Origin of the sequence: Calothrix sp. PCC 6303, assembly GCF_000317435.1 — a bacterium.
Lineage (GTDB): Bacteria > Cyanobacteriota > Cyanobacteriia > Cyanobacteriales > Nostocaceae > PCC-6303.
This window is the reverse complement of sequence record NC_019751.1, coordinates 5882490-6113175: the sequence shown is the minus strand read 5'-3', so window position 1 is coordinate 6113175 and position 230686 is coordinate 5882490. Positions and strand designations below refer to the sequence as shown.

189 protein-coding genes, 1 tRNA gene and 3 pseudogenes (1 of these 193 running past the window's edge) are annotated in these 230686 nt (G+C 39.5%); 80 read left to right on the top strand and 113 right to left on the bottom strand.

Annotated elements, in window-relative coordinates:
* Window positions 1-47, top strand: the end of a protein-coding gene (locus CAL6303_RS24770) for a metallophosphoesterase family protein (RefSeq protein ID WP_015200582.1). The gene continues 958 nt to the left of window position 1, outside the view; 47 of the gene's 1005 nt are visible here — the last part of the coding sequence; the start codon falls outside the window, past its left edge; its stop codon occupies window positions 45-47.
* A 30-nt stretch (window positions 48-77) separates the two neighbouring features.
* Here the strand turns inward: CAL6303_RS24770 and CAL6303_RS24765 are convergent, their stop codons facing one another.
* The 14 genes from CAL6303_RS24765 to CAL6303_RS24710 all read right to left on the bottom strand — a co-directional run bounded on the left by CAL6303_RS24765 (window position 78) and on the right by CAL6303_RS24710 (window position 15812).
* Window positions 78-581 carry a hypothetical protein gene (locus CAL6303_RS24765; protein ID WP_238993739.1) on the bottom strand — a complete coding sequence of 168 codons (504 nt, stop codon included), beginning with the start codon at window positions 579-581 and terminating at the stop codon, window positions 78-80.
* 55 nt (window positions 582-636) lie between these two features.
* The gene (locus tag CAL6303_RS24760) at window positions 637-1017 is read right to left on the bottom strand and encodes a hypothetical protein (protein WP_015200580.1); all 381 of its coding nucleotides are present in this window, start codon (window positions 1015-1017) and stop codon (window positions 637-639) included.
* Between the two features lie 32 nt (window positions 1018-1049).
* Complete coding sequence (locus tag CAL6303_RS24755; RefSeq protein ID WP_015200579.1) at window positions 1050-1784, bottom strand: amino acid ABC transporter ATP-binding protein; 735 nt, start codon at window positions 1782-1784, stop codon at window positions 1050-1052.
* The gene (locus CAL6303_RS24750; RefSeq protein WP_015200578.1) at window positions 1777-3270 is read right to left on the bottom strand and encodes an ABC transporter substrate-binding protein/permease; all 1494 of its coding nucleotides are present in this window, start codon (window positions 3268-3270) and stop codon (window positions 1777-1779) included. The genes CAL6303_RS24755 and CAL6303_RS24750 overlap by 8 nt, the downstream gene beginning before the upstream one ends.
* A 111-nt stretch (window positions 3271-3381) precedes the next feature.
* Window positions 3382-4428 carry a cyanophycinase gene (locus CAL6303_RS24745; protein WP_015200577.1) on the bottom strand — a complete coding sequence of 349 codons (1047 nt, stop codon included), beginning with the start codon at window positions 4426-4428 and terminating at the stop codon, window positions 3382-3384.
* A 216-nt stretch (window positions 4429-4644) separates the two neighbouring features.
* Window positions 4645-5439 (bottom strand): hypothetical protein, encoded by a 795-nt coding sequence (locus CAL6303_RS24740; RefSeq protein ID WP_015200576.1) that lies wholly within the window; start codon window positions 5437-5439, stop codon window positions 4645-4647.
* Window positions 5432-7852, bottom strand: coding sequence for a CHASE2 domain-containing protein (locus CAL6303_RS24735; protein ID WP_015200575.1), 2421 nt, complete (start codon window positions 7850-7852; stop codon window positions 5432-5434). Before CAL6303_RS24735 ends, CAL6303_RS24740 begins: the two co-directional genes overlap by 8 nt.
* A gap of 25 nt (window positions 7853-7877) precedes the next feature.
* A complete protein-coding gene (locus tag CAL6303_RS30510; protein ID WP_015200574.1) occupies window positions 7878-8033 on the bottom strand; it encodes a hypothetical protein in 156 nt (51 codons plus the stop codon).
* Window positions 8030-9325, bottom strand: coding sequence for a DUF1822 family protein (locus tag CAL6303_RS24730; RefSeq protein WP_015200573.1), 1296 nt, complete (start codon window positions 9323-9325; stop codon window positions 8030-8032). Before CAL6303_RS24730 ends, CAL6303_RS30510 begins: the two co-directional genes overlap by 4 nt.
* Before the next feature lie 115 nt (window positions 9326-9440).
* Window positions 9441-10874 (bottom strand): hypothetical protein, encoded by a 1434-nt coding sequence (locus tag CAL6303_RS24725; RefSeq protein ID WP_015200572.1) that lies wholly within the window; start codon window positions 10872-10874, stop codon window positions 9441-9443.
* Between the two features lie 611 nt (window positions 10875-11485).
* The gene (locus CAL6303_RS30915) at window positions 11486-12442 is read right to left on the bottom strand and encodes an IS110 family transposase (protein ID WP_015200032.1); all 957 of its coding nucleotides are present in this window, start codon (window positions 12440-12442) and stop codon (window positions 11486-11488) included.
* 36 nt (window positions 12443-12478) lie between these two features.
* Window positions 12479-12721, bottom strand: coding sequence for a hypothetical protein (locus tag CAL6303_RS30910; protein WP_015200571.1), 243 nt, complete (start codon window positions 12719-12721; stop codon window positions 12479-12481).
* A gap of 154 nt (window positions 12722-12875) precedes the next feature.
* The gene (locus CAL6303_RS24715) at window positions 12876-14189 is read right to left on the bottom strand and encodes a S8 family peptidase (protein WP_015200570.1); all 1314 of its coding nucleotides are present in this window, start codon (window positions 14187-14189) and stop codon (window positions 12876-12878) included.
* 552 nt (window positions 14190-14741) lie between these two features.
* Window positions 14742-15812 carry a DUF3365 domain-containing protein gene (locus CAL6303_RS24710; RefSeq protein WP_015200569.1) on the bottom strand — a complete coding sequence of 357 codons (1071 nt, stop codon included), beginning with the start codon at window positions 15810-15812 and terminating at the stop codon, window positions 14742-14744.
* 323 nt (window positions 15813-16135) lie between these two features.
* Here CAL6303_RS24710 and CAL6303_RS24705 point away from each other — a divergent pair, with 323 nt between their 5' ends.
* Window positions 16136-18742 carry a U32 family peptidase gene (locus CAL6303_RS24705; RefSeq protein ID WP_015200568.1) on the top strand — a complete coding sequence of 869 codons (2607 nt, stop codon included), beginning with the start codon at window positions 16136-16138 and terminating at the stop codon, window positions 18740-18742.
* A gap of 86 nt (window positions 18743-18828) precedes the next feature.
* On the opposite strand, the gene CAL6303_RS24700 is transcribed toward CAL6303_RS24705, so the two are convergent.
* Window positions 18829-20109 (bottom strand): FG-GAP repeat domain-containing protein, encoded by a 1281-nt coding sequence (locus tag CAL6303_RS24700; RefSeq protein ID WP_015200567.1) that lies wholly within the window; start codon window positions 20107-20109, stop codon window positions 18829-18831.
* 223 nt (window positions 20110-20332) lie between these two features.
* Here CAL6303_RS24700 and CAL6303_RS24695 point away from each other — a divergent pair, with 223 nt between their 5' ends.
* The 5 genes from CAL6303_RS24695 (at window position 20333) to CAL6303_RS24680 (ending at window position 28302) form a co-directional block, all read left to right on the top strand.
* Complete coding sequence (locus tag CAL6303_RS24695; RefSeq protein ID WP_015200566.1) at window positions 20333-21643, top strand: aminopeptidase P N-terminal domain-containing protein; 1311 nt, start codon at window positions 20333-20335, stop codon at window positions 21641-21643.
* Between the two features lie 447 nt (window positions 21644-22090).
* Window positions 22091-22291 (top strand): hypothetical protein, encoded by a 201-nt coding sequence (locus CAL6303_RS29525; protein ID WP_015200565.1) that lies wholly within the window; start codon window positions 22091-22093, stop codon window positions 22289-22291.
* A gap of 295 nt (window positions 22292-22586) precedes the next feature.
* The gene (locus CAL6303_RS24690; protein WP_015200564.1) at window positions 22587-26420 is read left to right on the top strand and encodes a response regulator; all 3834 of its coding nucleotides are present in this window, start codon (window positions 22587-22589) and stop codon (window positions 26418-26420) included.
* Window positions 26392-26772: a response regulator gene (locus CAL6303_RS24685; RefSeq protein WP_015200563.1), complete on the top strand. Its 381-nt coding sequence runs from the start codon at window positions 26392-26394 to the stop codon at window positions 26770-26772. Before CAL6303_RS24690 ends, CAL6303_RS24685 begins: the two co-directional genes overlap by 29 nt.
* Window positions 26773-26874: 102 nt before the next feature.
* The gene (locus CAL6303_RS24680; protein ID WP_015200562.1) at window positions 26875-28302 is read left to right on the top strand and encodes a WGR domain-containing protein; all 1428 of its coding nucleotides are present in this window, start codon (window positions 26875-26877) and stop codon (window positions 28300-28302) included.
* A 347-nt stretch (window positions 28303-28649) separates the two neighbouring features.
* Here CAL6303_RS24680 and CAL6303_RS24675 read toward each other — a convergent pair whose 3' ends face one another.
* The 6 genes from CAL6303_RS24675 to CAL6303_RS24650 all read right to left on the bottom strand — a co-directional run bounded on the left by CAL6303_RS24675 (window position 28650) and on the right by CAL6303_RS24650 (window position 34902).
* A complete protein-coding gene (locus tag CAL6303_RS24675; protein ID WP_015200561.1) occupies window positions 28650-29231 on the bottom strand; it encodes an Npun_F5749 family FMN-dependent PPOX-type flavoprotein in 582 nt (193 codons plus the stop codon).
* A gap of 214 nt (window positions 29232-29445) precedes the next feature.
* Entirely contained in the window at window positions 29446-29895 is a 450-nt protein-coding gene (locus CAL6303_RS24670) for an SRPBCC family protein (protein WP_015200560.1), read from the bottom strand.
* A gap of 245 nt (window positions 29896-30140) precedes the next feature.
* Window positions 30141-31580, bottom strand: coding sequence for a 9,9'-di-cis-zeta-carotene desaturase (gene zds, locus CAL6303_RS24665; protein WP_015200559.1), 1440 nt, complete (start codon window positions 31578-31580; stop codon window positions 30141-30143).
* 145 nt (window positions 31581-31725) lie between these two features.
* Window positions 31726-31893, bottom strand: a complete 168-nt coding sequence (locus CAL6303_RS24660) for a hypothetical protein (protein WP_015200558.1) — start codon at window positions 31891-31893, stop codon at window positions 31726-31728.
* Window positions 31894-32198: 305 nt separating this feature from the next.
* The gene (locus tag CAL6303_RS24655) at window positions 32199-33359 is read right to left on the bottom strand and encodes a hypothetical protein (RefSeq protein WP_015200557.1); all 1161 of its coding nucleotides are present in this window, start codon (window positions 33357-33359) and stop codon (window positions 32199-32201) included.
* 1192 nt (window positions 33360-34551) lie between these two features.
* Window positions 34552-34902, bottom strand: a complete 351-nt coding sequence (locus CAL6303_RS24650) for a YkgJ family cysteine cluster protein (protein ID WP_015200556.1) — start codon at window positions 34900-34902, stop codon at window positions 34552-34554.
* A gap of 145 nt (window positions 34903-35047) precedes the next feature.
* Between CAL6303_RS24650 and psb30 the strand changes: the two genes are divergently transcribed.
* Window positions 35048-35170, top strand: coding sequence for a photosystem II reaction center protein Ycf12/Psb30 (gene psb30 / locus CAL6303_RS24645; RefSeq protein ID WP_015200555.1), 123 nt, complete (start codon window positions 35048-35050; stop codon window positions 35168-35170).
* Window positions 35171-35215: 45 nt separating this feature from the next.
* On the opposite strand, the gene recJ is transcribed toward psb30, so the two are convergent.
* From recJ to CAL6303_RS24625, 4 genes are all read right to left on the bottom strand, one after another.
* A complete protein-coding gene (recJ, locus tag CAL6303_RS24640; protein ID WP_144051079.1) occupies window positions 35216-37279 on the bottom strand; it encodes a single-stranded-DNA-specific exonuclease RecJ in 2064 nt (687 codons plus the stop codon).
* Between the two features lie 289 nt (window positions 37280-37568).
* Entirely contained in the window at window positions 37569-37994 is a 426-nt protein-coding gene (locus CAL6303_RS24635; protein WP_015200553.1) for a hypothetical protein, read from the bottom strand.
* A gap of 159 nt (window positions 37995-38153) precedes the next feature.
* Window positions 38154-39320: an aldo/keto reductase gene (locus CAL6303_RS24630; protein ID WP_015200552.1), complete on the bottom strand. Its 1167-nt coding sequence runs from the start codon at window positions 39318-39320 to the stop codon at window positions 38154-38156.
* A 463-nt stretch (window positions 39321-39783) separates the two neighbouring features.
* Window positions 39784-40278: a bifunctional nuclease family protein gene (locus CAL6303_RS24625; RefSeq protein ID WP_015200551.1), complete on the bottom strand. Its 495-nt coding sequence runs from the start codon at window positions 40276-40278 to the stop codon at window positions 39784-39786.
* 342 nt (window positions 40279-40620) lie between these two features.
* Here CAL6303_RS24625 and CAL6303_RS24620 point away from each other — a divergent pair, with 342 nt between their 5' ends.
* Window positions 40621-41298, top strand: coding sequence for a riboflavin synthase (locus CAL6303_RS24620; protein WP_015200550.1), 678 nt, complete (start codon window positions 40621-40623; stop codon window positions 41296-41298).
* 2 nt (window positions 41299-41300) lie between these two features.
* Entirely contained in the window at window positions 41301-41723 is a 423-nt protein-coding gene (locus tag CAL6303_RS24615; protein WP_015200549.1) for a Crp/Fnr family transcriptional regulator, read from the top strand.
* Between the two features lie 198 nt (window positions 41724-41921).
* Here the strand turns inward: CAL6303_RS24615 and CAL6303_RS24610 are convergent, their stop codons facing one another.
* Window positions 41922-42833: an AAA family ATPase gene (locus tag CAL6303_RS24610; protein ID WP_015200548.1), complete on the bottom strand. Its 912-nt coding sequence runs from the start codon at window positions 42831-42833 to the stop codon at window positions 41922-41924.
* Between the two features lie 131 nt (window positions 42834-42964).
* The gene (gene murG / locus CAL6303_RS24605; protein WP_015200547.1) at window positions 42965-44038 is read right to left on the bottom strand and encodes an undecaprenyldiphospho-muramoylpentapeptide beta-N-acetylglucosaminyltransferase; all 1074 of its coding nucleotides are present in this window, start codon (window positions 44036-44038) and stop codon (window positions 42965-42967) included.
* A gap of 125 nt (window positions 44039-44163) precedes the next feature.
* On the opposite strand from murG, the gene CAL6303_RS24600 reads away from it, so the two are divergent.
* Both CAL6303_RS24600 and moeB read left to right on the top strand, forming a co-directional pair.
* Window positions 44164-44931: a hypothetical protein gene (locus CAL6303_RS24600; protein ID WP_015200546.1), complete on the top strand. Its 768-nt coding sequence runs from the start codon at window positions 44164-44166 to the stop codon at window positions 44929-44931.
* Between the two features lie 263 nt (window positions 44932-45194).
* Complete coding sequence (moeB, locus tag CAL6303_RS24595; RefSeq protein ID WP_015200545.1) at window positions 45195-46367, top strand: molybdopterin-synthase adenylyltransferase MoeB; 1173 nt, start codon at window positions 45195-45197, stop codon at window positions 46365-46367.
* A gap of 214 nt (window positions 46368-46581) precedes the next feature.
* Here moeB and clpS read toward each other — a convergent pair whose 3' ends face one another.
* Window positions 46582-46863 (bottom strand): ATP-dependent Clp protease adapter ClpS, encoded by a 282-nt coding sequence (clpS, locus tag CAL6303_RS24590; protein WP_041740900.1) that lies wholly within the window; start codon window positions 46861-46863, stop codon window positions 46582-46584.
* A 38-nt stretch (window positions 46864-46901) separates the two neighbouring features.
* On the opposite strand from clpS, the gene CAL6303_RS24585 reads away from it, so the two are divergent.
* On the top strand, window positions 46902-47354 hold the full coding sequence (locus CAL6303_RS24585) for a hypothetical protein (RefSeq protein WP_015200543.1): 453 nt from the start codon (window positions 46902-46904) through the stop codon (window positions 47352-47354).
* A gap of 286 nt (window positions 47355-47640) precedes the next feature.
* Here CAL6303_RS24585 and mtnB read toward each other — a convergent pair whose 3' ends face one another.
* The 4 genes from mtnB to CAL6303_RS30505 form a co-directional block, all read right to left on the bottom strand.
* Window positions 47641-48279: a methylthioribulose 1-phosphate dehydratase gene (gene mtnB, locus CAL6303_RS24580; protein ID WP_015200542.1), complete on the bottom strand. Its 639-nt coding sequence runs from the start codon at window positions 48277-48279 to the stop codon at window positions 47641-47643.
* A complete protein-coding gene (locus CAL6303_RS24575; protein WP_015200541.1) occupies window positions 48272-48916 on the bottom strand; it encodes an HAD-IB family phosphatase in 645 nt (214 codons plus the stop codon). The genes mtnB and CAL6303_RS24575 overlap by 8 nt, the downstream gene beginning before the upstream one ends.
* Window positions 48917-49186: 270 nt before the next feature.
* The gene (locus CAL6303_RS24570; RefSeq protein WP_015200540.1) at window positions 49187-49741 is read right to left on the bottom strand and encodes a 1,2-dihydroxy-3-keto-5-methylthiopentene dioxygenase; all 555 of its coding nucleotides are present in this window, start codon (window positions 49739-49741) and stop codon (window positions 49187-49189) included.
* A gap of 68 nt (window positions 49742-49809) precedes the next feature.
* A complete protein-coding gene (locus tag CAL6303_RS30505) occupies window positions 49810-49977 on the bottom strand; it encodes a hypothetical protein (protein ID WP_158333182.1) in 168 nt (55 codons plus the stop codon).
* A 26-nt stretch (window positions 49978-50003) separates the two neighbouring features.
* Between CAL6303_RS30505 and CAL6303_RS30500 the strand changes: the two genes are divergently transcribed.
* Window positions 50004-50177 (top strand): hypothetical protein, encoded by a 174-nt coding sequence (locus CAL6303_RS30500; RefSeq protein WP_158333180.1) that lies wholly within the window; start codon window positions 50004-50006, stop codon window positions 50175-50177.
* A gap of 29 nt (window positions 50178-50206) precedes the next feature.
* Here CAL6303_RS30500 and CAL6303_RS24565 read toward each other — a convergent pair whose 3' ends face one another.
* Window positions 50207-50386: a hypothetical protein gene (locus CAL6303_RS24565; RefSeq protein ID WP_015200539.1), complete on the bottom strand. Its 180-nt coding sequence runs from the start codon at window positions 50384-50386 to the stop codon at window positions 50207-50209.
* Window positions 50387-50440: 54 nt separating this feature from the next.
* Here CAL6303_RS24565 and CAL6303_RS24560 point away from each other — a divergent pair, with 54 nt between their 5' ends.
* The gene (locus tag CAL6303_RS24560; protein WP_015200538.1) at window positions 50441-51733 is read left to right on the top strand and encodes an RNA-guided endonuclease InsQ/TnpB family protein; all 1293 of its coding nucleotides are present in this window, start codon (window positions 50441-50443) and stop codon (window positions 51731-51733) included.
* Between the two features lie 112 nt (window positions 51734-51845).
* Window positions 51846-53282, top strand: a complete 1437-nt coding sequence (locus CAL6303_RS24555) for a serine/threonine protein kinase (RefSeq protein ID WP_015200537.1) — start codon at window positions 51846-51848, stop codon at window positions 53280-53282.
* A gap of 207 nt (window positions 53283-53489) precedes the next feature.
* On the opposite strand, the gene CAL6303_RS24550 is transcribed toward CAL6303_RS24555, so the two are convergent.
* The 9 genes from CAL6303_RS24550 to acnB form a co-directional block, all read right to left on the bottom strand.
* Window positions 53490-54902 (bottom strand): cytochrome P450, encoded by a 1413-nt coding sequence (locus tag CAL6303_RS24550; protein WP_015200536.1) that lies wholly within the window; start codon window positions 54900-54902, stop codon window positions 53490-53492.
* A gap of 433 nt (window positions 54903-55335) precedes the next feature.
* On the bottom strand, window positions 55336-57873 hold the full coding sequence (gene ptsP, locus CAL6303_RS24545) for a phosphoenolpyruvate--protein phosphotransferase (RefSeq protein WP_015200535.1): 2538 nt from the start codon (window positions 57871-57873) through the stop codon (window positions 55336-55338).
* Window positions 57874-58268: 395 nt separating this feature from the next.
* Entirely contained in the window at window positions 58269-58526 is a 258-nt protein-coding gene (locus tag CAL6303_RS24540) for a hypothetical protein (protein ID WP_015200534.1), read from the bottom strand.
* Entirely contained in the window at window positions 58504-58725 is a 222-nt protein-coding gene (locus CAL6303_RS24535; RefSeq protein WP_015200533.1) for a hypothetical protein, read from the bottom strand. The genes CAL6303_RS24540 and CAL6303_RS24535 overlap by 23 nt, the downstream gene beginning before the upstream one ends.
* Before the next feature lie 116 nt (window positions 58726-58841).
* Window positions 58842-59594 (bottom strand): YebC/PmpR family DNA-binding transcriptional regulator, encoded by a 753-nt coding sequence (locus CAL6303_RS24530; protein WP_015200532.1) that lies wholly within the window; start codon window positions 59592-59594, stop codon window positions 58842-58844.
* Window positions 59595-59658: 64 nt separating this feature from the next.
* Window positions 59659-59814, bottom strand: a complete 156-nt coding sequence (locus CAL6303_RS30495; protein ID WP_015200531.1) for a hypothetical protein — start codon at window positions 59812-59814, stop codon at window positions 59659-59661.
* A gap of 106 nt (window positions 59815-59920) precedes the next feature.
* Entirely contained in the window at window positions 59921-60262 is a 342-nt protein-coding gene (locus CAL6303_RS24525; protein WP_015200530.1) for a XisI protein, read from the bottom strand.
* The gene (locus CAL6303_RS24520) at window positions 60250-60666 is read right to left on the bottom strand and encodes a XisH family protein (RefSeq protein WP_015200529.1); all 417 of its coding nucleotides are present in this window, start codon (window positions 60664-60666) and stop codon (window positions 60250-60252) included. The genes CAL6303_RS24525 and CAL6303_RS24520 overlap by 13 nt, the downstream gene beginning before the upstream one ends.
* Window positions 60667-60720: 54 nt before the next feature.
* Window positions 60721-63366, bottom strand: a complete 2646-nt coding sequence (gene acnB / locus CAL6303_RS24515; protein WP_015200528.1) for a bifunctional aconitate hydratase 2/2-methylisocitrate dehydratase — start codon at window positions 63364-63366, stop codon at window positions 60721-60723.
* Between the two features lie 305 nt (window positions 63367-63671).
* Here acnB and CAL6303_RS24510 point away from each other — a divergent pair, with 305 nt between their 5' ends.
* Together CAL6303_RS24510 and CAL6303_RS24505 are read left to right on the top strand one after the other, a co-directional pair.
* Entirely contained in the window at window positions 63672-63989 is a 318-nt protein-coding gene (locus CAL6303_RS24510) for a 2Fe-2S iron-sulfur cluster-binding protein (RefSeq protein WP_015200527.1), read from the top strand.
* An 85-nt stretch (window positions 63990-64074) separates the two neighbouring features.
* Entirely contained in the window at window positions 64075-64257 is a 183-nt protein-coding gene (locus tag CAL6303_RS24505; RefSeq protein ID WP_015200526.1) for a hypothetical protein, read from the top strand.
* Between the two features lie 551 nt (window positions 64258-64808).
* On the opposite strand, the pseudogene CAL6303_RS24495 reads toward CAL6303_RS24505, so the two are convergent.
* Window positions 64809-65132: pseudogene (locus CAL6303_RS24495) on the bottom strand (hypothetical protein); the annotation flags it as partial.
* Window positions 65133-65219: 87 nt separating this feature from the next.
* On the opposite strand from CAL6303_RS24495, the gene CAL6303_RS24490 reads away from it, so the two are divergent.
* Both CAL6303_RS24490 and CAL6303_RS24485 read left to right on the top strand, forming a co-directional pair.
* A complete protein-coding gene (locus tag CAL6303_RS24490) occupies window positions 65220-66287 on the top strand; it encodes a DUF3326 domain-containing protein (RefSeq protein WP_015200523.1) in 1068 nt (355 codons plus the stop codon).
* Between the two features lie 6 nt (window positions 66288-66293).
* The gene (locus tag CAL6303_RS24485; protein WP_015200522.1) at window positions 66294-66872 is read left to right on the top strand and encodes a CPBP family intramembrane glutamic endopeptidase; all 579 of its coding nucleotides are present in this window, start codon (window positions 66294-66296) and stop codon (window positions 66870-66872) included.
* Window positions 66873-67053: 181 nt separating this feature from the next.
* On the opposite strand, the gene CAL6303_RS24480 is transcribed toward CAL6303_RS24485, so the two are convergent.
* From CAL6303_RS24480 to CAL6303_RS24470, 3 genes are all read right to left on the bottom strand, one after another.
* Window positions 67054-67767 carry an NUDIX hydrolase gene (locus tag CAL6303_RS24480; RefSeq protein WP_041739947.1) on the bottom strand — a complete coding sequence of 238 codons (714 nt, stop codon included), beginning with the start codon at window positions 67765-67767 and terminating at the stop codon, window positions 67054-67056.
* A 145-nt stretch (window positions 67768-67912) separates the two neighbouring features.
* Entirely contained in the window at window positions 67913-68515 is a 603-nt protein-coding gene (locus tag CAL6303_RS24475; protein WP_015200520.1) for a nicotinate-nucleotide adenylyltransferase, read from the bottom strand.
* 50 nt (window positions 68516-68565) lie between these two features.
* Entirely contained in the window at window positions 68566-69978 is a 1413-nt protein-coding gene (locus tag CAL6303_RS24470; RefSeq protein WP_015200519.1) for a nicotinate phosphoribosyltransferase, read from the bottom strand.
* Between the two features lie 577 nt (window positions 69979-70555).
* On the opposite strand from CAL6303_RS24470, the gene CAL6303_RS24460 reads away from it, so the two are divergent.
* The 4 genes and pseudogenes from CAL6303_RS24460 to CAL6303_RS24450 all read left to right on the top strand — a co-directional run bounded on the left by CAL6303_RS24460 (window position 70556) and on the right by CAL6303_RS24450 (window position 73804).
* Complete coding sequence (locus CAL6303_RS24460; protein WP_015200518.1) at window positions 70556-72052, top strand: GAF domain-containing protein; 1497 nt, start codon at window positions 70556-70558, stop codon at window positions 72050-72052.
* A 64-nt stretch (window positions 72053-72116) separates the two neighbouring features.
* A complete protein-coding gene (locus CAL6303_RS24455) occupies window positions 72117-72689 on the top strand; it encodes a hypothetical protein (protein ID WP_015200517.1) in 573 nt (190 codons plus the stop codon).
* 652 nt (window positions 72690-73341) lie between these two features.
* Window positions 73342-73521 (top strand): annotated as a pseudogene (locus CAL6303_RS31295) (BrnT family toxin); the annotation flags it as partial.
* The gene (locus CAL6303_RS24450) at window positions 73511-73804 is read left to right on the top strand and encodes a hypothetical protein (protein ID WP_015200516.1); all 294 of its coding nucleotides are present in this window, start codon (window positions 73511-73513) and stop codon (window positions 73802-73804) included. The pseudogene CAL6303_RS31295 and the gene CAL6303_RS24450, both read left to right, overlap by 11 nt.
* Window positions 73805-74075: 271 nt before the next feature.
* On the opposite strand, the gene CAL6303_RS24445 is transcribed toward CAL6303_RS24450, so the two are convergent.
* The 4 genes from CAL6303_RS24445 to CAL6303_RS24430 form a co-directional block, all read right to left on the bottom strand.
* A complete protein-coding gene (locus CAL6303_RS24445; RefSeq protein ID WP_015200515.1) occupies window positions 74076-74339 on the bottom strand; it encodes a YggT family protein in 264 nt (87 codons plus the stop codon).
* A 157-nt stretch (window positions 74340-74496) separates the two neighbouring features.
* The gene (locus CAL6303_RS24440; protein WP_015200514.1) at window positions 74497-74829 is read right to left on the bottom strand and encodes a hypothetical protein; all 333 of its coding nucleotides are present in this window, start codon (window positions 74827-74829) and stop codon (window positions 74497-74499) included.
* Between the two features lie 76 nt (window positions 74830-74905).
* Window positions 74906-75556: a uracil phosphoribosyltransferase gene (upp, locus tag CAL6303_RS24435; RefSeq protein ID WP_015200513.1), complete on the bottom strand. Its 651-nt coding sequence runs from the start codon at window positions 75554-75556 to the stop codon at window positions 74906-74908.
* A gap of 432 nt (window positions 75557-75988) precedes the next feature.
* A complete protein-coding gene (locus CAL6303_RS24430) occupies window positions 75989-77815 on the bottom strand; it encodes an ATP-dependent nuclease (RefSeq protein WP_015200512.1) in 1827 nt (608 codons plus the stop codon).
* Between the two features lie 228 nt (window positions 77816-78043).
* On the opposite strand from CAL6303_RS24430, the gene CAL6303_RS24425 reads away from it, so the two are divergent.
* From CAL6303_RS24425 to crtH, 4 genes are all read left to right on the top strand, one after another.
* A complete protein-coding gene (locus tag CAL6303_RS24425; RefSeq protein ID WP_015200511.1) occupies window positions 78044-78241 on the top strand; it encodes a hypothetical protein in 198 nt (65 codons plus the stop codon).
* A 135-nt stretch (window positions 78242-78376) separates the two neighbouring features.
* On the top strand, window positions 78377-78583 hold the full coding sequence (locus CAL6303_RS24420) for a hypothetical protein (RefSeq protein WP_015200510.1): 207 nt from the start codon (window positions 78377-78379) through the stop codon (window positions 78581-78583).
* 1 nt (window position 78584) lies between these two features.
* Entirely contained in the window at window positions 78585-78770 is a 186-nt protein-coding gene (locus CAL6303_RS24415; protein ID WP_015200509.1) for a hypothetical protein, read from the top strand.
* 174 nt (window positions 78771-78944) lie between these two features.
* Window positions 78945-80438, top strand: a complete 1494-nt coding sequence (crtH, locus tag CAL6303_RS24410) for a carotenoid isomerase (protein ID WP_015200508.1) — start codon at window positions 78945-78947, stop codon at window positions 80436-80438.
* Window positions 80439-80604: 166 nt separating this feature from the next.
* Here crtH and arsJ read toward each other — a convergent pair whose 3' ends face one another.
* From arsJ to CAL6303_RS30490, 7 genes are all read right to left on the bottom strand, one after another.
* Complete coding sequence (gene arsJ / locus CAL6303_RS24405; protein WP_015200507.1) at window positions 80605-81867, bottom strand: organoarsenical effux MFS transporter ArsJ; 1263 nt, start codon at window positions 81865-81867, stop codon at window positions 80605-80607.
* Between the two features lie 69 nt (window positions 81868-81936).
* The gene (locus CAL6303_RS24400; protein ID WP_015200506.1) at window positions 81937-82956 is read right to left on the bottom strand and encodes an ArsJ-associated glyceraldehyde-3-phosphate dehydrogenase; all 1020 of its coding nucleotides are present in this window, start codon (window positions 82954-82956) and stop codon (window positions 81937-81939) included.
* Between the two features lie 399 nt (window positions 82957-83355).
* A complete protein-coding gene (locus CAL6303_RS24395; protein ID WP_015200505.1) occupies window positions 83356-84426 on the bottom strand; it encodes a PstS family phosphate ABC transporter substrate-binding protein in 1071 nt (356 codons plus the stop codon).
* 256 nt (window positions 84427-84682) lie between these two features.
* Window positions 84683-86695 carry a transketolase gene (gene tkt / locus CAL6303_RS24390; RefSeq protein WP_015200504.1) on the bottom strand — a complete coding sequence of 671 codons (2013 nt, stop codon included), beginning with the start codon at window positions 86693-86695 and terminating at the stop codon, window positions 84683-84685.
* Window positions 86696-87059: 364 nt separating this feature from the next.
* Complete coding sequence (fabF, locus tag CAL6303_RS24385; RefSeq protein ID WP_015200503.1) at window positions 87060-88310, bottom strand: beta-ketoacyl-ACP synthase II; 1251 nt, start codon at window positions 88308-88310, stop codon at window positions 87060-87062.
* A gap of 260 nt (window positions 88311-88570) precedes the next feature.
* Window positions 88571-88822 carry an acyl carrier protein gene (gene acpP, locus CAL6303_RS24380; RefSeq protein ID WP_015200502.1) on the bottom strand — a complete coding sequence of 84 codons (252 nt, stop codon included), beginning with the start codon at window positions 88820-88822 and terminating at the stop codon, window positions 88571-88573.
* A gap of 118 nt (window positions 88823-88940) precedes the next feature.
* Window positions 88941-89078, bottom strand: a complete 138-nt coding sequence (locus CAL6303_RS30490) for a hypothetical protein (RefSeq protein WP_158333179.1) — start codon at window positions 89076-89078, stop codon at window positions 88941-88943.
* A 158-nt stretch (window positions 89079-89236) separates the two neighbouring features.
* Between CAL6303_RS30490 and CAL6303_RS24375 the strand changes: the two genes are divergently transcribed.
* Window positions 89237-90151, top strand: a complete 915-nt coding sequence (locus CAL6303_RS24375) for a CoB--CoM heterodisulfide reductase iron-sulfur subunit B family protein (RefSeq protein WP_015200501.1) — start codon at window positions 89237-89239, stop codon at window positions 90149-90151.
* A 343-nt stretch (window positions 90152-90494) separates the two neighbouring features.
* On the opposite strand, the gene CAL6303_RS24370 is transcribed toward CAL6303_RS24375, so the two are convergent.
* Window positions 90495-91115, bottom strand: a complete 621-nt coding sequence (locus CAL6303_RS24370; protein WP_015200499.1) for a TenA family protein — start codon at window positions 91113-91115, stop codon at window positions 90495-90497.
* 312 nt (window positions 91116-91427) lie between these two features.
* On the opposite strand from CAL6303_RS24370, the gene CAL6303_RS24365 reads away from it, so the two are divergent.
* Window positions 91428-92471 carry a YcjF family protein gene (locus CAL6303_RS24365; RefSeq protein ID WP_015200498.1) on the top strand — a complete coding sequence of 348 codons (1044 nt, stop codon included), beginning with the start codon at window positions 91428-91430 and terminating at the stop codon, window positions 92469-92471.
* A 10-nt stretch (window positions 92472-92481) separates the two neighbouring features.
* On the opposite strand, the gene CAL6303_RS24360 is transcribed toward CAL6303_RS24365, so the two are convergent.
* Window positions 92482-93813, bottom strand: a complete 1332-nt coding sequence (locus tag CAL6303_RS24360; RefSeq protein WP_015200497.1) for a D-alanyl-D-alanine carboxypeptidase — start codon at window positions 93811-93813, stop codon at window positions 92482-92484.
* 545 nt (window positions 93814-94358) lie between these two features.
* Between CAL6303_RS24360 and dmeF the strand changes: the two genes are divergently transcribed.
* On the top strand, window positions 94359-95309 hold the full coding sequence (dmeF, locus tag CAL6303_RS24355) for a CDF family Co(II)/Ni(II) efflux transporter DmeF (RefSeq protein WP_015200496.1): 951 nt from the start codon (window positions 94359-94361) through the stop codon (window positions 95307-95309).
* A gap of 150 nt (window positions 95310-95459) precedes the next feature.
* Here the strand turns inward: dmeF and hetR are convergent, their stop codons facing one another.
* Both hetR and CAL6303_RS24345 read right to left on the bottom strand, forming a co-directional pair.
* Window positions 95460-96359 carry a heterocyst differentiation master regulator HetR gene (gene hetR, locus CAL6303_RS24350; protein WP_015200495.1) on the bottom strand — a complete coding sequence of 300 codons (900 nt, stop codon included), beginning with the start codon at window positions 96357-96359 and terminating at the stop codon, window positions 95460-95462.
* A gap of 239 nt (window positions 96360-96598) precedes the next feature.
* Window positions 96599-98485 (bottom strand): EamA family transporter, encoded by a 1887-nt coding sequence (locus CAL6303_RS24345; RefSeq protein ID WP_015200494.1) that lies wholly within the window; start codon window positions 98483-98485, stop codon window positions 96599-96601.
* A 177-nt stretch (window positions 98486-98662) separates the two neighbouring features.
* On the opposite strand from CAL6303_RS24345, the gene CAL6303_RS31290 reads away from it, so the two are divergent.
* A complete protein-coding gene (locus CAL6303_RS31290; RefSeq protein WP_238993738.1) occupies window positions 98663-98896 on the top strand; it encodes a hypothetical protein in 234 nt (77 codons plus the stop codon).
* A 138-nt stretch (window positions 98897-99034) separates the two neighbouring features.
* Here CAL6303_RS31290 and CAL6303_RS24340 read toward each other — a convergent pair whose 3' ends face one another.
* The 3 genes from CAL6303_RS24340 to CAL6303_RS24330 form a co-directional block, all read right to left on the bottom strand.
* Complete coding sequence (locus CAL6303_RS24340) at window positions 99035-99736, bottom strand: hypothetical protein (RefSeq protein WP_015200493.1); 702 nt, start codon at window positions 99734-99736, stop codon at window positions 99035-99037.
* Window positions 99736-102924, bottom strand: coding sequence for a class I SAM-dependent DNA methyltransferase (locus CAL6303_RS24335; protein ID WP_015200492.1), 3189 nt, complete (start codon window positions 102922-102924; stop codon window positions 99736-99738). Before CAL6303_RS24335 ends, CAL6303_RS24340 begins: the two co-directional genes overlap by 1 nt.
* A gap of 538 nt (window positions 102925-103462) precedes the next feature.
* A tRNA-Thr gene (locus CAL6303_RS24330) sits at window positions 103463-103534 on the bottom strand.
* A gap of 190 nt (window positions 103535-103724) precedes the next feature.
* Between CAL6303_RS24330 and argF the strand changes: the two genes are divergently transcribed.
* The 6 genes from argF to CAL6303_RS24305 all read left to right on the top strand — a co-directional run bounded on the left by argF (window position 103725) and on the right by CAL6303_RS24305 (window position 111036).
* Window positions 103725-104645, top strand: coding sequence for an ornithine carbamoyltransferase (argF, locus tag CAL6303_RS24325; RefSeq protein ID WP_015200491.1), 921 nt, complete (start codon window positions 103725-103727; stop codon window positions 104643-104645).
* Window positions 104646-104806: 161 nt separating this feature from the next.
* The gene (gene lexA, locus CAL6303_RS24320) at window positions 104807-105412 is read left to right on the top strand and encodes a transcriptional repressor LexA (protein WP_015200490.1); all 606 of its coding nucleotides are present in this window, start codon (window positions 104807-104809) and stop codon (window positions 105410-105412) included.
* Between the two features lie 532 nt (window positions 105413-105944).
* Window positions 105945-107438, top strand: coding sequence for a DNA phosphorothioation system restriction enzyme (locus tag CAL6303_RS24315; protein WP_015200489.1), 1494 nt, complete (start codon window positions 105945-105947; stop codon window positions 107436-107438).
* Window positions 107439-108157: 719 nt separating this feature from the next.
* Window positions 108158-108331, top strand: a complete 174-nt coding sequence (locus CAL6303_RS30905; RefSeq protein ID WP_015200488.1) for a hypothetical protein — start codon at window positions 108158-108160, stop codon at window positions 108329-108331.
* Window positions 108328-110403: an AAA family ATPase gene (locus CAL6303_RS24310; RefSeq protein ID WP_015200487.1), complete on the top strand. Its 2076-nt coding sequence runs from the start codon at window positions 108328-108330 to the stop codon at window positions 110401-110403. Before CAL6303_RS30905 ends, CAL6303_RS24310 begins: the two co-directional genes overlap by 4 nt.
* Window positions 110404-110556: 153 nt before the next feature.
* A complete protein-coding gene (locus CAL6303_RS24305; RefSeq protein WP_015200486.1) occupies window positions 110557-111036 on the top strand; it encodes a DNA phosphorothioation-associated protein 4 in 480 nt (159 codons plus the stop codon).
* A gap of 354 nt (window positions 111037-111390) precedes the next feature.
* Here the strand turns inward: CAL6303_RS24305 and CAL6303_RS24300 are convergent, their stop codons facing one another.
* Complete coding sequence (locus CAL6303_RS24300) at window positions 111391-113001, bottom strand: DGQHR domain-containing protein (protein ID WP_015200485.1); 1611 nt, start codon at window positions 112999-113001, stop codon at window positions 111391-111393.
* 227 nt (window positions 113002-113228) lie between these two features.
* Here CAL6303_RS24300 and dndC point away from each other — a divergent pair, with 227 nt between their 5' ends.
* Window positions 113229-114857: a DNA phosphorothioation system sulfurtransferase DndC gene (gene dndC / locus CAL6303_RS24295; protein WP_015200484.1), complete on the top strand. Its 1629-nt coding sequence runs from the start codon at window positions 113229-113231 to the stop codon at window positions 114855-114857.
* 54 nt (window positions 114858-114911) lie between these two features.
* Window positions 114912-116903, top strand: coding sequence for a DNA sulfur modification protein DndD (gene dndD, locus CAL6303_RS24290; protein WP_015200483.1), 1992 nt, complete (start codon window positions 114912-114914; stop codon window positions 116901-116903).
* Between the two features lie 174 nt (window positions 116904-117077).
* Here the strand turns inward: dndD and CAL6303_RS24285 are convergent, their stop codons facing one another.
* The 6 genes from CAL6303_RS24285 to CAL6303_RS24260 all read right to left on the bottom strand — a co-directional run bounded on the left by CAL6303_RS24285 (window position 117078) and on the right by CAL6303_RS24260 (window position 122020).
* Window positions 117078-117308, bottom strand: coding sequence for a DUF2949 domain-containing protein (locus tag CAL6303_RS24285; RefSeq protein WP_041739937.1), 231 nt, complete (start codon window positions 117306-117308; stop codon window positions 117078-117080).
* Between the two features lie 775 nt (window positions 117309-118083).
* Window positions 118084-118602 (bottom strand): DUF192 domain-containing protein, encoded by a 519-nt coding sequence (locus CAL6303_RS24280; protein ID WP_015200481.1) that lies wholly within the window; start codon window positions 118600-118602, stop codon window positions 118084-118086.
* Window positions 118603-118685: 83 nt separating this feature from the next.
* Window positions 118686-119372, bottom strand: coding sequence for a response regulator transcription factor NblR (nblR, locus tag CAL6303_RS24275; RefSeq protein ID WP_015200480.1), 687 nt, complete (start codon window positions 119370-119372; stop codon window positions 118686-118688).
* Between the two features lie 143 nt (window positions 119373-119515).
* Entirely contained in the window at window positions 119516-120433 is a 918-nt protein-coding gene (locus tag CAL6303_RS24270) for an NAD(+) kinase (RefSeq protein WP_015200479.1), read from the bottom strand.
* 325 nt (window positions 120434-120758) lie between these two features.
* The gene (locus CAL6303_RS24265; protein ID WP_015200478.1) at window positions 120759-121748 is read right to left on the bottom strand and encodes an SDR family oxidoreductase; all 990 of its coding nucleotides are present in this window, start codon (window positions 121746-121748) and stop codon (window positions 120759-120761) included.
* Between the two features lie 164 nt (window positions 121749-121912).
* Window positions 121913-122020, bottom strand: a complete 108-nt coding sequence (locus CAL6303_RS24260; RefSeq protein WP_015200477.1) for a PetM family cytochrome b6-f complex subunit 7 — start codon at window positions 122018-122020, stop codon at window positions 121913-121915.
* Window positions 122021-122164: 144 nt separating this feature from the next.
* Here CAL6303_RS24260 and pdxA point away from each other — a divergent pair, with 144 nt between their 5' ends.
* Together pdxA and CAL6303_RS24250 are read left to right on the top strand one after the other, a co-directional pair.
* Window positions 122165-123223 carry a 4-hydroxythreonine-4-phosphate dehydrogenase PdxA gene (pdxA, locus tag CAL6303_RS24255; RefSeq protein WP_015200476.1) on the top strand — a complete coding sequence of 353 codons (1059 nt, stop codon included), beginning with the start codon at window positions 122165-122167 and terminating at the stop codon, window positions 123221-123223.
* 312 nt (window positions 123224-123535) lie between these two features.
* Window positions 123536-124045 (top strand): hypothetical protein, encoded by a 510-nt coding sequence (locus CAL6303_RS24250; RefSeq protein ID WP_015200475.1) that lies wholly within the window; start codon window positions 123536-123538, stop codon window positions 124043-124045.
* A gap of 302 nt (window positions 124046-124347) precedes the next feature.
* Here the strand turns inward: CAL6303_RS24250 and kdpC are convergent, their stop codons facing one another.
* The 4 genes from kdpC to priA form a co-directional block, all read right to left on the bottom strand.
* Entirely contained in the window at window positions 124348-124947 is a 600-nt protein-coding gene (gene kdpC / locus CAL6303_RS24245) for a K(+)-transporting ATPase subunit C (RefSeq protein ID WP_015200474.1), read from the bottom strand.
* Window positions 124948-125222: 275 nt separating this feature from the next.
* Window positions 125223-127325, bottom strand: a complete 2103-nt coding sequence (gene kdpB / locus CAL6303_RS24240) for a potassium-transporting ATPase subunit KdpB (protein ID WP_015200473.1) — start codon at window positions 127323-127325, stop codon at window positions 125223-125225.
* 330 nt (window positions 127326-127655) lie between these two features.
* Window positions 127656-129344: a potassium-transporting ATPase subunit KdpA gene (kdpA, locus tag CAL6303_RS24235; RefSeq protein ID WP_015200472.1), complete on the bottom strand. Its 1689-nt coding sequence runs from the start codon at window positions 129342-129344 to the stop codon at window positions 127656-127658.
* Window positions 129345-129762: 418 nt separating this feature from the next.
* Window positions 129763-132303, bottom strand: a complete 2541-nt coding sequence (priA, locus tag CAL6303_RS24230) for a primosomal protein N' (protein ID WP_041740895.1) — start codon at window positions 132301-132303, stop codon at window positions 129763-129765.
* Window positions 132304-133675: 1372 nt separating this feature from the next.
* Here priA and CAL6303_RS24225 point away from each other — a divergent pair.
* On the top strand, window positions 133676-134839 hold the full coding sequence (locus CAL6303_RS24225) for an RpoD/SigA family RNA polymerase sigma factor (RefSeq protein WP_015200470.1): 1164 nt from the start codon (window positions 133676-133678) through the stop codon (window positions 134837-134839).
* Window positions 134827-135276 (top strand): NUDIX hydrolase, encoded by a 450-nt coding sequence (locus tag CAL6303_RS24220; RefSeq protein ID WP_015200469.1) that lies wholly within the window; start codon window positions 134827-134829, stop codon window positions 135274-135276. Before CAL6303_RS24225 ends, CAL6303_RS24220 begins: the two co-directional genes overlap by 13 nt.
* Before the next feature lie 127 nt (window positions 135277-135403).
* Here CAL6303_RS24220 and CAL6303_RS24215 read toward each other — a convergent pair whose 3' ends face one another.
* Window positions 135404-137140, bottom strand: coding sequence for an alpha/beta hydrolase (locus CAL6303_RS24215; protein ID WP_015200468.1), 1737 nt, complete (start codon window positions 137138-137140; stop codon window positions 135404-135406).
* A 314-nt stretch (window positions 137141-137454) separates the two neighbouring features.
* Window positions 137455-138375: a DMT family transporter gene (locus CAL6303_RS24210; RefSeq protein WP_015200467.1), complete on the bottom strand. Its 921-nt coding sequence runs from the start codon at window positions 138373-138375 to the stop codon at window positions 137455-137457.
* 418 nt (window positions 138376-138793) lie between these two features.
* Between CAL6303_RS24210 and CAL6303_RS24205 the strand changes: the two genes are divergently transcribed.
* Window positions 138794-139570 carry an SDR family oxidoreductase gene (locus CAL6303_RS24205; RefSeq protein WP_015200466.1) on the top strand — a complete coding sequence of 259 codons (777 nt, stop codon included), beginning with the start codon at window positions 138794-138796 and terminating at the stop codon, window positions 139568-139570.
* 347 nt (window positions 139571-139917) lie between these two features.
* On the opposite strand, the gene CAL6303_RS24200 is transcribed toward CAL6303_RS24205, so the two are convergent.
* The 13 genes and pseudogenes from CAL6303_RS24200 to CAL6303_RS24140 form a co-directional block, all read right to left on the bottom strand.
* Complete coding sequence (locus tag CAL6303_RS24200) at window positions 139918-140181, bottom strand: type II toxin-antitoxin system RelE family toxin (protein ID WP_015200465.1); 264 nt, start codon at window positions 140179-140181, stop codon at window positions 139918-139920.
* Entirely contained in the window at window positions 140174-140449 is a 276-nt protein-coding gene (locus CAL6303_RS24195; RefSeq protein WP_015200464.1) for a hypothetical protein, read from the bottom strand. The genes CAL6303_RS24200 and CAL6303_RS24195 overlap by 8 nt, the downstream gene beginning before the upstream one ends.
* A 118-nt stretch (window positions 140450-140567) precedes the next feature.
* The gene (locus CAL6303_RS24190; protein WP_255348437.1) at window positions 140568-140876 is read right to left on the bottom strand and encodes a type II toxin-antitoxin system VapC family toxin; all 309 of its coding nucleotides are present in this window, start codon (window positions 140874-140876) and stop codon (window positions 140568-140570) included.
* A 101-nt stretch (window positions 140877-140977) separates the two neighbouring features.
* Complete coding sequence (locus CAL6303_RS24185; protein ID WP_015200463.1) at window positions 140978-141253, bottom strand: hypothetical protein; 276 nt, start codon at window positions 141251-141253, stop codon at window positions 140978-140980.
* A gap of 236 nt (window positions 141254-141489) precedes the next feature.
* Window positions 141490-141705, bottom strand: a complete 216-nt coding sequence (locus CAL6303_RS24180; RefSeq protein ID WP_203225939.1) for a hypothetical protein — start codon at window positions 141703-141705, stop codon at window positions 141490-141492.
* Window positions 141706-141760: 55 nt separating this feature from the next.
* Complete coding sequence (locus CAL6303_RS24175) at window positions 141761-142978, bottom strand: ISL3 family transposase (protein ID WP_015196011.1); 1218 nt, start codon at window positions 142976-142978, stop codon at window positions 141761-141763.
* 343 nt (window positions 142979-143321) lie between these two features.
* Window positions 143322-144491: pseudogene (locus CAL6303_RS30900) on the bottom strand (ISAzo13 family transposase).
* A gap of 96 nt (window positions 144492-144587) precedes the next feature.
* Window positions 144588-144944, bottom strand: coding sequence for a hypothetical protein (locus CAL6303_RS24165; RefSeq protein ID WP_203225937.1), 357 nt, complete (start codon window positions 144942-144944; stop codon window positions 144588-144590).
* Window positions 144945-145042: 98 nt separating this feature from the next.
* Window positions 145043-146572: a YifB family Mg chelatase-like AAA ATPase gene (locus tag CAL6303_RS24160; protein ID WP_015200462.1), complete on the bottom strand. Its 1530-nt coding sequence runs from the start codon at window positions 146570-146572 to the stop codon at window positions 145043-145045.
* A 79-nt stretch (window positions 146573-146651) separates the two neighbouring features.
* On the bottom strand, window positions 146652-147551 hold the full coding sequence (locus CAL6303_RS24155; protein ID WP_015200461.1) for a HEAT repeat domain-containing protein: 900 nt from the start codon (window positions 147549-147551) through the stop codon (window positions 146652-146654).
* A gap of 99 nt (window positions 147552-147650) precedes the next feature.
* Window positions 147651-147878: a hypothetical protein gene (locus CAL6303_RS24150; protein ID WP_015200460.1), complete on the bottom strand. Its 228-nt coding sequence runs from the start codon at window positions 147876-147878 to the stop codon at window positions 147651-147653.
* A 389-nt stretch (window positions 147879-148267) separates the two neighbouring features.
* Window positions 148268-148828 (bottom strand): hypothetical protein, encoded by a 561-nt coding sequence (locus CAL6303_RS24145; RefSeq protein WP_015200459.1) that lies wholly within the window; start codon window positions 148826-148828, stop codon window positions 148268-148270.
* Window positions 148829-149397: 569 nt separating this feature from the next.
* Window positions 149398-150726 carry a dihydroorotase gene (locus CAL6303_RS24140; protein ID WP_015200457.1) on the bottom strand — a complete coding sequence of 443 codons (1329 nt, stop codon included), beginning with the start codon at window positions 150724-150726 and terminating at the stop codon, window positions 149398-149400.
* 252 nt (window positions 150727-150978) lie between these two features.
* On the opposite strand from CAL6303_RS24140, the gene lepB (CAL6303_RS24135) reads away from it, so the two are divergent.
* From lepB (CAL6303_RS24135) to CAL6303_RS24125, 3 genes are all read left to right on the top strand, one after another.
* A complete protein-coding gene (gene lepB / locus CAL6303_RS24135) occupies window positions 150979-151617 on the top strand; it encodes a signal peptidase I (RefSeq protein WP_015200456.1) in 639 nt (212 codons plus the stop codon).
* 126 nt (window positions 151618-151743) lie between these two features.
* Window positions 151744-152382: a signal peptidase I gene (gene lepB, locus CAL6303_RS24130; protein WP_015200455.1), complete on the top strand. Its 639-nt coding sequence runs from the start codon at window positions 151744-151746 to the stop codon at window positions 152380-152382.
* Window positions 152383-152459: 77 nt separating this feature from the next.
* On the top strand, window positions 152460-153245 hold the full coding sequence (locus CAL6303_RS24125) for an MOSC domain-containing protein (protein ID WP_015200454.1): 786 nt from the start codon (window positions 152460-152462) through the stop codon (window positions 153243-153245).
* 24 nt (window positions 153246-153269) lie between these two features.
* Here CAL6303_RS24125 and CAL6303_RS24120 read toward each other — a convergent pair whose 3' ends face one another.
* The 5 genes from CAL6303_RS24120 to sufR all read right to left on the bottom strand — a co-directional run bounded on the left by CAL6303_RS24120 (window position 153270) and on the right by sufR (window position 161782).
* Window positions 153270-155996 carry a CHAT domain-containing protein gene (locus tag CAL6303_RS24120; protein ID WP_015200453.1) on the bottom strand — a complete coding sequence of 909 codons (2727 nt, stop codon included), beginning with the start codon at window positions 155994-155996 and terminating at the stop codon, window positions 153270-153272.
* Between the two features lie 503 nt (window positions 155997-156499).
* A complete protein-coding gene (locus tag CAL6303_RS24115; protein ID WP_015200452.1) occupies window positions 156500-158884 on the bottom strand; it encodes a filamentous hemagglutinin N-terminal domain-containing protein in 2385 nt (794 codons plus the stop codon).
* A gap of 131 nt (window positions 158885-159015) precedes the next feature.
* A complete protein-coding gene (locus CAL6303_RS24110; protein WP_015200451.1) occupies window positions 159016-159402 on the bottom strand; it encodes a hypothetical protein in 387 nt (128 codons plus the stop codon).
* A 477-nt stretch (window positions 159403-159879) separates the two neighbouring features.
* The gene (locus CAL6303_RS24105; protein WP_158333177.1) at window positions 159880-160551 is read right to left on the bottom strand and encodes a hypothetical protein; all 672 of its coding nucleotides are present in this window, start codon (window positions 160549-160551) and stop codon (window positions 159880-159882) included.
* A 514-nt stretch (window positions 160552-161065) separates the two neighbouring features.
* Window positions 161066-161782, bottom strand: a complete 717-nt coding sequence (gene sufR / locus CAL6303_RS24100) for an iron-sulfur cluster biosynthesis transcriptional regulator SufR (protein WP_015200449.1) — start codon at window positions 161780-161782, stop codon at window positions 161066-161068.
* 244 nt (window positions 161783-162026) lie between these two features.
* Here sufR and sufB point away from each other — a divergent pair, with 244 nt between their 5' ends.
* Window positions 162027-163466 carry a Fe-S cluster assembly protein SufB gene (sufB, locus tag CAL6303_RS24095; protein WP_015200448.1) on the top strand — a complete coding sequence of 480 codons (1440 nt, stop codon included), beginning with the start codon at window positions 162027-162029 and terminating at the stop codon, window positions 163464-163466.
* Here sufB and CAL6303_RS24090 read toward each other — a convergent pair whose 3' ends face one another.
* Window positions 163467-163673, bottom strand: a complete 207-nt coding sequence (locus CAL6303_RS24090) for a hypothetical protein (protein ID WP_041739933.1) — start codon at window positions 163671-163673, stop codon at window positions 163467-163469.
* A gap of 212 nt (window positions 163674-163885) precedes the next feature.
* Here CAL6303_RS24090 and sufC point away from each other — a divergent pair, with 212 nt between their 5' ends.
* The 3 genes from sufC (at window position 163886) to CAL6303_RS24075 (ending at window position 167509) form a co-directional block, all read left to right on the top strand.
* Complete coding sequence (gene sufC, locus CAL6303_RS24085) at window positions 163886-164674, top strand: Fe-S cluster assembly ATPase SufC (RefSeq protein WP_015200447.1); 789 nt, start codon at window positions 163886-163888, stop codon at window positions 164672-164674.
* A gap of 2 nt (window positions 164675-164676) precedes the next feature.
* Entirely contained in the window at window positions 164677-166032 is a 1356-nt protein-coding gene (gene sufD, locus CAL6303_RS24080) for a Fe-S cluster assembly protein SufD (RefSeq protein ID WP_015200446.1), read from the top strand.
* Window positions 166033-166246: 214 nt separating this feature from the next.
* The gene (locus CAL6303_RS24075) at window positions 166247-167509 is read left to right on the top strand and encodes a cysteine desulfurase (RefSeq protein WP_015200445.1); all 1263 of its coding nucleotides are present in this window, start codon (window positions 166247-166249) and stop codon (window positions 167507-167509) included.
* A 112-nt stretch (window positions 167510-167621) separates the two neighbouring features.
* Here CAL6303_RS24075 and CAL6303_RS24070 read toward each other — a convergent pair whose 3' ends face one another.
* Window positions 167622-168575 carry a hypothetical protein gene (locus CAL6303_RS24070; protein WP_015200444.1) on the bottom strand — a complete coding sequence of 318 codons (954 nt, stop codon included), beginning with the start codon at window positions 168573-168575 and terminating at the stop codon, window positions 167622-167624.
* A 473-nt stretch (window positions 168576-169048) separates the two neighbouring features.
* Between CAL6303_RS24070 and CAL6303_RS24065 the strand changes: the two genes are divergently transcribed.
* The 5 genes from CAL6303_RS24065 to CAL6303_RS24040 all read left to right on the top strand — a co-directional run bounded on the left by CAL6303_RS24065 (window position 169049) and on the right by CAL6303_RS24040 (window position 175843).
* Window positions 169049-170704 carry an ISKra4-like element ISCasp2 family transposase gene (locus tag CAL6303_RS24065; RefSeq protein WP_015196346.1) on the top strand — a complete coding sequence of 552 codons (1656 nt, stop codon included), beginning with the start codon at window positions 169049-169051 and terminating at the stop codon, window positions 170702-170704.
* Window positions 170705-171486: 782 nt separating this feature from the next.
* Window positions 171487-171783, top strand: a complete 297-nt coding sequence (locus CAL6303_RS24060) for a hypothetical protein (RefSeq protein WP_015200443.1) — start codon at window positions 171487-171489, stop codon at window positions 171781-171783.
* A gap of 129 nt (window positions 171784-171912) precedes the next feature.
* Window positions 171913-173343: an FAD-binding domain-containing protein gene (locus CAL6303_RS24055; RefSeq protein WP_015200442.1), complete on the top strand. Its 1431-nt coding sequence runs from the start codon at window positions 171913-171915 to the stop codon at window positions 173341-173343.
* Between the two features lie 551 nt (window positions 173344-173894).
* Window positions 173895-175103 (top strand): glycosyltransferase family 2 protein, encoded by a 1209-nt coding sequence (locus CAL6303_RS24045; protein ID WP_015200441.1) that lies wholly within the window; start codon window positions 173895-173897, stop codon window positions 175101-175103.
* Between the two features lie 2 nt (window positions 175104-175105).
* Window positions 175106-175843, top strand: a complete 738-nt coding sequence (locus CAL6303_RS24040; RefSeq protein ID WP_015200440.1) for a polysaccharide deacetylase family protein — start codon at window positions 175106-175108, stop codon at window positions 175841-175843.
* Window positions 175844-175854: 11 nt separating this feature from the next.
* Here the strand turns inward: CAL6303_RS24040 and CAL6303_RS24035 are convergent, their stop codons facing one another.
* The 3 genes from CAL6303_RS24035 to CAL6303_RS24025 are packed head-to-tail and all read right to left on the bottom strand — an operon-like array spanning window position 175855 to window position 182269.
* Complete coding sequence (locus CAL6303_RS24035; protein ID WP_015200439.1) at window positions 175855-179529, bottom strand: response regulator; 3675 nt, start codon at window positions 179527-179529, stop codon at window positions 175855-175857.
* Window positions 179529-180011, bottom strand: a complete 483-nt coding sequence (locus CAL6303_RS24030) for a response regulator (RefSeq protein ID WP_015200438.1) — start codon at window positions 180009-180011, stop codon at window positions 179529-179531. The genes CAL6303_RS24035 and CAL6303_RS24030 overlap by 1 nt, the downstream gene beginning before the upstream one ends.
* Window positions 180008-182269 (bottom strand): ATP-binding protein, encoded by a 2262-nt coding sequence (locus CAL6303_RS24025; RefSeq protein WP_015200437.1) that lies wholly within the window; start codon window positions 182267-182269, stop codon window positions 180008-180010. Before CAL6303_RS24025 ends, CAL6303_RS24030 begins: the two co-directional genes overlap by 4 nt.
* Before the next feature lie 388 nt (window positions 182270-182657).
* On the opposite strand from CAL6303_RS24025, the gene CAL6303_RS24020 reads away from it, so the two are divergent.
* From CAL6303_RS24020 to CAL6303_RS24005, 4 genes are all read left to right on the top strand, one after another.
* On the top strand, window positions 182658-182888 hold the full coding sequence (locus CAL6303_RS24020) for a NifU family protein (protein WP_041739928.1): 231 nt from the start codon (window positions 182658-182660) through the stop codon (window positions 182886-182888).
* Between the two features lie 118 nt (window positions 182889-183006).
* Window positions 183007-185229, top strand: a complete 2223-nt coding sequence (locus tag CAL6303_RS24015; protein WP_015200435.1) for a glycoside hydrolase — start codon at window positions 183007-183009, stop codon at window positions 185227-185229.
* A 245-nt stretch (window positions 185230-185474) separates the two neighbouring features.
* Window positions 185475-186563: a serine/threonine-protein kinase gene (locus CAL6303_RS24010; RefSeq protein ID WP_015200434.1), complete on the top strand. Its 1089-nt coding sequence runs from the start codon at window positions 185475-185477 to the stop codon at window positions 186561-186563.
* A 626-nt stretch (window positions 186564-187189) separates the two neighbouring features.
* A complete protein-coding gene (locus tag CAL6303_RS24005) occupies window positions 187190-189208 on the top strand; it encodes a serine/threonine-protein kinase (protein ID WP_083866339.1) in 2019 nt (672 codons plus the stop codon).
* 72 nt (window positions 189209-189280) lie between these two features.
* Here the strand turns inward: CAL6303_RS24005 and CAL6303_RS24000 are convergent, their stop codons facing one another.
* A complete protein-coding gene (locus CAL6303_RS24000; RefSeq protein ID WP_015200432.1) occupies window positions 189281-189970 on the bottom strand; it encodes a tetratricopeptide repeat protein in 690 nt (229 codons plus the stop codon).
* 496 nt (window positions 189971-190466) lie between these two features.
* On the opposite strand from CAL6303_RS24000, the gene CAL6303_RS23995 reads away from it, so the two are divergent.
* From CAL6303_RS23995 to CAL6303_RS23970, 6 genes are all read left to right on the top strand, one after another.
* Entirely contained in the window at window positions 190467-190931 is a 465-nt protein-coding gene (locus CAL6303_RS23995; RefSeq protein ID WP_015200431.1) for a hypothetical protein, read from the top strand.
* Window positions 190932-191044: 113 nt separating this feature from the next.
* Window positions 191045-191602, top strand: a complete 558-nt coding sequence (locus tag CAL6303_RS23990; protein WP_015200430.1) for a glutathione S-transferase family protein — start codon at window positions 191045-191047, stop codon at window positions 191600-191602.
* Window positions 191603-191811: 209 nt separating this feature from the next.
* Complete coding sequence (locus CAL6303_RS23985) at window positions 191812-192378, top strand: hypothetical protein (RefSeq protein WP_015200429.1); 567 nt, start codon at window positions 191812-191814, stop codon at window positions 192376-192378.
* Between the two features lie 250 nt (window positions 192379-192628).
* On the top strand, window positions 192629-192811 hold the full coding sequence (locus CAL6303_RS23980; RefSeq protein ID WP_015200428.1) for a CsbD family protein: 183 nt from the start codon (window positions 192629-192631) through the stop codon (window positions 192809-192811).
* 86 nt (window positions 192812-192897) lie between these two features.
* Complete coding sequence (locus CAL6303_RS23975; RefSeq protein WP_015200427.1) at window positions 192898-193080, top strand: CsbD family protein; 183 nt, start codon at window positions 192898-192900, stop codon at window positions 193078-193080.
* 84 nt (window positions 193081-193164) lie between these two features.
* The gene (locus CAL6303_RS23970; protein ID WP_015200426.1) at window positions 193165-193347 is read left to right on the top strand and encodes a CsbD family protein; all 183 of its coding nucleotides are present in this window, start codon (window positions 193165-193167) and stop codon (window positions 193345-193347) included.
* Between the two features lie 215 nt (window positions 193348-193562).
* On the opposite strand, the gene argJ is transcribed toward CAL6303_RS23970, so the two are convergent.
* The 4 genes from argJ to ruvC form a co-directional block, all read right to left on the bottom strand.
* Window positions 193563-194834 carry a bifunctional ornithine acetyltransferase/N-acetylglutamate synthase gene (gene argJ, locus CAL6303_RS23965; RefSeq protein WP_015200425.1) on the bottom strand — a complete coding sequence of 424 codons (1272 nt, stop codon included), beginning with the start codon at window positions 194832-194834 and terminating at the stop codon, window positions 193563-193565.
* 374 nt (window positions 194835-195208) lie between these two features.
* Window positions 195209-196585 (bottom strand): aldehyde dehydrogenase, encoded by a 1377-nt coding sequence (locus CAL6303_RS23960; protein WP_015200424.1) that lies wholly within the window; start codon window positions 196583-196585, stop codon window positions 195209-195211.
* A 67-nt stretch (window positions 196586-196652) separates the two neighbouring features.
* Window positions 196653-197768: a hybrid sensor histidine kinase/response regulator gene (locus CAL6303_RS23955; protein ID WP_015200423.1), complete on the bottom strand. Its 1116-nt coding sequence runs from the start codon at window positions 197766-197768 to the stop codon at window positions 196653-196655.
* Window positions 197769-198180: 412 nt separating this feature from the next.
* The gene (ruvC, locus tag CAL6303_RS23950) at window positions 198181-198702 is read right to left on the bottom strand and encodes a crossover junction endodeoxyribonuclease RuvC (RefSeq protein WP_015200422.1); all 522 of its coding nucleotides are present in this window, start codon (window positions 198700-198702) and stop codon (window positions 198181-198183) included.
* A 180-nt stretch (window positions 198703-198882) separates the two neighbouring features.
* Between ruvC and CAL6303_RS23945 the strand changes: the two genes are divergently transcribed.
* From CAL6303_RS23945 to murA, 3 genes are all read left to right on the top strand, one after another.
* On the top strand, window positions 198883-200244 hold the full coding sequence (locus CAL6303_RS23945) for a gluconeogenesis factor YvcK family protein (protein WP_015200421.1): 1362 nt from the start codon (window positions 198883-198885) through the stop codon (window positions 200242-200244).
* A gap of 380 nt (window positions 200245-200624) precedes the next feature.
* On the top strand, window positions 200625-203210 hold the full coding sequence (gene leuS, locus CAL6303_RS23940) for a leucine--tRNA ligase (RefSeq protein ID WP_015200420.1): 2586 nt from the start codon (window positions 200625-200627) through the stop codon (window positions 203208-203210).
* A 330-nt stretch (window positions 203211-203540) separates the two neighbouring features.
* Window positions 203541-204914, top strand: coding sequence for a UDP-N-acetylglucosamine 1-carboxyvinyltransferase (gene murA, locus CAL6303_RS23935; RefSeq protein ID WP_015200419.1), 1374 nt, complete (start codon window positions 203541-203543; stop codon window positions 204912-204914).
* A 160-nt stretch (window positions 204915-205074) separates the two neighbouring features.
* Here murA and CAL6303_RS23930 read toward each other — a convergent pair whose 3' ends face one another.
* Window positions 205075-206526 (bottom strand): hypothetical protein, encoded by a 1452-nt coding sequence (locus tag CAL6303_RS23930; RefSeq protein WP_015200418.1) that lies wholly within the window; start codon window positions 206524-206526, stop codon window positions 205075-205077.
* Window positions 206527-206682: 156 nt separating this feature from the next.
* On the opposite strand from CAL6303_RS23930, the gene CAL6303_RS23925 reads away from it, so the two are divergent.
* Window positions 206683-207885, top strand: a complete 1203-nt coding sequence (locus CAL6303_RS23925; protein ID WP_015200417.1) for a histidine kinase — start codon at window positions 206683-206685, stop codon at window positions 207883-207885.
* Between the two features lie 187 nt (window positions 207886-208072).
* On the top strand, window positions 208073-208942 hold the full coding sequence (gene lgt, locus CAL6303_RS23920; protein ID WP_015200416.1) for a prolipoprotein diacylglyceryl transferase: 870 nt from the start codon (window positions 208073-208075) through the stop codon (window positions 208940-208942).
* Window positions 208943-209028: 86 nt separating this feature from the next.
* Here lgt and CAL6303_RS23915 read toward each other — a convergent pair whose 3' ends face one another.
* Window positions 209029-209658 carry a Uma2 family endonuclease gene (locus CAL6303_RS23915; protein WP_015200415.1) on the bottom strand — a complete coding sequence of 210 codons (630 nt, stop codon included), beginning with the start codon at window positions 209656-209658 and terminating at the stop codon, window positions 209029-209031.
* Between the two features lie 224 nt (window positions 209659-209882).
* Here CAL6303_RS23915 and CAL6303_RS23910 point away from each other — a divergent pair, with 224 nt between their 5' ends.
* From CAL6303_RS23910 to CAL6303_RS23900, 4 genes are all read left to right on the top strand, one after another.
* The gene (locus tag CAL6303_RS23910; RefSeq protein WP_051036726.1) at window positions 209883-210551 is read left to right on the top strand and encodes a GTPase family protein; all 669 of its coding nucleotides are present in this window, start codon (window positions 209883-209885) and stop codon (window positions 210549-210551) included.
* Entirely contained in the window at window positions 210551-210685 is a 135-nt protein-coding gene (locus CAL6303_RS31570) for a hypothetical protein (protein WP_015200414.1), read from the top strand. The genes CAL6303_RS23910 and CAL6303_RS31570 overlap by 1 nt, the downstream gene beginning before the upstream one ends.
* A 447-nt stretch (window positions 210686-211132) precedes the next feature.
* A complete protein-coding gene (gene cobM, locus CAL6303_RS23905; protein ID WP_015200413.1) occupies window positions 211133-211921 on the top strand; it encodes a precorrin-4 C(11)-methyltransferase in 789 nt (262 codons plus the stop codon).
* A 956-nt stretch (window positions 211922-212877) separates the two neighbouring features.
* Window positions 212878-213750: an NAD(P)-dependent oxidoreductase gene (locus CAL6303_RS23900; protein WP_015200411.1), complete on the top strand. Its 873-nt coding sequence runs from the start codon at window positions 212878-212880 to the stop codon at window positions 213748-213750.
* Window positions 213751-213929: 179 nt separating this feature from the next.
* On the opposite strand, the gene CAL6303_RS23895 is transcribed toward CAL6303_RS23900, so the two are convergent.
* On the bottom strand, window positions 213930-214853 hold the full coding sequence (locus CAL6303_RS23895; protein WP_015200410.1) for an RluA family pseudouridine synthase: 924 nt from the start codon (window positions 214851-214853) through the stop codon (window positions 213930-213932).
* A gap of 1040 nt (window positions 214854-215893) precedes the next feature.
* Between CAL6303_RS23895 and CAL6303_RS23890 the strand changes: the two genes are divergently transcribed.
* From CAL6303_RS23890 to CAL6303_RS23880, 3 genes are all read left to right on the top strand, one after another.
* Complete coding sequence (locus CAL6303_RS23890; protein WP_015200409.1) at window positions 215894-216931, top strand: response regulator; 1038 nt, start codon at window positions 215894-215896, stop codon at window positions 216929-216931.
* 873 nt (window positions 216932-217804) lie between these two features.
* Complete coding sequence (locus CAL6303_RS23885) at window positions 217805-221092, top strand: methyl-accepting chemotaxis protein (RefSeq protein WP_015200408.1); 3288 nt, start codon at window positions 217805-217807, stop codon at window positions 221090-221092.
* Window positions 221082-221936: a class I SAM-dependent methyltransferase gene (locus CAL6303_RS23880; protein ID WP_015200407.1), complete on the top strand. Its 855-nt coding sequence runs from the start codon at window positions 221082-221084 to the stop codon at window positions 221934-221936. Before CAL6303_RS23885 ends, CAL6303_RS23880 begins: the two co-directional genes overlap by 11 nt.
* A gap of 1276 nt (window positions 221937-223212) precedes the next feature.
* Here CAL6303_RS23880 and CAL6303_RS23875 read toward each other — a convergent pair.
* Window positions 223213-225339 carry a serine/threonine-protein kinase gene (locus tag CAL6303_RS23875; RefSeq protein ID WP_015200405.1) on the bottom strand — a complete coding sequence of 709 codons (2127 nt, stop codon included), beginning with the start codon at window positions 225337-225339 and terminating at the stop codon, window positions 223213-223215.
* A 116-nt stretch (window positions 225340-225455) separates the two neighbouring features.
* Between CAL6303_RS23875 and CAL6303_RS23870 the strand changes: the two genes are divergently transcribed.
* A complete protein-coding gene (locus CAL6303_RS23870; protein WP_015200404.1) occupies window positions 225456-226169 on the top strand; it encodes a rhomboid family intramembrane serine protease in 714 nt (237 codons plus the stop codon).
* On the opposite strand, the gene CAL6303_RS23865 is transcribed toward CAL6303_RS23870, so the two are convergent.
* The 4 genes from CAL6303_RS23865 to CAL6303_RS30485 form a co-directional block, all read right to left on the bottom strand.
* Window positions 226166-227431 carry a HEAT repeat domain-containing protein gene (locus CAL6303_RS23865; RefSeq protein WP_015200403.1) on the bottom strand — a complete coding sequence of 422 codons (1266 nt, stop codon included), beginning with the start codon at window positions 227429-227431 and terminating at the stop codon, window positions 226166-226168. The two genes, CAL6303_RS23870 and CAL6303_RS23865, sit on opposite strands and share 4 nt — an antisense overlap.
* Window positions 227432-227581: 150 nt before the next feature.
* The gene (locus CAL6303_RS23860; protein WP_015200402.1) at window positions 227582-229513 is read right to left on the bottom strand and encodes an ABC-F family ATP-binding cassette domain-containing protein; all 1932 of its coding nucleotides are present in this window, start codon (window positions 229511-229513) and stop codon (window positions 227582-227584) included.
* A 395-nt stretch (window positions 229514-229908) separates the two neighbouring features.
* Window positions 229909-230325: a DUF1824 family protein gene (locus tag CAL6303_RS23855; RefSeq protein ID WP_015200401.1), complete on the bottom strand. Its 417-nt coding sequence runs from the start codon at window positions 230323-230325 to the stop codon at window positions 229909-229911.
* A gap of 92 nt (window positions 230326-230417) precedes the next feature.
* Window positions 230418-230591 carry a hypothetical protein gene (locus tag CAL6303_RS30485; protein WP_015200400.1) on the bottom strand — a complete coding sequence of 58 codons (174 nt, stop codon included), beginning with the start codon at window positions 230589-230591 and terminating at the stop codon, window positions 230418-230420.
* Window positions 230592-230686 lie beyond the last annotated feature (95 nt).

Genomic DNA, 230686 nt, shown 5'->3' with positions numbered 1-230686 from the left:
CAACACCAGAGAAATGGTTGCAGGTAATGAATGAATTGGTAATTTAAATAAAACAGCGAAATTTTGATGATAAGTAGTTAAGATTCTTGAGTAATTTCGCCAGTTTTTAAGTTAATTTTAATCGCAGATACTGTTTCTTCTCGGTGTTCTTCCAAAGGAATAGTTACCCACTCACCAACACGATCAGGTGTACCAAATAGACAGGGACAATGAAATTTTGTCATTGCAAAAGGAGTAAAAGCAATTCTAAATTTTAATTCTCCGTGGTAAGTGCCACATCCTGTAGAGGTATCTGGTGGAGAACAGGTGTAATTATATAAATATGCCGTTGTGGAATAGTCTGTGGATTTTATGGTTTGTATACTTGGAGCATCAAATCCAGACGAAATCAAAATAATAAACAAGGCAAATAAAAATACTACACTCGATAACAATAAGTTTAGAAGAATTAAAATACGCGCTTTTTTAATTTGTATTTTTTTTGGTTTTATAAATAATAAAAACCCAATCACAAAATTGAGTAGGAATACAATAAGAGAAAATATAAACTTTGTATCCTCCCAATTTGGAATGATTGGCAAAAAGAGAATTAAGATAGCAATAAAGGGAAATATGAAAAATATCATAAATTTGAAATTACAAGATTCCTGTAACCTCCCGTTCATTTCCTGTCACCATATTTTCTACAATGACTAAATTTTCATTACCCTGCCAAGTATGAGGAATTTCCATCACACAGGCTCTAGGAAAATGTAATATATCTCCATTTTGAACATCTCTTTTTTCTATGATTGTGCGGTATGTATCTAATACTGTTGCTGTAAAAATATCATTTTCATCAATTGCAGTAACTTCGACATAAAGGGCTTCACAATAGTATGGATTTTCCTCCTTCACTTGAATTCTGACGATATTATTTACAGTGATATAACTTCGTGCTTCTGGAAGTAGCTGATTGCCAGACCAATCATAAATATCTTTTTCCTCAGGTTGATATACAAAAATTCCATCGGACATTAAAAATACCTCCAAAACTATAGGAGCAGATATTACAGCATTTTCTCCAAGAATTGTTTAGCGCGATCGCACTTTGGATTCTGAAAGAATTCTCGTGGTGTGGTGTCTTCTGCTAAACTGCCTTGGTCAAGGAACATAATCCGACTGGCTACTTCCCTAGCAAATCCCATTTCATGGGTAACGATTGCCATTGTCATCCCAGTTTTCGCTAAAAGTTTCATCACTTCCAGCACATCTTTAACCATTTCTGGATCTAAAGCGGAAGTTGGTTCATCAAATAATATCATCTCTGGCTCCATTGCCAGAGCGCGTGCGATCGCAACTCGCTGTTTTTGCCCTCCTGATAACCTTGCTGGGTAAACATCGGCTTTTTCGGCTAAACCAACTTTGTCTAATAATTCCAATCCTTTGTTAATTGCACTTTCTTTATTCAACCCCTTGACTTTCATCGGTGCATAGGTGACATTTTCCAACACTGTCATGTGGGGAAATAAGTTGAAATGCTGAAATACCATCACCAATTCTTGGCGAATTTTGCTGATATTGGTTTTGGGAGCGGTAATTTCGGCTTCTCGAAAGTAAACTTTGCCCTTGGTGGGATGTTCTAGGAGGTTCATACAGCGAAGAAATGTTGATTTTCCCGAACCACTGGGACCAAGTATCCCAACTACTTCCCCCGGATAGATTTCTGTGGAAATATCTTTGAGGACATTCAACTTGCCGAAGGATTTACAAAGATTTTCTGTACGAATTACTGTTCTACTCACTTAACCGCAATCTCCTTTCTAAAGCTGATGCACTAAAGGTTAAACTCATAACCAAGACGTAGTAAATTAATCCCGCAAATAATAGAGGTTCAAAGTAAATATATTTATTTGCTCCGACAATTTGGGCACTACGTAATATTTCCACCATTCCCAAAGTCGATACTAGTGCAGAATCTTTCAACAGTCCAATAGTCTCATTTACCAAAGCTGGGAGAATATTCTTCAAAGCTTGGGGAATAATGATATCCCACATCATCAAATGGTAAGGAACACCCATCGACAAAGCTGCTTCGGTTTGTCCTTTATCCACCGATTGAATGCCTCCTCGAATGGTTTCTGACATGTATGCACCGGAATTCAGGGTAAATGTTAATACACCAGCTTGTAACGCGGGTATATTATAACCTGTCAGTTGGGGTGTTGCATAATAAACTAATGCCAACTGTAAAAGCATCGGTGTACCGCGAAACACCGAGGTATAGGCATTAGCAAACCAAGTTAAGGCTTTAATTCCGGTAATTTTGAAAAGGGAAAGTAATGTACCCCAAATTAAGCCGAAAAATAATGATAATAAAGTAAACATTAAGCTTACGGGTATTCCCTGAAGAATAAAGGGGATATCGGGAATAATACGCCCTAAGTCAAAATTGAATCCTTTATTTGCTACTACTGGAGTGGGAATTAACGTATCTTTAATAGCGGCAATTCGCTGAGTTTTCAGCTTATTTAAATCGCCACTATCAATCATTTTCTGCAAAACTTTGTTAAATGGTGCAACCAAAGGGGAATTTTTGGGGAATGCTACAGCGCTTCCTCCTGCTTCTTTACCCTCTGGTGGTAACGGATAAAATCCTAATTCTGGGTTCGATTGGGTAAATCCTTGGGCGACAATTTCACCCAAAATCACCGCATCAATCCGTCCCGATTTGATTTCTTGAATCATTTCTGGGGCTTTACTTAACAGCTTAATTTCCATTCCTGGTAACTTTGCTGCCATTTTTTTGGCACTTTGTTCTTGAGTTGTACCTAATTGCACACCCAAGCGTTTGCCTGCTAAATCTTCTAATTTAGTAATTTTACTGTCTTTATCGGCAACAATTGTGTCTTTGCCTTGGTAGTAAATTAGGGAAAAATCAACATTTTGCTTTCTTTCGGGTGTCGGATTCATACTTGCCATTGCAAAGTCAGCGCGATTTGCTTGCAATGCAGGAATCAAACCACCGAAATCTGTTTCCATGATTTCCAGTTTGAATCCTAATTCTTTAGCGATGTAGTTAGCAATATCGATGTCAAAACCAACTATTTTGCGGCTACTTCCCTGATTTTCATAATACTCAAAAGGGGGATAATCGGGGGAAGTAATCATTGTTAATGTGTCTTTCCCAACCGATGATGCAAGTAGCGGATGATTTTGACTAGTAATGATGCTGATTGCGAAAACTGCCGCAAATAGCAGGGTAAAAAGTGATTTTCTCCGCTTTTTCATAAATTAATGGGTAAGTAGATGCAGGGTATGGATTTTTGATGAAACTGTATTGATATTGAATAGAAAGAGAGACGCGACATGTCTCGTCTCTACATTGTTACCAGCTACGTTTTATATTGATTGCCGTTGAAAGCCTGATTCACCACCAGTTGTAAACCAATATTCCCAGGTTCCACCGTCAACGTTTTTCCAATTATTTAAGTCAAAATGTCCACTACCTTCGGGTGTGCCAGAAATTTTATAGACTTTTGTGGCTTTTCCTTGGTGATTCCAAATTAGCGGTAAATTGGGTTTTATTTGTTCGGGTGCTGCACCATTAGTTTGTAAAAAGTAAGCATCTTGCCCTTGGCTTTCGCTATTGCCAAATATTTGGGCAATTCCCTTTTGATCAATTGCGACAAATGCACCTTCTTCTAAACCGATTCCGTATACGGGAAGGCAATTGCAATCATGTACAACCCTTGCAACTAATCCGAAAAATCTCCCATATCTGGTTTCGGGATTATTGCTATTAATTCTATCTAAGTGTGTGTCGGTAATTGTATTTTTTAGAAAAGGAACGCGAATAAAATCACTACGATAGATATTTTTTGTGTTGGGATGAAATGGATTGTCTAAAATTTCCGAACTGACCAAACCTTGATCTTTTGGTGCATAGTAACAATCACCTAAAATTGCCATTCCTGCACTAGTTCCGGCTACAGGAACTTGTTTTTTATTAATTAGGTAATTAATCGCATTTTCTACACCTGTTCCTTCCCAATAATCTTGATAATCGCTTTGGTTTCCACCTGCTAAAAATAGAGCATCGGCATCGCGGATATATTGAATTACTTCAGGATTGTTGGCAGCGTCTCGGCTATTGATTGAGAGTTCAGCGGCTGAACTGACAAAATCTCGGTAATTATCGTAAATCCAACTAGCTTGTTTTCCAATTTTACCGGAACGAAGGACTAGAAAATTCCCTCCATCTGCCAGGTTTAAAAACCAGCGGGTTGCTGCGTCTTCTCCTAATTTGTCTCCTGCTGCACCACCAATTAATAAAATGCCGGGGGTGGGTTTTGCGGAATTCCGGCTAACTTTTCCGCCTTCGAGATAATATTCAAAGTTGTTACTAGTACCACTTGTCTCGATGAGATTTTCAGATGTCCTGACCACAAAGATAACTCTTGCGCTAATTTCGTATCTAAGATAACCTCATTGCTTGATAAACACCAGCGATAACTCTGAGGGAGTATCCTATTTTTTTAATTTTTTTTAAATTTCTGAAAGAGAAAAATAGTGAATGAATAAATAGGGGCAAACAAGCGTTTGCCCCTACGGTATGCTCAATTGTCAATGCACAATATGGTAATTTTGTCTAGCAAATAATATCTAATTCGAGACACTGGCGCTTGGTGTTTCTGAATTACAAAAATTCACCAAATATTTGCTACGTTGCTCTACAAATTGTGCGGATGGCTGCTCAATTTCGTAAAGGGTTTGCAAAACGTCAGACCAAGGATGTAAAATTCCGGTTTCGGTTTTGTGTTTAACTTGGTAGTTGCTGAAATATTCGGCTTTTTGCTGGGTGATTTCCTCTGGTGAGGCTTTACTGGCTTGAAGTTTTTGCTCTAGTTGTTGGAGTTCTGTGGAAATTTTATTTTGTTCTTCGGTGGACATAATTTGGAATATTTTCCAATCATCATCAGTCCCGGATAGCTTCCACTCATAGGTTTTACTCGGTGTAAGGGCTGTTGTCCCACTGTATGCGGCTTTTCCGTCTGCGGTTTTGACGGATTGTTTCCAGACTATTTCTTTGGTAGCGCGATCGCGTATTAACAATTCAGCCTCTTTATTTTCTGAGCGGTTCTGCCACAAAAATAATGGTCGGCTGTTCCAAATCATGTATGTGTCTGCTAAACCTGGGGAAATAGGACAAATATCACCACCTCGGACAACTTTAGGTTGTTTGGGTTTGCGTTGCCAAAATGAGGCTAATCTGAAGGCAGTTATATTTTGAGCAAGAGTTGAATAGGAAGTTTTCGCTTGGGTATTGCTTAATTTAGCAGAGTATGCATAGGTTCCTATTTCACTAGAAGCAATGACGGTGGGAATTAACACCAAGCTGAATATAACGTTTTTAGCTAAAGATGATTGTTGGTGGCGAGATTTTATATGACTAAACATGATTTCTTCTCCTTGTAATCGGTAGAACGTAGGTGAGGAATACTGATGATGGTAAAAACCAAGGCAGTAAAACCGCAGCAGAGATATAAAGTTGAAGTCCGAGTAAACCGTAGAAAACCACTACACCTGTTGAGATGGCGATAATCTTGGTTCTGTAGGTTGGATCTATAGAGGATTTCTTTTTTAAAAGAAATACCGTAATTCTACCAAGAATGGCAGCTAATCCAATTAACCACAGATCGGGGATGGGGATAACAAGATGCCGTGTAAGGAAATGTTGAGTCATGTAAGCGAGGGATTCACCACCTGTTAGCCACTCTTGCTTTGTCCAAAAGACTGTGGCTGAGGGTGCAGAGGTGCGGTCTGCTTGACCAGGTGCAATTACTAGACGCTCATCATTCCCTGCGGCAACTAAGACAACTTGCTTGGAAATTAAGGGGAATTTGTTGATGTCTGGGTTTTCCATCAACTGCCAAGCAGGTATTTTGGTATAAACATTTTGGGGTGGTAGAGAAAAGTCTACCAAGGGTTCCAGTCCCAAAGGTCGTTTGAGGTTTAAAAGATTTGCTAGGTCTCCTTTTTGTGATTTTTTCTGTTGAATAGTGTCTAAAAGTTGAGTACGTAAATTAGTGGTTCGGTTGGTTTGAGGTTGTGGTAAATCTGTGATTTCCTGTCTGGCTGTTTGAGTAAGTGCCATCAGGTAGGAAATTGGGCAAACTTGACGACAGTCGCGTTTGGGGTCTGGAAGTTCTAGGAAGTAGTTGTATGAATCGACATAACCCTGAAGTGTCCAATTCCATTTATTGATTCCGAGAGCTTCATTTGTTCCTACTTCCCGATCGGGTTCTAAGAGAGCCGCAAAAATTAACCAGGTATTTTTGTCTACAAGCCTTCTGACGGATTTTCCTAAATCTGCATCTCCGGAAGCTGGGTTTGTTTGGGGTGTATCAAAGAGAAAATCTAACCCCACAACCCCGGCATTTAGGGTGTTTAAGCGATCAAGTAACTTGGAGATATAAGTGCGACTGAAGGGGTGAATTTGGGAATTGGGAAGTTGGGAGCGGTAGATAGAGGCTGTATCAATTTCTATTAAGGCAACTGGGGGAGCTTTATCATTGGGAATTTGGGTGGTGACGCTACGATAAGCTGCCTGGACGTACATTCTGCTATCAAGGAGAAATTCTTGGAACGGGGGAAGTACACCCAGAGCAACGCTGACGGTGAGTGCGATCGCTTCTATGAAGTTTGGTGCGCTGCGCCGGATTCTTTGCCTTAAACCAAAGGGGAGGATGCGAAATAATTTTGCATCTGGATGACAAAATAAGGAAGGGACAAGGTAGGAAGAAGGATAAGTGTGGCTTTTTTCCATTCGCAGAAATTGCCTTGCTCCCATCACTGCTTCATAGATACCTTGATACTTCGCTAATCCTTGTAAAAATCGGACTAAAAATTCTTGGGCTACACGGTTGTGGATTGGCTCCCGCATCACTACAACTTGACTAAAACCCAAATCAATCAGGGAATTAGCGATATTCAAACCACTACAGGAATTAAAAATCGCCACTTGCAACCCGCGTTTCCTGGCTGCGCTGAGTTGAGAAGCAATTTCTTTGATGGAAATCGATACACCTGGTGCTATACCCAATTCACCTCCTGTCATTTCCGTTTCATTACTGTGTCCAGCAAAAAACAAAACATCCCATCCGCGTTCATCTGCGATCGCATCTGTGATTTGTTGAATTACTTGGGTAGGTGTTTGTTCCGGTTGCCACCCCACAAACTGGACTTCCGCAATCTTTATTAATGATTGCACTGCTTCTTTATCTGCTTGGAAGTTTAAACCAGTATCATCACCCAAAATTGCTAAAATCCGAGCGCGTCCTTGACGTGGTTTCCCTGGGGAGACTCCTGTTTCGGCTTTAATATTCAAGGGTGCGCGAATAATTTGAATTGCCCCAGTAGTGGCAAATTCTGTTCCCAATTCCCAAGCTTCCCAGGGGAAACGATCCATTTCAATTGGCGCACAAGTTAGAAATAATTGTACTGCCTCGGTGGTATCAGGATTTACCTTCACTAATTCCTGACTAGCTTGAGCGATATGGGAACGAATTTCAAATAATTCAGCACTCCTTAACCAGCGGTGAAACTCATACATCAACTTAGTTTCAGCCTTTACCAGTTCTGCGTGCCAATCGGTGACAGTTAATTTAGCAACTCCACCACCAATGGCTTTGCCCCGCATCTGATCTGACTGGTAAAAGTAAAAATAAGCACGCTGCCATTCTTGATATAGCGAAGTTAAATCATCTGGAAAATCAACCTGTGCAGTTAGTCTTTGTCCTTTCCCCCAAGACAACTCAAATAAGCAGATTTGTTCAACTTTTTGAACTTTAAGGTTAAAAATATGTTTCATAAACACGTTTCATAATAATTAGAAATCACAAAATACAAACTGCCTCCCCTGCTTCCCCTGCCTCCCCTGCCTCCCCTGCCTCCCCTGCTTCCCTGCCCCCTGCTTCCCCTGCCCCCTGCCGCTTCCCCTGCTTCCCCTGCTTCCCCTGCTCCCCTGCTTCCCCTGCCCCCTGCCTCTTCACCCTTCCATTCCCAAAGCTGGCATTTCAAACACCACTTCATCAGCGGTAACTGTCACCCAAAATTGTTCATGCATCTCACCCATCACTTGGGCATAAAGCATTCCTAGACTGGTATCATCTAAAGTTTCATCAAATAGTATTTGCATTTCGTCGCATACTTCCAGGGTTAATTTTTGCGGCATTGGGGAACCTGGTTGAGGAGCTAAAATAGTTAACAAAATCCAGCCGGGGCTTTCTGCGGTATCTGGAAGTACCCATGCAATCGCATACAGTCGCAAACTACCATGTTCAGCATCAATGCCAATATAAGCACCTTTGGCAGTGGGGGGTAGATTGATTCCCTGTCTCTGTAAACTGGTTTGAACCATTTCAAAATTGTCTTCAGCATCCCGCAACCGCAGTTGTGATGGGGATAATGAAGGCATTAGCATCCAACCTAATTCCTGTGCAACTCTATCGACTTGATTCTGTAACCAGTTGTTGATGTTGATTAATGAGCGTGCGGATGATTTAGCCATGATTTTGCTTTGTCCCTGTTCAATCCACTTGATTAAGTCTTGATGACTCAGTAATATTACTCCCTCTGCTGGCGTTAGTAAATTCCATATTGGCTGAGTTTTGAGTTGGGGTTTTAGTGTCTTCAACTTCTTTTTCAATGCTGTCAATACATCAGCATTTACAACTGTTGTAGTTGCAGGTAACTGCACCGCACTAGCATCTAAACAGCGCAAGTTCAACAACAAATTCTCTGTATCCAGATTAAACAAGGAAATAGGCAAACTATATGTCCAATCTTTTGCTGGTTCTGGATGTGTATTTTGTTGGTACCGCTGATATTCCTGATAACTGAGAAACCCAAATATTGCCACTTGCTGTTCTTCTTCTATTACTTGCATTAATACATAGAATTGAGCAGCTAAACTAGGAACATCAAAAACTCCAAAGGGAACATTAGGATGTCGAGAAATATTATTAGCGGTGAGCAAACATATTTTAAAATCTCCCACTTGAATATTGCAAGCAGATGACACAAAATTTCCTAATTCAGGTTGCCAAATTGAGGCAGCATCACTTGTAACCTCTAAATCGGGAGCGCGTTCCTTCAGCCATCTTTCAAATCCAAAAACTGCTAATCCAGAAATATAAACTTGCCAGCGTTGCTCAGGCAAACGAATCGATTGGCTTAATTTTGCCGCTTTCTGAACATCTTCCAATGACAGTCCAGTTCGCGTTTCATTCAGCAAGTTCCAATCGAGATAGGTTTCTAAATTAGTTGTAAATAAAGAGTTCATAATAAATCATTAAAAATCATGAGGGAACACAACGCAAATATATTTCACCCGTTATTCCTGTCAAGAGGTTACGGTGGAAGTATTTCCAGATTTCATTAATCTAAATAAAAGCACATTAGCTAGTCCTCCGTTTCAAATAGCGACAAATATTTACAGATAATAAACTTGATAAAGGTTGATTCCGAATTGGCTTTTTAACTTCCGATTCTAATTCTTGAATAATTTCCGAAATTTGCTCATTTAAAATTGTTTCTATTTCTCCATCCAAAGATGCTAAATCATCAGCATCCACGAATTTAGTAGCTAAATCACTCACACGCGATCGCATGATCAATAATAATCTTTGGCGAATATCATTATGTAACTGATTCAGATTCAAAAATCTACTAACTTCATATTGTTTTGTAAGTCCAATTTGCGGAGCAATTTGAGTCATCGATTGTCCTTGACAATGAAACAAACGCAACCCTGTAATAAACAATTGTGCTTTTGAAACTTGCTTGCGAAGTAATCTCCGTATCCAATCTTCTATTACCTGAGAAATCGCTTCTTTCAAAGATGCTGAAAATTCAGCTTGGTATAACTGCATAAATTCCAACTGTTCCGCATCTAATCGTGAATTATTTTCTCTATTTTCAAACTGTTCCACAACCTGTTGAATTTGCACTTCTTCCCAAGAAACAGTCATTACAGAACCATTTTGTGCGGTAATTCGGTACTGTCGCAGGTGAGATGCAATTTGTTGCAAATTTCTTAACACCACATCTGGACTCAACATACTCCCAGTTAGACTTCCTACTTCCTCCGCAATCTGTTCCAACTGTTTGTTTGTTGGTACTTGACAAGGTAAAGTTACACCTGCAACTCTTTGTTTAATCCGCTCTTCTCGATAAACTTGGTGGTAAGCACTCAAAAGTTCGCAAGCTAGGGCAATTTCTCCAGTTGTAAGAGAATACATTTCACTCAGAATTCGTTGCAATTCTTGAGGATTTGTATCATTCAAAAGTGCCCAATCACTCACCAAAAAGACACCGTGTTGAAGCAAAAACCGCTTCAATTCTGGCTGTTGCTTCACATATCGCTTCACCCAAGCACCTAGAGAACCTTTAGTCGGATCAAATGTCTTTAAAATTGTAATTGCTAAAGATTCATAAACACTGCTTTGAATCACCCAAGATTGATTTGGTGTTTCCAGCAGTAAATCATCATCCAACACAAAGGATAATAAATCTGGGCAGCTAAACCCATGATTGACACCGAATTTTACCGTCAAATCCCAGCAAACTTGATAAATTTGTTGAGAAATATAGCATCGTAAACAAACTTCAGCTAAATAAGCATCCTCTGTTTCTTGACTCTGATGCATTTGCAGCCAAAGTTGACGTTGAATCAGGTTATCAGAAACACCAGTCAAACCAGGAAATTGATTTTGTAAATAGTTTTGAGCAACAATAACCATCTTTACCTGGTGCTTACTACTAGAATCTAACTTGACGAATTCCCAATATTTAGATATCTGAACCACAGTTTTGTACTCAACGCCAAACATGATTAATTTTTTCACCCCCTCATAGTAAAAGCAATTTGGCGGTTATACAGAAGAAATGATGGTAACTATTATTCCCATATTTCTGGGAGAAGCGACTCATGCAAAATTTAGATGTTCAGAACCCGAACTTTTTTAAAAAATCCTATTCTGCAAGGGTTTTGAGTAGTTTATATTTCGTTACATAGCTAGGGGAACGAAATCCGAATCAGCATTGATATCGTTAATATTTCAGGTGCTTGAATCATTTCTAGCCGCTACCGAGGCTAAGTCAAAAACTTTAAACTGCGTAGCGACTGTCTTAGTTGTCAAGTGCGATCGCAAAAAAAAGTTGACGCAACTGGAGAACGCTTCGCTAGATTCGGTGGTGTCAGGTAGGGGCAGCAAGACCTTGAGTTGGTGGTATAAATAGTCTTACCCCCACCTGACACTCCGCTGTGCCACCGAATCTTCTCCAGTTGCTGAACCACTCGTAGGGCAATAAATGAAATGAGCATAAACATGAATGATTTGGCAAAAATAATCATGGTCAAATAAGGGCATGAAAAATGAATGATCAAGCCAGAAAAAAACTAGGATTAATTAGCTATTACAATTAGTTGGGAAAAGAGCTTTTAAGTTGTTTGTAAATTATCTTGTGCAGCAGACCAAGGTTTACTTTCCCGAACCATAGCATTCAAAATAACTAACATTTTATGAACACAGGCTGTAATCGCTAATTTCTTTGGCTTACCACGTTCAACAAGACGGTCATAAAAAGCCTTGATAATTGGGTTATGACGTATTGCAACCAAAGCACCCATATAAAGAGTTGCACGAACATGAGCACGACCACCATTAATCATACGTTTACCTTTATGTTGTCCACTATCATGATTAATTGGAGCAACACCTACTAAACGCGATATTTGTTTGGAAGTTAATTGACCAAGTTCTGGTAAATCAGAAACTAGAGTTGTAGAAATAACTTTACCAATGCCAGGAGTAGTTTTGAGCAAATTAGCTTTATCAATCCATTGTTGGTTGTTTTGGGTTAGTTGCTCAATTTCTTGATTTAGTTTCTCCAGACGTTCATCAAGGTGTTTTATATGCTCCTCCACATCGAGCAATGCTTTACCACGAGCGCGAGCACTTCGGTTTTTTTCAGCAGTTTGCATCTCGACTAATTGTCTTCTTCGACTAATTAATTCTGAGAGTTGACGTGCAGATTCAGATTCAATTGCCAATATTTGGGGCTTCATTGCTTCCCCAAAGTGCGCTAATATTTGTGCATCAATAGCGTCAGTTTTGGCTAATTTTCCTGTGGCTTTGGCAAAATCTCGTCCTTGGCGTGGATTAATTAATGCAACTGGTAAAAGTGCTGCTTGTAGTTGAATTATAAGTTCAGTTTCTAACCCACCTGTGGCTTCAATTACGATTATATTTAAATCGTATGATAATAGTTGTTCAACTAAATCTACTATTCCTGACTCAGTATTTGCGACCTTTAATGCTTTCCCAATTGGACGGATGTAAACATCAAGTGTCGCTTTACTTACGTCGATGCCTATCCACTGAGAGGTATTTTCCATTTTTGTTGCTCTCAAAAATTATAATCTACCCTGCTTTTAATTCATCCCCTTGATTTCACTCATCCTTGCCCGATGCGGACTGTATACTTTAAAATCAGTGTTTAAAGCTTTGACCCTGGCGACTGTTCGAGTTCTGTCATGGAGATTATTGTAGTGACCCATGCTACAAAGCGGTCTATTATGACCTAGGTTGGGACGGTCTACTACTATTTCTAAGATACAAGGTTGGGCTTCGACTTCGCTCAAGCCAACATTTTCGGGGAGTTTGTTGTGTTTCACTTCGTATCCTACGGGAAGCAAGCTACAACTCAACCTACAATTATCCTTAACTGAACCCTATTGGTTTATAGTCGGTGCGTGACGCTACGAAAAATCCTCAGATATCAAGATTAATCTGGCATTGCGTCACACACCCTACTTTCTGGTTATCCCCTTAAGCAATTGCGGTTTCTATGATTATTTGTCGTAACTGTTGCGGAGTCAAATAAGGATTCGCACTCAACATCAATGCGGCAACACCAGAAACATATGGTGCAGCCATAGAGGTACCATTCATAAAGTCATAGTCATCACCGGAAATTGTGGAATAGATATCCACACCAGGGGCAACTACATAATTGATTCTGCTATCAGAACCTGCCTGGTTAGAGAAATCTGCTACATTCCAGTTATAGTCAATAGCCCCAACAGCAATTCCCCAATTTGTGGCTAAAGCTGCCGGATAACCAGGTTCACTTTTGCCGTCATTGCCGGATGACATGATCACAATAGCACCTCGCTCGGTTGCATATTTCACTGCTGCCTCAATATTGCTAGAATATTCACCACCAAGACTAAGGTTAATTACATTTGCACCATTGTTGGCTGCATAGTAAATACCATTGGCAATATTGATATCATTACCATGTCCACCTTCATCCAGCACTCGCACAGGCATAATTTTAGCGTTGTAGGCAACACCATTAATTCCATATCCATCTGCTTCAGCAGCAATGATTCCAGCTACATGGGTTCCATGATCATTTGATTCCCCAATTGGATTATAGTCATTACTGACAAAATCCCAGCCAATGATGTCATCAATGTATCCGTTGCCATCATTATCAATCCCATCATCAAAGATTTCGCCAGAATTAAACCAAATATTGTCATTTAAATCTGCGTGTCTGAAATCTACTCCACTATCAACTACTGCGACAACAATATTTTCACCGCTGTATCCTTGATTCCAAACTTCTGGGACGCTAATTGCATCTAGTCCCCAATCATATTCATCGCTTTGATTAGGAACATCCGCAAAACGGCTGTATCCTATGGCTTTAGCAACTGCGGCTGCTGCATCTATCAATCCATAGCCATAGTTGTTATTAAAGTTACGCGATTGGGCTGTGGAAATATTTTCTGGTGTAGAACTGGATGGAGATGATTCTGTTGCGATATAACCATCTGAAGTTTGAGGGTTAAAGTTAAAATAATTACCTTGGTTATAATCTACGGAAATCCAATCACCAATTTCTATTGGGATTGAGTCGATAGAAATATCATCAGGAATCCAGGTGAATTTAGTTGCAAAATTGGTTATTTCATCCAGTTGAAGTTCATCTACAAATTCACTCAGAAAGCTGGAGGTATGACTAAAATTACTGGAAACTGAATCTGTATTGAGAGGGTTTAGTTGGATATATTTTGACACTTCGGTCAGATGTTCCGATAGTGTATTTGAGCTATCGACTTGGGTATTAAACATAAATTTCTCGGTAAATCACCTGGATAATTTGCTTGTTTAGAGCCAAGTATTTCTTAGGAGAGTAATTTATTGAATATGCACTCGTTTATTACATAATTTCAATGGAAAAATACGCATAAACCTCATCCATCATGAAAAGTGGAGTTTTGTCATTGCGACGCAAGGTAGACGCGTAGCATAGCGGCTTGTCGCAGACTAGTATAAGCCCGTAGGGCTGGCTACGCCTACTCACAATCTTGAGTTACTAACTACGGTTCTCAAAATAGATAAGGTTTATAATAATCTTACAGCTATTTTGAGCTAAGGAACTTGCTTTTTAATAACGTACCAATCTAACCGTAGTTATCATCGGTGCGTGACCCTACAAATATCAATCATTCCGCGATTATATTGTCGTAGCGTCACACACCCTACAAATTGGGATTTTACTCTTCACGTTGGCTTATCATCCAAGACTGCCATAGCGCACAAACACAGAATATTTATACAAAGAGAGACGCGATATATCTCGTCTCTATAATATTTCAGTTTAATATTTCAGTTTAATTAGATTTATTCTTCCCATTGTTTTCGCATATCTTGTGCCGTATTTTTTAAATTCTGAAAATAATCACTTTCGGCTATTTCTGCGACTTCATCTGTAACTTTTCTTGTATCAATTTCAACCTTCAGCTTTTTAATTTGTTCTGATAACTTTTGTTCTCGAATATAGATATCAGATATCATGCTTTGAAATACTCTACCTAGTTGCCCTAGTTCGTCTTTGCGTTGAGAAACTTTGCTTAAACCCTGATTTTCAATCGCTCGCACTTCATTAGATGTAGCTGTATCTTGACTAATGAATTCGGCTAATTGAGCCATGGGTTTGAGGGGTTGAATAACTCTCCATCTGAGCAAATAGTTAATTGCAAAAATGACTAGTGCAAAAATTATAATGAATATACTGATAAATAGAAATAACGTTTCACGGGAATCCTTAAAAACTTCACTGGCAGGAATATAAATAATTTGGGCACCAATAACTTGATTTAGTTTCCAACCATAGCCATGTTGTGTGCCATATTTTTCAACATGGCTTTTTGGGGCGATACTGGGGGAACTGTGACACTTGAGACAACTAGAGTCTGTGACAACTAAAGGTTGAGCGCTGTAGAATAACTTATTACCAGATTGCAAACGAAAATCCGACAATGTTTTGAGAGTGCGATCGCGTTCAAACTCCTGGATTAATTTTGCCTCAAATAGGTCGGCTTTGTCATCTAGGTTGGTGGGGTTGAGAGTTGCATCTTTATAAATCAAGTCCTTGTACTTCCAATCCTCCTTCAACCGATTCAACACCCGCTTTGCCCCCAAATTAGGTATGGTTTCGGGTATAAATTGAGTCTCTGAATTCCCAATCTTAGCTAGTAAAGGCGAAATATCCTTACTTGTATAACTTTGTACTGCATTGATCATTTGCATCGCCATCTGACCCCGATAACTCATCTCCGCTATAGCCCTCTGTTCCAAGGCTTTTGACACAGCCAAGCTACCAATTAAAATTCCAGCAATGAAAATTAGTGACAAGAAGAGTGTAAATTGAGACGCAAGATTTAGGCGACTAAGGTGAAAACTACGTAGCATTTCTCAATTTCCATTGATACTGATCTTAATTTATATCAGGACTCGTAGAGAAGGTACAGATCCCCGACTCAGGACACTACCCCTAAATATTGATGAGTTGTGTGGCATACCCGACATAACGCCCGCAAAAACCGTAAGGCTGGGGCTATCGATACGAAGTCTACGGAGGTGGGCTTTGTTCCATTAGCCGCACCTTTCTGGGGTGACGGTGAATTTCGACATACTGAGAATGGCATCTTTTAACAAAGTCTGGGATCTGAAGATAACTGCTAACGGAATTAAACGATATTATTACTATTGTGTAACTTCTCTCCCCCATACCAATGCAAGCTGAACTTCTCCCATCCACCCAACCCCAAACCCTGACTCTGCCGGAACTTCTCGCACCTGCTGGCAATTGGGAATGTGCGAAAGCTGCTGTGGAAAATGGCGCTGATGCTATTTACTTTGGTTTAGATAGATTCAATGCGAGGATGCGGGCAGAAAATTTCACTGAGGCTGATTTACCAGAATTAATGGAGTTTCTCCACCAGCGTGGTGTTAAGGGATATGTCACCTTGAATACTTTGGTTTTCCCCCAAGAATTACGGGAAGCAGAAAGATATCTGCGGACGATTATTGCTGCTGGAGTGGATGCGGTAATTGTTCAGGATGTGGGTATTTGTCGTCTCATTCGTCACCTTTCTCCAGATTTCCCTATTCATGCTTCCACTCAGATGACGATTAGCAGTGATGCGGGTGTGGAATTTGCGGAGGAATTGGGGTGTAATTTGGTGGTGTTGGCACGGGAATGTTCGCTGAAAGAAATTAACAAAATTCAGAATCGGATGCAGTATCGCGGTGCTTCGTTGCCTTTGGAGGTATTTGTGCATGGGGCGCTGTGTGTGGCATATTCGGGACAATGTTTAACTAGTGAGGCTTTGGGTGGACGTTCGGCAAATCGAGGGGAATGTGCTCAAGCTTGTCGAATGCCTTATGAATTAATTGTGGATGGGGATGTAGTGGATTTGGGAGATAAGAAGTATCTTTTGAGTCCCCAGGATTTAGCGGGTTTAAGTGTTTTACATGAGTTGGTACAGGCTGGAGTAAGTTGTTTGAAGATTGAGGGACGTTTGAAGACTCCGGAATATGTAGCGAATGTGACGCGGGTATATCGAGAAGCTTTGAATCGGTTGGTGGAAGTCAAGGAAGAAGAGAAAGACGAGGTATCCACCCTGTTAGAGGATACAGAAGATTTGAGCGAAAATGAAGAAACTCAATCGGAAGTTAGCAATCAAGAAAAATACAACTTAGAAATGGCTTTTTCACGGGGAATTTATACAGGGTGGTTCCGAGGAATCAACAACCAAGAATTAGTTCACGCTCGATTTGGGAAGAAGCGAGGTGTATACCTGGGAAGGGTCAAGCGGATTCGAAATGAAGAAGTCACCATCAGGTTGGAAGCACCTTTAAAAGCTGGGGATGGTGTCGTTTTTGACTGGGGACATCCGGAGAGGAAGGAGGAAGGGGGAAGAATTTATGGGGTGAAAATCCAAGGTGAAGATGCCATTTTAAGCTTTGGCAGGGGAAATTTAGATTGGCAACAGATCCATGTGGGTGATAGATTATGGAAAACCAGTGATCCGGAATTAGATAAGCAGATTCGCCAAACCTATGAAGGTGATGTTCCCAAATTCCAACGTCCTATTGAGATGGAAGTGTATGGAGAATTAGGGAAAAATTTAGTTGTGTTGGCAAGGGATACTAATGGTAATCTAGCTCAAATAGAATCAGCGATCGCATTAGTGGCAGCACACACCAAACCCCTAACAACTGAAAAGCTACAGGAACAGTTGGGAAGGTTGGGTAATACTCCTTTTTGCTTGGGTGAGTTGAAAAATCACCTAGAAGGGGAATTTATGCTACCTGTGAGTGAGTTGAACAGGATGCGACGAGATATTGTGACTCGCTTAGAAGAATTACGCAGTCAACCCAAACGCTGGCAAGTTGATGATGCGGCAACACTGGAAGATTTACTCACTCAGGTGAAAACGTCAGGGTATGATGATATTGATAATTCATCGCCATTCCCCCATTTAATTGTTTTGGTGCGAAATTTAAAGCAACTTCAAGTTGTTTTACATACAGATATAAAAACCATCTACTGTGAATTTGAAGACCCCAGAAAGTACCACAAAGCTGTGGAAATGGTACGGCAAATGCGGGAGAAAGGAGAAGGGAAAAAACAAATTTTTGTTGCCCCACCTCGAATTACGAAACCTGGGGAAAATTGGATTTTACAACAGGTACGTGCTTCGGAAGCTGACGGATATTTAATTCGGAATTATGATCAACTAAAATACTTTGAAAATGATCGCTGTATCGGAGATTTCTCCCTGAATGTTGCCAACCCCTTAACAGCCGATTACTTCCAAAATGAGTTTGGTTTAGAACGCTTAACAGCTTCCTACGATTTAAATGTCAATCAACTCCAAGACTTATTAAAAACTTCTCCACCCGAATGGTATGAGGTGACAATCCATCAACATATGCCAATGTTTCACATGGAACACTGTGTATTTTGTGCCTTCCTTTCTGATGGTAAAGATTTTCGAGATTGTGGTAGACCCTGTGAAGAACACGAAGTAAAATTACGGGATAGAGTGGGAACAGAACATATTCTACAGGCAGATGTAGGTTGCCGAAATACTTTATTTAATGGTACAGCCCAAACAGGAGCCGAATATGTCCACCAACTGATTAATTTAGGACTCAAAAATTTGCGAATTGAGTTTGTTAATGAAACACCAGCAGAAGTAACTCAAACCATCCAACTTTATCAGGAACTATTAAGGGGAGACATCACAGGATTTCAACTGTGGCGAGAATTAAAAGTACAGAATCAACTGGGTGTCACCCGTGGTGCTATTGCCTTGCCAACAAAATATTAGTAGTTGGTAAATCAATAATTTAGATATTCAAAGATATCCGACTTATTCGATCAGCCGGATATCTGGAACTACAATAAATTTTCAATCTAATTAAAAATCCAACCTTTATCTAAGTTCTGCAAAGTAAATTTTTGTGCTTCTTCACCATTCATCAACCAAAGTTGGTTTTCACCAGTTTCGTAATTTCGCCAAATCAAATCAGTTTTTCCATCCCCATTAGCATCAGTAATGCTAAAATCCCAATTTTCTGCCGAAATTGGACTAAGAAGTTTGCCGTCACTTTCAGCAAAGACTGTACCATTTACAAACCAAACAGCATTTCTCCCATCTTTGTAATTTCGCCAAATTAAATCAGTTTTTCCATCTCCATTCGTATCAGCTAAATCATAATCCCAAATTAAATCTGAATCTTTCAATTGATAAATAAAATCTGATTGAGTAATTTGAAGTCCATCTATTAACCAAACAGCATTTCTCCCATCTTTGTAATCTCGCCAAATTAAGTCATTTTTTCCATCTCCATTTGTATCACCTAATTCAAATCTCCAATTCAAATCAGGTAAGTCATAAATAACTTTAGTATCTCCAAAATTAAAACCGTCTCCAGTATTACTTCCGTTCATCAACCAGATAGCAACTTCAGCCGTATCGCGTTTGTACCAATATAAATCAGTTATTTTATCATCATTTGCATAGCCTACTTTCAAATCCCAATTGAGATCTTTAACTCGATGAATAAAACCAGCATTGTAGACACTTCCATTCATCAGCCAAATAGCATTTAATCCAGCATTTACTTCAGGATTTTTAAGATTATCATAATTACGCCAAATTAAATCATTCTTTCCATCACCATTAAAATCACCGATATCAACATACCAGCTTGCTTCGGTTGGGATTAATTCTGTCTCTGTAAAAGTATTTCCATTAGCATTGGCAATCCAAACTAGATTTTCTCCAGTAGTTGAATTTCGCCAAAAAAAATCACTTTTACCGTTACCATCAAAATCAGCAATCTTAAAATCCCATTCTTTACTCAGACTAGACAAAGAAATTTCTGTAAAATTTCCATCGACACCGCTAAATAACCAAGCTTTATTTTCACCAGTTTCCTTATTGCGCCAAAAAATATCACGATTTTTATCTCCGTTAAAGTCTGGTACTACCCACCAACCTTTATTAGTTTCTAAAATCGATTGACTATTTACAGCATTTGATTGTGCTGGTAATGTTATTAAAGATGAGTGAGAAGATGCGCCCAACTGTAAGTTACTATCTACGTCTAACTTATTAAGCAAACTATTATTTGAAATTAAGCTGGGGTTTGTAGGAGCATCAAGGGTAAGGGCACTATCTGAATTAGGCATATTTTTGTATAGATAATGACCTTCAATCTTCTAGCTATTTTTTAAGTCAATGTCAATAGTTTTACAGTGTTCTAAGTTATGAATCGGTATGTCAACTGTATATTTATGGATATTTAATAACAATATCCCAGATTAAAGAAGGAAATTGGATCACAGATTTCTAGCGGAAAAAGCTAAAATACTGATACTTGAATATGATAAGTAATTAGAATCCTAAAGGGCTATGCATACAGAACATCAGCAAAGACGCGATCGCTTAATGGCTAAAATAGGCAATGGGACTGCGATTTTCCGTAGTGCGCCGATGGCAGTAATGCATAATGATGTTGAATATGCTTATCGTCAGGATAGTAATTTTTATTATTTAACTGGGTTTAACGAGGCGCAAGCAGTAGCAGTGTTGGCACCACACCACCCTGAGCATAAATTTATCCTGTTTGTGCAGCCCAAGGATCGGGAAAAAGAAGTTTGGAGTGGATACCGCTGTGGAGTGGAAGCAGCGAAGGAAATGTATGGTGCTGACGAAGCTTACCCCATCCATGAATTAGATGAAAAATTGCCCCAATATTTAGAAAAAGCCGACAAAATATATTATCACCTGGGACGCGATCGCGCTTTTAATGAAACCGTATTAAATCATTGGCAAAAGATGATGCGGACTTATCCTCGACGGGGAACCGGACCCACTGCAATTGAAGACACAGCAACGGTTCTCCACGCTTTGCGACTTACCAAAAGCGAAGCTGAGTTAAAATTGATGCGAAAAGCCGCAAACATCGCTGTAGAAGCACATAACCACGCGATGAAATTCGCTACACCTGGATGCTACGAATATGAAGTACAAGCGGAAATTGAACATATTTTCCGCTTACGGGGTGCCATGGGACCTGCATATCCTTCCATTGTCGCTGCTGGAAAAAATGCCTGTGTCCTCCACTACATCGAAAATGACAGTCAAATTCAAAATGACGACTTACTGCTAATTGATGCCGGATGTTCCTATGGTTACTACAACTCTGACATTACCCGCACATTCCCGGTGAATGGGAAGTTTACACCCGAACAAAAAATTCTCTACGAAATTGTTCTAGAAGCTCAAAAGCAAGCCATCTCCCAAGTTAAACCAGGTAATCCCTATAACTTAGCTCACGATGTTGCTGTCCGTATTATTACAGAAGGATTAGTGGAAATCGGTATCCTCAAAGGTGAAATCGATAAGCTCATTGAAGAAGAAAAATACAAACCCTTCTACATGCATAAAACCGGGCATTGGCTAGGATTAGATGTCCATGATGTGGGAGTATATCAACACGGTGAAGACAAACCGCAAATTCTCCAACCAGGGCAAATCACAACCGTAGAACCAGGAATTTACATTGTACCCGACACCAAACCAGCCGAAGATCAACCAGAAATCGATTCTCGCTGGGTGGGAATTGGCATCAGGATCGAAGATGATGTTTTAATTACAGATACAGGCAACGAAGTTTTAACAGCCGGGGTTCCGAAAGAAGTTAGCGATTTGGAAAGATAGAAACCAAAAATATTCAGTCATCTTGCAGATGAATTTAGGTATTAAACGGCGAGCAGCGCGTTGCGGGGGTTCCCCCCGTTGTAGCGACTGCGGTGGGTTTCAACCGTTGGCGGGCGTGGAATTATAGAAAATCTAGGGATTTCAAGACTTGTGTGTACACCGTAGTCTTAATCCCTACTGTCATGCTTCTTTTGAGAAAACAGACACATTATACCAATTTGAAAAAACAATGCGACAGATAGATATTTGTAGAGACGTAGCAGTGCTACGTCTCTACCGTTGGATGTGTTGCAATCATTATTTGAATTGGTATTACTTGTTTTTTAATATGTAGAAATATTGAGCAATATTACAAACACTATGTTTTATGAATATTCCTCACAAGTTCCTCACATTTATAAAATACCTTTGAAATTATGTATAACTTGAAAAATAATAAGCAAATTTATGAATACTTGTCCTTGCTGTTCTCATGTCTTACTGCGACATGTCCGTGGTAACGAAACTTACTGGTTTTGTCGTAATTGTTGGCAAGAAATGCCAGAAATGAATGTTACTAGAATCAATTTAGAAGCGATGACGCAGCATAAAAATATCGCTAGAAACAATAGAAAACGACCACCATCAAAAGTTTTGTCGCCTATTTAGGATTTAGGAACATCATCTAGATTTTAATCAATGCAAACTATAAATAACCAAATAACAAATGAGACAGAATTTGTTATTAAACCCTCACACTAGTTTGAGGGTTTTGTTTTAAGTAGTTATAATTGCCATTCAAGACAGCTTAATCTTCGTAATAATACTAATATGTTATTATAAATTAATTGAAAATTAATTTAATAACTTGGTAACTTAGGTGTAATTAATAGGATACTATTTATTAGAGACATCACTTAAATTTTTGTTAAGATTAACGATAATCTGAGAATAGGATTTTTGAATGAAAATTTTAATTGTCGAGGATGAAGAATTAATGGCGGAAGCACTCACCGCTGTCCTCACAAATCAAAATTACGTTGTCGAAATCGCTAGTGATGGTGAAGCAGGATGGGAATTAATTAAGGATTTTGACTACGATTTATTGCTTCTTGATGTGATGTTGCCGAAGTTAGATGGTATTAGTTTATGTCGGCAAATACGTAATCAGGGTTTGCAGTTACCAATTCTTTTACTAACAGGTCGAGATAATAGTCATGATAAAGCTATTGGACTGGATGCTGGTGCGGATGATTATTTAGTGAAACCCTTTGATGAGGAGGAATTATTAGCTCGTGTTCGAGCTTTATTACGTCGGGGTTCTGTAACTTCACAACCAGTTTTGGAGTGGGGAAAGTTAAGGCTAGATCCCATAAGTTGTGAAGTCAGTTATGATCATCACTTGCTACCACTAACTCCTAAAGAATATGCATTGTTGGAGTTGTTTTTGCGAAATAGCCGACGCGTGTTTAGCTGTGGGATGATTTTAGAACATCTGTGGTCTTATGAAGATACTCCTGGAGAGGAAGCTGTTCGCACTCATATTAAATGTTTACGGCAAAAGTTAAAGGCTGGGGGAGTTTCTAGTAGTATCATTGAAACTGTATATGGTATTGGTTATCGTCTCAAATCTGGAGAGGAAACTATTACTAAAAAACAAAAGGATACTGAAGAATTTAAAGAAAATTTAACAGATGTAAAATCTCAAAAAATTCTTTCATCTGTAAATCAAATTTGGCACAAGTTTAAATATAGAGTAATTGAACAAATTAATGTTTTAGAACAGCTATCTCAAGCATTAATCGAAAATTCCTTAAATCAAGAATTGTATTCTCAATCTCAACGAAATGCACATACGTTAGCAGGTTCACTTGGGACTTTTGGGTTTCCTGAAGGTTCTAAAATTGCCCGCAAAATTGAAAATTTGTTGAAATTAGACCAAAATAATGGTGAAATTGATGGGTCAAAATTAAGTATATTAGTGCAAGCTTTGCAGCGAGAAATTAATGTAGATTGCCAAGTAAATCAAGTTGATGATACTAGCTATGAAGAATATTCATTGTTGTTAGTCATTCATAATGATGCCAAATTTACCAAGCAACTAACTCAAGAATCAGTCAATTGGAACTTAAAAATAACGGTTGCCAGAAGTACGAGTGCAGCAAGAAATAAGTTATATCAAGAGCATCCCAGTGTTGTCCTGTTTGATCCTAGTATTTGTTCTGACACAGAAGAGAGTTTACAACTGTTGAGGGAATTTAGCGATCGCAAACCACCTGTACCAGTACTTATATTATCAGAGCAAACCAACTTAAGCGAAGCTTACGCGATGACAGTCGTTCGCGCTGGATTTACTCCCTTTGCAGGGACTACCTTAATCCCAAAAACCATATCTGCAACACAAATACTATCAAATGTCAAGAATATATTGCAGCAATCTCATCGTGGAGAAACTAAAGTATTAGCTGTAGATGACGACCCCAACATATTAGCATTACTGCACAATTTACTTACACCTTGGGGACTAACAGTAAAAACCCTTGCTGATCCTCAACAATTTTGGCAAACACTGGAATCTGTTCAGCCAGATTTGTTAATTTTAGACGTGGAAATGCCTGAAGTTAGTGGAATTGAAATTTGCCAAATAGTACGCAATAATTCCCATTGGAGCGAATTACCCGTCTTATTTTTAACAGTTCATAATAGTCCCGATATTATAAATCAAGTATTCAGTGTTGGTGCTGATGATTTTGTCACTAAACCCTTTGTTGGTCCCGAACTGGTGACTCGAATTATCAATCGTTTAGAACGAATGAAATTAGTCCGACGGATGGCAAAAACAGATGAAAAAAATCAAAATAACGAACATCAACGCACACAGGAAGCACTGAAAAACTCCCAAGCACGTTTAGCTGGAGTTGTGGAAATTGCTGATGATGCAATTATTTCCATTGATGATAACCAACGTATTACTTTATTTAATCAAGGTGCAGAGAAAATATTTGGTTTTACAGCATCAGAAGTTTTAGGAAGACCATTAAACATATTATTACCTTCGTGTTTTGCCCAAACCCATCGACAATACGTAACTGACTTTGGTAAATCCCAAGTACAAGCAAGAAAAATGGGTGAACGTCGTGAAATTTCCGGTAAGCGGAAGGATGGGAGCGAATTTCCCGCAGAAGCTTCTATTTCTCAATTAAAACTGGGAGATGACACGATTTACACCGTTTATTTACAAGATATCAGCGAGAGAAAAGAAATTGAACGGATGAAAGATGAGTTTGTTTCGGTTGTGAGTCACGAACTCCGCACACCGCTAACTTCAATCCACGGTTCCTTGGGAATGCTTTCTAGCGGGTTAATCAAAGCCGAATCGGAACAGGGTAAACGTTTGCTACAAATTGCTGCTGATAGCACAGAACGTTTAGTCAGGTTAATTAACGACATCCTGGATATTGAGCGCATCGAATCGGGTAAAGTGGAAATGGAAAAGCAAACTTGCGATGTTAGCGATGCTATCCACCAAGCAGTTAATATTATGCAGCCACTAGCAGACAAAGCTGGAGTTGTGATATCTGTGACAGCTGCCTCTAATTATAGTATCTGGGCTGACTGCGATCGCATTATCCAAACTTTAACCAATTTACTTAATAACGCCATTAAATTCTCCAAAGCTGGTGATATAGTTTCCTTAGCAGTACAACAGCAAGACAAAGAAGTTCTATTTTCCATTACAGATACTGGACGCGGCATTCAACAAGATAAACTTGAAACCATCTTTGAACGCTTTCAACAAGTTGATGCTTCAGATTCTCGCAAACAGGATGGAACAGGGTTAGGTTTAGCAATTTGCAAAAGTATTGTTCAGCATCATCAAGGACAGATTTGGGTAGAAAGTGTACTTAATCAAGGCAGTACATTCTACTTTACAATTCCCCTGTGTAAATCCGTAGTAGTTCCCCACTTAGAAAATCCTCAACTGGAAACTACCGCAATCGGTAAAGCATTTAGCGTTTTAGTTTGCGATGATGATCCCAATATTCGGACTCAGTTAAAAACATTACTTGAGCAAAAAGGTTATCGCGTCATTACCGTTGCCAAAGGAGAAGATGCAATCACAGCAGCCACAAACCAGCATCCAGAAGTAATTTTACTAGATTTAGTCATGCCAGGAATGAATGGTTGGGAAGTCATGGCAATTTTGAAAGAACGTCCCGACACCTGTAATATTCCCATTATTATCTGTAGCATTTGTACCCCAGACAATATTAATCAATCTTCTAACGAATTTGTGAATTGGGTATGTAAACCAGTAGAAGAACATTCCCTATTTCCCATATTGCGACAAGTTCTAAATCAATCCTCCAAACCATCACGAGTTTTAGTTGTTGAAGACGATGATGAACTTGCCGAATTACTAACTACATTACTAAAAACCAACGAAATTGAGACATTTTTAGCCAAAACAGGACGGGAAGCAATTCAACTTAGTCAACAAGTTAATCCCGATCTACTAATTCTGGACATAATCTTACCTGAAGGTGATGGTTTTGGGGTAGTTGAGTGGTTGCAACAACATAATCAGCTTTCCAAAATTCCCTTACTAGTTTATTCTGCAAGGGATTTAGATCAATTGGAACGAACTCGATTAAAACTAGGACATACCGAATTTCTCACAAAAGGACGAGTCACAACCCAAGAATTTGAACAAAAAGTTATGGGTTTACTCCAACGCATCAAACAGAGTAGTAAATCAGGAGAAGATAGTGACAATCAAACGAGTATTAGTAGTTGATAACGAAGAGTATATCCAGGAAATTGCCAAAATCTGCTTAGAAACCGTAGCTGCTTGGGAAGTAATTACCGCAGGTTCCGGTAGCGAAGGGATTATCAAAGCCGAAACCCAACAACCTGATGCCATATTACTAGATGTAATGATGCCAGATATGGATGGTGTCGCCACCTTTGAGAAACTTCAGGCAAATCCAATTACCCAAAGCATACCAGTAATTTTCTTAACAGCAAAGATACAAGCAAACGACCGTCGTCGTTATATTAGCTTAGGGATCAAAACTGCGATCGCTAAACCATTTGATCCCTTGAATTTAGCCCATCAAGTAGCTGAAGCCTTAGATTGGACTCTGTGAAGAAATGAAATATACTTGATTATCACCCATATTTTAGGCTTGTTGTCAATCCCTAAATTATAGATTTATAAATGATTTGATATATCTCAAGTTGAGGTTGTGATGTCTGAAGAAAAGACCTATTTGGAGCTTTCTGAGGCTGATGGTGGCTCCCATAAATTTTATGAAGTTATAGTTAAAGATACTGAATTAATTATCCGTTATGGTCGCATTGGCGACTCAGGACGAATTCAAAGCAAAATTTATCCTAGCATTGAAAAAGCACAGGCAGAAGCAAAAAAGAAAATCAATGAGAAGCTCAAAAGTGGTTATGAAGTAGCTACCATGGGAGTACGGCAAAAACGTCAGATAACCAGACGTGACGTTAGTAGCAGCGTTTCCTCGGCGAAGCAATCACCAATTTTGTGGAAATTCAACTCCAAATCAGCAGCTTTTGGAATATTTATCGATGCCCACCGTTGCTGGGTGGGAAACCAATCTGGGGAGGTTTTTGCCCTCAATCACCAAGGTAAGGTAATTAATCAGTTTCAGCTACCTGATGGTGTGAAATGTTTAGTTGCTGATGACGCTTGGATTTATGCGGGTTGTGATGATGGGAATGTCTACGACTTGACAGGGAAATTACCCCGTTTAGCCTACAAAGTTGATGAAAATGTCGATATTTTCTGGTTAGATATCAAAGATGGGTTGCTAGCAGTTTCCGATGCAAACGGAGGATTAACCACAATCGATCATGATGATGAATTTCAATGGACTAGGTTGAGTCAGGGAAATTCTGGTTGGATGGTGCGCTGCGACTCAGATGGAGTTTACCACGGGCATAGTGGTGGTGTGACGATGTATGATTACCAAGAAGGTCGCGTGCAGTGGCATCAAAAAACCAAAGGTGCAGTATTATTTGGTTGGCAAGAAGCTTTGACTGTGTATGCTGGTGCAAGCGATCGCAATGTCTATAGTTTTACCAAAAAGGGTGAAGTGGGTGCAGTTTATAAATGTAATGGTGCTGTATATTCTTGTGCTGCTACAGTAGATGGGAAATACCTATTTGCAGGTGATAACAGTTCCTCCCTTTACTGCTTCCAGGATACAGGAAAACTCATCTGGAAGTTAGGCACAGGTTGCGGTTCTGCACTTTCGATGCAATTTTTAGACAACCGCATCTATATAGTTACTACCGATGGAACCTTAGCCTGTATTGATGCTAGCCCAAACGCGATCGCATCTGCTCAAGAAGGCAATATTCCCCAAGCGACTGTAATTAAAGCACCAAGTAAAAAAGGCATAACCCCCTCAGCAGAACTACAAGATGCTGCACCTGCTGAAATTACCCAAGGGGTGGTAGTTGAATGCTACCGGGAAGGTAGTAAATTGAGAATCAGAGCCATTTCTCCAGGATATAACCCCAACTGGAAAGTTCAGTTTCCAAAGGACATCCGCACCGAAGGCGATCGCTATTTGGTAGCAGAACTGCGAGAATCAGCTAATGGAGGTTTTTATCGAGCTTTTGGTGACATTAAAAAAATCAGTTAGGAACGTGGATTAAATAAAGTACAAAAGTAGGGTGTGTAAGCGGAGCGTAACGCACCATTTCATTGTCGAGCAAAATTGCATGTTATTAAATTTCCGTTCCTTAACAGTGAACAGTTATCAGTTATCAAGAGTAGGGGGTTTAATACCCCGATGCCTATGCCTCGCCAGTTTTGACTTGGGGTGCCACGTTTTGGGAGTCGGATGACCCCCAAAAGCTACCTTTTCTAGTAGCTTGCTACCCGCAGGGTATTCCCATCTCAAAACACCCCTACTGCCTTCTTCAACAGTTATCACAGTATTGATTTTGGCAATTTTAGCTTGAGGAAAGTTGAAAATTCAAGGATTTATCAAGGATTTATCTCGAAATCAGACCAATTTCCAGATTCATCCTGGATGTACAACCGACGGTTTTGAGGTTCTCCCCGCAACTGTAAATAATCCACTTTTACAGGATCAAGTAACAACAAGCAAAAATTGACTCCAGGGTTAATTTCATCTGTCGGAGGAGGAGAAAAAGCTGCCGCATCGGCTCGTTTTTCTCCAGGATTTGCCCAAAAAAACTGAATTCGAGCAGCATCTGATAAATTTTGCCAAGTTTGTTGACGGACGTGCTGTAATTTCAAATCAGGGTAATTAACATCAACCATTAATAACTCTCCCCGAATCCGGAACTGTTCCCTAGTCCCAGTAAAATACCAACAGGCTTCTGCCGCTGCTTGTTGGCGAATTTCCTCACATTTTTGACTACGAATATCAGTAATAATTTTTAATTGGTTGGTATCGTCTAAAAAACCGCGAAAAACAACAGTTCGGTTAGCGGGAAGTCCATCTGTTGTAATGGTAGCTAACTGGAAATAGCGGGATTCAGGCTTAGTGCGACTGTATTGTAAAGCGCGGGCAAGACGGGAACGCCAAGGAGCAAGTGACACTAGAATTTAATTATTCTCTAAACAACTATCGATTGAAAATCTGGCAAGTAGAGGACTGCAAATAAATTTACCGCAGCCTCGCTATGCCATATTACAGATTGGGCACGCTATCTATCCCCAGACTATAAAGCCGTGGGGAATTATGCGAATTAGTTTAAATACAACCTCAAAACCAAGTAGAGATATTGCATCTAAACATCAACTTATTTTATACTCAGCTATCAGCTTCTACCCTTGCCTCTGCATAAGTGCGAAAGCGATTCAAACTATTGGTAAGAGATGTTTCTACGGCTTTACCAATAAACAAACCATCCATGATTTTACCTATAATTCCAGGTATTGAATAAGCTACAGTTAGCTTAACAATACTGCTAGTCTTACGGTCATAAAAACGAATTGCCCCGCGATTGGGTAAACCATCTACAGATTCCCACTCAATAATTTGATTTGGTATCTGTTTGAGAATACGCGATCGCCAATTGAATTCCCAGCCACCAGTTCGTAAACTCCAAATAGATATCTCAGGATTATCTGGAGGAATTTTCACCGAATCAATCCAATTCATCCATTGTGGCATCTGTTCTAAATCCGACCACAGACTCCAAACTAAATCCATTGGAGCCTCTACTTCTACCTGTACACTATGTTCTAGCCAATCAGCCATGTGATTTTAAATTTGGGGTTTGAGGTTGTAAATTTTGAGAAATACTTACTTAGAGGCTGTTTATAAAATAATTATTAAAGCGTAGGGTGCGTAGGGTTCCTTGCGGCATCCAAGAAAAGCTTCAAGCGTAACGCACCAAATAATCGGTGCGTTACGGCTCAAAAAATCCGATGGACAACCCGAAGTATTTATTAAGCCGTAACACACCCTACTTAATATTTTATTAATAAACACCTTCCAGTTTTCTATTGTTTGACAGTCTCCAAAATCGCTTTCGCTGCTTGCCTTCCAGAAAGGGTAGCTCCCTCCATACTGTCGATATAATCTTGTTGGGTATAGCTTCCAGCCAAGAAAAAGTTGGCAATTGGTGTTTTTTGATTGGGACGATAAACATCCATTCCCGGTGCTTCACGATACAAAGATTGTGCTAATTTCACCACACTTGACCAAGTAACATTTAACTCTCGTGAGGAAGGAAACAACTCGTGTACTTGTTTGAGTGTATGCTGCACGATTTCTTCGTTGCTCTTTTTAATAAATGGATCACCTGGTGTGAGAACCATCTGCATCAGTGAACCCTCCCCTTCTCGATAATAATCTGCGGGGCTGGTTAATGCCATGTCAGCAAAGCAGGAAAAATCCGCATCTGCCGAATATAGCAAATTATCAATTCCGGCTGCATGTTCTAGCTGTTTGCGTTTTTCCCCATCTTGTAGTTCTGTCACCCAACCATCAAAGCGTAGCTGTACGGTTGCAACAGGGACTGCATCTAGCTTATAGATGTTGTCAAATTCTGACCACTTACGCCATTCTTGTGGAATTAAACGCTGAATTCCTGGTACATCGCAAGCAGCTACGTAAGCATCAGCAATAATATTTTCTTCGCTTTCACCATTGGCAACAACTATACCTGTGATGTTGGTGTTGCCGTCAGTTTCAGTATATTGAATCTGTCTGACTTGTCGGCGAGTGTAGATTTTAGTACCTCTATCTTCCAAGTACTTAATCAGGGGTTTATGTAAATATTCATCTGGTGAACCCTTCAACATCCGCAACTTTGAAGCTTCAGTCCTGACTGCGAATAGCTGAAAAATTGTCAGCATACAGCGGGCAGAAATATTTTCAGTATCAATAAAGCCCAGTGCTAAAGCAATGGGATCCCACATCCGGCGCAAGCTGCTATTATTACCACCGTGACTACGAAACCAATCTGCAAAGCTAATTTTATCTAGTTTACGGATGGTTTTCATTGCCCCTTCAAAGTCTACCAACCCTTGAACAACTGGGCTAGTACCTAGCGCTAGGGCATTTTGTAATTTATCTCTTGGGGAGAGTTGAGAAGTAGTAAAGAATGCCTTTAAACCATTAAAAGGTGCCCCTGTAATGAAACGGAAATCTAAAGCACCGGTTTTTCCACCCTTGTTGATAAAAGTGTGGGTATGTTGTTTTTCCAAGAGGTTGTCAAATGCCCCAACCTTCTTAAATAAATCAAACAGTTGGTAGTAGCAACCAAAAAAGACATGTAGTCCCATCTCCAGATGATTGCCATCTCCATCTACCCAGCTACCGACTTTTCCCCCAACAAATGGACGAGATTCAAAAATCTGGACTTCACAACCAGCATCTACCAAATCGACAGCGGTTGCTAGTCCAGCAAGTCCCGCTCCTACGATCGCAACACGCATTTTGTCTTCCTTGATCAGTTTTCCAATTTCTTTACAAATTGTAACTGGGTTAGTGCCGTAATTTGCGATGCTTTCATGAGAATCTGGGTTTGAATTTCAGGCAGGGGTTGTACCCCGGAGGTTTAGATGGCAGACTTGGTAACTTTTAACTGATTTTAGCTACTTCTCCTGATATGGGTAAACCTCGAATTAGTTCTCGAATCACGTCAGTAGCTGGTCTACCAGTTTCTTGACAATATTGTTCGAGTTTCTCAGCCTCCTGCACTGCTAAATTGACGGTAATACGTTTGACAGCCCACTTCTTATTGGTCATTTTGCTTTTAACTAACGATGATGTTTGAATTTAATTTGCGTAAATTTACTTAAAGTGACAGTATTAACAGTTTAATTCACTGCCGACTGTTAATCCTAACTTTTGCCTGTATGAAAAGTCTCGGTCTTGTCAAAGTATTTTTCATCTTTCAATAAAATATAAAATCCAATGCTTATTTGTTTTGGTTGTGACAGGAAAAATAGCGCACACTCTCAATCAGGGAAAACTCTATATTAGAAGGCTAATTAAATTTGATGTTGCTGGGATTTGGAAAATTAGTTGTCAATGTTACTGTAAAAAAATAACTATTTCATAAAATGACTATCTGTTGAGGTTTTTAAAGATTTTTCGATACCAAGTTCGCCAAATAGATGAGGTGAGAACATGTGCCATAAAACTTGGTAGTAAGGCATTACTATTTCAAGGTGTTTATGGGTTAGGCGATCGCATATTTCCTGTCCCAGTAGATATAGCATTTGACGAATCAATTCCCACTCTATCTTCAGGGTGGGATAAATCATCAGACATAGGGGGAATAGTTCTTGCTGAATAGCACTAACATCCCCTTCTAAAACTGCCAACCAGAGATAAATTTGAAACATCTCCACATCACGAATACTTGAAGCTTGGATTGCTGTTTCACTCAAAATACCGCTCTTGGAACGGTAATTAGGATAGAGTTCGGTGATTCTTTGAGTAATTGTTTTGGCAATTTCCGTACTAGCTGGTAATAGCTGTTGGACTGCTCCCAAAGCTTGAGAATTATAATCATGCTGTGCTGCTGCTTCGTAAGCTCGTTCCAGTGGCATATACAAATGGTCGTCAATTACCCTAAAATATGATTCCACTATTGGACGTTCTAAAGGAGAAAGCATTTGTAGTAATATTTTGCTTGTGTAGTGAAACTGCATACTTACAAAAGCAATGATTCTAGAATCTACTTTGGTATATTTTTTTCGCAGTGTCCCCACTTGAGAGCGAATAGCGGCAGTTAATTGAGTAGGTATAACTTGTTCGGTGTAGATGCCTAAAGCTTTTTGATACAGTGGTTCTCCTTCTCTGGCTAACCGCATAATCATTGACAATTGCCGTAGGGGTGCTTGTTGGTAGTAGATTTCTAAGGTTTTTTCATAAATTTTATAGCAATCAGATATTATTTCCCATGGCTCGATGAGTTGGGGATTAATATGATATCTCTCTACCTCTTTAATTAGCAAGATCTCGACTTGATTCCAAGCTTGAATACTAACTAACCGCAATGATGCCATTAGTTTTTCTTTTGTCTTTTCACGCCCTGTCGATGATATTAGTTCTTTGATATTATTCCCATCAGTTGTATCATCCCTGGATAAGGTTGGATCAATGTTGTGTAAGTATTTTTTACCCCATTCTAAAGCTAGTGGTTGACTTGCACTCTTACGTTGTATTCCAAGTTGTTTAAAGTTTCTCTTAACTAGTTCTTCCATAAATATTCATCATATTTGATTGAGATTATTGTGGATGTTTTCATAATCAGTTCGAGTGCTTTCTTATTCTATAGGATTTTTTTTCTGCTTAAAGGTATTTGCGGAATCTTTACTAAAACTATAAGTATTTAACTAAGTCTCTAGCTATTTCCCCTATCTTAAAATAAACTTCGATAATAAATATAAATTTCCTATATGTATTGCTAAGAAAATTATTTAGTATCTGATAAATTATCTGTTAAAACTAGATGAAGCAAAATTAAAAGTTTCATAATTAGTAAATATCATTATTTTTTTATTGATAAATGTCTTTACGAGTTATTTTGAATGTTATAAGCGACTTTTGCTGGTAGTGCTATGCTCTGTAACTGCGCTATTTGATTTCATGGTCAAAATTACTCATGCTGATTAGATAAATTAGTATAAATAATTTGACTAGTGATTTATTTTACGTATATATACTACTAGGAGACTATGGGCGAATTTTTCTTTACTCAAAACTAACTGGACTTGATATTATACACCTCGAATTCTAGTTCGTAATATTGCTTAATATTTATTTTCGCAAATCACCGAAGAGATAGAGGGGAAAGGAGCAGGATTTTAGATCCCAACTTGTTAAAGGTATTGGGGATCTAGAAGGTGCAAAGATGCTAGATTTGGAATTGAAGATTTGTATTCGAGAAGTCCCGCCAGTTTAAATCTATTTTTCCTGGTCATGGACTAGCAAATAGTAAAGACATTACGGCTGTTGCGATCGCATCGCATACTGTGCGATACAGGTGGTTGAGGAGAAAATGTGCTAATTGTTTTCCACAAAGCCACCATCTCTATATTGCGTGGAGGTTTTACCTAACCCAATGGTTCAAGCCATTTATGAAGAGGAGTTGAATCATGATTGCAACAAAAGCAAATCTCCCCCAGCTTACCCCCTACGGTGTACACACAAGTCTAAAAATCCTTATTCACATTGATTTTAAAAGCCCCTGCGCCAAGCGCACGCTACGCTACAGGCTGTAGCCCTACCCTTATAGGGTAAGGGCTAGTAGGACTTGTGTGTACACGGTAGCAGCTTACCACTGAGGAATATTTCACTTGGGAAGAAAAACAGCTAAACAAGCACATGGTTATCCCTCTGAGTGATGGAAAAACAGGGTTTCTGAAACCGAAGAGGTTCGATACCTAAAAAATATTAACTGTTTACTGCTCTCTCAAAACGCAAAATTTCTAAACTCAATTCCCCGTATACCCCTTCAATTTGCTGACGACAGCAATCTATGGCAAAGTCATTAAGTTCTTCCGCTTCAATATCGTACATATCTTGGAATATATCGGCTTGAACCCGACAAAATCGAGGACGCTGGTTATAGATTTTGCATTCACGGCTTTCGTGGTCAAAATTAATACACCATCCACCTTCCCCCACCATACTGAGATATTGCTGAAGTTCAGTTGGGGTAAGATATTCTTCTAAGTCAGGACGCTCTGCCGGATCGAGATTACAGCAGGCACCACATTGTTTTATACATTGCCAAGTAGCCATTTTTTACCTTTTGTGTATTTTTTCTTATAATTTTGTTAAGTAAATTAAAAATCACTGGCTGTTCCCAGATATCATTAAACTCTAGATTAGCGATCGCGTTATTTAATTTCTCTTAATTTCTTTAAGATTCAGTCGGAGGACATAAATGTTTGATGCCATAGCAAACATCAATTGGATTGTGGTTTTGCAGTTGACTTCTGTTGCTTTAATTGTGGTGGCTGGTCCAGCTGTGATTTTCTTGTTAGCTTTCCGGAATGGTGATTTGTAATTGATTCCTAAATTTAGTGTTTCAATTCCTTAAGTTGTTTCTGGGCTAAAAACTGAGAGCAGATAATGCTGTTTGAATAATTCCGTCATAGGGAGGTTGAGATATGTCAACCTCTTTGGCATTTTGGCGGTCTTTTCCTAGCAATCCGATTTTACTACCTAGGTGTACAGCTAAAACTACGGCTTGGGAGTTTCTGATTCTCAGTTCTTTAGTTGTATCACTTTGATAAATTTTACAGGTGTAATCGCGGTTTTGATATTGGAAGGGGATGGTTGAAAGCTTGGTTTCCCTGGTTAGGGATACATTTACCTGAGATGACAGCGGTAGTTTGACTCCCACAACTTCTAATTCGATGGTGGTGTTGCCATTAAATTCGTTTTCCCGCAGTTTGTAGGCAATATCTACGAGGGTAGGTAGGGGAAAGTAGTCGCGCCATCTCCAGGCGATCGCTTTAATGGTGTAACGCTGATTGTTTATAATCTGACTTAGGGTCATTTTGATGTGACCTTTGCCTACGGATGTTTGTTCGCTAACTCGTACATCCGCTGAGTAAAAGATTGGTGTGGAGTTTTCAATCCCACATGGTTCCAAGGTGCGAAGTTGTTGATAGAATTCTTGGTTAATTTGATCAAAGGTGGTTAAAGCATCGATTTTGAGGAGTGGCTTGAGGTGATGTAATTCCAGGTATTTATTAGCATACTCACTCAAACGCGATCGCATTTCTTCTAGGTTGTCGGCTGGGAAAGAAAAACCACCTGCTGCTCTATGTCCTCCGTATTTACCGAGGAGGTCATCACAGTATTCCAAAGCTTCAAATACATTAAATTCAGGGATTCCCCGCGCTGACCCGCGAATTTTTCCATCTCCTTCATCAGTCCCAATAAACACAGGAACCCCGTACCGTTCAACTAAGCGGGATGCCACAATGCCAATGACACCATGATGCCAATTTGGTTGTACCACCACCAACACTCGATGACGTTGTAGAGATGTAATATAGTAATTTTCCACGAATGCGATCGCATCTTTCTCAATCTGCTCACACATTTCCTGACGTTGACGGTTAATATCCTCGCATTGCATCGCCCTTTCTAAGGCAATCCCCATGTCATCGGTTGTTAATAATTCAATCACAACTTGAGGATCAGCGATTCTTCCCACCGCATTGATGCGGGGACCCAGGCGAAAACCGATATCATCAGGCTGGAGAGTTTTTTGATTAGATGAACTCCCCTTGCTCCCTGCTTCCCTTCCCTTGACTCCCGACATTTGAATCAAAGCTTGAATTCCCGCTAACTGAGATTTGGGTAACTGCTGCAATCCCCGTTTTACCCAGCGACGATTCACCCCAGTTAAAGGTGCTAAATCGGCAATTGTTCCCAAAGTAAAAAGCTCTAACAAAGGTTTCAAGATGCCAGAATTAGCTTGTCCCAACTGCTGCGCCAAGGAAACCGCTAAAATATAGGCAACCCCCACCCCCGCAACACCTCGATATGGGGAAGCTTCATCAATTAATTTGGGGTTAAGAATTGCATTTGCTGGCGGCAATCTTTGGGGAATATCATGGTGATCGGTAATAATTACCTTTAAATCTAATTCTCTGGCTCTGGCAACAGGTTCAAAAGCCGAAATTCCATTATCAACCGTCAGAACTAACCCGACACCTTCAGAGTGAAACTCTTCAATAATCCGACAATTGATACCATAACCTTCATGCATCCGACTGGGAATAGCATAATCAACCTTAGCACCCAACCACCGCAAAGCACGCAACAACAGAGCGGTACTTGTCATCCCATCAGCATCATAATCACCACAGATAGCGATTTTCTCACCAGATGCGATCGCATTCTCCAACAACTCCACACTCAGAGCCAAATCGGGAAAATCAACCATTGGTGAAGGTAACACCAAAGACTCAGGTTCAATAAATATTTTCGCAGTTTCCAAAGATTCCAAACCACGATTCACCAACAACTGAGCAATCGTTGGTGATAAACCATAAATCTCACTTAACAATTCAGTTAAATCTGGCTTTTGCGGGTAAATATACCAACGTTGATTTGGTAACTTCCGATTGTGTGTAACTGTAGAAAATTGACTCACCAGTAAAAACTCTAAATTTCCGACTTACTTAGACTTCTATTCCTCCCAACATTATGATGGGTGTGTAGCCGGAATTAAACATTCTCACCACGCACCCGTAACAAAGATTAATCTAAAACTACAAACTAAACCTCATCCACCAAGAAAAGTGGAGTTTTTTCATTGCGTAGCTTGCATCTTTTTAAGGTAGACACGAAGTGGCTCCACTCCTGCGGAGAAGCAAGCTACGAAGAATAGCAATCTCATAATTTTGATTTAAAACTACACCTATCAAAATAGACAAGGTTGAAAATCACAAAATACTTACCAAACCATCATCTCGCAAATACACCGAGCGATCGCCTGGTGGATACCAATTTGGACGCAACTCCACCCGTAATGTAGCTAAATTCGGTTTAGATACCGTTGCCTTTAAAGCCAAACCTGTCTCATCCCAAAATAGTAAAGACATATTTGGTTCCGTTGCCTGAGTTTGCTGAAATTTGACAACTTTTCCAGGTTGAATTGTGATGGATTCGGTGCTTTGAGGCTTCTGTATTGTCAACACCCTTGGTGTTCTATTCACTACTTCAACTTTTACCAATTGTCCTGGTTTAAATTGCAATGGAGGAGTCCCACATTTAGACGCGCAAGTTTTCGCTAACGTCATGTTTGGGTTATCTATGACAGCAAATAAGGAGGCTGTGGCGATTAAAGTGGCAGATACTAACTTCAACATTATTTCGGCTGGGGTATTTGTTCAAAAATATGTAAGTTTTAATACCTCAGCTTAACATCGACTTCAGGAGATGTAACCGTATATTCTACCCCTTGCGAAGTGGGTATTGACTCACCGCTATTCCCGGTACCTATGATGCTACTTAATAGGAATATAAAATCAATCCCACAATCTTCTCCCCTCTTTAACCTTCAATCTTTGATGAGTATCTGCTAATAAAGCGGGAATGCCCAAGTTTTCCGGACATCTAGGTAAACATTCACCACATTCTGTACATTTGTTTGCCTTCATTCCAGGAAACCAATGTCCAGCATTTTCAAACATGGCATAACGATACTTTCCATAATCGTTCATATTGTAAGCAATACTGAGATTTCTTAAGCGTAAAACTTCGGGGATATTGATGTTTTCGGGACAGGGTAAGCAAGCATAACATTGACTACATTGTTCAGTATTTAAAGCTTCCTTAGATGTATTTTCTAGGTTTTTAAAAACTATTTTTTCTAATTCTGATAGTTGAGTAATATTATCTGCTACTTGCAAAGGTAATTCTAATTCTTCAGGATTCGCAGCACCCAAACTAAGAGTTGTAATTCTAGAATCACTGAGTAAAAAACGATAATTTAATTCCAAGGGTGTGAAAGGTTCGCATAGTTTTTCCAGCTTTTCTGGTGGTGTATATAGCTTGCCTCCTTTATCTGCGGGAGAAATAATGAATATACCCATGTCTTTTTCAAAAGCAAGCTGAATTGCTGTTGCATGACGTTGGAAGAAGTAATAGTAATGAAGATTAATAAATTCAAAAAAATCTGTATTGATGGCAGCTAAAATTAATTCTAGAGAACCATGGGTAGAAAAACCTACATGTTTAATCCTGCCATCTGCAACGGCTTCCCACACAGCTTGCATACAGCCGTTTTTTGCTTTTACCCACTCTAGATGTTCCCAAGTATTTAAGCCGTGAATTCCTAAACAATCTAGATAATTTAGGTTGAGTTTTAGCAGAGACTCGTCAATGTAGCGACGCATCGTATCTGCATCTGGTGTTGGTGGTATTTTGGTTGTGATGTGGATGCTGCTTCGGGTAGTGGCTTTTGATAAACTAGACATTACTTGGTTAGGCTTATCAAGGATAGTAACTAATGCCTTTCCCAAATACTCTTCACTTTCACCATAACCTCTAGCTGTTTCCAGATGGTTTATACCTGATGCTAAAGCCGCTGTGACAGTTTGTAGAGCATTTTCTGGTGAACTTAAGTAGCGCATGGTTCCCAAGGAAAACACAGAGAGATTTAGATTTGTTTTGCCGAAGCGTCGGTATTCCATCAACAGTTATCAGTTATCAGATTGAATTTAGGGTAGCCGAAATTTTATTGGTTATCAGTTCCAAAAGCTTACTATGTTGCTGATTAATTTGAGCAGTTATCTATTAGCTGAATACTAATAAAATAGGAGCTAATAACCACTGATAAGCTCAACATTTTGATCATTTTTAGTATATACCTTGCTGTTGCACTTTATTTTAATCCATATTCGTCAAATTATAGCTGGAGCCATTTTTGTTAGGACATTTACCTGTTCCCTGTTCTCTTTTAGACAAATCAAATATTTATGTCCTAACCGAGATGTCCGCTACTATATCAGAACAGAGTTTTGGCAGGTTTAAAATCTTCCGGAGGCAGTTGCCGCTGGAGAGATTTCCGGGAAAGCTGCCACCGAGGCTAAGGTATCGAAAACAAGGGCAGCGGTAGATTTATCAAATAAATAAGTAGAGTTAAGCTATGATTTACTAACTATCACTGCTGAAACGCTTAATCAAATCTTCTGGTCTGAGGTCGGAAAGGAATTCACGGAAGGCTTCTTGTTCAGCTTCATCAGCATCTCTATCTACAGGGATTGATGCATCAGCGACTACCTCTTCCATGACCCAAATAGGTGTATTTGTACGGAGAGCAATAGCGATCGCATCACTGGGACGAGCATCTATTTCCTGTTTTACTTCGCCTTGCTGTACAATTAGGACGGCATAAAATGTATCCTTTTGAAGGGAATGAATGATCACCTTTTCTAAGGTCATGTTCCAAGCTGTAAACATATTCACAATTAGATCGTGAGTTAGAGGTCTTGGGGGTTTTTGATTTTCTAATGCCCCCATAATTGCCCTTGCTTGTTCTTGACCAATGTAAATAGGCAACGCACGGCGGTCGGTACTATCCTTTAAGAGTACAATGGGACTACGAGTCATAGCATCTAAGGCAATGCCCGCTACTTTCATTTCAATCATTGGCGAAGCCTCTACATCCTTTGAGAGTTATGGAGAACATGTAGCAAATCAGACTATTCTGGGGTTTGTTATGGGACTAAGGAAAACATAGATTTTTGTTTTTGATAATTGTCTCTATTAAACTCCTTATTGATGAGGTACACCAGAGTAGTTCAAATCGATTAGTTTTGACAATAATCTACTAAATCAAGTATGACTCGGATTGGTGATTTGTGTGGTGTTCTTTGGATGAGTACATCAAGTTAGAAGTAATACACAGATTCGTTTGTGGAGAATACGACAATTAGCAGTTGATTAATGACGATATTCAGCGATAAATCAAGTTAAATTTACTAAATAGCCGTGTTTACAGGATTAATTCAAGCATTAGGAAATATCAAACCTTTGGATGGTGATTCTTGGGAGATTACATGCATCAATAAATCGGCAGATGTAATTCTACAAGATATAGCCTATGGAGACAGCATAGCAGTTGATGGCATTTGCCTGACGGTAGATCGGATTTTGGATGACGGATTTATCGCCACGGCTTCGCCAGAAACGGTACGTCGGACGATTCTGGGTCGGGAATCAAGTCACCAGCGAATTGTGAATTTAGAAGCGTCACTGCGGGTGGGAAGCAAAATTGGTGGTCATTTTGTCATGGGACATGTGGATGGAATTGGACAATTACTAACATCGACAAAAACAGCCACGTCATGGGAAATGACCTTCACAGCACCAGATGCGATCGCACGTTACATTGTCCCCAAGGGTAGCATTGCCATCAACGGCGTTAGTCTGACTGTAGCCGAATATTACCCAGAAACCAGGCAGTTTAAAACGGCAGTTATCCCCATCACCTATACTGATACCAACCTCCAGTATCTCAGTTCCGGCAGTTGGGTTAACCTCGAAGGTGATATTTTAGGTAAGTATGTGGAAAAGTTCGTGACTGGCAATAGCCCTCATCAGATAGCGGAAAATGGCGATACTATGGGGATTAATCCCGCGTTTTTAGCAGAAAATGGGTATTTGTAGGAATGGTAAAAATAGTTGATCGCCTTTTATTTGTACGTAGAGTACCAATTTTTCAAGAACTACGAGATGATTTCATTGTCAGATTAGCATCTGTGATGGATGAAGTCATGGTTCCGGCAAATCACCTGATATTCCGTCACGGTGAAGAAGGGCGATCACTTTTTATTGTAGTTACTGGTCAGATTCAAATTCATTTGGGAAATAAAGAATTGGCTATAGTTTCCCAAGGAGAATATTTTGGAGAAATGTCTGTATTCGATGCTCAACCCCGTTCTGCTAGTGCTACATCCTTGGAACCTTCTCAGTGCTTAGAGTTGACACAGGAACAACTTTATGAAGCAATTGAAGAAACCCCAGAAATTGCTGTGAATATTATTCGAGTTTTGTCACGCCGAATTCGTGAGCAAAACGAGCAGAATTCTTAGAGATTGTTTATAAAGTAAATCCTAGAGCAATTTTCAGGTAGATAGACCACACGTAGAGACCTAGACAAGGTTTTGGTATTTATGTGTGGTTCAAATAGATTAAAATTGCTGTAACCTGCTATTTATCACAAGTTTTGGTACGGGTTTGGCAAGACTTTATTTTGGAGGTTTTGACTTCTAGTTAGAATTCTCTAATAACTAATCAGGTATATCTTCAGCTAAAATCACCATCATCTTATCTCTATCAACTCTGGGAAGTTTGACAAGACGATTGGCTTGTTTCTCAATCACCTGATCAAAAATATTTCTCACTAATCGTCCATTTCCAAATTTATCATCTCGGTGAATGTACAATTCAGAGAATTTGGCTAACAAGTGCTTCCGAGATTCTTTTAATAACTTAAAATCATTTTGTTGGCAAATACCTTCAAATATACTGACTAGTTCTTCTGGTTGATAATCTTCAAAATAGAAATATTTGTTGAACCTTGACTGTAAACCAGGGTTAGTATTTATAAATCTTGACATTTCATTTGAATAACCAGCAACAATAACAACTAATCTATCTCTGTAATCCTCCATTCTTTTTAATAAAGTATCGATGGCTTCTTGTCCAAAATCATTACCAGAACCTTCTGGTGCTAATGCATAAGCTTCATCAATAAATAAAACCCCATCCAGTGCAGATTCCACCAGACGATCAACTTTGATTGCAGTTTGCCCCAAATATCCAGCAACTAATCCAGATCTGTCAGTCTCAACTAAATGACCTTTCGATAATATCCCCAATTCTCGATAAATTTCTCCCATCATCCGAGCAACAGTTGTTTTACCTGTACCAGGAGAACCACAAAATACAGAATGTAATGTCAGTGACATCACATTAAGACCTTTTTTCTGGCGGAGTTGTTGTATTTTTAAAAAGTTAATCAGAGTGTTTACTTCATTTTTTACACCTTGCAAACCAGTCAGATGATTTAATTTTTTTAAAACATTTTCTAATCCTTCTATATTAGGATCGGAACTGTGATCTAAATTCCAATTTGTAGAGCGTTTAAGCTCCCGTTTCATTTGTTGTAATTCTGTTTCAATTTCATCATGCCAATGCATAATACTTGGTATTCCAAATCACATGTTTTCCATAATAACAATATATATATAGTTTGGTGATTGTAAATTTTAATACCAATTTTGTGCGTTAGCGAAGCTTGCCAGAATGGCTAGTTGAACAAACCCGGTTTCTAATGTTCAACTGCCTCACGAACCAATTGAGCTAGTTTTTCAGCACTATCATTCAACACCACAGTTTGAGCATTTTCACCCATTTGTTTTAATAATTCTGGAAATTGTAATAGCTTCAGGACTTCGCTGTTTAATTTCTCCGGTGTTAACTCTGATTGCTGAAACATTAAAGCTGCATCTACAGTTGTAAACACTTTAGCATTGTAGGTTTGGTGGTCTTCAGCGGCGAAGGGATAGGGTATCAAAATTGACGGTACTCCACAGATAGCCAATTCTGTTAAACTACCAGCACCAGAGCGACTAATGGCTAAATTAGCTCTACGTAATAATGCTGCCATGTTATCATAGAATGGCAAACATATATACTGTGGATGTTGGAGAGTATTGGCTTCGGGATCACTTTCACCAGTTAGATGAACAACATAAACCCCGGCATCAAACCAAGTTTTGGCACATTGACGCACTAACTTATTTACAGCAACTGCACCTTGACTACCACCAAATGCGAGAATTAGGGGAACATTAGGAGGTATGGGAAGATCAAGGGTTGATATGACTGAGGGTTCGAGAAACTGCGATCGCACTGGCGTACTAGTGTAGATTGTTTTGGCATTGGGTAAATATTCACAAGCCACATCAAATCCCACAGCAACAGCATCACACCAAGGACCAAAAAACCTGGTTACTTTCCCTGGTAAAGCGTTTGCTTCGTGGAGAATTACTGGCAAACCCAAGGATCTAGCAGCAATGACACTAGGTCCAGCTATATAGCCTCCGGTGGTGAAAACACCGTTAAATTTGCCGTTTTTGAGGATTTTTCTAACTTCCAAAATGGAACCAGCCAATTTTGTCAAAGTCTTAAGCGCCGAAATCCCTAAACCTTTCTGAAATCCTTCCACAGCAATGCTATTCAGCTTATACTGTTTGGGAACTAATTGTGTCTCCAAGCGATTGGGTACACCCAACCATTCGATATCATAATCTGGTAGTTTCTGCGCCAATGCGATCGCAGGAAACAAATGCCCACCAGTTCCACTTGCAGCTATTAATAATTTTGTCGGTGCGTTTGCCATCAACTTCTACCGTATCAGCCCTAGCTTAATTAAGATAAAACAAATTCACTGTTTTCTGTAATTCAATATTCAACGTACCATTAACGTTTAACTTTGTGATATTACTACCTAACCAGCAAAAATCTATGAGAACCAGCCGTAATCTGTTTTTAATCATATCCACTGTTTGTTTAGTATCAACCACAAACAGCGCCCAAGCAATTCCACCACAACAAGCACCCGCAGAACTTAAAAACCTTTTGATTCAAATGGATGCAGCCGCAAGCAAAGGTGATGTGAAAACAGTAATGGGGTTTTATAGTCCTAATTTTACTCACGGGGATGGATTGACTCGCCCAATTATGGAAAAAGCTTTAACATCTTTGTGGAAACGCTACCCAACATTACGCTACACCACACAGTTAGAGTCGTGGCAAAAGCAAGGTAATACAATTATTGCAAATACAGTCACCCAAATTTCTGGTTTACCCTCGGCAAATAACAATAATTTGTCACTTAACGCCACAATTAAGTCACGTCAACAAATTTCTGGAACTAAAATCCTCCGTCAGGATATTTTATCTGAGCGGACACAATTAACTTCAGGGGCGAAACCCCCCAAGCTGGATATTAAATTACCTCAGCAGGTGAAAGCTGGTCAGCAGTATACTTTTGATGCTATCGTCCAAGAGCCTTTAGGTGACGATTATCTTCTTGGTGCTGCATTAGATGAACCCGTTAAACCAGAAAAGTATCTTAGCCCCACTTCCCTTAACCTAGAACTACTTTCGGCTGGTGGATTATTTAAAACTGGACGCGCACCTGCTAAACCCGGTAGTCAGTGGATTTCGGCTGTGATTATGCGTGGAGACGGGATCACAATGGTGACGCAACGGATGGAAATTAAAAAATAAGTAATGAGTAATAAGAGGCTTCCAAATAAAAAATATCCCAAAATTTCTTGTAGGTATCTTGCCCGTTAATCTAATTATGCAGGCAGGATGCCTGCTCCACAAAATTAAAACTTGCATTTTATTTAATATGTATTCCTCAGTATATTTTATAGCAGGGATTTAACAAGACAGGTTTGCGGAGTTATCCCACTTTCTCACTAGCCTTCCCTCAGTGACACAATTTCCGGTAGTATATATAGTCCGCTCTTCCTCATCAGATTGATATGCTTAACCCAAATCTCGATGAAGTTCAATTAACCAAAGACGATTACGAACGTTATTCTCGCCATTTAATATTGCCAGAAGTTGGCTTAGAAGGGCAAAAACGCCTCAAATCTGCCAGCATTCTCTGTATCGGTACAGGTGGACTTGGTTCACCATTGTTACTGTATCTTGCCGCAGCAGGGATTGGACGTATCGGAATTGTTGACTTTGATGTGGTTGATACTTCTAATCTCCAACGTCAGGTGATTCACGGAACTTCCTGGGTTGGTAAACCCAAAATTGAATCTGCAAAAAATCGGATTTTGGAAATTAACCCTTACTGTCAGGTTGATTTGTACGAAACTCGGATTTCATCGGAAAACGCTTTGGATATTATTCGTCCCTATGATGTTGTCATCGATGGTACAGATAACTTCCCCACCAGATATTTAACTAATGATGCCTGTGTATTGTTAAATAAGCCTAATGTCTACGGTTCAATTTTCCGTTTTGAAGGACAGGCTACGGTATTTAACTACGAAGGTGGTCCCAACTATCGTGATTTATACCCAGAACCACCACCACCAGGAATGGTTCCTTCCTGTGCTGAAGGTGGAGTTTTAGGAATTTTGCCGGGAATTATTGGTGTCATTCAAGCCACAGAAGCCGTTAAAATTGTTCTGGGTAGGGGCGAAACCCTCAGCGGACGCTTGTTACTGTATGATGCCCTAAACATGAAATTTAGGGAATTAAAACTGCGTCCAAATCCCATACGTCCAGTAATTGAAAAACTAATTGACTACGAACAATTCTGTGGTATTCCCCAAGCACAAGCCGAGGAGGCAAAACAGCAAATGTCTATCTCTGAAATTACAGTTCAAGAACTGAAACAATTAATGGATAGTGGTGCCAAAGATTTTGTTTTAGTGGATGTTCGCAATCCTCATGAGTATGAAATTGCCAAAATTCAAGGCAGTGTTTTAGTGCCATTACCTGATATTGAAAATGGTAATGGTGTTAGTCGGGTAAAAGAACTCACTAATGGACATCGTTTGGTGGTTCATTGTAAGTCAGGAATGCGTTCAGCCAAAGCTTTAGGTATTCTCAAGGATGCTGGTGTGGAAGGTACCAATGTCAAAGGTGGTATCTTAGCTTGGAGTCAGGAAATAGATTCTTCTGTACCAAGTTATTAGTTTGAATTCTGGGCTATTAGCTAATAGTTAATAGCCCCAATTTTGGATGTCGCTTCCTTCTGAGGTCTAAAGATACCCTCATTTCCCGCATCCCGCGAGGTTTTCCGAAAAATTCTGCTATCTTTTCTATAGTTGAAAACATCCCGCTAAAAACCAATAGGTTTAGCTGCGGGATGTCTTGAACTACATACATCTGGGCAAAGTTTTGGTAAATTTATTCGTCAGGTTCAATCGTGCTGGTTAAACCATGACCTTTTAAGGTTTCACAGTAAAATTCAGCGTGTTCCAAAGCACAGGTGATAACAAGGGCTATCCCGTTGGTGTGTGCTTCCATCATGATGCTAACAGCCTGCGGTTCAGTAAGTTGGGGGATTGTGGTGATCAGAACATGGACTACATGTTCCATCGCGTTAAAACTGTCGTTATGCAACAAAACGCGATACCGAGGTGCAAGCTTTCGGGTTGTTGAAGGCTTTTGAATAGTTTCGACTGACACTTTTTTGCTCTCTTCGCCTGAAATCACTACAACAGAGTATGTTAAACGTTTCTGAGAAATATCGCTTAACGGTTTTGAGCTTATTCTATAACAGGTTCGCTAAAATCGGGAAGTCAAAGCTAAAGGTGAATTCTCAATTCCAAAGTGTGGGTATGTATAAAAGTCGAAATTTTCAACCTGGACAGATTTTATTCTTGGAAAATGGCGACACTCGTTTATATGGAGAATTGATTCAAATTATTCCAGATCGTGGACTTTTTTGGGTGCGTCCGCTGTTTTTAGTAGACTCACAAGCAGAGATTGTGAGTAATTTATGCAATGTATCAGATTTATTATGGTGCGGTGACTTGTTTGAAGCTGCTTTAGATACTGAAGTTATCAACTTTTTTACTCAAGCATCAACAAGTGAGGACAAATTGGAATCGGAACTGATTAATAAAAAAAGTTTTCAAGATTTTGTTCAAAGTTTTTGGCAATCTTCCCAAGCATAGCCTTTCCTAGTTGAGTGAAGTACAACCCTACCCGAAGCGCTTAGGGTGTACACACAAGTGTTGAATTCTCTAGATTTTCTATAATCCCACGAGCGCCAACGGTTGAAACCCACCGCAGTCGCTACAACGGGGGAAACCCCCGCAACGCGCGGCTCGCCGTCTAATAGCTGAAATCATCTACAAGATGACTGAATATTTTTGGTTTTTAGTCCATTGAAATAGACTTGTGCTGTGAGACTGGGATTTTCAACAAGAGACGGAGTGAGGGATTTACAGCAGATCCTAATTAATTTTGTCCTAATTTTCTGGCTTCTAGCAAATAACGAAAAATGTATTCAGCAACTTCGATATAGTTTCGGGTAGCTTCAATTGATTTCCCCCAAACTGTGACACCATGATCACGAATTAGCAAAGCTGGGATTTGGGTTGGTTTATAATGAAAACGCGATCGCATATCCTCAGCAATCTGCGGTACTTGGTGATGATTGCTAAAAATCGGCATCACACACTCAGGATTTTCATCCCACATTCCTAAACCTTTTAGCATTTCAATCGCTGGTAAGGGTAATTCATCCCCTGTGACGAAGCGAGAAACTAAGTTTGCTTCTACAGAATGAACATGAAAGCAAGCTTGAGCATCCGGAAAACAACTGTATACCGCTTGGTGAATCGATGTTTCGGCAGATGGTTTAGCGCTGGGTGTTGGTTGATACACATCTGCGTTCGGGAAGATTCTGACAAAACCATCTGGAGTTAGCTTACCTTTAGATTGTCCGCTAGCTGTAATCCAGAAGCTGCCATCAGCAACTTTAGCGGATAAATTTCCCCCGGTTCCCCACATCCAACCTTGACTATGGAAGTAAGCAGCAGCGTCAATTAATTCTTGACGCGGGTCAGATTTTGTGATTTTTTGTAAGTCAGTCATGGAACTCAAGAAATTTTGAACTTAATAGATTGCGTATTTCCCAAAAGTCCTGCCAATCAATATATGGCTTTTGCCGTTGGTGGAGATATACTTTTAAGCGATCGCGTGCGAACACCAAAGGGACATTTAGTGCCATATTCAAATCTGTAACTGAATCCCCGATGGCAATTGCCTGCTGTGTCTGATACAAAGACATCACTTTGACTTTATCAACTAACTCCGTCTCCCCTTCATAGTTAGATATCACTCGCAGGTGGGAACCAGTTGTATCAACATCAATAGCATGGATAGCTGTAACTTTTTTAATTAGTTCTTTTCCCAATACCGTCTCCACCATCACCCTTAAACCACCGGAAATAACCACAAATTGGATATTTTGAGACTCCAGAAAATCTAAAAACTCTGAAAATCCTCCCCTCATTGCTTGCGACTGGGCAAATTCAAGAATTTCTGGTAATTTGGATGAAGGGATGGATTCTAAAATTCGCCGCACACCCTCACGCAAAGTAATTTTAAGTTCGTACATTTGGGGAATTAACTCAGCAGCTAATTCCGGGGAAAACTGCCTCAGAACAGCAACAAAGGTTTCTTGAGCGGTTATTGTCCCGTCAAAATCGCAGAAAACAATGGGTTTCACAGTTAAATATTCATATCAAATTTGAAATGCGGAGACCTGATACATCACGCCTCACTATAACTCTGTTGACAATGTAGTAACATTATGCAATTGGCTATTTGAAGAAGGCAGTGGGTAGTAGTAGTCTGTCAATTTTATTTTGACGGTTACGTACACATCCACAATCCGGTAGAGACGTAACACTGCTAGGTTTCTACAACCTTCATTTTTATCTTGACAGACTAGTACGGATATTAAACTCCCTACTATTGATCAAAAGACAGGAGTTTTCTACACCCCTACTTCTTGACGAGTCCGAATCTGAGTTTCGGTATATTCTGGAACCCAACCGCTAGTTCCACAGAAATACCTTACAGCTTTCACACAACGCGCAGGTGTGAGATAAAACCAATGTTCAGTCCCCGCCGGGACATTAATATACTCTTGGGGTTGTACCGTCAACTCAACTTGACTACCATCAGGACGAACAAAACCGAAAATTCCCTCACCAGCGACAATGTAGCGCACCTCATCATCTGCGTGGGTATGAACCTTGTCAAATTTTTGCAGCATTGTGTCGAGATTAGGAACTTCGGGATATAGAACAATTAAATCCCGCGAAGTATAGCCACCACTTTCTTGGAGTTGTGCGAAATAGTGATCCAATCCTTGAAGAACAGTTTCCTTCTCTGAATCAGTTAAGCGATCGCGCTTTAGTAATTCTTGCAGATTTTCGTCCTCTCCCACCGACCAGTAATTAAGTTGAATTCCCAGCGGTGCCAATTCTTCAACAATTTCTGCTATTTCTGTAGAAACACTACCATCTTCCCGTTTTAAAATAGCCATGGTTGCCTCCTGTGATATCAGCCACCTTAATAATTTAGCAAATTTTTTCACGCAAAATAACTGGAGAACTAATTTTGCGATCCAGATCTCACTAATAAATCGTCACACGGTAAATTTGGTAATTCTAACAATAAAGTTGCATACTCCTGACTCGATAAACGGGTAATCCATGGAATGATTGCTACTAATTGAGAATCAACCTCACCAAAACGAACCAAGAATAAGTTTTGTGACATGCTCCACACACTCACCTGACTCGTGAGTGTGGGCTTTTCAGCGACTCTTCTATGATTTTCCAAGGCGATCGCTAGTTCTAAATGGAGCGGAGGAAATAGCGCGATCGCGTAATGACTGGGAACGAGTATGGCGTTATTTCTTTAGAACCGAAGCAAAATCACGTAGAATAACCGGGAGTTTGGAAGACCTGTGGCTTTAGCCCAGGGAGGAAAAACGACACGGGCAGTTTTAACTGCCGTCAATATTTTCTTCTATTATCTTATCAACAAACTCCCTTAGCCGTTCTTGCCAGTCAGGAACGGTTTTTAATTTGTCCTTTATACCGGGTAACACCTTGAAACAAACAGGGTCTTTATCAAAAGGTTGTGTACTAGTAAATCCTAATTTATTTTTTTTCTGGAATGGCATTCTTATTTACTGTAAATGTTGATATACTAACTATAGTACTAAAATAAATTAGCAATGAACTACGGATGCCAACAAATTTTAATTAGTCCTGACAAGAATACAAAAGCTTTGTTGGAATATGTTTGTACCGAAGCGAATAACTTGATTAACTGCGGAGTTTACTACAGTCGTCAATATTATTTCAAAACAGGTAAATTTCCTAGTAAAGTCGATTTACATAAACAGATAGGGACTATTCAAAAGAATAAGCACTATCAAGCTTTGTATTCAGATACGGCACAACAAATATTGACTGGCGTGGCGGAATCTTTTAAGTCTTATGTCGGATTGGTTAAAGGTATTAAAAAGGGTACTGTTACCCAAAAACCGAGACTACCAAATTACAGAACATCTGGAGGTTTAGTCTTAGCTACATTTACCGGACGTTCCCTTAAGTTGAAAGATGGATTGATTAGATTCCCATTGGGTAGTCTGGTAAAAACTTGGTTTGGGGTTGATGGTTTTTATCTTCCAATACCTACCAATCTAGATTTTAAATCCATCCGAGAGGTTAGGATTTTACCAAGAAACAGATGTTTTTATGCGGAATTTGTTTATCAATCTCCCAATGTTGTTGTCAATCTTGATAAAACAAAAGTGTTAGGCATCGACCACGGGTTAAATAATTGGTTAACTTGTGTCTCTAACGTTGGTACAAGTTTTATTGTTGATGGTTTGCATCTTAAAAGCTTAAACCAGTGGTATAACAAATCTGTAGCCAAAATCAAAGAGAACAAACCTCAAGGTTTTTGGTCTAACAAGCTTGCAGCATTGACAGAGAAGCGTAATAGACAAATGCGTGATGCTGTTAACAAAGCAGCAAGAATCGTAATCAACCACTGCCTTGACAACAAAATCGGCTCGATAGTCTTTGGATGGAACCAAGGGCAAAAAGATGGTGCAAATATGGGAAAAAAGAACAATCAAAAATTTGTTCAAATCCCTACCGCAAAACTAAAAAACCGCATTGAACAGTTGTGTGAACAATACGGAATAGAATTCATTGAAACCGAAGAAAGTTATACCTCCAAGACATCATTTTTAGATAATGATGTTCTACCTAAGTTCGGTGCAAAACCCGAAGGGTGGAAAAGTAGCGGAGTTAGAACCAATCGTGGTCTATTCAAGACAGGAACCGGAATCAAGATAAATGCCGATTGTAACGGCGCTGCAAACATTATTCGCAAAGTAGCCACAATGACTAAGTTTGACTTAGTTGGAGTGTGTAGAGGTTGTTTAAGTCAGCCTAAGAAAGTTCGTTTATGGACTCTTCAGAAATCCCCGCGTCTTCAGACCGGGGAAGCTTAATTACTGAATTGCATGTATACTAATCATAGTTTTATTTACCTAATCCTGAAAAAACCTGTTGTGTGAGAAAAAGTAAAGAGTGTAAATAATTAATTTTATAGAAACACAAATTATGATTGGTAGATTATTAGACCAGCGCTATCAGGTTGTAGAAGTATTAGGTAGAGGCGGATTTGGGCATACTTATATAGGTCAAGATACACGTCGTCCTGGTAATCCTACTTGTGTGGTGAAACAACTAAAACCCGCAACCGACGATCCAGAATTTTTACATACAGCCAGACGCTTGTTTAATAGCGAAGCAGAAACTCTGGAAAAACTAGGCAAACATGACCAAATACCCCAATTGCTAGCATACTTTGAGCAAGAAGGAGAATTTTTTCTAGTACAGGAATTTATTCCCGGACATCCACTTTCAGAAGAACTGATACCAGGAATGCAGTGGAGTGCTGAACAAGTAACACACATGCTTTGGGAAGTCTTATCTATCCTAGAATTTATCCACAATAACGGAGTTATCCATCGTGATATCAAACCAGATAATATCATCCGTCGTAAGTCTGACAATAAGTTAGTTTTGGTGGACTTTGGTGCTGTCAAACAAGTGAAGATGCATTCACTGATGACTCAAGAATTACAGCAAAATCCTACAGTAGCTATTGGTACTCCAGGATACATGCCAAGCGAACAAGGACAAGGTAGACCCAGACCCAGCAGCGATATTTACGCCCTGGGTATAATTGGAGTCCAAGCTTTAACAGGTTTACATCCCACCCAGTTACCAGAAGATCCAGAAACCGGGGAGCTAATTTGGCAGAATTATGCCCAAAGTAACAAACAACTGATCGCTAATATTACGAAAATGGTACGTCACTATTTTAAATATCGTTATCAGTCAGCAACCGAAGCACTACAAGCATTGGCTTCCTCAAGTTCCTATACATCCCAACCCTTAGTTGCTATTTTCCAGCAAAAGGGCAACCAATGTATCCAAAAAGTTTATCAAAATACCCTCCTGGCACTGCGATCGCTACAAAAACTCGCAAAGCCAGCCTACATTCCCCCAACTAATCCCAATACACTAGAATCTAGACCTACAGCCACCTTAGCAAGAAATGTAGCATCTCCTCCAACCCATCAGCAACAATCAACTCACAACCTGCAATTGTACTCAAATTCCCTGAGCAAATTTCCCTACAAATTACCATTATTAATTGGATCAGGATTGATATTACTGTTAATTGTAGGCAATTCAATTTCCGGAAATAACAAATCACAACAAACCCCGATTTCTAACGCTCAAAATCAAACTCAAACAGTTCCTACTAATAAACCCGAACAAGCAAAAACCGAAGAAAAAAATAATTGTTTTGTTGTCACCAGTTCATCCAATTTACGCTCTACATCTGGACGCAGAAGAACTGGAGAAGTGATAAAAGCCGGAACTAAAGTGACAATTACTGGTAAAGAAGAAGGTGGTTGGTTGGAAATTAGCGCTCCCCAAGAGGGTTGGATTTGGAAAAGTCGGACTAAAAAGACTTGTAATTAGGTCTTGCTGTTGATTGTAGTTAAGCTGGGATAAACTAGGGATTGGCAGCAGTACCGAATATTAATCCAACCATGCGATCGCTTGCCGACTAGAACGCTAAATCAACCCTTTCATCTAGAATGCGATCGCCGAAGGATTCAGCTTCGCTCATCCCCACATTAACGTTATTGCCAAAAGTGCGTAGGCGTAGCCCGTCGTAGACATCGCCTAGCTTCTTGCACTTAAGGAGTCTTGGGAAAGAGAATTTATATTCGAGCTATTTCTTCTACCAGTAATCACCATATTTATCGGAGATGCTGGTGCAGTAACTAAACCACGTCTCTTTGGTTGAACTTCAATATTATCTACTAAGTTTAGTGAATATGTGGACAGTATTTTCACAAGTACAACCTTCATTTCAAATAAAGCAAAAGCTGCACCAATACAGCGTCTCACACCACCACCAAATGGGAGGAATTCATAGGGAGAGAATTGCTTTTCTAAAAAACGTTCGGGGCGAAATTGTTTAGGTTCTGGATATAAATCTTGACGTTGATGGGTTAAATAAACACTCCCATATAATAAAGTACCTGGTTGCAAATCATATCCAGAAATTTGTAATGGCTTTTCAACTCTGCGGATAAAAGTTTGCATTGCCACTGGGTAAATTCGTAGAGTTTCACAGCAAACCGCATTGAGATAGGGTAATTTATTTATGGCATTAATATCAGAATTATCCGATGAATTCTCATATAAACTATCAATTTCTGCTAGCAATTTTTCTCGAACTGCTGGTAATTTATGAATCCAGTATAAAGCCCAAGCTAAAGCAGTAGCAGTGGTTTCCTGACCTGCAATCAATAAAGTTAATAATTCATCCCGCAATTCTTGATCGCTCATCGATTCACCAGCTTCATCTCTAGCAGACATCATCAAACTCAAAATATCGCTTTTCGATGTATCTGCTTGTTTCCTCCGCTGTTTAATTTCTGAATAAAGTAAATTATCTATCTCTTGTTGTAATTTTATATGCTTATTCCAAGGACTCCAGCTTCCCCAATCTCTTTGTAAAAACCTCAAATAAAGCATAGCTGCACCACCAGGAGAACTGATGTTATTTAGCATCTCATTCAGCAGATTTTCCATCTGCTTTGCACTTTCACCTTCATAAAATCCAAATACTAGCTTGACGATTGTCCGCAAACTAATGGCTTGAGTAATATCTCGTGTAGAAAAGGATTTATCTGTTTCCAAAGTGCCCATTACTCCTTCAGTAATATCACGTATAGTTCCAGCATAGCTACGCATCCTGTCACCATGAAACGCAGGTGTCAGTAGTTGACGTTGACGCTGATGTTCTGTAGAGCTTATGGAAATCAGAGAAGATGGTCCAAATATTGAACCAAATGTAGAGTTTTTATAACCAGGTGCGCTAAAATTTCCGGAGGAATCACCTGTTAATATCTGCTGTAGGGCGACAGGATTGCTAACAATTACTACTGGAGTTAATTGGGGACTAACAGACAGCGTAAAAATATCTCCGTAGTTTTTAGTACATTCTTCTAGTAGGGATAAAGGGGATACAAACCAACGTAATATCTGAACAAAAGTAGGGATTTTTACAGGATTTGGTAGTGCCATTTTTTTAATTTGTAATAAACTGTTGCAATTATTTCTTGATCAAATTATTAACTTTGTAAGTTAAATAAGTACCTCACCCACCCTATCATGTATCCTACCCTTACCGAACTACGGTGTACACACAAGTATCGAATTCCCTAGATTTTCTATAATTCCACGCCTGCTTCAGTCTGCGTACTATTTCTTGGTTGCACAAGGCAAGTTTGACAAGTTAATTTCAACTTAAAACTTATGATGCTGAAGTTGGAAATCTAGGTTGATGAAAATTATTATCTGGCGTTAAAGCTATGGGAATAAGTAGGTGAGTGGGAAAATTATCGTTGTGATCAGGGAGTAGTGAATAGTGAGTAGTGAGTAGCGGTAAGACTTTGAGGTAAATTTACATTTTGTTATATAGTTCTGTTTATTTCTACCCACCTACTTACCAAAATCTCTAAAGATAACTAAAAGTGGAAATAAGCGATCGCACTTTAGCCGCAGAGTCCAAATTTAGGGCTTCAAAGGCAATAGCTTCGGCTTCGGGGACTGTAAGATGGGAAATTGCGGATTTGAAGTTGGGGATTGCTTGGGGGTTGAGGCTAACATCATCTAAGCCTAATCCCAGGAGAATGGGTGCTGCGAAAGGATCAGAAGCGAGTTCCCCACACATGCCAATTTTGATTCCCGCTGCATGTCCAGCTTTGATGGTTTGTTGCACCATGCGTAAAACTGCGGGGTGGAAAGCGTCGGCTAAATCTGCCACTTGGGGATTTGTGCGATCGCACGCCATGACATACTGGCTTAAGTCGTTGGTACCAATACTAAAGAAGTCTACTTTGGGAGCTAATTGATCGGCAATTACCACAGCCGAAGGGACTTCAATCATAATCCCAATATCGATTTTTTCATCAAAGGGTATTTTTGCCTGTCGCAGTTCGGTTTGAACTTCTCTAAAAATCAACTTTGCCGCTTGTAATTCTGTGACAGTGGAAATCATCGGGAACATGATTTTGAATTTGCCGCTGGTACTTGCCCGCAAAATTGCCCGTAATTGGATTTTAAATAGTTCGTCACGAGATAAACAAAAACGAATTCCTCGCCAACCTAAAAATGGGTTATTTTCTTGGGGTAAATTTAAATATGGTAGGGGTTTATCGCCACCAATATCGAGGGTGCGGATGATGACTGGTTGGTTCGGAAAAATTTGTGCGATCGCATGATACACCTCATACTGTTCTGATTCGCTGGGGGGTGCCATCCGATCCAAAAACAGGAATTCTGTTCTGAGTAAACCCACTCCCTCAGCCCCTAATCCTAAAGCTATTTGGGCATCCGCAACACCACCGATATTTGCTAATACTTCAATTTGCCGCCCATCTAAGCTAATTGCCAATTGGTGGACATTGATAGTAGCTTGATGCTGGGACGATTGCCAAGCCTCCCTTTTTGTGGTAAGGGAAGCAATAATTTCGGCATCTGGTTCAATCCACACATTCCCTGTTTCCCCATCCAATGCCACCATGGTTCCATCTGCCACTTGCAGCAAACTTTCGGGAACTCCCACGACAGCCGGAATACCCAACGAGCGGGCGATAATTGCGGTGTGGGATGTGGGGCTACCACTGGTGGTACAAATTCCTAAAACGTTTGCAGGGTCGAGTTTCGCGGTATCTGACGGGGTTAAATCGGTTGCAATTAAAATTACAGGTTCTGTAAAGCTCAAACTTGTGGCGGCAATTCCCGCCAATAATCGGAGTACCCGCTGACCAACATCCATCACATCGGCTGCACGCGCCCTCAGATACATATCTTCCTGGGTACGATACTGATTTGCTAATTCATCAACAACAGCTTGCCAAGCGGCTACGGCGTTGAGATGTTCAACAAATATATGTTGCTGAAGGGCTTCTAATACTAAAGGATCTTCTAAAAATAACAGGTGAGCATCGAAAATTGCCGCCTCATTATCACCAATTTGGGTGGATGTTTCCGACAATAAAATTTCAATTTCTTGATGTGCTGCTTGAATTGTATTTTGTAGTCTTTGCCACTCATTTTCTGAATTCTCTACATGATATTGCTGAAGAGGAGCCGTTGGTAATTGGTAACGAGGTAAAGGAGTATTAATGTAGAGAACGCTAGGCGCGATCGCAACTCCTGGTGAAGCCGATATTCCTCGTAAATCTGAAGTTACCGAGGAGCGATAGGGGCGTGTATCTCCATCTCCTGGCTGCCAAATTGCGGTTTCATCCTCACCAAAGTGACTTTCTACTAGTTCCTTCATTGCTGCTAAAGCAGCTTCGGCATCTGTACCACTGGCTGTAATTGCCAATTCGTGACCATGGCGAACCCCCAACATCGTCACTTGGTTGATGCTGTTTGCCCGGACAAATACAGTGGAGCGGGTAATATTTTTTACTTTAACTTGCGATTCAAATTTAGCCGCAGTTGCCACAAATTTAGCTGCGGGACGGGCATGTAGACCCAGTTTATTACTGACTCGCAAGCGTATTTCTAGAACTGGAGCATCGTCAACTGGAGGAAGTTGATTTTTGTCAGCAATTAATAAAGAACTGCTGACAACTCCTAATTGGGAACCCTTAGCCGCCAAAGCAGCACGCGCTTCGGCGATAACTTGGGAAAGATCGTTACCAGCAGCCGCTGAAATTGTGGCAGCGATCGCGCCTTCCACCAAAGGGGCTTCACATAAATAAACATTGTGGCGTTTTTCTTCGGGTAATAATTCCAGTGCCATTTCCGCACTCATCAAAGCACTACCCAAATCCATCAACACCAAAACTCCCCCATCGCCATATACTGACTCAATGGCAGCTTGAACCTGGAGCACATCAGTTCCAAGTTGATGATCATCAACATCATCAATTCCAGCCGCAATTGCCAAGGAAATATAATCGGGAACCATTTGCAGTGCCAGTTCCCGCACACCTTCTGCCAGTAGACGACTGTGAGAAACGATCACAATTCCAACCACAGGAACACCATCAACTTGATTGCCAGTTTTCGCCTATGCAGTTACTCTAACTCAATCTTGGGCATCTCAGATCGTTAACGCAATCAAACAGAACAGAGGTTTAGGTAACATAATTTTTGCCTAGGTAATAACTATACCCGTACCCAAACAGTCAAAAGTCTCAGATTTGCGGTGATTTTTAATTAAACGTTAGTTTAGATGAACCTCCCTCCATAGCTTGCTACTTTAAGAGGATATTTGAAAAGTATTTTTAGTAACATCAAAGCCTCATAAACCTAACCCCCAACCCCTTCCTACAAGGGAAGGGGAGTAAGAATCAAAGCCCCTCTCCCTGTGGGGGAGAGAAATGGAAGTGGGGTTTTTTAAATACATCGAACTTATGTTAATTCAGATTCCTAATTTAAAAAACTCTCATATTCATCGTGATTACCAATCCAAATCCAATAATAATCATCACCACTTTTTAAGGCTAATGCTCGATACCCACCACTAATACGAGCAGACCAAAGATTTTTACCAACCTTTTTGAAATGTAGAGACGGGTGAAGTGAGTTTTCCTGCCAAAGTTGATAAGCTTTCTGCGCTTGCTCTTTAATTTCAGGTGATAATTCAGCATACGCTTTCCAAAAATCAGCCGTCGCAAAGGACTTCATTCAAATCCCTCACATTGTGTACAGCAATATCCGCTTCTGCTTGAGCAATTAGACGATCTAACTTTCCTGATGCTAAGTCAGTTTCGATTTGTTGATCCCACATTTCATCCAGATATTCTTGCAGCCACTTTGCCAGATTGCGAACTTCACTCTCTGGTAATTGCTTGATAGCCGATTCAACTTCTAGCCTAGTGTTCATAAGATATTTCACATCTCAAGGGCATTTTTATATTATCGCTAATTTGATATATGGCTTTATTTATTTGAGTGTTTTGGGAATTTAAAAGTAGGGTGCCAAGGAAAAGCTTTGAGGTTTTAAACACCTAAATCCATTAACTGTTCTGACATTTCAAAATTAGCGGTGACATTTTGCACATCATCCAAAGTTTCCAAAGTGTCGATTAGCTTAAAAAGCGATCGCGCTTGCTCTGAATCGACTATTTCGACATAATTACTAGGTAGCCATCTCCATTCGGCATCGCTGACGGTAAAGCCTGCTGTTTTCAATGTTTGGCTCAAATTTTCCAAATTGCTAATATCTGTAAAAACCTCAGAAACACCAGCATCCACCATTTCATAAGTTTCCGCACCACCCTCTAAGGATGCTTCTAGCAGCTTGTCTTCGTCTTTAACACCCGTAACTACACACACGGCTTTTTGTTCAAACATCCAACTGACACAGCCAGTTTCCCCCAAGTTTCCACCATTCTTACTAAAAGCTACCCGTAAATCTGCCGCTGTACGGTTGCGGTTGTCGGTAAAAGCCTCAACGATAATCGCCACACCACCACAACCATAACCTTCATAACGGATCGACTCAAAAATGCTACCGTCATTAAAGGTTCCTGCTCCTTTAGCGATCGCGCGTTCGATATTATCATTGGGAATACCCGCTGCTTTGGCTTTTTCGATTGCTGTTCGCAATTGAAAGTTACCACTCGGATCAGGAATCCCATTACGTACTGCTACAATTATCGCCCGTGAAAGCTGCGTGAAAGTTTTACCCTTTTTGGCATCAACCACTGCCTTCTGACGTTTAATAGTTGCCCATTTACTATGTCCTGACATAACTTAAACTATTGATGAGACTGCTAATTATAGGGGTTCTTAGCTGAGTTAAATACAGTTTAGTCTAATTTAAGTAAATCGAAAACTTAAAATCAATCACCATTTTCCGAATATTACCTTCGGTATCGGTGATGAGTTCTTGTGCAAACAGGTATTTATCAGTTTGCATTGAGATTTTAGCTATTGCGCTGCCCTTGGCAACCACTTTGTGGTATCGCATTCTCAATTTAGCCTAAATTCCGAGAGAGAGTGCGTAGATGCAAAGCAGCTTGTCTTTGACATCGCAAAGACAAAGCATATCGTGTCTACATATTCTCTAATACTAATTATGCTGTTGCAAACTCAGTATATTTTCTCACTTCTGGAGGCTGAAAAGCCAGCACAATATCACTAGTGGGAACACCTAACTGCATTAACTCGGTTGCCATTCCCTCCTCTGTCCAATCTTCCTCAATATAAACTTTCTCATTTTTTATACGAACATATACAGAAATACCTTTAACTCTTTTTCCTTGTTTCCAACCAATATTAAACCAAAGGTAGTGACTTCTTTCATCATCAAACATTAATACTTCATCAACATCAAGCACAGGAACTTGTGCTGATATCCTTTGATATTCAGTTAAAACTTGCTTTATTATATTTTGATAATTAGTTAACTTGTCCATTGTATAATCTCCTCTTTATCCAAATCAACTATTATTAGTGAGACTTGATATTTTACTAAAATGAATTGAATGGCAACTTTTTGGAAAAAATCATCATAAATTTTTTGAATTATCGCCAAATATAATTCCTGTTCGGGATGTTCAACAGAGAGAAAAGCTTTATAAATTAGATACTGACCTAATGCAGTTTCAAAATCACGCATTGGTGAACGACTTAGAAAACTTTTCACTTCAACAACAATTTGTTTTTCTTGTTTATTGGCAGCGATGGTTTTCTCTCCAGCCATATCAGCAAACAATTTGATTTCTTCATATTTAATTGGATAAGGATCGGCTGTAATTATCCATCCATCTTTAATTAAAGCATTTTTAACTGCGTCATGGTAGATATCTTTTGCTGGCATTATTCTATTTGTAATCACAGTAAGGTGGATGGTATCCACCTTCTGCAAATTATACTACTTTAAGCTGACTTCCAAAATCTTTGCTTCTTCTTCCTTACTAATCACCCTACCTTCATCCTCAAATCCTGATATTTGATTAAAGTTCAAATACCGATATAAATCATCAGCAAAAGGCTGAATTTTCTCCCCAACAATATCAAGATATTCCTGCACGGTGGGAATTCTACCTAACAGCGCACATACTGCTGCTAACTCTGCCGAACCAAGGTAAACTTGGGCATCTTTACCCATGCGATTATTGAAGTTTCTTGTAGAGGTTGAAAACACCGTTGTTCCATCTTCAACACGCGCTTGATTCCCCATACATAAACTACATCCTGGCATTTCTGTGCGAGCATTTGCAGCGACAAAAATGTCGTAAATTCCTTCTTTCTTCAACTGGGTTTCATCCATCCGAGTTGGGGGTGCTATCCACAATCTGGCGTTTACTTTTCCTGCACCTTCTAATACCTTCGCTGTTGCGCGATAATGTCCAATATTCGTCATGCAGGAACCAACAAATACTTCCTGTACGGGGTCATTGGCAACTTCTGATAGTAACTTGATATTATCAGGGTCGTTGGGTGCAGCAACAATGGGTTCTTTGATTTCGTTCAAATCAATTTCGATTATTTCCGCATATTCCGCATCTGCATCTGCCTCCATTAATACTGGATTTGCTAACCATTCCTCCATCTTATTTACACGACGCATAATGGTTCTAGCATCTCCATAACCCCTTGCAACCATATTTTTCAACAGTGCAACGTTGGAACGGATGTATTCAGAAACAGTTTCGCTACTGAGTTTAATTGTACAGCCAGCACAGGAACGCTCGGCGGAAGCATCGGTAAGTTCAAATGCTTGTTCGACTTTCAAATCTGGTAAACCTTCAATTTCCAAGATTTTGCCAGCGAAGATATTTTTCTTGTTCTGTTTCTCGACTGTTAGTAAACCTTTTTGAATTGCTACGTAAGGGATAGCATTAACGACATCTCGCAGGGTGACACCGGGTTGCAATTCCCCTTTAAAGCGTACTAATACAGATTCTGGCATATCTAACGGCATTACCCCCAAAGCTGCGGCAAATGCCACTAAACCGGAACCTGCGGGAAAGGAAATACCCAAGGGAAACCGGGTATGGGAGTCTCCACCAGTACCTACGGTGTCCGGTAGTAGCATCCTATTTAACCATGAGTGGATGATACCATCACCAGGACGCAGCGCCACACCACCCCGTTGAGCAATAAAATCGGGAAGTTCAGCATGGGTTTTGATGTCCACTGGTTTGGGGTATGCTGCGGTATGACAGAAGCTTTGCATCACCAAGTCTGCGGAGAAACCCAAACATGCGAGTTCTTTGAGTTCATCGCGGGTCATTGGTCCTGTGGTATCTTGGGAACCAACGGTAGTCATAATGGGTTCGCAGGATGTACCGGGACGAACACCAGGTAAACCGGAGGCTTTACCAACCATTTTTTGAGCTAGGGTGTAGCCTTTTCCGGTATCTTCAGGAGATTGGGGACGAGTAAATAATGTACTTGGTTCTAACCCTAATGCTGCACGGGTTTTATCGGTGAGGGTACGTCCAATTAATAAAGGGATGCGTCCCCCAGCGCGAACTTCATCTAAAATGGTGTCGGGTTTGAGTTGAAATGTAGAAATAATTTCGCCGTTTTCGTTGGTAATTTGACCTTTGTAGGGATAAATCGTAATTACCATCCCCGTTTCCAACTTGCTGATATCACACTCAATCGGTAAAGCACCAGAGTCTTCAGCAGTGTTGAAAAAGATGGGCGCGATCGCACTCCCAATTATATACCCGCCACCTCGTTTATTTGGCACAAATGGAATATCATTTCCCGTATGCCACAACACAGAATTTATGGCAGATTTTCTTGAGGAACCCGTACCCACCACATCTCCTACATAGGCAACGGGAAAGCCTTTTTTCTTCAATTCTTTAATTGTTTCTAAACTTCCTGGTTGCCGACTTTCCAGCATTGCCAAAGCGTGCATCGGAATATCGGGACGTGTGGTAGCATGTTGTGCGGGAGACAAGTCGTCGGTGTTGGTTTCCCCAGGGACTTTAAAAACGGTGACATTGACAAATTCTGGCAGCTGGGGACGAGAGGTAAACCATTCTGCCTCTGCCCAAGAATCTATCACACGCTTGGCAAACGGGTTAGTTTGAGATAACTCCAAAACATCGTGATAAGCATCATACACCAACAAAATTTTGCTCAGTGCTGCCGCTGCATAAGCTGCGATAGGTTCTTTTCCCTGTCCCCCCATCACCAAAGGTGTTTCTGAGGAATCAGAAACCGATACAGTGGGAACTTGCAGCAAATCAATTAAAGATTGCACATTGTAACCCCCCAGCATTGTCCCCAGCAATTCCACAGCTTCAATGGGGGAAACCAAAGGACTAGTAATTTCTTCTTTGGCAATCCCAGTTAGGAAACCAGCTTTAACGTATGCCGCCGGATCAACACCAGGTGGTACTCTATCTTTTAATAAATGTAACAGCGTCTCTTCTTCACCCACTGGCGGACTTTTCAGTAATTCACACAAATCAGATGTTTGTTTTGCATCCAAAGGTAGCGGGGGAATTCCCAAAGCTCCACGCTCATCAACGTTTTTGCGGTATGATTCCAACATTTTATTCTCCAAATATCAATCCAAAAATACCTGTGTTGATAGTTACCCAAAGCCGCAAAGTATAAGCCTTGATTTGCTAGCAGTTTCCTAGTTAAAAAGGAATAAGGGATTTTCTTCAACACAGTGCCTACCTAAAATTCATTTTTTTGTCTAGCAAGGGCTTATAATTACCACTGTATAGCCACTTTCTCTAACATTGAAGCCGCTTTCATCCAAATTCTTCATCGGCTTCAAAAATACAGTTAAAAGCTGGCTTGTCAGTTGAAATCACTCGATTTGTTCGTCGCATCAGCATAATTTTTAATATGACTCAAACTTATACCATTGAACTTACTCATCAAGGTCAAAATTTAACAATTCAAGTTCCTGAGACTGAGACTATTTTATCAGTTGCAGAACAAGCAGGTTTGGAGTTACCCGCATCCTGTCATGCTGGTGTTTGTACAACTTGTGCAGCAAAAATTACTAATGGCGGTACAGTAGATCAAAGTGAAGGTATGGGTGTGAGTCCAGATTTACAAAAGGATGGTTATGTACTGCTTTGTATTGCCTATCCCCGTTCGGATTTAAAGATCATAACTGATCAGGAAGAAGTAGTTTATCAAAAGCAATTTGGTAAATAGTTTTGAAGATGTAAGAATATAGCATTTCAGATGATAAATCTGGTGTTTTCAAGCTCAATAAATCAAATCAACTAGGACAAAAACCATGACGACACATTTTATTTCCGCAGAAATTGAGTTACAATCAACTCCCACAGAATTACAACAAGCAATTGAAACTGAATTGAAAAAACAGGGGGAACCTTTACGTTGGGCTGTAACTGAGGTGGATGTAGAAAAGCAAAAAGCTAAAGTTGAAGCAGTTATTACAAAAGTTGAAGCTGTGTAATCTTTTTTAATTAATTTTTTTAATCGTAGGGTGTGTTATGTCGAAGGCTAACGCACCAAATCACAGGCAATAGTGCGTTACGGATTTTATCCTAACGCACCCTACGGTACTCATTATTCTGAGTAAGTCACAATTACCTCTACATCAAAGCAAAAGATCTTATTCGTTAGTGATTTGCAGAGTTGAATTCTGTTGTCATCAATTCCGTCACCTCCAAAAAGATAGATTCTAGGAGATAGTTCGTCACGATTATCTAAATAGTACCAGTAGGCGAATATTTGTCCAACAGCGTGTTTCCAATTTTTAATATCTTTGACTTCAATTACTTCTGTATCAGTTATTAAGTCTATAGGAATTCGGTTTGAATTTTGTTGGCGTAGCCTGTGCTTTGCACTTACAAAATTAGGTATTGTAGGGTTTGTTAGAACGGAGTTCGTAACGCACCAAATCCTTATAAATGTTGCGCTGTCGCTTTTCTTGGATGCCGCAAGGCTATACACACCCTACGTATCTTTTCAAAAATCAAATAGTAATCCTATATTAATTGTTCATTGTTCCTTGGAATGGCTAATAATAAAATCGCAATAACCATTCAAGCCTCGATTTAGATCGACAGTGAAATCACTTCCTGAAAACAAGCTGATTTGATAATTGGCTTTGCGCCTCAATTCTAGTAATATTGGCACAATAATCATCTCTGAACGCGCTTTTTCTGTATTGATAGCTAATGCTAGTTCGGTGGTTTCTTCTAAGGTATTGATAAATTCTTCGCTTGTCTCCAAAGACTGGATACTAGTAAACAAATTAGCTATTTCATCGACTTGAATATTGAAACTTTTCTTAAATTTAGTTAACGTAAATTCACTGTATGCCATATTTTTACTCGTTTCTACTGTGGCAAAGTCACACATTAATGTTAATCTGACTTAATTGTTCGCAAAATTAGATTATTGAAAAGTCCTGTGCGTCCATATACCGCTATTCTAATCATCCCTACAGGCATTGGTGCATCGATTGGTGGTTATGCAGGGGATGCGTTGCCTGTTGCTAAAACTATTGCCCAAGTGGTGGATAGACTTATTACCCACCCCAATGTGATGAATGGGGCTATACTGTATTGGAATATACCAAATAGCTTTTATGTGGAAGGGTATGGACTGGATAAATTTGCGGCTGGAGAATGGGGTTTGCGTCCGGTTTATCAAAATAGAGTAGGTTTGATTTTAGACCAGGGAATTGAACCTGATTTAAGGTTACGAAATATCCAAGCGGCTGATGCTGCTAGGGCAACTCTGGGGCTATCATTAACAGATTATGTAATTACAGATGCTCCTTTGAATGTAGAAATACGTACTGCTGATTCTGGTGCGAGTTGGGGAACTATTGGCAATCCTGATAGTTTGTTGAGGGCAGCAGATGTATTAATTAATGAAGTTGGTGCAAATGCTGTAGCAGTTGTTGCTCGGTTCCCGGATGAAGTGGATGGAGAAGCTGATTATAATTACCGTTTAGGAAAGGGTGTAGATCCCATTGCTGGGGCAGAAGCGGTAATTAGTCATCTAATTGTACGTAAATTTCAAGTTCCTTGTGCCCATGCACCAGCGTTTTTACCACCAGATTTAGAGCCAAATCTCTCTCCACGTTCGGCAGCGGAAGAATTGGGTTATACTTTTTTACCAAGTGTACTTGTTGGTTTAAGTCGCGCTCCTCAATTTATAGTAAAAAGAGAAATTGCTGGGGCTTTAGCAGGTGATATTTGGGTGAATCAAGTTGATGCAGTCATAGTTCCGGCAAATGCTTGTGGAGGAAGTGCGTTAATGAGTTTAAGTCAACAGCAATGCTTAGTTGTGTCGGTGGCGGAAAATCAGACTCAGATGAGAGTCATATCTGAGACTATAGGTATAAAATCAATACAGGTAAATTCTTACCTTGAAGCTGTAGGTGTATTGGCAGCACATCAGGCAGGTGTTGATCCGTTTAGTCTTTGTTCTCAACTTATAAATTCAAAATCACTTCACCATTACCCCTAAATCGTCGTGACACAACAGCAAAATGATTCAGAAATGCCATACATGACGCGTACTCAGGTACTGATAGCAATGGGAGTAACCGCAATTGTGTTGTGGATTGCTGCTAAAGCTTGCCTGGGTTTTGCGAATGTATCATTAATGGCATGGCAATGGCAGGAAGAGCAATTTTTGTTAGGAATTGCCTTAGGTTTAGCAATTACAATTGTGAGTGGGTTGGTATATAGATTTTATCCCCCTTACCGTCGCAGTGCAGATTATTATTTAGAGATTGTGATTAAACCTTTGGCAATTCCAGATTTAATTTGGTTGGGTTTGCTGCCTGGTTTAAGTGAAGAGTTATTATTTAGAGGTGTTTTGATTCCAGCTTTGGGTTTAAACCATGTTGCTGTGTTGATCTCAAGCTTGTGTTTTGGTATTTTGCACTTGAGTAGTCCTCAGCAGTGGACTTATGTTATTTGGGCTACGATTGTGGGGTTAATTTTTGGATACAGTGCTTTATTGAGCGGGAACTTGCTAGTACCAATCGTAGCCCATATTGTGACGAATTTAGTTTCTAGTTATTTGTGGAAAATTAAACATTTGTAAGGTGTAATTTGTTGTATGGGGAAGCCAGTTCTAGAAGGTGAATACCTTCGTCAAAATTCACTACCATAAAAACTGTCAAAAATCATCTAATTCCTCAAAAATAAGGCTTTTCAGCCGATGGCAGAACTTGCAAACTACAACTTCTGCTGTCTGAATTAAAATAGACAAAGTTTAGTTTCAGCTAAATAAACACCAAGGGTTTATCTTTAAAAGGAGCGAATGCTTCAGGGTCAAATTGGTATAAACTAGCTGGACGACCTGCACCACGAGAAACTTTGATTCCGGTATCAGATAAAAATCCTAATTTGAGTAAGCGTGCACGAAAGTTGGAGTAGTCGGAGAAGTGTTCACCTAAAATGGTGGTGTAAAGTTGATATAAATCATTTAAAGTAAACATATCTGGCAGTACATCAAAAGCCACTGGACTGTACTCTAGTTTATTTTTTAACCGACAATTCCCGTATGCCATAATTTCGTTGTGATCAAATGCTAATTGTGGAACTTCTTTTACAGGATACCAAGCCACTGTTGTGACTCCATCGGTAATTAACTTGGCATCTTCAAACCTCACCAAAGCAAAGTAACTTACTGATAAATATCTGACTCCGTAACTATCAGTTGCTTCCCTGGGGTCACGATTGGGTCCTCCGAAGGTGTAGAGCTGTTCTAGGTAGAGATTTTTGACCTTAATTTTTTCCGCCATAATTCTATATGCAGCATCTTCCAAAGATTCACCTTGACGAACCAAAGTGCCTGGTAAACTCCAGAAATTTAAAAAGGGTTCTTGCTGCCGCATAATTAAAAGTACCATTAAGCGGTTTTGGGCTGTGTCAACCGAGAAAATGACATTATCAACGCCAACTTTGAAATCTGCTAATGTTTGTTGATTTGACATCTCGGATTCGCGTGATATTAACAAAGTTTGGGAGTTTAATTTCCCAGCAATTAACGACGGTAGCGCGTTTTGTGTCAGTGTGTGGTAGTTCACAGCTGTGTCTCGGTTCAGCAGTGAGGATAAGTCAGAAAAATTAGAAAAATTTTTAACAAGTGTGAATTCTTTCTTTGCTGCTTTCGTCTTGGCATTTGTATAAATGCTGTTGTTGAATATAATTAGCTACGGAAGGAATTAGAGCTTGGAGATCACCATGTTCGCGGTAAGCTGTAGATGAAACATCTAAACCGATCAAACTAGCGATCGCTATTTTAGCTCCCAGGTGTTTTACTCCTGATAAACTAGCCTCATCAATAATATATCCAGGACGCGGTACCACCAAAAGTTCTACTTGTTGTAATAAGTCTTGACTACGATACCACCTTGGCAACTGCTGCAACAAGTCAGAACCGACTACCAAGGTGTAACTAACCTGGTTTCCCCAGCGTTGTTTTGCCCTATCCAGGGTTTCTAAGCTTCGTAGACTACTTAAATCCTGTTCCAGGTAAATATTATGACGCGGAAAGCTAATATCTTCAATCACCAATTCCAGCATTGCGACTCGATGTGACAAAGCTGCTTGATGGGATTTGAAAGGGTTTTCAGCAGCCCAGGCTGCCACCAAATCAAAATGGCATGACAACCATTCTAATATGATTTGATGTCCTGCTGTTGGTGGATCGGCACTGGTTCCAAATAAAGCAATTCGCATAAATTCAGGTATCAGGGAACAGTTAGCAGTAAATAGTTATCAGTAAACAGTTAGCATTGAGAAACGCTATGATTGGTAACAGCTAATCTCTTGCTTTGGGTAGACTTTGTTAATTTATCTAGTTGTTGGGAAATTTCAACTGTTAAAGCTTCAGGATTATTAATTCTCCTTACTTTCTCCGGTAAACTAGCCACAGATGCAGCGGTACGTTGACGGATTTCACTCAATTGTTCGGGAACTTGTAAAAATTCACCCTCCTTAACCATCAACTGCAATAAACCTGATTGATTTTCACAGCTTTCACTCACCAATCCCAACCTGTCACTTACAACTTTACCGTTATTGAACCTCCGAAAAACCTGTTTCTGTCCTGGATAAGTCAGTTTTTCAGGAGATTCCTTCATCACCGGGATGCCGTCAATCTCTACTAACTTGTAAACTCCATTCACCGGAGAACCCGTCACCAGCTTTGTTCCCAACCCAAAACCATCTATCTTTGCCCCCCCAGCTTGGAGACGTTGAATTTCCCACTCATCCAAATCACCACTAGCAAATATAGGAACAGTTGGCAGATGCGATCGCACTTGCTGGGAAACTGAGATTAAATCACCAGAATCTAAGCGGACACCTGCTAATTCCATCTCTCCATTTCTGACTTTTTTCCCTAATCTCTCCGCAGCCCCCACAGAGTTATATGTATCAATTAATAAAGGTGCGCCAGGAAAATATTTATGGAAAGCTGCAAAAGCTTCATCCTCACTCCCCGACATCGCCGACAACGCCATCACCAAAGCATGAGCCATCGTACCACTGGGCTGAGTCCCCAACTGTAGCGCCGCTAACACATTCGATGTCGCATCCATCCCCGCCGCCAAAGCTGCCCTTGCCGCCCACAAAGCACCCTGGGGACTAAAAGCCCTCCGCGTCCCAAATTCCAAAAGTGTCGCTTTTTCTCCTGCCACATCCCGGATTCTCGCTGCCTTGGTAGCAATCAAAGTCTGGTAATTGATGACATTTAGCAAATATGTCTCCAAAAGTTGCCCTTGCCACAACGGGGCCTCAATTCGCAACAAAGGTTCATTGCCAAATACCACCGTCCCCTCCGGTACAGCCCACACATCCCCCGTAAACTTAGCATCAGCTAACAAATCCCAAAAACTCTGCGGTGCATGGGCAAAAATCCCCGTTTCCTGCAAAGCAGCCAACTGTGCCGACGAAAAACACCAACTTTGCAAATATTCCAACGCTTGCGCCAACCCCATCGCTACCAAATAGCCAAAACCAGTTGGTAAACGCCGCACAAACAACTCAAAACTCGCCCGTTTCGTCGCCACCCCCTCACCTGCATAACATGCTGTCATTGTCAACTGATAGAGGTCTGTAAGTAAACTCAAATCTTCAACAGATACCTGATTACCCAAAAATGTTGAATGTTGATAGCCCACACTAGGAGATGCGATCATTTGGAAAATTGCCCTTTGAGCGGATGTCTATATATTTATGGTAGTTTTCACCATAAATATCGTCAAGGTGCAAATGGAAGATTTTTAGTCTTTGCATAATACCGGTATGAATTGTTCAGATGCTGGAACATCCCAAAATTTTTAATCGAATTGAGTATTTCAACATCTTTAATGATTTGGAATAACATGAGCATTTTGCAATACAGTCGAGCGAGATAGTTTTGCAACCGGATGTTTCCTCCCTCAAGCCTCATAATTCATATTTTGCTGACATTTTAGTCTCCCTATGAAATAAAATATTGCTTCTGGTAGATATGATTGGCAAGTTATCAGTAAAAACTTCCAATTTTATTGGTTTGAGTTATGGAATTTACTCAAAGTAAAATTTATGCTTTAATAACGACAGAAACTAATATGTACTATAATCCTTAAGATAATTTGCATCTGTACTGGCAGAGGGCTAAGATCGTGAGAAGAATCTATAACGATGAATCTTGTAGATTCGTAACAAGCATATAAGGCTTTTCATATTTGTATCTGGTTCTGAGAGAAAAATTGTTAATTCAAATACATGCTTATGGAAGTCGGAATAAGTCTTCAAGAAATTACTGAATTGCGGAAATTTGGGAATACCATACTTACATTTTCGAGTGTAAACATTATTGTCGAGGAAACTTTTCTAGAGATTAAAAGAAAGCTTTCTCCTCAAGTGATTTCTATTTTTCTGTTCTCTAAAGATGGATTTCTAGAAAGATATGAAATAAGTGGCAGGGATAGAGGAGATGTCGTTATAGAAGCTTCGTGGTTGCATGATGAGAGATACAAGCCAGGAGAAAGCTTTTCGGGTAAAGCTGCATTTGGAAAACCCTATGGCGAACCTTATTGGTCAAATCAACTTGATAAGGAAGTTGATAATTTCACTTATGGAAAAGAGTATTCTGAAAAATTAGGTTTTTTAAGATGTGGAATTTCTGTACCTCTAAACGGAACACATAGGACTTTTGGAACTATTGAGGTTGTCAATAAAGTCAATCCAGAAACTGGCAGGGCTCATCCTAGTTTGGTTTATTCTGATTCAGATGTTTGTTGGTTAGCATTAGTTGGGGCGCATGTTGCAGCAGCAATTTCCAGGTTGCGTAAGAAAGATGAAGATAAAATATTTGCAACCATAATTAGAGTATTAGCAGATCCTACATTAGAGCATGTCCCAGTTCATACAACAGAGGAATCTGCTTATAAAACAATAGCCAATAAATTAGTAGATTACCTGATGCCTTACAAGGTTTGCATTGTAAGGCTTACATTTGATGGTCAAAGTTTATTTGTGACAAATAAGGCACATTCTGATGGTGATGAAAAGGGCTGGCTATACAGGGTTGATGAGCCTAGAGTAATAGGGCAAAAAATTGTAGGAAGAGTCTTCCAATCCGGGAAGTATGAAATAATTGAGGATATAGAGATAAAAGAAAGAGAGGATGAGTTTACTAATCTTGAATGGATTAAATCTCAAAATCTCAAGTCCTTTATCTGTTTTCCTTTGTTAATACTTGGAAAAGTTATTGGAACTCTTTCATTATTCACGGGTTATATTCATGAATTTACTGAAAGTGATATTGATTTTTTAGAAAATGTCTCTTTTTTGCTTGCTGCCTTTAGAGTACGCTCTAGAAGAATTAAAGAAGTTGAAATTCCTAGAGATACGGCAACGACAGATGAAATCGAATCTCTGTACTACGAAAAGTTGCCAAGAGTTGATACTGGCTTAAAGAGTAGTAATCTTATTAGTCCTGAAGAAATCGAATTTTTGATTAAAGAGGCTGTTGATGCTGGTATATCAGATGATGATCTAGAAGAACTCCGTGAACATCTTGCGGATGTTAGAAATGGACGATTGACTGAGGAAGCTCCACCAACAGTCGTTTATCAGGAAGTAGAGGATAAGTATAAAATTAGAAAGGATTGTGGTAAAGAGATTATAATATCGACCGCTCCAGGTCTTGATGATGATTTTGATGGGGCAATTTTGAAAGAAATTAAGAGACCGCCGTCTAGTTCTTCTGATACTGGTATCTGATACTGGTAGTTGATTCTACTGTAATTAACATATTATTATCAGGAGAGTTTGAATTTACTGAAATATGCGCATAGATGACAGAACCGGAAAACTTAATAAAGAACATCATGATGAACTCATTGCTTTTATTGCTGATGAATTGCTCTCTAATGAACTAGACCTGTATTTACTCGACGTTATTAGGATTCGTAATGATGGAGGAACAAATTATTTTGGATATTGGACAGCAAGATTTCATTATGATCCGGATGATCCAACCAAAATTGTAGCTGTGACTGCTGTGATTGTGTTAAATTACTTTTATCTCAAAAGTATCAACTCCCTCAAGAGGACTCTAGCCCATGAATATGGTCATCATTGGACTTTATCTTACTTGGCTATAAACCAGGGCATTGATATGAGTAAACAATTGCCCCATGAATATTATCAAATGAGACCATTAGAACTGGAAGAATATTCTCACGACTACTCTATGGGCTGGAATAGATGCGACAGGGAGATTATAGCTGAGGATTATCGAGTATTATTTGCGCCATCACCGCATAATCAAGACCATAGGATGGTTGATAATCCTAATGACAATTTATCATTCCCTGATCTATCAATAGAAAACTACATAAAGAGTTTAGCAGCTTGATGGAGTGCGATCGCATTTTGGGTTGAGGTTTTGGTGTGGAATGCGATCACTTGTTGGATAGAGGCTTTGTAGTTGAGTGCGATCGAATATAAGTTAGGGCTTTGTGGTGGAGTGCGATCGCTTATAAGTTAGAGCCTTGTGGTAGAGTGCGATCGCTTGTTAGGTGAAGGCTTTGTGGTGGAGTGCGAAGCTTGCGCGACGTAATTAGAGCCTTGTGGTAGAGTGCGATCGCGTTTTAAATGAAGGCTTTGCGGTTGAATGCGATCACATGTAAGTTAGAGGCTTTGTGTGGATGTGCGATCGCGTTTTGGGTTAGGGCTTTGTAGTTGAGTGCGATCACATGTAAGTTAGAGGCTTTGTGGTAAAGTGCGATCGCATGTTGGGTTAAGGCTTTGTAGTTGAGTGCGAAGCTTGTGCGACGTAAGTGTGATCGCAGAGTAACACAACAAAACTACCTAAGAAAACTAACAAATTTTCAACTACTTTCAATAATATGTATTGACATTGTACATACGCTTCATCTAAGATTAGAGATATGAATGTTTATTTTGTGCTTAATGGCATCACCTTTTCTTGGGATGAAGAAAAAGCAAGGATAAATCCTCTAAATCATGGTGGGATTACCTTTCAGTAAGGATCTGAGGCTTTTTTCGATCCTTTCCTGATTCTCGTTGATGCTAGCCGTAACGACGAAACGCGGGATGCTGTGATTGGGCTAGATGCTCGGTGGAACCTGCTTTATGTCGTTCATATTGAGCAGGATGAGGAGAGTATTCGGATTATTTCAGCACGTAAAGCAACACGACAGGAGAGAGCAGAATATGAAAGTTGAAGCACTGAAGCAACGACTCAATCGTAACCGTCCAATGACGAGTGTAACGATTCGTATACCAGAAGATGTGGTTGAAGATTTGAAAAAAGTTGCACCACTATTAGGTTTTTCTGGTTATCAGCCATTAATTCGTACCTACATTGGACAAGGTTTGCGCGTTGATTTAGAACGGTTTGAGAACGAGACAATAATTGCATTAGTGGAGAGTTTAAAGCGTCGGGGTGTTAGTGATGCAGTTATTGAAGAAGCACTAAATGAAGTCGCTCATCCTGCATCCAATTGATCCTCTCTTGAAATTTTAATATGATTTTAGCGCGAAGCTTGCGTGACGTAAGTCGTTCGCGTTTAAGGTTAGGGCTTTGCGGTAAAGTGCGATCGCATAATGGCATAAAGTGCTTGCATCTACTGCTTGGCAGTAAGTGTAGGCTTATGAAGCAACCACAAGGTATTGGGGTTGCTTCGCTTCGTAAGCGCTACACGCACGCTGCACCTTTTACGATTAGAAAAGGCTTTACGCAATGACAGACAAAAAAGTAGGATGCCGCTAGGGAATATTACAGCAAACCACCCACAACCTGTAGCAAAATAATCGCTAACATTGCGGAAAAATCAATACCTCCCAAGGGAGGAATAATTGAGCGAAACAAATTCAGATAAGGATCAGTAATTTGGCTCAAACCAGCAAAAGGCTGATTGTACCAGTTAATAGTTGGGAACCAAGTCAAAATAACTCGGATAATTAGGATGGTTGTATACAGAGATACAAATGTTCCCAAAGTACTACTGATGAATGTTAGTGAACTTTCTGTTGTACCCATAGATAATTAGTTTCCTTTGAAGTTAATACAGATATCCTCTAACCAATTTTAAACGACCCAATATGTTACTGAGTGGTGAATCGGGTTGATAATTACACATTCTTCATTCTCTATCACCCTGCACCCTGATTTAGAGAATTTATCAATCAAGCAGAAATTAATCACCTGATTTTACCGATGAACCACTGTTAACACTACCGAGTTGTTGACGCACTTCATCAATTGTGGCATTAAGATGGGCGATCTTGTCTTCAAGCGATCGCCTGGCAGTTTCCATCTCTGTATTATCGTTGTCTCCACCTCGCACCGAACGACGTTTGGGTGAATTTCTCTTTCCTTCTAGAGAACTGCCATCTAGTTGTACATCTCCAACCTCTCCTAATTCTCCATTCCGCTGCGAACCAATCAGCGCACCAATTACACCACCAACGACACCACCAAGAATCGCTCCAGCTAAAAAGCCACTACCAAATCCATCACGTTGACTCATAAGTTTACCGCCTTGAAAAAAACGCTGCGATTTTCAAAGATGTTGAAGTTGCTTTTTACCCTAGCTGCATAGTAGCTCATGTTCCAAAGATGCGATCGCCTGCATCTCCCAACCCCGGTACAATAAACCCATGCTCATTTAGACCTTCATCGATACAAGCACTGTAAATAATCAAACCAGGATAAGCTGCACTCAACTTTTGTAATGCTGCTGGAGCCGCCACCACACACACAATCCGTGTCAAACTAGGATCAACTCCCCGATGTACTAATTCTGCCATCGTCGCCATAATCGATCCACCTGTCGCCAGCATTGGATCAGTTATCAAAACCCTAGTTTCGGGATTAAACTTTTCCGGTAGTTTATTTAGATAACACATAGGTTCTAAAGTCGCTTCATCGCGCATCAAACCCAAGTGATAAATAGAAGCTAACGGCAGCAAAGTTTGCGCCCCTTCCAATAAACCTAAACCAGCCCTGAGAATTGGCACCACCGCCACAGGTATCTGGGGATTAATTAAAGTCGCCGCACAGGTAGCCAAAGGTGTTTGCACCGTCGTCTCTTCGGTTGGCAACCATTCACGAGCAGCTTCATAGGTTAACCACCGCCCTAACTCAGTCATCGCACTACGGAACAGCACCGAAGGAGTAGCTGCATCACGAGCAACCGCTAGCCAGTGCTTAATTAATGGATGAGGAGGAACATAAACGCGCAACTGTAACGTCATAGCTAAAAATTCGCCAATTTCCTATTATACAACAACTGATACAACATCATACTCTTTCCCGCGTGCAGCTAACAGTTACAAACTATCTCTTCTAGAGTTATTGAAAATAAATTCTATTAGTAGTTGACATAGATTCTTAATTAGTTCTATTATCTATATCAGTGTTCTCCTCTCTTTAAGGATCGGCAGACGGGATTAGCCAGCTTCAGCAGGCAGTCCCTCTTTTTTTGCTGATTGTTGAGTTTGATTTTAAGTGCTTACGCAAAATTAAATATATATTGTCATTGCGACGGGGGTAGACAACGGAGTGGCTTGTCGCAGACTAACAATCCCAATGACTTCAAATTTCCGGATATGTACAAGACTGTATAGAAAGCATATCCGGATTCTGTTAGCCTTTGGCATTTCTGAATTTTGGTTTACTCAGATTTTTTATTCTAAAGATTTACAGAGAAAACTCAGGAGCTTATTGAAGCGATCCACTGTAGTTTTAGACACAGTAACAACACTAGCTCTTGCAAGGTTCTCTTGAATTGCTAAATTAAAAAGCTTCTTATTAAACTTTTGCTTGTCTGGAAAAACTGACTTCTGAATGGTGAGAGCATCATCATTAGTAAATATTTTTTCAGTCGCATAGCCTGCCCAGTCAGGATCAGCATCTTCAAGGACAAATACTCGATTCATGACGATATTTCCAAAAAGATCCTGGTAACGTTTTTTCTGCTTCTTACCTTCTTCATCACTATCTAGTAAAATGCAAAATTGTCTACCCCACGCATAATATAGTCGAATAGCTGTGTCAAGACTTCCCGATCCTGTACCTGGAAGAAGTGAAATTTTTTTCTTTGATTTTATGATTATGTCCTGAAAATAACTTAAGACATAAAAATCATTTTTTCCCTCGACCATGAGGACATCTTCTATTGCCTCAAGGTTACTGGGACGATATTCCAATACATCCAGGATCGGTTGATAGTAGGTGTGTTGATTAGGATGATGGCTTACAAAAGTTCTATACTTTTCTACTTCGATATTGGTTGGCTGAAAGTTGTCAATATCATCCTTTTCATATTCAAGGGCTGTATTCCTTACAATAAAAGTACTTTCGAGCCACTTTGGATTTATGAGATGATGACTATGAGTTGAATATATTACCGAGACTTCTGATTTTGTTAATTCTTCAAGAGCACCTGCAAGCCTTTGTTGAGCTGCCTGATGAAGATTAGACGCTGGTTCGTCAAATAGGAAAATCAAGCTCTTGCTTCCTTGATATCTCTGAACTCTAAATTGTGTGAAAAGCAAAAAAGTAAAAAACCATCTGAAGCCTAAACTTCTTTCACGTATGTAGTAGCTATCTTCACCATCCTTTAGCTGTAGCTCTACATATAAAATATTATTTTTTTCATCAACTTCTGGATAACTTACTGTAATAGACTTATTACTGGTGTCTGCTCTAAAAACACTGAGATTTTCAGAGAAAACGAGCTTTGTTATTTGTGCCCCCATTTTATTGAGCACGCTATTAAGATTTTCTCTATTTGGACGTGTTGCATTGTTTACTCTGTCTATTATGTGTATTTTTAAGTTAAGCTTATTATTTAAAGAGTCTAGGATATCTTGAAGAAGAAGTCTGTAAAAAGCCTGTTCTCGTCCTTCTTCTGGAAATTCTTCTAAATAAATAGAATCTGGAAACTCGAAAAGAAAATTAGGATAATAAATGATAGGAGGAATTTGTTTTTTGATAAATGCATAAGCAGGAGACCATGCTTTATGATCTGGAGATAGTTCTTGCTGCGTTCTTTTTTTCCCTTCCTTTCCTTTAATCTGAGAATTCCAATAATTTCTTCTCTCTTTAAACGAAGAGTCTTCAAAACCGAATTCAAATTCTATCATCATTTGAGGAGAAATCTCGCTACACTGAAATCCATTTTCCTTAAGAACTTTTTGTAGTGATTTAATTTCTTGTTCATCTAGTTCAATAAATGCTGATATTTCTGTTTTGTCTGAAAAATTATCTTTTCGATTCTTAGGAATTAAAGAGTGCTTATCAACTATTCCGCTAGGATGAAGGGTTAAATGCTTTTCATTTGTATCTCTTATATTTTCATAGAAGAATGAGAGAGCTTCCATAATTGTAGTTTTACCACTCTCATTCAGACCAACTAAGATAGACACCTTTGAAGCTGGATTCCCATCTATATCTAACTTGAGGTGTTGAATTCCTTTGAAGTTAGTAATGACAAATGATGTATATCTCATTAAATAAACCCTAGTTAACACACATAACAGTAAAATTCACAATGCTGCAAATAAATGATGTCATATTATAGCTTAACTGAGTGTTTTTGCTACTGGGTAATGCCTGCGTGGAAAGGCACTTTGAAAGACAAACGCCCATAACCCAGGGATGGAACCGATGGCTGTCACATAATCGTTTTAGCACTGGATGCTAAACTCTATTTAATAGATCACTAAACAGTAGCAGATATGACTTCTATCACTATTGATATTCCTGACAACCAACTACAAAAGCTGCAAGACTTAGCCAAAGTGCATGGTGTGTCTCCACAAGAACTGATTCGTAACAGCTTGGAAGATTGGCTCAGTTCGCCAAAGCCTGAATTTAGCAATACAGTCAACTATGTACTCAAAAAAAATGCTGAACTTTATCAACGTCTGGCATGATGCGTTATCTTAGACTGCTTGAGGTGCTAGAACTGCACCTTCAAATCATTGAGTAGTCAGGTGGCACATTAGGAATTCGAGATTTAGGTTTGTGACTATGAGAAAATAGAAAAGTCGCACATTTTTCTCAGTCCTATGTCTACAGTAGATCTATTTCCAGCTCTAAGAAGTTTACCTCGTGCCGATAAATTGAAAGTAATGCAATTCTTAATTGCAGAGTTAGCGAAGGAAGAAGAACCAACCTTACAGGCTGGGGCAACCTACTCACTTTGGTCTCCTCTCAATTCACACGAAGCGGCTCACAAACTCAGTCAACTCTTGGAATCATATCAAACGGCGTAAAATGCGTAACGCTCAGAAATTTAACTTTACTGAAGGATTTGATACCTTTGGTGTTCCTGACGCATTGCCTCAATTGCCGTTATCTCTAACATATCGAGGGTCATCGGTGGAGGTTTTAGCACTGCTAGATACAGGTGCGAGTGTTAATGTCCTGCCGTATGAAAAATGGTTGGAGTTGACTGCTTAGAGAGCTTGGTGTTGCAGCCGCTAACCAGAAACGTTACCAATTTAAAACCATACGCGATTATCTCTCAGAGAGGCTACGCGAACGACTCACGTCGCGCAAGCTTCATATATAATTATCCCACAAGCTTCAATATCTTAATCAAACCACCAATTTATTCTCCCAACATCTCGGTTCATGTACGATGCAATCATTATTGGTTCTGGCATTGGTGGCTTAGTTACAGCCACACAACTTGCTGCTAAAGGTGCAAAAGTTTTAGTATTAGAAAGTTATTTAATCCCTGGTGGTAGTGCTGGATATTTTCAACGCCAAGAATATCGCTTTGATGTTGGTGCATCGATGATTTTTGGTTTTGGGGAAAAAGGTACTACAAATTTACTTACTCGTGCCTTGAATGCAGTTGGTGTCAGTTTAGAAACAATTCCCGACTCGGTACAAGTTCACTATCATCTCCCCAACAACCTAGATATTAAGGTAGAGCGAGATTACCAACAATTTTTAGATAATCTTATCGCCTACTTTCCCCACGAAGCAGAGGGAATTCGCCGTTTTTATGATGAGTGTTGGCGAGTTTTTGACTGTTTAAACCAGATGGATTTGCTTTCTTTGGAAGAACCTCGCTACTTACTGCGGGTATTTCTCCAACATCCCCTCGCTTGCTTGCGTTTAGCTAAATATTTACCTTTGAATGCCGGAGATATTGCCAAACGCTACATCAAAGATCCAGAATTACTCAGATTCATAGATATGGAATGTTATTGCTGGTCGGTAGTTCCAGGGGCAATGACACCTATGATTAATGCTGGCATGGTATTTTCTGATAGACATTATGGTGGAGTGAATTATCCCAAAGGTGGTGTTGGGAAAATAGCCGAAAAACTTGTGGAAGGTTTGGAAATGGCTGGGGGAAAAATTGAATATCAAGCTAGAGTTACAGAAATTATCCTGGAAAAAGGTCAAGCAGTGGGAATAAAACTAGCTAATGGTGAAGTCTACCACGCCCACAGAATCGTTTCTAATGCCACTCGTTGGGACACCTTTGGGAAGCTTTTACCTTCCGAGAAATTACCAAATAATGAGAAAATATGGCAACAAAAATATCACAAATCACCGAGCTTTTTAAGTTTGCACATGGGAGTCAAAGCTGAGGTATTTCCTGTTGGGACAGAATGTCATCACATCTTGTTAGAAAAGTGGGAAAAAATGGCAGATTCAGAAGGGACGATTTTTGTCTCTATTCCCACCCTATTGGATTCACAATTAGCACCCCCAGGTTATCACGTCATCCATGCTTTCACGCCTCATTGGTTAACTGATTGGGAAAATTTATCTCCCAGTGATTATGAAGCAAAGAAAGAAGCTGCCGCAGGGCGAATTATTCAAAGATTAGAACAGATATTTCCCGGTTTGGACGCTGGGTTAGATTATTTGGAAGTGGGAACACCCCGCACCCATAGACGTTATTTAGGGAGGGAAGATGGAACTTACGGACCAATTCCTCGGCGGAAATTACTGGGATTACTAAATATGCCCTTTAATCGCACGGTAATTCCTGGACTTTACTGTGTAGGGGATAGCACATTTCCTGGACAAGGTTTGAATGCGGTGGCGTTTTCTGGGTTCGCTTGCGCTCACCGTATTGCCGTAGATTTACGGATATCTAGATGATGTGATTGATTTTAACAAAGTTTGGGTGTTTAATTCCAGCCCTTTCAACGACGGCAGCGCGTTTTGTGTCGGGGTCTGTCTTACAAACTTTAACGGAGGGACAGCCCCCGTTAAGTTTGCGCTAAATCCCCGTTACAAAACTTATTCATTACTCATTACTTATTTTTTAATCACCATCTCCAGCTTTCCAGGCAATATTCTTACTTGGTTTGGGATTTGGTAGTTTCAAAGTGACTAATGCTGCTGCCAGGACAAAAAACATTGATGTCCACAGACAGCCAACCAAACCGAAAAATTGATACACCAACCCAGATAAGACAGTACCAGCTAAACGACCGCCAGAGTTAGCCATGTAGTAAAATCCGACGTTTAGCGCCACCTTGTCATCATCGGTAAAAGCCAACACCAAGTAGGAATGAACTGCTGAGTTGAAAGCAAACACCACACCAAAAACCATTAATCCACCAACGATCGCAATATTAGCAGGTATACCCGTTTGCAGAGCGAGTGCGATCGCAGCTGGGACTGCGGTAAGGGTAAACGTCCAAAACTGGACGGTGTTTGCTTGGGGAGGTTGACCAGAACCAAATCGCTTAATTAACGTTGGCGCTAAGGATTGAATAATGCCATAGCCAATTACCCAAAACGCCAAAAATCCACCCACTTGAGAAAATGACCAGCCTAATGTACTACGTAAAAATACTGGTAGAGCAACTACAAACCACACATCTCTGGAACCAAATAAGAAGAATCGAGCAGCCGAAAGAATATTAATTTCTTCGCTCTTAGAAAATAATTGGCTAAATTTGACCTTTTTCTTGATTTTGCCCATTCCCTTGGGCAATAGCATCCCCGTGAACATAATCAAGAATAGTCCAGCAGCCATAATCCACAGGGAATTAATAAAGCCAAATCCACCTAGTAATGCACTACCAACAAAAAAGCCAACCCCTTTGAGGGCATTTTTGGAACCTGTGAGAATTGCCACCCATTTAAATAGTGAAGATTGGGCATCTTGGGGTACAACTAAGCGAATGGCACTTTTGGTACTCATCTTAGTTAAATCTTTAGCAATTCCAGAAAATGCCTGTGCCACCATTACATAGGTTACAGCAATCCATTGTGCCCAACTAGGGTTAAGCATAGAAAGCATTACCAAAGAAAAAATCTGTAGTCCAATGCCAGTATAAAGAGTTATTTTTAGTCCAAATTGAGAACCAATCCAACCACCAAGAAAGTTGGTGACAATGCCGAAAACCTCGTAAAACAGGAATAAGGAAGCAATTTGGATGGGAGTATAACCAATTTTGTTGAAATATAGCAGCACCAACATTCGTAGCGCACCATCGGTAATGGTGAACCCCCAGTAGGCAAGTGTTACTAAGCTATAGTTTTTGAAATTGGCTCTGGAAGCTGTACTAAGTGCCATAAGGAAATGATGTTAATGAAGGATCAGCAAGAAAATTGGGAAAACTTCGAGCTTGAGAATATTTTCAACTCAAACCGACTTCAGGCTTAAAGCAACCTTACGAGCAAGTTCTACCATCCGATTGGCATAACCCCACTCGTTGTCGTACCAAGCAAGAATTTTGACTTGCGTCTCATCTACCACCATTGTGGATAGAGCATCAATAATGGAAGAGCGAGGATCATCTTTGTAATCTATGGAAACTAAAGGACGTTCTTCATAACCCAAAATCCCTTGCAGCGGTTCCTGCTGTGAAGCTGCTTTGAGCAAACCGTTCACTTCTTCGATAGTAGTTGGTCTAGCTACTTCAAAAACGCAATCTGTGAGGGAAGCATTTAGTAAAGGTACTCGTACTGCTAAACCATTCAACTTGCCATTCAATTCCGGATAAATTAACCCGATTGCAGTTGCTGAACCTGTACTAGTGGGAATCAAAGACAAACTAGTTGCTCTAGCTCGTCGTAAATCTTTGTGGGGAGCATCAACGATGGTTTGAGTATTGGTATTGTCATGGATTGTGGTGATTACTCCATGCTTGATTCCCAACCCTTCGTGAATTACCTTGACTACTGGAGCTAAACAGTTAGTTGTACAGGAAGCAGCAGTGAGAAGATGGTGTTCTTCAGATTGATAGAGGTTGTCATTGACTCCCATAACAATATTTAGCGCTCCTTTCTTTACTGGAGCAGCTACAATTACTTTTCTGATTCCCCGTTTGAAATAAGGATCAAGGGTTTCGGTGGTTCTAAATTTTCCTGAGCATTCCAGCACCACATCCACACCAAAATCTTCCCAAGGAACTTCCCCAGGTTGGGAATATTCGCTAAAACTCAGAGGTTTCCCGTCTATAAAAACGCGGTTTTCCCCAGCTTCGACTTCCTGTGTCCAACGTCCATGAACCGAGTCAAACTTGAGTAGATGAGCTGCTGTAACTGCTCCACCTTTGACTTCATTGATATGGACAAATTCAATTTCTGAGTAATTCCATGCTGCTCGCAAAGCTAGTCTACCAATTCTGCCAAATCCATTGATTCCAATCCGAACTGTCATCTGTTTTTCTACTTGTTTATGTTGGGTAAAATTGTTCTTGTTTTCTTAAGGGACTTCCAGAAAATAAAATATCCTGTGGTTTGGGCATCTTGCCCGAAAAACATCCACAATAGAAAACTCGATAATTATTTAATTGGAAGTGCCTAAATAGGACTTACGCAATCGCAATGAGAAGACATGGTGTAAATGCCTCATTTCGGCGTAAATCCTCTAAATTTGCTGCTAAACGCCAAAAATTAGACTTTCATCTAACTATTAGGACAGAAAGCAACTTGGTATAAATAATTGATGTGTTTGAACGTGCCAAACTAATCATACATGAAATGAATCAATTTTTCTTGATTCATTTTTTTACCTAATTAACCCAGCAGAATTAATGACACAACAGATGGAATCTGCTTAGAATTTTGCTTCTTGACGTAGCAACTCATCAAGCGTCAGATTAAATTTTGCTTCTCCACCAAAAACTGTACCGAATTTACCTTGATAAAAATGAGTAGAGTTGATGTTGTAAGCTTCTTTTGGTAGGGGGATATAGCCGACAGTTCCTGATTTTTTCGCTGCTTGTTGGAGATAATATTCCACAAACTGCTTCACTGCTGGTTTAGATTGTGATGCTTGAGCATTGACATAAATAAATAATGGTCGTGAAAGTGGTTGATATTGGGATTTTTCTACTGTTTCCAGGGAAGGTAAAACAGCACCTTTGCCGCTGTCAATAGCTAATGCTTTTAATTTCGCTTGGTTGTCTTCGTAATAAGCAAATCCAAAGTATCCTAAAGCACCTTCATTTTCAATTACACCCTTAACCAGGGCTATATCATCTTCACTAGCTATGTAGTCTTTACGGGTAGCTTTGGCTTCACCGACAATTGCTTCATTAAAGTAATCAAATGTACCTGATTTATCACCAGCACCGTATAATTTCAGGGGTTTATCTGGATAAGATGGGCGAACTTGTTTCCAATTGGTAATTTTTCCTTCAGCGGATGGTTCCCAAATCTTTTTCAATTCAGCAACGGTTATATCCTTTGCCCAAGTATTTTTGGGGTTAACTGCAACTGTTAAAGCGTCGAAGGCAACTGGTATTTCGATGAAACGGACATTGTTTTGGTTACAGGCGGCGATTTCTGCTTTTAAAATTGGTCTAGATGCGTTGTTGATGTCGGTTTCACCTGCACAGAATTTCTGAAACCCTCCAGATGTTCCTGAAAACTTAACTTTTACGGGTGCAGCACTCTTTGACTGGCTCGCAAAATCTTTAGCGATCGCGTTTGTGATCGGATAGACTGTACTGGAACCATCTATGCTTATTTCCGCAATAGTTTGGGTTTGACTAACCTCGGTTGCACCAGGTGTTTCCTGAATCCCTGTTGATGATGTCTTCGATTCATTACTACAACTAACTGCCGAAATAGACAACCCAACCACAAGAGTAATTTTCGTGACTTCCACGCTTAGAGACTTCATCGTTTTTACCTATTGAATGAGCACATTTACATCATTTCAAAAAAAGTTGATTAGTCAATGTCAGCTAGAACACTTTTACAAAAATTCATTGAAAGTTGTCTATCGGGTGGGGTTCTTGATTCTAATGCGGGTTAGGTAATTTGTCGCCAACATTTTTCAAATTGCTATCAGTAGGGTTAGGAAGGATTTAAAAAAACAAAAAAAGGGTAGGCAAGATGCCCACCCCGTTAAAGTATCAAATCAAAACTATTAGGGACTAACCTAATAGTGTCTTAGCAGTTGCAAATACGTTTTCAACACTGAAACCGAACTTCTCTAAGCAAATATTACCAGGAGCAGAAGCACCAAATCTGTCGATGCTAACTGCTACACCTTCAGTGCCAATATACTTGTGCCAACCGAAGCTGCAAGCCGCTTCCACTGATACGCGCTTGGTGACAGCTTTTGGTAATACTGATTCTCTGTAAGCTGCATCTTGGGCATCGAATAAATCGGTGGATGGCATAGAAACTACGCGTACTTTCTTACCTTCGGCGGTAAGTTTTTCGGCAGCAGTTACACAAAGGCTAACTTCGGAACCTGTACCAATTAAGATAATGTCGGGTGTACCTTGGCTATCAACTAAGATATATCCACCTTTTGTAACACCTTCAATTGATGAACCTGCTAAGTTAGGTAGGTTTTGGCGGGAGAATGCTAACAGGGTGGGGTTGCCTGCTTTGGAGCTTTCAATGGCAACTTTGTAAGCACCAGAGGTTTCGGTTCCATCAGCAGGACGAATCACTGTGAGGTTAGGAATTGCCCGCAAAGAAGCGAGGGTTTCGATTGGTTGGTGGGTGGGACCGTCTTCACCTTGTCCGATGGAGTCGTGAGTCATCACCCAAATTGAACCAGCGAGGGACAAAGCTGAGAGGCGAATTGCTGCCCGCATGTAGTCGGTGAAAATTAGGAAGGTTGCACCGTAGGGAATTAATCCGGAACCATGCAGCGCCATCCCGTTGCAAATTGCACCCATACCATGTTCCCGAACACCGAAGTGAACGTTACGGTTTGCGTACTGTCCCTTTTGGAAATCACCAAAGCCTTTGATTTCGGTGAGGTTGGAGTGGGTTAAGTCGGCTGAACCACCAATTAATTCGGGGAGAACTTGCGCCAATTTGTTGAGGCATGTTTCCGAATGTTTACGGGTGGGTAGTGCTTTGTCTGCGGGGGTGTAGGTGGGGAGGACTTTATCCCAACCATCGGGGAGTTTACCACTGACGAAGCGGGCAAATTCTGCTGCTTCTTGGGGATATTTTGCTGTGTATTCAGCGAGGGCTTGATTCCATTCAGCTTCTGCTGTTGCACCACGTTCCACTGCCTTCCGCATGTGGTTGACGGCATCTGGTGGTAGTTCAAAAGGAGGGTATTGCCAATTTAAGTTGTTGCGGGTGAGTTCAATTTCATCGCCACCCAATGCTGCACCGTGAACTCCTGCGGTGTTAGCTTTGTTGGGAGAACCATAACCGATGGTGGTTGTCACCTTGATCATGCTGGGTTTGTCGGTGACTTTTTTAGCTTCTGCGATCGCGCTTTCAATTGCAGCCAAGTCATTGTTACCATCTTCGACATGAAGAACGTGCCAACCGTAGGCTTCAAACCGCTTGGAAACGTCTTCGGTAAAGGCTACATCGGTAGAACCATCGATGGAGATGTGGTTATCGTCATAGAGGGCGATGAGTTTTCCTAATCCCAGGTGTCCAGCGAAAGAACAGGCTTCACCCGAAATACCTTCCATGTTACAACCGTCACCTAAAATTACGTAGGTGTAGTGGTCAACAATTGTGGCATCAGGCTTATTGAATTTTGCGGCAAGATGTGCTTCAGCCATTGCTAAACCAACAGCGTTGGCAATACCTTGTCCCAAAGGTCCTGTGGTGACTTCCACACCAGCGGTTTCAAAGTTTTCTGGGTGTCCGGGGGTTTCAGATCCCCACTGCCGGAATTGTTTAATGCCTTCAATTGTCACACTGTCATAGCCTGCTAAATGCAGTAGGGCATACTGTAACATTGAGCCGTGACCAGCGGAAAGCACAAAGCGATCGCGGTTGAACCATTTTGGGTTTTTGGGGTTCATTCGCATGAATTTGTCCCAAAGTACAAACGCCATTGGCGCGGCACCCATTGGCAAACCTGGGTGTCCAGATTTTGCTTTTTCCACAGCATCGATTGCTAAGAAGCGGATCGAGTTAATACAAAGTTCTTCAAGGGTTTGGGTCGCAACAGCCATAATTTCTTGTTCTTAACGACGGGTGAACACTGTTTTTCGCTATGCTGCTGTTGGCTTTTTTTGCTGTCAGCAGTCATATCTATCATCCCATTGGTGTTTGTAGACCGACAAGGATAATACCTGGGATTTTAAACCGAGGATGTGAATTTATTTTATTGAGGTTTGGGTTAAATATCCGTTGCTAAATCGACTAAACCACTTGGCAACAGGTTTTGAAATTTGAACCCAGGATTTGTACGAGTATTTAGGGAAACTCCCAATTTTTAGCAGTTATCAAATTGGATCTAAGTCCTACATCAATTATCAGAAGGTGTCAGTTGTAACCACACACCTGATAACTGATAACTGATAACTGTTCACTGATTTAAGCGTACTTCTTAAAGGCTAACGTGACATTATGCCCACCGAATCCAAAAGAGTTGGAAAGTGCCACATTGATTTTTTGAGGACGGCTAGTGTTGGCAATATAATCCAAGTCGCAATTAGGATCGGGGTTCACAAGGTTGATTGTTGGGGGTAGAATGTCATGTGCGATCGCTAAAGCTGTCGCCACCCCTTCAATACCTCCGGAACCACCAAGGAGGTGCCCAGTCATGGATTTGGTGGAACTGACGGCGATTTTTTGGGCATGTTCGCCCAAAGCGCGTTTAATCGCCGAGGTTTCGTTCGGATCATTAACGGGGGTACTGGTACCATGGGCGTTGATATATGTCACCATCTCTGGAGTAATACCGCCATCTTTCAACGCCATTTGAATAGCTCTAGATGCTCCTTCTCCTCCTGGTACAATTGCTGTCATGTGGTAGGCATCACAGGTCATCCCATAGCCCACAACTTCAGCGTAAATTCTTGCACCCCGGCTGAGGGCATGTTGAAGTTCTTCCAAAATCAAAATCCCCGAACCTTCACCCATCACAAACCCATCACGATCTTTGTCAAAGGGACGACAGGCATGGGTAGGGTCATCGTTACGGGTAGACATTGCCCTGGCTGAAGAAAATCCAGCTATGGACAAAGGGGTAATTGCAGCTTCACAACCGCCACAAATCATTACTTGTGCATAACCATTTTGGACGATGCGAAAAGCATCCCCAATGGCGTTGGAACCAGCTGCACAAGCCGTCACCGGACAAGAATTGGGTCCTTTAGCACCAGTATGAATTGCTGTTAGCCCCGCTGCCATATTCGCAATCATCATCGGTATCATGAAGGGGCTACAGCGATCGGGACCACGATTTAAATAAATCGTTTGTTGTTCCTCCAACACCTTAATGCCACCAATGCCTGAACCAATCATGACACCGATTTGTTCAGCGTTTAGGTCATTGATGACCAATCCTGCGTCTGCTAAAGCTTGTTTTGCAGCCGCCACCCCAAATTGGGAAAAGCGATCCATCCGTTTGGCATCTTTTCGATCCAAGTATTCAAGAGGATCGAAGTTTTTCACCTCCCCAGCAATGCGGCAGTCGTGACGCGATGCGTCAAATAAGGTGATTTCACCAATTCCGTTACGACCGCTTACCAATCCTTCCCAATACTCAGATCCAGTGTTACCAATCGGTGTAATCGCGCCAACACCAGTTACAACAACGCGTTTACGGATAAAGTCTGTCATGATTCAGTTCAATGGTGGCTCTTCTTACAGGCAAAAAAAATAGTCCTGAGTTTTTAAGTTCTGAGTTCTGAGTCCAATTTTGATATAGAAGTAAATCGGGTAAGAATTTTTACCTAGTTCACCAAGGCAATTTTAGTAGTTAGACAAATTTACCGCGTCTTTGGGTCTTTATGTCTGTTTATATTTGGTGGGGTAAAGTTTCTCACTCTGGAATTTGTACTTATATACTTTAAAACTCAGTTCTCAGTCCTTAGCACTCGTTACGCAGATGCAGCAACTTTGTTGTTGATAAAATCCACTGCTTCTTGAACAGTGGTAATTTTTTCAGCGGCTTCGTCAGGGATTTCGATATCGAATTCTTCTTCCAAAGCCATTACCAATTCAACTGTATCTAGGGAATCTGCCCCTAAATCATTAGAAAAATTGGATGCGGGTGTAATTGTCTTAGACTCAACGCTAAGTTGCTCTGCAACAATTTCCTTGACTTTTTCAAAAATTTCTGTTTGGCTCATAGATAAATTTCCTCAACCAGTTACTATTATCCGCTCTATGTGGACTATAGGTTTTAAGCATATACATCTTATCGTCAAGGGCGATCGCCCGTATATGTTATTGCCCAATCTTTAGTTATTACACACCACCACTTAGTAATGCCTCGTGGAAGTCTAAAAGTCCACTGTCAAAAGTCAAAAAGTCGATAATTTTCAGCTTTTGAGCATTTTTAACTGGATTTCTATTTCCGCCACTAAGCACCAGTTTTAGGTACAAAAGTAATCCTTAAGAGCTTATTGTCTCAGTTTTTGTGAAGTTTATTTGGGATTTGTTAATTAATTGAGACACTTAGTTCGTCAACCCTCTGTTTGCAATGATAAAACAGTTATTGTTACAGGCAAAAGCCGATCCTTAAGTGCCTTGGTTGATTTTATATGCAATCTCAGACTTTACAGTATGCTTATTTCCCCGGTTGTGTTGCTCAGGGTGCCTGTGGAGAACTTCATTTATCCACTGTTGCTGTTGCCCAGGAACTAGGAATTAAATTAATTGAACTCAAAAAAGCTTCTTGTTGTGGTTCGGGTACCTTCAAAGAAGATTCTCAACTTCTGGAAGATACGGTAAATGCTCGCAATATTGCTTTAGCGGAGGAATTAAATTTACCTTTGTTAACCCATTGCAGCACTTGCCAGGGTGTTATTGGTCATGTTGATGAACGCTTAAAAGCTAGCATCGACAGCGACCCAGCTTATTTTAGCAAGGTTAATGGTTTACTCAAGCAAGAAGGTTGTCTGCCATATCGTGGCAGCACCGAAGTTAAACATCTTTTGTATGCTTTGGTGGCAGATTATGGTATAGAAGAAATTCAAAAACGTGTAACTCATAAGTTATCCCAAATTAACTGCGCGGCTTTTTATGGCTGTTACTTGCTGCGTGCCCAAAAAAATACCCCCTACGACAACCCTTTTAAACCCGAAGCAATGGAAAATATTTTCCGGGCTGTCGGGGCAAATCCGATTTATTACCAAGGACGTACACAATGTTGCGGATGGCCCCTTTCTAGTTATGCCACTACTGAATCATTTAAAATGGCAGGAAAACATCTCCAAGATGCTATCGATAATGGTGCTGATTGTATTGTGACACCTTGCCCATTATGTCATTTGAATTTAGATTCGCGTCAGCCAGAAGTTGAGCAAGTAATTGGTAAGAAACTAGGCTTACCTGTGCTGCATTTACCCCAATTAGTAGCTTTGGCTTTAGGGGTGAGTCCTAAAGCATTAGGCTTAGATAGACATGTTGTTTCTACCAAACCAGTGTTGGAAAAGTTGGGTTTATTGGTTGCTTAGAGACTGTCTCTGAACGAAAAATAAAATTATCATAGGGGAGATAAAAAGCGGTGTGGATGTTCCCCCCCGCTTTATTCCCGTTTGTAAAAATATTTTTCACTCGACGAGAAGCCTTGCGGCTACCAGACAGTAGTGCAAGAGAAAATACGTCCGTTTCAAATCCCCTTATTTTAATCATGGGAATTTCCCTGCTAAGAGTTCCCCGTTTCCTGTTACCTAAACATCTTTTTCGGAGATACTTCCTTTGAATCAAACTCTCAAATCCTTGCGTAGTCCTAACACAATGTTGCGACAATGCGGCAAACCCGCGCAATGCAGTGACTTCATACGCAAGATTTCAAAATCACTCTATCCATGCGGCTTGGAAAAATTCTCGCTCACATAGCATGGCATAACGATAGGTTGAGTGTAGCAAGGCTCCATCACTACCGTAACATTCAACCAAACCTTCTAATTTTTGCACCAATTTAGCGAATTCTGCGCTACTGTAGGTCTCAATCCAATCTGCATACTGGTGATTAGGAATACCATTATAAGCCAACTTATGTCCCAAAAAAGCATACAGACGTAGACAGGGAGACATGGCAGCGGCAGTCAAACCCACATCCCCACTCCAAGCAGTTGCTAGTAAAAAATCAGTATAACGGCGGGTAGAAATTCCTGGTTCAACGGATCGCAAATTAACTCCCCATTTAGCAGCATAGCCTTGATGTAAACGCAGTTCTGTTAACACCCCACCAGCTAAGTCGTGAAAAGTGGTAAATCCTGAGAAATCTGGCGCTTTAGCGGCAGCGATACTGTAAGCACGGGCAAAGGCTTCCAAGAAAAAAGCATCTTGCCCTAGATAATAAGCAAATTTCTGCTGTTCCAAAGTCCCATTAGCGATACCTTGGACAAACGGATGCTCTAAACAAGCTTGTGCGAGATCTTGATTTGCTAACCACAATTGGCTGGAGATAGTCATATCTATATTTTGGAATATTTAAGGTAAAGCGACGAGATTTATAAACATTGCTCACCACTTTTTTATATCTAGAGAAAGATACTATTTGAGCGTAGATTTTGTAACATCTTTTATTATAAAGGGAAGCAAGACTTTTAAAGCAAAAATTTTGATATAATCAACCTTTAAATCAGAAAAAATAAGTTTATTGGTCTATATACCTTGGACAAAAATATCTAAATTAGGCATACAAGTTGGGACAAACTTAAACCAATTTATAATCTAAAAACAAGTTAAGTAGTTAATAATTACAAACACGACTTCATTTCAATCATGGACAATAAATTATTATCTCCCCACATCAATATTAAATCAGTCAAAAGTACCAAAAATATGGAAAATAACTCAGTAATTGGAAAGGCTCAAAGCGTTATTGAGGAAGCGACTCATACCATAGGTAGGTTTGTTGGATACTTTGGAAATAATTGGTTAGTTCGCAAACTTGCTGGAGTTTTAAATCTAAATTGGTTGGTGGGAGCAGCAAGTGCTGTTGATTTGTTAAATGCAGCTAAAGAAGTGGAAAAGTTGCAAAGTAATTATCCAGGAGAAAATCCCCGTCAACTTGCTCATCGAATCATGCTCAATAAAGCCAAAAAAGCAGGTGGCATAGGTTTAGCAACAAGCTTTTTACCTGGTGTAGCGGTTGCATTATTAGCAATTGATTTAGCGGCAACAACTCGATTACAATCGGAAATGGTTTACCAAATTGCCCATCTCTACGGCTTAGATTTACAAAATCCAGCCCGTAAAGGTGAGGTGTTAGCAATATTTGGTTTAGCTTTGGGTGGTGAACGTTTGCTCAAAGCTGCGGGTTTAGGTTTGTTACGCAATGTCCCGTTTGCAGGTGCTGTGATTGGTGCGGGTGCAAATGCGACAATGATTTATTCTTTGGGTTATGCAGCTTGTAGATTTTACGAAACTAAGTTAGATCAAAGTAAATCCGTAGCTTCAGAGGAGACTTTAGCAGAACTGAAACAGGAAAGTCAGAGCTATTTGGAAAAAGCGATCGCACAACAGAATATCATGGATAAAATTCTGGTGCATATTGTCTTAGCAAGTCACCCTGAAAAGACTTGGGAGGAAATTGTACTATCACTGCAAGCATTGAATTTTAGCCAAAGTTCACTGGATGCAATTCCGCTGGAGATGAAATCGCCACAGTCGTTAGAATTACTGCTAGATCAACTAAATCCTGACTTTGCAGTTCCCCTACTAGCACAATGCCAAAAAATTGCCCAAATCAACGGGGAAATTACACCAACTGAGCAACAAGTTATCGACACAATTACTCAGCGATTTCCCCAGAGTCGAGGGTAATTCAGAAACTTTAGCTACCTAACTTCAACATAATTTCATTACGTGCGATCGCACCCAAGGATGGAATAACCTTAGTATTACCTGTGTGGGGAGCAATGCTAGTGGGGACTTCCTCCGGAACTTCCAACTGTTTAGCGAGATTTTGCAAGAGTTTATCTTGTTCTGCGCGGAAAGCGGAAACCGAAGCACCGCGATTAATTACAGCAAACCAAACCAAACCGCGATCGCGTGTTGGTAAAACCCCAGCTAAAGCACTCACATCTCTGAGGGTTCCTGTTTTCATCACAGTAGCATTTGGCATATGTCGAGAATGCATTGTCCCCCGATGATCGACTCCAGAAGTGGGGAATAAATCTGCCAATGTCAATCCGTAACCTACAGCTTCTCGTTGTAGCGCCATTAACATTGAACATACTGCTCGTGGGGAAATCCGATTTTCCACACCCAATCCAGAACCATTAATTAACTGAATTTCTGATTCGGGAACCTGCGCCAATTTAGCTGACATCGATTGTACAACCGTATGACCCCCTACAGCTTCTGCTAACATTTCCGCCATATCATTATTACTAAAAACATTCATCTCGTTAATTAGCTCTTTGAGGGGTAACGAGTGATGCTTAATCAAGATAGTTTGTTCGGCAATTTCCTGTTCAGATAATTGTACTTTCCCAGAAATCACAACTTTGGGTTTTGGTGTCCCCTTAGGCATAATAGAATATTGCAAAGTTGCCGCACGCGACCAAGTTGCAGAATTCAAAGTTTGTTTGAGTGCTTCCCCAGCTAGTAAAGGATGACGCTGGAAACTCATGGCAAACCTACCAACAATAATTAGATTCCCCTTAACCTGCTTAATACCAATTTTATTGAGACTGTTGCCGAGTGCGATCGCTTCTTCCCACACAAACAGAGGATCACCACTAGCTGTCACCACCAAATCCCCTTCCACAACTCCGTTCTCAATCTTTCCTGTGGCACCAATCACAGTGGGAAACTCATAATCTGCCCCCAACTGGTTTAAAGCTGCTAAAGAAGTGGCAATCTTGGTTAAAGAAGCCGCAGGCACTGGGGTTGTGCCTTGATGATTTGCCATTAACATCGGACCAGACTGCATCCAAATACCCTGGTTTACAGTTTGCTCTACAGGAACCAATTTGGTAGATATTAACTCCTTTAGATACTGCTCAACAGTCTTAGCACCAGTGGGGTTTGGATCCGCAGCAATTACCAAACCGGGGGTGCTTTGCCAAGCCAATGCTCCTAAAGCATTTAGAGGCTTGATTTTTGCTCCAGCCAATTCTAGCCAAAGTGTAAACAAACCCGATCCAAATAATTCCAGCATTCTTGAATTCCTCGATTTATACTTTAATCTGCGACTAAGTAGGTGGGAGTTGAAAATTGTCGTTATGACAAGGCAGTAGGGGTAAGCGCAAACATTTGGGGTGGCTGTGCCTTCTGTTAGGGTTTGTAAGAAGACTTTGAAGCTAATTTACATTACCTTACATAGCGGAAACTTTTTCGAGGGTTTCCGCCTCCAAAAATAGTTTCCAAGAAGTTGTGTTTATTCCCACCTACCTACTTAGTAAACGGTAATTTTACTTTTCCTCAAGTAAGTTTGAATAATAACTGGTGTTGGCAACTTGGGGAAGTGGGTAAAGACACAAATTAGGTGACTTATGATTCAGAATGTTTCCTGAATTTTCATTTCTTCTGTGATGTCTCAAGATTATCTGGAAAGTTCATCTTAATTTTCTTCACTTTTTTCTCATTTTCTTTAGGAAATAGGCAACAAAAAATTGTTACAAATCACACAAATGGATTTTTTCAGCAAGCCCTAAGTACAGAAAATTGATAAGCTTGACTCATCACGAATAACTGAACAGTTCTATGCATAATGACACCCTTGAACAATGGGAACACTCCCACAACTTTTCAACAAGCCAAGATGATGCGGAGAAAAATACCAAAATTGTGATGCTACTCACAGCCATTACCATGGTTGTTGAAATTATTGCCGGAACTATTTATGGTTCTATGGCTTTACTGGCAGATGGTTGGCATATGGCAACCCATGTCGCAGCATTTGGGATTGTCGTTTTTGCTTATCAGTATGCGAGAAACCATGCCAATAATCCTAAATATACATTTGGCACTGGTAAAGTAAGTGTATTGGGGGGGTTTGCTAGTGCTATTGTTCTTGCAGTAATTGCTTTGATCATGGTGCTGGAGTCAGTAACTCGTTTTTTCCAACCCCAAACAATTCAGTTTAATGAAGCTATTGGTGTAGCTGTAATTGGTTTATCAGTTAATTTAATCAGTGCTTTACTGTTGCAGGATCATCATGAACATCATGAACATCACCATGATGAGCATGAACATCATCACGATCATAACCTTCGCGCTGCCTATCTCCACGTTGTAGCAGATGCCCTGACTTCAATTTTGGCGATAATTGCCCTATTTGCCGGAAAGTTTTTAGGTTGGGTTTGGATGGATGCAGTAATGGGTTTAGTTGGTGCAGTGGTAATTGGAAAATGGTCTTATGGTTTAATTGCGGATACTGGTTTAATCTTGCTTGATGGGGCAATTGATAAGGGGGTAAAACTGGATATTGTGGCGGCTATTGAGGAAAATGCTGATAATCGCATCAATGATTTACATGTTTGGTATGTGGCTCAGAATCATGTGGCAGCAACAATTTCGCTAGTTACCCATTATCCTCAATCACCAGAATATTACAAAAATCTCCTCAAGCATATTCCATCACTGTCCCATGTGATTGTGGAAGTTAACCGTTGTGAAAATGAACCTTGTATAAAATTACAACATAGTAATTGACAACAAACAGTACGGTGTAGTTTTCATTGCCTGAAATGTTATTGATTGCAAATAGTGAAAAACTCTGAATCATAGCTGAATCCACCTGAAGGTGGATTCAGTTTAGATAATGATCATAAATATTCAGTTGGTTTTTGTTTAAGAAATATATTAGTCGTCTTTTTTACCAAAAACCATCTGTAAAACCACTGTCATACCACCTTCTTGGTGATACCTATCAGCCCAAGCACGGATGATCTCGTCTAGTTCTTCCTGCGCTTGTTCAAGGCGCTCTGGAGGTATATCCAGTTCTTCTAAAATCCGCATTGCTTTGGGTTTTCGTTCTGCCCAATCCCGCATCATTCGGAAATACCGGGCGGTATCTTCCACCATGATGTAGGTACGTTCTTGCTCGTCGGCTGGAGCATAAAACGGACGAGTTAGGGCATAAAATGGCATTCCCCAGGGAGAATCAACGCGTGTAACCGTTCCCGCATACAAAAGACGGCGTTTGATATGCTCTGCTAAGGCTTCGCTCAATCCCATCCGATGTTCGGGTGGCAAATCTTCTTGCGATCGCTTATGGAGGAATTCGATTAATTCCAGGAATTCAAAAGAGCTAACAAGGTGAGCATCAGGCAGGTTATCCGGCAATTTTTGCTCAATTTGTCGTTTTTCTTCGCTGGTGAGGCTAGTTCCGGGAATTCGAGAACGTCCTGGTTGCCAAGGATATTTCTCCATCCACACATAGGGTAGTTGTATCAAATAACGAGGTTCTTGAGAACCTAGCATTTTTAACAATTTCCCTTCGGTTAGCGCTTGTCGGACTTCTTCAACGATTGCCTTGACTCGTTTTGGTTCTAGGTGATGCAAATGTCCTGTCATTCGCAGGTTTTGCCCTTGTTCCAAATAAGTCATGTAGATTGCACATTTGGCTGCTGTTGCGGCTGCATCTAGAAATGCCCCATGTCTGTGCCCACTCGTCCGCATGGCACTAAAAGCCAGATAAAGCATGATCTGATCCATCGCGCTGGGCCCAAGACGTTTGATCAGATCGATGTCGTTACTCATATTTACAGACAGTTTTTTAGCACGTTTACAAAATTTTCAGTCTTAGGAAAGTAGTAGTATACACCCGACTGATGGTTATATGTTTACTTTTGATTTCCTATTATGCGTCAGGTAGGGGTGTCATTGGTAGTCTTAGTCAGTAACTACTCCGTATTTTTACAAGATAAACATGATGGCTACATTGGTAGCATAAATTTCATCTGTCCTAAGGGTATTTTTTTGGGCGGAGCTTAACTGAATTATTCAGGGCGAACCGCTGATGATGCTTTGAAACGATTACGAATTTGCTCCAAGCTTAAAGCTGCTGCACCAAATGTGACAATTAAAATACCGGCAATTTGATTTATTTTTAAAGTTTCTTGAATGATGATACCAGCTAAAATAGCTGTGATTACAGGTACGCTGGCTCCGATAATTGCGGAACGGGTAGCGCCAAATTTACGTACACCTATGTTGTTAAATACAGATACAAATAGGGTAAAAACACCTAAGATAAAGCCGCTGAGAATAATTTCCAACCATCTAACCGCGCTCAAATTTTGTAACCAATTGGCTGGGGAAAGTATAACTAGGCTGATCCCCGACAGTAATAGCATAGTTGTGGAGTGAATTAGCGTTGCTGAAACTGGATGTAATCTAGCTGCACAGATGCGGCTGAGGATTAGATAAACGGCAAAGCTCGAACCTGCCCAAATAGCGCTATTTGTTCCGAGGGAAAAATTTCCGGTTGCCGAAGCTATGGGAAAACTAATAATTAGTAATTCCCCAAAACCAATCATTGCGATCGCACTCAGACGAAAACGACTAAAACGGTCGCTCCTCGATTGCCTACGAAACAGTAACCAAGAGAGGATTACGGTAATAACTGGGTAGATGAAGAAAAGCGCGATCGCTATCCCAGTCGGAACCTGTCCAATGGCAAAGTAAACTAAAACTTGGGAGAAAAATAAAAATAATCCGCTAAATACCGATAGGAATAATACTCGTTTACCTAATGGCTTTTCTGTTGTTGGGTTTCGATGGTTGGGAATCTGTTTTGAACCAACAAATAATTTTTGGATATCTTGCCATACCTGTGGATGCATAATTGGTGCTAGCAGCATCATCATGGGTACAACTACTAGCATTCGTAGCATCAAAATTAACAAACAATTTTCTAATGTGGGTGGAAGTAATTGTTCCACAGCAAAAGTCCCCAAAATCTGCGAATTCGGCTGGAAAATTGTCTTAATTGCCACGTTAGATAGGGCTGATACAATTGTCACTAAAATTAACAATAAGCTGGCAATGGGTTGTACTGAAGATGCAGGTTGTTGAGTTGGTTCTGGTGTGGGCGCTTGTTGGGGAATTGGTTCAGGAATCACAGAACCAGGAGTTATAGAAGACGCAAAGCGGTTTCCGTAGATATCTCCATGTGATTCCTCGGTACTATCCCCCTTGTTCCCTGCTTTCTGCTCCTTTTCTTGTTGCTCAAACCATTTTTCTGCTGGTCTTACAGTCTCTATATCATCTTCGCTGATGATTCTCGCTGATTGGGATGTTGCTTCCTCAAATTCAATTTGGGTAGCTTCTTCTAAATTTAGGTTGGCAGTACTACTGTTATTTGCTTCTTGACGCAAGCGATTTACTAACCCGGCAATAATTGCTTCCCCTTGTTCCTGCTGGGTATACATGCGTGATAGCTGTTGAGCAAAATTGCTTTGAAATTGGTCGATTTCTGTTTGTAGCTGCTGTAAAGTTGCAGCTAGTAGTTGATTGGTGTGGGAATTTGTCTCTGTGGTTTTGGCTTCACCATGTTGTGAAGCGGCTAAGGCATCTGGGATAATTTTTTCTAGGGAAGATTCAACTTGTGAAGAAACATGGTTTGCTAAAACGCTGACTAACTGCCGCATGAGAACTTGTTGTTCTTGTAGTAGTCCTTCTTGCAGCACCTTTTCTTTTTGTAGTTGCAGTTTTTGAATTTCTCCAGTCAAACGGATTTTTTCTTCCCGCAACCCTTCTACATCTTTTTGTAAAGACTTCAGCAAACCTTGGTGAATCGATTGTAAGTCTTCAGTCATTCTGCGTAGAGAATTTTCTGGATCACCGTTAGTTTGCGGATCTGATTGGTTATGCGATCGCTCCATTCATTTGACCCTCTGTTCTTGAATGACTCAGCAACTTTACCAGTAGCAGAATCAGCGGTTGTAATGCTAACACTCTCTGTATTTTGTCAGATAAATCCGCAACAATAAATTACTTCTGGCAAATTTATTTTATTTTTTTGATGAAAAATCTCTGGAGTCTGGAAAGCTTGCAGCATCTTGTGGAGTTTTAGAGCGATCGCACGATGGGAAAAGTTTCGATTTAATCCTCCTCCTTCTCGTCAGCAGTTGGAAAATTTGGCTGTAGTGGTGGGAGTTGAGGTAGATCGATTGTTCGAGATGTTGCCACCTGGTGGGGTAGGGATGAAACTGGGGCTTGTTATGCGGAATCGCCTTGTCGCAAAATTGAATGACAGTTTAAGGAGACGCAGGGGTGTAAGCGTCATCAGTTAAGGTTATTGTCGGAATGTCTTAATTGTGGAGCGAGGTTTAAAATTCCGGCTTTGTGGGTTGATGGGTGGTGTCACAGGTGTTTTCTGGAATTTGCGGAGATGGTGAAGTATCAGAAGAGTGTTTGAGTCGGTTTTAAATTTATTCAACCGAAGACATATTATCAGTAGCTGTAGCAATTATTTTTAATAGTAAATGGTGACAGCGAAATTCAGGAGGATATGATTTTCCCGGAGGAACTACTCGCTGGTGATCCGAGGTTTTGTGATCACGAGTTGGAAAATCTGGATGATCATTTAATGTGCATGGTACTTTAGTTGCAATATTGGTAAAAGCTTTGTTTGAATCACCAGAAAAAAGATAACCTAGCATTCCTCCTTGGCTAGAAAAGGGTGCATATCGGCAAGTTATAAAGTTGTCTTTTATCTCTTTTATATATTCACCTACTGCCCCATCTGATTTCAAAACCTTAGCTTCTAAAGGCCAGATAATCCTCTCATTAGAGATGAGATAAAATGCAATATCATATTGTGGTGGTTGTGCTTGTGCTGATTGACTACTTTCTATTTCGTAAACTTCATGTTGAACATCAAATGGCTCATCTCCCGTCATATTTCTGCGGATTCTGCGCTCAAGAGATTGAGTGATGCTCCTTTCTATTTGCTCGTCTGCTTCATCACAATTAATTTGTGATAGAATCTCGGCAACCAGCAAATCATATCCTTCCCAGACAAGTTTGACGAGAATTGTTATTGCATCATTGTTCCAACCTTTTGCTACTTCAACAAAGTCCGGTGTGTCTTTCCAACGTAATTCTGGAATTGTTTTACCTCTTCTAACCATTAGCATGACTCCTCTATAAGCTGCGATTTTTCATCAAATTTTGTTAGCCATGTCATAATATCTGCGGCTACTTCGTCAGCATCTCTTAAAGCCATAGAACGAGTCCAATAACGAATTTTGTCAGGTTTGATTAAATAAATAGTAGGGATTTTTATCCCATTCATTTGCACAGAATCATAAATCGTGGCAACACGTTGATAAAAGATGCTACCATCTCCTATACTTCCTCTTTCCAGATACAACTTATTTAAGTTTTCCAAGCGTTTCATTAAACTAGGGGAGTCAAGAGGTTTAATATGAACACCTTCAGAATCAGGCTTATTAAGATGAATAGCTACTAAGCGAATAGGAAGAAGAGTGTTAGTTTGTTCTTGAAATATGGTGGCGCAAACTTGTTTATCTTGTCCAAATCCTGCTTTAAGAACTCGCAAGAAATACTCACAATATGCCGTAAGTTCAGGTTCAGTATCATTCTGAGATTGATTATTATCTATACGGTGAGTTCTTTTGCGTCCTGGAGAAGCAGCATTTCCTTTAAAGTCTGGGAGAGTGTAATTAAATAGATCATTAATTAGTACCCATTCACTATCTTTAAATTCAAAAGCTTGTCGTATCCGCTCATCTATATCATTAATTGTTTTTATATTCTGCAATTCTCCTACCGATAATTCAGGTATTGGCACACGCAGTAAATCACTTACATTAACTTCTGGGATATAAGAGGCAAAACGACCACTAGAAAGCAGTAGATAGTAGACAGCTAACTTACTATTGTATGATAGACACGCAGCATTCAATTGTGAAATATGACTTTCAGGAATATGTATGCTCACATAACTTTCAGAGCAAATAATTCCTTGGTTTTTATTATCAGGATTAATTATTACTGAACGGAATCTGCCACTCTTTTTTTGCCAACTTAACTTTAAAATAATTTGTGGCAATTGAAATGCAGATAGGCTACTTAAACCTGTACCAGAGTCAATATATGGATCATCATTGATAGGAAGTTGTTCAGCGTTTAGGTAGAGAAAACTGGTATTAAGTGATTCATCTGATTTCAGTATTCGTTTATTCAGTAGACTATTTTCTACTTTTTTTCTATTACCTCTTGGTACTCCTGGGCGTGTTTTAGCAATGCCACGTGTTTTAAGTTTTTCAATACTCGATTCCTGATTCAATCTTCTTAACAAGGATAGATCACGTCTTCCTCCCCACATTAAAGCCATCCAAATTAATGGGTTTGAGATCGCCTCTTGTGGGTAAATTGTATTAATATCATTTGGCTCAATTACTATATGATAGTCATCCTCATTAGTCATTACTTGCTTAGGACAAATGTATGTCAAAGGTTCATCGTCAGGAGGTGTGACTGACATTGTGATAATACAAGGTGGAGAACTAGCATCTTTGAAAAGTCTAAAACGTAATGCAGACAAATTAACTATTTCTTCTATTTTGAAATCTGAAAAGAGAGTGTTACGGAATCTCCTAGCAGGTTTATTTGGATTTAAAAGCAGTGGCATAACAGGCTGTATCATTGATATTTGTCCACTTTCCTTTGTCAAAGCAGCAGCTTTTGGTAAAAAGAAAAGAGCAATATTACCATAAGAGGTATTCCATTTATTCTGATTTTCAGGTCTATTCTTCCAAGAATCTATGTATGAAGAGTTACTTACGGAATTTTTACCCCAGGGTGCATTACCTACGACTAAATCATATTTACCAGCATCTTGAACAGTACGAAAACCTTCTTTATTTTCTTGAAAAAAATCAGCAGCGATTAATTGACGTTCACGTAATCTAGGAAAGCGAAACTCATTCTCCCAATAATATTGAGGTTCAACTTTATCAAGCATGGTCAAATATAGACTAAAAGATGCTACTCTTACCGCTTGTGCATCTACGTCAACACCAAATAAATTATTTTCTAGTAAATCTTTTAAATCACTTGGCTGAATTGTTTTTGGATGAGCTTGTTCCCATCTATGAATTAAACGCTGAAATGCTTTAACAAGAAAAATTCCTGAACCACAAGCAGGATCAAGAATCTTGATATCCCATTCTTGACTATCCCAAGGTAAAACACCATCTAGTACAAAGTCAACTATATGTTCTGGTGTGTAATGAACTCCTGTGCCAGATTCTTTACTAACAAACTCCTCATATATACTGCTAATAAACTCTAAAGGTATAACGTCAAAATGGTAGTATGGCCATAGACTTAATTGTCCAGTTTCAATATCTACATCACCACTAACAAAATAAGCAAGTATATTTAAGTGAGTTTCTTTAACTTTTTGTTCTTCTGTTTGCCATTCTGCTTCACGTTCTTCTTCTTTAGCACTCTTACCTGGGAATAAATCACCATTGAACTTGCTATTAAGCCAACGAAAAAATTTATAACTATCTCTATGATTTCTTAATATGTCAGCTAAATGAGAGTATTTAGCAGATAATTCCCCAATCCGATATAAATAATCTAGTAAATTTGTATTTAAAGCAGGATTACCTTCAGATTCTTGACGATCAAAAAGGAATTGAATGAAAATAATTCTTGCTAATAAATCATGAATAGTGTCATCATCAAGTTCATTTTGTTGAAGTATTTTCCTAACACTTTTCAGATTTTTCAATAGCATCTGGTCAGCAGCTTTTTTTCGTTGGAATCGCTGACTATGTTCTTGAAAAAATTGACCGGATACTAAATCAGCCCAGTGTAACCGCAAAGTTTCAGCAGCTTGACCTGAAAGAGATAACTGATTAAATGACTCAATTTCCTGTTTAGAAACATTAACTACAGGCTTTATAATATCATCTTCTTTTGGAGGTTCTTCGTAGCACGTCCAAATTCTTAATCGCTGAGGTTCTGTTGTAATGAGTGATGGTGTACGAGAAAAACTCCAAGCCAGTCTATAAGTTTTCTTTAATGTTTCCTCTGATACTTCTCCTGGAAAATCACACACTAAAGCAATGGGTGTTTCTGTTGAATCCCCTTGAGGATTTGCCGCCAGCACTCCTATTTGCACACCTTGACCATCTGGAAGTTTGCTGATAGTTCTACCTAATTTTTCTTTAGCAATTTGTGCATAAACACTTGGACCAGCACCAGATGGCTCCAAAATTTCTTGTGGAGTCGGCCAGTGAAGCTTTTCGTGTGCTAGTTTAAGTAGTCCAGACTGTGACATTCGGTTTTTTAAGGTGCATTAAGGGATGATTACACATTTCACCAATCACGTTGTTAGGAGCCGCGTCAAAATAACTGGATAAAGTGTGTTGCTAAACTATGGGTAATTTAAAGACTCCAATCAAAGAGTTACGCAACTTATTTTTACATGATTTCTTATGAATTGATTGACATTATTTAATAGTACTTTAGTATTATTAAATTGCACAACAATACTTAACTCGAGTTCACAAAATCAAAATCTTTTGGAATGCGAACACAGTTTTATTCAACACAAGCGATGCCTACAACATACAACATAATATCGTGCAACTTCAGTTTTAATCAGTCAATCTAATGGTTAACCGCTGCTTAATCGCATCTAACCACACCGGAACTACAGCTTTACCTTGTTCCAAAAGCACGATCGCATTCTTCAAATCAAGCTCCAGTTTTCCCTTTAATTTGTTAACAGTGACACTAATTAGTGAAAAATGACATTAATCTGTTAACAGTGACAAATAATTAGTCAATGTGCACTAGGCTTGAATAATAGCTAAAGCCGGCAGTAGGATTTGAACCAACGACCTTCCGATTACAAGTCGGATGCACTACCACTGTGCTATGCCGGCAATTTACGTGTTACGCACACGATTTCTAATCATACCATAGATACTTTATTTGTCAAACTATTAAAATTAAGACATTGAAGAATTTAAGCTCTACCAAGGTGGGACAATATTTGTTGATGTCTGGGTGCAGCTTCTGCCATAAGTGGTAAAGCTACAGACAACAGCACAACAACTAATATCTGTAGACAGCATGACAGGATTGATTGGTAGAGATTTATTGGGTTTGGCAGATTTGAGTCGTCAAGAAGTTAAGGATTTGCTGCAAATGGCGACTCAATTGAAGTCGCAACAGCTAAAGTTAAGATGTGAGAAAGTGTTGGGATTGTTGTTTTCCAAAGCTTCCACCAGAACTAGGGTGAGTTTTACCGTGGCAATGTATCAGTTAGGAGGACAGGTAATCGATCTTAATCCTAATGTTACTCAAGTAAGTCGCGGTGAACCAATTCAAGATACTGCTAGGGTGTTGGATAGATATTTGGATGTTTTAGCGATTCGGACTTTTGCCCAACAAGATTTGGTGACTTTCGCTAGTTATGCCAAAATCCCGGTGATTAATGCCTTAACTGATTTGGAACACCCTTGTCAAATTTTGGCTGATTTGATGACGATTCAAGAATGTTTTGGTGATTTGGATGGATTGACTTTGACTTATGTGGGTGATGGAAATAATGTTGCTAATTCTTTGATGTTGGGTTGTGCTTTGGTGGGGATGAATGTGCGGGTGGGAATTCCCCAGGGTTTTGAACCTAATTCTGCGGTGGTGCAACAGGCAAGGGAAATTGCTGGGGACAAAAGTCAGGTAATATTAACTGATGATCCACAGGTTGCTGCCAAAGGCGCTCATGTTTTGTACACTGATGTTTGGGCAAGTATGGGTCAGGAAGAGGAAGCAAATGATCGAATGCCGATTTTCCAACCATATCAAATTAATGATGGGTTGTTGGAGGTTGCAGATAGTGAAGCAATTGTTTTACACTGCTTACCAGCCCACCGTGATGAAGAAATTACCGATGCTGTAATTGAAGGTACGCGATCGCGTGTTTGGGATCAGGCTGAAAATAGAATGCACGCTCAAAAAGCATTACTCGCTAGTATTCTTGGTGCAAGTTAATTTCAGGTGAGGTAGGTTAATAAAAAATATCAAATTTATTCCCCCTCACCTTCAAAATCTAAAGATTCAAATCAAATATGCAAAAAAGATAGCACATAGTGCTAATTTTGTAGTACAAATGTTTATTAGTACATTTGTTGTTTATCGATTGACAATTTGTTATGGAAAAACTTACTGAAGCACAACAGGAATTGTATGAATGGTTAGCTGAATATATTCGCGCTAATCAGCATTCCCCTTCCATTCGTCAGATGATGCAAGCAATGAATTTGAAATCACCTGCACCAATTCAAAGTCGTTTAGAGCATTTACGTACCAAAGGCTATATTGAATGGAGTGAAGGTAGGGCAAGAACAATTCGTGTTTTACGTCAAACTAAGTACGGTGTACCAGTTCTGGGAAGTATCGCTGCGGGGGGTTTAATTGAACCCTACAATGATGCTGTGGAACATGTGGATCTCAATAATATGGCATTGCCACCCCAAACATATGCGTTGCGGGTGACGGGTGACAGTATGATTGAAGATTTGATTGCGGATGGTGATTTAGTGTTTTTGCGTCCCGTACTGGAACCTGGTCACTTGAAGAATGGTACGATTGTGGCAGCTAGGGTAGATGGTTTTGGTACGACATTAAAGCGTTTCTACCGTGAAGGCGATCGCGTCACACTGCAACCAGCTAATCGCAAGTATAACCCCATCGAAGTCAATGCTCTCCAAGTAGAGGTTCAAGGTTCTCTGGTGGCAGTTTGGCGAGGTTATAATTAAATTCTCAATCGTTTAACCACCTCTAGATACTCCAGTAACATGTTTGCATAATTGGTTATGTTGATATTTTATCTCTAGAATCAATCATGAATATTGGGTTTGAATAATTACTCACAATTAAAGTAGTTTCTTTTTAATGGGTATAATAATGGAAGGAAAAAGCTTCTTTCAGAATATCCAAAAAATCACTATTTTGAATTAATTCTAATTATTTAGACTACCTTTACTTGATTGATGATGAATCTAACAAATCACATCATAACCTATCCAATGAATCCATTATCTGTTGAAGTATCCTAAGTTCATATCTAGGGCTTCACCACATATCATTTTTCAAGTTTATCTGGTGTATTTTGGTAGATTATAGTTGCCATAAATCACTTTGTGGCAATTATAATCTCTAAGAATTTTTACCATTTTCAAAAATAATGCGACACACAGGAGGGGTAAACAACCATTGATGAGTCGCAAAGGTTATTTGAATTGGTATTAACTGAGAACTAATCAATTTTACCAACAGCTTTTATTTACGATGTACGTAGTTAAAAATCAGGGACAGCATCAAGATAATCAAGCACCAATATTTCAACTTTCAACTCAACTTTCCATAGTCAAGGAAGCTAAGGGAAACTATCGCACTCAAGCATCACCCGGAATCCCCCAAATACCCCTAAATTTACACCTGCGAAACTATCAACAACAAGCAATTACTAACTGGTTTGCTAACAATGGTAGAGGTACCTTGAAAATGGCAACAGGTAGCGGCAAAACAATTACAGCATTAGCAATAACTTGTGAACTTTATCGTCAAATTAATCTGCAAGTTTTAATTGTAGTTTGTCCCTACCGTCATCTGGTTAATCAGTGGGAAAGGGAATGTCAAAAGTTTAATTTACAACCAGTTCTAGCATTTGAGAATGTCCGCAGTTGGCAAAATCAATTAGTAACTCAGCTTTATAACATAAATTCTGGTTCTCAAGCATTTTTAACAGTAATTACCACCAACTCAACTTTAATTTCTCCAGGTTTTCAAAGTCAACTTAAATATTTTCCTCAACGAACTTTAATTATTGGGGATGAAGCTCATAATTTAGGTTCACCAAAACTCGAAGAAAGCCTACCTAGACTTGTAGGTTTACGTTTAGCTTTATCAGCAACACCGGAAAGATATTTTGATGAAGATGGCACTCAGTCAATTATAAATTACTTTGGGGCTGTAATTCAACCTGAATTCACTTTAAAAGATGCAATTAAGCAAGGGGCATTAGTACATTATTTATACTATCCTCTTTTTGTCCAATTAACAGAGTCTGAAAGTCTTGCCTATTCAAGAATTACTTCTAAAATCGGCAAAGCATTACAATACCGACAGCAAGAAAATAGTACCTTAGATAAATTCACCGAAACCGAAGATTTAACTCCATTATTAATGCAAAGAGCCAGATTAATTGGTGCTGCGGAAAATAAATTATCTGCTTTGCGTCAACTAATGAAAAATCGTCGAGAAACAAGTCATACCTTATTTTATTGTAGTGATGCTTCCTTAGAATCTGAACAGAGTAATTTACAACAATTAAAAGCAGTTGCGAAGATTCTCGGAAATGAACTTAATTATCGCGTCAGCACATACACTGCACAGACATCATTATTAGAAAGAGAAACCTTACGTCGTCAATTTGAAAGTGGAGAATTACAAGGTTTAGTGGCAATTCGTTGTTTAGATGAAGGTGTCGATATTCCGGCAATTCAAACAGCAGTAATTCTATCAAGTTCCGGAAATCCACGTCAATTTATTCAGCGTCGAGGTAGGGTTTTACGTCCACATCCTAGCAAAGAACGAGCAACTATTTTTGATATGATTGTTGTTCCTCCAGATTTAGACCGAAAAACCTTAGAAGTCGAACGTAATTTATTGAAAAAAGAGTTGAAAAGATTTGTGGAATTTGCTGACTTAGCTGATAATGCTGGAGAAGCAAGGATGCAATTATTGAAGTTACAAAAACAATACGATTTAATGGATATTTAAATTCTGCTTTATAGTAAATACGGCTCAGTTAAGATTCTAATCATAATATTTTTTTGCTGTAGAGACATAGCATTGCTAAATCTAAACCTCATCCATTATGAAAAGTGGAGTTTTGTCATTCCGAGGTAAGGTAGACGCGTAGCATAGCATGTCATCTTACGACATAGCGGCTTGTCGCAGACTAGTATAAGCCCGTAGGGCTGGCTACGCCTACTCACAATCTGGAGTCATAAACTATGGTTCTCAAAATAGAGGAGGTTTATATAAGATTTTTAGTTCTATCTGAACCGTATTAGTTTATATTAGATTTTTCATGACTTTGATAAATCTTTAAGAGTCTTTAAGTAAACTGCATATATTCAGAGATGATTTCAGTTTAAATTAATATCTAGAGAACTTATATAATCTACTAGGATTTTACATCATCCCAAAGCAGCAATTTCAAAGTCCACTTTTTAATTACAATTGCCTAAGCTTTAACCTCTTACCCTGCTGAATATAATAATTTGAAGAAAGAATGTAAAAAATCGGTTATTAGGAGTTTATGAGTGCTAAATCCCTCCAGATTATCTCCGTGTTGCAATAATTTTTTTAATCGGTATAAACCTTGGACTTTTCAAATTAGCTCAATGCTCACAAGATAGTTAATTTAGCTACAAAATATTCACGGATAGAATAAATATCACAGAAGAATTACAATTTAAAAACACTTTGGAACCATGGAAACAGAAAAGAATCTCAACGATGTTCAAGAACCCATTAGAAATGCTCCACCAGAAGTAAAGCAAATAATTGAGCGAGTATGGCATTTAGAAAAAAGTCGTCTTGATAAAAAAAGCTTAAGTCACATTAATGAAGATATTTTAATAATTATTAAAGAAGCTATCAAATGAAGCTAATTTCCATCAAGCTTTGTAATTTTCGCTCGTTTTATGGTATCACACCAGAAATTATGTTGGCAGATAGTGATATCACCAACACAACGGTAATACATGGTAATAACGGTGCAGGGAAAACCAGCTTACTGAATGCTTTTACATGGGTACTGTATGAGAGGTTTAGCGCGGCATTTGCATCGACAGAACAGCTTGTAAACAAACGTGCGATCGCACAAGCGCAAAACAACGAACCTGTACAATGTTGGGTAGAGTTAGCATGGGAACACGACAACAAACGTTATCTTGTCAAACGTCAATGTCGAGTATATAAAGCAGAAAATGACATTGATGCAGGTAAAACCGAGTTATACATGCAGTTTGCAGGTGATGATGGACGCTGGTTAATCCCATCTCAGCAACCAGAAGTCATCATTAATCAGATACTACCAAGTAGTTTACACCAGTATTTCTTTTTTGATGGCGAACGGATTGAACAAATCGTTCGTAGCGATAAAAAAGCTGAAATTGCCGAAGCAACAAAGATGCTATTGGGTGTAGAAGTAATTAACCGTTCTATCAAGCATTTAGCAGAAGCAAAGAAAACCTTAGAAAATGATTTGAAGGCAATTGGTGATTCGGGAATTAAACAACTACTGAAACAGCAGAATAAAATCGACTTAGAATTAGAAACGATTAAAAATAGACAAAATGAAATACTTCAGGAAATTGAAAATCAACAAACCTTAAAGAAAACAGCCAGTAGTCATTTACGAGAATTAGATTCAGCAAAAAATCTCCAAGAAAAGAGACAAAGCTTAGAAAATCAAAAGCAAGTTTATCAAGAACAACTGAGGAAAAGTCGAGAAAACATCAAACGCATAATTTCCACCAGGGGTTACACAGTACTTTTGGGAGAAACCACAGCCAATTTTCGGTATATAATCGACAACCTCAAACAAAATGGAGAACTAAAAGCAGGAATCTCCCGTGAATTTGTCCAAGATTTACTCAACTCACAAAAATGCATCTGTGGTGCAGATTTAACCTCCGGAACCCATGGACATCAAAATGTGAGTAAATTACTCAATCAAGCAGGTTCATCAATAGTCGAAGCAACCACTATCCGCATGGGTTCTCAAGTTGATGAAATCGATAAACAGTCTGTAATATTTTGGGAAGAATTAGACAAAGAACAAGTAGAAATTGGTAAATTCCGAGAAACAATCTCTCAAATAGAAACAGAATTAGATAATATTCAAGACATCCTCAGAAAAGATCCCAGTGAAGAAATTCGTAATCTTCAGAAACGCTTGGAGGATATTGAAGCAAAAATCACTGATTTAACACTAGAACAAGGTAGAAATCAGCAGAGAAATGAAACCTATCAAACAGAATTAGAAAATCTAAATAAGCAAATATCTCGACAGAAATTAAATGAAGATCGTCAAACCTTAGCACAGCGTCGGATTTCCGCAACTCAAGATGCGATTGAAAGATTAGCTGAAGTCAAATCTCGTCAAGAACAGCAATTTCGTATCCAATTGGAGAAAAAAGTTCAAGAAATATTTAGTGAAATATCAGTTACACCCTATATTCCCAAAATCAACGATAAATACGAACTAACACTAATTGAAAACACCTCCGGAATTGAATTACCAGTAGCAGCTTCCACAGGTCAAAACCAGATTCTCAGCCTTTCATTTATTAGTAGTATTATCGATCGAGTCCGCGAATGGAGTGAAAAGCAAAAAATGTTAATGCTTCCCGAAAGCAGCACATTTCCCATCGTCATGGATTCACCCTTCGGTAGTTTAGATGAAATTAACCGTCGGCAAATTGCGAAAATAATTCCCCGAATGGCAAATCAGTTAATTGTCTTGGTTACAAAAACTCAATGGAGAGGAAAAGTAGAAGCAGAGATGAAGCAGCGAGTTGGAAGAGAATATGTACTCACCTATTACTCATCTAAACCTAATTGTGAACAAGATTATATAGAAATCAAAGGAGAAAGATATCCTTTAGTTAAACAAAGTCCTAGCGAGTTTGAATATACTGAAATTATGGAAGTGAGGGAAAATGATTTTTAGAGATGAGACTAGGACTTACGCAACTGGCACATTTTTTATTGTAGGGTGTGTGACGCTTTAATAATTTTTGTACGCAGTTAGAATATTTGTAGCGTCACGAACCATTTCAGCCCAATTATCTTAATTTATTATTAATCAATATCTACCAAAAGTATGCTGGAAATAGGCAGAATTCGGGTTGCAAAAGATAAAGCAGAATTAGTGAAATCATTAACATCAGGTGATGGGCAAACTGGACCCTTTCAAACCTTCGCTGATGTCATTGTATTTGCAGCTTCCTTGGGTGCAAAATATAAAAAACGAGTCCCCCTAGGAGAAATTTCTAAAAGAGAACCAGGACCAATTGGAGTAGAGGTTTTTATTTCTAGGGGATATGATTGGGTAATTAAGCTATTAAGTGTGACAAAAACCCAAGATATCAAAATTTTATCGGTACATGAAGAGAATAAGGAATTGTTAAGAAATCACATATTTGAGGAATATGCGAATGGTGGTTTAGATATTTTGCAAAATGAGTTACGAGGTGCGGTTGATTATACTGAAAGAATTGTTTTGATGTTGAGTTATGAACGTAGTCATCAAGGTGAGGAAATGTCAGAAGAGGAATTTGATTTAACTAAATTCATGTCTTGAAATACATAGATCAATATTCATAAAAAATCAATCATCATTGGGCTTTCGATAATGGTTACTTTGGAATTAAAAAAGTAAGTAATGAGAAGTATTTAGTTATTTCCTCTGAAAATTTTCAAGAAGAAAGTTTAAATATAGATCAAGATATGACAACTATTCCATTGACAAAATATCATGGTAAGGAAATATTACTGCCCATCAAAAAAGAATATATACCAGATAAAAGCGCTATTGATTGGCATCGAGAAAATCATAAAATAGGATAATCACTCTTTATGTAAAGCAGGAAATTATAAATTGACTGACATTCGATAGTCAATCTTGATTTTGCTTTCCTAAATGCAAGTAAAAAAACTATAAAATCTCTGGAAGTCCAACATCTTTAGGTTCCACTATTTTCCCTTCAAAGCTAATTGTCTGATTCTCAAATGTTCTAGCTTTTGCCAAACATCTCCTCAACTCAGCATGTTCCATTCCATCTTTCATCCCGCCTAAGATATAGATCACTAACTTTGCAGCTAAATCTTTTCCGGCAACTGATATTCGCTTCCGATTGGGGTCATACAAAACCCCATACCAAAGGGAATTGGGAAGTTCAATATTACTAAATCCACCTTGCTTGTCAAACTTTCGTAACTTCTTAAAGATTTTTTCTAAGGATAAACCTTTTTTAAAAACTAAAATTCCCAAAGCTTGTACTAATGCAACTTGTCCCACAGGACGAAATAACATGTTTCCTTCACCACCATCTTTTTCAAAGCTGAACTTTCTTAATGCGGGTGTGGTTTCCTCTTCCAATACTTTGTAGCTAGATAAACTTGCTAAATAATCGAAAAGCTGGTGAAATTCAGCAATTCCCTCTGTTAACTCCTCATCTTCAGGACGCATAGAAATTAAACCTTTTTCTTGCTTCCAATGGGGAAACTTTTGTCCTAAATAGCGTTCTGACATTTCTTTGATTGCTTGCAATGTCGTCAAAACTGTAGAATTTGTGGCAACTGTAGCGCTATTCCAATTAACGCGAGGTTTTCGAGCTTCTTTCTGTTCTAATAAAGGATGGGTGACTGCAATTTTTCTGGCAATTATGGAAAATCCATCATCTTCATCTAACTGTGTTAATTGTCCCTTAGTTAAAGGTGTTGCCATGAGATTGACATGAACAAATATTGAACGTACTCGTCTCCTTGCTCCTTCACGGGTTTCTCCTGCTACGACTGCGGAAATAAATTCAATGCCAATTTTTTCTTGTGGGAGACTTTTGATATAATCGTGGGAAATGTTAAATTGATCAATTAAATTGTCGATAGTAATAAAACTTTCAGTAGAAGTTTTATCTTCTTTATTTTTGTCTTTTTTATAACGTTTGAGTTTTTTATTTTTCAGCAATTCCATTAAACCTTGTACACCCATCAACCGATGTTGTCCATCTAGGGCATGAATTGTGATATTCTCGACTGTGAGGTTCAGTAAACCAAGCTTTCCTTCACTATCAAGAGGTGTAAATTCAATGGTGGATTTAGTTGCTTTCCCATGACTATCCCACTCTGTAGCTTGGGGATTGTCTACCCAGGGTTGACTCACCACAACCAAAACTGGTGGAAATTTGTGGTGTTTTCGTGATGCTAAATATTGTACCAAAGCTGCTTGACGCGACCAATCGAGGGGACGTTGCTGAATTTCATCGATACTATCTGCGTCAATCTCGATATTATCGGTTTGGGGATTATACTTATGGTGAAGTAGGTCTAAGTGTGATGCGAAATCAATATTGGATGCGAACCATTCTAATGTAATAGAGCCTACATAAGCTTCCGTACCGCCCATTTCTGTTTTTTCAACTGGAAGCATTTTTCCAGAGTTGAGATACTGATCTAAGATTAAAGACAGTAGTCTTTTATTCCTCTCTTCTAAATCAGTGTACTGGTTAAAAATATCAGATATGGGGTCAGATTTGCGAGAAATCATAAAGTAATATTTCAGAAGTCAAGATTTTGGCACCCATTAAATATATACACAAGTGAGGCATAATTAAGATAGTTTTTAAAAACTGTAATTTTATGTGATACTAGAGCTTGCTCTTGTGGATATGTATTTGTAGACAAAGGGGTTTTACAAGTAGCTAGATCAAAATTTAGAGTTTTGAAGTCTGAGTATTAAGATTAGGGAAGGCAGTTGAATAGCTATAAAAACTTATGACAACAGCACAACAGCCAGGAAGTAAAAAGCAAAATAACCGCAGTGTTGCGGATTTTGTCGAAGATATTGCAGCACTAACTAAGGAAATCCAAGAATTATATTGTTTAGATGAGATTCCTTGGATTGTAGGATATTCCGGAGGTAAAGACTCAACGGTAATTCTACAATTGATCTGGAATGCGATCGCATCTCTTCCCAAATCCCAGCACCATAAGAAAATACACGTAATTACCACGGATACTCTGGTTGAAAACCCTATCGTTGCAGGCTGGGTACGTCAATCGTTGGAGGGACTTCAATATGCCGCCAAAATACAGCAAGTACCCATATATCCCCATTTACTTCAGCCGATTATTGAAGATACATTTTGGGTAAATTTGATTGGGAAAGGTTATCCGGCTCCCCGCCATCAGTTTCGGTGGTGTACTTCTCGCTTAAAAATTAATCCGGCAAACCATTTTATTCGAGAGATGGTACGGGCAAACGGAGAAACAATAGTTGTCCTGGGAACCCGTAAAGCTGAAAGTACTAAACGTGCTGCAACAATGATAAAACATCAGGTTGGTAGAGTGCGCGATCGCTTAAGTCCAAATGCCAGCTTACCTAATTCTCTTATCTACACGCCAATCGAGGAATGGCGAACTGATGAAGTTTGGATGTATCTGATGCAGTGGCAAAATCCTTGGGGAATAGATAACAAAGATTTATTTACGATGTATCGGGGGGCAACGGCGGATAATGAATGTCCCCTTGTTATTGATACTTCTACCCCTAGTTGTGGAGACTCTCGCTTCGGTTGCTGGGTTTGTACAATGGTAAGTAAAGATAAATCAATGGAGGCAATGATTCAAAATGATGAAGAGAAAGAATGGTTGCAACCATTATTAGATATACGCAATGAATTAGATATTAAAGATGATCGTGATAAACGAGATTTCCGAAGAATTTGGGGTAATGTTCAGCTATTTGAAAGGAACAAAAATGGAGAAATATCTGTAGAACCAATACCTGGACCTTATACTAAAAATTGGCGTGAACATTGGTTAAGACGAGTTTTGACAGCAGAAACTGAAATTCGTCGTACAGCACCAGAAAAAATGCGAAATATAACTCTAATTCAAATAGAAGAATTGAGCGAGATTCGCCGAATTTGGCTGGAAGAAAAACATGAATTTGATGATAGTTTACCCCGCATATATAAAGAAGTGACTGGAGAAGAATTTGTTGATCCCCGTCCCGGTGCTGGTTACAGTTTATTGGGAACTGATGAGTGGGAAGTGTTGGAAGAAATCTGTGAAGGAGATGCAATGCATCTGGAATTGATGGCAAGACTCCTAGATACAGAGTATCAGTTTCGGAAGCGATCGCGTCGCGTCGGAATCTATGATGCTTTGGAAAAATGTTTTGATAGTAGTTCTCGTTCTCAAGATGAAGCGATTAAAAATGCTCATTTAAAAAGGGATTTGCGGGAAGCTGTAAGTGAAGGAAATGTAGCGAAAGTTAGACAACTAACTTTGGGTGATGCATTGCTAAGTAATGAGGTGGATCATTTAGCTATAAATTCTCCCGATGAAAATAAATCAAAAGAATCCCAGAGTTGGAAAGATCGGAAGTTTAAGAAATAAAATTAAGTGAAGTAATCAAAACAACAGTAAATCTTCAGTGAAATGATATGAATTATGAAATTTATTGAACTAGTTCTCCAAAACTTTGGTCCTTATTTTGGGAAACAAGTTATTAATCTCGATACTCAAGTTGGTGATGATGATTCACGTCCAATTATACTTTTGGGTGGAATGAATGGTGGTGGAAAAACCACATTAATGGATGCATTGCGTCTTGCTTTATATGGACACCGTGCTGATTGTTCATCCCGTGGAAGTTTGAGTTATGGTGATTTTTTAGTTCAATGTATTAATAATCAGGCAAAAGTTGAAGATACTAGGGTAGAATTGGTTTTTGAACATATTGAAAATAACCACCCCATTCAATACCGGATTATTCGGACTTGGAATCGAAATCTGAAAGAGGGAAAAGATAGTTTAGGGATTTTCAATATTCAGGATGATACCTGGAATTTGGAAGAGTTGGTTAATACTTGGGATGATTATATTGAAAACTTACTCCCTTTAGGTATTTCCAATTTATTCTTATTTGATGGGGAACAAATCAAAGAGTTAGCCGAACAGGAAGTTCCTCCATTAATTGTCACAGATGCAATTAGGGCTTTATTAGGTTTAGAACTAGCTGAAAAACTCGCAATTGATATTGAAATTTTAGCAAATCGCAAGCGCAAAGAATTTGCTGAAACCAAAGATTTAGAAAATTTAGAAGAAATTGAAGCAAGACTGAAGCTGCTACAAGAAGATTACCAAAAAATTCAAGATGTAGTAATACAGTATAAAACATCCTTAACAGAAGCAGAAAAAGCCGAGACGGAAGCATTTAACAAATTCGCCTCTGAAGGTGGTAAGATAGCCGCAGAAAAAAGTCAATTAGAGAGACAACGCGATCGCAAAGTCGCAGAAGTTGAAGAAATACGTCAAGGAATGTGCGAAATCGCCGCAAACGTGCTTCCCCTAGCTTTGGTGCAAAACCTCCTCAATCAAGCGCAAACCCAGGGAGAGAAAGAGTTTCAGATTCAACAAGCCCAAATTGCTAGCGATCTTCTTTTAGAAAGGGATAAACGTCTCCTAGATTTAATTGCGAAGTTAAATATTACCCCAGAACAGGCGATAAAAATTGAGACTTTTCTGAGTGAAGATATTACAACTTTAAATGCAAATTTAATTCAAGCAGAAGAATTTTGGTTACTGGCTGACGCAGAAAGTCTGGGAAAATTGGGAAATATCCTTTACTACCTCCAAAATGCGCGAAATCTTGCCCAACAACAACTAAACCTGTTAAAAAACAAAGCAGATGAAATCATTGGTTTAGAACGTCAAGTTGAAACCGCAGCATCACCGGAAGAATATAATAGCTTGGTGGATATGCTGAAAATTACTCAGCAAAATGTCATTAATATCAAAGCTAAGTATACAGACACTCAAAAACAAGTTAGTGAACTCGAAGCAGAAATTGAAAAAACTAAAAAGGAACTAAAAGACTATACCACCGAAACAATCGATCGGAAAAATAGCCAACATATCATTACTGCATCTGCAAGGGTAAAGGAAACACTAAAAGTATTTCGAGAAAAGTTAACTTTGCGGAAGCTAAATAAACTGGAAATTGAAGTTACAGAATGTTTCCGTTATTTATTACATAAATCAAATTTAGTTCACCGCGTTGCAATTGAAACTTACAGTTTTAGTCTTTCATTGTACGACTTACAAGGAAAAATCGTTCCCAAGCATCGACTTTCTGCCGGAGAAAAACAGCTACTAGCAATTGCTTTTCTTTGGGGATTAGCACGCATGTCAGGAAGAAGATTACCCATTGCCATAGATACACCTTTAGGTAGACTTGATTCGTCACATCGTGGGAATTTAATCGAGAAGTATTTTCCCTCAGCTAGTCACCAAGTCATATTACTTTCAACTGATACGGAAATTGGTAAAGTTGACGTTAAAAAACTGAGAGAAAATGAAGTGATAGCGCGTGAATATCTTTTAAAATATGATTCAAATCAACGTCAAACAACAGTCATCAAAGATAAATATTTCTTTTAGTAACTCAGATAAAATTGCATTAAAAAAGCGGGTTTAGATTAAAACCCGCTGCTGTGAACAATCAAGAAACTAAATAAATCGAAAATCCGACAACTAATCCTTTCGTTGATCAACCTCATGAACAAGCACAATTGAAGCGACATCGTATTTTCTCCCACAAAAACAATTCATCTATTATGCTGCCGTTTCTAGCCAATCATAGACCTGTTCTAACTGTTCCATGGTAATTAAGCCATATTGCCAGAGAATCATTGGTAAAGGACCAGGATCCTGCTGACTATGACGTAAAGCAACAGCAATTGAAGCTGTAGAAATTGCTAAATCTTCTTGTAAAAAGTGAATCAGTTGAGAATATCTTGATGGTGACATTTCTATCCCACCTCCTTGCGTAGTGTGTATTGTCATATATCAATTGTCGCAATTGGTCAATAAGTAGCCAGTATTTTATCTGTCACTGTACGCTGATTGATGAATACATCAGTACAGAGATGAGTCTTTACACAAAATTAGTTGCTTCAACTTTTGAATAATATTCACGAAGTAGAAGGAAACCTGGTGTTTGCACGGCAAGGTCTCGGTGACTAATAATCTGTTCAACATATAAAACACTGTCATACTTTGTTGCTTAAAACTAAATCTGTCAAAAAATGCCTGCTAACCCTTAAGTTTCAACAACTCTAGGAAAGCAATTGTTTAATTTTGGATAAGTTATGGCTAAAAATTTGTAATCCTACCTATTATGAATCTGATTTATCTAATCTTCTATCTCAGTACTTGAGTGAATTACATCTGTAATTGTGAAGATTTCTTCAGGTGTACCTACTGCTACTCTCTAAATATACTTATATCTGAGAGAGTATTTTGCTACTCTATCCTGATCTTTTCCCTTCCAACTTGAAATATGGATATATGGGTTGAAGCAGATGAAAAATAGACTAGCATCAAAATATACCATTTATTTAAGGCAGTCAATAGTAATTCCAGCAAATTATTAAAAATATCTATACGCAGCAAGTCATATAAGTATCAGTTGGAGAAAATAAATATCCGCAATATAACTGAGAAAAAAGAATTAAATTTAACTCAAAGTTCATAATTTCACAACTACGATAGTTAGATTTATCTGAAGTCGAGATTCATCTTGCAGCACATCATAACCGTAATTCAGTCAGATGTCAGGTTAATTTGTTACCTCTGTAGTGCGAATGCGATCGCCTACCTTTAAACCTAATTCGGCTGCACGTCCAGAACGTAGTTCAATCACCTGATCAATCAACTTATTCCCCGGACCATAATTAGGACAGGGTTCCTTTGGACAAGGTGCAGCAGACGCTTGGATATACTGCACCACACCATCTCGAACAAACACCATATCTAAGGCAACAGGGACATTCTTCATCCAAAAACTCACAGCTTGGGGAGGATTAAAAGGAAACAGCATTCCCCGATTATCAGGTAAAGCTGGACGATACATTAAACCCATCGCTTGCTGTGGTGTTGTTTTTGCGACTTCTAGTTGAATCTTGTCACCTTTGGGCAGAATTGCCACAGCAGTAATTGGTAATTGTTGTCCCTTAATAGCTGGAGATGACACAGTTGTGGGAGATGTGGTAATTGGGAGTTTAGCTGGTGTGGAAGTAGAACAAGCAATTAAATAGAGACTCAAAAATATTGGCAGCAAAATTTGACGATTTATCATAAACTCTCAATCGGGCGATTTTAGAATTTGATTCTACATCTTTTTTGCTCGTAGCTACGGCGAGTTACAACTTGAGCAAAATCTTAAGATTCTCTTAAGACATAGCCCACACCCCGAACAGTTTGAATTAGTCGTTTTTGCCCTTCATCTTCAATTTTGAGTCGAAGATAGCGAATATATACTTCTATGACATTGGATTCTCCCATAAAGTCGTAACCCCAAACGTTTTCGAGGATTTGCTCGCGGGTGAGAACTTCACGGGGATGTTCCATCATATATTTGAGGAGTTCAAACTCCTTCATTGTTAAATCAATATTCTTTTGATGGAGAACAGCGCGACGGGTAGCAATATCTAGCACCAAATCGCTAAAGCGTAGCTGTTCAGAGGTATCAACATCTGGTTTGAGATACAATCGGACTAAGCTTAAGAAATCTTCCGAACGGTAAGGCTTGAGAAAATAATCATCAGCACCAGCCTCTAGACAAGCGACACGATCATCAACAGTATCTCTTGCCATTAAAACTAAAACAGGCGATCGCATTCCCGAACTACGAATATTTTTACATAGCGACAGTCCAGATTCTCCCGATAACATCCGGTCAATTACAATCAAAGCGGGTTCGCAATCACGGCTATATTGAATACCATTACTAGCATCGTTTGCCACTAAAGCATCATAGCCAGCTTCCTTTAAGTCAAAGCAAAGCTGAGTTGCCAGACTTTCGTCGCTTTCAATCACCAAAACACAAGGGTTATGAGCAAGCGTCATATAAAATTGGGGAGTAGGGAGTGGTTAGAAGTAAGTATTTAAGATACGAGTGATTGTAATCTTTGTTTCTGTGATTTTGATCGTTTGATTAGAAATTATCTTAATTCGGTAGGGACGAACAAGCGTTCGCCCATTAACCCCTGTTAAGGCAATTCCACCGATGTTGGTTTAGCGATATGGGGCAATCCCCAACCAAGTTTCTCCCGTAAGATGCGGAAAAACTCTGGTGATTGCAAACGAATGAACTTGACGCTGTAATGCGATCGCTCTAAATGCACACGGTCTGCTGGTGTGACATAATAGCCAGCATTGCCATCCACCACCATCACTAATCGGGGTGTATTGACAGGAAAAACATTCACAGGTTCGCTATCAGCAAAAACCAATGCCCTGGAAGCCAATGAATGGGGACAAATTGGTACTAGTTGCAACACAGGTACACCTGGTGTCACCACCGGACCACCCGCACTCAAAGAATAAGCTGTAGAACCAGTTGGCGTGGAAATAATAATCCCATCAGCAGCTATATCCACAGGTGCGTGATGCCCAATCACTATTTCAAAATGACACATGGAAGTCAGTGGTTCCCGATGTAAAACCATCTCATTCAAACACAAAGCTTCCCACAGAACTTTCTCGCCTCGAAAAACGCTAACAGCTAGCATTACCCTTTCTTCAATTTCATACTCGCCAGAAATCAAACTATCTAAAGCTTGAGGCATCTGATTGAGATAAGCTTCCGTCAAAAAGCCCATGTGTCCTGTATTAATCGTCATCAATGGAATTCCACAAGGTGCCACCTGTCGTGAAGCAGCTAACACCGTCCCATCTCCCCCCAAAACTACGACAAACTTCATATCCGAGTCAAAACCAGGGGGTGTAAGACCTTCAATCGGTGTATGACACACAGGGCTATCTGGGGTTGAATAGCCCAATATTCCGCCGATGCCAGTTGTCATTACAACTTCCCAACCAGCGGCGGTTAGCTTGTCTTTAACCTCAATAGCAATTCGACTTGCTATCGGTTTTTCATCGTTGTATATAATGCCCGCTTTCGGCACGGTCAAATTTCCAGTTTTTTTGGTAATGCTCTGTATTCTTGTTACATCGTGACATATTTGGTGCCCACTACAAAGTCAGCGTAATAAAACCAAATACAGCAGGATTTAGGATTTAACAAAGAGACAAGGCGGAGAACCTCGTCAATAGTTATCAATACCCCCTTCAACGTGGGTAGTGACTAAGAACCCAAAGGTGGTTTCTCTCAACTAAGTACAAAAATCTTTAGTATCCTATGAGTATTCTAACTAAGGAGACCGGATTTATCGGATGCACGAAAAGTTTTGAAAAGTGCATTTTTCCCTTGATTCCAGTTATCAGCGTAGATTAACTATTAGCTTTAAAAGGTGTCTTTTTTGACTTCTGCTTTTTATTTTTAGTTTTGGCTTTCTCATAATCGATTTCTTTAAGCTTTTTCATAATCCGGCTAAAATACTCTTGTAAATAGCTTTCCAGCGTTGTAGTCTCATTTACATCTAAATCAAATATCTTATATACTTCATCCATAGAAGCATTAAGTGGTTGACCACTAGCTAACACTTCAGTAAATGCTAGACGGTCAGAAATATTCCATCCCCATTGAAAGAAACGTAACGATTTACGTACTGCCCTTAATAAACTTATGGGCATCCTCGTAACTCTCGCATCTTTTCCAGATAAGCGTTCACATAATTTGATAATTTCTTCTGCACTCCAAGCACGAGTTCCTACTACAGGGAAACTCTGTTTATCTATATTTTCTACTTTTAATGCTCTAACTGCGAACTTTGCAATATCTTGAGTATCCATATAAGCAATGGGGGAAGATTCTCCCGTTACCCAAACTGGTTGTCCTTCTAAAATAGGGATACCGTATTGACCAATTAAACCTTGCATGAATCCCGCTAACTTGATATTGACGTAATTTAAGCCTGAATCAGCCAAAAATACTTCTGTACAGCGCTTAATTTCCATCAAAGGAACATGGGGATATTTATCAGCATTTAAGATTGAGAAGAAAATGAACCGCTCAACATTGGCTGCTTTTGCTGCTTGGATTAGTGCCACTTGACCTTCCCAATCCACTCGCTTAATACTAAGAGAATCTGTAGGACGTGCTGTAGCTGCATCAATTACCGCTGTAACACCTTGCAATGCAGATTCTAGGGTTTCGGGATAGCACAAATCGCCACCAGCTAACTCTGCACCCCATTCTCTCAAGAAGGCGGCTTTCTTCATACTTCTGACTAAACAGCGAACTTCATACCCCTCATCGATAGCACGACGAGCAACTTGTCTTCCTAAGGTGCCCGTGGCACCAACTATTAATATTGTCATGAGGGTTCGTTACGAAACTTTAAATTTTATTAATATTGATTTTATCAGAATCGACCCAGTAAGCAAAAAATTGATACTTTTTAGCTTTGTAGTTACAGACAACGAGGTTAAAACCCAACCTCGTTGTCCCTCGTTGTCTAGAAAATATAGTTACAACAGCAAGATTACTCTTCCTCTGCACCTTGAACTTTAAGTAACAATACTCCTAAGCCCCAGCCTACAAGAATTAGGGCAAAAGGTAGAAATGCCGCTGTAAATAATTCGCTTCCCATTTTTGGATAGTCCTTTGTTAAGTAGTTTGTTAAATTCAGTTTATCAGAAAGGGAATGGGGAACAGGGAACAGGGAATAGGGGGAGAGAGGGAGAGAGGGAGTTAGTAGTGGTTCATTCAAAACTTATTGGCTGGAAATAAATTTATGCATGATCTAGATGGATATCGTCCGCGTTTAGCAATAACTTTGGGAGATCCGGGGGGAATTGGAATAGAAGTAGTTTTGAAGGCTTTGGCAGATGTGCAGTTGCGAGAAAATTATGATGTGACACTGGTGGGAAGTGCTCGTTTACTAGCTAAGACTTACACTCAACTTAAATTTGTGGTTGATGCTGATTTGTTGGTGAATCCAGATGAAATTAAGGTTTTGGATGTAGATATTGATGCTGCAACAGAGGCAAAAATTATTCTGGGGGAAGGAAATGCGGCAAGTGGAGCGGTAAGCTTTGCTTTTATGGAACATGCGATCGCATCCACCAACAAAGGCGATTTTGATGCCATCGTTACAGCCCCCATTGCTAAGTCGGCATGGAAGGCAGCAGGCTATCATTACCCCGGACAAACTGAATTATTAGCCGAAAAATCTGGTGGAAAAAGGGTGGGGATGCTATTTGTCGCTCGTTCTCCCCATACTGGTTGGATTTTACGCGCTTTACTCGCAACCACACATATACCATTATGTCAAGTATCCCAAGCATTAACACCAGAATTAATGACCCAAAAATTAGAATTATTGGTGGATTGTTTAAAAACCGACTTTGGTATGGATTCTGGGACAATAGCGATCGCTGGATTGAATCCCCACAGTGGGGAACAGGGACAGTTAGGAACTGAAGAACAAGATTGGTTACTTCCTTGGTTACAGCAAGCACGGCAAAAGCACCCCAATTTCCAATTAGAAGGACTAATTCCACCCGATACAATGTGGGTAAATCCGGGAATTGCTTGGTATGGTAATTCCGCTTCCCAACCTGCTGATGCTTATATTGCCCTATACCACGATCAAGGATTAATTCCAGTTAAAATGATGGCATTTGATCGGGCTGTAAATACCTCGATTGGTTTGCCTTTTGTGCGGACATCACCTGACCATGGCACCGCATTTGATATTGCTGGCAAAGGGGTAGCTAACGCTACTAGTATAAAAGCAGCAATTGAATTAGCTGGATTCTTAACTATGCAAAGAATCAAAGCAAGAAAGTAATTTGAGCAAGAATTAAAAAGCTTAACGGGTGAGGTGCATATTTAGGCACTATTACCAAATTTTTAAATTATTTTTTAAGCTTTATCTCTGATGATAATCATCAATAAATTCCAACTTTTTTGTGATTATCGTCAATACAATTTTTTCTAATTAAACCTATTTATCTAGACTAGAGTAGTTGTTAATTATTTAATTTTATGTTATCCCCAAAAACAAGCATTGCTTTAGATATAAAAAAATAATCAGATCATAAATTAACACTAGTAATGGTAATATTGTCCACGATACTTTCTCAATTTTAGGATAAGTCAAATGAGTAACATGCTTCGCAACTTGCTAGTTGGTGCAGGTATTGCTGCCGTTGGTGCGATTGGTACAAAGAAAGCGGTGGAATACTTTCAAAATCGTGGAGAGGAAGAAGTAGTTGATGAAACTCAAGGTGATGCGGAAGTTTCCTCCCCAGAAGAAGTAGCTTATGCAACTGTAGAAGCGAGTTCTGTGCAAGGATTTTTAGACAGTAGCTTTGGTGATGCTGGTCGTTATGTTCCCAATCGTTCACCTAAAATTTTTGATTATCAAGGTCAGCAATATATGGTGATTTGGGCTTTTGATAATAAACAGCAAAAAAATCAAATGTTAGCTTTTAAATATACAGATAGTGGAAGACAAATGGTTGCAAGTGTTGGATACACTGGTGATAAAACTGACTATAATGTGAATCTTGAAGGTACACCTTTCGCCGTGAATGTGGATGGAAATTTAGTGACTTCTGGTCAGTCGGAAGCTGCTGGAGTTAATGATGTTGATTTTGTCCTTGCTTAGTATAGTTATTAATACCAATTTGAAAAAAGAATGCGACAGATGGGTAGGGGTTTAGCAATGCTAAACCCCTACTACGAATAATTTATATGTCGCAAACATTATTTGAATTGGTATAACTAGTTTGAATATTTCAGGTACCCAAGTTACTAAATAACTTGGGTATTTCCCTTTACCTCAATTTATTAACATTACGATAAATTATATCGATTCAAATAATGATTCCAAGATATTCAGCGTTAGAGACGTAGCACTGCTACGTCTCTACAAATATTTATCTGTCGCGTTGTTTTTTTAAGTTGGTATTACTTATTTTGTTGGCGATTAAAATCATATAGGTCTAAATTATAGTTGAGTTTCAAAACATTGACACCTGGTTCTCCAAAAATTCCCAAAAATCTACCATCAGTAGATTTATTAACTAAACCTCTGATTTCATCAGGCTCAATATTTCGACTACGGGCAACCCTTTCTAATTGTAAACGTGCTGCTCTAATTGAAATATGGGGGTCTAAACCTGACGCTGAAGTATATATTAAATCAGCAGGAGGCTGAAGGTTATCATCTCTAAACTGACTGTATTTTTCAACAACTCGACTAACCAATTTTGGATTACTGGGGGCAAAGTTGCTAGCACCAGAAATACCCGTCGGTTTTGCTTGTTTACCTTGGCTATATCTAATTGTGCTGGGACGACTTTGAAAGTATTTATCGGATGTGAAAACTTGACCAATTAAACTTGAGCCAATTGGTTGATTTTCAAGATTATAAATTATACTAGCTGTCGCTTTTTCTCCAATAAATGGCAACATTCCCACTGCACAAATTAATGATGGGTAAATCACCGCTGTAATGAACCATAATATAGCGGTTATTCGTAAGGCTTTGAATACCTGCTTAATCATAAATTGCCTACAAAATGATAATCTGTAATTTATATAAATATCATACGTGGATTGACATCCTCTGTCATTGCGTTCAGTCTGGATTTGAGTTTAATTTACAGTTGGTGATATATATGAATCCTATTTGAATATTCTTGGCGTAGCCTGCCCTCGGCGCTTAGAAAACTCAGTACAGTTTGTACTCACTACTCCCTCACCGCAACAAATAAATTCAAAAACCGAATCGGAGTTCTATAGTTATGTTTATTTGTGCCGACTGACTTAATTAATTATTATTATGCTAAACCGATAGCTGTGATAATTAAGTCAAGAATTTTGATGGCGATAAATGGGGCAATAACTCCTCCTAAACCAAAAACAAAGATGTTTCTTTGTAATAGTTGATTGGCTGTAAGTGGTTTAAAATTAACACCCTTTAAAGCTATGGGTATCAAAGCTGGAATAATTAAAGCATTGTAGATTAATGCTGATAGGATAGCCGACTTGACGCTAGTTAGCTGCATGATATTTAAACTTTGCAGGTTGGCAGAAGTAAACAGTACAGGAATAATAGCGAAATATTTGGCGATGTCGTTAGCGATGGAAAAGGTGGTTAAAGCACCACGGGTAATGAGAAGTTGTTTCCCAATACTAACAATATCAATTAATTTGGTGGGGTCAGAATCCAAATCCACCATATTCGCAGCTTCCTTAGCAGCTTGGGTTCCTGTATTCATGGCAACACCAACATCTGCTTGTGCCAGGGCTGGTGCGTCGTTGGTGCCATCTCCCGTCATGGCAACAATTTTACCCTTTGCTTGTTCCCTTTGAATGGTTTCGATTTTGTCTTCGGGAGTCGCTTCGGCAATGAAACCATCTAAACCTGCTTCTTTGGCAATAACAGAGGCGGTAATACTGTTGTCACCAGTTAACATGAGAGTATTCACACCCATACGCCTTAATTGATCAAAGCGATCGCGTATTCCCGGTTTTACGATATCTTTAAGATAAATTACCCCGTACATTTCCCCATCTAAGGCAACTGCCAGAGGTGTACCACCCTGTTGTGAGACTCTTTGATATGCTGTATCCAATTCTGTGGAGTCTTTGCCGTTACGAGAATGGACAAAACCTTTAATTGCGGAAACTGCACCTTTACGTACCTGTTTCCCATCAGGGAGGTTGGTACCACTCATCCGGGTTTTGGCGGAAAATGGTACTCCTTGAGAATAACTTCTGTCAAAGTCAATTACTGCCCCTAATCTTTCGGCTAAACGAATGATGGATTTTCCTTCTGGTGTGTCATCAAACATACTAGCAATTAAGGCAACAGTTGCTATTTCTTGAATTGTATGACCGTTAATCGGGATAAATTCTTCTGCTAGGCGGTTTCCTAGGGTAATAGTACCAGTTTTGTCTAAAATTAGGGTATTCACATCTCCACATGCCTCCACGGCTCTCCCAGAACTGGCTATGACGTTAAATTGAGCTACCCGATCCATCCCAGCGATGCCAATGGCACTGAGTAAACCGCCGATGGTGGTGGGAATCAAAGCTACTAAAAACGCCACGAGGACGGAAACGCTGATGGGGCTGTTAAGATAACTGGCGAAGGCTGGTAATGTGACGATGACGATGAGAAATATTAGGCTGAGAACAGCGAGAAGTACCGTCAGGGCAATTTCATTGGGGGTTTTTTGTCTTTGGGCACCTTCTACTAAAGCTATCATCCGGTCGATGAAACCTTTACCAGGATCGGCGGTAATATTAATAATGAGTTCATCGGAGATGATGCGAGTACCTCCAGTTACAGAACTGGCAACATCAGAACCTGATTCCTTGAGTACGGGTGCAGATTCTCCCGTAATTGCCGATTCATCCACACTAGCTACACCCATTTTCACCTCTCCATCGGCGGGAATTATGTCCCCGGCAACGACGTAGACGTTATCACCCCTTTGGAGACTACTGGAAGGAACCTCAGAAATTGTGCCATCTGGGGCGAGTTTTTTGGCGATAATTTCCGATTTTGTGGCACGAAGTGCATCAGCTTGGGCTTTTCCCCTCCCTTCTGCCACCGCTTCGGCAAAGTTGGCAAATAGTAGGGTGCAGAAAAGAATTCCAGTAATTAAACTGTTGAAAAGTTGAAGATTTTTACCGGGGACAGTTCCAAAGACATAGGGGTTTATTGCCGTTGCCAAGGTGATGAGAGTACCCACCCAAACCACAAACATAACTGGGTTACGGATGGCTGATTTAGGGTTGAGTTTGAAAATAGCATTTTTAACAGCGTTGAGGTAAATGCTTTGATTGCTGATTTTTTGTCGCTGACGTACTTGACGACGGGAGTTTTGGCGACTGTGAGAGGGACGAGATTTGGGTGGGGTGAGGGAATTCATAAGTTAGCAGTTGGAAGTCGGGAGTATCCCTGTTGAGGTGGGTAGCGACTAGCGGCAGAAACCCGGTTTCTCTTGACTAAGAGAAGTCCACAAAAAAGATGATTCAATATTGTGGGATAGGCATCTTGCCTGTTCTTGTATTAGTCGCAGGCAAGATGCCTACAAGAAATTTTGGGATATTTTTTTATTTGGAAGTCTCTAAGCACAAAAATCTTTCATGTTTTAACAGAGGAAACCGGGTTTCTCGAATACTATATTGCGAAAAATAGGATTTTTGCGTTGTCAATAAAATCTGGGGAAAAACGTGATGTATCACGTCTCTACTATTTGTTATTTAATCCCACTAGCTAGTTTAAAACCTTCGGCAATCGGACCTAATGCCAACACTGGGAAAAATGTTAACACTCCCAAAATCAGGATAATACCAGCTGTGATAGTAACAAACAATGAGTTATCGGTGCGGAGGGTGCCGGAGGTTTCGGCGACAACTTGCTTTCTACTCATGCTGTCGGCAAGAAGTAACAAAGCGATGATGGGGACATAACGTCCTAAAAGCAGGCTAAAACAGGTACTGAGATTCCACCACAAGCTACCATCATTCAATCCTTCAAAGCCTGAACCATTATTTGCTGCTGCTGATGCATATTCGTAAACTACCTGGGAAATTCCATGGAAACCAGGATTACTAATACCCGCTAATGTCTTCGGAAATGATAACGCGATCGCGCTGGGAATCAAAACGGCTATGGGATGGATGAGTAAAATAATGCTGGCAAGGACAATTTGGGGTTTTTCGATTTTCCTGCCCAAAAATTCTGGGGTTCTCCCCACCATCAACCCGGTGACAAATACTGTCAAAATCAGGAATACATAGAGAAATGCAGTTCCAGTTCCTTGCCCTCCCCAAACGATTTGGAGGAACATATTTAGTAGGGTGGCAAATCCTCCCCCCGGCATTAAGGAATCGTGCATCCCGTTAACTGCACCACACATGGTAGCGGTGGTTAAAACTGCCCATAGTGCTGTTTGCGCCCAACCAAAGCGGAGTTCTTTACCCTCCAAATTGGCGAATTCAGCACCGATGGTACCGTTAATTAATGTGTTTCCTCCATACTCTCCCGTGGCGGTGATGAATACCAAAGCTAGGAAAATTACAAAAACCATCCAAAAGAGTAACCAGGCTTGTTTGAGGTTATTGGCAAAGATTCCATAGGTAAAAATCAAAGCTGAAGGAATCGCCACCATTGCCAAGGTTTCTAGTAAATTGGATACTGGGTTGGGGTTTTCTAAAGGATGTGCCGAATTTGCCCCAAAAAAACCACCGCCATTTTCCCCCAATTGTTTAATCATCTCAAAGGATGCCACCGGACCCCTAGCGATATATTGGGAACCACCATCCAAAGTTTGGACAACTTGGGTAGGTAAGAATGTCTGCGGTACACCCTGAGTTAATAACGCGATCGCGCCGATGATGGACAATGGTAAAAGTACCCTGATAATCCCACGAGTTAAATCAACATAGAAGTTACCCAATTGTCTCCCAGTTAAACCCCGAATAAAGGCAATTCCCACAGCTAAACCCGTTGCTGCTGAGGTAAACATGAGGAATGCGATCGCGCTGGTTTGGCTAAAATAACTTAAGGTGGTTTCCCCGGCATAATGCTGTTGATCGGTGTTGGTGAGGAAAGATATGGTTGTATGTAAGGCTAAATCCCACCTTGGTGCAACCAGCCGCATGGGGTTAAAGGGGAGATATTTCTGGGTTACTAGGAGAAAGTATACAAGTATCCCCATGATGGTATTGGTATAAAGTACCGCCCGTGCATACTGCCCACCTGTCATATTTTCTCTTCTGCGAATACCACCAAGGGCAAAAAGAATTTTTTCGATGGGAGAGAAAATGAAATCAAAGGGTGTGTTTTCTCCTAAAAAAACCTTCGCCAAATACTTCCCGAAAAACGGCGCGATGGCGATGACGATGAGTAATGTTAAACCAATTTGGAATAAACCTTGTGGCATTGTTGATATATAAAATAAAATTTATTATGTGTGTCGTTGAATCAGACTAACTAGGTAGGTGTTAAAAATTGTCGTTATGACAAGGTAGTAGGCAGTAGTAAAAAAGACACTTATATAGCAGCGGACATCTCGGTTAGGACATAAATATTTGTCTAAAAGATTTGTCTAAAAGGCAACATAGAACAGGAAATAGATAAATATCCTAATAAAAATGGCTACATGTATAATGGTGATTTTTTCTATTTGGACTACCTACTTAATTAGAAGTAAGTTATTTGTTTGCTTTCAGGTGGATAAATTTGGGATAACAAACGGAAATTCTGGGGTTTTAGATCCCCGACTTCTTTCAGAAGTCGGGGATCTGGTTGATTATCAGTAATATTTTTGGAATCCCACCTACAAGTCAGCCGACTAGATATTACATCATATTCAGCGGATCTACATCAATAGTTAAACTTACAGATGCTGGACAAAGTTCCCGAACTTCTTGCCAATCGGGTAATTGAGGTGACATTTCCCTGGTAAATTTGAGTAAAATCTGCCAACGGTAGCGATTGGCTACACGCATAATACTAGCTGGTGCGGGTCCAAGAATCTCATACCCTTCACCACCTTGGAGAAAAGTAGCGATAATCTGGGCTGCATTTGCCACTGCGATCGCATCCAAGCTACTGAGGCGTAATAATATCAACCTACCATAGGGTGGATAGTTTAATGCTTCCCGCTGTTCTAATTCTTCGGCAATAAATGAGTGATAATCATGTTGCCTTACAGCCCCAATCACGGGATGTTCTGGGGTATAGGTTTGGATAATTACTCTCCCTGCATCTTCTCCTCGCCCTGCACGTCCTGCCACCTGTGCTAAGGTTTGAAATGCCCTTTCACTGGCACGATAATCAGATAAATGCAGCAACCCATCGGCAGCTACCACCCCCACCAATGTCACCTGTGGTAAATCCAAACCTTTGGTTAACATTTGTGTTCCGAGGAGAATATCTGCTTCCCCATTCACAAACTGCGTTAACAGATTGCGATGCGCCCCCTTAGTCCTGGTAGTATCACTATCAAAGCGAATTACTCGCAATTCGGGAAACTGTCGCGCTAATTCTTGCCCTACCCGCTGTGTACCGCTACCAAAATACTTAAAATAGGGAGATTCACACTCCGGGCAATTACGGGGTTGAGGAACAACATAGTTGCAATAGTGACAGCGAAGTAGTTGGCTTCCCCCCTCCTCAGTTTGGTGGTAGGAAAGTGAAACATCACAATGGGGACAGTCCATCACATAACCACAACTACGGCAAGAAACAAAGGTGCTATGTCCGCGACGGTGGATAAATAGGATACCTTGTTGATTTTTTTCTTTAAGTTCTAATAATGCATCTTGGAGAGAACGGCTAAATAGCGATTTATTTCCCTGTTGCAACTCCTCCCGCATATCCACAATTTCCACCGGAGGCAAAGGACGGGAATTAATTCTTTCCGGCAGCGAAACATACAAAGATTTATGCCCCTGCCCCCCTACTCCCCCTGCTTCCCCTGCCTCCCCTGCCCCCTGCTTCTCCACTCCCACCCAAGTTTCCAAAGATGGTGTTGCCGAACCCAAAATTAACGGACAATCTTCTAATTCAGCCCGCCACTGAGCCACATTCCTAGCATGATATGTGGGAATGGGAGAATCTTGTTTAAATGAAGAGTCGTGTTCCTCATCCAAAATAATCATCCCCAAATGGGGCAGAGGTGCAAAAATGGCGCTACGGGTACCAATTACAACTTGAGCTTCCCCAGCTAACATCTGTCTCCAAGTGTCGTAGCGTTCCCCATCAGATAAAGCACTGTGGTAAACACTAACTTTATCGCCAAAACGGGCACGAAATCTATCTGTGAGTTGGGGAGTTAAGCCAATTTCGGGAACCAAAACTAAAGCCGATTTTCCCCTTTCCAGTAAAGGCGCGATCGCTTGGAGGTAAACTTCAGTTTTACCGGAACCTGTAACCCCATGCAACAAAACTGTGGTGTAACTTTCCAACTCCTGAATGCTGCTTAAAGCCTCAATTTGGGCAGGGGTGAGGTTTTTTGCTGTTTCCCCCATCAAAGCAGTACCCGTGGAGGATTCTCGCCGTAATACTTCCCGCTCTTCAATTACAATACAACCCTTTTCCGCCAGAGTTTTGAGGGTGGAAGAACTAGCACTACAAGCTTGGAGTAACTCAGTTTGCCACATTTCCCCACCCTGTCGGCGTAACACCTCTAGGATTTCTTGCTGACGTGTGGTAATAGTGCGATCGTATAAATTACTAGTGAGGGTGACGGCTTTTTGTAATTTTGCCTTTGTCACCTTGGGTGGTTCCAAATAACTTTCCACCAAACCACACTTAGTTAACTCTCGCACCCCCCGATATGCAGCTTTTACTTGACGTTGTAGGTAAACAAAACTATAATCCCCCTCAGCTTGGGAATTTAAAATTTCTAAAATCTGTCGAGCTGCCTGTCCTAAAAAAGCTGCGGAATTTTCACTTTCCCTTGTTTTGACTAGCTTAATTCGTCTTTGCGATCGCCCTAACAATCCCGGTGGTAATGCTACCCGCACCACCTGAATTAAAGGAGTGTAATAATATTTGGCGACACGCTTTAACAGTTCCCAATAGGCAACCGGGAAAAAACCCCCACTCACAATATCTTCTACTTCCCGAATTTTCTCAATTGCCACATCGGCAGGAGGTGCATTTAATAGCTGAATCGCAATCCCCCCCACAACTTGGGAACCAAATGGCACACTTAAGATATCACCAGATTTCACATCTAATTGTGCAGGTAATCGGTATGTAAATAATCCCGTAGCACCTGGACAATCGACTAAAACCTCTACCCATCTACTGCCAATACCATCGGTTTGATAACTTTCCCTCGGTTCGGCAACACCCACAGATGAAAAACTTGCCTTATTTTTTATATACATAATTTCAGCATCACCCAAGCAATGACTCTCAAGCATAAATATAAACACAATCTAGGAGTTAACAAATAGTCCTGACAATGCGCCCATACAACCAATTTTGAAAATGTATAATAGGTGTTAGATGTTAGTCGTTACTTCTACCCTCTAAGGAGACTTCATTTGCGACAATTGCATCTGTGACAAATTCTTGCCATCGCCAAGGGAGAAAAAACATGTATGATCAGATACTTCTGACTGCTGTTATACTCTCGATTTAACATCCTTTAGACTTTGATTAACTACCTCAACAAAATAAATAAATTGTAATTATCAATACTTTTATTCAGGATAATACTTGATAACTTGCACCTTATGTATTTTGAGGAACAAACTCCGCTGAATCTATCAAAAAATACCGAAATCAAGCTGCAACCTGCTCATGGTAGCCCAACGGAGAGAAAATGACTAAAAGTTTCCTTCAACTACCGAACAGGAGATAGCTGCTTTTCCACCCCTTGATAGATATTCAGGTAAACAAACCTATGAGATGATTCACAGTATACAATTTGTTTTGTTATTTAAATCTAATCAAGCATTCTTTGTAAATCAGCATATATAAAATCACTAAACCTGAAAAGTATAGGAAATCTTAATATTTGCTGTTTAGCTAGGATTTACGCAAAGCCTTACCTTGTGAATGTTACGGGAACGGCATATAGAGAAGCTGTAGCTGCACTGTCACCACAACTGCTTATTATTAGGATTTATGAAAATGTCAGACGCTGAAACCCTACTACAGGCTACTCATTCACACCTTTAGTGTCCCATTCGCAGGTGACTAACTTATGCCAGTTTGAGGCGACGGAAACCGAAACCAATGACTGTCACTGCCGCATTTTTGCTTCCTTACGGATAAGTCATACCAAGTATAGGATTTTATTAATATATTAACCTAAAGAAAATTTGATCAAGGAGGTTTAACATAATTATAGAGACAACATCAAACATAGATCAAAATTTGAGTGAATTATTAAGGCAGAATTTTCATCACAAAAAATCTTTCCCCACTATGACTGATTTCCTTGTGTTTACCTGTATTAATAGGTATCAAAATCATCGGTTTAGCAAATAGTCAATTAATCAAGATAGGCTAGATACCATAGTATACAGCGGATTGGCTATTTGACTTTGTACGTAACTGCAACTTTAGTTGAGATTTTCCAATATAGTTAGCCAGAAAATTATTAAAAAACTAGTTCTGATAACCGCTTCGGAACAGTAGCTAGATAACTAGAAAAAAGTCGGTTTGTGTGACAGTTATCGCTACTAAAAATTTGCAAAAAATACTAGCAACAAACCCAATTTAGGCAGTTAGTTTAGACAGTTATCAACTATGTACCAACATAAGCAACAACTTATGAAAGAGCCTATGAATATTGCTGAATTAGAAACAATCGAGATTTTACCAATTGGGATGATGGAAACCGACGAACCATCATTAGATCTTCTGGAAGCAGTAGTGCAGGAAGAAGCATTTGTATTTGAAAATGATGAACGTGACGGCGATGCCATGGGGGCGGCGCGACCTTCAGGATATAATAAAACCGAACAGGATGATGCTGTTGGCGCATTTTTTAAAGAAATGGCACGCTACCCACTACTTAAAGCCGATGAAGAGGTGGAATTAGCCAGAAGAGTCAGATTTTTAGAAGAATGGAGAGAAGCACAGGCAGCATTAAAGGAAAAATCGGGAAATCAGCCAAGCAAAGCCGAAGTCGCAGCCGAATTTAGCTTAACAGAAAGACAATTAGAAAACCGTTTATATCAAGGTAGAGTCGCTAAACGCAAAATGATCCGTTCAAATTTGCGTTTAGTTGTATCAATTGCCAAACGCTACTTAAATCGCGGTGTTCCTTTTCTAGATTTAATTCAAGAAGGGGCAATGGGACTAAACCGTGCTTCCGAGAAATTTGATCCTGACAAAGGTTATAAATTTTCAACTTATGCCTATTGGTGGATTAGGCAAGCGATTACCCGTGCGATCGCTAATGATGCCAGAACCATCCGCTTACCCATTCACATCGTCGAAAAACTTAATAAACTCAAAAAAGCCCAACGGGAACTCAAACAACAACTAGGTAGAAATCCCAGCGAAATCGAATTAGCCGAATCTTTAGAAATTCCCCCCTCCCAACTGCGTCAACTTCAACAACTGCGTCGGCAATCCCTTTCCCTCAACCACCGCGTAGGTAAAGAAGAAGACACAGAATTGATGGACTTACTGGAAGATGAAGACAACCAATCTCCAGAAGCGAAAATGAATGAAAGCATGATGCGTCAGGAGATTTGGGAAGTTTTAGGAGATGTCCTCACCCCAAGGGAAAAAGACGTAATTTCCTTGCGCTATGGTTTAACCACCAGTGAACCCTGTACCCTGGAAGAAGTTGGTAACATGTTCAACCTTTCCCGTGAAAGAGTCAGACAAATTCAAAGTAAAGCAATGCGGAAACTGCGTCGTCCCCACATTGCCAAACGTCTTAAGGGATGGTTGGTTTAAGCTTGAAGCAAGCAAACAAAATTAGGGTGAAAGTTCTTGGATTGATTCGCAATCAAAATCAGATTTTCGTTTGCGAAGGTTATGATTCGGTCAAACAGCAAACCTACTACCGAGCTTTGGGTGGTAGTATTGATTTTGGCGAAGATAGTTTGAGCGCATTACAGCGAGAATTTCAAGAAGAAATTCAAGCCGAGTTAACTAATATTAAGTATCTCGGCTGTGTAGAAAGTATATTTACCTTTGAAGCTAGGCAAAGTCACGAAATTCTCCAAGTATACTCATGTGACTTTGCTGATTCTAAGTTTTATCAAGTTAAAGAACTATTCTTCACTGAATTATCGGCTGATACTCCAATTAAAGCCTTATGGACGGATATTAGCAGTTTTAAATCGGGAAAATTGAAGCTAGTTCCCGAAGGATTTTGTGATTTTATCTAAATGTATTGATTTTAGGCGATCGCTACTCACAATTATAGCTTGATGGCATCAACTAAAAATAGGTACGTAATTGTTCTCAACTACGTACCTATTTCATTGCCATTCCCCAAAACATCCCCAAAATCAATTATGGTGGATTGTACAAAGGAGATGTACTTGGTTCCTGATTCTTCCTCATTTGCTTCAACTCACCATTAAAAGCTTGCGCTAACTCCGTTGAAGTTAAACTTTGAATCATATTTATTCCCAAAGGTTCATTAGATATAGCCTTAGCATAGGCAGCATTGAGATACGGAGAATATTTAGATATCCCCGCTACATAAGCTTGGAAAAATGGTAATGAAAGTGAATTAATATAGCGACGCGCTAACGCTGGATCATCACCTACAATATCCGAAGGTAATCCCACCTGTTCACCGCTACTCTTGCCGACACCAATCGCCGAAAAGTGTGTTCCACCCTGAAGTACAGCTAAATATTTATTAGGATTAGCAATCCAGGAAAAAGGAACAATTTGCTCATACAAAGCAGGTGCAACAGTATCATCACTACTGGCAATAAACATGACGGGAATCTTCACCTCATTTAAACCCATTTCACCAAATATGCTACTGGTAATGGGATTAATGGCAATCACAGCTTTTACCCGGTCATCCCGCAGGTTATAATCCTTACGGGGGTTTTTAGTTTGCATCTCCAAAGCGCGACATTGGAGAAGTAAAGAAACATTCCAGGTATCCTTTAAAGCCTTTGGTTTACAAGCATTACTCAACCCCTTAAAATCGATTTGGGCACCTGCAAGGGCTAAAGCTGTGTAACCACCGAAAGATTGACCAATTACACCCACCTGTTGCATGTTCAGCTTACCCCGAAATTGATTTTTGTTCCGGTGCTCGATATCATTAAGAACATACTTAATATCTAAAGGACGGTCTAAAAACTCGTTAGCTTCAGCGACTTTACTAGCACTTCCATTCATAAGCGATCGCAACTGCTTTGTATCACTACCTGTGTGGTTAGGGACAATTACACCAAAACCGTGGGAAGCTAGATGGGAAGCCAAATATTGGAAATTACTACTGTCGGTACCTAAACCGTGGGAAATCACAATTACAGGTACTTGGAAAGAAGCATTAGGTAAATATACATCAGTTAGTAAAAATCTATTTCGGGAACCATCCAAAAGTCTAATGGACTGCTTTTGCACAGCAAATTTACCTGGACGACGAAAATCTGGTAATTGCGAGACATTCATCGATGGTTCAATCATCTTCGCTTCGATATCAGCCTTTTCTACCACAGCTGCGATCGCTTTCTCAGTTTCGCTAACCAATTTTTCTAGTTCACTGGCAATTCCCAAGGTTCGCGCCAAATCAATATGAATACTAGCACTAGGATACTCACGTAACAAATTTAATAACGTTAACCCTTTCTCATCAGCAGCGGCAAGAATTAAAGCTGAACGTAAAGCATGAAACCCCGGTAGCGGTTGACGTGAATCAGTTTTGATCACCTCTGTTAACCGTTGCAACATAAACTCCCCCTGTGGGGTGTATAAAAATTGCGATACAGCAACTGCATTTACCTTAATTGGGTTGAGCAAAATCCGCCGGAACTCCTGCATCTGAGCCGGGGCGATATACTTCGTATAAACAGCTAAACTATCATCGATAGTACCATCTATCGCGTATCTCTCTAAAGCACTCACAGAAATTGACCGCTCTAAAGCAGAGTAAGATGCATAAACCCTCTCAGCTGCTTGCGCTGAATGAACGATGCTAAAAGTTGGTAGTAGCATTGCTAACAGCAGCAATAATATTTTTTTTCCCAGGGTATTGTTTAAAATCCCAAACAAGCTTTTCATCGCTCAACTATGGACGGTGATGTTGTTCCATGAGGCGTTTTGTAGTTGGTAGCGATTCAGACACCCTGGATAATCTTGCAGTCTTTTTCGCCTCGGAATATTAATTTTTTTGAATTTTGTTGAGTTATGAAATTCAAGATTGAATATCATCAATTCTACTTAGCTAAGTTGAATTACTTACATAAGAAGAATTATTTCCCCAAACTTCGCCATGATAACAAATAAAAAAATAACACGCCTCAGTATGTAATTAACAACAATCAAGAGATAATGTATTTAATTGACTTTAATTCAGTAATACTGAGTGTAAAAAATCATCGCCTTTTCCCCAGAGTTACCATAATAGAACCTCCCACAATCATTATAGCTCCAACACTTCCCAGAACTGTCAACTGCTCTGGAGCGATAATAGTAGGTGCAATCACGGATACAAAATCAACGGATATTAAAGTAACAATTGGTGCCGTCGCAATCACAGCACCGACCCGTGATGCCTCCCAATGAACTAATGATTCGGCAAAAGATCCATAAGCAATTAGCGTATTTAAAGCACAAAAAATTAATGTATACCAATGTAAATTATCTAATTTTAAGACTAGTTTTGGTTGAGCCATAAAAGAGAAAATTACAGTACAGAGTCCATAAGTAATCACCATAATTTGAGATGAAGATAGGATCTGTAACAACTGCTTTTGTGCTAAAGCATAAATAGCCCAGACAAATGCTCCTAAAATCACCAGACTACTACCAAATATGTATGTTTTAGGATCTGTAACTAAATTTGATAATTTCTCGTGAAAAAATAAAACTAGTCCGGCACATAGAATACTAACGCCAAACCATTGAAGGATTGTGTATCGTTCCTTAAAAACTAACAGTCCCCCCAAACCCATGAGTAACGGTGCTAACTGAATAATCACTTCTGCATTTGCCGCTGAAGTTAATTGTAAACCTTGGAGAAACAGTATGTAGTTAGCGGCTAAAAAAATACTAGCGATCGCAAGTAGCAACCAAGAGCGAGAAGATAATTGTTTTAGCCTTGGTAGTTGTCCCCGGATTGCTAAATAGATTGTTAACAGAATAAACGAGAGGAAAAATCGAAACCATGTGACAGTAAAAGGATCAAGCGTTTCTAATGCCACTGTCAAAGCCAGAGGCAGAATACCCCATAGCAAAACTGTCAGCAACGATAAAGCCAGTCCCAAACGCCAACGTCCAGAAATATTATGTGTCATGAATTGCCATATCACCAGTTTCGATATTTGAGCCAGATATCAATACAAACTTACTATTAGATTTTTATTCAGCTTTTGAAAAACCAGTTTAATTAAAAGCTTGCTTATTCATACTGAGAATATTTTGTATTCAAAATCGATTTCTCTACATAAATTTTAAGTCAGTATTTGAAGATATAATGCTTTGCTTGAAGGCATATTTCGGGGAACTAGACTAGATTCTTAGTCCTTAATTCTAATGGTATTAGGGGCAGAATTGGATATAAATAGTAAAATACAATTCCTATAGATAGATATGAATTTATACCATTAGTAATACAACTTGCCATCAAAATTGAAGATAATTATAGGTAATATTATTCAATTACCTTTGGTTAGGGTTTGGCAACAATTTACCTAAAGGATTATTATCATTTTTATGTTATTAAAAAATAAAGTTGCTCTTGTGACTGGCGCAGGTTCTGGTATCGCTAAAGCTACAGCATTTCTACTCGCTCAAGAAGGGGCAAAAGTTGCCGCATTAGGTCGCACAGTTGATGACATTAAATTAACAGTTTCTGAAATTCACAATCAAGGATGTGAAGCAATGCCATTAATTGCTGACATTTCCCAACCGCAAGAAATGCAGCAGGCAGTAGAAAAAATTATTGATGAATGGGAATGCTTGGATATCGTTTTTGCTAACGCTGGTATTAATGGTGTGTGGGCACCGATTGAAGATTTGTTACCAGAAGAATGGGATAAAACAATCAACGTTAATCTTCGAGGTACTTTCTTAACTTTAAAATACGCAGTTCCTTATCTCAAAAAGCAGGGTGGTTCAGTAATTATAACTTCATCTGTTAACGGTACAAGGGTTTTCAACAATATTGGCTCCACAGCTTATTCTTGTACAAAAGCTGCCCAAGTCGCTTTAGCAAAAATGATTGCAGTTGAATTGGCAGCATACCATATTCGCGTCAACGTAATTTGTCCTGGTGCGATCGCTACCAACGTGCATCAAACTACTCAGAGGAGAAATTTAGAGAACATTCGAGAAAATGCCGAATTTCCAGGGATTAAAATTCCATTAACTGGTGGGGAATTAGGAAGTTCTGAGCAAATAGCCCAATTAGTTCTATTTTTAGCCTCTGATACTTCTAGTCATATCACTGGTACGGAAATTTGGATTGATGCTGGTGAGTCTTTATCGTAGTTATCCACTGCCAATACCGAATTAAAACAATTCACAATACTCGCATTAGGCGCAAAGCGACTTCCCGTAAGGGTAGCGAGAAGCAAGCTACGCAATTCGCAATTACGTTTTGTGGAGGATTTAGACCCCGATGGTTCCTGAGTTTGTCGTACCTTACCTGCGGTACGCTCCGTTCCGGCTCCGCACTGAGCAAGGTACTGAGCATAGCTCCGAAAAATCAGAAAAATCGGTAGCCCTAGGACACAAAACCCGCTGCCTGTAGAGGTAGGGGAATTAAACCCCCAAACTTTGTTAAAAAGAGGGCAGAAGTGTTAGAGCGATCGCATTATATCGCTAAAGCTTCGCTTTCATGGTTCATACGCTTCACTACGATGAGCAATTGCCACAACAAATACCTGCACAACTTCATCGTCCACCGAATAAATCACCCTGTAGTCCCCAATTCGGTAGCGATAGTACCCTGCATAATCTCCCTTGAGAGCTTTAATGTTGGGGTGTAATCGGGGAGTTTGCTCTAGCTGTTGTAAACATCGGGCAATTTTCTTCGCTAGGGCTTTGTCAGCATTGACATAAACATTTTGAACATCTGGATGGAGCAGAACTTCATACATCAGAGCGAAGAGTTCTCCATGCTGTGTAATCACTTCTAGGGGTCGCTTGATTTTGCTTAACTCGCTCCAGTAATCCAGGAATAGCTAAAAGTTCCTGAGTTGCAGTTTCACTTTCAATATTTGCTAAGTAAGCTGCAAAATCAGTCAGCACCTGTAATCGCTCTGGTGATAGTTGCTTGAGTAAGTCATTAATTTGGCGCTGTAACTCGATCACAGATACCGAAACCGCCGACTCTCTATCCTCTTGGGAATTATCTGTTGTATTCATTGCCTGCCTCCCAATTTCAAGATTCAGTATTTATTGTAAGGCATCAATCATCTCATCTATAAAAACTATAACTCATCTTGTTTTACGAAGAGCGCGATCGCTAACGTCGTGCAAGCCGTCAAGGCAGTAACTCAAAATAATCGCAGTGGTTTGGACGAATCATGGAAAAATCTCGGCGATCAAGCGTGTAAACCCGCGTGATGTTCAGCCTCTCAGCGATGGCAACGATTGTTGCATCCGTAAAATCAAGCTGGCTATCAGCATATTGCTCTAAAATCTCATGTACTCTTTGCAAATCTTCTATAGCCACAGGTTCAACTTGAACTGCTTTAGGTGTCAGGTTAGACACGAAACGACGCATTGCTTGATGTCCCAATCTTGACGCAAGCAAGTAACAGATTTCAGGCAAAACAACCACAGGTAACACTAACGCATCATTCTGACTTTAAGCAACAGTCAACACACGCTGGTGATTGCGATCGCTCTGGTCAGTTAAGGCAAACAAAAAACTGGTATCAAGTATTGCTGTCATGCAGGATTGCTTGATTTGAGATTCCAGCCATACACAGGATCAATTTCATTGCGTAGAATCTCCTCATCACGCTCTGAAATATCTTGTTGATCAGAGTTCCCTAAACCTGCAATTGCCACTAGAAAGCTAGAAGCATTATTGTTAGGCTCTATTTGTTGAGTTGACTTATAGCGAAGATAGTCAACAAAACTAGCAAGTTCCAACAAAACTTCATCAGGGAGGGTGCTGACTGCTTCAATTAGCTTTTGCCGTTCTACAGTGGTTCCGTCCATTGCTAAACCTTGGGGGAAATAACTTCCCCTATTTTACCACTCAACAATAAGGCTCATTTAATGGAAATACCCACTGTCATGAATTAAAAAGAGGGCAGAAGTGTTAGAGCGATCGCATTACGTCGCGCAAGCCTGGTTTACTGATATCGATTTCTAATCTCAATTATGAAAGAACGGTGCGCCTGAGCGGCTACAAATAACCTTTACACCTTAACTTCAGCCGAATTTTTATATGTCTAAGGCTTAGAGAATACTGTTTTTGCTGTTTGCCCACAGCTATTCACAAATATGCCATCAAAAGTCCCTCCAACAATACCTCCAACGAGAGGTACCATTTTCATCAAATTTACTACGCCTTTTTCACCCGCTTTCGTAATTAATCGAAAACCAATCTTCTTATTGATTTCAATTAGAACCTTACTAGGTATTTGCTTGATAAAGTTTTGAAACATCTTTGTGCCAATCGCAATTCCTGCGTTTTTAAGAATCTCGGTTCTACCGATCCCCTTATGGAAATTTAACACTAAAGTGCCAAGATAATAAGCAGCGTAATCTAAAATTTGCGAAATTACGGAAACCATATCCTAATCTTTTGACTAGCTTCAACTTATTATTAATTCCTTCTACAGTGCCACTAGTTGTTCTTTGTTCAAAATAACCAACTATATCTCCAAACCATCTAAAAATTGTTCTAATAGTTTTCGGAAAGTATAAACTCGAATCATACATCCAATCTAATAATTTTAGTACCCCATCGCCCCATGATTCAGCAGTGTTAAATATATTTCTGAATTTCTCTTTTAACTCGTGCATTTTTGATAGAGTTGGAGATACATTTTGAACTGCTTTTAGCTTTTCTTTTTGAGTCTCATTTAAAGAATCTTCGTTTTTCAACAAGCTATATTTACTTTTTAATAATCCCGCCAATATTCGATCTCTATCTAATTTATTCTTGAGGGAATTTGCTTCTTTTTTTTGCTGTTTACGCGCTGCATCTAATTCATCATTTACCTGTTTCATTACATGAAATCTATCAATAGTTACTTCTGCATTTGGCATCAACTCTTTGACTAAACTTTTATATGGTTTCCACAAGTCTATACTAACTTCTTCAATTTGCTCTAAAACCTCATTGCCCATACTCTGCAAAGCTTGAGTCATTTCTGATTGACGACGTGACTCAACAATATCAATTGGTTTTCTTCTGTCTAAATCTACCAATACTCCTAAATAATTACCTTGACCTTTAATTAAAGAAATTTCATCTATACCTAGACGCTTTATTTCACTTGTCTCAAAACTGATATCTGATTCTAAAGAATCTAGCATCGATTGAATTTCTGATTCACTTAAATCATTTCTCTCTGCAACACTACGAATGTTACTGTCTAACACTTGTTTCACTATTTCTATTGCAAATCTTTTAGTATATCCTCGTTGTTTATCGACAAAATCTAAATCCTCACTAAATAATTTTTGACAATTTTTGCACCTAAATTGACGACGATCAATTCTTAATATTACTTGCTGATTACTCCATGGCAAGTCTTTAATATTACGCCAATGATGCTGATGTATACTATGACTAGCTTTACCACATCTTGGACATTTAGAAGATTTGGAGTCAACTTGTATTTCTATGATTAATCCTAAGCCTTCAATATCTTGACAATTTAATACTTTTATCCCTGGTAAATTCAGAATTTGCTCTACGGAAAACTTCATAGCGAGCACCGAAAATTTAATTTATGGCTATTTTACTTGTATTCTCTCACAGATTTGGTATATTTAAAAATCCATAAACCTTTATCTAGCTTGAGTTGTAGCTATACATTCTTGTTAAGTTATAGCCATTTTTTCACATCTAAATATATTTTTTTTCATAAGGGGATCGGTAGAACCAGAATCTCTTCACCTGCTTCACCCATTAAGGGACTAGCGTCAAAATAAAGTACCAGATGAAAACTGTGAATCCATCATAAAACGGTAAAGTCTGATTGCTATATCGGTATATTATTTAATTGCAAGTCCCTAAGCATAACAGAACCATAGTTCTTAGGAACGTGGATTAAATAAAGTGTAATTCTGGTTTAGCGGTGTAATTCCATTGGGGCAAAAATTCATCAAAAACAATCTTCATGTTTGATTTGAAATCTTCAGCCACTTTTCGACCCGTTTGATAGGTTTTATCGAGAATCGTTGTAAAAACTTTGAGTCCTGTGCGAGTGGTTGCCTTTGCCATTAAGTCTTTTACAGTCTGGACACTCTCAAAAATCATCCCCTGACAAACGCGAGAGATATGAGGAAACAAACGATGCTCAATCGGATTATACTTGGATGTGTAGGGCGGGTAATGAGCGATACGAATTTCGATGCCCAATTCATTAACTAATGCCTGTAAGTCCTGTTTGAAGATGTAATAGCGAGAGCTATTGCTACCGCCACCATCACATAACAGCAAAATTGAATTTGCCAAAGAATAACGCGTCTTACCATAGGTGTTCCACCAGTAGCGAATTGAGTCACAGGCTAATTCACTGGTATCGTGGCTGATGCCAATCTGGATATAACCCACATTGTCTGTTATATCGTACAGCCCGTGGGGAATGGCAACTCCAGTCGCAAGCGTTGGCCAATCATGGTCAAACACCTCTATCGTTTCTTGAGTGTATAGTTGTCCCTCCCGGTATAACTGCCCAATTAATTCTTTTTTTTGGTGTCCATACTCATGACCGGATTACCTGCCGTTTGATAAGAGTGCTTAAGTTGGTCAATCGTCTCAAATTGCTCGTTGCGATATTGATTCTCTCCTGTTGCCAGGGTCTTTACGTTTACGAAAGTTATATTTCTCCAACAACTGGTCTACCACTGTCACACTCACTTCGATTCCTTCATTTCCCAGCAATCCTGCAATCTCATGACGCTTGAGATTGGTCCACTTGACACTTTCATCCATCGGCGAACCTGCTGTGTGCCTCTCCAACACTCGCAAAAACGCCTCGTCTAATCCAACAATTGTCTCAAAGGCTGATTTCCGTCCACCTCCGGGTTGGCGAATCCTCTCCTGCCCAAGCGCCGTTTCGTCCTCAAGTTCTCGCAAGCCTAATTGTAAGGTTTCGTGATGGCATCCCAGCAAGCGACGGATGTATGCCTGTCCCCCGTACCCTAATTTTACTGCTTCAATTGCTGCATATCGGCGGCAATCCTTCTCCGACAACGATTCATAATATCGTTGCATTTGAACTTCAATTTCATCAGGGTAAGGGTGCATCATTTACCAGTTCTCAATTTACCCTTCTAGTGTACAGATATTATTGGCAGTATTACACCTTATTTAATCCACGATCCTTACTTGTTGAGAGCGAATATCATATCCTCGAAGATAAGCAACTGCGGCTGATGTATTTGCTCCAAGTGCATAAGATGCAACTAAACCTGCTGGAATAGTAATAGGCATTGTGGCAATACCACCCAGTCCAGTAACAAAACCCGTCCCAGCAGCATAGGTTGTTCTCCAAGCAATAAGTGAATTGATGGCATCATCAATAGTAGCTGATTTACTCAAGTGGTCTTCTGCAACCTGCTTTGCAGATGGCAAAACTCCCAATCCATTAATTCCAGCATCGGCAATCCATTCAAGAGTTTTTTGTATTAGGTTATTATTATCGTCGCCTGTAGTAGTTGAAGTCATAAGAATTTAGTACATTGTTTATTCGATAGTGTCCATATTTAGAATTCCCTAAAAAAGCGACAAAATATCATTGAAATATACGAGTGATCTCTCACTATCTACTGCATTCGATCGATTGTACGATATTGAATTGCCTCAGCTACATGGTGACTTTTCAACTGTTCATCACCTGCCAAATCTGCAATAGTTCGGGCAACTTTGAGGATTCTGTCACTTGCCCTAGCTGATAAACCTAATTTATTAATTGCAGTTTCCAATAATTTGCGACTTTGTTCATCTAGCTGACACCATTTTTGCATGTGACGGCTTTGCATTTGAGCATTACATCGGAGATTTTTCTCCTCGGCAAAGCGTTCAGATGCGGCTTTTCTAGCTCTGAGAACTCGTTGATAGATGTCTCCAGAAGTTTCCCCGGTAGGTTGTTGGGTAATTTCTTCGGCTTTGAGACGGTTCACGGCTACTTGAAGATCGATTCTATCCATCAATGGTCCCGAAAGCTTTGCCCAATATTGCTCTCTTTGTCGAGGGGAACAGGTACAAGCTTGGATGGTATCCCCGTAATAACCGCAGGGACAGGGGTTGGTACTGGCAACTAAGGTGAATTGGGAGGGAAAAGTTACAGATTGTTTGGCGCGGGAAATGGTGACATGTCCATCTTCGAGGGGTTGACGGAGAAATTCTAAAACATCGCGCTTAAATTCGGTGAGTTCATCTAAAAATAAGATGCCATTATGTGCTAGAGAAATTTCACCAGGACGGGGAAAACCACCACCCCCAACTAAAGAGGGACCCGACGCAGAATGATGGGGGCTACGAAAAGGGCGATCGCGTACTAGCTTCCCCCGGTTTTTTAATAAGCCAGCAACGGAATGAATTCTTGTGACTTCTAGGGCTTCGGAAAATGTCAGGGGTGGTAAGATTCCCGGTAAACGTCTGGCTAGCATGGTTTTACCACTACCGGGGGGTCCAACGAAGATTAAATTATGTCCGCCTGCCGCAGCTATTTCTAAGGCTCTTCTACCATGTGCTTGCCCTTTCACGTCTTTTAAATCGACATTTCCTAGGGTGAAAATTTCGGAGGTTGGGTTAGCTTCTACTTGTACAGGTTGGTAGCGAGTTGGATTGTTTAAAAAATCTGCGACTTCTAAAATACTATTGAACCCATACACAGCTAGACCTTCCACCACTGCGGCTTCTTGGGCATTATCTGCAGGGACAACTAAACCAGCAATTCCCATTTTTTGGGCAGATGCAGCAATGGGTAATACTCCGGCAACTGGACGTAGGCTACCATCCAAACTAACTTCCCCCAGGAATAAATAATCACCTAGTAGTTGGGGACTAATTTGGTCGGAAGCTGCCAAAATACCGATGCTGATGGGTAAATCAAAGCATGGACCCTCTTTGCGTAAATCAGCAGGGGTTAAATTAATCACTATCTTTTTGACGGGGAAGGCAAATCCTGTGTTTTTCAAAGTTGCCCTAACTCGTTCTTTGGATTCCTGAATTGCCGCATCTGGAAGTCCCAGAATTACGATTCCCGGTAATCCTCCAGACACATCTACTTCCACACCTACTTTTACAGCATCGATTCCAATGATGGATGCACTCCAAACCCTGGCAAGCATAGTATTTCCTAATATTTGAGCAATAAATGGCAAAGAGGATTACTTTTATCCTTAATATGCCCAAAATTAGGTATGTAAGTTACCAGTCGTCTGTAATTACTAGTTTGTCCAATTGCGCGATCGCGCTTTTAATTGCAGCCACTACTGGAGCTTCTTTTTCCTTTACCAACGCGGCTTGTAATGGCTGTATAGCAGCGGTTTCACCAATTTTCATCAAAGCTAAGGCGGCTGCTTTGCGGGTTTTCCAATCTGCGTGATTTGCCAATAAATCAATCAATTTTGGTACTGCTGGCGTGTATTTAATATTACTTAAAGCTGTTGTTGCTTCACAACGAACAAATGATACAGGGTCATTTATGGCTTCCAGCAAAATAGCAACAGCGTTTGCTTCCGGATTTTCCTGGGTAATCGTGGCAATGGAACCAATTACCGCTGCCCGCACTTCTGGCGATTTTGAATGTATTGCTTTGTACACATACTCTTTGGCACCTAAACCCACAAAAGCTAAAGCCCATGTCGCCAGACCTTTTGAACTTTCGGGATATTCATTTGAGGCGATAATTTGTAACAATGCAGGTACTGATGTTTCTCCCGTTTTTGCCAATGCACCCACCACCGAACCCTTTACCACCGTATCTCTATCGTAAAGTAAGGAATCAACTAAGGTGGGAACAGCTTTTGGGTCAGCAATCAATGTTAGAGTTTTCGCAGATGCCCTGCGTACTGCCACATTAATATGTTGAGAAAGGGCAGCTATCAAAAACGGAGTTGCAGGTTTCCCAATATCACCCAAAGCTTCAGCAAAGCTAAAACGAATCATCCCTCGTCCATCACCTAAGCTTTCCACCATCTGTTTGAGGATTTTTTGATCATCAATATTAAAAGTTTTATCATCAAGTTGAGTGTTCACTACTTCTAAAAGTGCGTCTGTTTCGTCGGCAGATAATTGGCTATTTTGGGAGTTAATTGTATTGTTCATTCTCAGTAAAAATCAAAACTAATTCATACAGAACCCCAATTTCTTCGAGAAATCGGGGTTCTAAAAACACAGCAAATAACTGTATTTTGCCTGGTTGTACTAATTATTGCCTGTAAGTGTCGCTTGTTGTTGCTTCAGATTTTCCAGCGCAGCATCAATTGTTGCTAATTCCGGCTCCAATTGCGCCATAGCTGTAGCCTTCATCATCTTTGCCTTTTTAGCAGTTTCCATGGTTTCATTCACCAGACGTTCCCGATATTCTTCAAGTTCGGTAATGACTTCGGCTATTTCTTGGGAAGTTGGGGGACTTTGGGTATTGTTATCCATCTATTTATTATTTCCTAGATAATTATCTTATTAAATGACTCCCATACCTGGATTTTCTCAGATTGTGGCGCGAGATGGAAGCACTGCAAAAGATAATTATGATCTTGAGGGACTTTCGGGAACTTTGCCATGAGACTGGGAATTCATTCCCAGTTGGACTATGGATTTGGCGTTAAGTTGACACGTATGAGTAAGTAGGTAGGCAAGAATAAACACACCTATGTAACGTAATATAAATTGGCTTCAAATTCTTACCCCTACTCACTATTCGCTACTCACTACTCACTCCCCACAACGAGGGTTTTCAATACTAACCTACTTAATGCGCTTTACCCCTACAACGTGGTCTATTTAAGTGAAAATAGCTATGGTATGCGTTATTTTTGAGTTTATTCTTGGTAGCGCACCGTAATTTGTTGTTCCAAGAAGGAATTTGCACAATCCGTATTTCCTGTTATTAGTTGACAAGGATCACGTACTTCTGTTAATCCAATAATTACACGTACTCGCCAGCCAGATTCTACTGGATACACTTCATATAAAAATGGTTTTCCTGATGCGGCAGTAATGGCTGTGGCAATGGCAGGTGTTGTACAGATGATTGCCTTTTTATTTGCGGGAACATAATAATCTAGGAAAAAATCACGATCCTTTGAGTTCCTTGTCCAAGCATTAATTATTGATTGTTTTTCCCACAACAAACAACTCAAATCAAGACCCTTGTCATGGTCATAACCCCTTTGAATGACTACTTTTTGGACACGATTAGGCTGATCAGGATTTTGTCTCTTTTGGTTTTCTAATCGTTGATTAATTTCATTAATATCAATAATTCTGGCTCTAACCAGTGTGACACCGAAGAAGAAATATAGTGCTAGCAAAGAAAATCCCACACCTGTAGCAAACAGAATAGCGGGTTTGAGGAACTTTCTTTTTGAGCTTATTTTCATATGGAGTATATCTGATGGAGTTAATTGGTAAAAATAATGTAGTCAAAATTAACTTTGCTGTTTACTTTTCTACCCTATTCATAATTTTGAATTGTAGCGAAGCAACTAAATATGACACATTTTTAAGCAAAGATGTTTCGCTTAAATTTTTTCACCTGTAACTTATAATTCATCTAAATATATAGCAACCCTTATCAATTTGATTTTTAATTCTCAACATTTTAATTCCCGCAAGGGAGAAGTGGTTTGGAAAGACTCTGAAACCACTATATTAGTAGATTTAGAAAATCGGATTGTTTTCATCCCCGTTGAGGGGAAGTGATTTGGAAAGAGTTCACATTTGAAACCCTTAGAGAGAGAGAGGCTTTCAGACCCGCTAATCGACACACCTCTGAAAAACATGAAAAAGTTTTCAAAAATCTGTCAATTTTGCAGGTTGGAAACGTTGCTGCGTAAGGAATCGACACACTCCAACGAAGTTATGCGGTTTTCAAGGTTCGGGCGAGGTGTGTCGATTTGCTGATACAAAATTAAGCCACACAAAATATTAAAAACAGTCAAGAGTGAAATTACTCAAATTTTAAAGCTTGACCGCGTACTTCGGTATTTACTTTACCTTCAGCATAGACAATTTGACCACCCACAATAGTTGTCTTTGCCCATCCGGTGAGATTCCAACCTGCGAATGGACTCCAACCACATTTAGTTAGGAGTTCTTCTTGTAAAACAGGACTATAGTTTTGTAAATCTACGAGGACTAAATCAGCATCATAGCCGGGTGCGATCGCGCCCTTATTCGGAATACCATAAGCTCGTGCCACTGCTGTAGACATCCAGTTAACAACTTGAGCAACTGTACATTTTCCCTCCATTGCGGCAGTTAACATTACAGCTAGGGATGTTTCGACTCCCGGCATTCCCGAAGGACTATTGGGGTAAGTTTGGGCTTTTTCTTCTAGGGTGTGAGGGGCGTGATCTGTGGCGATAAAATCAATCACACCGTCTCGTAGTGCCTGCCATAGTACCTCATTGTCGTGATGCGATCGCAATGGTGGATTCATCTGCGCTAGTGTGCCAATTGTTTTATAGGCATCAATGTTTAAAACTAAATGTTGGGGTGTAACTTCGGCTGTCACCCAACTGGGTTTATCTTGACGCAGTAACTCTGCTTCTTCGGCAGTGGACATGTGGAGAATATGTAAGCGTCGTTGATATTTTTTTGACAATTTCAAAGCCAATTTTGTCGCCAAAAGTGCCGCTTCATTATCTTGGATTTGGGAATGAATGGCGGGATCGTGAATCCCAGCAAATTCTTGACGGCGTTGATTAATTCTAGCTTGATCTTCTGCATGGACTGCAATCAGGCGTTTTCCTTCCGCAAAAATCGCCTCTAATTTAGCTTCATCGTCCATCAACAAAGCACCATGCATCGAACCCATGAAAATTTTAATACCTGGTGTGGGGTTTGCTGCAAGTAATTCTGTCAAATTATCGCCAGTTGCACCAATAAAAAAACCATAATTAACCAAGCTTTTTTGTGATGCACGGTGTAACTTGTCATCTAAAGCTTCCTGATTAGCAGTTAAAGGACGGGTGTTGGGCATTTCTAAGAAGGACGTTACACCACCTTTGGCACAAGCACAGCTGGCACTAAATAAGTTTTCCTTATATTCCAACCCCGGTTCCCGAAAATGCACCTGGGGATCAATCACTCCTGGCAACAAAGTTAAACCATCTGCGTCAACCTCTGTGATTGCTTCTGTTGTGGGTGCGCTAGAGATAACTGGTGAAACTTCAACGATTAGGCGATCGCGTATCAGCACATCCCCAATCATAGTCTCACCGTTGGGTAAAATGATCTGAGCGTGGCGAATAAGTAAATTAGTAGGAGATGACATGATAAAAATTATGCGTATGGTGGCACAAAGCAACGACTTAAACAGACAACTATCTTTTTAGGTTAAACCTGGTTGCGCTCTTAGGTATCTGTTTTTCGCAGTTATGACAAAAAAGTTTATTTTTTTTAGATGTAATTTATTATGCTGGCAGGGAAATTTATAATTAAGGATCATTGGCGATGGTTTAATCTGAGTAAATTTTCCCACTCTTTCAATGTCTGCTAGTGAACAATTTAGTTGCCAAATAAATTTATGCCTCATAAAGTATCTGTATCCAATCAAAACTCCTCTTGGTTTCCCGAATTATTCCGGACAATTCTCCTCAGTATCTTTTTAGCCTTGGGAATTCGGACTTTTGTCGCTGAAGCCAGATGGATTCCCACCGATTCGATGAAACCAACTTTAAAAGGGTATAAAGATCAGCTTAAGGCAGATAAAATCATCGTAGATAAGTTAGGATACAATTTTTCTGTACCTCAACGTGGTGATATTGTCGTATTTTCTGCAACCGAAAAATTAAAAGAAGAAGGCTTTACAGATGCTTTTGTTAAACGTGTAATCGCTTTACCTGGTGAGCAGGTTGAACTCAGGAATGATAAGGTTTTTATAGATGGCAAACAGTTGCTAGAAACAAAATATCTAACAGCAGAGCAAAAAACTTCCCTTGGAGTTTGCGCCTCTGGACTACAAACCCCATTTTTATCCCAGTCTGTGAAAATACCTAGCGAGCATTACCTAGTGTTGGGTGACAATCGAATTGATAGCTACGATGGTCGTTGTTGGGGTCTTGTTCCCCGTGCTAACATTATCGGGCGGGCAGTAATCCGTTTTTGGCCCCCTCAAAAAATTGGTCGGATAGATAAAGAACCTGTATATTATGAGACAAATTAGTCAATATAAAAAATGTCTTTGTAGGGGCTAAAGATACCCAGTTTATTAATTCATACTGTTAGGATATATCTAGCCCGTCACCCTTTCAAAATAGATAGCAACTTATAATAAAACTCCACCCACAACATGCCCAATAAAGTATCCGTATCCGATCAAAACTCCTCTTGGTTTCCCGAATTATTTCGGACAATTATTCTCAGTGTCTTTTTAGCCTTGGGCATTCGGACTTTTGTTGCCGAAGCACGCTGGATTCCATCTGGTTCGATGGAACCAACTTTGCATGGAACAGAAAACCAATGGGAAGCTGATAAAATTATTGTTGATAAATTGGGATATCAGTTCTCTCAACCTGTGCGTGGTGATATTGTTGTATTCTCCCCAACCGATGAGTTAAAAAAAGAAAATTACAAAGATGCCTTTATCAAACGCATCATCGGTTTACCTGGCGACAAAGTAGAATTGAAGGACGATAAAGTTTTCATTAATGGTAAACAATTAGCAGAAACAAAATATCTTTCAGCAGACCAAAAAACCTCGATTCAAGTTTGCACCTCCGGACAACAACCCCCATTTTTATCTCAATCTGTCACCATTCCTAATGACCAGTATCTTGTACTTGGTGATAATCGTAACTATAGTTACGATGGTCGTTGTTGGGGTCTTGTCCCCCGTAGTAATATTATCGGTCGTGCTGTCATCCGTTTTTGGCCCCTCAATAAGGTCGGTGGATTAGATAAATCTCCTGTATATTCTGAAACAAAGTAGTTAAACTCATAAATATCCCTTAGATCCCCTACTTATTTAAGAAGTCGGGGATCCATATCATTAAGTCAGTCATAGATATGCCTCATGTTGCCGGGATCTACATTTACCCAATCAAATCCCTAGATGGTATCGAAGTTCAAAATGCCCAGATTCTCAGCAGTGGTGCATTAAATTTCGACCGCGAATTTGCTATGTTTGACCGTTGGGGTAAATATATTAATGGGAAGCGTAACCCCAAAGTACATTTATTACGATTATATTCTCACCAGGAAGCACGAACTGTATCCCTACATTTTCCAGACAGTGATTCCCCTCAAGTTTTTCACCTCGACGATCAAAGAAAGTCTCTAACTGAAGCTTTAAGTGATTTTTTCCAGCAACAAGTCACACTCAAACAAAATACACTCATGGGCTTTCCTGATGATACCAGATCGCCTGGAGCCACAATAGTGAGTACTGCCACACTCATAGAAGTCGCATCTTGGTTTCCTGGAGTAAGTGTTGAGCAAATGCGTCGTCGGATGCGTGCCAATATTGAAATTGGCGGAGTTGAGGCTTTTTGGGAAGATAAATTATTTACAACAGCAGAAAATACAGTTGATTTTTACATCGGAGATGTCTTATTCAAAGGTGTTAATCCCTGCTTACGTTGTTCTGTTCCCACAAAAGATCCTGATACAGGTGAATCTTACCCTCATTTCCAGAAAATATTTGCCCAGCAACGAGAAAAAACTTTGCCTGATTGGAAAGATTCGTCAGAATTTAAAGGTTTTTATCGATTAACTGTAAATACACGTTTAGATCCGTCTAAAGGGGGAAAAAATATCGCAGTTGGTGCAGAAATTCATTTTTTGCAGCAATAATGCTCAAACAATAATTAGCTCACCCTACAACCAGTTCCCCACAAGCACATAAGGTGCCCAATAAAAAGGAGTTTTATACTTATCTAATATAGCTATTTGAGCGCGACGCAATGCTTCTGATTTACTCAATTTCATATTAGCTAATTCTTGATAAAATTGGCTCATAAACTCGGTAGTCGATTCATCATCTACTGACCACAAAGTAGCAACTGTACTTCTAGTACCTGCTTTAACAGCTACACCTGCAAGTCCTAATGTTGCTCGTTTGTCCCCCGATGCTGTTTGACATGCACTTAATACTAGTAACTCTACTGCACGCGATTCGCTTTGACTACGAAGCCGCAATAATCTATCAAAATCTCTCACTTTTAAAAGTTCTTCCCAAGTAAGAATAAAAGTTTTATTGGCGTTTGAACTAAATTCTCCATGACTGGCAATATGTACAACTGTGTAGGGTATTTCTTTAATTTGGTTTTGAATATTTTTTATCGTAAAGTTTTGATTTATCATTCCTTTACTACTAGTAATTGTTGTTTTAATTTGCTCTAATTCGGTTGCTACATTTTTAAGTTCAGCAAACTTTCTACCATCAATTTCTCTTTCTTTGCTAATTCCAACTGCTAAAATTTCTAAATTTTTTCTTTTTAAAGTTGTTGATTCGATAAGTTGCAAACCTGGGGCTAAAGCTATCGCATACTTTTGAATTAAATATTGATTATTTTTCTGATCGTAGATAACTCCCATGGGAATATTTCTTAAAGCCCCATCTAAGACAAATACTAATGTTTTAATAGATTGATTTGCTAAATCTGCTTCTAAAGGTGATATTAACCATTGATATAACTGAGTAGATAAAGTTTTTACATTATTAATGCGATCTGGCTCCCTTAGATATTGCTGGAGTTTATCTAAGGTATTTTCAATTTTATCTGCTGTTTCATAAATAGTATAATGTCTAAATTGGGATTGATTTGGTAATTTGAGAATAATTTCTAAACGGTCTTTTAAAATAATTGGATAAATCACAGCGGCAGTAGGATCTGTTTTATCAACTATTTCATCTATTTGCTTTGGCTGAGGTAGCAAACAAGATACTTTAAAAAAGTTTTCTAACTCGGTTAATTGTAGTAATTCTAAGGCTTCACGAGCTAAAAATAAATTATTTTGGCTAATTTGATAATTCTGATTATTCTTATTTTCAGGTTGAAGTAATAAATCAATAAATTGTCGATAAACTGGTTCAACATTATCCCTGAATGAAAATTGAACATCTGAATTTAGAGCCACTAAATCATTTCTTAAAGATTTTAGGGTATTTACTGCTTCAATATAAGAATTAATTGCATGTTTTTTATTGCCCTGTAAATTCAGTATATATCCTAATTGCCACTGCCATAAATAGGCAATATCTATTGCTTTAATTTTCTCCGCTAAAATCACAGCTTCTTCTGTCAGTTTCTTGGCATTTAATATGTCTTTTATTTCTAAATATATTCCTCCCAAAACCCCCAAAGCATAAGCTTCATAACGTTGACTTTTAATTTTTCTAGATTCTTGAATAGCTGTTGCTAAATCATCAGCGATTTCTCTCCAAGTGATTAAATTTGAATTTAGCGCTTTTTTGAGACAGATGGAATTTTGCGCTAAGTTAATTTGAGCAAAAATCGTATTTTGATTAATTGGAATTTTTTTAAGTCTAGATTTAATTTGGCGAGAGATATTTTCTGATTCTGACCATTTTTGTAATTTCTGCAATGCCTGTAAATGGTTTAATTCAGCTTGAATCTTGATGATTTCAGAGGAAGATTTTGCGGCAGCTTCAGTATATAATTGATTTGCTAAAGAGTAATTTTTACTTGTTGTTGAAGATTGCTTAATACTTTGATCTATGACACAAGTTAGTGGTGTAAAATTGCTGTAATCTGCTTGACTATACTGTAAGCTACCTCGCCTTCCTAAAGCCATTTGATTATTCCCTAAACTAATTAAGGTAGAACTAATTTCTGTGGGAGATTTGACTTTTTTACTGATATCTAAACTTTGCTGTAATATTTCCTGAGATTTATCTAAATCACCCACTAATTGTAATACATCACCAAGACTGCGTAAAGCTATAGCTTTAACTCTGCTGTCTTGTTGTTTTTGCAAAAGAGGAGAAATTTGTTCTAAAGTTGCACGAGATTGGTGATAAAGTCCTAAATTTTGCTGGGCAATACTTTGATTAATTAAACTCCGGGTAAAACCAGATTCGTCTTTAATTGAGATATAGATATTGGCAGATTTTTTCCAACTATCTATAGCTTGCTCTGTTTTACCTAAGTCTAGTTGTATTTGTCCCTGAATTTCTTGAGATTCAGCAAGTATTTTCTGAGTGGAAGTATTCTGTAGGTTAGAGTTAAGTTGAGTAAGAATATTCAGTGATTTTATGATTGTGCTTTCAGCTTTATCTGTTTGACCAAGTTTATTTAAAGTCAAAGAAAGATTTGTTAACGTTGTTGCCTCTTTTAATTTGTCTCCCTGTTGCTGAAATATTGTAGCTGCTGTTTGTAAAGCTATTGCGGCATCTAAAAATTTTCCAGATTGATACAATAACTGGGCTTTATCTAACAAATTTTGTGGATTATTAGCAATATCTTGAGCTTTTGCTATTGTATTTGATGTATTTATATTTATCGGGAATAGGGGATTAACAATGATCATTAAAGTGGTGAATATAGCAATAAATACTTTTTGAAAAAGTCTCTTGTTCATATGTTATTCAATTCTCGAAAAATTCAAATATTTAGTATTGCCTCATACATCAAGATTTGGTATGTGGATATGGCAGGTGAAGATTTGTAATTAAAGTCTCATATCATTTTTATTTAAAGATGCATAGTAAGCTAAAACGCACTTAGTTTGTAATCGCAAAAGCTTTATAGCAAGCCTTTTAGACTTCAAAAGATGTCATTTAGATGCGTCTAAGCTTAAACAACCCCACCCGCGCTAAAGCACACCCTCCCCGATAGCGAGGCTACGGTGTACACACAAGTCGGTAAATCCCTGACTCCGCCTGGGATTGAAAATCCCAGTCTCACAGCAAAAGTCCATTTAAATGGACTAAAAACTAAAAATATTCAGTCATCTTGTAGATGACTTTAGCGGGCGTGGAATTATAAAAAATATGGGGAATTCGATACTTGTGTGTACACCGTAGGCTAGCGAGGAGGATTATAGTAATGTGCAGCTTGATATTGAATTGGTATCACAATAAACTAATTATTACATTTAGAGCCACTGGAAACAAAATTATTTACATGATTCTGAAAAGACAAAGTGACTAACTCAACTTCACCAGATTGATTAACTATCCAACTATTTGCTTCAACAATTTGCTTAGGAGTGATTAATTTTGGGTGATGCTTGGGAACTTTAGGAGGTTGCGTGGTTTGAGGGGGATTTAGTTTTACCCAATCGATAGTTGCAGTTTGATTGCTACGAATCATGTCATTTGGCAAATTCGGCAAACCTCCGCGCCCAATAATTGTGAATGAGTTACCTTGAAATGCAGGACAGCCTTGGGTAATTAGGCGAGAGCGATCGCTAAAACTATCCGGTAGCTCAATTAAGCTAGAACTGGGATCTATATCTGGTGTATTAATAATGACGTTGCCGTTTAGGGACGAATTAGCCCCGGTTGCTGTAATATCGCTATCTGGGGTAGTTGTGGTGCGAAACTCAGTCCCCAAGATACTTTGAGTGTTGATGGTGATATTGCCACCACGAAAGTCCACAGAATTGGCGCTGATGTCGCTATTTTCAAAAGCAGCGAGGATCTCTGTATTGATATTAATATCACCACCGCTGATATTTTCTCCTTTGGCATTTGTTGTGATGCTGCTACCACGACGCAAGATTAATGTTTGGGAATTCAGATTAATATTCCCGAATCCCGACATAGTTTCGGCTGCAATTTTTCCTTGGTTATCCAGTAGTGTTCTGTTAGCTGTAATCTGCAAATCACCTGCTTTCCCAAAATTATTGCTACTAACACTGACTATTCCCCCATCATTGATAATTAGTTTACCAGCCCTAATTCTCAAGTCACCAGCACTTGCAGCACCCTGACTAATAGCTAATAAACTACTGGGAATTGATTTGCCATCTGTATCAAAACTACTACCTGCGACAGTTAATGAGTCCACAGAATTAATATCCAATATGCCAGCTTTGCCATTACTACCGTTAATAGCAGCAACCGAAATGCTCGCACCATCTTTAAGGAATAAACGCGGTGTATTCACAATGATGTCACCACCGTTACCATTTATTAGGGGTGCAAATCCTTGTACTTTAGTTTCGGAGAAAATGCCACTGGAAAAACTGTTTTTGTTGATAATTCCCACACCTGTAGCTGTCACAGATTCACCAGCATTAATGAGGATATCTCCTGCATCCCCGGTTCCGGATGTGGTTGTTGAAATTCTTCCACCATTATTCAGAACTAGTTTTTGAGTAGAAATGTCAATTTTTCCAGCATCACCACCATTAAGTTGACGGCTATTGCTCCCAGTTTGAATGACTCCAAATAAATCAATACCATTAGCTTTGATATTTATATTACCCCCAGCCCCTAAATTATTGGTGGATGCATCAATAATTCCTTGTCGCAGAAGTAATGATTTGGCTTTGATATTAATATCACCAGCTGCTGCTGTCCCAAAACTAACGCTTGCTAAGATACTGAAATCACTCATTTCTATGGTATCTGATGCTTCTAAGCTGATGGGTTGTCCTGGTATATTTCCCAAAGTTACACTTCCCACTTCAGATCTATTAGCGATCGCTATTTGCTTTCCTCGCAACTCAATAGCCCCAGCCCCAGCACCAACATCACTAGTAGCAATTAATGCTCTTTCCGATATTTTGATATCTTGGAATTTACTTACTGCAACATACCCTAGCAGCCAATCTTGATTGATGGGAGTAAGCTTAACAAAGCTACCTGGTGCAACACTCCCCAACTGAATCCGTCCTCCTGGTACAGACAAGTTACTGCCTTTAACAGCAATATCACCACCTAACGCTGCTAACGTCTGACCATTTGAAAGCTGAAGATTCGTACTTTCAAACTGAATCGGTTTGGCAACTTGCCCAAATTGTAAACCAACCGGAACGCTAACAGTTAATAAGGGTAAAGCTTGAGGATTTGTAGCACTAAATTGGCTACCATCGGCAAAAACTAGACTACTTGCTGTAGTTGTAAATAAGGAACCACCAATATTTAATGACGCATTTTTCCCAAAAACAATGCCATTGGGATTAATTAAAAATAGATTTGCAGAGCCATTAGTTTTTAGTAAACCGTCAATATTGGAGGTTGATGTACCTGTAATACGGGTAATGATGTTTTTGATGCCTAAATCATTGACAAATGTTACTGAACCCCCTGAAGGAATGGAAAACTCTTTAAAACTATGAAAGAGATTTTCTCCTGAACGATTACCATTCTTAATAATAAAATCTAGGTTGTTACTACTGTTAACTTGAGTAGAGAGGGTTCCGTCAGATGTGATTTGTGCGTAAACTGGAGTATTGGGAATTAAAAAATAGAGAAGAAATAAATTGACTGTTGAAAAACTGAAACTCTGCTTGTTCATGAATGCTGGCAGACAACCTATAAAAAAATACTTATCAAGTCAAATATTACTTGATAAGTAGCTTCTAAATCTTATTATTGTTAGTATTCTTAGCACCTGTAGGTCTGAGTATCAGTTAGTCTTGGATAGACTTAATAAGAACATGCAGTACATAACCAAGTTGTTGGTGTGATTCGTAACTTGTACCCATACATGCCATTAGTCATACATTCACCGCACGCAAGTTTTTTGCGTGGCAAACAGACTCTCTTACCATTTTTAACTAGTTTCAACAAACCATCTTCTTTATTATCGGTTGTGCATTCTCCAAATTGATCTGGTGATGATACAGAATTTTGTTGACTAGCTGGGGATTGGAAAATATTTTCTACATTAGCAGAAGTGGATATTTCCTGGATAGTTGAAACTGTAGTTTCTCCAGCGGTAGCAACTGAAGTAAACATGAGAATAAATGATAAAGCTAAAGCTAGCAACTTAGCGAGTCGTTGGCTGAATGCTATGCACATTTTACGTTTCATAATTAATATTCTTGGGTAAATGAAGTTAAAATTTACTTGTGAATATTTCTACAAAATCATGTGGTGATATTCCTGATAAGAATTCAAAAACATACAAAATTGATTCTGGAAATAGCTTTTCGGGTATCCCAGAAGAGTTTAGCGGTCTTGGAATAGCTAAACTAGTAGTCTGTCAATTTTATTTTGACGGTTATGTACACATCCATAATCCCGTAGAGACGTAGCAGTGCTAAGTCTCTACAACCGTCATTTTTATTTTGACAAACCACTAGTACAGTACGGCGTAAATAACCAGACCATTATTTAACCATGAAAAGCCCAGTAATAAACGGCTTTCCCCCACTGTCTACTCACTACTGCCTTGTAGATCTTAATAGCTAATTTCGATGTTGCCACTGGCAAGATGATCAGTTGTGATTGGATGCCCTACGGTAGGGCTTGTGGTGTGTCTACTTCCTATCCCCTCGATCCTAGGATTTAGGCTTTTTCGTAAATCAAAAGGTGTTTATATTCGCCAAATTTACGAATTTTACCGGCTTGGGTAAATTCTTCTACTATCTTTTCGGCATCTCCCCATGCGAAGGAACCAGGGTAAAAGAGAATTTTACCGTTGGGTTTGAGTTTGTCTAAAAATAGCTGGACAAGACTAGAATCGCAGTGATGGGTAAATTTGCTGTTTTCTGGTAAATAAAATTCGCACAAATGAAATAAATTAACAATATCAAATTCGGGTAAGCTATTACCTGTCAAAGTATAAATATCAGCAAATAATACTTTGTAATATTTCGCTAATGCAGGATTTTCCACTACAAAACGCACATAGGAGGAATGTTCCGGTGCAGCTGCGGTAATCCCCATAATTTCATTGTTTAAACCGTTTTGTTGGTTTTCTAAGCCAATAATATGATGATTACCAGTGCCAAAATGAAAAATACTTTTACCTTGAATATTAAATTCCCGCAGATAGTCGATGAATTCCAAATCACAAGGGCAACGATTGGCATCTAAAACCCAAATGGAGTGCTCTTGGAAAAACTTCATTCCTACTACATGGGGAGTTTTCGGACGACGAATTTTTGCCCCGTAAATAATTTTTTGCAAGAGAGGATAATGTAATAAATTCGATAGCTTTAATTGTGCTTGTGACATGGGAAGAATATAGGTATAAATTGAAACTAGACTGCTGGTTGCTAGTATATTTTTTATACCCAAAAAGATAACTCCTTCGTGGCATTATTTACGGAAACTTTTTATTTAGAAAGCTTTTAAGCAGACATACTTTATGATAATTTTATACATTATTTTTTTCTACTGTCACCATAATAGACCTGTTGCTTTATAAGTTCAAAAAACCGTGAGATCTAGTTCTAGCAAGCGTTTCAGTTACTTCCTGCGAATCATAACTATAACCTATATGGTGTAGGGCTTTCGGCGATTCCTTCTGTTCAAAAAAAACAAGTCTAAACTTATATATGTATCTAAGTAATAACTCTCTATAGTTTAGTAGTCAGTCCCGGTGCAAAAATATTTTGACTACCAAGGATGAAAGTATAATTTTCTGTTCTCTACCGAAATGTACTGGTGTATACGCGGAATCACAAGCAAATACACACCCAAGATTTTGAGCTTTTTTCCAATGTATCTATAATTCTTGCACAAGCAATTAGCGCGATCGCACTAAATATCCACACCTTGGTTCGCCGTTGATCATCCAGTGGGTACGCTCCACTATACAATCGGGTAAGATTGCAGCGAACATTTCTAATTCATGTCCACAGACGCTAGGAAACGATTCGGCAACATTAGATATGGCACAATTGTGTTCGGCGATGATAAAGCCGGGATGCGTAGATGTTTCTTGCGTCTCTACTGCATGACATTCGGTCATGTAGCCTTCAGCTTTCCGTAACTCTACAAGTATTGCTAACCTTTGTAGCAATGAACCATCACCCACTCGTTCCCGATATTCTAGGGCTTTACGTTCCCACTGTTTTTGCAGAATTGTACTAAATTGATCGCGTCCCACTGTTTCGGCGATGGTATCCAACAGGGAAACGGCAAAGTTACCGTAGCTATCACCCTGTTCCTCACTTGCACGCCGAATGCGATCGCGTCCCCGCTGACTTAACCTATATATATGTTGTGGTCGTCCCATCCCTCGAACTTCGGAACCTTCTTCATCATGATTCTGGTTTTTCTTCCCTAGCGAGGCAGCAAAATACACAATTAAGTCTTCCGTCTCCAAATCTTTCAAATGGCGACGAATCGCTTGTGGACTGACTTTTATAGCCTCTGCCAATTCAAGTGCTGAGGCTTGTGAATGTTTCAAAAGATACTCTAATATATCCTGCTTCGTTGAGGACTGCTGCGTGATTTGCATTTTCGTCCTGGGTATTTTCAAAAATTAAACAAAAATTAAATTAGAAAATTTCACTTTAACAACAATCTTGTTGTTAATTTAGCGTAAAATAAAGATAAGTTAAACAACAGCTATGTTGTTTTAATGCTTTAATCTATTCTAGCAGCCGTTTGAACACTCCGTAAAAGTTTCCATTAAACATATTCGGAAACGGCTCACAGCCCGTCTTCCATCCTTAAAAAGAATCCTTAAAGAGAACCAAGTAATGAGTGCTACTGTCAACACCCTAGTCAATCAACCCTACAAATACGGCTTTGTCACCGACATTGAGTCGGACACCATACCCCGTGGATTGAGTGAAGATATTGTTCGCCTCATATCCTCGAAAAAAAATGAGCCGGACTTTATGCTGGAGTTTCGTCTGCGGGCGTATCGACAGTGGCTGAAGATGACTGAACCAGATTGGTCGGGTTTAAATTATCCACCCATCGATTATCAAAATATTATCTATTATTCTGCGCCCAAGCAAGCTAAAAAAAAGTTAGATAGTTTGGATGAGGTTGATCCGACTTTGTTGGAAACCTTTGAAAAGTTGGGAATTTCCCTTTCTGAACAGAAGCGCTTGGCAAATGTGGCTGTGGATGCCATTTTTGATAGTGTTTCGGTGGCGACAACTTTTAAGGAAAAGTTAGCTAAAGATGGTGTGATTTTTTGTTCCTTCTCAGAAGCCCTCCAAGAACACCCTGAACTGATTAAGAAGTATTTGGGAAGTGTTGTTCCCATTGCTGACAATTATTTTGCGGCTTTGAATGCCGCTGTATTTAGTGATGGTTCTTTTGTGTATATTCCCAAGGGTGTGAAGTGCCCAATGGAACTTTCCACATATTTCCGCATCAACAACGGCGACACCGGACAATTTGAGCGTACCTTAATTGTGGCTGAAGAAGGTAGCTATGTTTCCTATTTGGAAGGTTGTACCGCGCCGATGTATGATAGCAACCAGTTACATGCAGCGGTGGTGGAACTTGTGGCGATGGATGATGCTGAAATCAAGTATTCCACCGTCCAAAACTGGTATGCAGGTGATGTTAACGGTAAAGGTGGAATTTACAACTTTGTGACAAAACGTGGTTTGTGTCAGGGTGTAAATTCTAAGATTTCTTGGACACAGGTGGAAACAGGTTCGGCAATTACTTGGAAGTATCCTAGTTGTGTTTTAGTTGGTGATAATTCTGTCGGGGAATTTTATTCGGTTGCTTTAACTAACAATATGCAACAAGCCGACACCGGAACCAAAATGATTCACGTTGGCAAAAATACCCGCAGTACAATTATTTCTAAGGGTATTTCCGCAGGTAACTCCAGTAATAGCTACCGGGGTTTGGTGAAGGTGAATCCTACAGCTAAAGGGGCGCGAAACTATTCACAGTGCGACTCCATGTTGATTGGTGATAGTGCTGCCGCTAATACTTTCCCCTACATTCAGGTACAAAATCAAACTGCAAAGGTGGAACATGAAGCTTCAACTTCTAAGATAGGTGAAGATCAACTTTTCTTCTTTAGACAAAGAGGAATTTCAGCAGAAGATGCAATTTCCATGATGATTAGCGGCTTCTGTAAGGATGTATTTAATCAGTTACCGATGGAGTTTGCTGTGGAAGCTGACAAGTTATTGAGTTTGAAACTTGAAGGTAGTGTCGGGTAATCAGTGAACAGCTTTGTAGCTTTGTAGGTTGGGGAGTCCCTGCGTTGCGGGGGTTCCCCCTGTTGAAGCATCTGACGTTGAGGTTTTGCGTAAGCTAACACCAATATCTACAGAGTAAAAAGCTTTGTAGGTTGGGTTGAGGCTTTGCGTTAGCTTGCTACTTACAGAAGCCACTACCTGTCTACTACGTTTCGGAGTACCCAACACCAATATCTACACAATTAAGAGTTGTATTTTATTTAGGAACCAGCGTTGGAGTGGAATGTAACCCAACATTATCATCTCATTGATGTTGGGTTCCGCTAACGACTTACGTCGCGCAAGCTACGCTACACCCAACCTACATTTAGCTACTCAAAATTGCATTTAATGGCAGGCAAGATGCCTATATCACAAAGACTTGGGAGAATAGAAAGATTATGATTATTGAAAATAGCGAAGTTGTGCTGTCGGTACGGGACTTGACAGCGAGTGTTGATGGAACTCCAATTTTAAAAGGTTTGAATTTAGAAGTGCGTGCAGGTGAGATTCACGCGATAATGGGACCAAATGGTTCTGGTAAAAGCACTTTTTCTAAGGTTTTAGCTGGACATCCGGCATATCAAGTTACAGGTGGAGAGGTAATTTTTCAAGGAAAAAACCTCTTGGAAATCGAACCTGAAGATAGGGCAAGAAGTGGGATATTTTTGGCGTTTCAATACCCCTTGGAAATTCCTGGTGTCAGTAATTTAGACTTTTTGCGGGTTGCTTATAACTCGAAGCGGAAAGCGGAAGGTTTGGAAGAATTAGAACCTTTCGATTTTGAAGATTTGGTTTATGAGAAGCTGGATGTGGTGAAGATGGATTCGGCTTTTTTGAATCGTAGTGTGAATGAAGGGTTTTCGGGTGGTGAGAAAAAGCGGAATGAGATTCTGCAAATGGCACTTTTGGAACCAAAAGTCGCAATTTTGGATGAGACTGATTCAGGTTTGGATATTGACGCGCTAAAAATTGTCTCAGGTGGGGTGAATCAGTTGGCAAATCCCCAAAATGCCACAATTATGATTACCCATTATCAAAGATTGTTGAATTATATTGTCCCGGATTATGTGCATGTGATGGCGCGGGGACAGATTTTGATGTGTGGTGGTAAAGATTTGGCGTTGGAATTGGAAGAACGTGGTTATGATTGGATTTTAGATCAAAATATGGAAGCTGTGGGGGTATAGTGATGAAAACACAAGTAGCTTCCCAAGTTTCTCCTAGCCCAATTCCCAATTCTAATGTGGTGAGTTTGTCGGCAACTTTGTTAGATAGAGATGAATATTTGAAGGGTTTGGTAAATCAGGTATTAGAGACTAAAAATAATTCGTCTCTATATTGGTTGCCAGAAGTTAAAGAAAAAGCGGCAAATTGGGTACGTCATTCAACTTTACCGACTACCCGTGATGAAGAATGGCGGTTTACAGATTTATCGGCGTTAAAACAGGTTAATTTCAATGTTGCGTCTGGCAGTATCACATCTTCCAATATCGCGTTTTTACAGGAATGCGAAAATAGCCGTTTGGTATTTGTAAATGGTGTCTACGCAGCCGAATTATCTGCTGTTTCTGGTTTACCTGAAGGAATCACCGTCACAAACCTATCTCAACTACCTGCTGAATATACAGAAAAGGCTAAAATATATTTTGCTCAAGCAGAAGGGGCAATCGAAGTATTTACAGCTTTAAATACTGCGGGAATGCTAGATGCAGCAGTGATTTGGATTGGGAAAAATGTGGCTGTGGAAACTCCAATTCACCTAATTTATGTAACCACTGGTGAAAATCCAGTTATTTCCCAACCTCGCTGTTTAGTAGTAGCCGAAACAGGTTCTCAAGTGACTTTGGTTGAGGAATTTGTCACCGAAAATCAAGATGGACATTTCGTCAACGCAGTTACAGAAATTTGGGTTGGTGAAAATGCCAGTGTGAACCACAGCAGAATTCAAAAAGACAATTTAGCCACATTCCATATCGGCAAAACAGCAGTTACCCAAGCTAAATATAGCCGTTATACCTGTAACGCGATCGCATTCGGCGGCAAAGTCTCACGACACAACCTCGAAATTCTCCAAACAGGCGAACAAACCGAAACCACCCTCAACGGTTTAGTAATGGTAAAGGGTGAACAAGTGGCAGATATGCATAGCGCGATCGCACTCAATCATCCCCATGGTATCAGCAATCAGTTACAGAAAAATATTGTCGCTGATAAGGCACATGCCATATTTAACGGTAAGGTTTTTGTCCCTAAATTAGCCCAAGAAACCAACGCATCCCAATTAAACCGGAATTTACTCCTTTCCCCCAAAGCCAGAGTTGACACCAAACCCCAACTAGAAATCACCGCTGACAATGTAAAATGCGCCCACGGTGCCACAGTTAGCCAATTGGAAGATGATGAAATTTTCTATTTGCAAAGTCGAGGTATTGATGAACATGCTTCCCGCAAGTTGTTAATTAATGCCTTTGCCACGGAAATTATCAACCATATCCCCGTTGCATCATTGCGCGACAATTTATTTGCAATAGTCAAACAATTTTAAAGCAGTTAGCTATTAGCCGTTAGCAGTTAACTAACTGTTAACTGCTAAAACCACTCTAGGCATTTGAAAAGTCGAAGTTTTAACTGTTATTAGTATAAATAAAATGCAAATAAACAGAGATGCGACATGTCTCGTCTCTGAGGGGTTTCAGGCTTGAAAAGCTTACCTTATAAGTAACTACTGCCTAGTACCTACTACCTACTGTTTACTGATTATGACTATTACCCAACAACAAAGCATTGCCCAAAAAGTCCGCAACGACTTTCCCATTCTCCAGCAAGAAGTTAACAACAAGCCCCTAATTTACCTTGATAGCGCTGCCACATCCCAAAAACCCAAATTTGTTCTGGATGCATGGCGTGATTATTATGAAAAATATAACTCCAATGTTCACCGTGGCGCACATACCCTCAGCAGTAAAGCCACCGATGCATACGAAGGTGCAAGAGATAAAATTGCTGCCTTCATCAACGCAGCATCCCGCAACGAAATTGTTTACACCCGCAACGCCTCCGAAGCCATCAACTTGGTAGCATATAGCTGGGGAATGAATAATCTCCAACCTGGAGATGAAATTATTCTTTCGGTAATGGAACACCACAGCAACTTAGTACCCTGGCAATTTGTTGCCCAAAAAACGGGTGCGGTACTCAAACATGTGGAATTAACACCCGAAGAAGGCTTTGATTTAGAACATTTTAAATCCTTAATTTCCAGCAAAACCAAATTAGTCTCAATTGTCCATGTTTCCAACACCCTCGGTTGCATCAACCCGGTGGCAGAAATTTGTCAAATCGCCCACAAACACAACGCCAAAGTATTAATTGATGCTTGCCAAAGCGTTCCCCACATGCCCATTAATGTGCAACAAATAGACTGTGATTGGCTAGTGGCATCCGGACATAAAATGTGTGCGCCAACTGGCATCGGATTCCTTTACGGCAAACTAGAAATCCTCGAATCCATGCCCCCATTTATGGGTGGTGGGGAAATGATCGCAGAAGTATATTTAGAACATTCCACCTACGCAGAATTACCACATAAATTTGAAGCCGGAACCCCCGCGATTGGAGAAGCGATCGCACTCGGCGCTGCCATCGATTATCTTAATAAAATCGGTATGGATCAAATTCATGCCTACGAAGCCGAATTAACTGCACACTTATTCCAAGAGTTAGAAGCAATTCCTGGTATTGCCACATACGGAACCAAACCTAAAGCTAACGGTTTTGGACGTGCAGCACTAGCATCTTTCACTGTCGAAAATATCCACGCTAACGATTTATCTGCATTATTAGATCAAGAAGGTGTTGCAATTCGTTCTGGACATCATTGCACCCAACCATTACACCGTTACTTAAACCTTTCCGGTACAGCAAGGGCAAGTTTAGCTTTCTACAATACCCATGCAGAAATCGATGTTTTTATTAAAGCATTGAAAGAAACAATTCATTTTTTCAATAGTATGATGAGTTAATAGTTTTACTGTAAATAATCAATCTATCTATCAAATAAAAAGGGCGGAATTCTATCGCCCTTTCTATGATGATTTAGTTACTGTTTACTAGTAGTCACTTAAACAATTAAATTTATGCACGACGTATAAAACGACCAATCGCTGAACCAACGCGTAATGCAAATTGGTTCCATTTATAAGTTGTGCCGGAATACAACTGAATAGGGCTTTGACTATGTTGCCAATAAACCTTATCTGTAATTGTTGGTGGGTCTGCTTTTAAAGCCTCAATAATTAACTTTTTCCGCCAGGGTTTGATACTGGGAACCGTTGCATGGGACATTGTAATCCCTCCTGGAATAAAATCCATTCCTTCAGGACCAACTGTACTTAAAGGACAAGAACTAATCATTAATGCCAAATTCATAGCACATTGATCGTTAGGAAAATATGGATATGTATTTGTGTGTTTGAGGGAATAGGGTCTTTGCAGATCAAGATATCCAGTTTCAGATGCAATTTCTAGCAGTTTTCTCCACATCAAAAGAACTAATTTATGCTCCCGATGAACACCGATAAAACCGCCATTATAATGATGATCTAAATCACGAATATTGCTAAATCCATTATTTTCAGCAAATTGTTTCCACGCTATACGTCGAGGTTGATTAGCTGGCACAATAGTCCAACTATCGCAGCAAACTGCAACACCACATGTGACCCAATATTCATAGAAATCCCAATCACATTTATTCACAATATCCGGATCAAAATAATATACTGCCTCGATTTCGGGGTCGTAGTGTTCCATTACGTCCCACATAAAATCTGGTTTGTGGTTCGTTAAATGCTTAGGGGTATCCAATTGAACCCATTTTATTGTGCAGCCATCCGCTACGGTTTGTTGATGATATTGAAGCGACTTAAGTCCTTCGCATTTCCTTGCAGACTGTGCCCAAAATGGTAAATCTCCTCGATATCCTACCCAAACATTTCCACGAAAGCCGTGATTATAGAGTGAGTTAGTTAAAACTCCAACTCCGTAGTGATAATCACCTTCATACAAAGTACAAATCGCTGTTTGCATACTTAGTTGTTTAAAATACGAGCTATTTGTGGATATTAGTGATTAAATACACATTGAAATTGAAAAAAAATTGTGCACTACCTGAAAGCTTCACAGAAAAAATGCTTGAAAATAAAGTAATTAGCTCATTTTCTGCACATATATAATACTTATCTGGATTCAGAGACTATTTATCTAGCTGACTGTAAAAATTGTATATGTGGTATCTCGCTTATTGTATGAAGATACTGTGTTTTGATGATTTATTTTCCGTAAAATTAGGTATAAATAGCAACATAGAATACATTTCTGCAAGTTGTCGCACACCGTTCAATTAACTACCTGGAAAAAATATTTACTGTTGAATATATAAGTTCCTACCTAGCTTACTAGTATACTTCCAAAATCAATTGGGTGCGACTCTTTTAGTAGTACAAGGTATGGTATAAGAGTAATAGGAGACAAGTCAACCAGAGTAATGTTTCAGTGCAAAAATGAAACAGATGCATCCTTGCTTGTCAAAAGATAAAAACGGGAATAAGTACGGACGTATGCAAGCATCTAGATCAAATCCAGGGATGTTTTGGGAAGAAGCACGAGAACTATTTGAAGAAATAGTTGGTTGGCTGGACTCAGATAGTATTTGTGGGTTGGAGCATGGAGAAATAGAAAGTAAGTTGCTTGATAATGGATATGAACTACTTAGAAGGCTGTTACAAGGATACTTTGATAAGCGTAGCCAAGACGAAACGGATTCTGAGTGGGTAGGAAAAGACCAAGCCAAGCGAACGCACAAGAAAAAATTGTCAAGGAAATTAACAACAATATTTGGCACAGTAATCGCAAACCGAATCGGTTACGGAGGTAGAAAGATAAACACCCTATTTCCATTAGATGCAGAGCTAAACCTACCAGCAGAACAATATTCTCACGGATTAAGACAACGAGTAGCAGTGGAAGTAGCTCGTTCAGGATTTAGGGAAACAGTGGATATTATCGAAAAAACAACAGCAGCCAAAATTGGTAAACGGCAAGCAGAAGAACTAGCGTACCAGAGCGCTGTCGATTTTGATGATTTCTACACATATCAACAGGCAGAAGCGGTACAAGTTGAGGAAATAGGAGAAATTGTTGTAATCAGTGCAGATGGGAAAGGTGTGATTGTGAGCCACTCGACACGGGCTGTGCCCAGTGTCGAAGTGGCGGTGCGTACAGAGGATTTACGTCCCCAAACCCAAAAACGAGCGCAAGCTTCCAGCAAGAAGTTAGATAAGCGTTTAACCAAAGGAGAAAAAGCCAATGCCAAACGAATGGCAACGGTAGCTTCAGTTTACACAATCAACCCGTTTGTTCGTACAGTTGAGCAAATAGTTAACCCATCCGATGAGGATAAGAAAATAAAGCGTCCTAAACCTATTGGAAAAAGGGTTTGGGCTTCTGTTGCCAAGGAACCAGAAGTCGTCATTAAAGAGGCTTTCGATGAGGCATTGCATCGTGATCCAGATCGGCAAAAACGCTTTTGTGCCTTGGTCGATGGTAATAAGCAACAATTATCGTTGATGAAGAAATTTACCAAAAAACATCACCTCGAACTGACTATTGTCCTGGATATTATCCATGTGATTGAGTATTTGTGGAAAGCAGCATTTGTATTTTATTCCAGTACGGATAAACAAGCCGAAGCCTGGGTTACGAAACGTTTGAAGTCTATCCTTGAGGGGAAATCCAGTGATGTTGCTTCTGGGATGCGAACAAGCGCGACAAAACGTAAACTCACACCCCAAGAACGCAAACCTGTGGATAACTGTGCCAGATATTTGCTCAACAACCGCGAATATCTCAAATACCATGATTATTTAAAAGCTGGGTTGCCAATTGCTACCGGAGTTATCGAAGGTGCTTGCCGTCATCTGATTAAAGATCGGATGGATATTACTGGTGCCAGATGGAGTCTAGCTGGTGCCGAGGCTGTTTTACGGCTTCGTTCTTTGTATATTAGCGGGGATTGGCATAAGTATTGGCGCTTCCATTTACACCAAGAGCATAAACGCAATCATCTTGCTCTGTATCAAGGTGCAATTCCCTTGATGAAGCGAGTTGCTAAAGCCCGTTGCCCTATTACCCCTTCACCCCTTCCAATACCTGTCTAAACTACATTTCCTGTCTTACTAAAAGAGCCGCACCCAAATCAATTCATGCAGTTACAAGTAGGTGGGTAGGAGAAATTATCGTTGTGGGGAGTGGGTAGTGTTAAGGATTTGAGCTAAGTTTATATTCTGTTACATAGCGGAAACCTAAGAAGTTCTGTTTATTTGTAACCATCTACTTAGCTGTAGCCATTTTTGTTAGGAGATTTATCTATTCCCTGTTCGCTTTTAGACCAATCTTTTAGACCAATATTTATGTTCTAACCGAGATGTCCACTGCTATACTTACCAGATCTCGCATCTGGGAAACCAAAACACCTTGACTTGAGCCGCCTTGTTTTGGAACTGTTTAGAATGTCGATGCATTTATGCCGCACACAGAGATGTCAAAGCGACCCTCTACCCAGAATATTTTGTCAGGGAAGTTTTTGCTCTAAGTTTGTCACAGATTTGTCATATTTTTGAACTATAGTACTCAATAGTAGCAACACTCCAAATCATTAAAACAAATCAGATATTTAACTCAATATTTAAATATTGTAATAATTCTTATCTTAATCCTATAGGACTACTATTTGATTTGTTTCAATTGATTTAAAATTCCCTTCTTTAGTTCAAAAACTCACATATTGATTTTCCACACATATAAATTAGCAAAGGAGCAAGACCAAACAAGTTTGATCCGTGTAATCAGACTTTTATTAATCACGCAAGTCCTATAATCTGGGTGAAAAACATTCACAAGAATATAGGCGACTCAGGCTAGCAGAAGATACAACTCTCAGATGAATAATGTCAAGGTAATTGATTGGAAGTCAAAACACGAGTTCAAGCTTGCGCGTATTGGAGAAGGTAACTGGATTAAATGGTTAGTCAATTATGGTTATGACATTATTGATCAAGTAGACTTAGGGCAAACGGAAATTAACTTGTATAAATCTGAAACCCTGGGATTATATGCAATCTACTGTCCGTACTTTATTAATTTAGACACAGAACGTCTTTTCATCGATATACCGACAGAAGAGGAAGCACGATTATTTATTGCTGCGATCAAAAAAATGTTAGAGCCTATGCTTTAATAATACAGCAAATATGAAGTTATTTGGGCTGAGTTTATGTTAGCTCGTAAAAACCTTACGCACCGTACTCAGTTGCTATTAGTCAAAAATAGTTCTAATTTAGTACAAGGGAACTATTTATAAGTTGGAATGTCTGATTTAATTTTATTTTGGCATCGTCGTGATCTCCGTATTGCTGATAATACAGGATTAGCAACAGCACGCGATCGCACTCACCGAGTAATCGGTTTATTTTGTTTAGATCCGAATATTCTCAATCCTGATCATGTTGCTCCAGTGCGGGTGACATACATGATTGGTTGTTTGCAAGCTTTGCAGCAACGCTATGCTGAAGTTGGTAGCCAATTATTAATTGTGCAAGGTGAACCAACCCAAGTAATTCCAACCCTAGCCACAGCTTTGGGTGCAAAAGCAGTATTTTGGAATTGGGATGTGGAACCTTATTCTCAAAAACGAGACCATACGGTAATTGATGCCCTCAAAGAACAGGGAATTGATTACTTAGCACCTAATTGGGATCAACTTCTACATACCCCCGATGAAATCCGCACAGGCAGTAATTCGACATACACAGTTTATAGTCCATTTTGGAAGAATTGGTATAGTAAACCAAAAGCAGAGCCCGTAGCAACTTTAGCAAATGTGGCAGGATTAACATCTGCCCAGATGGAGATTGCCCGAAAAAATGGTGTAATTGAGTTACCAAGCGCGAAGGATTTAGGCTTTGTTTGGGATGGAGATTTAATTATCGCCCCAGGGGAAGCTACAGCCCAATCACGCTTAGAAGAATTTTGTTACCGAGCGATAAATAATTATCAAGAGGATCGTAATTTCCCCGCCATTGACGGTACTTCCCAACTCAGTGCAGCCTTAAAATTTGGTGTAATTGGTATCCGCCACGTTTGGCAAGCAACTTTATCAGCAATTGAAAATAGTCGTAGTGATGAAGCCAGAGATAGTATCCGCACATATCAACAAGAATTAGCATGGCGGGAATTCTATCAACATGTGATGTATCATTTTCCCGAATTAGCAGATGGTCCCTACCGTGATGCCTTTAAAGGATTTCCTTGGGAAACTAACGATCAGCATTATCAAGCTTGGTGTGAGGGGAAAACAGGATATCCAATAGTCGATGCAGCAATGCGACAATTAAATGAAATTGGATGGATGCATAACCGTTGTCGGATGATTGTAGCAAGTTTTTTAACCAAGGACTTACTATTAGATCCACGTTTAGGGGAAAAATACTTTATGCAAAAGCTGATTGATGGGGATTTGTCGGCAAATAACGGTGGTTGGCAGTGGAGTGCATCTAGCGGGATGGATCCAAAACCCATACGCATATTTAATCCCGCAAGTCAAGCACAAAAATTTGATCGTGATGGTGACTATATCAGACAATGGGTTCCAGAGTTACGCTCTGTGGATACAGGGGAGTTACTAACTGGTAATATTACACCCTTAGAACGTCGTGCTTTAGGTTATCCATCTGCAATTGTCGATCACAAAATTCAGCAAAAGTTATTCAAGGAAAGGTATCAGCAACAAAAAGCTTAATTATTTGGGAGCCTATTTATAAAGTAATAAGCTGCAATGCATCTATTTTGCGTATAAGGCGCGGGCAGGACTTCGGCGTGAGTTGCTCAGTCCTTACCTCCGGTACACTTCGTTCCGACAGGCTCAGGAACCATCGAACGCTGCCCACACTACAATCATTTTGTGTTTTTGACTTATATAATCTAGCTGCCATCAACTTACCGATTACAAAAAAATCATTGCAACACATAAACAACCTGTAGGGGTTCCACGCAAGGGGAAATAGCTCATGAATTCCCCCTGCCTCTTCGAGCATTTGAAGACTTCGACTCATATTGCTCAAAATTTCTACGGCTACTAATTAAAGTTTCTGCGAATTTTTTTCTGCAAATTTGTGCCTTGAGTCCACATTTTCCTTCCACAAAATGTTACCCTTGTTCCTAAAAAAGCTTGTTACCACCAAATAATAATTTTGTAAATACCCCTATTATATATTTTTAGTATTTTCTAGATATTGAGAAAGTGCAATAAATTCAATATTTTGGATAATGCGGAACAAATGAGATTTTTACATGGAAAATTATCTTTTAATCTATCTGTTACTAAGTATAGTTACTTTTTTCTTCGTTATTCTAATAGGATTACCAATTTTATTTTTTTTTATTGAGTGTATTGCTGCACTATTAAAAAATACTGATCACATAAACTACAACAATTTAACCAGACCATCAGTTGCAGTCATAATTCCAGCCTACAATGAAGCATCTTGCATTGATACTACATTGTTAAGACTAAAGCACGAGTTAGTCCCAACAGATAAAGTAATTGTTGTGGCTGATAACTGTAGTGATGAGACAGCTGCGATCGCACGGCAGTACAAAGTCACTGTTTTAGAGCGTTTTGATGCTACATACAGAGGCAAAGGATACGCACTAGATTGGGGTTTACAGCACCTCAAAGCAAATCCACCGGAAGTAGTTGTTTTCCTTGATGCAGACTGTCAAGTGCATCATGACACCATCACCCATTTAGCACAGATAGCGATCGCTAAAAATCGACCAATTCAAGCGACAAATCTGCTCAAAACGGCAGAACACTCCACACCACGGGATGCAATTTCCAGCTTGGCATTTATTATGAAGAATTTAGTTCGTCAGCGAGGACTTCACAATCTAGGTTTACCTGCAACCCTCACGGGGACAGGAATGGCTTTCCCATGGGCAATAATTGATCAAGTTAGCTTTGCCAGTGGCAACATTGTGGAAGATAAGCAACTCGGCTTAGATTTAGCGGTGGCTGGATATAGTCCCGTTTATTGTGAACAAGCATTAGTCACAGGTTATTTTCCCCAACATCAGCAAGCAGGAAATACCCAACGTACCCGATGGGTTCATGGACATCTACAAACATTACTAACCCAAGTTCCTGCTATGTTACTTGCTGCTTGGCGACAAAAACGCCTTGACTTATTGGCAATTGGTTTAGATATGGCTATTCCACCGCTATCTTTGCTTGTATCTCTTTGGCTAATGGAGGTAGTGATCAGCTTGATGATATTCCCTATCTCTTCTATCCCTGCTGGAATCGCAAGTATTCAAGGTCTAATGCTATTTACTGCAATCTTTGGGGCTTGGAATAAATTTGCTAAAAATGATTTCCCTGCAAGAATATTTTTAGAAATACCAATTTACATCCTTTGGAATCTAAGTATTTATTGGTCATTTTTAATTAAACCTCAAAGAACCTGGATTCGGACTCAACGAGATATTGAAATCAGTTAACAATGATTTTTCCCACCCACCTACTTATCATCTTTTTATTGATTTTTGTCGCAGTTAGTATTTATCTTTTCCAGAAACTAGCTGCCACATCCAAATATCAAATCATGGGTGAATACTTTAATCAGGTTGAAACCAATGATTCTGTGGTTGCATTAACCTATGATGACGGACCAAATCCAGAGTATACAGTTAAGCTAATTAATTTGTTGGATAATTTAGGAGTGAAGGCGACATTTTTCGCCATCGGCAAAGAAATCCAAGCACATCCCCAAGTTATCAAACAATTAGTTGCTAGTGGACATGAAGTTGGAAACCATTCCTACTCACATCAGAAAATGATTTGGAAAACCCCCAAATTCCTACTTAAAGAAATCAATAAAACTGATGAATTGTTGAGGGAATTAGGGGTTAAAAACGAAATTCTCTTTCGCGCTCCTTTTGGATTTAAGCGTTTAACTTTACCTTATATTCTCAAGCAACAAAAAAAGAAGAATATTTTGTGGAGTTTAGATCCTAAAGATTATCAGGAGTCTGACCCAGAAATTATCGCCAATCGAATTTTAGAAAATATCAAGCCAGGAACGATAATATTACTGCATGATGGTGGAGGCGATCGCACTGCGACAATAAACGCTACTAGAATTGTCATCAATCGGCTGCAAGCTGAGGGTTATCGGTTTCTCACAGTTTCTCAATTGCTGCAAACTCAGGTTTCTGTAACGAGTCAAAAAATGGTTTAAAAGTCCGTAAGTTAACTCAAACTGGTATTTTTTGAGTTGCACAAAACTAAAACAATAGCTTGAGCTAATTGGTGAGGATCAATAGGTTTGGCAATGTGCCGTTGAAACCCGGCTGCTAGGGCTTGTTGTTGGTCTGTTTCTCTAGCATAGGAGGTGAGGGCAATGGCTGGAACTTTTCCACCTTGTTGGGGTGCCAAAGCGCGGATACGTCTGATCAGGGTATAACCATCCATATCTGGCATTCCAATATCACTGACTAATACATCGGGTTGAAAGGAGGATTCTAAGGTACTCAAAACATCTTGGGCAGAGGTGAGTGCTGTCACCTCGGCTCCATACTGCATCAATAAAACCGTCAGTAATTCACGAGAATCTTGATCGTCATCCACTGTCAAAATTTTGATTCCAGTTAGATCTGGTTCTTGTTCTAACAATTCATCAATTTGTTGACTATCATCTTTCAGTAAGGGTAATCGAACAGTAAAAGTGGCACCTTGTCCTTCACCTAGACTTGCAGCGCTGATAGTGCCACCGTGAAGTTCCACCAAGCTATACACAATAGCTAACCCCAGCCCTAAACCACCATGTTTGCGGGTGACAGAGAAGTCTTCTTGACGAAACGCCTCAAATATGTGGGGTATAAAGTCAGGGTTAATGCCTTTACCAGTATCTGTGAAGGTGAGTTGTGCGTGATCATCTACATTTTGTAAGCGAATATCAATGCGTCCACCTGAAGGTGTAAATTTAATAGCATTGGAAATTAAGTTCCAGATAACTTGTTGAAGTCGAGTTGCATCACCTAATACTTGACCAATTGGGGGTACTCTTGCCTCAATTAAAATTGACTTAGCGGTGGCTGCCGTACTAACGGTATCTAGTGCAGCTTCAATGATTAATTTTAAATTGACTGGAGCTACATTCAAGTTAAGTTTGCCGCGCAAAATCTTGGCGATATCCAGGAGATCGTCAATTAGTTCTGTTTGTAATTTGGCGTTACGTTCAATTGTTGCCAGTGCTTTTGCAGTTTGATCTGCGTCAAACTGGCGCGTTTGTAGGAGTTTTGTCCAGCCCAGAATTGGGTTGAGGGGCGATCGCAGTTCGTGGGATAGTACTGCTAGAAACTCATCTTTGACGCGGTTAGCACGTTCTGCCTCTGTACGGGCAGCTTGTTCTAATTGAAGAATGCGATCGCGTTCGATTTCAGATCGTTTTCGTTCTGTAATATCTCGAAAGACAACTATTCCGCCTTTAATATCGTCACTTCCATCACTTAAAGGGTAGCCATTAGCACTGATCCACCGTCCTTCTAATTCCTGCTGATTGCAGATAAACACCTCTACATCTGTAACTGTTTCGCCTTGTAAAGCTTTTATTAGGGGGAATTCGTCTTGAGGAAATAGGGTTTTTTGGTCAGGTAAAAACAGTCCATAGGTGCTTGCCCATTCATTAGGTGGTATCTCATTTAAAAGTGAACCAAATATGCTGTGTGCAGCCTCATTAAAAATTGTCAATTCCCCTTGTTGGTTGGCAGCAATTAAACCATCACCAATGCTGCTTAAAATAACTTGTAATAATTTAGTTTGCTCTTGCAAAGAGGCTTGTGCTTGTTTCTGCTCGGTCATATCCCTAGAAACCGATAAAAGTTGTATCACCTGTCCGGCTGAATCGCGGATAGGTGAAACCACAACATCCCACCATTTGGGTGTCCCTTTCGCAGTGGGACAAAAGCCTTGAAATTTAGCAGTTTCTCCTCTCTTTGCCTGAGTGATGGCGGCTGTTGCTGCTTGTCGGTATTCGTCTTGCCAAAAACACAGCCACTCGGTATTGAGGAAGGGAGTCAGATCATCGATCTCTAAGAGGCACATCCCACCTGCGTTAACGTATAACAGTCGTCCCTCCATATCAAGTACTTTGATGCAGTCACTACTGCTTTCTAATACTCGGTTCTTAAACTCTTCACTTTTTTGTAAAGCTTCTTGGGCTAGTTTCCGATCCGTGATATCGATGCCGGAAGGAATAAGATACTCGACTCGTCCTGTATCATCGAATAAAGGTGCTAGGAAAAAATCGATGACGATGAATTTTCCTTCACCCAAGCGCACCTCTACGTCATAGCGAACTATTTCTCCGGCTGCCGCTTGTTGAATCGCCAGCGCTAGTTGGGCTTGAATTTCTGGACTGTAAGACCACCAATAGGTGTCGGGAAAGGGTTTACCCAATACATCACTGGGAGATAGTGCAGCGGCTTCTAATGCCGTTCGATTGGCTTCAACCAGTACACCATCTGGGGTCATCACGCCAACAAAACTAAACAAGTTATTTAGGATTCGCCGAACTTGGTATTCACTTTGGCGAATTTCCGCTTCTGATCTTTTACGATCGGTGATATCCAGGTTAATACCTGTCATCCGTGTCGGTTGTCCAGTTGAATTATAAAATACTTTTCCCTGGCTTAGTTTCCAACGAATGCTATCATCTGGGTAGATCATGCGAAATTCCATGTCGTAATCTACACCAGTTGTGATGGCAGCATTGATTGCATCTAGGACGCGATCGCGGTCTTCCGGAAACAGTCGAGAAAACCACAGATCGTAGGAAACTAGCTCCAACAGCATTGTTTCACTGCCAGACCATTGAATTTCATTTGTCAGAATATTCCAGTCCCAAGTTACCATTTGGGAAGCTTCTAGCGCCAAACGTAGTTTTTCCTCTTTGTCTCGCAACACTTCTTCAGCGCGTTGCCGTTCGGCTAATTCTCTCTGTGCTTGTTGATAAAGCTCTGCTTGACGGATAGCAACACTTACTTGGGTTGCTAACTGCTGGAGTAAATCAGTTTCTAAGGGTTGCCATTGGCGAGGAGCGTTACATTGGTGGGCAATTAGCAGTCCCCAAAATTGGTCTTCGTGGAGAATCGGCACCACTAGATTTGCTCTAACTTGAAATTGATCTAGCAGTTCCAGATGACAAGGATCGATGCTGCCATCGTAAGTATCTGTGGTAGTGGTGACAAGTCCCTGACGATATTGTTCTATATAGCTTTCAACCAGGCAGGGGTCATAGATTTTTGTTGTTAGGATCGAACACCACTCTGCCCCAACAGATTCTGCCATTACCGTCCCGCTGCCATCTGATTCTAGATGAAAAACGAGGACGCGATCGCTTTGGAGAAAATTACGTACTTCTTGTACAGTAGTGTTGAGAACATCATCCAGTTCTAGTGATTTGTAAACTTTTTGAGAAATCTCAGCAATTACACGCTCCCGCTCAATCCGCTGTTGCAGTTGATTTTGTAATCCCACTGAATTTATAGTAGCGTTAACTGCTAAACGCAATTTCTCCGGGGTAATTTTTCCTTTAACCAAGTAATCTTGAGCACCTGCTTTAATTGCTTGAACTGCGATCGCTTCATTTCCTTCCCCCGTCACCATAATTACTGAGAGAAGCGATTTTTGTCCTTGAGCTTGCAGAGCGCTGAGAAATTCCAGACCGTCCATATCAGGCAATCGATAGTCTAGCAACACCGCATCTGGTTGGTACTGTCGCCACTGAGCTAGCCCTTCCTGTCCCAAGGTTGCAACTACCACAGTGTAGTTATACTCTTGAATTCTCAGTAAATAGCGGCGATACATTTCGCAGTCTTCAGGGTTGTCATCTACAACCAAAACAGTGCGCTGAATTCGATCCATCACTGGTTTTTCTCCGAAACATCGGTAGGGAGGACTGTTGTATCAAACCAATAATCTATCAAGGTTTGAATGTTACGTTTTAATCTAGCAGCATCCATTGGTTTGACGATATAGCTATTCACCCCTTGTTTGTAGCAGGCTTGAATATCTTTGGGGCTGTTTGATGTAGTGAAAATAACTACAGGAATTAATTTTAAATCCTCATCTTGTTTGATTTGTTGCAATACTTCTCGCCCATCCATCCCTGGTAGGTTGAGATCCAGTACAATCAGTCCTGGTCGGGGAGCATTCTGGTAATCAGTGTAATTACCAGTGTGATAAAGAAAAGCCAAAGCGTCATCACCATTAACGCAACGGTAGACAGGAATAGTCAAGGGGTATTTGTCGAGGTAGCGTTGCAATGCTTCAAAATCTTCATTGCTATCTTCAACCACTAACAAAAGCGGGGGTCTCTTAACAGAAATGACGGAGAATTGAGTCATACTTCGATTTTTGCCGCCAAGGTGAAGTAAAATGTACTACCCTCGCCCGGTGTTGATTCTATCCAAATTTTACCACCATGTCGCTGGACAATTTTTTGAACTATTGTTAACCCTGCTCCTGTACCACCACCATACTCATCTCGTGCATGGAGACGTTTGAAGATTTGGAATACTCGCTCTAAATTTTGTTCGGCAATTCCAATGCCGTTATCACGGACATAAAAGCTATAGAAAATAGGGTTGTCAGGCTGGTTGCTTACCGATTCGCAAAAACCAATTTCCACCCATTTGTCCGATTTATCGTTGTACTTGATAGCGTTGGTAAGGAGGTTGGTAAACAACTCGTTGACTTGAGTGCGATCGCATAAAATGATCGGCAGGGATTGGGGCAAGCGGAACTCAACTGTGCTTTCAGGCTGGCTGATTCTCAAGGTATCGATTGCCTGTTGTAGTAGATGGTTTAAGTTTGTTGGTTGACGAGAAAGTTCGGCACGTCCCAAACGAGAATAGTGCAACAGTGAGTTAATCAAATCCTCCATCCGTTGAGTCAGGCGTACTAATGTATTAAGTTTAGCAACTCCGCTGCCATCCAACACATCAGCATAATCTTCCATCAAAAAATGAGAATAGTTGTGAATTCCCCGCAGTGGTTCCTTCAAATCATGGGAAGCAATATAAGCAAAGGAATCCAGTTCAATATTGCTACGTTCCAACTCCAAATTGATTTTTGCTAGTTCGTCTGTTTGGGCAAGAACAATTTCCACAATTAGGCTTCGTAACTCAGAAACAGTTTCTATTTCGCAAGGTTTCCAGGGCAATGCACAACCTTGTACAGTTTCTTGCCATTTTTCAAAGGATTTACGTGGGGATAGCCGTACTTCTCCATCAATAGTGACTTCTACAGGTTTATTGGGATTACCACCCCAATTAACAGTTTGGATGACTTCGGGACGAAACCAGAAAATATAATTTTGGTTGACTTTAGATATTTCCAACGCCAATAAACCGCTACCAACTGTTTGAAAAGACGCTGCTGCTGGGTAAATTTGAGAAAGGAAACTTGTGTGAAACAAATTATACTCAATCTTAGTTTTTACCCAATCCCGCAGGGCAGATAATTCTGCTTCTTGGGGTGTTTTACCGATGCAGATAATTTGCTCTTTAGTGAAAATTGCTGCTCCTGATGCGCTGGCTAAATCCAGCAAATTCCTATCTATTTGAACTAATCCATCCAAAAAGTTTTTTGACTGGGAGAGCAGTGTCACAAACTTGCCTTGCAGTAACTTCAATCCCATTTTGTAGTCTAAATCTTCACGAACTTCTTTATTTGCCAGTTCAATGGACATCACCTGTCCCACAAACTCACACATAGTTCGCACATTATAGGGGACATATCTGGGAGTGCAGTGATGACAAGCAATCAGTCCCCATAAATTTCCGTTTTGGATTAAGGAAATTGACATGGAGGCTCTCACCTTCATATTATTCAGGTATTCCAGATGCAGAGGTGATACACTCCTTAGCACCGATAAACTTAAATCTAGTGGTTGCTCAGAATTATTCTGTGATACTAAACCTACAGGTTGATAGTCAGAATCTGGAATTAAACGTAACCAGTTCCGGGTATAAAGCTGTTTGGCTTGTTTAGGAATATCGGTTGCAGGGTAACGTAAATCTAGATAAGCAATCAACTGCTCTAACTTATCTTCCGCAATCACCTGTCCACATCCCTCTGCATCAAATTGGTAAACCATAACACGGTCAAACCCTGTAATTATCCGCACCTCTTTCACCACAGCTTGGCACATTTCTAACAAGCCGGGAGCCTTTTGAATCTTGCTAATTGTACCCCTGACCCGCTGATAAAACTCAACAAAATCTGCCTTCTGATCCGTATGCTTGGGTTCCAATTCTAAAATCACCATTCCATCCTGACGATGAATAATCCCATCAAAGGAAATTAACTTGGTTTCACATTGAATCGAAATATCCAAAGGATTTACATGCTCAAAGTCTTCACTCAAGTATTGTCGAATAGCGTTAATTTGTTCCGGGACGAGCAAATCTGATAAAGTTTGCCCCAAAATATCTTGAGGATGATTACCCAGTAACTCAAACGTATTATTGCTAACTTGAACTATTTCCAGATCCAATTCCTGCAAAACCAATAGCACACCATGGGGTTGAATTAACCCTGGAACGTGAATTGGTTCTCTATCGCAATTAGTTAAATCAAGATTCTGATCGGTGGAATGCATAATTATGTGGAGGTAGGGAGCAGGAGTACCCTGTTAAGGGCTAATTAATAATTTTGATTTGACGTTGTTCAATACTTTTCGTGAAGCCGAGAAACCCAGTTTATCAAGGGCTAAATACAAAGATTTTCCGTATTCTATCTGAATAAACCGGGTTTCGATCGTTAGTCGCTATCCTGGGTAAATCTGATTAAAGTCAACAGCGTGTCCTCTACCCCTTACTTCCCTGCCTCTTCTTTGGCTGCATGGGAAGATTTCCGCACCTAATTTATTTTGCTCAACTAGTAAATTGGCTTTAGGATCTAATTAGCAAACTGAATTATGGAAAATAACAATTTCCTTAAATTTGCTTGACAATTGTAAAGTGTTTACCCCCAAAAATCTTAAAACTATGGAATTGACAACAGACAACGTTGAACAAGTATTAGATGAAATGCGCCCATACTTAATGTCAGATGGTGGTAACGTTGAGCTTGTGGAACTGGATGGTCCTATTGTGAAGCTGCGTTTACAGGGTGCTTGTGGAACTTGCCCAAGTTCTGCGATGACTTTGAGAATGGGTATTGAAAGACGTTTACGGGAAATGATTCCCGAAATTGCCGAAGTAGAACAAGTCGTGTAAAAGTGGGGAGATGGGAGTTGCGCTTTTATTATTACTCAAACTGATTGCTAACTCCCTTTTGGGTAAATGACCAGTAACTAACTGGCTAACCAACTCTCAACTCCCTCACTAATACTTTATGTCTCATCCTCTTTACATTGCATTTATCTGGCATCAACACCAACCACTTTATAAATTACCAAACGTCAGGGGTAGCCAAAATTACCGTTTGCCTTGGGTGCGGTTGCATGGAACCAAAGATTATTTAGATTTAGTTTTATTGCTGGAAAAATATCCTCAGTTGCACCAGACGGTGAATTTGGTACCTTCATTAATTTTGCAGATTGAAGATTATATTGCTGGCAAAGCAATGGATCCTTACTTAGAAGCAAGTTTGACACCAACTGAGAAATTAACTTTAGAACAGCGTGAGTTTATTGTTCATCATTTTTTTGATGCGAATCATCACACTTTGATTGATCCCCATCCCCGTTACGCTCAGTTGTACAATCAGCGTCAGGAAAATGGTGAAAGCTGGTGTTTAGCCAATTGGCAACTCGAAGATTATAGTGATTTGTTGGCTTGGCATAATTTAGCTTGGATTGATCCGTTGTTTTGGGATGATCCGGAAATCGCCTCATGGTTGCAACGGGGCAAAGATTTTGATTTACGCGATCGCGTAAACATATACTCGAAGCAAAGGGAAATCCTCAGCCGAATTATTCCCCAACACCGCAAAATGCAAGAAGCAGGACAATTGGAGGTGACAACTACACCCTACACTCACCCCATCTTGCCTTTGCTTGCTGATACCAACTCTGGCAGAGTTGCTGTATCTAATATGGCTTTACCCCAAGCTAGGTTTCAGTGGTCAGAAGATATTCCCCGACACTTACAAAAATCCTGGGATTTATATATAGATAGATTTGGAGCAAGCCCCAAGGGATTATGGCCCTCTGAACAATCTGTAAGTCCGGAGATATTACCCCACATAATTAAACAAGGGTTTAAGTGGATTTGCTCAGATGAAGCTGTTTTGGGGTGGACACTGAAACACTTCTTTCACCGGGATGGAGCAGGTAATGTTCTCGAACCCCAATTATTATATCGACCCTATCGCTTACAAACTCCTGAAGGTGACGTAGCCATCGTCTTCCGCGATCACCGTCTTTCTGACCTGATTGGCTTTACCTACGGTTCCATGGCACCCAAAAAAGCCGCTGCTGATCTCGTGGGACATCTCCAAGCGATCGCACGAATGCAGCGTCAACAGCAACCGGAACAACCCTGGTTAGTCACCATTGCCCTGGATGGGGAAAACTGTTGGGAATTCTATCAACAAGATGGTAAACCCTTCCTTGAAGCCCTATATCAAAGCCTCAGCAATGAACCACACCTGAAATTAGTCACCGTCTCCGAATTCCTGGAAAAACACCCCGCAACCGCCACAATTAAAAGTGATAATTTACACAGTGGTTCCTGGGTTGATGGTAGCTTCACAACCTGGATTGGCGACCCTGTAAAAAATCGTGCTTGGGACTACCTCACCGCTGCCCGTCAAACCCTCGCTAATCACCCGGAAGCCACCGAAGAAACCAACCCAGAAGCTTGGGAAGCTTTATACGCAGCCGAAGGTTCAGATTGGTTTTGGTGGTTTGGGGAGGGACATTCTTCTAACCAAGATGCCATTTTTGACCAACTATTCCGCGAACATCTCTGCGGTATTTACCAGGCACTCAAAGAACCAATTCCCCCATATTTATACCAACCCTTAGAAAGTCACGAAGCTAAAAGTGACAGCCGTCCCACCAGTTTTATTCATCCCATTGTCGATGGCAAAGGTGATGAGCAAGATTGGGATAAAGCTGGACGCATCGAAATTGGTGGTTCTAGGGGAACCATGCATAATAGTAGCCCGATTCAACGGCTTTGGTACGGGGTTGATCACTTGAATTTTTACCTGCGATTGGATTTTAAAAGCGGTATTAAACCAGGACATGATTTACCAACAGAATTAAATTTACTGTGGTATTACCCCGGACACACAATGCACAATAGTCCAATTCCTCTGGAAAAATTACCCAACACCGAACCCCTAAATTACCTTTTCCATCACCACTTGGAAATTAATTTGCTTACACAATCGGTGAATTTTTGGGAAGCTACCGATAACTTGCAATGGTGCTCTCGTACCAGTCGCGCTCAAGTTGCCATAGATAAATGTTTAGAATTGGCAGTACCTTGGGCTGATTTACAAATACCACCCGATTTTGCACTGCAACTAGTGATGGTATTGGCAGAGGAAGGAAGTTATCAGGACTATCTACCACAAAATTCACTGATTCCTATTGAGGTTCCCTAGAAAACGTAAGTGTCTTTAGATACCTGACTGGTTCAAAGTCGGGTATCCAAAACTCTAATTTCCTCTATCTATGTATCCTTACTTGGCTTTCATACATCCTTAATTATTCGCTTCCGGATACTTTTAGAAAACGTTAGAATCTTGCAAAGATACAGTAATGCTACTAGCCGTTGTGTCAGTTTGTGGCTACATTGAAGACATCTAGATGAACTAGTTATTTGCTCTTCAGCAACCCCATTGCCCTCATGAATTGTTTCTCTAAGAATGTGTCCAATTTTCATGATGATATTTTGCTCGAAACCCAACTAGGTCAGCTTTGCGGATCTAAGTTACTATTTCGGAATCGCTACGAAATTTTACGAATTTTAGGTAGAGGTGGTTTTGGTGTCACATTTCTTGCTAAAAATGTGACTTTGCCCGGTGAACCTGTATGTGTGATTAAACAGCTTTGCCCGAAAGTGACAAATCCCAAAAGTTGGGGACGTGCAAGGGAACGCTTTGAAAAAGAAGCAAAAACTCTAGGTGAACTTGGTACCCATTCCCAGGTTCCCATGCTTCTGGATTACTTTGAAATGAATAACGAGTTTTATTTAGTTCAAGAATATGTCCGGGGTTCCACTATAGCGCGGGATGTTAGACGTTCTGGAGCGAAAAATGAAGCGGCAGTCAAGCAGTTTCTGCGAGATATACTCCCAGTGTTACAGTATATTCACAAACATCGAGTTATTCACCGCGATATTAAACCTCACAACTTGCTCAGGTGTGACGATGATGGGAGATTAGTCCTAATTGATTTTGGTGCGGTTAAGGAAGAATTAGTACGTACCGTACAAAAAAGCGAAACCAGAAGCGCTAGCACCAATTTTGTCGGAACAATGGGTTTTGCACCACCCGAACAGTTTTCTTTGCGTCCTGTTTATGCTAGTGATATCTATGCGGTGGGTGTGACATCTTTGTTTTTACTCACTGGGAAAGCACCTTTAGAGTTTGATTATGACGGTGATACTGGGGAAATATGTTGGCAGAAGCATGTGGAAGTTAGTCCTCACTTTGCACAGGTTTTGAGCAAAATGATGAAAATTTCTTTAGAGGAACGTTATAAAACCGCTGAAGAGGTAATGTGGGATTTGGGAATGGAATCCTATTTACCAACCTTGTCTAACTGTATGACTAATCAACGTTTTAGTCCCAATAGTGAGGGTAGTATTGAGGAGATGCGAGAGGGCTATATTGCCCCTGTTTCCCGGAGTGCGATCGCTATTCGTGAATGGCGGAATAAATTAAAACAGCATCAGTCAAAAGTGAAGCGTCATTTTCCCCAGGTTAGCAACTAAATTCGTGGAAAAATGTAGAAATAGTTACATTTTGCATAGTAAATTTCAAGTACATGATTTACAAACATGATTTAGCAGGCGTAGTTTAGTAGTCAACAGCAAAAACCTTTTACAGATATTTTACAGGGTGCTAGTACGTGAAGGCAGCAGGAATAAAGCCAATAAAACAAGCTTTTTGTCTGTTTGTAATGGTTGACTTATTTACGCCGAACTGTGCTAGGTATTTTTTGGTGTTTTATTTAGCTAAAATATAATTTATATCGCTGAATATAATGGATTTAAAACAAGCGCAGTATACATAACTACTAAATCACTTATAATCAAGATTTAATCCATTTAAATCTAACTTTTTATCCTCTCTCACTGAGATATTTAAATCATGGTTATGTTATTCAGTAACTAATTATTATAAAAAACTGATATTTGAACAAATTGTATCTATTGATATGATAAATATGTGAATATTAATACATGAAATTTTGTCAAACATGAATAAGAACAAATACATGAAAAATTAATTAATAAAGCATATTTTTTGTAAGAAGTTTCTATATAATAAAAAAACTTAATTCCCAGTCAGAATAGTGTCAGGGCATTAGAAATTGCAACGCAGTGATGCTTCTAAAATGACGATATGCTGCCTGAATCCCGATTGCTCAAATCCCCTTAACCCTGATGGAGAAAAGTTTTGCCTAACTTGTAGCGCACCTTTGGTTGTGTTGCTGCGAAATCGATTCCGGGTAATTCGCGTACTCTCTGACGAAGGTGGATTTGGCAGAACTTACTTAGCAGAAGATATTGATAAACTCAATGAACTTTGTGTCATCAAGCAATTAGCGCCAAAAGCAGAAGGAAGTTGGGCACTGAAAAAAGCGATTGAATTGTTTCAAAAAGAAGCAAAAAGATTACAGGAATTAGGGGAACATCCGCAAATTCCCACACTACTAGCTTATTTTGAACAAGATAGTTATTTATATTTAGTTCAGCAATTTATTGATGGACAAAATTTACTTCGAGAACTAGATACTCGTCGTCGTGGAAAAACTAATCAATCGCCATATACGGAGGGTGAAATTCAAGAAATTTTGTTGAATTTATTACCTGTGCTTAAATTTGTACATGAGCATGGGGTAATTCATCGTGATATCAAACCGCAAAATATTATGTTGCGGAAAAGCGATCAACGATTGAATTTAATTGATTTTGGTTCATCGAAACAATTTACTGTCAGAGTCCAATCAAAAACAGGAACATCGATAGGTTCCCATGGATATTCACCAATCGAACAAATTCGTGATGGAGTAGCTTATCCTGCCAGCGATTTATTTAGTTTAGGTGCTACTTGTTTTCATCTGTTGACGGGAATTTCTCCATTTCAATTATGGACTGAACATGGTTATGCTTGGGTGAATTGTTGGCAGCAATATTTAAAAAGTCCCATTAGTGATCAATTTACACAGATCCTTAACAAGTTATTAAAAAAAGATTTACATCAGCGTTATCAATCGGCTGATGATGTATTGCGTGACTTAGGCTATAAATCACCTGTCCCTGTGAAGATAAATTCTTTACCAGTTTTAAATAAAAAAGGTGTAAAACTCCAAATTGCTATAGTAGCTGGAGCCGGAATACTATTATTAGTGATGGGAGAGTTTTGGTACAAACAATTTGATAGCTTTGGTAATAATAATCCGTCTAATTTAAGTCAGCCAAATCCCGATACAATTGGTATTGATTTGTCTAGCAAAGGTTTTATACCAGATTATTCCCTAGCTGTGACAATTCGCGGTTATACAAATACAGTTTTATCGGTTTTAGTTACCCCAGATGGGAAAACAATTGCCAGTAATAATCAAAATACCATCAAACTTTGGAGTTTATTAACAGGACAGGAAGTTGCCACCTTTGATGGACATACTAAACAAGTTAATGCGATCGCTATCAGCAACGATGGTAAGATTTTGGTTAGCGGTGGCGATGATAACGTCGTTAAACTTTGGACAATGGCAAATGGAAAAGAATTGGCAACCTTGGGAGGACATTCCCAACCTATTCGGGCTGTAGCCATTAGTCCAGATAGTAAAATAGTTGCTGATGGCAGTGATGATGCCACAATCAAGCTGTGGGATTTGGGTAGTCGCAGAGAAATTGTAACCTTGATGGGACATACTTCATCAGTTCATGCGATCGCATTCAGTCCAGATGGTAACATTCTCGCTAGTGCTGGTGTAGATAAAACGGTTAAATTGTGGAATGTTAGTACCGGACAAATCATTACCACCCTCACAGGACATGAAGACACCATCAATAGTTTGGCATTTAGTCCTGATGGTAAAACCCTCGCTACTGCTAGCGGTGACAAAACAGTCAAATTGTGGAATTTAGAGAAAAAACAGCTAATTCGGACATTAACAGGACATACAGCGGGAGTTACATCTGTAGCTTTTAATCCCGACGAAATGACTCTAACAACAGCAAGTAGCGATCGCACAATCAAATTATGGAACTTTTTGACTGGGAGAACAATTCGTACCCTCACATCTCACACTGGTGCTGTTGAATCCATCGGTTTAAACCGTGACGCTTCCACCCTCGTTAGTGGTAGCGAAGATAAAACCCTTAGAATCTGGAGACGTACTAAGTGATATCTTATCTTTAAGTGAGTGGTGAGTGGTGAGCGACGGTGATTTTTTTTATTTGGACTCACTCCCGACTCCTTATGGGCAAAGCAACTCACCCATCCAATTTTCTACTTGAGTGCGTAAACGTAAATTAGAATCTGTAAATAAATTTAATGCACGACGGTAATCTGCGATCGCACAATTCCAATCACCCCATAAATGGTAGGTTCTACCACGTTCTGCGAAGATATTGGCTTCTAGTTGACCAAAAATCAATGCTGCTTCCAAGTCTTCAACAGCCTCATCATACTGCCCCAAATCCCGTAGGGTGATGCCACGGTTAATCCAGGCTCTAACATAGCTAGGATTGAAATCTAAGGCATTATCATAATCTGCGATCGCATTCTCCAATTCACCACATGCAGCGTAATAATTACCACGATTATTGTAAGCGCTGGCTAAATCAGATTTTAATTCTATCGCCCGATTATAATCTGCAAAAGCTTTGTGTTTCTCACCACACTGAAAATAAATAAACCCGCGATTGTTATAGTCTATAGCACTTTTGGGGTTACGCACCAGTAGCTGATCCAAAAGCGCGATCGCTTGACGGTAATCACCATTTTGAGCCGATTTAATCGCAGATGAGCGGAGATAACTATCTCCCAATGCCGTAAAAAGACATTCATCTGCCTCTGTTTGTGTGGCATCAACTGTACTATTTTTTACCCCTTGCTTGGGCTTATTTTGTCCGTTCTCTGGCACTAAAAAAGAGTAACTATTCATATCCTTCCCGCCTGAGCAGCTTGCTCCGTAAGATCAACTTATATTTTTGTGTTCGTTCTTTCTATAGCCCCTGTGTCACTAATCAATGTGTCTATTAGCACTTAGGGGGAAGTTTTTCTGGCTCAACCCCTATCACCACAGGGATGACAGGTTAGTTACAGCTATCCACTATTAATTATTATTTCAATCTAACTATTGATACTTCACCCCCAGGTTCGATTCCAGAAACACCGAACATTAATCTGGGAGATTAATTAAAGTCGTGAGAGCCACAACTTGCTAAAATGCAATCCAGGGACAAATTGGAGATCAGTGATCAAATAGATCAGAAAGTAACAAAAGATTAAAGATTCAGAAAAAAATGCAGCGTTCCTCTTTGTGATCTATATTACATCGTTTATCGCAAAATACCAACTATTTTTTGAATCTAATTTCCTAGTTGCCAATTTCCCGTCAGTAGTTTCTACATCTGGATTAAGATTTAATAACCTAGACTATGACAACAGCAATTTATCATCCTGACGCTCCCGACCTAACTACAGATGATTACGTGGTTCTTGGTTCTGCAACCTGCTTCTACAAAGAAGATGGAGAGGTTCATCAAGTAGAAATCATCGAAGCCATACCTTCTGCCGCATTGGAAGCACTTTTTAAAGGTATTCCCACCTCATATACGATTGCCTGCGCCACCACTATAGGAACAGTCTTAAATGATGGTAATTTTCAAGTTCCTCCAGGCTTTCCGGAAAATGCTCAATTTAGCGAAGAATTTGAACACCGGGTTTTTGCCGCAGCACGAACTTATAAACGTCGTGAAGTTGCTCAATCGCTGATTCCCCTTGGTACTAGCCACAGCAAATTTACTTACTCAACTGAGCGTAAGCGAATCTTGAATGCTTCCCGCATCGTCACCAAGGATGATAATGTCAAGCAGCATTCCCACACCCATCAAGTTCTTTAATTGTTAATTTTTAACTGTTGACTTCACGAAGTCAACAGTTAACCGATTGCTGACTAGAGTTGACACAAATACTCTTATGTAGTCTCGTAATTGTCAAAATACACAGAAAAACTATGTTGAAATTATACGGTGCTGCCCGCAGCCGTGCCACGATTATCCAATGGCAGTTAGAAGAATTAGCTATTCCCTACGAATTTGTCCTACTGGATATGCAAGCAGGAGAACATCGTCAACAGGAATTCCTCGAAATTAACCCTTTCGGGAAAGTTCCAGCGATTGTGGATGGTGATTTGAAGCTATGGGAATCGGGAGCGATTTTATTGTACTTAGCTGAAAAATATAGTCCCGTCAAATATTCTTCAAATCAACAAGCTGAATTTGCCCAATGGGTTTTGTTTGCCAATGCGACTCTAGGACCTGGTATTTTTGTCGAAGCGAACCGAGAGAAGGAAATGCCGAAGTTAATGACAGCATTGAATGGAATTTTTGAGCATCAACCCTTTTTGATGGGAAATGAGTTTACGGTTGCGGATATCGCAGTTGGCTCATATTTGAGTTACATCCCCATGTTACTTAAAATTGATTTAAGTGAATATACGTATGTTGCCAAGTATATGGAGCAGATGCAAGAGCGTCCAGCATTTCAGAAAGCTTTCGGACAGAGGGGATAAGCCATAACCTAGAAGAATTTGTGTAGGGATTTGAACGCGGGCAGGTACAAGCAGAAAAATTGTGGGATACAAATTATTAGAGACTCACAAGCGATGTTTTCAAGTACCAAGTTTCCGGGGACAACTGCCCCAGAAAGCTTCCCCAAATTGTCACGCCTGAAGGGGTAAGTGCGTTAGACTGCATTAACGTACCTCAATAAACTTCAGGCATGATAATTTACTTCCTGAATATTACCGAAGGAATTTGGCGAAAATTCCGTAGTAGCACCAATGCAATGATCGAACAGTCACAACAAGTAGGACTGCTATTGCAAGAAAGCATAAATCAAGCTACAAATCAAAGCTTAGAAAACTTCATCCAAAAATATCCGTTAATTTCCAAATTACTGCAATTTTTGACTTGGATTAGCAACCATCCACTATTGGGAATATTACTGATTTTATTTATCCTGATATTGATGACAAGCTTAGTTCGTGCTTTTGTCCGTCTAATTGAGTCTATAAGCCTCTCATTACTGCGAAGCCCATTAAAGTGGACTTGGTTACTAGCCCAATATATTTTTAAATCTATATCTATTTTTTTTGAACAAATTATTAACAAAAATTCAGATAAATCTTTAATACAGGAAGCAATTTTAGAATCTCAAAATTTAGAGCAAACTAGACAACAGAGATTAATAGAAATTTCTCAAAAGCTTACTAGATTACAAATAGAACAAGGTGAATTATTAGAAGAAGCTAGTAAGTTATTAAATCAGTTCAAAGTTGATAATTAACAGATATTAGATTTTCCTTCGGAACATTGATCTTAGTTGAGCTTGTTACTCTACATTTCGTTGCCTGTGTTGCCTACTATTAGTGAACCAAAATTATTCGTAATTCTCTACCTTTTAGTATAGAAGGATGTTATGTCTGCTGGAAGACGCTCTCATGAGAAAAATCAATTAACTTATAGGAGTAGCAAGAAAGCATGACTAGATTCGTGAAACAGTCTAGCAGTGCTTTTAAAGAAATTGGAGAAAGAAAATGAGTTTAGAAGATCGCGCCAAAGCTGTTGCTAAAAATGTCGAAGGTAAAGCTCAAGAAGCCGTAGGAAACGTCACTGGCGACCCTGAAGATAAAGCTGAAGGCAAAGCAAAGCAAGCTGAAAGCCAAGTCCGCCACACTGTCGAAGATGCAAAAGACGCAGTTAAAAAGAATATTGACTAGATATCGTTCTAAGAGCGAGTCAGATGCCAAAAAGCATCTGATCCAGCTACCAGTAAAATTATTTTCAAGCAAATTGGAGAAAGAAAATGAGTTTAGAAGATCGCGCTAAAGCTGTTGCTAAAAATGTCGAAGGTAAAGCTCAAGAAGCTGTAGGAAACGTCACTGGCGATCCTGAAGATAAAGCTGAAGGCAAAGCAAAGCAAGCTGAAAGCCAAGTTCGCCACACTGTTGAAGATGCAAAAGACACGGTTAAAAAGAAGATTGACTAGTCTTGAGACAAAACCAGATGCCAAATAACAACATCTAAATTAATCAACAGTAGAAATATATTCAATATAAGTTGGAGAAATCAAATGAGTTTAGAAGATCGTGCCAAGGCTGTTGCCAAAAACGTCGAAGGTAAAATTCAAGAAGCTGTAGGAAACGTCACTGGCGATCCTCAAGATCAGGCTGAAGGCAAAGCAAAACAAGCTGAAAGTAAAGTGCGCCACACTGTTGAGAACGCAAAAGACGCTGTTAAAGAAAATCTTAATTAAGGAAGTGCAATAATCAATTCTCAGCGGTCAATTTTCTCACTTAAGAAAGAAGAAAATTGATTTGATGACGTGCGGTTTATAAACCTGTGAATAGCTTCTACACCAGATCCAGTAGCTTCTTGAGAGCTTAAGGATCTGGGCTTTTTATATGAAAAGTTTTGCGATGTGGAGATACCCGATTTATTAAAGAAACCGGGTATTTAAATTGTTATTTGTTAAGTTGTATATTCAGCGTTGATTTTTACGTAGTCATAACTCAAGTCACAACCCCAAGCTTTTCCTGTTCCCTTGCCATTGCCAAGACTAACTTTAACAACAACGGGATTATTTACAGATTGCGGTTTGCCGTTACCTGCTGCGACTGCTGTGTAGGGTTCGGCTATTTCTTTGAGATATGCACTAGCCGCACCTTTATCAAATGGTAGTGGTTGACCATGATCCATAAGTAAAAAATTACCAAGTTGTATCCGTAATTGTTCTTGGTCAAACACGACTCCAGCGCGTCCAGCGGCGGCGGCAATTCTTCCCCAGTTTGGATCATGTCCAAAAATTGCCGATTTAAATAGAGACGAACTGACAATGGTTTTTGCTACTTGACGAGCTGCGGCTTCATCTGTTGCCCCTGTTACTTGGACTTCAATCAGACAAGTTGCCCCTTCTCCATCACGCGCGATCGCTTTGGCTAAATGTTGACAGACTGCCGTTAACATTGATTCTAATTTCTCGGCTTCTGCTCCCATTTCTGTAATGGCTGGGGTGCGTGATTGTCCATTTGCCAAGGCTATTAAACTATCGTTGGTGCTAGTGTCACCATCAACGGTAATGGAGTTAAAACTGCGATCTGCTGCACGGCTTAACATTTGTTGCCAGAGATGGGGAGAAACCGCAGCATCACAAGTCACGAATCCCAACATTGTCGCCATATTTGGGTGAATCATCCCCGAACCTTTAGCTATACCACCAATTCTCACTGAGCGATCGCCGATTGTGGTTTCCAATGAAATACTTTTTGTTACTAAGTCGGTGGTAATGATTGCCCCTGCCGCATTATCGGAACCTGTTTCCGAAAGTGCTGCGACTAATTTGGGAATTCCACTCCGCAGTGGATCCATTTTTATCCGTTGTCCGATTACTCCCGTGGAAGCGATTAAAACTAAATCGGGGGAAATCTGTAATTCTTTTGCCAATAAAGTCGCGCTTTCGATGGCATCACGCATTCCCTGTTCTCCGGTGGCTGCATTCGCTTGTCCCGCATTACAGAGGATTGCCCTAGTTACTTGTTTTTTTTGTAATTGCTCTCGACAGTAGTCCACACAGGCTGCTTTCACGTAACTTGTGGTAAAAACTCCAGATGCGATCGCGTCAACGTCGGAGAGAATTAATGCTAAGTCGGGTAATCCTGAAGGTTTCAATCCTGCCTTAATCCCGGCTGCACGGTAGCCTCTAGGTGCAGTTACTCCACCAGAAATCTCATGCCAGTCTGCCATTTATTATTTCCCCCGCGAATGTCCTTCGACTGGCGATTATATCAAGTTCGTGCTACCAGATTAATGGTAATTTATTAATGGTTTTAATAATTCTACGCTCAAATATAAATCAAGCTGTTGCTCAAGCTCGATTCTTTTGCTGATAATCGTTCAATTCCATAGCGTCAGGAACTTAAAGAAGCGGCAAATGTCAAGGTTCCTTAGTACATGGAAACTATATAAAAAATAGAGAGCCACCTAGGGTAGCTCTCCAGATCATCAGGGTGCATCTACTTAACATACTATAGCATATACAGCATGAGGGTTAATACCCCCCTTTTAGTTTATTTTTATGAAGTTTACGTGAAGTTTTCGTAAAGCAGTCTTCATACATTCTAACCGAGAAGCTTCTTAAGTAAAGATAACTTACCTTCATAAGGGGGATAAAGTATCTTTAAATCTAGGTAAAAGGGTCGTTTGAGAATACTTTTGTAATGTGAAAAAGTATCGAAACTAGCTTTTCCGTGATAACTACCAATACCGCTGTCACCCACACCGCCAAAAGGTAAAGATGATCCTCCAACTTGCTTAATTGTGTCGTTAATACAGACACCCCCGGATGAAGTTTCCTGAAGAATTTTAGTTTGAAAGTTTTTATCTTGAGAAAATATATAGAGTGCCAGTGGTTTCGGGCGAGAATTAATTTGGGAAATAGCTGTTTCGATATCGCTATATTCCATAATTGGCAAGATAGGACCAAATATTTCATCTTGCATGATTTCATCTTCCCAGGTGACATGATCGATTATTGTAGGGGCTATGTAAAGTTCATCTTCATTGCTTTCACCACCGACAAGAATATCTCCAGTTAGCAAGCTGGCTAATTTTTGATAATGTTTTTTGCCAATTATCCTACCATAATCAGGGCTTTCAATTGGATTTTCTCCATAAAATTCCTGGATAGATTGTTTGATATATTTGCATAAATCTTGCTTAACATTTTTGTGAACAAAAATATAATCTGGAGCAATACAAGTTTGTCCAGAATTCATAAATTTGCCCCAAGTGATGCGTTTTGCCGCGACTTCGATATTGACATCTTCATCAACAATACAGGGACTTTTACCACCCAATTCTAAAGTTACGGGAGTTAGGTGTTTGGCGGCTGCTTCCATGATGATTTTACCAACAGCAGTACCACCTGTGAAAAATATGTGGTCAAATTTTTGTTTAAGTAGTTCTTGACTGGTTGAAACTCCACCTTCCACAACGGTAATATATTCTGAAGGAAAGTTTTTAGTAATAATTTCGGCGATTAACTTAGAAGTATGGGGTGCAAGTTCCGAGGGTTTAATTATGGCACAGTTGCCCGATGCGATCGCGCCCACCAACGGCGTTATACTCAGTGCGAAGGGATAGTTCCAAGGACTGATAATTAAAACTACTCCCAAGGGTTCTGGACAAATCTCGGCTGAAGCTGGTTGCAGGGAAAGTGATACAGGCTTTTTCTGAATTTTTGTCCAGGCTTTGATGTGTTTGAGAGCATAATCTATTTCTTGGGTAATTGCCCCAAGTTCGGAAGTATAGGCTTCAAACATGGGTTTGTTTAAGTCAGCATTCACAGCCGTGAAGATACTTTCTGCTGATTGTTTAATTACTTCCTTAAGTTTTTTTAATTGTTCAATTCTAAAGTCGATATTTTTAGGTTTTCCCGTAGCAAAAAAACTTCTTTGTAGAGAAACCGTTTCTGCGATTGATGATTCAGCTAGCATATTACCCCTAATTAAATGAATTTCGATGAATATTTACCTCAAATATAATGATAGCGAATAATTTTATTTAGATTTTTTCATCTACCAAGTCTGACTGATCCATTGGTAAACTAATTAGAAAAATGCTTCCTTTTCCTAATTCTGATTTTACTTGAATTTTACCTTGATGTGCTTCAACGATTCGCCGCGAAAGATATAAACCTAAACCACTACCCATCCGTTTATGACTGCCTTGACGAAACCTTTCAAACAAATTTATTTGTTCTTCAGCAGAAATTCCCACACCTGTATCTGCAAATTCGATAATGATACTTGGTTTTCTAGTAGGAATGGTTTTGAGACGTAGAGTCACCATCCCTTTATCTGTAAACTTGATGGCATTACCAAGCAAATTGGTAAATAGTCGGTGAAGTTCCAAGCGATCGCCTAAAATTTTACTAGCTTGATTTTCAACAGAAAAATCAAATTGAATCTCTAATCCTTTTGATTGTGCTAATGGTGCCAATTCACCTGCTACCTCTGCTAGTAATTGGCTTAAAACTACAGGTTGGAAAGCTAAAGTTTTGCGTCCAGCATCAAACCGATAAACTTCTAATAAAGTATTCACCATTGCTAGTAAATTAGTATTACTACGTGCCATAATTCCAATAATTTCTAGCAACTGTGGGGACAATTCCCCCAAAGCCCCCTCCTGTAACAAGTCTAGCGTTCTCTCAGCAGCTACCAAGGGGGTGCGTAAGTCGTGAGTGAGACGAGAAACAAAATCTTCACGCTGACGGGCAATTTCATCACGTTCATCAATACTGTGTTTCAGACGTAACAAAGAGCGTACCCGCGCTAACAATTCATCCACTGTTACGGGTTTACGAATAAAATCATCCGCACCCAAATCTAATCCCTGTGCAACATTTGGCGTATCATGGGCGGTAATAATTAGAATTGGCATAAATTGCAATTCCTTATTTTCACGGATATGCAGAGTGACTTCATATCCATCCATTTCTGGCATCATCAAATCCAAGAGTACCAAATCAAATTTTGATTCAGTAATTTTTTCCAAAGCAGTAAAACCATTTTCTGCCGTGGTAACGATATAACCTTCTCCTTCCAAAATATTTTTGATGAGATACACATTATCTGGAGAATCATCGACAACTAGAATTTTGTCAGGGTTAGAAATCATTAAATCAGTTATCAGTGAACAGTGAACAGTTATCAGTCGGAGGTTTGAGACTTCTCAAAAAGAATGTTTGAAAAGTCCTCTTGTTGGTATGAAAAGCTTCTCGAACCGCCTAAATCCACGCCACATGCTACAAGTCGGTTGCAGGTGGCTGCCCTTTTTAAGAGGAACTTTGTTCCAGTTCCCCCTTTTTTTAGCTACGGTGTACACATAAGTCTTGAATTCCCTAGATTCTCTATAATCCCACGCCCGCCAACGCTTGAAACCGTCGTCTAATAACCAAAGTCATCTGCAAGATGACTGAATATTTTTGGTTTTTAGTCAATTTCAATGGACTTATGCTGTGAGACTGGGATTTTCAATCCTAGGTGGAGTGAGGCATTTACTCGGAGGAGTACGATAAGCCCTGTTAATTTTAACAACCAATTTGATACCATGCAGTCAAAGCAACAGCTAAAGCGTCAGCAGCGTCATCAGGTTTGGGAATTTCCTCCAAATCCAGTTCTTGGGCTACAGCAGCTTGTACCTCCCCTTTATCAGCATTTCCGTATCCGGTTAAAGCCTGTTTAATTTGGGCTGGAGTAAACTCCACATAAGGGAGTTTGTGCTGTGCAATCACTAACATGATGACACCCCGTGCTTGAGCAACTAATATGGTATTTCCCATGCGATAAAAAAATAGTTTTTCGATTGCAACCAAATCGGGCTTAATTTCGCCAATCAGCGTGTGTAAGTCATCAAATATAGTACATAGACGTTCACCCATCTCCACCTTGGCTGACGTGCGAATCACACCAAAATCCAGCATACTTACGGGGCTGCCGTTGGGTGTAATATTGGTTGTATCATGTATTTTACTTGGTTCTTGGTTGCACGCGATCGCTCCAAACCCGATAGTCGCTAGCCCTGGATCAATTCCTAAAATTAGCTTTTCCATTGATTTCTTTCTGTTTATGCTACCAGGGAGAGAATAATTAATCTTGTTAGCAGATGGAAATTAGATGTTTGAAATCCAAGTGAATTTTAGATAAATGTCATAATTCCACACTGAGGCTCTCAAGCAGGTAGTGTACAGTTTCTGTTAATCATTGTTCTAGATCACTCCTCCTGATTTGGTATGTCAATTGGTTTTTTTAAACAAGCCCTTAGTGTTTTGCAACGACAGTCACGTAGTCGTACTTCCCATAGAGTTAATCAGTGGTTTAAGTGGTTATCTCCTGGTTTAGCCATTAAGCGTTGGCTGTTGATTAGTGTTGGAGGTGTTCTCCTAGCATCTCTAGGACTAGCTATTTGGATTCGACTCACGCCAATTTTTTGGATAATTGAACTAGTCAAAAATTTCTTAAGCACAATTACAGATATTATCCCGTACTATATCAGTGGTCCTGTAGTTTTACTGTTAGGAATACTACTAGTGCTCTGGGGACAAACCCGTACTGTCGGCTCGATTACATCAGTAATTAGACCAGAAAGTGATGAAGAACTAGTTGATGTCCTCTTAGCGCATCGACGTTTGTATCGTGGACCGAAAATAGTTGTCATTGGTGGTGGTACAGGACTTTCTACCCTCCTCCGTGGACTTAAGGTTTACAGTGCTAACATTACAGCTATTGTCACTGTTGCTGATGATGGTGGCTCCTCTGGTAGATTGCGGCGGGAGTTTGGAGTTTTGCCACCAGGTGATATTCGCAACTGTTTAGCGGCAATGGCTGATGAAGAAAAATTATTAACTGAACTTTTCCAATATCGTTTCAGTGTAGGTGACGGGCTGACAGGTCATAGCTTTGGTAATTTATTTTTGACTGCTCTCAGTGAAATTACTGGCGATTTAGAACGGGCAGTGGCTGCTAGTTCTAAAGTTTTAGCAATTCGCGGGCAAGTATTACCAGCAACTCTCAGCGATGTCAGGTTGTGGGCAGAATTGGATGATGGTACGAGAATTGAGGGAGAATCTTGTATTGGTGAAGCGAAAGGTAGAATTGCCAAAATTGGTTGTTTGCCAGCAAATCCCCCAGCGTTACCAGGTGCGATTAAGGCGATTCAAGAAGCTGACTATATAATTATGGGACCAGGCAGCCTTTATACAAGTGTGATTCCCAACCTATTAGTACCAGAAATTGCAGACGCGATCGCACTCACAGATGCACCTTGTATTTACGTCTGTAACATTATGACCCAACCAGGGGAAACCACTGGTTACTCAGTTGCTGACCATGTTCGCGCTATTGATTCAGCCTGTGGTCGGGCTTTATTTGATGCGGTGCTTGTCCATAAAAAATCTCCTTCGGATCGGGCTTTAATTCGTTATGCACAAGGGAACTCCCATCCTGTATTCTTAGATCGTGAAGATGTACTGAAGCTAGGTAGACGAATTGTTCCGGCAAATGTCATGCATGAAGATGAAAAAAACTGCGTCCGCCATGATTCCCAAAAATTAGCAAAGGTACTGATACGATGGTATAGCGGAGCCAAAATTTAATTGCACATAGACATTGCACATAGACATAGATATACAAACAATATTATCTCTCCAAAATGCCTAGAATTATTAATAGTGAAGTACCCCAACCTCAGCGAAGCAGGTTGGGGCTTCCAACATCATTAAATCAGTGACCATCTTATTCGTCTTCGGAGTTTCCCGTATCTTCCGCCGTTGTCACGTTAGGTATTTCTATGACTAGAAATTCGGGACTAAACCCGATGATAATCCATCAAAACTAAGTATGGTCATAAATTGTGGAAAAATCAAGGGAAGCTAGGAACAGAAATTACCCACCCAACCTGCTAACAGCGCCATGAGATTATGCCACAATAACGAGACATAGGCGAAGACATAAGAATGCATGAGGAGTTTGAGTAGTGGATTCCCGATATAACCCAGCGGACATTGAGGAAAAATGGCAAAAAACATGGGCAGAACTTGGCTTAGATAAGACATCTTCAGATAGTAGTAAGCCCAAGTTCTATGCTTTATCCATGTTCCCCTATCCTTCAGGGAGCCTCCATATGGGACATGTTCGTAACTATACTATTACTGATGCGATCGCACGCCTCAAAAGAATGCAGGGTTATCGGGTTTTGCATCCGATGGGTTGGGATGCTTTTGGTTTGCCTGCGGAGAATGCGGCAATCGACAGGAATGTTCCACCATCACAATGGACTTACCAGAATATTCAGCATATGCGATCGCAGTTGCAGAAGTTAGGGCTTTTTATCGATTGGGATAATGAGTTAGCTACCTGTTCCCCTGATTATTATCGCTGGACGCAGTGGATTTTCTTGCAGTTTTTCCAAGCTGGTTTAGCTTACCAAAAGGAAGCAGCAGTAAACTGGGATCCCATAGATCAAACTGTCATCGCTAATGAACAGGTAATTGATGGGCGTTCCTGGCGTAGTGGTGCTATTGTGGAACGCAAGTTGCTCAGGCAGTGGTTTTTGAAGATTACTGCATACGCTGAAGAATTATTACAAGACCTTGACAAGTTGCCAGGATGGCCAGAAAAAGTCCGCAAACTCCAAGCTAACTGGATTGGTAAATCAACAGGTGCCTATTTGGAATTCCCGGTTGTGGGGATGGATGAGAAGATAGGAGTCTACACCACCCGTCCGGATACAGTTTACGGGGTGAGTTATGTGGTTTTAGCACCGGAACACCCCCTTACAACCAAAGTCACCACAGCTAGCCAAGCAGATGCAGTTGCCGAGTTTGCCAAGGAAGTTGGCAATCAAAGCGAATTGGAACGAACGGCAGAAGATAAACCAAAGCGGGGAATTCCCACCGGAGGAATGGCAATCAACCCCTTCACCGGGGAAGAAATACCAATTTTAATCGCTGATTACGTACTTTATGAATATGGCACGGGTGCGGTGATGGGGGTTCCAGCACATGATGTGCGAGATTTCAAGTTTGCCAAAAATTACAATTTACCAATCAAATTTGTGATTGTGCCCAACGACAACAAAGAAGCGCACAATCAAGATGCGGCATATACTGATGCGGGAATTTTGGTAAATTCGCAGCAATTTGATGATATGGATTCAATTGAAGCTAAAAAAGCCATCGTTAAATATGCAGAATCTCAAGGTTTTGGGAAAGAACGGGTACAATTTCGTCTCCGTGATTGGTTGATTTCCCGTCAACGTTACTGGGGTGCGCCAATCCCCATTATCCACTGTCCGGAGTGCGGTGCTGTTCCCGTACCCGATGCTGATTTACCCGTACAGCTACCTGATAATATCGAATTAACTGGACGTGGTGGTTCACCCTTAGCAAACTTGGAAAGCTGGGTAAATGTTCCTTGCCCCAGTTGTGGAACTCCAGCGAAGCGGGAAACCGATACGATGGATACATTTATTGATTCATCGTGGTATTACCTGCGGTTTACCGATGCGAATAACTCTGAGGAAATATTTACAAAAGAAAAAGTCAACAGTTGGATGCCAGTAGATCAGTATGTTGGTGGTGTGGAACATGCGATCTTACATTTATTGTACTCCCGATTCTTCACCAAAGTTTTACGCGACCACGCATGTGCGCCTAACGGCGAACGCGGTTTACTGCAATTTGATGAACCATTCAAGCAACTTTTAACCCAGGGAATGGTACAGGGCTTAACCTATATGAATCCCAAAAAATCTGACAAGGATAAATGGGTTCCCACCAACTTGGTAAATGCTGCCGATCCCCGCGACCCCCAAACAGGTGATCCTTTACAATTAGTTTATGCCACCATGTCTAAATCTAAAGGTAACGGCGTAGCACCAGAAGACATCATCGCTAAGTATGGTGTAGATACTGCCCGGATGTTTATTTTATTTAAAGCACCCCCAGAAAAAGACTTGGAATGGGATGAGGCTGATGTTGAGGGACAATTCCGCTTTTTGAATCGGGTCTGGCGTTTGGTGACAGAATACATCGCCGTCGATAGCAAAAGCAATAAATTACAGGAATCCAAAGCCGAAAAAGACTTACGACGGGCAATACATATCGCCATCAAAGAAATTAGCGAAGATGTGAACGAAGGGTATCAATTAAATACTGCTATTTCTGAGTTGATGAAATTAAGTAATGCCCTAACTGACGCAGATTGTAAAACCTCCCCCATCTACTCCGAAGGAATTCGGACTTTGTTGTTACTCTTAGCACCCTTTGCCCCCCACATTGCTGAGGAACTATGGCATTTATTGGGAAACAAAGAATCGGTACATACCCAAGCTTGGTTAAACCATGATCCTGAAGCTTTAATTGCCGATGAAATTACCTTAGTCGTTCAAGTTAACGGTAAAAAACGCGCTGATATTCCAGTTCCAGCCAAAGCCGACAAAGCGGAATTGGAAAAATATGCCCTAGCATCGGAAGCAGTACAACGGCATTTAGAAGGCAAAGAAATTAAAAAAGTCATTGTCGTGCCAGGGAAACTGGTAAATTTTGTTGTAGCTGGTTAATTCAATTATGGTTTTGAATGACTCTTACTCCCTTTCCCGAGCAAGTAAGGGGGTTAGGTCAGTATATTTATCTGTTCCCTTGTTCCCTGTTTTCAGCTTCCACTCTAATCAATTAATCTGATACCGAGTCCAAAAATCATTGCAACACATAGAAAACCTGTAGGGGTTTAGCACTGCTAAACCCCTACCAACTCATCTGTCGCATTCTTTTTCCAAATTGGTATGAAATTATTTTGATTCGATCGGTGGCTATTGTCAAAAAAATGTCGAGAAATTGAATCTTTGCTGTAAGATGAAAACCAGCTTTCAGCATATAAAATCACTTGTTTTTTGGAGGGTAGGCTTATTAATTCTTCGAGCAGCTTACCAGATACTAAATCTGCACCCGAAGCGGACTCCTCAGTCTTGCAAATATGGGGTGGGCAACCTTTGCGAGGTCATGTCAAAATTAGCGGTGCTAAAAACTCAGCATTGGTAATTATGGCTGCTGCCTTACTGTGTCCCGAAGATTGTCGTATTCGCAACGTGCCTTTATTGGCGGACGTTGAACGGATGGGACAAGTTTTAACTACATTAGGTGTTCGGGTTGAACGCCAAGATGATGCTTTAGTCATCAATGCCAAGGATTTTTCCACGTCAAAAGCACCCTATGAACTTGTAACCCAATTACGTGCAAGCTTCTTCGCTATCGGTGCTATTTTGGCGCGGCTGGGAATCGCCCAAATGCCATTACCTGGAGGCTGTGCTATTGGTGCAAGACCTGTAGATTTACATGTCCGTGGACTCCAAGCTATGGGTGCAGAAGTTCAAATTGAACATGGCATCTGTAATGCTCACCTTCACGGAAATAATCGCAGACTACAAGGCGCAAAAATATACTTAGATTCTCCGAGTGTTGGTGCTACCGAAACCCTAATGATGGCGGCAACTTTAGCAGATGGAGAAACAGTTCTCGAAAATGCTGCCCGCGAGCCTGAGGTAGTAGATTTAGCTAATTTTTGCATTTCTATGGGGGCAAAAATTCAGGGTGCAGGTACTAGTACAATTACAATTCAAGGAGTAGAAAAACTTCACTCCACCGATTACAGTATTATTCCCGATCGCATCGAAGCTGGAACTTTTTTGATGGCAGGTGCCATTACAGGTTCAGAAATACTCCTATCCCCCGTTGTTCCCGAACATTTGTTTCCAGTAATTGCCAAATTGCGGGAAGTTGGAATTCCCATATTCCAGGAAGCAGCAGATTGTCTACGTGTGGCACCAGCTAGCGTGATCAAAGCTACCAATATTGAAACTTTGCCCCATCCAGGTTTTCCTACCGATGTGCAAGCCCCATTTATGTCTTTGTTAGCAATTGCTGAAGGTGATAGCTTAATCAACGAAACGGTATTTGAAAATCGCTTGCGTCATGCTTCCGAACTTAATCGTTTAGGGGCAGATATTCGCATCAAGGGGAATGTTGCCTTTGTGCGAGGTGTACCAATGTTATCTGGTGCCCCAGTGCGAGGTACCGATTTACGTGCAGCAGCAGCTTTGGTAGTTGCAGGATTAGCAGCCAGTGGCAAAACTACAATTAAAGGATTAAGTTTTCTCGATCGAGGCTACGATCGACTCGATCTGAAGTTGCAACAATTGGGAGCGAAAATTCAACGTCTGAGTGAAGCCGAAGCGGGTGCTGACTTTGCGCCATTGAGTGAAAATTAGTCATTTTTTTGAGGATGGGTACCTTACCCAAGAGGCAGGGGGAATTCACGAGCAGGGAGCGGGGGACTGAGCTATTTCCCCCTTGCTCCCTGTCTCTGACCCTTTTCCTCTTTTTGACCCACTGTGCCAATTAATTTGGAAAACCCGGTTAAACTCTGCCTTAGTACCGTAAATAAGTCTCTAAATCAGTAATTTGGGGTTTTGGTAGCTGATTTAGAACACGCCAAATTACAGTGTAACTACCGTCTGGACGGCGGCGAACTGGTCGAAAAGCAATTACTGTATCACTGCTTTGGATCTTAGTTATTGTATCAATTTGTAGGCGTTGCTGAGGGGTAAGTCGTTCATTTTTGATGATAGCTTCAGGTATTTGGAATTGTAGCGATCGCATGATGTATGTATGGTTTAATTTTGCCGGAATTCTGGCTTGGGCGATACTATTATTCACCCCTTTTCCTGTTTGAAAGCGTCTTCGTTCAATTTGGATCGCATTTAATTGTTGCGGTGGTTGATAGTTCAGAAATAATTCCCTTGTTGAGGGGGAAACTTTGTTTAAGCCGGAATCCAGTTTTTCGATGGGTATATCTCCCAAATCTGCCATAAAACTATAATCTACCCCCTTTAAGAGCATTTGAAAGTTATCATTCACCAACTGAAGTGTTAAGCTGGGATTAAATTCACTAGTTGCTTCGCCCAAGCTAGGGAATGGATAACGTTCACCTACAGTTTGCACTAAGCGGTTTTGCAACGTGTTTAATGGACGAGAATAAGCTAAGTGTGGCAAAACACGAAAAATGCCTGTTTTGGGTAATTCTAAAAATTTGGCATAGGTTTGTGGTTCTTGGGGGTCGAGTCCGTAGGCAAAATTTTCTAGTGCGGATGTTGTCTGTTTGGGATCTTCAAACTTAATTCCCTGGGGAAATACTGCCTTTGTCTGATTTAACTTAGCTTCGGCATTTTCTAGTGGTGATAATGCTTCTGGTGGCAACACTAACGCTGCCTGTATCGGTGCTACATAATCAGCTAGGGGTTTCTTAGCAATAATTCCTACAGTTGGTACTGAAGAATATGGTAAGTTAGGTTCTTGGATGGCAAATGGGACAGCTTTTTTTCCCAAAAGAGGACGTTCAATTGCTGATATTGCCAAAACTGGATGGAATTTTCTTTCTCCGCTAACTAATGGTAGTTCCCGGACTAGGGCAAGTTCTCCTCTACGAGATAATATTCGATCGAGTAATGGAGAAAGTTTTAACAGTTCCTGACTTGATGCATACAAACCGCAGTAAATTTCAGCTTCTGCATCGTTGAGTTTTTCACGATTCCCAGATGCACAAGTTCCTCTAAAACCAGGGTTTTGCTTTCTCGCAAAGGCTTCAATTACTTTCGATTGAATCAAAATTTGCCCACGCACAACTCTAACTTGGTTTGGATCTGGTTGGGCGATCGCTTTTTCGATCCGTGCTACCAAATTAATCTGTTCCTGCACCATTTGACTTGTGTGTTTGTAAAAATCACTACTTTCTCCTAAAGTATTATTACTATTGGCAAAGCTAGGAAAAATGAATAACCCTGAAAACAAAGATGTTAAAAAAAATGGCAATTTTAACTGCATAAAAACTCACAAAAGATATATGGCCATGAAAAGTCTAAAATAAGGATTAAATTTAGAGATAAGATCCAACTAATTAATAGATAGCCATCTAAATAGTTTGGCGATATCATCTTTAATAGCGTCATCGGTCTGTTACCAGTGCTAAAACACGATTACATGCAAGCTTCCCAGGATCAGGCAATTCATTCTGAGGCTCCACTACAGTTGTTGCTATTTGTCGATGACCGTTTAAAATCACGACAACAAGTACAGCGTATTCTCTCGTATTTAAAAAAAATGCAGACAGAGTACCAATTTGAGCTTCAAGTAATTGACGTGGGACAGCAACCATATTTAGCAGAACACTTCAAATTGATAGCAACACCATCGCTAATTAAAATCCATCCTGAACCGAGACAAACTATTGCAGGTAGCAATATTATCAGCCAATTAAAAATTTGGTGGCCCCGATGGCAGGCAGCAGCAGAAACTTATCTCCAACTTCAAAATGATTTAGAATTAGAAACCCTCCCCGAAAACTCCAATCATAACTCTGTTGTTCAAGATTCCCAAGTATCAATTCGCTCAGTTGCAGCATCCGCAGAACTAATTAGACTATCAGATGAGGTTTTTCGACTCAAGCAGGAGAAAGATAAGTTAAACGAGCAGTTGCAATTTAAGGATCGGATCATTGCTATGTTGGCGCATGATCTTCGTAACCCACTGACGGCAGCAGCTATAGCCATTGAAACCCTGCAAAATAACTTTAATTTGGATAAGGGTGAATTTGAACGTTTAACACCCGGTTTAGCGATGCATTTATTTAAACAGGCACGCTCTCAAACTAAAATCATGGGGCGGATGATAGTTGATTTGTTACAAGTAGGAAGAGGGACAGATCGGGAATTACCTATTCAGCCCGAAAAAATTAGTTTGAATCGGTTATGTTTTGAAGCCTTAGATGAATTAAGCGATCGCTTGAGTGCCAAATCCCTACAAATTGACACGGATATTCCCAAGGACTTACCGAGGGTATACGCTGATCCAGAACGCATCCGCCAGGTGATCATCAACCTTTTAGATAATGCCATCAAATATACCCCTGAAAGTGGAAAAATCGGCATTTCTGGACTACATCGCACCACCCAAAAAGTTCAATTGAGCATCAGTGATTCCGGATTAGGCATCCCCGAAGCAAACCGCGATCGCATTTTTGAAAATCACTACCGTCTTGAACGCGATGAAAGTAAAGATGGATACGGCATAGGTCTGTGTTTGTGCCAGCGCATTATCCGCGCCCACTATGGTCAAATATGGGTAGAAGAATCTCCCAGTGGTGGAGCTTGGTTTCATTTTACACTGCCTGTCTATCCTAAATGAATAGTAAGTAACTTTTAATCTGCTGACTATTTTTGTAAATGCGCTTTCCACGAAAATATGGGAAGCGATTATAGTCTTGTTGGTATTCACTGGCATTTTGTGTTCTGCCAATGTATGCTACTAATTTTCTAGAAATCGTCAATTAATAAACTCAGCTTCCTATTTAATTTTTGTAGGTATTACTCATATGGCAATAGATTTGTCCATTTTGCCTCTGGCATTTCAGTTTACTTCCCCAGGACCAACTCTAGTTAAATTAGGTCCGATTACAATTCGTTGGTATGGTTTGCTAATCGCTACTGCTGTACTAACTGGTGTCACCTTATCTCGCTATCTGGCAAAACGTCGCCATGTAGACCCCGAAATTATTAGTGATTTGTCAATTTGGCTGGTACTGGGTGCAATTCCCGCCGCCAGATTATATTATGTTTTATTTCAGTGGTCAGAATATACTCAACGTCTCGATAAGATTTTCGCCATTTGGGAAGGGGGAATTGCGATTCATGGGGCGATTTTAGGGGGTACTTTAGCAGCGTTAATTTTCGCTAAGGTCAAAAAAATCCAGTTTTGGCAGCTAGCCGATTTGGTAGCACCTTCATTGATTTTGGGACAAGCTATCGGCAGATGGGGAAATTTCTTCAACTCAGAAGCATTTGGCAGTCCAATGAAGAATTTACCTTGGAAACTATATATTCCTTATGAACAACGTCCCTTAGATTTGAAAGATTTTGAATATTACCATCCAACCTTCTTGTATGAGTCGTTGTGGGATTTGATGGTATTTGGTTGTTTAATGACTTTATTTTTGCGAGGTTTAGCAAGGACACTCAATCTGAAAACCGGAACCATATTTTTGACTTATCTTCCAGCTTACAGTTTAGGTCGGTTGTGGATTGAAGGTTTGAGAACCGATAGTTTGATGTTGGGACCTTTGCGAATTGCACAGGTGGTAAGTTTAACTGGGATTGCTTTAGGGTTATTTGGGTTGTGGTGGTTATATATTGCCAAGCGTCCTTTACCTGATGTTGTAAAGTCGGTTGAGAGAGGGGAGGAGTAGGAGGAAAGGGATTGGGGAAATAATTTCTTCCCCCTTTTACATCAAACTTATTTAATTACCGAAGTAGTACGATCGGAGTATTTTAATTAAATTACAATTACAGAGTCAAAAACCTGTTTAACGGTTAGATTCAACTGTGGAAAGGTAGGGGATACGATAGGATCTGTTCCTCTAAAGGGTGTCATTTGATATTCCCCGTCTATTAATTCACAAACAAAAATTGTCGGTTGTTTGGGATTTCCAATAAATTTTCGTCCACCCAAAGCAGCATAATCCACAATCCAGTATTCAGGAATACTCATAGTCTCGTAGTCTCTAATTTTGTCATAATAATCATCTTGCCAATTGGTGCTTACTATCTCAATAATTAGGGGTATGGATTTAGGATCAATGAGTGTAGATTGTTTCTTCCAGAATGGTTCATTTTTGAGGTTATCGTGATTAATCACCAACATATCAGGTATGTAAGCTGAGGATTTATCGGGTGTTTTCACGAACGTGGATGCTGAGATTCGATAAGGCAGCTTGCACTCTTGAATCGCTAAGAGAATTACTTCCAGTAAAAAGCTGATAATATCTGTATGGTCGCCCGTTGCTGGTGGCATCTCAACAATCACCCCATCATGTAATTCGTAACGTATTGTTGAATTTTCTGGATAACATTCCATAAATTCATCGAATGTAAGTAGCTTCAGTTCGGCTTGTGTTTGGGTCATAAAAGTTCTTTTTAAGGTTTACTTTTGCTGTTTGTACATCCTTAACACCTATAAGTAGTGACGCAATAAATAGATTTTGGGAACACTAGACTTAACCTTCTTTAGAATAGTGTGCTTAATTATGAATATGCAGGCAGATATATTAGAAAGCTTAAGTCAGTTGAGCCAATTACCACAAGAACTGCTAGAAAAAATTAGACTTTGGCTTGCTCAAGCGTTTAGTTATGAGCCAAAATGTTGGTATTCTTGGAAAAACAGGTGTAGGAAAGTCAAGTCTCTGTAATGCCCTTTTTGAACAAGATACTGCAAAAGTTACTCATGTTGAGAGTTGTACGCGACAACCTCAAGTAGTGATTATAAAAGTGAACTCAGGCAATCTAAAACTAGTTGATATGCCTGGAATTGGTGAAAGTAGAGAGCGGGATCAAGAATATAAAGACTTATACTCGAAACATTTACCAGAATTTGACTTAGTTCTATGGGTTCTCAAAGCAGACGATAAGGCTTTCACTTCCGATGAGGAGTTTTATCACAACATCGTCAAGCCGCACTTGCAAAAAGGTAAGCCTTGTATTATTGCACTAAATCAGGCTGATAAAGTTGAACCCTATGAAGAATGGGATACTGCCAATAAAGTTCCTGGACATCAACAGCAAAAAAATATTGATGCTAAAAGTAAGTCCGTTGCTGAAAGGTTCGGTATTGATATCACAGCCGTTATTCCTGTCAGTACTAAGAAAAACAAAAACTATAACTTGGGAACGCTTGTAGAGACAATTACCCATGCATTGCCAAAGGATAAAAAGGTAACTTTTCTCAATTTTATCAAAGACGAACATCGTTCAGAGAAGGTTAAGAGGAAGCAAAGCAAGGTATTTTCGAGGCACTCGTAATGCAATTTGGAGGTATGATTATGGGAGAAACAGGAAAAAATCTCGGAAAAGCAGTTGGTATAATCGTCGATGAAACCACCCCTGTCGGTAAAGTTGTCAATATCATAGCCAGAATTTTCTTTCCTTGGTGGTGATCACAATCAGGCTTACAATATTGTCACAATGGCTCGTTGGTGCATGACACTATAATCCCTAATTTACCGTATATGATTACTCAAAGTGTCACACACCCTACCCTGATTCATGTACCAGTTGTGTAAATCCTAAAGTAATCTAATAAAACACTGCTTGTCTTGACGACTTTGGCAGAGTTTCCCGGTAAAGCGATCGCTTTCTTCGTCAATTGTGCAGAATTTCATTCCAAAAAGGCATAGCCTTAGTTAATAATCTCTGCAATTATTATTTGAATATTAATAAACTCGTGAAAATTCTTTAAAAATAAAAAATGCCCCAGAGTATTCTCTAGGGCTTAACCAGGGTGCATCTACCAATTACTTCTACTATGTCTAGAGGGAGAATCCGGAAAGGTACTGAAAAAAATGGCGAAAAAATTTTTTTGATGAAGATTTTAGAAGTATTTTATGCGTGAATCTACGTGGAAAGGTAGTAATGAAACAGATAATAATTCTCTAACACCAGGCGTGTATATCGTGGGGGCGGGACCTGGAGACCCTGACCTGTTAACGGTAAAAGCGCAAAAGTTGTTATCGAGAGCAGATGTAATTTTATTTGCAGACTCTTTAGTGCCAAGGGAAATTTTAAATTTCTGTCGTCAGGATGCGGAAATCATGCCAACAGCACAGGAAAGCTTGGAAACCATTTTACCAGTGATGGTGGAGAGAGTGCGATCGCATAAATCTGTGGTGCGGCTTCATTCGGGAGATCCATGTCTCTACAGTACAATTCATGAGCAAATGCACCTACTAGCTGAGGCTGATATTCCCTTTGAGGTGATTCCCGGTATTAGTGCTTTTCAAGCTGCTGCGGCAAAACTCAAAGTTGAGTTGACGGTTCCCGGTTTGGTGCAGACGATTATTTTGACCCGCATTAGTGGACGAACTCAAGTCCCCAGTGGGGAAGAATTAACTTCTTTGGCGGCACATCAAGCTAGTTTATGCTTGTATTTGAGTGCGCGTCATGTGGAAGCTGCCCAAACTAAGTTATTAACTCATTATCCGGCTGATACTCCGGTGGCAATTTGCTATCGTTTGGGATGGAATGATGAAAAAATTCGGGTTGTTCCGTTGGCAGAAATGGCGAGTTGTACAAGTGAGGAAAACTTGATTCGGACAACAGTTTATATTATTAGTCCGGCATTGGGTAAATTTAATGGTCGTTCTCGCCTTTATGATCCTGAATACAATAGATAAGGGCTGACTATGACAATTGCATAAGGTAGATCTTTCATAAAATTAATACCAATTTTAAAAAAGAATGCGACAGATGAACTTTGTAGAGACGCGTATAGCTCTGCGAGCATACAAGAAAAGCAAAGCTCCTCTGTTCGCTCCTAGCGTTCCCGAAGGGTAAGAGGCTATATCGCGTCTCCCATTTTCGATGTGTTGCAAACATTTTTTGAATCAACACAAAATTGGCATCTATCAAAAGATATGAATTTTATGAGAAATTAAAGTTATAAATTACAAATATTTCCAGACAAATATACTATTAAGTAATCAATTTGCGATTTTCCTAAAGCAATTTAACCTTAGAAGAATTAAGCGATCGCACTCAGCTAGCATTGCATACTATATCTAAAATATAGGGACGCACCGAACCTGTAGAGAGAAGTTCCTTACAATCTGCCTTCGCTGCCTTTGACTTGGAATTGTGTATTAAAATCCTAAAGGTTGATCGGCTGTATGAAGGGATAGCGATCTGCTTTGTTGGCTTTGGGAGTGATTGAAGGGTAAGGTAGGATTTATATTCCAACCAGTTTTAGGTAAAGAAAAAAGTGTACTGGAAATTTGAAAGTTTAACCTTTGTTAAGCTGATCCTACATAGAGATGGTTTAACATAGTCATGAGTACTATATAGATTAAGCATTAAAAGGCTATAATTATGACTGCACATGATTTATTAATGTTAGTGACATTATTAACCCCAGGAATTTTACTATCAGTAGCAATTATGGTGACATTTGCGGCTGGTGGTTAATCTTCATACCCTTAAGCTTTTATAGTCCACCCATCTACTTTGCTAATCTCTGGTAAATGTCACTCTCGCTTAAGCAAGATGAATATCAGTTCGAGATGTACAGATTATCTTGATGATAACTTCTTACACTAGGATAGAAGAAAGAAGATCAGGATTAGGAACGCAAAGAATGAAAGTGGCATTTCTGGGGACTGGACTAATGGGATTGCCAATGGCACAGCGGTTGTTAGAAGCAAAAATCCAGTTAATTGCTTACAATCGCACCCCAGAAAAATTAGCACCACTTCAAGCAGCAGGTGCAGAAGTGGCTGATAATCCTCGTCATGCTGTCTTGGCTGCGGATTATGTAATTTTGATGTTGACCAATGCTCCAGCAATTTACAGTGTATTACTATCTGATACGTCATCGCGATCGCTTGCCGGACGAACTGTAATCCAAATGGGGACAATTACCCCCACCGAAAGTAAAGAAATTCGTAATTCTGTAGTCTCTGCGGGGGCTGAATATATCGAAGCCCCCGTTTTAGGTAGCATTCCCGAAGCTGAAGCTGGTAAACTAATTGTGATGGTGGGTTCTCACCGCGAACAATACCAGCGCTACTTAGAATTACTGAAAAATTTCAGCCAGGAACCCCTATATATTGGACAAGTAGGAACTGCTTCTGCCCTAAAACTGGCATTGAATCAACTAATCGCTTCCTTAACTACTAGTTTTGCCTTGAGTCTTGGTTTTGTTCAACGTCATGGGATTGATGTTGAATCTTTCATGCAAATCTTGCGAAATAGTTCTCTTTACGCACCTACTTTTGATAAGAAGTTGCAGCGGATGCTAGAAAATAACTACGACAATCCCAACTTTCCCACAAAGCACCTACTCAAAGATACTGATTTATTTATTGATGAAGCAAAATTAGCAGGCTTAGATATTAGTAGTATTGAAGGTGTCCGCTCAATTTTGGATAAAGCGATGCAATTGTCTTTCGCACAGGCTGATTATTCTTCGTTATTTGCAGCAATCAAATCAGATGGTGATGCTAGTTAGTAGTCTGTCAAAATAAAAATGACGGTTGTAGAGACGTAGCGATACTACGTCTCTACAGGGCTGTGTATGTACACGTAATCGACTACTAAGTGATACACAAAGATACTGTCACTATTGCATATAAATACTTAGGTCTACTAAAGGAAAATTAATTAACATCTAGAAAATCCAAACATTTTCTACATCCTTCCCCTCAATCTACCTAACAAAGTCAAAAACTCGTCAGGTAACGGTGCTGTCACCTCAATCCACTCTTGACTAACTGGGTGTATTAATTTTAACTTCCAAGCATGAAGCGCTTGACCAGATAAATTTACCTTTAATGAATGTCCAGAACCATAAATTGGATCCCCAATTATCGGATGACCAATTTGGGCACTATGAACGCGGATTTGGTGCGTGCGTCCAGTTTCTAACTGAAAATGCATCAGTGTAAAATTAGCAATTCTTTCCCGAATTTGCCAATGGGTAACAGCTTCCCTTCCCCCAGATTCCACAGGGACAACAGCCATTTTTTTTCGATCTATCGGATGGCGACCAATAGGTAAATTTACTGACCCTTTTTCCGTTTTTGGCGCACCATATACAACTCCTAAATACTCACGACATGCAGTTTTAGCTTTAAGTTGTGCTTGTAAATTTTGATGTGCTTGCTCAGTTTTGGCGATAGCGATGGCACCTGTAGTATCTTTATCTAAACGATGCACTATTCCTGGACGCTGCACACCACCAATTCCCGGTAAATTGGGACAATGCGCTAACAATGCATTGACTAATGTTCCATCTGGATGACCAGGTGCAGGATGAACAACCAACCCCGCAGATTTATTCACGATCAATATCTGGTCATCTTCATAAAGAATATCCAAGGGAATTGCTTGGGGTTGCAAATTTAAAGGTTGAATTTCCGGGATTTTTAGCGTAATGCGATCGCCTAACTTTACCGTGAGCTTTTTTGAAGAGCAAATCTTTTCATTTAACTGGACATTTCCCTGTTCAATTAGCTGTTGAACCCGCGAACGTGATAACTCCGATAACTCCTCGGCTAAATAACGATCGAGACGCTCCCCTTCTGCTTCTACTAGTAGACTAATTTCAGTCACAATTCACTTCTTCTTTAGGGTTGTACTTAGTAATGCACTCGAATTTTCGTTCCGTAGGAATATCGGGCTTTTTCTCTTGGATTAATACCGTTTCCAGCTTAGTTTATCACGAAGTTAGAGGAGGGGGAAAACAAAAATTTTTAATCAATTAAGGGACTTCTGATTAAATAATTATCAGATTTTCTATTGTAGAACACAGAGGAGTTGGCGGTGTTGGTTTCCGTCCCGTCACACTACCCTACGGGAAGCTGTGCTACGGAGCATTCCTGCCTATCTTGTAAGTGAGTAGTGAGAAAACGGCTTACATGCTTGACGGTGAAATTTTTGTTATGCGGACTCTATTTTCGGGCAACATACCCAAACCACAGGATATTTTATTTTCTGAAAGTCCCTAACTTGAACTACTTGTACTGTTAATAAAACAGTTACTTTAAACACAAAGTATTTCTTTGAACAGCCCTATACGGATTAAGCTTTTTTGGTTAAATTTTTGATTATCCTTAGTTACATGATTTGTAGTTCAGATCTGATATTGTCAGATGATTAGTTTATGTTCTAATTATTACACATAGCATCATTAAAAGTGAAGTAACAACACTAGAGTGATTGTCGTTTCTTTACAATAACTTTGATACTTCTTGTTATTTTATTGCTAACCTTATAGTAATCTGAATATATTCGGCTGTTTATAATATACTATCAGGGTTAAACTATGGAAAGAACATAACTTAATAATTCATGATTGACATAGTATTTATATGTAAATTGTTCAAATTTTAAAAATAATACTTTCATATTATTGATAAATAAATTAACATATAACTCATATTGATTAGTATACAAAAAAAGCCAAATTTTCAAAGTGTCTTAAAATCAGCTTAAATCATCTTTATTTCATTACATCACGGCAGAAACAAGTAACTACTTGATAGTGTTCAAAAGCCGATATTTTAATATTTTTTGTTCTGCTTCCATGCAATAATAAAAATTTCTCAGATTATCTTCATCTTAATATACACATTTAATGCCGGGTTATAGTTATGCAAGTATTTCCCATTGGTAGGTATAGATTTTTCCAACAAATACAAATAAATTCAATTTTAAATAAAGCAATTAGTAATTCAACAACAGGATGCTTACAGGTTTTCGGAACTTCGCAATCTTGGTTGCTTTATTTAGAAGATGGCAAGTTAGTCTATGCTTGCTATGCAAACAAAATGTTTGACTTACTATATCGTAAGCTATATAGTATTCATGATAAGTCACCTGCATTCAATAGTGATGTTTATCGGCAAATAAAAACAATATTTGAAACAGCAATTGACGAGCAATCATCTTTTAATCCTGATTACTTAGCAATTTGCTGGCTAGTTAATCAGAAATATATTACTCATCAACAAGCAGAAAGATTAATTCAAGAATTAGCTATAGATGTTATTAACTCACTACTAAAAATCAAAGCAGGTTGCTATGAGTTAATTACTGAAACTTTTCTTGATGATATGCCTAAATTTTGCAATCTTGACATCAACGAGATTATAGAAGATTGTCAGGAAAATATGCAAATTAGCTACAATGCTCAATCTCGAATTTATAGAAAACGTGAGCATGAGGTTTTAAAGAGAAATGTAAATGATATTTACCTGAATCAAATTAGTTCACATCGTGGCACGAGATTTATTAAACCTCACGATCGAAAAACCTATACTATTGTTTGTGTTGATGATAGTCCTACAGTTGTTAATATAATCAAAAAATTTTTAGACAATGATTTTTTCTTAGTTGTAGGAATTAACGATCCACTAAAAGCTTTAATGCATATTGTTCGTCTTAAACCGGACTTGATTCTACTTGATGTGGAAATGCCAAATCTAGATGGATATGAACTATGCTCACTCCTGAGAAAACATTCATCTTTTGCCCAAACACCAATTATTATGGTGACAGGACATACCAGTTTGCTAGATAGAGCGAAATCTAAAATAGTTCGTTCTTCAGGATATTTAGCTAAACCTTTTACACAAGCAAATTTGTTGAAAATTATTTTTAAACATTTAGTGCAACATGAGGAAAGCTAATTTTCACGAAATATAGACTGAATGGTCGCTTGGTACTGTGTAAGAGTAAGTAAGTCAGGGTTTAGGCATTCGGCAGTCCGAGTAGATTTGGAACTGAATTTACATTCCGTTACATATGGATTTTACGCAACTTTATTTATCTGACTGATTTAGTATTTTTTATTAGCTAGCAAGTATCAGGTTATTTTCATAATTGCTCAACTAAACTTAGGGTTTTGTCTTACCCATAGAAATTAGGAAAAAAATAAGTAATGAGTATTTGTTTGTAACGGAGAGAAGTTAGCGTTTAGATGTTCTTTCCGTCAATAAGGAACTTCCAATTAAATAATTATCCAATTTTCTGTTGTGGTTTGGGCATCTTGCCCGAAAAAACAGGCAAGATGCCCAAACCACAGGATATTTTATTTTCTGGAAGTCCCTAAGCTTAGGGAAGATTTTACAAGGCAACTGAATCATCTGACTCCACAAACCTGCCTCTCAACACAAAACAAGCTGTTTGTAGAGATAGGGGAACTAAACCCCCAGACTTCGTTAAATATTAAACAAGAATGAGTACAGTTTCTGGTCACGACTTCCTCATTCCGGCAGATAGATTCAAAAATCAAAAAAGCTTACTACACCTCTCTACTATGGAGAATCCTAGAGTATGGGCTATTGATAGCTTACTTTATCATTCAATGGATATAATCTGATTTAACTTTGACCGCAAAATAAATTTTAAATATATTGAAAAGTATTTGTAAAGATTAGGTGTAATAAGTAGTTTCCCTAATCTAGCTTGAATAAACTCTAAACTACTATGGCTGTAGATGAGATTTAGCTCATCGAATCAAAAATAATTAATTGTCATAAATAAAATTTGACTATCTTTATATGTTAAATCAAATTCATCCTCAAATAAAGTCAGATAATTTTTCTGAATCTACCTCTACACTTACGTCCAGTAACGAAACTATCATTCAACCTCGTACAAAAGCAGAATCTAAATTAAAAAGTAATCATTTTGAGCAGGTATGGGTCAAAAGTTTACGTACTAAAGTAATTTGTTTTGCGGCTACTGTCGGTACACTACCAGTTTTCAGTATCGCGGCTTTAAGTTACTACTTAGGAAACGAATCGATTAGTAAGCAAGTTACTAGTGCAAAAGAAGCTAGTGCTTTAAATCTAGTTGAGAACATCAATGATTTTATTACGACGAGATATACGGGAATTCAGGAAGTTGCTGCTTCTGATTTTTTAGTGAATCCCAAGATTCGTAATAACTTAAATGTCAAAGACATTCAAAGACAACTAAATCCATACAAAACAATATTGGTTCCTTCCGGAAACATTACAGTTTTAGATTTAAATGGAGATGTTTTTGTTGAGACAGCAGAGCAAAAAACTGTTAATCAAAAAGAGCAAGCATACTTTCAAACTGTATTGAAAACAAATCAGCCTATTATTAGTCAAGTAAAAGTTGTAGATGGAGCAGAAAAGTCACAGTTTTATTTAGCAGCACCTGTAAAAGGTAAAGACGGAGAATTACTTTATATTGTTCAAACGACAATTAATCTTCCAGATTTAGAGAAAAAACTTAGCAGTTATGATACAAGCAAAGGTCAATATCAACTGACTGATGGCAATGGTCAGGTGATTCTGAGTAGTGACAAGCAACTTCTGAATAAAAGTATTGTCGATATTTTCCCTGACTTGAAGCAGGAGCAAATACAAGGGAAACCAATTACTAATATATTAATAAATAAAAATAATAATACTAAAGATTTTGTTACATCTGTATCTTTAAATACATCAGAGCAGTTAAGCAATTTAGGATGGAAATTATTTATTAATAGTAATGAATCGATTACATCTGCTTCTCAACAACAATTATTAATTTTATTGAGTGCAGGAACATTAATTGCAGCCTTTTTAACAGGTGGTATTTCCGCAGTCATGGCAAATCGGTTGATTTTTCCTATTTTAACGGCAACAAAAACGGTTAAGCTGCTGGCAAGTGGTAATCTCCATAGCCGAATTAAAGTTCAAGGATATGATGAATTATCAATTTTGGGTGCCAATATTAATCGCATGGCAGACCAATTACAGGATTTATTAAGTAGTCAGCAAAATGAAGCAGAACAATTAAAGGCATTTAATAATGCTTTAATCTCAATTCGTCAATCTTTGGATTCTGAAGATTTATTTGAAATCACTGTTAAACAGGTGCGACAGGCTTTGAAAGCACATAGAGTTGTAATTTACCACTTTAATGATCGTGGTAATAACCAAGTTTTGGCGGAAACAATGGTTTCTGGGTTATCTGGATCAATCCAAGAAACTTTTGATGATAATTTTACGATTAAAGATTTGCTTGAAAAATATCAAGGAAGAGAAGTATCAGTCATTAATAATATTGCAGAGGCAAATTTAAGTGCTGATTACTTAAAAGTAATGGAGAAACTGAAAATTAAGTCCAGTTTGATTACACCAATTTTTAAAGAAAATCAGCTTTTTGGATTTTTAGTTGCTCACTATTGCTTTGCACCTCATATCTGGCAACCTTCAGAAAGTAACTTTTTACGGCAATTGGCAACACAGGTTGGTTCAACATTAGAGCGGGTAAGCTTATTAGACGCAACGCGATCGCTAAAAGATGTCGCGGTACATATGTCAGCAACAACCCATACACAGGATATCTACAATATTGCAGTTCAAGATATTCGCAAAGCTCTCAAATGCGATCGAGTAGTCATCTACAAATTTAATCAGGTTGGACAGGGAAGTTTTGTATCAGAGTCTATTGCTCAGAGTTTCACCTGCGCTTTGGGAGTGAGTAGTTATGATCCTTGTTTGATGAACGATATCCATGAATACAGTCAAGGAGAAGTTTTAGTCACTCATAATGTATACGAAGCAGGATTGAGTGATTCTTGTCTCCAACAGTTGGAAGCATTTGAAGTTAAAGCAAGTTTAGTGGCACCCATATTAGATGCCGATCAACTGCAATATTTGCTAATTGCTCATCAATGTACTTGTCCCCGTTCCTGGGAAGATTCAGAAATTGATTTATTTGAACAATTTGCCCGGTTGGTGGGTTTAGCTTTGGAGCGTGCTAGTTTACTGGAAGAAACAGAGCAAGCAAGAAAGAATGCTGAAATTTTCTCAGAACAACAAGCGCAACAAAAAGAAGATTTACAACAACAGGTACTCCAACTAGTAGATAGTATTGAAGGAGTTTGTAGGGGTGATTTAACCGCTCGTGCAGAAGTCACATCCGAAGAAATGGGTACTGTTGCTGACTTTTTTAATTCCATCGTGGAAAGTTTGAGCGTAATTGTGACTCAAGTGAAGCAAACAGCATCTCAGGTTAATGAGGCAATTACCGAAGATTCTCAAGCAATTGCCCAATTGGCAACTAATGCACTTCAGCAAGCGGAGGAAATTGACTCTACCTTAGATGCTGTAGGCAAAATGCGCGGTTCGATTAAAAGTGTGGCAAGAAGTGCGAGAATGGCTGCGGTGGTAGCGAGAAATGCTTCCCAAACAGCTGAAAAGGGTGAAATAGCTATGGATTTGACAGTGGATAACATTATGAATCTGCGTGAAACCATCGGTGAAACCACTAAAAAAGTGAAACGCTTAGGTGAATCGTCTCAGAAGATTTCCCACGTTGTGTCCTTAATTAATCAAATTGCTCTGAAAACCAATCTTTTAGCAATTAATGCTGGGATTGAAGCTGCTCGTGCTGGTGAAGGTGGTGAAGGTTTTGCGGTGGTTGCAGAGGAGGTGGCAGCATTAGCGGTTCGTAGTGCTTCGGCAACAACGGAAATTGAGGCAATTGTTGCTAATATTCAACTGGAAACTAGTGAGGTGGTGAAAGCGATGGAGTTGGGTACTACTCAAGTAGTGGAAGGTACTCATTTGGTGGAAGATACGAAGCAGAGTTTGAATCAAATTTTGGAAGTTTGTCATCAGATTGATGGTTTGGTTCAGGGGATTTCCACTGCTACAGTGTCACAGGTGCAAATTTCTAAGCAAGTGACAAACGGGATGAAGGAAATTGCTAAGGTATCTGATATTACAAAGAATTCTTCTTGGGAGGTTGCTGCTTCACTCCAACAGACTGTGGAGATTTCCCAACGCTTGCAAGATAATGTAGATACTTTCAATGTTGGTTAAGGGGATGGAAGAGTCGCAGGAAACTGGATTTAGGATCGATAATTACTCTGAGATTTACACTTTGCAGCAACGTCGAACTTGGTACAGTGATGCTGCATCTGCCTACATTCAAGTTAGACCTCGCTATCCTCAGCAAATTATTGATGGTGTGGTGAAGTTAGCTCGACTTTCTGGGGATAGCTCGGTTTTGGAATTGGGATCAGGTCCTGGTATTGCAACGGTTGCGTTAGCAAAATTGGGGTTATCGATGGTTTGTTTGGAACCTAGTTTAGCAACTTGTGAAATTGCCCAACAAAATTGTTTGGAGTATCCCAAGGTTAAGGTGGTGAATACTACTTTTGAAGAGTGGGAACTGGAAGCGGGGAAATTTGATGCGGTGGTAGCTGCAACTTCTTTTCATTGGATGTCAGCAGGAGTGCGTCATTCAAAGACCGCGATCGCACTCAAACCTCAGGGGTACTTAATACTGTTGTGGAATACTCCACCTCAACCAAGTTATGAAGTTCACCAACAACTAGTGCCAGTTTACCAAACTCTGGCACCAGAATTGGCAAAGTACGAATCAATCCCAAGTTACTTGAAAAATCTGAATAAGTTTGGGCAAGATGCTGTTGATTCTGGCTATTTTAAAAATTTGGTATCTGACCATTTACTGTGTGAACTCATTTACAGTGTAGATGATTATTTAGCTCTGTTGAGTACTTTATCACCCTATATAGCTTTGGAAAAATCAAAGCGAGATAGTCTGTTTTCAGCTTTGGGAAAAACACTGGTGCAAAATTATGGTACTAAAATTGAAACTTCCTATCTTTCGGCTTTTCATATTGTGCAGAAAACTGAATAATTTCAGCTTTACTTTTTTTATAACTTGGAATAGCAATTATAATTAATTTTACTAATTGATAATATAAGTAAAGACGTGACATGTCACGTCTTTACTGAATTTGATATTTTATGTATCTAATTCTACTTCACAAAATGTAAGTGCTGAGTTTGATGGAAGATTGCTATAAGAAAGTGGCTAGATATGATATTCAGCCACTCTCAATGGAATATTTTGGATCAAATTCTTGAGGTTGCACTTAGAATTGGCAAGCTACTCAAGTCTACCACTACCACGCTCATTACATACTAATATAATCATTTTACTCCTTCTACAGATAAAACTATGTTTAAAAAACTTGGGCTAAAAAATCTATTCAAAATCAAATTCTCTAATTAAGATAATTGATAAATATTTTGTATTTATCAAATTTGAATTGATTCTATAGGTCTCTCATGTCTTGTTGAATCCTAATTTATTGGATGAAGTATTTTTTCCATAGGTTGTTTTTTTTGTTTGTCTTTTTGAATTTGATAAATGTGAAAATTTGCTATTCTATTATTTTATTTGTATTCATATTGACATATACCCAGACCCGAAACCTGAGTAAATTCTCGTAATAAAAAAATATATTTAACTGTTTAAAAAGCCACAAATTAACTGTAATTTAAACCATAGAAAATATACTTAATAAAGTATTAATAATAAGTAATTATCTGTAATTACTTATGATCAATAACAAAAAAACATCCAAGCTGTAGGTAGACTTGACCTTGACAAATAAAAAAAGTATAATTAGTTAGCGGTAGAAAATTAAAACTTAAGTGCGTACACTAAGATGCACGGAAAGTTATTAGTTGCCCACCCCCTTAAACCCCCACACCCTTAGACCCCTAGTCTTCTTAAGCACTTAAAACTCAGCCTAAAATCTCAGACCAAGATTTTATTTCTAAGGTGAATATGGGATACTTTCTTGGATAGATCAATTAGACAGATCATCCAAAAATACCGACAATGAACGGTTTGAGCCGATTATAAATCTAGGAAACACCCTAACTGTTTGGGGTTACATACTAATAAACTGTGATTATCAGTAATCATCCGGAAATATAGTTTTATTTAGATATGTAAATATACGAGTACAGCATGGCTTAAATAACCACACCGTTATTTAATGCCAAGTAATGCCAAGTAATGCCAAGTTGAAAAAAGAATTCGCATAGATGAATTTTGTACAAACCGATACATCTGCCTAATGCCTTGATGCACTAACCGATGAGATTGATAGTCTTTGATTTCAAGGATCAGATTTTTTTTCAGGTGTACACCCCAAACCAAGGATTCCACATTTTTGTGTTCCTGCTTGTTCCTGGGTTTTTAGCTGGTTGAGGACGTTAATTGCCTGTTGGTAATCTGGCTTAATTTTTATGGCTTGTTGTAAGGATGCGATCGCTTCTTTATTTCGTTGTAGATTTAGTAAGGTGTTACCTTTAGAGTACCAACTTTCAGGGTAGTTACTATTGTAGCGAATCGAACGGTTGTAAGCTGTCAAGGCATCGTTATATTTCTTTAAGTTAAATAGGCTATTACCACGAGCGTACCATGTTTGGTAGGCGTTTCCTCGAAGTGCAATTGCTTTATCGTAAGATTCGATAGCTGTGTCGTAACGCTGTAATTGATGCATCATCAACCCGCGACTATACCATGCTTGGTAACTACTGGGGTTATATTTAATTACTTGGTCGAATGCTTCTAATGCTTCTTGGTACCGTTGTAAGATAATTAAGGTGTTTCCCTTGGACAACCAAGCTTGGTAATAATCTGGTTTAATTTTGACTGTTTGATCGTAAGCATTGGCTGCATCTTGATAGCGATTTAAGTTAACTAGGGAATTACCTTTGCTGTAAAATGCATCGGCATAATTAGGTTTTAATTCTAAGGTTTTGTCGTAAGCAGTAACAGCATCTTGATAACGTTTTAAGCCTTGAAAGACTTTAGCTTTTTTGTACCAAGCTTGATAATAGTCTGCTTGGTTTTCGATTGCTTTATCATATGCTTGAATAGCTTCATCGTAACGCTTCAGACTATCTAAACTATCAGCTTTAATTTCCCAAGCTTCTGCATCATCATTTTGTGATGCCAAGGTTTTATCAATAGAAGCAATTGCCTCATTATAACGCTGTAGTTTATATAGAGTAAAACCACGTCCTCTCCAAGCTTGTAAATATTCTGGCTGTAGTTGAATTGCTTTATCGTATGCTGTTAATGCATCTTGATATTTCTTCATTCCCGACAAAGCTTTTCCTTTGCCATACCAAGCTTCAGCATAATTATCTTGAATTTCCACAGCTTTTTCATAATTATTAAGTGCATCTTGATAACGCTGTAATTCATAAAATGTATTTGCTTGTTTATATAATTCTGTGGCATTAGCAGCATTCACATTTTTCCAAATAAATACTGATAAAGTTGCCACGCAAGCTGTTAGTGTTAATCCCAGCAAACCTTTAAGAATAATTCTTTTATTGGCTTTTTGATTAACATTTTTGATCGCAGGTGTAGAAGCAATAGGAATTAAGGGAATAGTGGCATGATTAGGGCTTGTAATCTCCTTAATTGCTTGCATAGCAAGGGTTGCAGATGAAAAGCGATCGCGAAAATCATACCGCACCATTTTATCTAAAATTTGCTCTAAATCTGTACTAATTTCAGTTTTCTCATCACACCAAATAATTTCATCACTATCAGGATCTCGAATAAAGTTTTCTGGAGATATACCAGTTAAAGCTTGAATTCCAATTATTCCTACAGCATAAATATCACTACTAAATTTAGGATTTCCCTGTGCTTGTTCACTGGGAGTATAACCAGGGGTACCAATAGCAACTGTAAATTTTGATTGTGATGATGAGACAACTATATTGGTGGTAATTTGTTTGACTGCACCAAAATCAATTAAAATAAGTTTGCCATCATGATTGCGTCGTAAAATATTCCGAGGATTGAGATCACGGTGAATTACATTTTTTTGATGAATAAATTCGAGAATTTCTAATAACTCTTGTAATAATTTAGTTATTTGATCTTGAGTCCAAGGTTTCCCCGGAATGATTTCCTCACTCAAGTCATTACCTTCGATGAATTCTTGAACTAGATAAAACTCTTGATTTTCTTCAAAATAGGCTAGTAGCTGGGGAATTTGTGGATGATTACCTAATTGATGTAAAACTTCTGCTTCTGTATGGAACAAACGTCTAGCAGTTTGTAATGTTTGCAAATCATTCGCTTGGGGTTTCAGTTTTTTGACAACACACTGTGGTGAACCTGGCAATTGGGTATCACAAGCAATATAAGTTTCTCCAAAACCACCACCACCCAAGCTACGCAGGATTTGATATCGTCCAACAAGTATGTTTCCCAGCATTGAAATTATCCAGTTGAGCGTAATTCATCTGATACCAATTTTGCCACATGATTTAGGAAAGTAGCGAATACAAATTACTTAGTAAAAACAATAGTTAGTAAATCCTAATTCTTGATATGATTCCGATTTCTGATAATGTTGTTGGTCGAACTAAACCGATTATTACTTATATACTAATTAGTATTAGTGCAGTTGTGTTTTTATGGGAGTTATATTTAGACTTCCATGGAGAATTAGGGAAATTAATTAATACTTGGGGTATCGTACCAGTAAATATTACCCAATCAATGAATATTGCAATAGCAGGTAATCAAGCAGCTTGGGTATATGTGGTAATTAGTTCGACTTCTATATTTCTCGGAATGTTCCTTCATGCCAGTTTTGCTCAAATTGTGTCAAATTTGATATTTTTGTGGGTTTTTGGCAAAAGCTTAGAAAAAGCATTAGGAAATTGGGTTTTTCTGGGATTTTTCCTAATTTGTGGCACTTTCACAGGAATAGTTCAGGTTTTTTCGGAGCCTAATTTAACGGTACCATTAGTGGGGATGAATAGCGCGATCGCATCAATTCTCGGAGGGTATGCAATTCGTTTCCCCCACGCTAAGGTTGACTCAATTTTACCCCTCATCTTGGTGTACATTCCTGTGAAACTCCAAGGAGGTTTTTATCTCTTTTGGTGGTTTGTACAGCAAATGTTCTATGGAATCGGGGTTTTAAATATACCTCCCCAAGGTGCAAATCAATTTACCACAGCTTACTGGATGCAAGCTGTGGGAATATTATTTGGTGCAGGATTTATGTGGTTGTGGAAGCGTCAACATAAACACTAATAACCAGCTTTTGCCCTAATTAACCAATCTTGATCATTTGCTGCTATTTTTTTCCCACTACTATCACCCAACTTTTCCAAAGCCATCAAAGTAGCATATTTCAAATCCCAAATTGGTGATTTTAGACAAGTTAAAAGTTCTGGAATTGCCCGTTTATCTCCCAACTCACCTAATGCTAAAGCCGCAGCAGCACGGGATTTTTGAAAATTAAGTTCTCGGTTATGCAAGTTTTCTATTAACAAATCATAACCCGGTGCATACTTTAACCATCCTAATAGTTTCATCACATGGTAATGGGCACCATAATCATGATAAGCTCTGTCTTGATATGTCACCATCAAAGCTTGAGGTGCTTGCTCAGGGTAGATATCAATGAGGGTTTTCACTGCTAAATAGGAGCGTCCAAAATCAGTTTCATATAGCTCATTCATCACAAATTTTAGAGCAGGAATGACATCATACTCATGCACCAAACTTAGATCTTTTGGATGATCCATTAATACCTTTTCTAGATGCGGTTTCACCTCAGCGAAATCAATTTCACCACTGGGTACACCTGCATTTGCTAACATGCGAATTGCCCGCAATCTAAATACCAAAGAAACCGGACAACTGGAAATTTCTGGGATTGCTTTATAGTACCGTGAATCGATTAAGTCTTGAATACTTCCACGTCTGACATTGACATTATGGCTTTGTAACAGTGCCATTACTTTGTCAATTTCCCCATAATCCCCTGTTAAGCGACAAATTGTAGCAATTGCTATACTCCTCGTAGGTTCATCAGGGAACTGAGTAAACTTTTTAACTCTTTCTATTGCTGGTTTATAGTCAGCATCGGCGAGAGTATGAATAATAACCCGATATATTTGTCCTTCCTTATCCAGTAGTTGAGCAACTTCTTCGAGAATATCTGGATTCTTGGTAGCCATTTCTCCAATTGCCCAAACGGAGTTTTTCACGGTATAAATATCATCATCCTGGAGACATTTGCGAATCGTAGGTAAAGCGGATATAGCTTGTAAACGTCCTAAACTTTCCACCGCTTTGCGTCTAACGATGCGCTCATCTAACTCTTGCGGGTTACTATTTTCTATAGCCCGAATCAAAGCAGCGATCGCGCTTTCTGTGGGACAGTTAATTAAGTGGGATACTGCAATATATTTATCTGAAGAATTTTCCAATTCCGATAGTGGTGTATCGATGATGGTGATGGCTTGTTCTTCAGTAAGTCCGTAAATGTTGGAAAAACGCTTATCCATTGATATACCGGTGTTTCAAAAGATTGCTTAACAGTCCTACTTAATATCCTACCCTGTTGTCAACACCACTTGATCTAAGAAAAAGAAGTCAGAAAAGAGGATACCCTTGGTAATAGTTTATGCTGGATTCCTATTTTGCCCTTAATGCTTTTAACCCTCAAATTCTGCTAATTCCATCCACCTTTCTGTCATTTTGTCAATATCTTGCTTCAATTTTTCCACCTGTTCATACAATTTTTGCACCTGCGTATAATTTCCAGCAGTTGCGTTTGTCATCATTTTCTCAACTGTGGATTTTTCAGCTTCCAATTTAGCAATTTTCGCTTCTAAGTTATCAAATTCCCGTTTTTCCCAGGTTGATAATCTCCGCTTCTTCCCTGTATCACCGCTAGATGAATCAAAATTACTATTTTCAGCTTCAGTTACCTTGGGTTTTTGCTTATTATTAATCTCTACTTGCTTTGCTGCTTCCTCAGCTTTTTTGTAATCTATATATACTGAATAATTTCCAGGATACTGTCGGATGTTTCCTCCCTCTTCCAAAGCAAAAATTGTATCTACCGCCCGATCTAAAAAATAGCGGTCGTGAGATACTACAATTACACAACCAGCAAAATCCTCTAAATATTCTTCCAAAATTGCCAAAGTTTGCACATCCAAATCATTCGTCGGTTCATCGAGAATCAAAACATTTGGCGCACTCATTAATACTCGTAGTAAAAATAAACGTCTTTTTTCTCCACCAGATAATTTACTAATTGGTGCATATTGTTGATTTCCTGGAAATAGGAATCTTTCCAACATTTGCGAAGCTGATATTTGAGTACCATCAGCAATCTTAATAAATTCCCCTTCCTCCTTAATGTAATCTATAACTCGTTGATCCTCATTAATTGCCACTAGCAATTCATCAGAATGCTGATCAAAATAACCAATATGAATTGTACTCCCAATTTCCACAGTTCCTGTATCCGGGTGGATTTTTTGAGTAATAATATTCATCAAGGTTGATTTGCCCGCACCATTTTCACCAATGATACCAATTCTATCTTCCGGACTAAACTCATAAGTAAAATCTTTAATTAAAACCCTTTCATCATAAGTTTTAGAAACCTGATTTAGTTCAATAACTTTCTTGCCAATTCTCCGGCTTACAGTGGAAATATCAACTTTCCCTAACTTCTCCTTAAATTCAGTTTCCCGCATTCCTTCAATTCTTTGAATTCGCGCTTTCTGTTTTGTACTACGTGCTTTTGGTCCTTTTTTTAACCATTCCAATTCTCGTCGCAAAACACCTTGAAATTTTTGCTGACTACTACTAGCAGATTCTTCTGCTAAAGCCTTCTTTTCTAAATAGTAGGAATAATTTCCAGAGAAACTATAAATATCCCCTCGATCAATTTCAATAATCTTATTAGTTACTTGATCTAGAAAATATCGATCGTGAGTTATTAACAACAAAGCCCCGCGAAACCTATTTAAATAGGTTTGTAGCCATTCCACCGACAAAGCATCTAAATGGTTAGTTGGTTCATCCATCAATAATAAATCTGGCTCAGATAATAAAGCCGTTGCTAAAGCAATTCGCTTGCGATAACCTCCCGACAAAGTTCCAACTTTCGCATCTAAGTCAGTAATTCCTAACTTAGAAAGAATAATTTTGGCATTAGTTTCTAACTCCCAAGCACCAGTTGCTTCCATCTTTTGCATAACTACAGATAAACGAGAAACAAGTTGATTATTTTCCGGATTATGGGCTAATTTTTGAGAAATATCCTCATATTCTTTAACTAGCTGCATCTGTTCTCCACTGTCAGCAAAAATCTGTTCAATCACAGTTAAATTCTCATCAACATCTGGTTGCTGAGGTAAATATATAACTTTGGCACCAGAACTAACTAAAATTTGTCCACTATCAATATGTTCTAATCCGGCAATCATTTTCAATAAAGTGGATTTACCAGAACCATTGGTACCAATTAAACCGACTTTATCGGTAATATCAAGACTAAGATTAGCATCCTTTAAAATTTCCTTGATACCGAAATCTTTTTGAACAGATTGTAAGGTGATGAGAGTCATAATTTGAGTTAGTAGTTGTAGGTATAGAAAGAAGTGAAAATAACTTATCCCAAAAAAATTGTATAAATGAAGTATACAAGTAAAACTAAGTAGAAATTAGATTCAAGGTAAAAGTATCTGTTTTTAATCGGAAAAAACTTTAGGCATATTAATATAGTTTTTACAAAAGATTCTGATATTTAATTTTTAAAAATAATTTGTATCGCTGTAGCTATTTTAATTCGGACATTTATCTGTTCCCTTTTAGACAAATATTTTTATGTCCTAACCGAGATGTCCACTGCTAGATTTAAAATTGTGCAACATATCAAATATTTGGCAGCTTAAAAAGTGCGTCAAACTTAGTTAACGCACTTCTAATTAACCATTGACTTTTATTTACTGTGCGAATCAGTTTACAGAAATAAATCTAAAGGTAAATGTCCATACATTTCATTAATTCCACCTTGAACACGAGACTGACATGATACTAATACACCACGATGATGACCAGCATAGGAGTCCAAATAGCACAAGCCATTCTTACCATTTAACTTAATATAAACAGGACCCTCAATAACAGGTAAATCACGAGGAGGTTCATATCCCAAAGCTAAAGAATAAGTTCTCATGGCAGACAATCCTTCTTCCGCTGTATCAGCACAGATACCCAATATTTGGTAATCCGACAGGCTGGTAAATAACAGTAAAGCCTCACGAATTAAAGGTTTTTCTGAGCTTTTAATCGCAGGTGCAATATCAACGCAGTTGAACTTATTCAGAATTTTTTTTGCGTCTTGGAGGGTAAAATTGCGTTGGTTTTGACTGGTCATGAATCCGCTGATTATTTACTTAGGTGTATGCTTTGTGTACAAGGTTTAGTGTTACCAAGCCAAAAACAGGAAATTTAGGCTTCATTCTCATTTTATATACTGAAGATTTTTTCATCTTCCGTTGCTGGGACTTTTGGCATTAGCACACCACCACTTTCCCCAACTTCAATTATTTCTTCTTGTGGCATTAATCGTTCTCCTTGAACATAGCCGTTTTCAGGATAACGTTTTGCCAAGTAGCTAATTGCGGATTCTTCAACTCCCATCTCCTGTTTGTTGGTGGTGTCGCCATTTTATAGTGACATGATTTCGCTATCTGCGCTTGAGTTGGCAAACATGGTAATATTACCTTGTAGACGTG

Coding starts and splice junctions, on each gene's coding strand:
- CAL6303_RS24285 (WP_041739937.1), bottom strand. CDS start 117,308: ATGACAATACACACTACGCAAGGAGGTGGGATAGAAATGTCACCATCA.
- CAL6303_RS31570 (WP_015200414.1), top strand. CDS start 210,551: ATGCAATTTGGAGGTATGATTATGGGAGAAACAGGAAAAAATCTCGGA.
- CAL6303_RS24195 (WP_015200464.1), bottom strand. CDS start 140,449: ATGAATACAACAGATAATTCCCAAGAGGATAGAGAGTCGGCGGTTTCG.
- CAL6303_RS24395 (WP_015200505.1), bottom strand. CDS start 84,426: ATGAAGTCTCTAAGCGTGGAAGTCACGAAAATTACTCTTGTGGTTGGG.
- CAL6303_RS24210 (WP_015200467.1), bottom strand. CDS start 138,375: ATGACACATAATATTTCTGGACGTTGGCGTTTGGGACTGGCTTTATCG.
- CAL6303_RS24310 (WP_015200487.1), top strand. CDS start 108,328: ATGAAGCTAATTTCCATCAAGCTTTGTAATTTTCGCTCGTTTTATGGT.
- dmeF (WP_015200496.1), top strand. CDS start 94,359: ATGCATAATGACACCCTTGAACAATGGGAACACTCCCACAACTTTTCA.
- cobM (WP_015200413.1), top strand. CDS start 211,133: ATGCGTGAATCTACGTGGAAAGGTAGTAATGAAACAGATAATAATTCT.
- CAL6303_RS24165 (WP_203225937.1), bottom strand. CDS start 144,944: ATGACTTCAACTACTACAGGCGACGATAATAATAACCTAATACAAAAA.
- psb30 (WP_015200555.1), top strand. CDS start 35,048: ATGTTTGATGCCATAGCAAACATCAATTGGATTGTGGTTTTGCAGTTG.
- CAL6303_RS24415 (WP_015200509.1), top strand. CDS start 78,585: ATGCGTAACGCTCAGAAATTTAACTTTACTGAAGGATTTGATACCTTT.
- CAL6303_RS24655 (WP_015200557.1), bottom strand. CDS start 33,359: ATGGAAGAACTAGTTAAGAGAAACTTTAAACAACTTGGAATACAACGT.
- CAL6303_RS24260 (WP_015200477.1), bottom strand. CDS start 122,020: ATGGGAAGCGAATTATTTACAGCGGCATTTCTACCTTTTGCCCTAATT.
- CAL6303_RS24715 (WP_015200570.1), bottom strand. CDS start 14,189: ATGTTTAATACCCAAGTCGATAGCTCAAATACACTATCGGAACATCTG.
- CAL6303_RS23910 (WP_051036726.1), top strand. CDS start 209,883: ATGAGCCAAAATGTTGGTATTCTTGGAAAAACAGGTGTAGGAAAGTCA.
- CAL6303_RS24115 (WP_015200452.1), bottom strand. CDS start 158,884: ATGAACAAGCAGAGTTTCAGTTTTTCAACAGTCAATTTATTTCTTCTC.
- CAL6303_RS24705 (WP_015200568.1), top strand. CDS start 16,136: ATGCAAGCTGAACTTCTCCCATCCACCCAACCCCAAACCCTGACTCTG.
- argF (WP_015200491.1), top strand. CDS start 103,725: ATGACAGGATTGATTGGTAGAGATTTATTGGGTTTGGCAGATTTGAGT.
- CAL6303_RS24020 (WP_041739928.1), top strand. CDS start 182,658: ATGGAATTGACAACAGACAACGTTGAACAAGTATTAGATGAAATGCGC.
- acnB (WP_015200528.1), bottom strand. CDS start 63,366: ATGTTGGAATCATACCGCAAAAACGTTGATGAGCGTGGAGCTTTGGGA.
- CAL6303_RS24530 (WP_015200532.1), bottom strand. CDS start 59,594: ATGTCAGGACATAGTAAATGGGCAACTATTAAACGTCAGAAGGCAGTG.
- CAL6303_RS24600 (WP_015200546.1), top strand. CDS start 44,164: ATGAGAACCAGCCGTAATCTGTTTTTAATCATATCCACTGTTTGTTTA.
- CAL6303_RS24570 (WP_015200540.1), bottom strand. CDS start 49,741: ATGGCTATTTTAAAACGGGAAGATGGTAGTGTTTCTACAGAAATAGCA.
- CAL6303_RS24055 (WP_015200442.1), top strand. CDS start 171,913: ATGTCTGATTTAATTTTATTTTGGCATCGTCGTGATCTCCGTATTGCT.
- CAL6303_RS30905 (WP_015200488.1), top strand. CDS start 108,158: ATGGAAACAGAAAAGAATCTCAACGATGTTCAAGAACCCATTAGAAAT.
- CAL6303_RS24125 (WP_015200454.1), top strand. CDS start 152,460: ATGCCTCATGTTGCCGGGATCTACATTTACCCAATCAAATCCCTAGAT.
- CAL6303_RS30915 (WP_015200032.1), bottom strand. CDS start 12,442: ATGGAAAATACCTCTCAGTGGATAGGCATCGACGTAAGTAAAGCGACA.
- CAL6303_RS24300 (WP_015200485.1), bottom strand. CDS start 113,001: ATGATTTCTCGCAAATCTGACCCCATATCTGATATTTTTAACCAGTAC.
- CAL6303_RS23925 (WP_015200417.1), top strand. CDS start 206,683: ATGCAAGCTTCCCAGGATCAGGCAATTCATTCTGAGGCTCCACTACAG.
- CAL6303_RS24225 (WP_015200470.1), top strand. CDS start 133,676: ATGTACCAACATAAGCAACAACTTATGAAAGAGCCTATGAATATTGCT.
- CAL6303_RS24360 (WP_015200497.1), bottom strand. CDS start 93,813: ATGCTGGAATTATTTGGATCGGGTTTGTTTACACTTTGGCTAGAATTG.
- CAL6303_RS24205 (WP_015200466.1), top strand. CDS start 138,794: ATGTTATTAAAAAATAAAGTTGCTCTTGTGACTGGCGCAGGTTCTGGT.
- CAL6303_RS24460 (WP_015200518.1), top strand. CDS start 70,556: ATGGAAGTCGGAATAAGTCTTCAAGAAATTACTGAATTGCGGAAATTT.
- CAL6303_RS23865 (WP_015200403.1), bottom strand. CDS start 227,431: ATGGATAAGCGTTTTTCCAACATTTACGGACTTACTGAAGAACAAGCC.
- CAL6303_RS24650 (WP_015200556.1), bottom strand. CDS start 34,902: ATGGCTACTTGGCAATGTATAAAACAATGTGGTGCCTGCTGTAATCTC.
- acpP (WP_015200502.1), bottom strand. CDS start 88,822: ATGAGCCAAACAGAAATTTTTGAAAAAGTCAAGGAAATTGTTGCAGAG.
- CAL6303_RS24480 (WP_041739947.1), bottom strand. CDS start 67,767: ATGTCAAATCAACAAACATTAGCAGATTTCAAAGTTGGCGTTGATAAT.
- CAL6303_RS24585 (WP_015200543.1), top strand. CDS start 46,902: ATGTTAAACGTTTCTGAGAAATATCGCTTAACGGTTTTGAGCTTATTC.
- CAL6303_RS23980 (WP_015200428.1), top strand. CDS start 192,629: ATGAGTTTAGAAGATCGCGCCAAAGCTGTTGCTAAAAATGTCGAAGGT.
- CAL6303_RS24075 (WP_015200445.1), top strand. CDS start 166,247: ATGACTATTACCCAACAACAAAGCATTGCCCAAAAAGTCCGCAACGAC.
- CAL6303_RS23955 (WP_015200423.1), bottom strand. CDS start 197,768: ATGATTTCTAACCCTGACAAAATTCTAGTTGTCGATGATTCTCCAGAT.
- CAL6303_RS30485 (WP_015200400.1), bottom strand. CDS start 230,591: ATGGGAGTTGAAGAATCCGCAATTAGCTACTTGGCAAAACGTTATCCT.
- arsJ (WP_015200507.1), bottom strand. CDS start 81,867: ATGGCACTTAGTACAGCTTCCAGAGCCAATTTCAAAAACTATAGCTTA.
- CAL6303_RS23875 (WP_015200405.1), bottom strand. CDS start 225,339: ATGCTGGGAAACATACTTGTTGGACGATATCAAATCCTGCGTAGCTTG.
- CAL6303_RS24010 (WP_015200434.1), top strand. CDS start 185,475: ATGAATTGTTTCTCTAAGAATGTGTCCAATTTTCATGATGATATTTTG.
- CAL6303_RS24365 (WP_015200498.1), top strand. CDS start 91,428: ATGGACAATAAATTATTATCTCCCCACATCAATATTAAATCAGTCAAA.
- CAL6303_RS30505 (WP_158333182.1), bottom strand. CDS start 49,977: ATGTCACAAAACTTATTCTTGGTTCGTTTTGGTGAGGTTGATTCTCAA.
- CAL6303_RS23860 (WP_015200402.1), bottom strand. CDS start 229,513: ATGACTCTCATCACCTTACAATCTGTTCAAAAAGATTTCGGTATCAAG.
- CAL6303_RS24070 (WP_015200444.1), bottom strand. CDS start 168,575: ATGCAAACAGCGATTTGTACTTTGTATGAAGGTGATTATCACTACGGA.
- ruvC (WP_015200422.1), bottom strand. CDS start 198,702: ATGGAAAAGCTAATTTTAGGAATTGATCCAGGGCTAGCGACTATCGGG.
- CAL6303_RS23870 (WP_015200404.1), top strand. CDS start 225,456: ATGATTCCGATTTCTGATAATGTTGTTGGTCGAACTAAACCGATTATT.
- CAL6303_RS23930 (WP_015200418.1), bottom strand. CDS start 206,526: ATGCAGTTAAAATTGCCATTTTTTTTAACATCTTTGTTTTCAGGGTTA.
- CAL6303_RS24030 (WP_015200438.1), bottom strand. CDS start 180,011: ATGACTCAATTCTCCGTCATTTCTGTTAAGAGACCCCCGCTTTTGTTA.
- CAL6303_RS24440 (WP_015200514.1), bottom strand. CDS start 74,829: ATGAGTCAACGTGATGGATTTGGTAGTGGCTTTTTAGCTGGAGCGATT.
- argJ (WP_015200425.1), bottom strand. CDS start 194,834: ATGGCAGACTGGCATGAGATTTCTGGTGGAGTAACTGCACCTAGAGGC.
- CAL6303_RS23995 (WP_015200431.1), top strand. CDS start 190,467: ATGACAACAGCAATTTATCATCCTGACGCTCCCGACCTAACTACAGAT.
- upp (WP_015200513.1), bottom strand. CDS start 75,556: ATGACGTTACAGTTGCGCGTTTATGTTCCTCCTCATCCATTAATTAAG.
- murG (WP_015200547.1), bottom strand. CDS start 44,038: ATGGCAAACGCACCGACAAAATTATTAATAGCTGCAAGTGGAACTGGT.
- CAL6303_RS24025 (WP_015200437.1), bottom strand. CDS start 182,269: ATGCATTCCACCGATCAGAATCTTGATTTAACTAATTGCGATAGAGAA.
- CAL6303_RS24220 (WP_015200469.1), top strand. CDS start 134,827: ATGGTTGGTTTAAGCTTGAAGCAAGCAAACAAAATTAGGGTGAAAGTT.
- sufR (WP_015200449.1), bottom strand. CDS start 161,782: ATGCAAATCACGCAGCAGTCCTCAACGAAGCAGGATATATTAGAGTAT.
- CAL6303_RS24045 (WP_015200441.1), top strand. CDS start 173,895: ATGGAAAATTATCTTTTAATCTATCTGTTACTAAGTATAGTTACTTTT.
- lgt (WP_015200416.1), top strand. CDS start 208,073: ATGGCAATAGATTTGTCCATTTTGCCTCTGGCATTTCAGTTTACTTCC.
- CAL6303_RS23900 (WP_015200411.1), top strand. CDS start 212,878: ATGAAAGTGGCATTTCTGGGGACTGGACTAATGGGATTGCCAATGGCA.
- mtnB (WP_015200542.1), bottom strand. CDS start 48,279: ATGACTGACTTACAAAAAATCACAAAATCTGACCCGCGTCAAGAATTA.
- CAL6303_RS24730 (WP_015200573.1), bottom strand. CDS start 9,325: ATGAACTCTTTATTTACAACTAATTTAGAAACCTATCTCGATTGGAAC.
- CAL6303_RS24635 (WP_015200553.1), bottom strand. CDS start 37,994: ATGTTGAAGTTAGTATCTGCCACTTTAATCGCCACAGCCTCCTTATTT.
- dndC (WP_015200484.1), top strand. CDS start 113,229: ATGACAACAGCACAACAGCCAGGAAGTAAAAAGCAAAATAACCGCAGT.
- sufC (WP_015200447.1), top strand. CDS start 163,886: ATGATTATTGAAAATAGCGAAGTTGTGCTGTCGGTACGGGACTTGACA.
- CAL6303_RS29525 (WP_015200565.1), top strand. CDS start 22,091: ATGAATACTTGTCCTTGCTGTTCTCATGTCTTACTGCGACATGTCCGT.
- moeB (WP_015200545.1), top strand. CDS start 45,195: ATGCTTAACCCAAATCTCGATGAAGTTCAATTAACCAAAGACGATTAC.
- CAL6303_RS24315 (WP_015200489.1), top strand. CDS start 105,945: ATGTACGTAGTTAAAAATCAGGGACAGCATCAAGATAATCAAGCACCA.
- CAL6303_RS23985 (WP_015200429.1), top strand. CDS start 191,812: ATGATAATTTACTTCCTGAATATTACCGAAGGAATTTGGCGAAAATTC.
- CAL6303_RS24660 (WP_015200558.1), bottom strand. CDS start 31,893: ATGACCAATAAGAAGTGGGCTGTCAAACGTATTACCGTCAATTTAGCA.
- crtH (WP_015200508.1), top strand. CDS start 78,945: ATGTACGATGCAATCATTATTGGTTCTGGCATTGGTGGCTTAGTTACA.
- CAL6303_RS24445 (WP_015200515.1), bottom strand. CDS start 74,339: ATGGGTACAACAGAAAGTTCACTAACATTCATCAGTAGTACTTTGGGA.
- CAL6303_RS24160 (WP_015200462.1), bottom strand. CDS start 146,572: ATGCTTGCCAGGGTTTGGAGTGCATCCATCATTGGAATCGATGCTGTA.
- CAL6303_RS24040 (WP_015200440.1), top strand. CDS start 175,106: ATGATTTTTCCCACCCACCTACTTATCATCTTTTTATTGATTTTTGTC.
- CAL6303_RS24000 (WP_015200432.1), bottom strand. CDS start 189,970: ATGAATAGTTACTCTTTTTTAGTGCCAGAGAACGGACAAAATAAGCCC.
- kdpA (WP_015200472.1), bottom strand. CDS start 129,344: ATGCCACAAGGTTTATTCCAAATTGGTTTAACATTACTCATCGTCATC.
- CAL6303_RS23880 (WP_015200407.1), top strand. CDS start 221,082: ATGTTGGTTAAGGGGATGGAAGAGTCGCAGGAAACTGGATTTAGGATC.
- CAL6303_RS24760 (WP_015200580.1), bottom strand. CDS start 1,017: ATGTCCGATGGAATTTTTGTATATCAACCTGAGGAAAAAGATATTTAT.
- CAL6303_RS24200 (WP_015200465.1), bottom strand. CDS start 140,181: ATGTATGAAGTTCTGCTCCATCCAGATGTTCAAAATGTTTATGTCAAT.
- CAL6303_RS24535 (WP_015200533.1), bottom strand. CDS start 58,725: ATGAACACTAGGCTAGAAGTTGAATCGGCTATCAAGCAATTACCAGAG.
- sufB (WP_015200448.1), top strand. CDS start 162,027: ATGAGTGCTACTGTCAACACCCTAGTCAATCAACCCTACAAATACGGC.
- CAL6303_RS24630 (WP_015200552.1), bottom strand. CDS start 39,320: ATGGAATACCGACGCTTCGGCAAAACAAATCTAAATCTCTCTGTGTTT.
- CAL6303_RS24250 (WP_015200475.1), top strand. CDS start 123,536: ATGAGTAACATGCTTCGCAACTTGCTAGTTGGTGCAGGTATTGCTGCC.
- CAL6303_RS24265 (WP_015200478.1), bottom strand. CDS start 121,748: ATGACAATATTAATAGTTGGTGCCACGGGCACCTTAGGAAGACAAGTT.
- CAL6303_RS23990 (WP_015200430.1), top strand. CDS start 191,045: ATGTTGAAATTATACGGTGCTGCCCGCAGCCGTGCCACGATTATCCAA.
- CAL6303_RS24340 (WP_015200493.1), bottom strand. CDS start 99,736: ATGGTTAGAAGAGGTAAAACAATTCCAGAATTACGTTGGAAAGACACA.
- CAL6303_RS24555 (WP_015200537.1), top strand. CDS start 51,846: ATGATTGGTAGATTATTAGACCAGCGCTATCAGGTTGTAGAAGTATTA.
- CAL6303_RS24625 (WP_015200551.1), bottom strand. CDS start 40,278: ATGATTGAAATGAAAGTAGCGGGCATTGCCTTAGATGCTATGACTCGT.
- fabF (WP_015200503.1), bottom strand. CDS start 88,310: ATGACAGACTTTATCCGTAAACGCGTTGTTGTAACTGGTGTTGGCGCG.
- CAL6303_RS24370 (WP_015200499.1), bottom strand. CDS start 91,115: ATGACTATCTCCAGCCAATTGTGGTTAGCAAATCAAGATCTCGCACAA.
- dndD (WP_015200483.1), top strand. CDS start 114,912: ATGAAATTTATTGAACTAGTTCTCCAAAACTTTGGTCCTTATTTTGGG.
- CAL6303_RS24550 (WP_015200536.1), bottom strand. CDS start 54,902: ATGGCACTACCAAATCCTGTAAAAATCCCTACTTTTGTTCAGATATTA.
- CAL6303_RS23960 (WP_015200424.1), bottom strand. CDS start 196,585: ATGCTAGCTGAATCATCAATCGCAGAAACGGTTTCTCTACAAAGAAGT.
- CAL6303_RS24520 (WP_015200529.1), bottom strand. CDS start 60,666: ATGCCAGCAAAAGATATCTACCATGACGCAGTTAAAAATGCTTTAATT.
- sufD (WP_015200446.1), top strand. CDS start 164,677: ATGAAAACACAAGTAGCTTCCCAAGTTTCTCCTAGCCCAATTCCCAAT.
- CAL6303_RS24680 (WP_015200562.1), top strand. CDS start 26,875: ATGTCTGAAGAAAAGACCTATTTGGAGCTTTCTGAGGCTGATGGTGGC.
- CAL6303_RS24740 (WP_015200576.1), bottom strand. CDS start 5,439: ATGTTTAGTCATATAAAATCTCGCCACCAACAATCATCTTTAGCTAAA.
- CAL6303_RS24510 (WP_015200527.1), top strand. CDS start 63,672: ATGACTCAAACTTATACCATTGAACTTACTCATCAAGGTCAAAATTTA.
- CAL6303_RS23885 (WP_015200408.1), top strand. CDS start 217,805: ATGTTAAATCAAATTCATCCTCAAATAAAGTCAGATAATTTTTCTGAA.
- CAL6303_RS24455 (WP_015200517.1), top strand. CDS start 72,117: ATGCGCATAGATGACAGAACCGGAAAACTTAATAAAGAACATCATGAT.
- CAL6303_RS24185 (WP_015200463.1), bottom strand. CDS start 141,253: ATGGACGGAACCACTGTAGAACGGCAAAAGCTAATTGAAGCAGTCAGC.
- CAL6303_RS24505 (WP_015200526.1), top strand. CDS start 64,075: ATGACGACACATTTTATTTCCGCAGAAATTGAGTTACAATCAACTCCC.
- lepB (WP_015200456.1), top strand. CDS start 150,979: ATGCCTCATAAAGTATCTGTATCCAATCAAAACTCCTCTTGGTTTCCC.
- CAL6303_RS24725 (WP_015200572.1), bottom strand. CDS start 10,874: ATGTTTGGCGTTGAGTACAAAACTGTGGTTCAGATATCTAAATATTGG.
- lexA (WP_015200490.1), top strand. CDS start 104,807: ATGGAAAAACTTACTGAAGCACAACAGGAATTGTATGAATGGTTAGCT.
- CAL6303_RS30495 (WP_015200531.1), bottom strand. CDS start 59,814: ATGCGATACCACAAAGTGGTTGCCAAGGGCAGCGCAATAGCTAAAATC.
- CAL6303_RS24710 (WP_015200569.1), bottom strand. CDS start 15,812: ATGCTACGTAGTTTTCACCTTAGTCGCCTAAATCTTGCGTCTCAATTT.
- CAL6303_RS24420 (WP_015200510.1), top strand. CDS start 78,377: ATGTCTACAGTAGATCTATTTCCAGCTCTAAGAAGTTTACCTCGTGCC.
- CAL6303_RS24335 (WP_015200492.1), bottom strand. CDS start 102,924: ATGTCACAGTCTGGACTACTTAAACTAGCACACGAAAAGCTTCACTGG.
- CAL6303_RS24280 (WP_015200481.1), bottom strand. CDS start 118,602: ATGATAAATCGTCAAATTTTGCTGCCAATATTTTTGAGTCTCTATTTA.
- CAL6303_RS24035 (WP_015200439.1), bottom strand. CDS start 179,529: ATGGATCGAATTCAGCGCACTGTTTTGGTTGTAGATGACAACCCTGAA.
- CAL6303_RS23975 (WP_015200427.1), top strand. CDS start 192,898: ATGAGTTTAGAAGATCGCGCTAAAGCTGTTGCTAAAAATGTCGAAGGT.
- CAL6303_RS24540 (WP_015200534.1), bottom strand. CDS start 58,526: ATGAAGTCCTTTGCGACGGCTGATTTTTGGAAAGCGTATGCTGAATTA.
- CAL6303_RS24015 (WP_015200435.1), top strand. CDS start 183,007: ATGTCTCATCCTCTTTACATTGCATTTATCTGGCATCAACACCAACCA.
- CAL6303_RS24005 (WP_083866339.1), top strand. CDS start 187,190: ATGACGATATGCTGCCTGAATCCCGATTGCTCAAATCCCCTTAACCCT.
- CAL6303_RS24430 (WP_015200512.1), bottom strand. CDS start 77,815: ATGAGATATACATCATTTGTCATTACTAACTTCAAAGGAATTCAACAC.
- CAL6303_RS24450 (WP_015200516.1), top strand. CDS start 73,511: ATGAAAGTTGAAGCACTGAAGCAACGACTCAATCGTAACCGTCCAATG.
- CAL6303_RS24345 (WP_015200494.1), bottom strand. CDS start 98,485: ATGGAGCGATCGCATAACCAATCAGATCCGCAAACTAACGGTGATCCA.
- CAL6303_RS24150 (WP_015200460.1), bottom strand. CDS start 147,878: ATGGATAACAATACCCAAAGTCCCCCAACTTCCCAAGAAATAGCCGAA.
- CAL6303_RS24615 (WP_015200549.1), top strand. CDS start 41,301: ATGGTAAAAATAGTTGATCGCCTTTTATTTGTACGTAGAGTACCAATT.
- CAL6303_RS24140 (WP_015200457.1), bottom strand. CDS start 150,726: ATGTCATCTCCTACTAATTTACTTATTCGCCACGCTCAGATCATTTTA.
- CAL6303_RS24120 (WP_015200453.1), bottom strand. CDS start 155,996: ATGAACAAGAGACTTTTTCAAAAAGTATTTATTGCTATATTCACCACT.
- CAL6303_RS24610 (WP_015200548.1), bottom strand. CDS start 42,833: ATGCATTGGCATGATGAAATTGAAACAGAATTACAACAAATGAAACGG.
- CAL6303_RS24105 (WP_158333177.1), bottom strand. CDS start 160,551: ATGTCACAAGCACAATTAAAGCTATCGAATTTATTACATTATCCTCTC.
- CAL6303_RS24155 (WP_015200461.1), bottom strand. CDS start 147,551: ATGAACAATACAATTAACTCCCAAAATAGCCAATTATCTGCCGACGAA.
- CAL6303_RS24375 (WP_015200501.1), top strand. CDS start 89,237: ATGCAATCTCAGACTTTACAGTATGCTTATTTCCCCGGTTGTGTTGCT.
- CAL6303_RS24560 (WP_015200538.1), top strand. CDS start 50,441: ATGAACTACGGATGCCAACAAATTTTAATTAGTCCTGACAAGAATACA.
- pdxA (WP_015200476.1), top strand. CDS start 122,165: ATGCATGATCTAGATGGATATCGTCCGCGTTTAGCAATAACTTTGGGA.
- CAL6303_RS23890 (WP_015200409.1), top strand. CDS start 215,894: ATGCAAGTATTTCCCATTGGTAGGTATAGATTTTTCCAACAAATACAA.
- nblR (WP_015200480.1), bottom strand. CDS start 119,372: ATGACGCTTGCTCATAACCCTTGTGTTTTGGTGATTGAAAGCGACGAA.
- kdpC (WP_015200474.1), bottom strand. CDS start 124,947: ATGATTAAGCAGGTATTCAAAGCCTTACGAATAACCGCTATATTATGG.
- CAL6303_RS23855 (WP_015200401.1), bottom strand. CDS start 230,325: ATGACCAGTCAAAACCAACGCAATTTTACCCTCCAAGACGCAAAAAAA.
- CAL6303_RS24735 (WP_015200575.1), bottom strand. CDS start 7,852: ATGAAACATATTTTTAACCTTAAAGTTCAAAAAGTTGAACAAATCTGC.
- CAL6303_RS24400 (WP_015200506.1), bottom strand. CDS start 82,956: ATGACAGTTCGGATTGGAATCAATGGATTTGGCAGAATTGGTAGACTA.
- CAL6303_RS24565 (WP_015200539.1), bottom strand. CDS start 50,386: ATGCCATTCCAGAAAAAAAATAAATTAGGATTTACTAGTACACAACCT.
- CAL6303_RS23945 (WP_015200421.1), top strand. CDS start 198,883: ATGTCAATTGGTTTTTTTAAACAAGCCCTTAGTGTTTTGCAACGACAG.
- tkt (WP_015200504.1), bottom strand. CDS start 86,695: ATGGCTGTTGCGACCCAAACCCTTGAAGAACTTTGTATTAACTCGATC.
- hetR (WP_015200495.1), bottom strand. CDS start 96,359: ATGAGTAACGACATCGATCTGATCAAACGTCTTGGGCCCAGCGCGATG.
- CAL6303_RS24750 (WP_015200578.1), bottom strand. CDS start 3,270: ATGAAAAAGCGGAGAAAATCACTTTTTACCCTGCTATTTGCGGCAGTT.
- CAL6303_RS23915 (WP_015200415.1), bottom strand. CDS start 209,658: ATGACCCAAACACAAGCCGAACTGAAGCTACTTACATTCGATGAATTT.
- CAL6303_RS24700 (WP_015200567.1), bottom strand. CDS start 20,109: ATGCCTAATTCAGATAGTGCCCTTACCCTTGATGCTCCTACAAACCCC.
- kdpB (WP_015200473.1), bottom strand. CDS start 127,325: ATGAATTCCCTCACCCCACCCAAATCTCGTCCCTCTCACAGTCGCCAA.
- CAL6303_RS23970 (WP_015200426.1), top strand. CDS start 193,165: ATGAGTTTAGAAGATCGTGCCAAGGCTGTTGCCAAAAACGTCGAAGGT.
- CAL6303_RS24690 (WP_015200564.1), top strand. CDS start 22,587: ATGAAAATTTTAATTGTCGAGGATGAAGAATTAATGGCGGAAGCACTC.
- CAL6303_RS24175 (WP_015196011.1), bottom strand. CDS start 142,978: ATGAAGTTTTCCGTAGAGCAAATTCTGAATTTACCAGGGATAAAAGTA.
- CAL6303_RS24180 (WP_203225939.1), bottom strand. CDS start 141,705: ATGTTTCAAAACTTTATCAAGCAAATACCTAGTAAGGTTCTAATTGAA.
- priA (WP_041740895.1), bottom strand. CDS start 132,303: ATGTATATAAAAAATAAGGCAAGTTTTTCATCTGTGGGTGTTGCCGAA.
- CAL6303_RS24470 (WP_015200519.1), bottom strand. CDS start 69,978: ATGATCGCATCTCCTAGTGTGGGCTATCAACATTCAACATTTTTGGGT.
- CAL6303_RS24695 (WP_015200566.1), top strand. CDS start 20,333: ATGCATACAGAACATCAGCAAAGACGCGATCGCTTAATGGCTAAAATA.
- CAL6303_RS24060 (WP_015200443.1), top strand. CDS start 171,487: ATGAATAATGTCAAGGTAATTGATTGGAAGTCAAAACACGAGTTCAAG.
- lepB (WP_015200455.1), top strand. CDS start 151,744: ATGCCCAATAAAGTATCCGTATCCGATCAAAACTCCTCTTGGTTTCCC.
- CAL6303_RS24065 (WP_015196346.1), top strand. CDS start 169,049: ATGAAACAGATGCATCCTTGCTTGTCAAAAGATAAAAACGGGAATAAG.
- CAL6303_RS24110 (WP_015200451.1), bottom strand. CDS start 159,402: ATGAAACGTAAAATGTGCATAGCATTCAGCCAACGACTCGCTAAGTTG.
- CAL6303_RS24670 (WP_015200560.1), bottom strand. CDS start 29,895: ATGGCTGATTGGCTAGAACATAGTGTACAGGTAGAAGTAGAGGCTCCA.
- CAL6303_RS24215 (WP_015200468.1), bottom strand. CDS start 137,140: ATGAAAAGCTTGTTTGGGATTTTAAACAATACCCTGGGAAAAAAAATA.
- zds (WP_015200559.1), bottom strand. CDS start 31,580: ATGCGTGTTGCGATCGTAGGAGCGGGACTTGCTGGACTAGCAACCGCT.
- CAL6303_RS24305 (WP_015200486.1), top strand. CDS start 110,557: ATGCTGGAAATAGGCAGAATTCGGGTTGCAAAAGATAAAGCAGAATTA.
- CAL6303_RS24425 (WP_015200511.1), top strand. CDS start 78,044: ATGACTTCTATCACTATTGATATTCCTGACAACCAACTACAAAAGCTG.
- CAL6303_RS24525 (WP_015200530.1), bottom strand. CDS start 60,262: ATGGACAAGTTAACTAATTATCAAAATATAATAAAGCAAGTTTTAACT.
- CAL6303_RS24145 (WP_015200459.1), bottom strand. CDS start 148,828: ATGAAAATAAGCTCAAAAAGAAAGTTCCTCAAACCCGCTATTCTGTTT.
- CAL6303_RS24475 (WP_015200520.1), bottom strand. CDS start 68,515: ATGCGAATTGCTTTATTTGGAACCAGTGCCGATCCACCAACAGCAGGA.